The organism is Dictyobacter kobayashii (assembly GCF_003967555.1).
Taxonomy (GTDB): domain Bacteria; phylum Chloroflexota; class Ktedonobacteria; order Ktedonobacterales; family Ktedonobacteraceae; genus Dictyobacter; species Dictyobacter kobayashii.
Genome location: NZ_BIFS01000001.1, coordinates 3630631 through 3861316, shown reverse-complemented (window position 1 = coordinate 3861316; position 230686 = coordinate 3630631). Strand labels below are relative to the sequence as shown.

Genomic DNA, 230686 nt, shown 5'->3' with positions numbered 1-230686 from the left:
TGCGATCAGCATCGGCAAATATCGTAAGCGCTTCCTGCCCACTATCATTACGCAACAGGATCACGCGTCCCGGGGCCGCCATCCGCTGATCTTCAACCGCCTCGCGCGTAATCGCCACCAGGTCATAATCATCCATGTTGAGCTCTAAGCGATTGGTCTGGATGCGCGATACGTCCAGCAGATCTCCAACCAGACGATTCTGGATGCGCACCTGCCTCTCAGCTCGATTCAAGAGCTCCACGATCAGGTTCAACCTGTCCTGGTACTCCAACGCCACCTCGTCAGGCAACGCTAAGGTGGACACACGCCGTTTGGCCAGCTGGATATTACCGTTGATCGTGGTCATAGGGGTACGCAGCTCATGGCTGGCAATGCTCAAAAACTCATCCATGCGCCGGTTCGCCTCCATCAGCGCCAGCTCATTGGCCTGTGACGCGGCCCGCTCCTCCAATAGCTGCTCTCGCTCCAACACCAGCGCCATCAACCTTGATATCGCCTGCACCAGCACCAGTTCATCGCTCGACAGCTCATGGCAATACTGCCCGCCATCCAGGACCATCAATCCGATGATACGCGCATGCATAATGATCGGCACCAGCAGGTAAAAGCGCGGCCGACCCGCAGAGGTGCACTGCCCAATGTCGAACACAATCGGCTGGCCCTGCTCCTGCATCACTTGCAGCTGCTCCGAACTCACATGCTCACTCAGTCGTGTATCCACCAACGTCGCCTGCCAATGCTGCATCTCCTCCGGCGAGGCCCCGATCACGGCCGTTGACTGCAGCAGCTCGCTCTCTAGATCGATCAGCATGACCCCCACACGCGAACAGCGCAACACACGCCGGCCCAGCTTCATCAGCCGCCGCAATACACTATTGAGGAGAGATGGCTCTTGCAGTTCACTGGTGGTGACTCGATCCGTTCCCTGGACCAGAACCTGCGCCATCTCAAGCAAGGTCTGCAAAACATCATTGGTGCGTTTCTCCAGGCGCCTGCGTGCAGTAATATCATGGAAAACAATCACCCCCCCGATGATCTCCCCGCAACTATCACGTATCGGGGCACCACTAACATCGGTCTGGACGGTGCGCCCATCGAGGGTAACAAAAGTCAGGTCCGCAGACTCACCACCAGCGATCACTTCCCCACGCAATATGCGTCTTACCGGCCAGTCATCTTCCGCTAATGGCTCACCCTGCACATCGCGCAGTTGGAGCAGCACACCACGTTCCAGCATCGGCAATTCCGTATAATTCACCGCAGGATCGATCCCCATCATCTGGTGAAAAGCCTGGTTAGCACGAATTATCTTTCCCGAACGATCATAAACGACCAGGCCATCAGCAATCGTTTCAAAGACAGCCGACAGGGCCATAACCTGCTCATCCGCCGGCAGAGAAGTATCCAGGACAGCGGTTTGCCGTAAACTTTCCAATTCACCTTCAAACTGTATGCGTTGCCGCTGCCCATATGCTAAAGCGGTATCGCGCTCCTGCTCTAACTCAGCCACGCGCGCGCGTAGCATCTGTAGTTCATCTCGAAGTTCTTGTTCCGTACGCACTGAACCTTTCAATCCCATCAATCATTGCAAAATAGTATCTATATCTATGGTAAGCAAAACCTGAGGCATCATAGAGATTATGTATTTTTATATTGCTATTATACACCAGCTCAAACCAGCTTCACAAAAACTATCTGAAACCCAGGGCTTTTTAATGTTCCTCTTTGGCGCCTGCGGCGCCAGAGTGGGGGTGTGGAGTGTGATTGGTGGGCGGCCGCCCACCAATCACACTCCACACATGAAAGAATGTCCACAGCTATCGAGTCATCCCCATTTCGTGCTACCATGAGAGGGTGAGAACCAGCTAGCAGCACTAACGCTGGCTCTTAGAACAATGATTTATCAGCATGTAAGGAGATTAGCATGGCATCCCAGGAATCCAGCAACACATCCCCTGTGCGGGTCGCCATTATCGGTTACGGACTCGCCGGTTCCGTTTTTCACGCCCCCTGGTCGACGCGACGCCGGGCATGAAGGTGGCTGCGATTGTCACCAGCAACAAAGAGCGTCAGCAGAGCGCCCACACGCGCTATCCTGACGCCAATATCATTGAACATGTCTCAGAGCTGTGGCAGAACGCCGCCAGCTATGATCTGGCCGTAGTGGCCACCTCGAATAATATGCATGTGCCCTTAGGGATTGCCGCTATGCGTGCCGGCCTGCCGGTAGTCGTCGATAAGCCGATGGCCGCCACGGTTGCTGATGCCCAGCAGTTGCTCGACGCCAGCCGTGAAACGGGCCAGCCCCTGACAGTTTTCCAGAACCGCCGCTGGGACAATGACTTCCTGACGGTGCAGAAGCTGCTGTCCGCCAATCTGCTCGGCCCCCTCACGCGCTTTGAATCCCGCTTCGAGCGCTATCGTCCCACGCCCCGCCAGGGAGCCTGGCGCGAATCCGCCGATCCCCAGGCGGCCGGTGGCCAGCTCTACGATCTGGGTAGCCACCTGATCGACCAGGCCCTTCACCTCTTCGGCAAACCCAGCAGTGTCTACGCCGAAATGTTCCTGCGGCGTCCGGGCGCGCAGGTCGATGACGACAGCTTCGTCGCCCTGCAATTTCCCAGTGGCATCACCGCCCATCTCTGGATGAGCCAGGTTGCCCGCATCTCAGGTCAGCGCATGCGCGTCAGCGGCCTCAACGGCACCTACGAAAAATGGGGACTCGACCCCCAGGAAGACGCCTTGCGCGCCGGTAAGCAGCCTGGAGATCCTGATTGGGGCCGTGAGCCACGCGACCTGTGGGGCCATCTCTCAACCGATCTCGGCGAAAACAGCGTCCATTTCGACGGCCCCATCGAAACCGTTCCTGGAGCCTACGAACAATACTACGCCCAGGTGCGCGACGCCCTGACCAAAGGCGCCCCCATGCCGGTCGACCCCAGTTCCGTGCTCGAAGTCATCCGCGTCATCGAAACCGCCCAGACCAGCGCCCGCGAACACTGCACCATACCCATCGCATAAAATAAATTGCATATACGCCCCTCACGAACTCTTTTGCCCCTCCCCATCCAAAAAGTACGTGCGGGGCTTGCCCCCGCTTCATTCGTTCCTGCCTGAAAAGCAACAAGAATAGCGCTATGCACGCAAACATATGCTTGCAAATCGTTATTCTTGTTGCTTTTTCGAGCAGGAAGATTAAAAGCGGGGACAAGCCCCGCACGTACTGATCTTTATTCTTGCTGCGCTACTGGCTAGACGGAATGAAACGAGGGCAAGCCTCGCACCTACCGGGCCGAACCTATACACATCGTTTTATTGTTGCGTTATCGCTCGCAACTCTCGGGGACAAAAACATCGTGCACATCCGCGCCATCCTGGGGTTGATAGCCAAGGGTGGTGCGCGCATGTTCCAGGTCATAGTAGTGAGGGGTATTGTTCGAGACACCATAGAAAATATCGAAGGTGATGTGTTCGGCCTCCAGGCTCTTCTCTACCAGCTGGACCAGGTCGCGGTGGCTGATCCAGAGCGCCGCCAGCCGTTCCGGGGACTCATGGTAGCTGTGCTCCGCTGGTACGTGCCTGGGTGGCAGATCACGATGGGTGATACTCCCAATGCGCAGGCAGATGACGCGCAGCTGCTTGCTCTCAGCATAGTAGCGGCCCAGCGACTCGCCAAAGCTCTTGCTAACCCCATACAGGCTATCGGGGCGCACCGGCACAAGATGGTCAATCAATGGCTGGCCGGTACGGTAAATATCGGGGGCGTTCTCCAGATCATAGTTGCCTACAGCATGATTTGAGCTGGCAAAGATCACCTGCCCGACACCAGCCCTGGCCGCCGCCTCATACACGGTATAGGTACCAGAGATATTGTTATGCAACACACTATCCCAGGAAGCACGGGGCGAGCCATCCGCCGCCATATGAATAATACTATCCACCCCCTGGCAGGCCTCCACCAGAGCCTCTATATCATTAATATCAGCCACTACAGCATCGACCTCGGGGATCGGATGTTTAGAGAACGAGCGAATAGTATAGGTTGGTTCTAAAGCCTTGCGCAACGTTGTTCCAATCAGACCACCGGCCCCGGTAATCAGGATAGTCTTTTTCACGTATGTCCTCCATGCCAGTTATGAGTGACCTCCAGCCACTACTTACTATACACTTAGCCCTTATGATCGGTTGAGAGGTAGCCTGCGTACCATTCCTCAACGGCTTGCAAGAAGGCCACACCCGTCTCAATGACGGCCAGTGCCTCTTCGAGTACGCGTCCATGACCGTAGTAAGTCACCGCACATTGGTAGAAGCGCCGTATATTGCGGCCCATCGGAGTATGCGCAGGCAACAGGTGGAAGGCTGAACCTTTGGGCAGGCGCCAGATCTCCAGGGGCTGCTGCGACTGCAAAGTCAGCACGCTATAGAGAGTGGGCCAGACATCGGTACAGATGTAGCGCACCCGCCTTTCCAGGTGTCCGCCACCAGTTCCCAGCAAATCCTCGGAGGTATCGGCGATCGCCGTCGGAACGCGCTCGATGGCGCGCCTGGAGCCCTGCATAATCTGCTCGGCCGTCGCCTCAGGCACCGACAAATGCCCATAAATCATATGATAAGCGCCGGGAATAGGTCCGACCTGATTCTTCGTGCGTTCGGTTTTGATATCGGGGGATTTCGCATATGCCTGGATATATTGAAATGGGGCTGGATCAATGGTCGCCAATTCATGCTGGATAGCCATCGTCAACGCCACCGGCAATTGTCCATTTTCCTCCAGGGCCGTGCCTTTCAGGTACAACTGAAAATCGATGTCACTACAGCCGGGGATGAAGCCACCCTTCAAAGCCGAGCCGTGCACCAGGATACCAATACACACTTTCTGCAGATGATTCAAATATATCCGGGCGGCCGCCTCAACGATTGGGCGCGCCTCTGGAACCAGGGGAGATACATCAAACACGTGCCTACCTGCGCCTTTCTATGATTGAATGCCCCACGGCACTTCTCATCAAGCGATGTCTATCCAATAGCGCAACTTCTTTACTGAAGAGCCTTCGATATACACCGCATTTTCAAACTGCCCACCATTATATTCAATCACTTTTTTGGACCCGATGTTCGTTTCATCGCAGGTAACCAGAGCCCTGGTGATTCCTAAAGCCAGTGCCTTCTGTAAACCCAGCTGCAATATCTGCCTGCCATATCCCGACGACGCCAGGAGGGCCGAATCTGATAGCCGATATGCCCACCAACCTTCAAGAGAAACGCATTCAACTCATGCCGCACCGTCAGATTGCCCACATACACCCCATCCTGCCCATCCCCCTCGATCAGCCAGTAGCGTGTGTCCGGCACAAAATCAGGCGGCAAAGAGGTCCGATTATAAACCCTATTCACATGCTGTAAATACCCATCAAAATCAGCGGTCAGGCGCGGCAGATTATATTGCAGCAAAGTCCCCTCCTGCTGAAACTCTTTCAAGCCCTCCAGGAAACTCTCCTTATATTGCGCGCTCGGCTCAGTTAGAAACAGCATTATCAATCCTCTCAGCAGCAGGCAAACCAATGTACTGGAAAGCAACAATAACAAAGATCTGTACATGCGGGGCTTTTCCCCGCTTATTCCACTCCTACTTTTAAAACACAAATTAAACGAATCGCATCCTCGCCATTATCCTTGCTAATTTTTCAGGCAGGAAGGTTAAAAGCGGAGACAAGCCCCGCACGTACATAGCTTTTCTGGTTTCTTCTTTGGTTGTTTATAGTATAGATGCTCTGTGCGAGCTTGTATAGTGAAACCATGGTCAACCACGCTGGATGGGTGATACACTGAGCAGGTGAGGTAAGATGCCTGACACTAACGATAGAGAGGGGCAATATTTTCGATGAGTAGTCTTACATTGCTGGGTACGGGCACCTGTCAGATCGAATATGAGCGCCGTGCCTCCAGTGTGCTGTTAGAATTAGAGCAGACCCATATCCTCTTTGATTGCGGACATGGTATCGTGCAGCGCCTGCTAGAGGTTGGCCTGCCCCACCACCAGCTCTCGCATGTCATCCTGTCCCATTTTCATCCCGACCATGTTTCAGACCTCATCCCCTCCTGCAGGCTGGTGCCTGGTCACAACGCGATCCGCGCTCCACCGATCTGCATATCTATGGACCTCCAGGGGTCCAGCAGTTGATCGATGGCCTGATGCAACTCTTCGGGCCGCGCAGCTTCCAACAGCCGCATTACCAGGTGCGGGTCCATGAAATCACGGAGGATCAGTTCTCGATCGGAGACTATCACTTCGATTTTCTTAGCCTACCACCGGCCGGGAATCATGGCCTGCGCTTCCAATGGGGAGGCCAGACCTACGCCATCACGGGCGACTCACACTTTCATGCCGAGGAGATCGAGCTGCTCACACATAGTGACCTCGCCATTATCGATGCCGGGCATATCAGCGATGCCGAGATCGTCGAGCTAGCCGTCACCACCCAGGCGCGCCGCATTATCTGCTCGCACCTCTACCGTACCCTGGATGGGCCTCAACTTCAACAACAGGCCCGACAGCGCGGCTATCAAGGCACAATCCAGGTGGGCTATGACTTCCTCTCTTTTACGCTCTAAATAAAAATACAATAGGGCACAACGTCGTGCCCCATACCGTATATCACTTGTGCCAGCCAGTGTCATCCCTATTCTTCAGGGTGCCCTCGGTCAGCAGACCATCCTGAATAAGTACCAATCGATCGGCGGTGTTGAAGACCAGGGGATCATGGGTGGCGATCAGGAGGCCAATATTGCTTTGATGCGCGATATCGCGCAACAGAAAGGTGATATCGCGTCCGGTCAGCGAGTCCAGGTTGCCGGTCGGCTCGTCGGCCACAATGAAACGCGGCAGATGAACCAGGGCGCGAGCCAGGGCGACACGCTGCTGCTCACCACCGGAAAGCTCCATGCCGCGATGTTTGGCACGCTTCCCCAGCCCGACCTTCTCCAGAGCTTCGATCGCCTGTTTGTTGCGCTGGGCCGATGGCAGGCGCGAGAGGCGTAAGGGGATCTCCACATTCTCAAGCGCGGTCAGAGAGGGAAAGAGGTGCGCATTCTGGAACATCATACCAATGCTCTCGCGGCGCAGGCGCGCCCGTTCGGTCTCACTCATCTGCAGAAGATCTTTACCCAGAATCGAGATACTTCCACTGGTAGGACTATCCAGACCAATCAAGATGTTGAGCAGGGTCGTTTTACCAGAGCCAGAGCGGCCGCGCAAAGCCACAAACTCGCCCGGCTTAATATTTAAGTCGATGCCACGCAAAGCATGCACGACACCACCGCCAGAAGGATAATCCCGCGTGATGCCACGCGCCTCAACAATGGCCTCTGTTGCAACAGCTGGTTCCATAATTACTGTTCCCTCTTTCCATTCTGGGCGTTCAATGAGGCTATCGAGACAGCGTCATTGCCATTGCCGTTGCCGTTACCATTCGTCTGATCCAGGATCGGCCAGAGCTCGACATGGTCACCGATAATTCTCACCTCGGCGCGACCATTAAAAGGTAGCGTCTCAATGGCCTCTTTCGGCAACTGTAAACGACCGGCGCGGTCAATCAGGATCGATTCGCGGTGCGTGCGGCTGGAAAGACCAATTACGGCACTCGACGTCGGCATATGGGCCTCGATCGTCTCCAGCGTGGTTTCACGGCGCACCGTCTCGGTACTGGTCCGGCCATCGCGAATAGCAATGGTACGATCCACAGCCGCCGCAATCGTGGCATCATGGGTGACGGTAATAATTGTCAGGCCCAGTTCGCGATTAAGTTGACGGAAGAGGCTGAATATCTCACCAGAGGTCACCGAGTCCAGCTCGCCTGTGGGTTCGTCCGCCAGCAACACCTTAGGATCGTTTGATAAGGCCACAGCAATAGCCGTACGTTGCTGCTCACCACCAGAGAGCTGAGTTGGCCGCTTCTGCTCTTTACCAGCCAGGCCCACCAGTTCCAACAGCTCCTTCGCCCGCTTCACACGCTGAGAAGAGCCAACCCCACTCAACATCTGCGGCAACTCAACGTTGGCCTGTGCACTCAGCTCCGGCAAGAGATTGCGTCCACTCTGCTGCCAGATCTGCCCGACGATCCGGCGCCGATAATTGATGCGCTGCGCCTGCGATAGACGTGTCAGATCATTGCCATCCACGATACAGCTACCAGCACTTGGCACATCCAAACCGCTCAAAATATTCAGGAGCGTACTTTTTCCTGAACCAGAAGCGCCCACGATCGCCATCACTTCACCAGGCGCTACTTCTAAATCAAGGCCCTGTAAAGCAACCACCTCCAGATCCGCGACCTTATATATTTTTACAAGGTTATCGCAAAGTACAATAGGGTCCGGCATGCTATCTCCTTTTTTCTCATTATGAGATCCGGTTTCTGTTCACAATCCATCAAAATAATATTCCATTAGAATAATGCATAGGAATGCAACAATGTTTTGAGGCAAGCATTTTTCTTATTTTACTCGATCCTGTCTATATACGCATACTATCTATTCGTCTATCACAGGATAGCTACACCAACAATATCATCATCAACTACTTATATACTCAAAAAAGTGCGGGAGGGCACTGAAACGAGGAGACACCCCTCGAACCCCGGCAAGAGGCTGGTCACCCCTTGCAACCCCGCTTCTCAGGCGAATTGACGAAGGCCGAACGTCAGTTCGAAAACTTCGGGATGACTCATGCCCCCTATGAAAATAAATATGATGCCAGTGCAACTTGTTGCACTGGCATCATATTTACTCTATGTCAGCAAAAGATGCTATTGTACTTTTGCGAGATCGTGTACAAGATTCGTCACATTTGGCGATCCCCAGCCAGTCAGGAGATCCCAACCGGTTCCGGCATTATATCCGGGTACACCATACAGTCCGTTATTTCCTTGCGTAATATCATGAAAGTCTTGCGCATAGGCAGGACTATTCGCAAGTGAATATAACGCAGGATTCAAGAAACCGAGCGAGCGACCTGCATATTGGTCCGCGATAGCTGTGATACCAGCCCACTGCGGTGCACCCTCACTGGTGCCACCGACATTGTAGTAGCCCTTTGTGCTTGCTCCGCGGAAGCTCATATACATCAGGACCGATGAGCCTGCAGAGGCATTATAGGCAATATCCGGCACGCCACGATGTCCATGTAGTTGCTGCTGCATAGCCGTTGGCAGCGTAGAGGTCTGATAGGAGGGCTCCTCGTAATGCTGGCTGATGCCACCACCTGTGGCAACGTAAGGTGCAACATCCCATGCAACCTCACCTCGATAGCTACCATCTGTGTTGGTCTGTAACTGGGTTCCTCCCACTGTTGTGACATAGGGAGAGGAGGCAGGGAACAGAACAGTGGGAGAAGGGAAAACGTTGTCTTGTGTCACGACATCGTTCGCAGTCCCATAGTCGCCAGAGGTAGCGAAAACGGTAACGTGCTGGGCGGCTGCTTGTTGATAGAGTGTATTGAATTTATCAAACATAAGCATATTGCTGTTGTACATCATTGCATTGCTACGCATGTATCCTTTGGTTGGTATCCCTGCATTGTAGAAAAGTGTATTCTCAGCAGTTCCCCAGCTCTGAGAAATAATATTGCCAAGATGATTATTCAGTGCATATTGCTCCAATTGAAGGAACTCAGGTAAGCCCTGAATACCCTGTGACTCATCAACAGGGCTGGTGAGCAGCACAATGTTGGCAGCTGGCGCGATTGCGTGGGCCCACTCGACATCAAGTGTGGTTTCGAGTGCCCATGAATCATCGTCTGCGACACTATCATTAAATGTGTGCACCCCTAATGGGGCAAGGATCTTGAAACCAGGGGGATCAGGAATCCCGAAGCCAGCGTCAAAGGTTTTCAAATCCTGGGTAATCGTTGGGCTACCATAGGAGTCGATGATCACAATGGTCTGGCCTTTACCTGTATAACCAGCAGTAAGAAGTGGAGTAATATTATAGATATTCTGCATCTGGTGTGGCCCGTAACAGTCAATACTGAAGTTGGCCTTGCAGTAGGCATCACCTGGTGGAACCGATCCAGCCTGGATCAACACATGACCATGCTGACTCATAAGCACCCCAGTTGATCGGGCCGCAACTCTGTGTGCTGGCACAAAGGCAAGCTCGGATGTAAGGATGACGACAGTGCTCAGAAAAATGGCAATCGTTGATAAGTAATAGAGCTGCCGGGTGGAAAATGAACGCGCAGTACGCTTCAAATGAAATCCCTTTCGATTAAAATAGCTTGATAATAGAGCTATCTTTCATACTAAAAAATTTCTATGATAATTAAATAGTGATATGTCATTTCATATTTCGTTTAACACACCATATATATTAATGCTGAGTTAAACAAAATATCACCGATAAACTATTTAATAGCCAAAAATGGTATATATAAATACAGTAAGCTGGCGTCTCTGCTGTGGAATGTGACATGGAATAATGATGTTGCATTGTGGCTGCAATCTGCTAATGTTCGTCTATTTAGACTATAATATGTGCTTACAAAAGTGCAGCAAGGTTGGTGGCCTGCGTCTTTCACATGAGGTGGATTGAGGTGAGTTGAGGAAAAATTGGCGGCAAAGTGCTCTTCAGATGTAGCAGAAGTTGCTCAATGTATGGTTGAGCAACTTCTGCTACATCTTTCGCGCCTGGCTAGCTGATGACACTCATGCTTCAACTCCTGTCTCGCGCTTCGCCCGGTTGATGGCCTCGGCAAAACCGGCAGCAGTTTAGTTGAAGGCAATTCGCCAACAATATCTTAGTGGGGTTCCACCCAACTTTTGTCTAAAGAATGGTCAATCGTGGTATGACCATTTTCGCTGCCTTTCATGATGATAATATCTTTCGCGATCGGATTACCATTGTGGTCAAAATGGATCTCGCCACTGACACCATCGACAGAGATCGTCTGCAGAACCTTCTGCATCTGCGTTCCCGTCATCTGCGACTGTCCCTGGGCCTGCAATTGCTGGCTGGCCTTGATCAGGACCAGTGTAGCATCATAGCCAAGGATGACATCCGCGTCGGTCGCATTATAACCATAGGTGCCCGGTCGATATTGTCCCGCTGGATCAAAGTCTCTGGCATAATTAATAAAGAATTGAGGATGCTGGGACTGTGAGCGCGCCTGCGCCGCAAAAGCAGTAAAGTGCAGCCGCCCATAATTCTTAAAGGCTTCCAGCGAATAGTCACCCTGCACATAGAGTGCATCACCACCTAAGACTGCCAGGCAGGATTGGCCAGCCTGGCAGGGCGGTAGCCGCTTGAGCATCACACTGGCTTCGTTAACATAACCAGCAAAGTAGATCAGGTCAGGCTTCTGCTGTAAGATATCATTCATCTGGCGATCAACCGTGCTTAGATCGCCCTTGGTATAATCATAAGGTTCGTGGATCAACTTATGCGTGCTATCCGTATAATGCTGCAGAAATGCCTGGGCCAGACTATTACTATATGGGTCGTCGGGATCGCTCAGGAGCACAACCCGTTGCGCATGCAAGACCTGTTTGGCGTAGGTAGCGGCCAGCGTTGCCTGCTGCGTATCAGTGGGTGCGACCCGGAAAAAGTAGGGCGAGCGACCGGAAAGCATATCACTGGACGCGGTTGGTGAGACCATGGGCAGATGGGCCGCGGTCAATTCCTGAAGGGCAGAAACCGCGCTCTGGCTGGTAGACCAGCCCATCACCCCAATGATCGTATGATCTTTCTGGGCCGCCTGTACCACTTGAGCGGCTATCGTATTAGGACTCGCGGCATCTACATCAGCTGAAGCAATCATCAACCTCAATAGCATGCCATGCGTTTTCGTAGCCTGAGCATTGTACTCTTTTTGCGCTACATAGGCTCCCTGCAAAATATCGCGGGCCCCGCCAATATGCTGCTGTGAGAATACCGTCCCAACCACCAGCGTAAAGTAAGGCTGCAGCGAATCCTTCACGCTTTGATTTTCTTGATAGATCAACAATTCGGCATCATTACTATCCAGGGCCAATGCCTGCTTCCACAACTCTTTTGCGCCATCGACATCCCCCTCCAGGACCTTGCTGGCCGCCTGCCGCTTCAGATCTCCATCCTGTCGGCTGGTATCAAATACCCGACTCCCATCCACACTAATCCCCACCGGAGCCCCGGTAGTAACTGCATCACTACTGCTACTTGAAAACGGCAGCGGGAAAAGCCAGCCTGACGAGACCACACAAATAGCCAGTAAGAGACAGACCGTTATCCCCCAGATCCATTTATCGCGGAACAGCCGATCCCGAAAGCGCCTGCGCGCACGATAGCGGCTCACCCGTGCCGGTGCATCCTTACTCAAAGCAGGCATTGGCAACGAAAGTTCCCGCCACGCTAACGTGCCGTGCCGCGCATCGGTTTGCCGCCAGCGCTGCTGACCAGCATCCCTGAATTGATGCTGATTATTGAGGAAGCCCAGCATAATCAACGCAAAGGCCAGCGTCAACAGGGATAAGGGCATCATCCGATTGTCCCCAATCCCTACCTGGAAAAAGATCGCGCACAGGATCATAAGCAGCAACAGCAGGCCCGAACCCTGTAACAGGAGCGCAAAGGTATGCTGAAAAGCCGCCATCCGCTGGCCCAGCACATGCTGGAACGTATCCCAGATATGCGTGGCCCGTAGCTTGCGCTTCATATCAGTCGGCAGTGGCGGCGCTTTCGCAGCCACCGACATCTGCTCCGACAATATCATGCGATAAAAATAGTCATCGACAACCTGGTATTGCGCCACCAATTCCTGACAACGAGGACAGGACTCCGCATGGAGTTCAAATGCGTGACGCTCATCCTCAGAGAAGTGCTCCACACGTGTTACCTCAAGCTTTTCAGCCCAACGATCACACATAACGTGCATAAACACATCCTCCATTGGATCATGCTCTGCATCGTTTTGACTTGACATTGACTTGCTCCTCCTCTGAAGAATAAATGCCTTCGCGCAATTTCACGCGAGCCTTGCTAATATATGCTTTTACGGTATCGGCACCCAGTTGCAACTGCACGGCAACCTCCTCCATCGTCAAATTCTCCATGTAATACCAATAGAGGCATTCACGTTGCTTGGCGGGCATAGCATCCCACATTTCGCGCATATGCATCTGTGCCAGCACCAGGCTCTCCACCTGGGGAGCCGCATCGGCCAGCTCAAATTCTGGATCAATCGGGATTGGTATCTTACGCCGCTTCAACTTCCGTCCGTGATCAAAGGCCACATTGCGGGCAATGGTATATAACCACGCTTCAAAGCGTACACAATCATGTAATGTCGGCAATTTTCGCCACGCCTTCTCAAAGGTATCCTGAACCAACTCCTCCGCAGTCTCTATATTGACATGCAGATCCTTCATAAAGAAGTGGCGAATCCTGCGATAAAAGGTATCGAATAATCGATCGGCAGCTTGCTGATTACCGTTACGCGCCTCGCTAACCAGCCACTCAAGAGAGATATCATCAGGAAGATGCGGATACATAGCCGGACTCCCTTCACTCTATGCAGAAATAGTGAGATGATCTGCACATGCTTCACCTACCGCCAAACACAACAGGCAAGCAGCCAGTCACAGCCCATTCCTTTTACCCGGTAGCATCATTGAAAAAGGACACTATTTTCTTATGACGCTCTTTGTGCCTATTAATCAACAATCTCCTTCTACAAATTTTCCACCTGCTCAATAAACCAATTGCGTGCGGCCGCATCCGCGCCCGCACATTTTTTCTAGTATTGTGATATTTGTGTTTTGCACAAATATCACAATACTAGAAAAAATGTTCAGAAACTTGAAATGTGTCATAATTTAAATCATAAAATGCATAACAAGCGTATAGAACCTGCTTTAGTGAAGAGCTTATTGCTCTCTGGGCAAATATTTTCTTGCGGCAAATAAAAAAACACAGCTAAAAAGTAGATTATCTACAATAATTTAAAAATATTCACCAAATAAGTATTGATTTTTGCTAATTGGCGTGGTATTATTCTCACATCAACAAAAAAATTATCAATTCAAAAGCAATTTTTAAAGTATAATTACAGACGAGGGATAGCGGCGGCTCAGCGCGATGGAAATAGTATAGGAGAAAGACTGGCTGACCAGTTGGACAGCTTAAGATGGACAAGGAGGATGACACAATGTATACCGAACTACAATTGCTCAACGCTACAACCGCTCACCGGGATAGGGAAATCCGCCAGGAAATCACAGACAATCAACTGGCCGGTAATCTTTCTCAACCGACCTTAGGCTCACGCGTAATCAGTACCCTGGGCCATTCGCTGGTCAACCTGGGCCAACAACTTGAGCAGGCAGCTAAACCGAAAGCTCCGGCCTTCCATGGTCCAAAAACCGGTCAACTACACGCCTGACCATCTTTCCTATGGCAGTAGGAATCAGATACACGGTAGACAAATATAAGGAGAAACACCAGTATGCATCCATTAATTACCAGAGATCCAGTGAGTGGCGAGGAACTGATTGTGACTCGCCTGGAGTGCCCGGCCAGCGGCATCACCATTGAGGGACGCTTTAGCCTGGGTTGGGTTGGTCGACTCACGCGCGAACAATTGGACTTTGTCGAGCTACTTGTTAAGTATCGCGGCAATATCCAGAAACTGGCGGCCGAGATGAATATTGCCTATAATACCGCCCGTAGCCGCCTGGATGATATCGTTACCTCCCTGGGTGGCACCCCCGAGTTCGATGGCCGCGTCGATAGACGGGTCGTCCTCGATAAACTGGCCGCCAAAGAGATCAGCGTAGAAGAGGCGATGAAACTATTGAAAGGCTAAGATCATGGCGCTATCCAAAGAGGAACGCAATCGCATTCTGACCCTGGTGGAGACTGGCCGCATCAGCGCCCTCGAAGCAGCCCAGTTATTGGATGCCTTAGAAACAGAGGTCACCAGACCACCAGAAGCTGTCCGTGAACGCACCCTGCGTATCCGCGCCACCAGCCTCAATCGGAATAAACAGCGTAAAAACTTTATTGCCAGTATGCCGGTACAACTATTAAAAACCAGTTTCCGCCTGGGAGGTTATCTCCTTCCACAACTCGATGTCCGCTCCATCGAAGATGTTCTGCGCGCCATTGAAGAAGGAAACACAGGCCGCCTCCTCGATATCCAGGATCTGGAACAGGGTGAGCGCCTCGAAGTCTTTGTTGAATAAAATTATTCTCTTTGAACCCATAAAGGAGAAATAACAGTGAAGAAATCTTTCTCGGCCAACAATATTGAAGCGATCAATTTCAAAAATATTCACGACTTTCTGAAAGTGCGTGGCTGGGACCAGCCTACCATTGAGGTTGACACAGACGAGGATTTTGCCATCGACGATCAGGCCGGAAATAGCTTAACAATATCAGATTCACATGATGGCCTGACAGTCTCGGTCCCTTATGAGACCATTGTGTATGTCTCACATGCCAATGATGGGGTCAGCATCGAAGAGGTGCGTCAGGTCATCGCACGCGATATCAATGACGACCTCAATTTGGAGGAGATCCAGGGAGATGTAACCATCACCAACCTCCATGGCGACCTCAACCTCGAAGATATCCAGGGGATCGTAACACTGGAGAATGTGGATGGTGATATATCAGGTAAAAATCTCAATGAGATTCGCTCTGAGCAGAAACTCCACGGCGACGTTTCGCTGTCTACAATCGCCAAAGTCTATCTGCAAGAGGTGGATAATGATCTTTCACTCCAGGACATCGAGGAAGCCACCATTGGTCGCGCCCGCAATGATCTGGATGTACAGGATGTCAATATCCTGCGCTGTGATGCAGTGGGCAACGATTGCCATGTGAGCGGTAAACGCGAGAGCGTTGTTACCATCGGCAACGTCGGAAACAGCCTGGAGATCCAGGAAGTGGCCCGCCTGACCGTCGATACGATTGGCGATGACTGTCGCGTCACACTGAGTCCGCAGGCTGAGATTACACTTGGCCGCATCGGCAGCGACCTTATCATTGAGAATGCCGCCCAGGTGGTGGTTGGTAGCGTGGGTAGCGATGCCCGCATTCACCACATCCAGGGCAACGTAACCTTCGGCAACATAGGTAGCGACGCCGATCTAAGCGACATCGAAGGAGAGATCCGCGCAGGCTCGATTGGCTCCGATGCAGTACTCAAGGGCGTTCGCGGACCGGTCAACGTGGGCACTATTGGCTCTGACCTGCACCTGCAAACAGACTTTGTTCCTGGCAGTACCTCCTACCTACGTGTGGGTAGTGATGCCACAATTGTCCTGCCAGCAGAAGCCAACCTGACCATCCAGGCCTCGGTCGGCGGTGATATCAGCGGTCGCTCCATCGTTTCGAACAGCATTGGAAACCGCGCCACCCTGGTCTACGGCGAGGGTGCGGCACACCTGGAACTGGCGGTCGGCGGCGATCTCAATCTGCGCAGCGATGCAGGGCCACGCAGCAGCAGTAGCGAGGGCGGAGCCTGGTGGGATGATTTCGCTAAAGATATGGCCGATTTCGGCCATGAGATGGGGACGATGGGTCGTGACCTGGGCGCAGAGATCAGCGCAGCCGTAAACAGCGCCACAGCCTCTATCCAGGCAGACATCGCTAAGGAATTTAGCCGCCAGGCCCAGCAGAAAAACACTTTTAAAGCTGAACGGCAGCGCCAGAAGGCCGAGGAGCACGCCCGTCGCGCTCGCGAGAGATCCCAGGAGCGCGCCCAGCGCGATCGTGAGAAGGCTGCCCGCTTCAATTTCCGCATCAACGAACGCGAATGGAGCATGGACCCCGAGCGCATCAATCGGATTATTGATCAGGCGCAGCGTGCCGCTTCCGAAGGGGTACTGGGAGCGATGGAGGCCGTCGAGCAGGCACTCAAAAACATGAATGTGCCGCCAGCTCGCCCGCCGGTCCCACCGACACCTCCAACCTCGCCGGTTACACCGACGCCACCGACGCCAGAGACATCGCCAGTGCCTCCTGTCCCACCGGTTCCGCCTGTTCCGCCATTTCAGGGACAGCAAACCTGGCAAGCACAGCAGGCTCCCACTGGCCGTCAGGAACTGATCTTTGATGAGCGAGCTCAGCCCGAGGTTCCAGTAGCACCCGAAGAAGAGCTACAGTCGGCACCCACCGAGGCGGCTGCCCCCGTCGACATAGAGCAGGAGCGCGAAGCCATCCTGCGCATGATCGCCGAAGGCCGCATCACTCCCGAAGAAGGAGACATGCTGCTGGAAGCGCTCGGTAACTAACCCTGGCTCAAACAAATACCAAAGAGGATGGTCCCACTGTTAGAGCGGGCCATCCTCTCTCCCATTACAACCCGCAGGGCCTCCACATCCACTCAGATCCTCATGCTTGATCCAGCAGCAGGCCGCGCTTCTCCCGCCTCAACTTGCCAGCGTTTATGCACATCAAGCCAATTCTCCACACAGCCACGCCCGCGAATAATACCAGCAACGGCTCGATAGACGCCCGGAAGCGCATATCCCCGTAGAAGATAACATTCTGCCCAATGGTGGATAAGATCACCAGATAGACGATAAGCAACTCTTTTCGATAGCCTCTCCACGTAATAATGCAACCCAGCATAGCCAGCGCGAAGATGGGGATAGTCTGGAGGGGGATCAATATAAACAAAATCTTCGCAGAGAGTCGCTGCGGAAACTCTTCCATGGGTAGGCCATGAGAATAGGTATAAGGCTGCCACATATTCTCAAAGTGGCGCGCCAATAGCAAAGGCATCTTATCCGGGTGGGAAGCAATCCATGCCAGGGCCTGGCTGGTACTCTGCTTATCGTCGGCCAGGGTATAGCTCACCTCATCATGTATCTTCGTGCCTTTGGGCGGGCTCCAAAAGCCCTGTGGTGGTTGTAATACATTATCGTTATAGACGCCGGTCAGAACTTCACCCAGCCCGGTTGCGACAAAGACGAACTGCTGTGTGAGCCGATAATTGCGATAAGTCCAGGGCACCACCAGCAATACCGCTATGCAGCAGACAATTATAACTTGCTGCCAGAGTATCCCCCGGCGCTCCCTCTTCAAGATACGCGCCACGCACAGGATGAATGCCCAGGCACAAATTACGACCAGCAAGATAACTCCATTCGGCCTCGTCAACATAGCCGCAGCAAGCAATAAGCCACTACAGAGACTCCATCGGTTCAAAGCCATTATGCGGCTGAATACAGCACGCTTTCTGGCAGTTTCAAGATCTCTGGTCAGGCAGAAACGCTGGAGTCGAAAAAGGGTATAGACGAAGCCCGTCAAGCAAAAGGTATAGAGCGCCTCCGAGTAGAGCCAGCCATCATACAAAAATAGCCCTGTATAAGTAGCCGCCATCAGGCCTGTAATCAAGGCTGTAATTTTTGTGAAGAGAGAGGCAGCAAGAAAATAAATAACCAGGCAGGTTCCACCACCAAGCAAGGCATAGAAAAGTTGGGCAAAGAGCACTTGTTTATCCGAAACATAATAGACGAGCGCTAAAATCCAGGGCCAGAGAGGAGCCCGACTCACCGTCGAATGATAGCCATGTACACAATAACAGCCCTTACTCAGCAAATTGCGGGCAATATCGTCATATATACCAGCATCGAAGATAGGTTTATAGTGCAATCCAACGGTCAGGATATAAAGCAGCCTTACTAGCAGTGCGCAAACAAAAACAACAATAGCAGCTAATAATCTTTTGCTAGATACTATTACCACAACACTTTTAGATGACAAAAAACTACCTTTATTCCACATGGCCCTCAATCCTTGCTAATTTCTCTTTTTATGCACATATTATAATGCACAACAATAAAAAAAGCCCAATCCCCTTAGAAAAGGATCGAGAAGAGAATTTTGCTTTATCTGGTATTTATTATTGAACCGGGATCGGTAGATTCTTCAGGACAGATATCAGGCGTGTGATTTCTGCGTGGGTATTATAGTGGGCCAGGCCAACACGCAAGATACCGCCTTGCTCATCCAGTCCCAGGCGCTCCAGCGCCGCCAGGGCATAAAAGTTTCCGCTCCAGACATAGATCTCTTCGCGCGCCAGTTGCTCGGCAAGGGCACGGGAATTCCAGCCAGGCAGGGTAAAAGAAAACGTAGGGACGCGCTCCGCGATCCGCCTGACGTCAGTGATACCCCAGAGACGCAACCCTGGCACTGATTGCAGGCCTTCCAGCAGGGCAAGGCTCAATGAGTTCTCATAACTTTCTACCGCCTGCATTCCTGCTCTCAAAGCCAGCTCGCGACTGGCTTCCTCGGCAACGTCAGTAGCATTAACGCTCATGCCCAGCCAGGCCAGATATTCCAGAGCACCCAGCACCCCGGCAATCGATTCATAACTCTGCGTACCTGTCTCAAACTTATCAGGTGTATGTTCCCCTGCAGGCCGCACTTTATAGGCCGTCAGGCGCTCTAGCAGCTCATATTTACCATACAGGATACCCGTATGCGGTCCAAAGAACTTATAGGCGGAACAGGCCAGAAGATCACAATCCAGGGTCTGCACATCAATGCTTTTATGCGGCGCATACTGTACAGCATCCACAAAACAGAGCGCCCCCACTTGATGAGCCAGCCGTACTACCTGCTGTACATTATTGATCGTGCCAACCGCATTTGAGGCATAGCCGACCGCAACCAGTTTGGTCCGTGGTGTGATCGCCTCCTCCATCGCCTGCATATCCAATGTACAATCTTCGGCATGGAAATCGACCCAGCGCACCTTACAGCCACGATCCTCAGCAATCCAGAGCCAGGGCGCGATATTAGCATCATGGTCCAGGCGCGTCACCACCAGTTCATCGCCAGGCTCCAGTAAGCGCGCGATACTGCGGCTGATATTAAAGGTCAGGCTGGTCATATTCTGGCCAAAGATAATCTCTTCGGGGCGGGCCGCACCTAAAAAGGCAGCTACCGCCTCACGAGCCTCCGCCACCACGGCATCCGACGCCTGACTGGTGCGAAAAGCACCGCCATGATTGGCATTCGAGTGCAGAAAATATTGCTGCATGCGCTCTACCACTTCTTGCGCCACCTGAGTACCACCGGGATTATCAAAAAAGGTCGCGCCGGTAGCAAGAGATGGAAAATGGGCACGCACGGTATCAATGTTGAGCATAAAAAATCCTCCGAGGATGGGTGAAATTGAAAAACGGCACAGCTCATTGTATCACGGGAGCTCTGGTATATAGCATCATCAGGGAGGAGGCTTATACTACCAGTAGAGGTGCCATGATGAGGCAAAATGTAGTTTAAAGTGTCACTTGATTGTTGAGTGATACGTGTAACAAGAAACGAACGAATAACTATCATTGATATAGAGACGAAAGGATGTAGTATGCAGACACGCCAATTCGGCAAAACAGATATGCAGATTACCCCTATTGGTATTGGGGCCTGGGCCATGGGTGGCGGCAATTGGGAATTTGCCTGGGGTAGCCAGGACGATACACAGTCGATCGCAACCATCAAACGCGGCCTGGAACTGGGTATCAACTGGATTGATACTGCAGCTGTATATGGGCTTGGCCACTCAGAAGAAATAGTTGGCAAGGCCATTAAAGGCCGCGAAAAGCCCTACGTCTTTACCAAGTGCTCACTGGTCTGGGATAACGCACGTAAAGTGAGCAATAGCCTCGACGCCAATTCAATCCAGCGCGAATGCGAAGCTAGCTTGAAGCGTCTGGGACTCGAAACCATCGATCTTTATCAGATGCACTGGCCCAACCCTGATCCAGATATCGAAGAGGGTTGGAGTGCAATGGCTAAATTGAAACAAGAGGGTAAAGTACGCCATATCGGTGTCTCAAACTTCAATGTTGAGCAACTGAAACGCGCGGAAAAGATCGCGCCTGTGGAGACTTTACAGCCTCCTTACTCACTGGTCCATCGCGATGCTGAGAAAGAGATCCTCCCTTATTGTAAAGATCACAATATTGGTGTCATCGTCTACTCACCTATGGCCTCTGGCCTGCTGAGTGGTCGTATGACCAAAGAGCGCATCGATAACATGCCCCAGGATGACTGGCGCCAGCGCGATAGCGAATTCCAGGAGCCTCGCCTCTCACGCAATCTGGAGCTGGCCAACCTGCTCTCTGAAATTGCCTTCCCTCACAACGTTACCGCTGGTGTAGTTGCAGTAGCATGGACCCTGCATAATCCAGCCGTAACCGCTGCGATTGTCGGCGCACGTAGCATGGAGCAGATTGAGGAAATGGTCATTGCCGCTGAGTTCCGCCTGAACGAGGCAGAACTGGAGCAGATCAACAAGTTCTTAGCCGAACATCCCTAATGCTCACCTGTTTACAGTACAGATCGTATAAAGCATAAAGTAGCTGCTTCCTTTGTCGAGGAAGCAGCTACTTTGTGCTTTTTTAACTCCACAGGCAGGCGGACCAGCAAGCAACAAAGCGGCGGTATCGTAAATTGGCGCTACTTCGTACAATCAAAAGAGGAGGACCGGTATTTATGCTATCTTCCTGATAAGTAAACAATCGTCATTGAAAAGCTTATATAAAAGGAGTCGACAAATGCAGATCAGTGCACGCAATCAACTCAAAGGTAAAGTTACAGCCGTCACGCTGGGCAGTGTGATGGCTGAAGTTGTGGTCACGCTGGCAGATGGGCAAGAGATCGTTTCAGCCATTACGCGCAACTCGGCTGAGTCGCTCAACTTGAAGGCCGGCGACGAAGTGATGGCCATTATCAAATCGACCGAGGTCATGATCGGCAAAGAAGCTTAGATCGCTTCTTGAAGCGGGAAATCTCAACCTTCAGCTTTTTCGGTGGTGATCCCCAATATATGATGCGAGATACGTACGCACCATGGTCAGGAAACGCGCCAAAAACGCTCCGCGAGGTATAGTCTCTGCCAGATGATAAACCAGCATAGTGTCAGAGATATTTCTGGCATTATAAACATCATTTACTGAAGGAGAGACCCATGTGGCTGATTTATAGTATTCAATGGTTACATGTTCTGTGTGGTATTTTCTGGCTAGGGAGCGCATTGTACGGAAACTTTGTGGTGATTCCCGCGATTTCAAGCCTGCCCATGAAAGAGCAGCGCAAATTTGCCCAACCGATAGGAGAAAGAGGCGATAAACTCGTTATTCCAGCAGCAATCCTGGTGATTTTGTTTGGCCTGATCCGGGGAATTGTGTTTGGGCCAGTACAAAGCCTGGACTTCTTGTTTGGGACAGCGTATGGACTTACCTTTCTCGTTTCATTTATTATGGCCTGTGCAACTTTAATCTGGGGCATATTTGTTATGGGCCGCACCATCCATCACATTAATAATCTTCCTCTGGAAAATGTACAACAAGCTGACGGAACTTTTAGCCCCACTTTTCTGGCACTGGTCCAACGTGCGAAGCTGATCGCCCTGCTGGAACTGGTAGGTTTCCTGATCGTGTTTAGCTGTATGATCCTGATGCGCTTTGGTCTATAAGCCTCTAGCGCTCACATTCTGTCTCTTTCTGTAAAAAGTGAGGCTTGAGACCCATCGAGCATTAGCCTTTCTATGCTCTAAGGACCCATAAGCGCAAATCTGCAGGCTCAGAGATAGCCCTCTACCTGAGCCTGCTCAATGGCCTTGAGCAAACTTACCTGAGCTTGCTCTGGCTGCTTATTCTCCCACAACTGCACTGCCCTCTCCAATTGCTCAGTCAGAGCAGCAGGATGAGCCTCCTGCGCTGGATCAAGCAACTGGTGCACATACGCGATGCTAACCGCAACGCGCTCCTGACACACTGCAATCGCTATCAATGGCCAGAGCGCGGTCCACAGGAACGGATAGCTGGTCGATGCATGTTGCCAGCCCGCCAGCGCGAACTCGGCCAGCCGTTGCGCTTCCACCAGCCTGTCCTCTTTCCAGGCCAACCACGCCTGACAGGCATAGGCCATTGGACCATAACCTGGATAGGGACCGCGCAGGAGACGCTCAACACACTGCCTGGCTTTGTCTGGTTGCTTTTGCCTGCGAAAGAGCATGGTCAAAAAAAATAGGCCGAACAATTGCAACGTAATATCTCCCACCTGCTCTTCGAGAGTTAATCCAGTCTGCAGGTAAGTCTCAGCCTCCACAAGCTGGCCTGCCCACATTAAAACACTTCCCAGCGTATACATAAAATTGCCAATATCGCCGGCATGGCCTGATTTTTGACAGATGGACAGGGCCAGCCTCGCCGTGTTAATGACCTGTTCATCGACGTGATAGCGCATCTGGCGACTATCTCTGAGACAGAGGCACTGAAAATATTGCGCTTTTTGCATAAGCGTACCGATCTGCTCAATCGGTTGTTGAATCTGCCCAAGAATATCTACCATTTCTTGGAAACGATTGAGCAGGTTCAACGTCCAGACCTGGCCAATCTTCATTTGGAGCAACTCCTGCTGCCATGCGAGATCCTTTTCCTCTTCGGCGATGTTATACAGCAGGTGTTCGGCTTCTTGATACGAGAGGATACTCGCAGCCGGGTTGGTCACGCTATTCCAATGACTGGCTATCTTGCGATGTATGCGGGCCAGCCAACGAGAATGTTCGGATGACAACAACGCTATCACCTTTTGATACATCTCCAGACAGGCATCGGACTGGCCGGTCAGATGAAAAATATCTCCAAGTCGCTCACGAAGGCGTGCAATTTCTGTAATCTGTGGCTGTGGCCTGGTATAGTGGAGGTCGATAGCGCGTTGGAGGGCCTTGCTAGCCTCCATATTAGCATAGATTTGCAGCGCGGCCACGCTGGCCCGCTCATAATAGAGTAAGGCCTTTTCGGTCAGGCCTGCTCGCTCATAGTGAAAGGCCAGTTGCCCGCTGACCGCATCAAGCTGATCTGCATAAAGCGTCAGGACGGCGTCGGCCACATTGTAATGCAGCCGACGCCGTTTGAGCGTGCTGAGGGCTTGATAGGCCGTCTCACGCAGCTTATCATGGCTAAAATCGTAGCTGCCCTCACTCTGTTCATAGATAATGCGCCTCTGCCATAACTCATCCAGACCTGGCACAATCATATCCTCTTTGTGGCCACTGGCCTGGACCAAAACATCCAGGGTAAAAGAGCGACCAATTACGGAAGCGAGGTTGGTCAGTTCAGAGGCCACAGGCGAGAGTTGTGCAAGTCGTGTTGTCAGGACTGCTTGCGCCGGAGATGGCAGAGAGAATGTCGATGTTTTGTGCGCTGCGGACACTGTCTCCGCCAGCGTGAAGGTCCTCGCGCGCACCGTTTCGACGATAAAAAGCGGATTGCCTTCGGTCTCTCGATAGAGATTATCTTGCATGTCTGGCGTCAATGGTTCAGGCCCAAGGAAAGCCGCCAGCTTTGCCGTTTCTACGCTATTCAATCTTTCGAGCTGAATCTGTGTAACCGGTATTTCGCGTTGGAGACTGGCAAACCAGGTATGGAAGGAATGTTCCGCAGTGATCTCCTCGACACGAAGCGTACATACCAGCAACAAATGCAGCCGTGGATCTTTACTGCGCAGCAAATAGTGGAGCCAGATGAGGGTATCACGATCAGTCCATTGGAGATCATCAAGCACGAGCAACAATGGCTGAGGGGTGTTCAACAGCGCCTGAGCCAGTGCGTCAAACAACCGCTGTTGTTGCCAGACATCCTGAAGCGGCTCCGGGTGAGGCAGGTATGGATGTTGGAGTAGCAACGCGGGTATGAGACGTGCAATCTCACAGAGCCAGAGATCGGGCAAAGCATTCAGGCTCTTTTTGAGCGCCTCGTGTTTTAGCCAGGTAGTAATAGGGGTATAGGCTATGGCATCCTCCGCTGCGTAGCAACGTGCAATTGCTCCCAACATGCCTTGTTGCTGAACCCAGAAGCGCATCTCTTCGACCAGGCGCGATTTCCCAATGCCAGCTTCACCCGCCACAATGACCACAGTCGATTCGCCTTCTACTACATGTTGCCAGGCGCTCTGCAATTCTGCCCAGGCCCGCTGGCGTCCTACCATGGGAGCAGTGGATGAGCGAAACGCAGTGGTACCTGCACTGACTGGCTTAGCAAGTGATGGAGAAGCTTGCATCAAGCGCTCATACATCTCTCTGGTACTGGCATCAGGTTCCACGCCTAGCTCACGTTCTAGCGTTGAGGCACAAGTCTGATATGTACGCAGAGCGGTAACCCGATCGCCGTTGAGCACGTAGAGCTGCATTAAATATCGATACGTCGATTCGTCCAGAGGATCAAGGCGCAACAATTTCAGGGCAACAGCGATTGCGGCCTCGTAATCCCGTTCCTGCTCCAGCAGACTGCTCAAGCTTTTCAGTGCCTGGGAAAAGTGTTCACGTAATCGTTCGCGTTCGGTAAGGAGCCACTCATCATAGCACAGGGGAGTAAGTCTCCCTGATAGAAAGCAATGGCTTGCTCTAGAGCCAGGCGACGCTCAACTGGATTAATAGCCTGCCTGGCCATATCCAGAGTGTCTAGAAAGAGCTGCACATCGAGTTGCCAGTTTTCCTGGGCCGACCACTGTAGAGTGTGGCGGGTTATATGCAAGAAGGTATCAGCAGCAGGCAGAAGTTGACGTAGTTTAAAGACGAGATTGCGCAAATTGGCGTATGCCTGACTTTCAGTCGACTCGGGCCAGAGCAAAAAAGCCAGTTGTGCTCGCGACTGTGGTGCGTCACGATGCAGCAGTAAATAAGTCAGAAGCTCAGAGATGCGGGTTGTATCGGTTGTAGGGATAAGGATTTCGTCGGCAAAGAGGCGAAACCCGCCGAACAGATGGATATAGATCGTTGGTGGCACGCGACCAACTCCTCCTTTACCCAGAGGGTGAGATGTCTTTTATCATAGCGACTTGCACGATATGCGTCAAGTTTATTGGCATCAGATCAGGGCTTTTTACTGTTCGTCCAGAGATCGCAGGGAGATCACCAGCACGCGAGAAGATGTCCATTCTTTCCGGTGTGGAGTATATGTGGTGGGCGGCCGCGGCCGCCCACCACATATACTCCACACCGGGCGCCGCAGGCGCCAAAGAGGAACATGAAAAGCCCTGGCATCAGATAGAATCAATAAGACATTTGGTAATAAAACAGAAAGTAAAACGTGGCGTGAAACGCCCAGAAAACGCGCCAGAAACGGGAGACATTCTATACTTTATTCATTAACAGTCAGGGCATGTAATAAACCACCATGACAATCGGCATCCATAGCTGCTCGGAGCGGACCGCGTCCGGCTCATAAGAGGCTCTGACACTACTTTTCAGAGAAAGAAGGTACTAATTATGAAAATAGGTATGGGTCTTCCCGTGTTGCTCCACTCAACGGATTATCTGTTTGAGTGGATCAAACGCATTGATAGTGCTCCGTTCTCCACACTCGCTATCTGTGATCGCATTGTCTATGACAATTATGACGCACTATTGACCCTGGCAGCAGCAGCAGCGCTTTCCAGACGTGTACGCTTAATGACCGATGTCCTGGTTACACCATTGCGCAACACAGCCCTGCTGGCCAAAGAGATCGCCACACTGGATGCCCTGTCTGGAGGTCGTGTGACGCTGGGCATGGGTATCGGTGTGCGCAAAGATGATTTTGCGGTTACAGATACATCCTACAAGGAACGTGGCAAATATCACGAAAATCAGATCGAGCAGATGAAACGTATCTGGTCCAGACAAGACTGGAACAATACCATCGGACCCATCGGTCCGGCCCCAATCCAAAAGCCCGGTCCTGAGCTTATTCTGGGTGGCTTTGTGCCGCAAGTTATGCAAAGGGTGGCACGGTACGCAAATGGTTTTGTCGCCGCAACCAATGAGATCGATAGAGTATCCCAGGCGTTTCGTGCCGTTGAGCATTACTGGCAAGAGGCAGGACGCACAGGAAAACCCCGTCTACTCGCACAAATAGATATAGCCCTGGAATCCCATATGCCGGGTCAGGGACGCGAGAATGCACTGGCATACTATAAAGTGCTACCGCCACCGTACAATACGTACAAGGCGGCCACGCTGATTACTACTGAACAACAACTACGCAAGGTCCTGAACGATCTTGAGCAGATTGGCACCGATGAAGTGATCTGTTTTCCCTGGAGTACCGAAATAGAGCAGATCGTACGCGTGGCTACACTCTGCTAAGCAGCCTGGTCAAACCCACTACGACTCAACCGGATGGACGATGGCACAGACCATCTCATCCACCCGGTATGGACCCTTTACTAGACTAGACGATCGGTACCAGCCAGTGGGAAAACCAGCCACCAACCAGGCGCGCAACCTCGTCAAAGGCATGCTGATTCTCAAACAGCGAAGCTTCGCCTGGTACGATCTCCAGTTGCTTCTCCGCTTGCAAACCTTCTAGCAGGCGCCGATGATGATCAACGGCCTCTTGATCGCCCTCAGCGGCCAGCAACAGGGTCGGGGCCAGTACACGCGGCGCATAATCCAGGCCAAAGTCGCCAGCGTCCCCCACAGCGACCACAGCTGCCACCACATCAGGACGCGAGGCCGCCGCAGCAATCGCCGCCGCTCCCACTTCATTCATACCAAAATAGCCGATCGAAAGATTATCCGTTGAAGGGTTCTCTAGAAACCACTCAGCGGTCCCCACAATGCGCTGCTGCATAATATCAATATTCTGCCGGAAGAAGGCTGTACGCTCATCCAGGGCCAGCTCGTCGCTGGAAAACAGGTCTACCTGCAGGGTTGCCAGGCCATGCTGCTGGAAGGCTGAAGCCAGAGCAATTACATTCTGATGAGGATTTTTCTGGCTATCCTCAATGCCATGGGCCAGGATAATCAATCCCCGCGCATCCTGAGGCACATGCAAGATGCCGTTTAAATCGACGGCCTCCGCCCCAATCCTTACCAATTGTCCCTGCGGATTGGCGGTACTACGATAATTCTCATCATTACGCTCGATCATTGCGCACCTCTTTCCTGTGGTCGTGATACAAAAATATAGTTCTATAATTGTGATACGCTCGCAGACCACTAAACGCGCCATCCCACTGCTGAAGAAAGGCTCTTTGCTGGAAAGCGTAACCAGAACCTCGGATAGACGTACATAGAGTGAGGGTAGATGAAAATATCCTCCTCATGCAACTCATTCTAAGCAGAAGGGGTAGGACAAATAACTTGGCCCGCTGTCTCAATCCACACGGAAAACACGATAATCCCAGTGGCACTGTCTGCTGCCAATACTGCGACTTCCTCGTGCAGGGTGCACAGATTGGTATCTATGAAATAATGGACTTTATTGGTGCAGGCAGTTATGGCTATGTATATAAAGTGCGCGAACCAAATCCACTTAGCCGTATCCTGGCTCTTAAGGTGTTACGCAGGGATCAGTTTAATGCCAGGGCCCAGGCCAGCTTCTTCCAGGAGGCGCGCCGTATCGCGACCATGCAACACCCTAATATTTTGCCGATCTATAATTTTGGGCAGATTAGCGCGAACCAACAGCCATATTTTGTGATGGAGTATGCACCTCAGACGATCAATGACCTCTTCCGCCGACCCGATGGCAGTCGTCGCCTGGTCTTCGCGGAAGAATTGGTTCCCTATATCCAGCAAACGGCCGATGCCCTGCGCTATGTGCATGAGAATGGCCTGGTCCACCAGGATGTAAAACCGGGCAATCTCTTGATCGGACGCAATGGGCAGATCCTGCTGGCCGATTTTGGAACAGCCTATTATCTGGGGATGCAGACCCATGCTTCATTGGGCGAGATCACTGGTACAGCGGCCTATATGCCACCCGAACAATGGCAAGGAGCACCCAGGCGTGATTCTGATCAATATGCCCTGGCGATCTGCTGCTATGAGTTTTTAAGTGGCCGCCCTCCTTTTGTCTATCGGCAATTGGAAGACATCTGGAATGCCCATATGAAAGAGCCACCACCCTCGCCCCAGCAGTGGAACCCCCGCATCCCAGTCGAGGTCTCGGCCGTCTTGATGCGTGCCCTATCTAAGGATTATCGTCAGCGCTACCCAAGCATCACGGAGTTCGCCGACCAATACACCCAGGCGGTCAACATAGCTAGCCAGCGCTACGTCTGCCAGATCTGTGGCCAGCAGAATCGCACTGGCGCACGCCGTTGTACGTTCTGCGGCGCCGAATATGATAATCGTTACTGCCAATACTGTGATGCCCAGGTCCGCTTTGGCCAGCGTTGCTGCTCCAACTGTGGCCGGCTCACGTTGCCATCCGCCAAACTTTTGAGCAGCCCCTTGATCGGCATAACCATACGCCAGGGACGCTACACCATCAATCGCCTCCTGAAACAAACGGAGGAGACCGGCATCATGACCGCCGTGGCCACTGATGCCCAGACCAACCAGCGCGTAGTCCTCAAACGCTGGGAATGCACCGATGAACCTTTATCCCAGCGCGCCAAAGATGTAGCCTATTATGACCATGCCACCGATCCCCTGGCAAAATTACGCCATCCCCTGCTACCACACGTGCTCGACCGCTTCGCGGAAGGAAGATATTATTACGCGGTCTTTAACTATATCGATAGCGAAAGCCTGAGCGAGCGCAACACGAAACTGTTGCGCCCCTGCCAGAACCCGAGGTATTGGGTTATATCAATAGCTTGCTCAATATTCTAATGGCCCTGGAAAAACTCCACCCACCCCTACGTACTTACGATATTTCACCCGATACGATCCTGATTGAGCAACAACGTGGACGTGTCTTTTTAACCGGCTTTCAAGTGCCACCGCCTCCACCACCCCGGGAACCCCAGCGCAACAGTCGCCGCAGGCGTACTACCCGCAAACTGGCCGTTTCGCCTTACCTGCCAATTCAGGATAAAAGTTATGACCAGCGCACCTGTATCTATGCGCTGGCAGCCAGCATGCACCATGCCCTGAGTAATGTCGCCCCACCGCATTATCCGGCCTATCCACCCATCCGCTTATTGAATCCCAAAGTCTCGCCAGCGCTGGAGCGGATATTAAGCCGCGCCTTAAGTGAAGACATGGCCCTGCGCTATCAAAGTTATGAGGAAATGAAACAGGATGTGCAACGTCTACTGCCATAGACCGTTGCACATCCTGTCTTTCTTTTGCGTTTTCGCGCCGAATGGTCTTCACTTTTTAAAAGTAGTAGAAACAAAGCTCAACGCTCTCGCCTGCGGCGAGAGATTGGGGGAGAGGTGAGCGGGGACACCCGCACCCCGGCAGGAGGGGCTCGCCGCCCCTCCTGCACCTCCCGACTTTTTCCCAACTTTATTTGTTTCATTTCGGGCAAGAAGAGGAGAGGGGAAGGATTTGGTGGGGACTGGCATGCCCCCACACCCCGGCAGGAGGGGCGGCGAGCCCCTCCTACACCTCACGGCTTTTTCCCAACTTTATTTGTTTCAGTTCGAGCGCGACAAAGTAGTCGCTTATTAAGATCGCTCGTCGAGGGGAAGGTAGGGAGTCAACTTTGGACCCTCGTATTCAGCACGCGGGCGGATCAAACGATTATGGGCATACTGTTCCAGCACATGGGCGGTCCAGCCAGCCACGCGACTACAGGCAAAAATCGGCGTATCCAGGTCAATCGGAAGGCCCATCATGTAGTACACCGAAGCCGAGTAAAAGTCTACATTGGCATAGAGCCCTTTTTGCTCCTTGACCACCCGCTCAACAATCTGAGACATCTCAAACCATTTGCTATCGCCGCTCCGCTGTCCTAGCTCCTTCGAGATCTCGCGCAAATGGCTGGCCCGTGGATCTTCGGTGCGATAAACGCGATGGCCGAAGCCCATCACACGTTCTTTGCGCGCCAGGGCACCTTCAATATAAGTCCTGGCATTGTTAACCTCACCGATGCGCAGCAGCATGCGAATAACCTGCTCATTCGCGCCCCCATGCAGAGGACCCGAGAGGGTGCCAACCGCCGACGAGATCGAGGCATACATATCAGCCAGCGTGGCGGCTGTGACGCGCGCAGCAAAGGTTGAAGCATTTAACTCATGGTCGGCATGCAGCACCAGGGCAACATCCAGTACATGAGCGGTATAGTCATCCGGCATCTTTCCCGTCAGCATATACAGAAAATTGGTTGCGTGATCATGATCAGAGAGCGGCATAATCGGGGCGCGCCCGTGGCGAATGTGCTCCCAGCTGGTAACGATAGTGGGCATGACAGCCGTCAAACGCTCGGCACGCCGATGGTTGGCACTCGCCGAGGTATCGTCCAGATGTCCATCAAAAGCTGAGAGGGCCGAAATAGCTGTGCGCAACACATCCATCGGCGCGGTACTTGTGGGTAGCAGATGCATTAATTCCAGGATTTGACCGGGCAAGGCACGATGAGCACGCAAGCGTAAGCGCAAATCCTCTAACTGCGTTCTGGTAGGGAGAACACCGTTCCATAAAAGATAGGCGGTTTCCTCAAAGGATGAATGGAGAGCCAGATCGTGAATATCCACACCATAATACGTTAATTTTCCCAGTTGGCCATCCAGATCGCAGATACGCGAATGGGTTGCAACAATGTCCTCGAGACCATCTGTAGTAGCGGTCGGCATAGGAGATCCTCCATGGCAGATAGCAGCTTCGTTAGTGTTAGAACACGGCCCTGGGCCATACGAACGGCTCATATGTATACTTCCACAGCGAAGCAAACACGTGTTGTTCATAATAGGTAGTCGTTGCTATTATACCGTGCCTCATGTAACGATGTCATGTCAGCCAGCTAACACCCCGAAATTTGCTTGCGCCTGCGCGCCCGGCCCAATACAGGGGCAATATTTGCAGGTAACATATTCTGCTAAGCAAATAGCCAAAAACGATGGTCTTACCGCGTAAAATATGGTAAACTGACGCAAATAGCAATAAGCGAGGAAGCTCATGGATAAGCTTGCACGAGACGAAGAGGAGCAACTCATCGCCCGTAGCCAGCGTGGAGACATCGAAGCATTTAATCAACTCATTGAGCAGTATCAACACGTCATGTACAGCACGGTCTTTCGCATGCTCGGGGATTACGATACCTCAGCAGACGTGACCCAGGACGCGTTTATCTCTGCATTTAGAGCCATCCGCACCTATCGTGGGGGAAGTTCGTTCCGTGCATGGCTACTACGCATCGGCTCAAACCTGGCATGCGATCATTGGCGCCGTGTTCAACGCCATCCAACCGCCTCGCTCGAAATGCTAACCGACGAGACAGAGCCACATGCACCCGGTTCCCTGGATGCTCTCTCGCTCAGCGGACCTGAAGGCAATCCAGAAGAATATATGTTGACCCAGGAACTCCAGGAACTCATTCAGGCTGGCCTTCAGCAACTTCCACTTGAACAACGCACTGTTATTGTGCTGTGCGATATTCAGGGCCTCTCCTATGAAGAAGTCGCTCAGGCCATACAGGCAAATCTGGGTACGGTCCGCTCACGCATTTCTCGTGGCCGGGCCCGCTTGCGCAACTATTTACAACAACATGAGGAACTTTTACCACGTAATTATCGTCTCACAAATAGTAGTGATGGATAACATGATGGAGTGTACGCGTGTCTCAACTTGATCGGCATCTGACAACAGAACAACTTTCGGCATTGCTCGACGACCAGATCTCCGCGGGAGAACAGGAGGAAAGCGCTTATCGGGCGCACCTGCAAACCTGTGAGCAGTGTCAATTGGAGTTTGCCGATTTGAAACAGACAGTAAGGCTGCTACGCGCATTGCCTGCTCCACGGCCTCCTCGCTCATTCGCATTGCCAACTGACTTCTCATGGGAGCCGATAGAGGCCGAGCAAGAAGCTACAACCCGGCAACAAGAGACGCCGCCGCCCATCTCACTGCCACAGAGACGGCTACAACAACAATCCAGGCAGGCAACCACAAACCGCTCCCGGCGCGCAACCCTGCGCCTTATCAGCGGCCTGGTCGCTGTCATCGGCATCTTCTTTATGCTGTCCACCCTGCAATTGCCGCATATGGGAGAGGCTGCCAGTGGCACAGCCGCCAGTAACACCGGCACAGAAGCGCCCAGTTCCCATGCCTACGGTGGTAATCAACCGAGCACGCCCCATGCATCAACCACAAACCCTAATAAGCAGCAGGGAAATAATACTGGTGCCACCGGTTCGGAAACACAGCCCAAACCAGGTACAGTTCAACCAGCGACAACCCCTGCAACGCCTGTGAATATAGAGCCGCAGCCGCTCCAAGTCTTATACTTCTTTGACCTTACCAATAACGCTGGACGCCTGCACCTGGGCCTCTTATTGTTTCTGATCGGAGCCATTAGCTTCTACATCTTCACACAAAAGTACCGGCACCGCTGGAGATAACAGTTAGTAGAGAATCAATGGCATCCCTGCCGGGGTGCCATTTTTTGTGGCCCGCCAGACTTTTAGGCTATATTTGCTGCTGTCGAAGAACGCAGTTTATGCTATATTTTGACTAAGGAATACGTTTGAGGATGGCAACCAGTGAACCAATGCATCCCGGGCACATTGCCATCGTAGTAAGAGCTCTACCTTCAGAAAATGAGATAAACAGTGAATACAATTTTATTGCTACTCCCGCCCTTGATCAATGTGCTGGTCACCGGGATATTTGCATTTGTCATCCTGAGACAATATATAAGTCGTCGGCGCAGTTATCAACTATACTGGTCGATCTCCCTGTTGATGGCCTTTGTGGCTACCCTGGCTTATATGGCAATGCTCATGGTTGGCCCAACCTCCGAGCCCGGCACCTATTTCTTTCGGCTCTACTATGCGCTAGGAGGCACCATCATGCCATCCTGGCTAGGCATGGGAAGTATCGCTCTGATCAGCAAACCACGTGTCAGCCGGGCCTTTGTAGGCTTCCTCTTGCTCCTGAGCTTGATAGCCGGTACCTTTGTACTGGATGCCACCATTGATATGGCCAGGCTCAGTCATATCGCCGGTACCCCCGGCACAGGCACCCTCCAGCCAGGTCCCTGGCTGGTAATGACCATTCTGCTCAATACACTGGGCGTGGTCGCCGTAGCCGGAGTAGCCCTGCTCTCCGGCTGGAAAATGCTACGTAAACAAGCTCGCATGGGAGAGATCAGAACCAGCAATATCCTCTGGGCCAATATCTTTATTTTTACGGGCGCCATTCTCAATGCGGCCGCCGGAACGCTGGCCCGCTTCCTCGGCCTGGACTCAATTTTCTGGCTGATCATGGCACTGGGCTGGATCGTCCTCTTCCTGGGAGTACTGCTGGCCAGCCGACGCTCACGCCATTCCCATAACGTCGCCACCGCCCAAACCACTCACACTGACCCGGTCAAAGCTTAAAACACTGATAGATACAAATGCGGTGTCTCTCTTGCAGGAGAGACACTGCATTTGTATCTATCTTCATGCTCACGTGGAGCAATACTAAACCACTAGCTAGTTGGCTTTCAGCTCACCCAGGGTAACGGTAAAGGTCATTTGCTGTGTACCACGATAAACTTTGACCGTTGCTGTATCTCCAGGATTCTTAGCAATCAAGGCATCTTCCAGTGAAGGGATGGCATCGATGGCTGTGTTATCGATCTGGACAATAACATCGCCGGCTTTGATACCAGCCTTTTCAGCGGCCCCACCAGCAACCAGCTGGGTAACATAGACACCATGATCAACCGCCAGGTTGTCCTGCATCTGCAAGGTTGAGTCAACCGCGGCAGGCACAATACCAATCGCCGCACGACCGGTATGCTGTACCTGGCCAGTGGAAATCAACTGGGTGGCAATAAACTGGACACGATTGGATGGGATGGCGAAACCAACACCATTGGCTGGTGAGTTAAATTCTGGATCAACCGCGGTCAAAGTCGGAATACCGACCAGGTGACCTTGCAGATCAACCAGGGCCCCACCACTATTACCAGGATTGATGGGCGCATCGGTTTGAATGGCGTTTGGAATGGTCGCGCCATTGCCCTCACTGACGTTACGTCCCAGCGCACTGATGATACCATTGGTAACCGTCTGGGTATTGCCCAATGGGTTACCAATCGCCAGCACATCCTGGCCTACACGCACCTGTGAAGAGTCTCCCAGGCTAATCACGGCCATATTGGTCGGAGGATTAATCTTGATGATCGCCAGGTCATCAGCGGGATCGGTACCTACCACCTGAGCGTTACGTACACGCGTCCCATCCGATAGCACCACTTCGTCAACACTGGTAACACCATCAACGACGTGATTGTTGGTCACGATATAGCCGCGCTTGTCAATAATCACGCCAGAACCCAGGGCCGCCCCTTTTTGAGTCTGGACATTGATCTGCACCACAGCTGGACGAGTCCTGGCGATTACCGCTTCACGTACAGCCTGCAGATTATTATCGGTTAAAGCGGGTATAGGTGCCTGTGGCGCCGAACCAGGCTGCAAAGATGAATTCTGCGTGCTCGGAAGGACCGGGGTTGATGCGCCTGTGCGTCCGAACTGCCATCCAGCAAAGATACCCACGCCAAAGACCAATGCGAGCACCAGGGCCAGGGCCATAATCGCCCCGGCACGCAGACCATTGCGCTTTGGTTTGAGGGCCGCCTGGCTCCCACTCGGAGGAGGACCAAAGGGCGCGCCATTACCATTCGGGATATAGCCACTCTGTCCATAGCTATTCGGATATACAGGTCCCGCCGCGCCACGGCCAGTGTGATCTGGTGCATCCAATGACGTGTAAGGACTCCCACCCGGATAGCCAGATGATGGCACCGGGCGATATGCCTCCTTGGGCTGTCCCATAGGGGATGCAGGAGTCGGCCGATAGGACCCTGGCTGCATATATTCCCGATAGTTCTGCTCATTATCAGCATAACTGCTACCGCGATTTACAGGGGAATAGGACCCCGGATTGCTGTCAGGCTGCTCACTGGATGGCGGAACAGGCTGGTATGGTGATGCTTTATCGTCATTCATGTTGCTTAAATCATTCGTATCTGAATTTCTCATTCTGATACCCTCCTCATAGCCCTATAACAACCCCTCACTACCATCTACGTCAACAACGTCCTTATTTCATTATCTTGCCTACTATTTAGCAGAAGGTCAAGAGGAACACAGGCGGAATGCCCACGAGCGCTCCCTTCCTTACTGTTATGTACAGCTTTAGTGGTAAACAAGTACCTCGCACAGTTACTCTATCCTTATACTAAATTCATAGGGGTACGGCAAGAAAACTTTCTTGTCTATACTGTATAGTATGACCATAAAAAAACTTTGAGGGATTTGTAAAAATTTTGTATGGATTTCGTTTCTATGCGATGAGCATCTCAGACAAGCTATCGGAAAAGAGCATACCTGTCCTCTATTATATCGACTCGGTCTACTCAAATCAAAGGGGTTGCTCATCCTTGGCGATAATGAGATAATGGGAACACGAATCGAGCTGAAGATGGAGCGCCCAAACATTGGATGAGTATACTATACAGGAGAGGGAACAGGGCACAGCATCCCTTAATACAAAAAATACGACACCAATAGTGAATAAAGAACAACATGAGCCTGTGACAATAAAACAGCTACGACAACTGGCCAATCAACACCTGGCAACCAGAGATTGGTCAAAGGCCGCGGAAGCCTTTTTAGAGATCTTGATGAATGATCCACAAGACAGTGAGGCCTTACTAGGACTGGCCGCAGTCATGGATGGGCTGAATCGCTTTGAACATCTCTATGAGACAGCTCAGACCATCCTTGATATAGAGCCCAATTCCGCCGCTGGCCTGGCGTATAAGGCCCGTGCCCTCCAAAAACTGGACCGTATTTCAGAAGCAACCATCGCCAATGATCAAGCGCTACTGCTCAATACCAATCTGGGGCTTTCCTGGGTTAATCGCAGTGGCCTACAGCTCTTGCAGGGAAAGTTTCCAGAGGCGTTACGCAGCGCCCAGCGAGCCATTGAACTGGCGCCAATCGATGCCCGGGCCTGGGCCAACTATGGGGTCGCCTTGCTCAACTTCAATCGCCTGGCGGAATCCCTGGAGGCCTTCGATAAGAGCCTGGAGGTCGACCCTCAACAGCTTTTCGCGCTACAAATGAAAGGCGAGATCCTCTGTCGCATTGGTCGCATGCGTGAGGTTATTCCGCTGGTTCGCGATGCCCTGGCTTTGAGTCCTCAGGACGTCAAGACACTGACCCTGGGCATCCAGGCCTTCCGCACACTGGAGATGTATGAAGAGCTAAAAGCCTTATCTCATCAACTGGTGCTGGTCATGCCAGATAATGTGCTGGCGTGGGAAAACTATATGCGCAGCCTGCGTGGCCTGGGTCAATTTAAGGAGGCCAATGAGGCTCTTGATCACCTTATCGCGCTGGACGGCTCAAATGTACGCTTCTTGACTATGAAGGCCGATACGCTCTATCGCCTGGAACGCTATCGAGAGGCGGTATCTGTCGCCGAACGAGCCAAACGCCTGGGACCCGATTACAATCCGGCCCGCCGCATCCACGAAAAATCTCTCCGCCTCATGTACCAACGCAAAGTTAAGAAAGATAAGAACTAAAGAAGCTAAGAGGGGATTTATTGCGATAAATCCCCTCTTAGCTTCTTTAGTGTGTGAACTGTAGATAAGGTGATTGCTTTCTTTATCGCCGCATACGGCGGCAAGGGGTGGGAGAGGTTCGTTTGGGGACACCCCCAAACCCCGGCCATGGGACTGACGTCCCCCGGCACCCCCTTCTATGGCGGAGAAGAGGGTGAATGGGATTTTGGGATGGGGCGCCACCTCTAGATGAGTTGGTCTAGTAGCGATAGGAGCGCTCCCTGGCCTTGCTGGCGGATGGCGGTGCGTAGGGGTTCGGGCGTTACGATGCGGATGCGGCGCTGGTGCTGCTCGTAGCGCGCCAGGTCATCCGATTGTAGTCCTGTCACTTCTACCCATTTCATCAAGGACTTCATGCCTACTGGCGGGTGATCAAAGGCGATCCAGACATCCATCTCCCATTTTTCGGGCCGCGGAATCTCTATCAGGACCTGGTAATCCGCTACAGGCGTTTCAAGCATGGTTGAGAGTTCGGCCGCGATTTTCTGCTCGATCGTGCGCCGCCGCTGGGCGTCCCAGAATAATGCCTCTAGCCGCCGGAACAGGCTACCAGCCGCAGGACTGATCTCAAGCACCACTTTATAAGGTCGCCGCATCTCTAGATCTGCTGCCAGCATACGTGAGCTCTCAGGCATCTCGTTAGAGGCCAGTAATGTTAACAGTGCAGCATCGGTTAAACCCACTAATTGCTCACCGCTAATCGCCTGCACAGATAGGGCATCGAAGACGGCACGCACCAGCATAGCCTGGAAAGCCCGACTGGTATGATGCCAGTAAATATTGTCGAACATCTCTTGCCGGGCATGCAAAAGCGAGTGCAATGGACTGATGCCTTTGTGCGTCACCACCAGACAACGTTCGCCATGTAAATCACGTTGGATACGCAATGCACTCAAGAGCCGTGACACATCCACGCCACCATAGGGCACATTACAGGCGCGCGCATCGCGCGGGAGATAATCTAATTTATCGATATCTAATGCCCCGCTTAATAGATGGCTCAACAACTCATCGTCAGGCGGCAAAGACTTGGATTTAGGAGGGTCAATGAAATCGGCCACGCGCTCAGGAGAAAGCCGGTAGTCGCGTTCCAGGATAGTCGCCACCTCGCTTTTCTCAATGATAGAACGGCCCACCTTCTCATGGTTAATAATCGGGAAACCCAGATCCTCGATAGTATGGGAAAAAGGATAATGCCCAATATCGTGCAACAGGGCCGCCACAACCAGCGTCTGGATACTACTAATCGCAATACCATCCAGGCCACCCGATGCACCGCGCATAAGCAAAGAGCGCAAGGCACGCACAGCCAGATGATAACATCCCAGGCTATGCTCATAGCGCGAATGGGTAGCCCCCGGCCAGACACGATACACAAACCCCAATTGCTTTACCTGCTGCAAACGCAGAAAAGGGGCGCTATTGATCAGCTTCAGCTCACGCGGTCCCAACGGAATCAAATCATAGAGACTATCGCGGACGGTCCCCTCCGGTTGCTCATCGGGCAAAAGGGGATAGCCAGCGGCATCTGTCCAATACGAGCGCTTTATTGCTTGCACTACGCCCGCCTCAGTATCGACAGAAGGCAACGCCGTCAACGGCAATAATTGTTCGACCGGCTGCTGTTTACCCGGTGTACTTTTGAAAGACTCATCACGCATACTCATACACTCATTGTATCATAGACAGCAGGAAGCGCGCCGCCAACAAGGACGCAAAGGACAACCCACCCCCCACCCGTAGGTGCGACCCTCTGCGGTCGCTTGCCCCACCGCTAATGGGGCCCGGTATCATCACCGCCTGGTCCCTCATCTCTGACATCTTCCTCCATGCGGTGCCCAAAAGTTTGGTCTGCTTTTGGGCACCGCATGGAGGAAGATGTCATACCACGAGGTACGCAATCGCTGGGATACGGGGCCGCCGGCTCTGCGGAGGGCGGCAATCGGGCGCTGAGGCCCGAATCTACGGGTATCGTGTTTCTTGTTGCTTTTGCAGGTAGGGATGCGGAGGGCGGCAAGGGGATAATGACATACGACGTCAGGCCAACGCTAAATAGAATAGTGTATAATAAATCTATAGACCTTCGACGCATGTGCGACGGGCAAGACGACGCTCGTCGCTTTTCATATCGTTAACTCCTTGGAGCCTGATAATGAGTACACAGCCAGATACGATTAAAATGATCGCTATCGATATAGATGGGACCCTCCTGACGCCCCAGAAACAGATTTCCCCTCGCACACAGGCCACTATCCGAGACGCCCAGGAAGCGGGTATCGTGGTCACACTGGCTACCGCCCGGCGCTACATAAATAGTAAACATTTTGCGGATCTACTGGGTATCAGCATCCCCCTGATTACCTGCGACGGAGCACTGATACTTGACCATCCAGCCGGGGTTGTGCGCCATACGCAGTTGCTGCCCGCCGAACTGGCCCAGCAAACAGTAGATATCCTGGTCGCCCACAGGCTCCAACCAGTCATTCACCATATCGCAGGCGCAGCCGAACAGACCTGGAGCGGACACGCTGAATTTGATAATCTGGGCCTGGAAGGCTATTTCCGTGAGTTTCCAGCGGACCAACGGCTGCCCCACAATCTCCTATGCCTGGGACAACCCGATCCAATTCGCGTGGTTGCTTTCGCCAGCGAGGAGGCTATTGGACGTGTCGCACCGGTAATTGCGGAACTCCCCTGCGCCTGGAATACTATTGAACGTGGTAACTATGGTTGTGCCGAGCTCACAGTGATGCAACATTCGTGTTCAAAAGCTACCGGCGTAGCAATTTTAGCGAAACATTTAGGCATACCGATGACGCAGGTCATGGCAATTGGTGATAACAATAACGATCGTGAGATGATCGAGGCGGCAGGATGGGAGTAGCGATGGGGCAGGCGCCAGAAGCCGTAAAGGCCAGCGCCAACGCGGTTACTGCCACCAATCTGGAAGATGGGGTGGCAGTAGCCATTGAGCGCTATGCATTACTGCGCTGAAGACGGACCGCGCTCTCAAATTCACGTAAGCGAGCGACCTGGCGATGGTTGGGAGCAGCCTGCCAGCGCTTCTCTTTTACCAGTTCGAGCGCGTCACTGGCATGCATACCACCATAAACCAGGGTCGCGCATGTCAGGAGCACGCTGCGGCCAACCCCGTGTTCACAGTGAATAAGGACATGGCCACCCTGGCTGATATGTTCATTGGCCCAGGCAGCCCCATCTAACAATTGCTCAACCGAGAGAGGATACGTATCGGGCGCAGGCAGATAAAGCAAAGAGATATTCTCACGAGCCAGCTCCTCTTTATCATCGCTATACTCCGCACGCGTATCCACCACATGTGTGACACCAGCCCTGCTCAGTGCTGGAATATCCTCAGGGCGAATACGACCGCCCACAGCCAGATGCTCGGTCACCCAGCTCATATTAAGCGCATCAGGTAATGGCACATGCAGGGCACGAGCAATCTGTTCGCTCTTAGAATTCTCAGGGAAGAGACGTACAGCGATACGCGTCCAGCGACGATATATTAGCCGCACTACCCCGGTAGTAGCCCAATGTAAAAACGAAAATTTAACCCGCGGAGCCTCAGCAGCCACGGTAGGAGGTGGTGTCCCTCCCTGTTCGTTCTCCTCTGTTGGAGGAGGCGTTATCGAATCTGGCGACATTCCTAAACATTCCTCTTCTAATGGCTACAACTCAACATGCTAGACGTTGGTGACCAGGTCCGAAGGCACCGCCGGCTCAACCTTCTCGACCACCTGCTTCTCAGTATCTCGCAGCAGTACACGCTGCAAGGATGCAATCGCGCACTCGATCATACTATCATCAGGTTCCCGCGTGGTCAGACCCTGCAAAGCCAGGCCAGGGCCAGCAGCCAGCGCACCACACGATAGCGATAGTTCGCGGCCCCCAGGCGCATCAGCTCATAGGCAATACCAGCCACAACCGGTACCAGCACAATGCGTGAAATGATCTTAATCAATAAGGTTGGAGAACCGACAAACGCAAACACCACGATCGAGACCACCATCACCAGCAGCATAAAGCCGGTACCACAACGAGTATGGACCCGCGAAGCACGTCGTACATGCTCAACATCCAACGGATCACCCTGCTCCATAGCATTGATCGCTTTATGTTCAGCACCATGATAGCCAAAGACACGCTGGATATCTGGAACACGGCCAATCAGATAGAGATAGCCAACCAACAGGGCCAGGCGAATCACACCTTCCAGCGTAATATTCAGCCAGCCATCTCCAATCTGACCGCGCAATAAACTCGTCAACAAAAGCGGACCGACAAAAAAGATTGCAATGGCAAAGGTCAGAGAGACCAGCAGCGGTAGGATCATAGAGGCGCCCCGATAGCCTCGGCGGACTCCGCTTTCCCATCACCCTGCGGTGCCTTCCCGGCAATCTGCCCCGCAGCGACTGGAACGGCGCCATCGGTAGGAGCAGTCGGATCGACCGCGCCCGAAGCGATATTGGCAGAGAGCGTCATCATACGCCGTTCCCAGCACCAACATCTCCCACAATAGCACCATACCACGTAAAAATGGCAGGCGCAGATATTTATTCTGATAGATCCTGGGCTCTAATGCTTCTTCATGCACATAGATATCGCCCTCAAGACGTCTGACCGCCACCGCAACCGAATTGCGGCCACGCATCATCACGCCTTCCATTACTGCCTGACCACCATAATAAAACTTTGCCATACAGGAAATCCTTTCGCTTCCTTAGATCCGATCTTTCATATTACGACGCGATAACCGCCTCGACTGTTCCGGCATCTCATTAGAGATATCTTGCGTCTTCGAGAAGCGGCGTACCACAGAGTTTTTTGCAATGGTCTTTGGCAAGTGGCTATGTAAACGGCGAATACGAATCGCCGACTGAATGCGTCCAGACATCCGATATTGAACCGGATGTGTGCCTTGCGTCTGCCAGACACCGGCTCTCCCCGCTCAGGCAAGAAACTGAGAATCTTAGCCCCGATATCAAATGAAGAGGCCGGTCGGCTCAACTCTCGAGCATTGGCAACCCAGCGCCGCAGCTCGGGCGAACCTGGTTTAATCAAACGCCGCAATGCATCCGTCAGAGTATTCGAATCCAGAGCCAGAACACCAACCTCATTATGCACAACATAATCGATATTGCCCTCTTCCTGGCCGGGAACGTATCCACTCAGAATAATAGGTAGTTCACACGACAAGGCCTCACAGATCGTACCGGGGCCCGCCTTAGTAATAATCACATCTGACGCATGCATGAGCTCGGGCATATTATGCACAAAACCGAAGATATGTGCTGGCACATGTAAACGCGCTCGTGTCCGCTGCAATTGCGCATACAATTTTTTGTTGCGACCCGTCACCACCAGTAATTGCACTGGCAGATGAGCCTGTGAAATAGCCCGTACCGCAGCATGCAAGCCACCAGCCCCATCGCCACCGCCCACAGCAAGACTACCGGTAAATCCTGGGCAAGACCAAACTTTCGTCGTAGTTCTTCCTTTGTGGCCACCTCGCGCGTATACTTAGGATCGATTGGCATTCCCAACATATGCACGCGTTTGGGATCAAGTTTGCGCTTCAAGTACAATTGCTTCGCCTGCTCTGTTGGTACAATATAGGCATCGGCGCCCGGCGCAAACCAGGAAAAATGCACACTAATCAAATCAGTTACTACAGTAATAAAGGGAATTTTCAAGCCGAGCTGTTTTAAGGCACGAATAGTAACGAAGTTGATGATTGGATGGATAGAAACGACCACATCAGGCTGAATGGTCGTGAAAAGCTTCAATAAGCCATTGAAAATAAGAGGCGTTGCCAGAGATGTCATAGCCATCACAGTACCCTCACGGTTACTGCGGTGAAAGACCTCTCCAAACAGTTTAGGGTTATAGCGAATAGTGGGCCGTAAAGCTTTACCGCCTCACGCAGAGGAAAACGGCTATATTCCTCAAACACATCGACAATCTCGATCCGATAAGTCGGCGGAGGAGGAATCTCGCTCTCAGCAGTTGAGATGCGGGATCGCTCTGGAGTGGCACCATCTGCACGCGCCACCGCCTGGCTTTTTGCTAACCACTCTTCCTGTTCACGCTGCGAGATCAGGCGAAGAGCATTACTGATGGCGTTGGCCGCACTGCGGTGCCCGGCACCAGTATCAGCAATCAGGAAAAGAATGGTTCTTTGCGTTGAATCGCTCAGTTGACTCACCCCCTGTCTTTTATGTAAAGTTACTCATAGTGAAATAGGGATAAAGGCATGTTTCCATTCACCTTTATCCCTATACGACTACCGCCTGGTAATGAATTACTCATCCTTCAGGTTGAAACGTTTGCGGAAGCGCTCCACACGACCAGCAGAGTCAAGAATACGCTGCTGCCCGGTAAAGAATGGATGGCACTTCGAGCACACATCAACCTTCAACACAGGCTTTGTACTCATTGTTTTAAAGCTGTTGCCACAAGCGCACTGCACTGTGGATTCAACATAATTTGGATGGATTCCTGCTTTCATTATATCTCCTGATATCACTTATGGCTTCGCTGTTTGGAAGGCCTCGTTTTTGAAGTACCACTGCCTCCCTCACCTCGTACACCCTTCAAAATGCTCATAGCGATGCAAGCATGATTGTACATGCAAGGTCCGTCTTCGTCAAGATGTCCCTTTTTGCCAATCATACTTTTGTATCGTTGGGGAATCGGATGTTTCTCGACCAGAAGATCGACTCCGCCAGCGTGATTAGCGCTGTCTCTATATTTTATTCTACACTTAAAGAACACAATCCATAACCAATTTATTGCCCAACAAAGCTGGATTTTTTTCATTTTCCTCTTTGGCGCTGCGGCACCGGGCTGGGAGTGTGGAGAGTGTTTGGGTTTGGTGGGCGGCCGCGGCCGCCCACCAAACCCAAACACTCTCCACACCTGAAAGAATGTGATACACTACAGCAGGATGCAGTACTGATATCCCACCAAACAAAAAATGCAAGCTCATATAGATGAGTTTGTCGATAGTTTATGCGCGGGATCAGTTCTCTTCGATGTCAGCACAACACAGGGGAAATGATTATTTATGATCGAACGATATTCGAGACCAGAGATGGCCGCTATCTGGTCAGCTAACCATAAGACTGATAAGTGGCTCCAGGTGGAGTTGTTAGCCTGCGAAGGATGGGCGCGTGAGGGGTCATTCCTCAGGATGCTATTGAGAAAATTCGCAAGGCTCAGTATAATGCCCAGCGTATGCAGGAGATCGAGCAGGAGACGCATCACGATGTGATTTCGTTCCTGCGCTCCATTCAGGAACAGTTAGGACCAGAGGGACGCTTTATCCATCTGGGCATGACCTCTTCAGATGTACTGGATACCGGCCTGGCCGCGCAGTTAAAAGAGGCAGGCGCTATCCTGACCACTGGCCTGGCTAAATTAACCGACGCCGTGGCAAAGGCAGCGATTGAGCACAAATATACCTTGATCACAGGCCGCTCCCATGGCATTCATGCCGAGCCAATGACCTTTGGCCTGAAACTGGCGCTCTGGGTAGATGAGTTACGCCGACACCAGACGCGGCTGGCCGCAGCCATCGAACAGGTAACGGTTGGTAAAATCTCGGGTCCAGTAGGCACCCATGCCTCGGTTCCACCACAGGTCGAAGAATATGTCTGTGAGCAGATGGGACTGGGAGTGGCTCCAATTTCGAACCAGATTGTACAGCGCGACCGCCATGCACACTTTATGACGACCCTGGCGCTGATTGGTAGCTCACTGGAAAAGATGGCGCAAGAGATTCGCCACTTGCAGCGCACAGAGCTGAGCGAGGCATTCGAACCCTTTGGCTCTGGTCAACAGGGCTCTTCCGCCATGCCACACAAACGCAATCCCGAACTGTGCGAGCGCATCTGTGGTCTGGCCCGCCTGTTGCGCGGCTATGCCGTCACAGCAATGGAGAACGTGGCCCTCTGGCATGAGCGCGACATCAGCCACTCCTCAACCGAGCGCATCATTATCCCAGATGCCTGCACGCTGCTCGACTACATGCTGCACATCTTCACCAACGTGATCAGCGGCTTGCAGGTGGACGCCGAGCGCATGCTGACCAACCTCAACATGACCGGTGGCCTGGTCTTCTCACAGCGCATCCTACTGGCCCTGATCGATAAAGGCGTGGGGCGCCAGGAAGCATACAAGATGGTACAGCGCAACGCCAAAAAGGTCTGGACCATGACCAGCCAGGGCGCCATCAAAGGTGCCGCACTGGTCGAGGCCCTGAGTCAGGATCCCGAGGTCGCGGGCTATTTAAGCCGCGAGGAACTGGCGGAGCTGACCAATACAGATTACTATACCAAATATGTAGAGACCGCATTTAAGCGCATCGGCCTGGCATAGCAATATTCCGAGTGTACTCAATTTGCGCCACTTTTGTACTGTGTGGTGGAGAGGCGACCACCCCTCTACCACACAGCACAAACTTCAAGCAAGCACCATAGGCGCAAAGCTTCAGCTTAAACACTTGCACACGGCGTTATATTTAAATAGTGCACATAACGCTAACCTGACTCGTCCACGTAGGGAAAAATCACTCGTCATACCTACAAAATATACCTTATGTTGAGTTCGCGGTCGTCACAGTACAAAGAAATGTACTGAAGTTTAAATAATTAAGCAGGGTAATAACGAGCACATCCATCCCTCGATTTATTTTATTTTTAAATTTGAAAGGACCGTTATCATCTATGGCGGACGAAGTCACAAAACGTAAAATAGAGCATGTCAATATTGCACTAGAACGCGATGTCTCAGCCCCTCAGCGAGCCAGTTGGAGCGATATCCAGTTCGTACACCAGGCGCTGCCAGAAGTAGATCTGGACAAGATTGATCTGACCACCACCTTCCTGGGACATCAGCTGCGTTATCCTATTTTTATGTCCTCTCTAACGGGCGGCCATCCCGATGTAATCAATATTAACCGCAACCTGGCCCGTGCCGCCGAGCACTATGGACTGGCCCTGGGAGTAGGCAGCCAGCGAGCCGCCATCTTGAATCCTGAGCTGGCCACCAGCTACACCATTACACGTGAAAACGCTCCCAACGCCTTTCTAATCGCTAATATCGGCGCGCCACAGTTGATCCCACAAAGCGGGCACCAGCCCTTCACCCTTGAACAGGTCCAACGCGCCATTCAGATGATCCAGGCCAATGCCCTGGCAGTCCATATGAATAGCTTACAGGAGGCAGCCCAACCAGAAGGAGATCGTAACGCCTTTGGAGAGGCCGCAGCCCTCAAGCAGCTGGTACAACAAATCGAACGACCGGTGATAGCCAAAGAGACCGGAGCCGGGGTTAGCCGCGAACAGGCTCTCCTCCTGTGCTCCTGTGGCGTCTCCGCCATTGATGTCGGTGGAGCTGGAGGCAGCAGCATGTCGGCCCTTGAAGCTGCGCGCTCGCAATCGCATGGCGATGAACGCACAATGAATATCGGCCTGCTCTACCGGGACTGGGGCATCCCCACGCCCATCGCGGTTGTTGAGGCAGCTACCGCCCGCCTACCGTTGATCTCAACGGGTGGAGTGCGCACTGGACTGGACGCGGCCCGTGCCCTCGCGCTAGGAGCCACCCTGGTCGGGGTAGGTTTCCCTTTCTTAAAGGCGGCCAGCGAGAGCTATGAAAAGGTCTGCGAGGTCATCGAAGGCATTCTAAGCGAGCTGAAGGTAGCCATGCAGTTGAGTGGTGCCGCCAACCTGTCCCAGCTACGCGAAGCCGATATCGTGGTCACGGGCGCTACCCGAGAATGGCTCACCCTGCGCGGCTTTGAAGATGAGCTAAAAGCCATGGCCCAACGCCGCTGGCGCCGCCTTCAGCAACAGGCCTTGAACTTCAAACCGGACGAGCCAGCCTACCACATCGATCCAGTTACCGGCACAGTCTGAGTAAGCATTAGCGATACAGCGAAAAATCTTCTGGCGTGTTGAGATTGATAAATGAGCGCAGCTGCGGATCAACGGTCCGTAGTTGCGCTTCTTCTAATGTATGCACCTGAGCCAGTTGTAACAAAGAACGCGGGTCTCGCCGCCCCTCCTGTAAACGCTGCTCGATCAAAGGTAAGATACTACGCGGATAGAGGGCCAGTAGTACCTGTGCCTGCCCGCCAACCAGTGGCATAGTTACGGTATCGGGCCGAGCCTGGGCAAACAAGAAATTGAGTAGGGAGGGCTGCAAGAACGGAGTATCAACAGCAGTAACCAGGGCATGGGAGGTATGCATAGCCCGCAGGCCACTATAAAGGCCCATCAACGGGCCAACCTGCGCAACTTCATCAGTGACCACCCGGACCAGCGGAGGAAGGTAGGGGAGATATTCATGGGACTGCTCTTGATCACGTGCGACGAGCACTACATCCTGACAATGCTCAATCAGCAAGCTGGCCAGGTGAGCTAAAAATGTCGTAGCAGGCTCGCCGGGTAACGGCAGCAGCGCTTTATCACGACCCATACGTGAGCTCTGCCCCCCGGCGAGAATAATTCCTGTTATAGATAAAGTTTCGCGCTCAGTCATCAAGAAAGATCAGCATTAACGAGGAGCGGTACGCACTTTACGTTTGTTGCCTTTAGGAATATATTGCTGTCTTCTCTGGTAAGCCTCGTAATTAGCTTTCTCAGCTGGATATTTACGAACCAGGTAGACAACCCAGGTCACCGCCCAGATTACCAATGCCAGGAGCCAGAGATAACGCCAGGCACGCCAGGAGAAGAAGTAGCCATCCAGCAACAGGCGAGCACCGATCAAAGGCAAGCCAATAAAACAAATTACCGCAAACCAGCCCAAATAGCGATCAAACATATATTTGAGCAAAGGTTTATTTCTGACGAACCGCTTGCGGCCCTCAACAGAATAATAGAAAGTAACTAACAGGCCAACCAGACAAAAAATAAGCCAGGGCCATAGGAAGTGAAAAGGCTCCGCCCCAGGAAGGTTCCCATTTGATCCCGCCGTGATCGGATCTTCAAAGAGCCACCGAAACAAGTTAGTGCTCATAAAGCACAACTCCCTTCTTCAGGTATCTACACAGTACGATTGCCAACAATGATAGCATGGATGATCCACTAAGTCTAGAGTCATCTATTGTTAGCATACAAGGTTTGTTGACAACATTTTCCAGGACATAAACTTATAGCGTGGCCCTATGCACAAGAGAAGCATCACGCGGTCCAGTCCAGACCTCCAGATTCTCTTGCCAGTGCCAGCCAAAATGGGACATATCAAGTGGAGACTTTCTGTGCTTACTTTTCAGGAGCAAACGTGGCCAGCCGGACGCGATGCGCTCAAGGGTTTCGGGCCAGCTTTTGATGCCACTGAGAGCATCAGCGGCTTCTACACTGCAAGCTCCAACAGCACAGGCAGCAGAGAGCGTGGCTTCAGGCGGCATGCCGCGCATCAAGCCCAACAAGAAACCTGCAATGGTAGCATCACCAGAACCAGTGCTACCAATAACGGGTGTCTCAAAACAAGGAGCCCACAGCTCACGATTAGCCCAGGCGCTAAGCTTGGTAGGCTGGGCACGTCCCATGTGCTCCAATGACTCAATAGAATTGGTACAGAGATACAGACCCCGGTGACCAACTTTTATGCCAGCGATCCTCACCCCCATCTCTAATAGCTGCTGCCCATCTCAGATATAACCTCAGGTGTTATCAGGTTCAGCAAACCAGTACTGCCGGCTTTACCCGACAGCTTCTCAAAGAGCGGGCGGCGCAAAATCAACAACAATTCTTCCACGCTCGGTAAGAAAACGTCCACAAAAGGAAGGACACGCTGCAAAATCAGCTGCCCATCGGTACGACTGGCGACGCTGACGAGGTCGGGGAGCAAGAAATCCAGCGAGGTAGTCACGCCACAGGCCCGCGCACGCCGAAAGACCTCAACCAGCTCTTCACCCTCATTCTGGTACATACGCGCCATCAAAGACACATAACCAAAATGGAACAATCCAACCATCTCAAGCAGATCATAATCTATATCTTCAGCACCAAAGGTATCATTACAGTTGGGAGCATGAATAATCACGCGATCCGATTTAGGGGGACTGATAATTACCGAGTAAGAGCTAGCCTCACCTGGTGCCACCACCATGCTAGCATTCAAGTGCGGGCCAAAGGACTCGATAATCTGTAACGTTGCCTGCCCGAATACATCGTCGCCCACCTTCCCCATCAGGCGCGTCCTGACACCTAATTTATGCAAAGCCAGACCTGTATTAGAGACGGGACCGCCAGTAGACAGGATAGCCTTGGCCGCCTCAATCAAACGTCCAGGAGCAAAAGTTACAGTATCTCCCACCAGAGTTGGCATCATATCCAGACAAATATGCCCGGCCACAACCGCCTCCACCTCCTCTGAACGACGAGTTTCGGCAAAAGGCTGGAGATCCAGTACAACGTCTTCGCGCGCTTCCGACATGTACTCTATCTCGTTCTCATTCTCGTTCTCGTTCTCGTCCATAGTCAGTAGCCCTCCACATACTTTCTTTCAGTGGCACGCATACAATATCCAACCAGCAAAAACACACTACCAGCAACATTTCTGATTGCTTTTAATAATCAGATATCATGCCATTCAATCGTATGAGCGCAGCTGCCTGACAGGCGAAACTGTTTGCTCATAACTTGCTCAAGTTGAATGGCTGAGCCCTTGGCAGCGGAGCTAGCCGCGTCCAGGCGGCGTTTACGCTTGCTTTTTAATAGCATGCAGCCTATCTGAAATCCACAATAATACAGCAGGCGTTTTTTAGAGGATAGGCAGATTGTATCACAACTCAGCGAGTCGATGACAACCCTACATGTATAGCATACACCTATACCATTTAGGAGGCCAAAAGAGGCACAGCAGGGAGAACATACACTAAATTCCGTATGCGTTCTTCCCGCTGTGCCATTGCTATATTGGAAGTGCTATTTCCCGCTCAAAATACTACCAGTGAGACTTGCGCGTGGTGGTAATTACTGGAGGCGTAGCTGTAACTGCTGGCACCCCGGCAGGCGTGTTTACTACGGTTGAGCCAGCTGATTGAGCGGGCGTTGCACCGGTAGTTGCGGGCGTTGCTTGAGCGGCGGGCGTAACCTGGTTGGTGTTGGTTGGGGCCATCGGAGTGTCTGCAGCCGCAAAAAGATGGAGGGATTGCACCATCCAAAACGCCACAATTCCAAAGGCGATAACAGTCATCAGCAAAACGCCCAATGTTATTTTCGACCGCGTCGACATCACACATACTCCTTCTGTGCAAATAAGTGAGAAACAGAATTTCTGCCCCTCTCTCTGCATTCTATAGAATCATTTCTATATTCGCGCTCGACATGCTGTAAAGATAGGAGTATATTACCGGCCGAATTTTATAATCTTAACCAGGAATCTCCTTCCTGACCAGATGCAGGCTTTTATGAATACTGTTAAATTCATGGAAGCCTCATATACGCATTGTGCACGAGCTCTTCATTGACGTCTGATCGATATCTACACTATACTCAATACAGTGAGCAAAGAAGAATGTTGGCTGGTATGAGCTGCCATGAGCCAGATATTTTTCTTTGGTATGACAGCGTGGTCATATGACTCACTTATTTCCAACTATCATATTTCCACAGGCACAAAATCGAGAGGAAGACCATGCTAAATCTTCAGCCATCGCTATTGCTCATTTCGCGTCCGGGCCGGCGATGGAGCCAATATACCAGGGATAGCGCTCTAGCCATTGGTAGTATTCTTCCCCTTACCGCCGTCATTTTCTTTTTCAACCTTGCGGAACGCATTCCCAACTGCCTGTTACTCTATCTCATCGTCATCATGGCACTGGCCTGTACGCGTGGTCTCTTCGCGGCCCTGGTCGCCTCTATTCTGGCCTTCTTCACCTTCGATTTTCTCTTTGTGCCACCTATTTATAGCTTTCTTACCGCCAAATATAATGATGTGCTCGGCCTGATTGTCTTCCTCATTACGGCCATTAATACCAGTCAGTTAACAGCCTTGCTGCGCATGCGCGTTGAACAATCGCGACAACGTGAACGAGAAACACGTATTCTCTATAATCTTGTGCGTGCCACCAATCTGGAAGAAGATATGGCGCAACAGCTGCGCATCTTCATGCAGGCCGTCACCGAAGTTTTTGCCGACTGGGGCATCCATGACTGTATGCTGCTATTGCCAGATGAAGAAGGCATCTTAAGACCTCAGGGGTGTGCGCATCAGCTCCTCGAACGGGTCCAGTTCTTGCCAGATGAGATCAGCATGGCTGACTATGTGCTGCAACACAACAGTATAGTCGAGCTCTACGATCCAGTACTGAAACCTGCAGAGCTCCAGATCATAGATAAACCACACCAGAAGAGAAAAAGAATCAACTCGCGCTGTAGTATCCGCCTTGTCCCGCTGGCGGCTGGCAGCGAGGTAGTTGGTGTACTACGCCTGCTGATCATGCAGGAAGCGCAGGCACCAGATATCAATGATCTGATCCAGGTAGAACACTCCCAGACCAAAGAGCAGGCTGTTTTTTTCTCGACTTTTCTGGAACAGGCTATCACAGCGATCAAACAAGGACGCCTGCGCCGTGAAAGCGTTCATCTCAAAGTGCTGCAACAAACAGACGCGTTACGTTCCGCCCTGCTCTCCTCTGTATCGCATGACTTGCGCACACCGCTATCTACCATCAAGACGGCCGCCACCAGCTTGCTACAGACCGATGTTGAATGGGACAAAGAGGCCCAGCGCAGTTTTATTACTTCTATTGAGCACGAGTCTGATCGCCTGGATGCCCTGGTCGAAAATCTACTGGATATGTCGCGCATAGAAGCCGGCGCGCTTCATCCAGAAAAAGTCTGGTATCCGATTGAAGATATCATTTACGACACGCTCGCACGCATGGAATCCCTGACCAGTGGAAGAGCGATCAACACAACTATTCCCGCGACACTGATGCCAGTAGAGATAGATTATATGCAGATAGATCAGGTGATCTCCAACCTGCTTGAAAATGCCTTGCGCTACACCCCGGCGGGCACACCCATTGATATCGTGGTAACCGAGCAAGAAAAAGAGCTCCTTATAACTGTGGCGGACCGGGGGCCGGGCATTGGCCCACACGAGCAGGAGAAAATCTTTGATAAGTTTTATCAAATTCCTGGTGAGCAACCAGCCACCAATACAACCTCCCATGGACTGGGTCTGGGCCTGGCTATCTGCCGTGGCATTGTAGAAGCCCACCAGGGACGTATCTGGGTCGCAGCACGCGAGGGGGGAGGCTCCTGCTTCTACTTTACCCTTCCGTCAGGTGAGTTTCAAGAAAGATTAATGTATGAGCAAACGCAAGATGTCTATTCTAGTCGTTGAAGACGAGATCGAGATTATCCGCACATTACAGCGCAGTCTCAGCGCACATAATTATGAGGTCATCAGTGCCAATAGTGGAGAACAGGCATTGACCCTCTTAGAACGCGAAAAGCCAGATCTGCTGCTACTGGATCTTGGTTTACCTGGCATGAATGGCCTGGAGGTATGTCGGCGCATACGTATGAACTCCCACCTCCCTCCTATCATCGTGATCACCGTCAAAAACAAGGAGAGCGACAAGGTACGAGCCCTCGATCTGGGTGCGGATGATTATATCTCCAAGCCTTTCGGCATCAACGAGGTGCTGGCTCGCATACGTGTGGCCCTGCGCCATGCCTCTTTTATGCCTGAAAAGATCGAGCAGGCATTGACAATTGGACCTTTGCAGATAGATTTCACACAGCGACTGGTGTGCCTGGAAGGGAAAGAGCTCAAACTTACCCCGACCGAATATGATTTATTGCGTGTCTTGCTGGAATATCGCGGCAAGATCCTGACCCAGACCATGCTCCTCACAAAAGTCTGGGGCAATGACTACAGCAAACAATCCCATTATGTGCATGTCTACATCAATCATCTACGCCGCAAAATTGAGGCTGATCCAGCCCACCCTCGCTTCCTGGAAACCATCACAGGCGTTGGCTACCGCTTTAATGATGAAGAGCTTGAAGGCTAACGTACGGGCAGATATGCAGACTTCTAGCTGATCTCAAGAAAGATAGAGCAAACCTTTAGTCTTGCTTGAGAAAAACTTAACAATTCCGTACTAAGATAGTTTTATAAAACCTGTGAGAAAAAAGTGCGGATGATGGAAAAGAGATCCAATCGCTAGAAGTTTCTTTCTCGCACAATACATTCACACTACTTTATATAAGGAGTCATCATGGCCCGTAACAAAAATCCTTATCGCACTTATGCCTCTATAATTATGGCAAGTTTGCTGCTGCTATGTGTACTTGCCCTGGCAGCCTGCGGCACAAGTGCCAGTACGAATAGCGCAACCAGCGCAACATCTACCACAGGAACTACAACCAGTTCACAAACGACCTCTTCACCAGCAGATAATGCCACTAAGATCAAAAATGTGGATCAGCAGGTGCAGGATGCCATCAACACCATTGATAGCACCCAAAAGGACGTCAATACAACCTCGCAGTCAAATTCAGATAATGATCAAACACCCTAATACCAATGCTGGCCATTGATCAATCCAGAGCTATCATACATCCATGAAAATCAAGCACATAAATAGAAGGAAGATACTAACGATGTTTACAAAACAGAGCCTTATCCATAATCTTTCCCGTGTCTTCGTCGTAGGTGGTATGGCAGCAACCATGGCCCTGGCCACCTTACAGGCACCGGTCGCGCAAGCCGCCAGCACAAAATGTACAGCAAAAGATACTCAATGTGTCATTACATTTGGAGATCAGCAGATCACAACCCGCCAGAACGCCTTGAACACCTTAAATACAAAAATTCTGAATATCCAGGGCAAGAAACAGATTACTGATACCCAGGTTGCTAACCTGACAACCGATGTGAAAAATCACCTGGCGATCCTGACAACCCTGAAGACCAAACTGGATGCGGCAACAAATGCCAAAGATGCCCGCGAGGATGTGAAGAACATCTACCAATATCGTATCCTTGCCGTAGTGGTTCCGCGTGACTACCGCATCTTACACCTGGACGTTGAGGCCGGAGTACGCGACAAACTGGTGGACCTCAAACCTAATCTGGAAAGTGTCATTGATAAAGCTTCCGCCGCTCAGAAAGCCAAACTCAATCCCTTATTCAACGATTATAAAAATGATTTGACTACCATTGAAGGTGTGATCGACAACGCACAGTCCACACTCCCCCAACTAACCGCTGCTGAATACAATACCGATCATGCAGACTATAAAACCAATGACACCAAATTAGTACAGGCCGAGCATACTATCCATACCAATCTGCTGAATGCAGCTAAAGATCTGCACCAGATCAGGCAGTTACTCGACACAAAATAAACTCCACAGCATCTACTAATATACCGTACAGTTCGGGGGTGATGGGGAGGCAACCGCCTCTCTATCACCCCCGAACTGTACGGTATATTAGTAGTTACACGCTGAAGAACAGCTACTTGACGGTCACCATCACCTCGTGATAGCCAGTAGATCCATTGGGGACAGTCCCCTGTTTACGGCCAGTCTGCACATCACCGGTGCCATCAGTTGCCCGTACGGCCAGAGTATAAGTACCGGCGGTAGCAGGCTGCCAGTCCATACGCCAGAAGACCCAGCTATCTTTCGACAGTGGCGGATCAAGGGTAGCATCCTTCCAGGTGTTACCACCATCGACACTAACCTCAACACGCTTAATACCACGGTTACCAGCGAACGCAATGCCCACCATCGGCACACGTTGGCCAGCATGGATCACGCTTTCCGTATATGGTTGATTGAAGCGGCTCGTTGTATGCAAGGTACCGTTATACCAGCCCTGACTGGAATAGAGGCCCGGTACAAAATCGCTGACGAATTCAACCCGTGTCAGCCATTTAGGATTTTCCTCACCATAACGTCCAGGAATCAACACACGCAATGGATAGCCATGGCGTTGAGGCAATTCTACGCCATTCATATTCCAGGCCAGCAATGCATCCGCTTCAAGTACCTCTTGCAGCGGCAAGCTGACAGTATAACCATCAACACTGTAGAACGCGACATATTTAGCGCCAGCCTGCGTGCCACCCTGCTGCGCAATTAACGTACGCAACGGCACACCATGCCAGACAGCATTACCCATCAAGTGGCCACCCGGACCATTAGCAATACACTCAAGCGTAATCGCCCTTGCTACCGAAGGTAGTTTCTGCAACTCTTCATAGTTATAGGTGACCGCTTTATTGATCAGACCCCCAACCTCCAGACGCCAGAGTCCGATGTCCACAGAAGGATCTACAGGATTCTGGGTCACCACATAATGCTCATTATTGGGGGTAATCGGGTGGTCAACATGATCAGGGAACGCAGTCTTCATGCCATCATAGGCAGTATAGTTGCTCAGATACTTTTGGACTGTCCCAAAGGTACCCAGGCCAGCTCCCACGCCCAGAGCTACCACCCCACCACGCGCCAATAGTTGTCGACGCTGAGCCACCACCCGATCAGTATTGGGGGCAGGATACTTCGGCAAAAGCGCGCGATATCCCAGGCAGAGAACCACGGCATAAACAACAAAATCGCACAACAGGCCCAGGATACTTAAATTGCGAGATGCCTCAAAGGGCCAGCCTTGAAAGTTTTGCGGTAACTCTACCCAGAAGAGGATTACAGCCGCCAGGGTCATAACCAGCGCAAACGCCAGCGCGACCAGCCACTCACGTCTGCCAGGACGATAGCCGCGCGTCGGGAGCTTGATCCACACCAATAGCGCATAAAGCCAGCCCAGCGCCGTTCCAATCCCAATCATACCCAATAAAGCCAAACCCAGAGGAGTTGTTTTAGGATTAGGCGCAAAAGTGGCCAGCAAGTGGATAAATGTATCAACAGTAATATGCTTTAAAGTATAATCACCGAAGAGTTCAACAGGCGCAGGAATGCCTGCGAACACACGTAAAAGGCCCATAACCAATGCGGCACACAGACTCGCGGCCAGGCCTGCAATCAGAGCCCACAGTGCAGAAAACAGCACAGTCCGGACTCTCGAAAAGCCTGTGGGGGGTGTTGCTGGTGGCCCCGGGCTCCTCAGCTTGGACTCAATATCAGACATGATACACTTTCTTTCTGAAAACGCGAACACTTCAAACTGTTGCGCCTGATAAAAAACTGCAGGCCTATCAGTTATCTATCACGACGTTCATTTGTGTCACGTCACATCTACCAGATTTTTACAATCAATCCAGTTGGAAATTGGAGCTCAAAAATCGTTTTGCCCTGCGCTCTTTGCGCCAGTGCATGATATCCAGTAACAAAGCCAGGACCAGCATCAAGAGGGTAACATCATAAACAGCCAGGTAATACCAATCCCAGTTCAGTGAACTACCAAGGAAATAAGAGAGCATTGAGGCACAAACAAAATACCAGAGTCCGATGCAGGACAGCGTAACACCGTTCCACCCCTTTTCCCGTGACCATGGCGAACCAAGTAGTAATGCGACCCATGGCAGCATAACAGTAGTATACCAGGGAAATACGTGGGTAGAGATCAAAAAGATCAATCCAAACAAGATCAAGACCGAGGCTTCCATGCTAATACGTCCCTGCAAGCGCCTGAACCAGATCCAGAGTCCAACACAACTAACCAGCAAGAGATCTACAACATAGGTCACCTGCAATGGCCAGCCACCTAGCTGGCTCAGCCAATGCAGCACAAGCACTAATGGGCCCGCGTTCATCGAACCTTGCTCACTGGTATAGGTGGCAAAAAAGCCAAAGATCTGCCCATGACCCAGGATCAAGTAAGGGATATAGGAAAGGACAATGGTAGCCAGGCAGGTAACTAGCAGGGGCCAATCCCGGCGACCACGCCAGACCACGACCAGCAATAAAATAGGATACAGTTTGGTCAGGGTGGCCAGTGCCAGCCAGAAACCAGTGAGGACACGAGAGCCACGCCGCGAACTCTGCGCGCACACAATGGTCAGCATAATAAACATAACCATTAATGCATCTACATGGCCTTGAATGGCAACCTCTACAATCGCGACCGGACACCAGCCATAGATAATACAGCGCGCTGGATCGAGCCCCTTACGCTGCAGTAACAGGGCCAGGGCAGCCGTCGAGACCACTTCACAAAGTATAAACAGGCATTTAAGAAAAACCAGGTTCTCAGGAGCCAGTAGATAGCTCAGCAGATAAAAGCCCTGTGCACCAGGAGGATAAATGGTGGGGACATTGCGAAAGCGGCTATTCTCATACAGGACATCCCGCAAATGGTGCAATAAAGGGTCACCGGGAGCATACGTATAGGGGCTAAAACCATTGAGGGTTACTCGCGCATCCCATAGATAGCGCCAGGAATCGCGCGAGAGATCTGGCGGGATCATTACCAGTTGAGCACGTAACAGCAGGGCACCACCCAGAATAATGGCCAGTTCGAACCAGCGTTTACGCCCTACCGGTGCTTTCGTGGTTAGAATCAAGATACAGGCCAGCACATAGGGCAGATAGCTTCCCAATTCTGCAAACAGCAAAGCACGTGCAGATGGATCTGTTGAATAGGCATTGAAGCCCAAAAACACATTATAGCCAACCGCGATCACGAAGAGCAGAAATAACAACGGCAAGCGCCATGCCTCCCCAAACGAAGGGGAGACATGATTCTTACGCGCTGGAGATGATAGTTCCAACATTGGCATGCTAATAGCTCCAATTCACGCCACACTGTGCACAATGGCGGGCGGGATGATCGCTCTCGAAGGCACGCCGGAACTCATTATAACGCTCTCCATTCCAGATCTGTTCTATCGATTCCTGGAAGATATTACCCAGTACACGCTCTTCACGATACTCTTTAGCACTCCGATGGCCAAAGGGAGCAAAACAACAAGAAAGAACATTGCCGCTGGAAGTAATATAGGTCAGTGTATAGGGACGCTGGCAACCAGACCAGGGGCGATCCCCAAAATCGCGTACCACGCTTTCGAGCGGGGTGGCCGCGCCAGCTGCTTTAAAGCGGATACCGCGCTCCTGGCAGAGCTCCTGCGTCTGGCGAATGATTGCCAGCTCTTCAGGCAACGCACGATGGAATAATGCTTGCTTGGATGCAGCCAGTCCCTGCTCAAAATAGACCAGGCGCTGTAGGTAGATCTCGCGAATACCATTCTCATATGCCTTATCGACCAGGCCCGGCAATTCATGCAGGTTCTCACGCATCGCGGTAAACCAGAGCGAAACAGCGGGCTTGCTGGCATCCTGTGCCTGCTGCAACTTAACAAAAGCATTCACATTGCGCCAGATCTTATCAAAAGCATCAACACCACGCACATGGGCATAGGTCTCGCGGGTCGAGCCATCCATAGACAGGCGGTACTCATCCAGGCCAGCATCAATCAAGGCTTGCCCACGTGACTCAGTCAAGGCAATACCATTCGAATTGAACAGCACATAGGTGCCCCGATCCTTCAAATAGCGCACCATCTGGGGCAATTCTTTATTCAATAACGGCTCACCCAGGCCGTGCAACACAACCCGCTCTAAGACTGGAAACTGATCGACAATACGCCGAAAATCATCAAAAGGCAGATCACGATCCTCTTCACGCGAAAGCAATGTGCGTGGACACTGCTGGCAGAACTCATTACAACGGCTCGTTGGCTCAATATAGATAGAGCGAGGAAGTGTAGCAACAGTTGTAGTCATGAAAGAAAACCCCTTTTCTTTATATCATCCAAACAAACAGCAGTGGCAGGAGCTAGAGAAGGATTTGCCTGCAACAAGCTCGCGAGGCGCTGCAAATCGGCCTGTGTATCAATGTCAAACAGTGTTTCCAGCAGTTGAACTTTCAGGCCCAGTTGACGGGCCTTTTCGATCGTCATTTCCAGCACAACATCTGTGCTCATCGGTATATCGCTAAAGACATCGTGAGGTTCACGCATCGCGATTAGATAATACCCCCCATCTTCAGCCGGTCCAAGCACAACATCGGCACTCTCCAATGCCTGCTGAGCTTGCAACAGATGCTCGCGACCCACCTGCGGAGAATCTGAGCCAATCAAAATGGTACGGGCGAACTGATGTCGCGCCGTTGTCATAAAAACATTGTGCAGCCGTACCCCCAGATCCGGGCCTTCCTGCGGAAAAGCCTGCATAGGTATCTCGGGTGCAGGAATCAATGTGTCAAGAAAGGATAAGAAATCACGCTCAACCGGCGTATACGCCCAGATTAGATCGTATTTCCAGCCCGCAAAACGTGACGCCAGATCCTGTAAAAAAGCTCGATACAGATCCAGAGTCACCTCAGCGCCCAGGCTACGAGCCAGGCGCGTCTTCCCTTTACCCAACTCAGGATAGCGCGCCATAATAGCTAACGCCGTATCAGACATACTTTAAATCCTTTGTACGGGCATAACGAGCCATGGTGCTTAACATAGCATAGGCCGCCCGCATACTTCCGATAACCGTACCGGCGACTTTGGACTGACCGTGGCTACGATGCCGATAATGCAGTGATATTTCTACGATACGATAATGGGCGCGGGCAGCCTTAACCAGCATCTCAACCGGCCAGCCAAAGGTCATCTCCTGCATCTGCAAGCGCTCTAACATCTCTACCCGCATCGCCCGAAAAGACCCAATATCATGTACTCCTGCTCCATACATCCCGCTCACCAATCGACTAATCAACCAGTTACCCAAACGTGCCTGTGGAGGAACCGCACCACGCTCTGAATGAGCGCCAATGCGTGAGCCAATCACAAAATCGGCCTCACCAGCGAGGATCGGAGCCACCATCGCCGGTAGATCGACGGGATTATCGCTACCATCACCATCCATAAATACCACCACATCCGCGCCCAATTCACGCGCGGTCTGAAAGCCACGCCAGCAGGTTCGACCATAGCCACGTTGCTCCTCGCGAACCACCACAGCACCGGCCATACGTGCCACCCGTGCCGTCTCATCCGTACTGTTATTGTCAACTACCACAATCCACTGCACCAGTTCTGCTGGAATTTCAGGTAAGAGATGTTGGAGGGCATCTTCCTCATTCCAGGCCGGAATAACCAGCGCGATCGACTCTTTCGTCATAGCCGTTGCAATGATCCTTTCAAAGATAAATCGCCTGTCCACGCTTAAAATCGTAGAGTGCGACAATTTTTCGCTGTGCGCTACGGCTCAGGGCCCTCGCTTCCTGCACAGCATCATCCAGACAAAAGCAGAGACTTGTAATGTCCAGGTAACAGTTAAGGGGTATCAGGTTCTATCCAGGTTCCCAGCCAGCAATCGGGCATCCTCAACCATAATTCATTTTGAACAATAAAAGTTGATAAAGCTTTTTGAAGATCCGCGCTTGGAGGGAGGATAACTGTTTTGTCTGGATATTTTGGGATGGCCCAGGCGTCGATAGGTGATAAAAATTGATAGGTATCCAGTTTAGAGGTCACGCCACCTTGTTCAATAGTAGCAATACACACATCTAAAACATACTTATCAAAGTGATAGCGCTCTAAGAGAGAGTCAAACTTCATTTTTTCAGCTATCCATCCAGAGAACAGTTTCCTATGTAATCCGCACTATAAACAATGTTAGAAAGGGCTACCTGTCTGCATGGCTATCTAGCGCGTTTCACAGGAAACACGGATCAGTATTTACCATACAGTGAACAAGTCAATGTGTCTATTAGAGGTAATCGTCATGCACACTCCTTTTCCAATGCTCGTGTAAATGTTATATAAGTCAGGACTATACAACATGTGTCGTTATCTTCTCACGATCATAGGAAGATATATTTACCAAAAATATGTTATGAGGGGAATTCTCTAAGGATTGCGCGCCGGCGGCGCGGGCCGGGGTAGGTATGATGTAGCAGGCAGACGGCCTCACCGTCTGCCTGCTACATCATACTAAAAAAGGGTTGAGGAAAACCGTAGCGCAGGAGAAACCTTTTTATCAAAGAACGTGTCGCTACAGATTTCATCGACCAATGGGAAACCAGCTGTCCATACAGACAACGCCATAGCGACGGAGATAGTCACAGAGCAAATAACGCCCATGCAGCTCAAACACAACCATCCTCTGACCCTCATTCACCACCAGGCATGTTCAAGAGCTAGTGGCATTCTGTAGCGCGCCAAGCGCTATCACTGGTCCTTTCGGGGCATGCTGGCTCGCAGCTGGACCTGGCTCCAGACTAATGGCAACCGCATCATAACCAGTGGTTGTACCTTGAAAAGGAAGGGTCGCAGTCCCATCATGCAGGGTGAAAAGACCCACACTGGTTGGTTGCTTTCCCTGGAGCAGCCAGCCCTGGTATACATGATTGCCCGCGGTTGGAGACAAACCATGCATAACTGCAACGCAGATCTGTTGTTTTGTATAACAGGTTAACTGGCCCTGCGCGGCCGCCTCACTGGCGGTCCCTTGCAATTTATAGCTGGTCGTTTGTACTACATTAGCGGATAGGCTGGCAACCTGGCGCTGTAGAGAGAGATTCCAGAGTGTCATGGCACCCAATGCAGAGAATAGAAGGACAGCGGCTACAGCAATCAGAGCAGCGCGCCAGGTCCGACCAGCAGCACGCCGGGCGGCGGGACGCGATTGATGGAGCGGCACCACAGTATCTCGATGCGATGGGTTATTGGGCTGTTCCTGTTGCAAACGCGCAAAAAAGCGCCCTTTAAGATCCGCGGCTGGCTCTACATCCGGAACACTCAGGGGCAAGAGATTAACAATCGCTTGCAATTCCCTAAACCTGGCGGGACAGGTAGGACATTGCGCAAGATGTTCCTCTACAGCCTTTTTTTCCTCCGCTGAAAGGGACCCAAGAACATATGCCCCCGAGAGCTCTTCAAAATCTTGGCAAGTCATACATGGTTACTCCGTTCTCGTCTACATTCCTGGTGCCGATTATTGATTTATAATTCATGCACACCCATATTTTCCAGAGCTCTTTTTAAATGTATCAGGCCCAGGCGCATACGGGCCTTGACGGTTCCAAGTGGCAAATGGCACCCATCCGCTATTTCAGAATGGGTCCAGCCTTGAAAGTATGCCAGCTCTATTACCAACCGCTGCTCCGTGGAAAGCGACATCAAAGCCTCCCGTACCTGGTGACTCTGCACGGAGCGCCAGACTTCATCCCAGGTATCGTGCAGGGCTACCCGCTCATCCTGGTCAGCTTCATCTAAGGTCACCTCACTAAATACCGCACGCCGCTTCACAGAGCGCAGATAGTCGATCGCGCGATGGTGCATAATTGAAAACAACCAGCTCCGCACCGTCCCAGCCTGACGGGAATACGTCACAGAACGCTTCCAGACCGCCATAAACGCTTCCTGTAACAGATCTTCAGCTACCTGGTGATCAGAAACCATCCGGTAAGCAAAGGAATAAAGTATACGCGAATAGCGATCATAGAGTACTTCCATAGCCCACATAGCACCAGAAGTGATGGCCTGGACCACCACTTCATCCTCTATCTCGTTGCTACGCAGGATCAGGCGATCCGAGCTAGAATTCTGTGCGGCATGTGCTCGTTTAAAACCCCACATAATTATCCTTCTTCAATATATCCAGCCGCAGCTACCAACTTTTCCTGCTTCTTCGCAGCAGAGCTGTCAGAGCGGATACGAGCCAGGACATACACGCACCCTACCACCAGGCAGATGAGCGATACCACTAAGACATACAACGGCCAGGCAAGCGGATAGCTTTCAACCACAGCATGCGGATCACTTCCCGTCTGCGGCATACCAGGTATCCCCTGTTGTTGTGTCGCAACAAGGCGCCAATGTGGATTCCCCTGTACCAGCCCTACCGCAAAAATGCTCATCACCGACCATGGTTTTAACGTCACCTGGGATGACAATGCGGCATTTTGCGCATCAGCATTCAGCGTAAAGGCATAGGTACCACTGGATAGAGAGATATAAGGACTGGCATTCGCATAAGAAATGTTATTGACAATCGTGGAGGACTGGGTCGAAACCCGGGCCGAACCGGTACCAGGAGAGAGATGATACACACGGATCTTTGCTCCCGTGCCCGCGATCACATTATTGTCTGCGAAAACCATAAAAGAAAAACCAGTCTTTTTTGTTCCCAGTGCAGCAATAGTATAAGGGGCCCCGTCTGAACAGCAAGTTCCTGAGTGATAATCGAGGCAGCCACCCCTTTTCCAATCAAGGCTAGCTGTACTTTATGGGTACCCGACGGAATAGGGACATAATCGGTCACCGTCGCAAATTGAAAATCGCTCAAAAGTTTCTGGCCATCCACAAAAACATCTACGATACCAATATCAGGTGAAGCGTGAATAACACGTATATAGGCAGGTTCCGCTGCGGACGCCGATGGCCGGCCTCCCAACAAACTGGATGTGAACAGTACAACGCAGAGGCCCATTGCCAGCAAAAGTCGCCGACCCCATAGACCTCTGCGCAACACTTGTTGCTTCATAACTTAGCTTCCTCTCATCCCCTAAGAGCCTACAATCTTAAGTATCAAAAGTTTTCACAAACTCATAACAGCTCCCAACTAACACCATGTGCGATCTCTCCCCAACATTTCTTACTCGCGGTATGGGATAGCAAATGACCGTAGCTATCAGCTACCACATACCACAGGCACGATTGCTCACTCGCACATGGCATTAGCTAGAAAGCAATACGCAAATAGTAATTACTTAGATCTATTTATGTTCCTCTTTTTTGCTTTTAATTATCACCACACAACACAATTTGTATGATTTCCCAGGCGTGAAAGCTCATAGATTTCTACAACACAATAAAAAATTGGTCAAAACTTGCCCATAACTGCAATTTTGCCAACATCTAGCGATGAAGTGATCCAGATTTTTATAGTTGTCGTACTACTGTTTGAACGGCTATTCGATATGAAAAGATTGAGCCAGAGCAGATACGATAAAGACATATTTCATCCCAATAGGGTTCCAATTTTTATTGAAACGCGAGTCTTGCTAGCAGCATGCTGGTATGTCAGGTTGTCAGGCTGGCAGTTTCAATTCATTATTCAGATCAAGCGGTATAAAGTTTTTACTAGCTGTACCAACAAACAGGGATGGATAAATAAGTAGCATCCGTTCAACCTGCGTTGACTCACTCAGGAGGATTTTATGGCACACAATAGTCCACGTTTCTGTCCACAATGCGGTCATGCACTAACACTCCCTGCCCTGCAGTGTGAAGCCTGCCATGCAGCAATCGACGAGCACTTCATGCTCACGAACGATCCCAGAGTAAAGCAAGCCACCGATAATCTGATTGCATCATTCGCAGCCCCGAGCTCACGGCGCGCCTTCTTTAAAAAAGGAGCCATTATCACTGCTTCAGGAGTGGCCGCGACCGCGCTGGGTGCCGCCTTCATGCCAGAACTGAGCAGCGCGGCGGCGCGACAGGCCAAAGCGCAGACAAATGCGAGCGTAAAAGCTGGTCAGCAACAAAAAAATCAGACATTGAGCAGCTATAAAAGCGCTCAAGATCCTATCGTCTCTATTCTAACGGTAGCACGCACAGCCGAACAGCTCGCCGTAACTTTCTACAGCAATGGGTTGGCCAATGCCGATAAGCTGGGTTTGAAAGGGGATAATCTAACCTACCTGCAGGCTGCACTGGCAGAAGAACAGATCCACCAGCAGTTCTTCGCCGCCAATGGCGGCCAATCATTAGCCGAGACCTTCAGCTTCCCCCATGGGCCACAGACATTTACCGATCTGAAAACATTTATTGATACCCAGCAACAGCTTGAAGGGGTCTTTGACTCCGCATTCCTGGCCGCCATCAAGGAATTCGCACAATTGGGACGTCCAGACCTGGCGCAAATTTCTGGCCAGGTAGCCTGTATCGAGGCCGAGCATCGCGCTCTGGGCCGCGCTATCGGCGGACTATCACCAGCCGACAACTGGGCATTCACACCTGTCTATCTTGGTTCAGTAGCCGATGCCCCCGCCCTGGTCACAAAAGCCGGCTATTTAAGCCCTAAAGGAGATAATAGCTATACCTATAAGGCGGTCAACACCAATGTGCTGGGAGTAGAGCAGACAAAACCGTTCGCGGTCAATTCATCTGTCGTTGGTAATGGCTAAACAGCCTCGCTTCTCTCTGTAGAAGATATCACAACAACCTGGATATGTTGAAGGGTGTGGGGGTCCTTAGATTAAAACGCAGGACCAACCACACCCTTTTTTGGGGATATACTTATGGGATATACCACGTCGCAAGAGAATATAGATACTTTATATACAGGGGATGAACAACACGCCGCGGATAAGTCCGATGGAGCGGCAACATACACAGCAGATCCTGATGCTACCCAGCTGGTCTCAGATCCAGACAAGACAATCAAACGCAGTGCGCAACAGATAGCCCAGCTCTATGCACGCGCCGTAGCCATTAAACAGGAACAGGCCCTGGCCGCCAATGCAGCAACTATACCGGTCCCTTCTACCGACCAGGTAGAGGAACTGCTCGAACAGAAAAAAGCTCGCCCACAAAAAAACAGGGACAAGACCAGCATACTGAGCGCAACTAGCCTGATTGTGCTGGTCCTGATTGTATTACTGCTGGCATTTGAAGCCAATCAAAATATTCATGACCCGCGCTATCTGCAACGCCCACAACAGAAAAAAGCACAGCTAGATCAACTACTAAGCCACGCCCAGGCTATCGGGGTGCCAGAAAAGGATCTTGCTCCGCTGCGCCAAAAAGAAGATCAGACCAGCACAGCGCTCCCCTGGTTTTCACCCTCTTTCTATCTACAGCCAGCAGCCGCCTATCAGGCGCAGGCTACTCAGTACTCGGGGTTGCAACAACAACTTTCCAGTACGATTACCACAGCCACCCAACAGCTCCAAACGCAGGCCCAACAAGATCTGCAAAGCTTTCAAGTGGTTGTCAGCCGCATCAATATGCAGCCGATTGGGAATAGTAATGCCTTCACGCAACGCTTCAGTGCCGATCAGCTACAACTCGAAACAGCCAGAGAGCCAAATGACTACCTGGCCATCAGTAACGATGCCCATGCCTCAATTGATGCCTTGAATACACTAGAAGTGATGGCAAAGCAGCTCGCCACTATGCATACCATGCTGGACACCATGCAGCAGGCCGGCCTCAATACAAACGAGCTACAAAAACAATATCAACAGGATATCAATGCCTTCAATAACGCCAGCGATCCCACAGTAATCCAACAACTCCACACTCAACTTACCATGCATTATCAAGCTATGACAGGCATAGCGATACAGAATTACCCGGCGGTCAGCCAGTCAAAACTGCAAAATTTTTCCCAGCAAATCACGACCTTAAAAAACTATAAGAAGGACACGACGCGTTACCAGCGATCTTTGCAGGCAGACACAGCGCAGGTTGCCAATGCACAAACAACGCAGGATAGACTGACAGCTTTATTACACATTGATAGCGATATCGCATCTATGCAACAAGAGCTCGCCAACGGAGAAGCGCATGGAGCGGTCGCCGCTTTCCATCGAGAGGTCAATAATTGGGCCAAAGACCATCTCTACCACGATACCTTCGATGACCAGGATTATGCGCCCGATTCAGAATATATGTCACAGGGTATCGGCTCTATTTTAGATGCCGATTTAAATAGCGCCTCATCAGAAGAAGATTTCCGCGCCGTCACGCTTGAGGCTCAGAACGCGCTCTTTAATCTGCATCTACTTGAAGACGATAGCCAGAGCAAGACACCATACAATCAAGCACACACAACAGATATACAGGCATTGAACCACTACAAACTTACCAATAAACAGGTCCTGATGATCTCACTGAACGGACAGGCCATGCGCCTCTACCAGAATGGTCATCTACAGCGTGCCTTCCAGGTCGTGACGGGCAGTCCACAACGTCCCTCCTTACCTGGAGTTTGGCCGGTATTGGATCGCAAATCACCGACCGTCTTTATCTCGAAGGAGCCAAAGGGTTCACCGTACTGGTTCGCCCCGACGCCGATCCAATATGCGATCCTTTATCATTACGGCGGGGATTTCATCCACGACGCCTACTGGCGCGCCACCTTTGGACCGGGCACACAATATCCACACCAGGATACGAGCGGCAATACACCTTATAACTACGATGGGAGCCATGGCTGTATTAACATGACTGTGAGTGATATGGCCTGGATCTATAACCATACAAACTGGCAAACAGTCATTGTCATTTACTAAAAGGGGCAAATTCCTATGATCTCGTCATCCAGGCCGCTTGAAACTGGCACGTTAATCCGGGACCGCTACAAAGTAGAGAGCGTATTGGGGTCTGGCGGTTCCAGCATTGTCTACCTGGTACGCGACCTCGCCAGAACAGAGGAGACGCTGACAGAAGATAATTACTTTGCGTTGAAAGAGTTACTTACAACCAGCAAACAGGAACAATTTCATTTTGCCTTTGAAGGCCGGGTGCTAAAAAGGTTACAGCATCCAGCCCTACCCCGCGTCTATGAAGTATATGGGGCCAAAAAGCAGCAAGCCAGTTTTTTGGTATTGGAATATATTGCGGGATGCAATTTAGAGATTCTACGCCGCCAGCAAGTAAACCAACGCTTCGCGCTGGCTGAAGTCATGAAATTCATGCAGCCAATCATTGAAGCCACTACCTATCTTCATCATCAGCGGCCACCCATTATTCACCGCGATATCAAACCAGCAAATATCATTATCAAGACACAGGAGCAGCGGGCAGTACTCATTGATTTTGGGATTGCGAAAGAGTACGAGGCCGATGCTACCACCATAGCCATGCGCCACTGCACGCCCGGCTATGGTTCCCCGGAACAATATGGCAATCTAAGTACGGACGAGCGCACAGATATCTATGCACTGGGAGCAACCTTCTATAGCCTGCTCACCGGCATCGTGCCAGTGGATGCCTTTCAACGTGCCACCACGATTGTCAGTAAACGCATAGATCCACTCAAGCCGGCACACGAACTTGTGGCGGAAATCCCGCTGCACATTTCACAGGCCATTGAGCGGGCCATGGAGATTGGAACCGAGCAACGTTTTGCTAAGGTGGAAGATTTCTGGGCAGCCCTGCAAAAAGCGCCAGAGCAGGAACAGAAAAATCAGTCCAGGCAAAATGCACCCGACGTCACTCAAACAGCACGAAAAACAGGCCAGCGCCGCCAATTAAGGACGCGCTTGATAGTACTGGTAGCGGCTATGCTGCTATTCGGCACCACCCTGGGGGCTAGCCTCATACATAACACCCTTCAGCATCCCCAACCAACCCATACCAGTAGCATCCCCAGGAGTCAGCAGACACGCCTACCCCTTCCAGGCGCTACAGCAGCGGAGCGCTATCCCCATATAAGCACAGCCTACAAGGGAACCTTAAGCAATCTGGCAACCCAGACCAGGGGTAGCATGTCCCTCACCAATATTCAACAACAGCAGCAACGTCTCAGTGGACACTTCTCAGGTTTGAATAGAACAGGCGATTTTACCGGTGTGCTGGATGCTTCGAATCATATCCTACTCACTATCCCAGGCTCCGCCCAACAGCCACCGCTCTTCTTTGAAGGGATCGTACGTTCAGATGGCAATCTGGTGGGTGATTACTGTAATCAGGATCAGGCCGGTCAATGTCTGGGGAACTATGGCGTCTGGAGCCTTGCTCCAGCCTAGTACCCCCTCCGTCAACGGACAAAATCACCACAATTACCTCTCCCCCTCATCCTCACCCCTTTCCACCTCTTGCATCTGTCCATAAAGGATATAATATAGGCATAACATATGCGTTTTCTTATTTATGTTTTCTATTATTAGAAGTCGCAGAGGTAACATATTATGCGTAGAATTGCCATTCTTGCCGAAGGAGCCTTTCGCTGGCATGCCGCCAAAACAGCGGTCGGCGTCATCCGCTACTCTCCAGATACGACGGTTGCCATTATTGATAGTACGCACGCCGGAATGGATGCAGCCCAGGCCCTGCAGGGTCCAGTCGGAGAGGGTATTCCGGTGGTGAAGGATATTAATGAAGCCCTCGCCTATCAGCCTGATACCCTGCTCATCGGCATCGCGCCACGAGGGGGAGCCTTACCAGAGGCATGGCGCTGGCAATTGCAAACTGCCATCGAAAATAAGCTCAATATAGTAAGCGGCCTGCACTCCTTTATCTCAGACGACGAGCAGCTCCGCGCAGCCGCTAGCGACCATGGCGTAACTATCTGGGATGTACGCCGTCCCCCTGAAAAGACCCGTGTGGCCGAGTTTATCCCGCATCGCGAGGGGAGCCATACGATCCTGCTGGTCGGCTCTGATTGCGGCTCGGGCAAAATGTCGACGGCCCTGGATCTGAACGCAGAGGCACAAAAGCGCGGCCTCTCCAGTGCCTTCATCGCCACAGGTCAGACCGGGATGATGATCGCCAATAACGGCCTACCCGTTGATCGCCTGATCAGTGATTTCGCCGCCGGGCTGGTTGAGGAACAGGTCCTCGATTTTAGCAATAAATATGATTGGGTCTTTGTTGAAGGCCAGGGAGCCCTGAACCATCCAGGTTATTCTCCTGTCACCCTGAGCTTGCTGCATGGATCGATGCCGGACGCCATGATCTTCTGTCATAAAGCCGGTCAAACCGCCATCGATGGTTACGAACAGTGCCTCTTCCCCTCCCTGAATCGCCTGATTGAAATCAATGAAGAAGCGATTAGCTGGCTGCGTCCCGAGAGACATAGCAAGGTAGTGGGCATCTCACTGATCACCAACCATCTCAATGAGCAAGAGGCCCGCGAGGCCATCACACAGATCGAAAACGAAACCGGCCTCCCGGTCACCGATCCATTGCGTTTTGGGGTTGCCCCTCTGATGGATGCGCTACAACAACATTTTGCCTGATACAGTAGAGCAAAAAATAGAGGCTGTTTCAGGATTGTTAGTATCTTGAAACAGCCTCTATTGAAGTTAAGAGGAAGAAGGAGCCTGAATATTTAATCTTCAGCCAGTACCGGACTAGCAGCAACCTCTTCAGAGCTATCATGGCCAGTTAAAGAAGGTACCAGACCCATTAGGGCATATTCTGGATAAGCCACCGCTCCATGCTCGTGCAGATCCAGGCCTTCGAGCTCACCGGCTTTGGAGACACGCAGGATACCCACATATTTGAGGGCATACATCATCACCAGAGAGATAGCCAGGGTAGCAAGAACAGTCCCGAACGAACCCAGAGCCTGTGTTCCAAGCTGAGACACACCACCACCGTAGAACAACCCTCTGACGACTGCACTGGTATCCGCACCCGTTGGAGTAGGAGCACCGAAAGCGCCCGTCGCGAACAGACCCAGCGAGAGTGTGCCCCAGATACCGGCAAACAGGTGCACTGGAACCGCCCCGATAGGATCATCGATACGCAGGTATTCCAACAGATCCAGTCCGAGGATAACCACGACGGCAGCCACAATACCGATAAAGAAAGCGCCCACTGGATCAACCCAGTAGCAAGGACAGGTAATGGCGACCAGACCTCCTAAGAAGCCGTTGACCGTTAGACCGAGATCCCAGGATTTGTTCTTGGAACGGATGTAGGAGTAGAAGAGAGCAGCCAGACCACCCGAACAGGCAGCCAGCGTTGTGTTAAAAGAAACACGTCCGATGCCTACAGTGTCCAGGGCCGACAAGGTACTACCAGGATTGAAACCATACCAGCCAAACCAGAGGATCAAACCACCGATAGCACCAATGATCAGGTCATGGGCAGGAGGTGGACCACCACCATCGCGTTTGAAGACACGACCCAGACGAGGTCCAAGGGCAAGCGCACCAGCCAGTGAGATCGCACCACCGATGCTATGCACAACAGTCGAGCCAGCGAAATCTTTAAAGTTCAAGGCAGCCAGCCAGCCATCTGGGCCCCAGGACCAGTGACCAATAATCGGATAAATAAATCCAGTTACACCAATGCTATAAACAATATCGCCCCAGAAACCACAACGTCCGATCATGGCACCAGATGTGATCGTCGAAGCTGTATCAGCGAAGGCAAACTGGAAGACCCAGAAGGCCAGCAGCGGAATACCTGTCGACATGTAAGTAGTGGGCAGACCATTTAAGAAGAAGCCCTGTGTGCCAATCCAGGGTGTTCCAGGCTCAAACATAAAGGCAAAGCCCCAGGCCCAGAACAAGATGCCACAAATACAGGTATCAGCAATACCCTCTACCAGGATATTGACCGACTCGCGCGAGCGTGCAAAGCCCGCCTCTAACATTACAAATCCAACCTGCATACAAAATACAAGGAAAGCAGCTACCAGGGTCCAGACAGTATTCACTGCATTGATCTCAGGAGCGACCACAGTGCCATGGGAAGCGGCATGTACAGCACCTGGAATAAACCAGTACATCACCAGCAATAGCAGGGTCAATCCCAGTAGTTTGCCTCCCATATAGAAGGCAACGTTGCGCCGGATGAGTGGGTCGCGCAGATTTGTTCGAAAGCGCGTCCATGTGGCCCGTAAAAGTGTCGTCATGGTGTAATAATTCCTTTCAGCCGAAATATCAATAGCACGTATCTCAGACAGCAGGAGGCGACAAATTCTCATCTGTGAGCACAGGATAGAAAATTATCATTGGACAATTTTCTAGTTGAGGAGTGGATATATCATCATTGATGTACCGAATTTGTATATTTCGTACTTGAATAGAGTATAAGAAATAATGGGTAGGTCTTTTAAGGTCCAATATATCACAAAACAGCGATGTGTTTTTGTGCATTATGCACAACCACCCATCTAATTTTGAGCGCCTATTGAGGACCATGGCAAATATTTTTAGATAATTTTTAGATAAGACAACAAAATATTGAGATAATTTTTAGCAATCCGAAAAATCATTGTGCAAATTAACCAGTAAATTCATATATTTATTCTCTGCTTTATATATAATTTGGAGTAGATAAACGGATGCAGAGCCTGATAAAACTAAACTTTTGCTTTTTGAGTTAAAAAAAAGTCATCGTGAGCGCTGTATTGAAGCAGAAACGATAATAAGCTGTGCTTATTCAACCCATTAACGATATTATATTATTCATAGATAAAATACACATAGCATGATTACACTATAATTGACTTTATAGCTTTTTAATCGTTATAATTGACCTATGAGCGGAGTTCAGACAAAAGCTGGTATTGAGCTGCCATGGGCTTGATGTCTTCTTCGGAGGAGTGGAAATTGTAGCGCACAATGCAGTGAAGTGCTACAAGACACTCATGTTGATGAGGGAAATCTAGAGTAATCGTTGCGCGGAGCAACGGGTCCTGAGATTTCCCTCATTTTTATGCACAAAAGAGTGTAAACACGTTCAAGAGGCTGAGTTGGTCTGGATCGAGATACCCATCGCCTCAACCAGAGCTACGGCCTGGGACATAGTCAAGGTGGCGCCACGCAGTTCCTTAGGACCCAGGCGCGCCCCATCAATCGTACATGTACTCAAATCTACGCCAGCCAATTGGGTACCAGTCATTTCAGCCTGGCGCAGGTTACAATGTACAAAGCGCACATTTGACAGGTCGGCTTCTAAAAGATCGACCTCGCTCAAATCACAATGCTCAAAACGGACGGATTTCAGGGTAGCAAAGCGCAGCTGGGCCAGGCTGAGCAGGCAGTCTTTAAACAATACATCTTCGAGGTAAGCCTCGCCCGCCATAAAACCAGTCAGGCGGCATCCAATCAGCTCAACGCGGTGCCAGACCGACTTATACCAGACAGCGCTGGCAAAATCGCAAGCGCTAAAACGCACATCATCCAATTGAATCTCTTCAAATTCAGAATTTGCGAGCAACGCCTGCTGAAATGAGGTCTCTACAAAAGCGGGTCGATTCGCTACCTGGTTGGCTAGACTAACATTTGCCAGGGCCAGAGATGAATAACGTTCACGATATTGTACATATCCTCCGACAATATCTCGTCCCGCAGCCCGTTTTGGCAAACGCGGAGCACGAATCTGAGGGTTACTTTGAGTAGGTTTGTTGTTCATCATGAAATAACTTACTTACCTTCATGTTGCTCAGAATTATTATTATTTGAGCGAACTTTCACACCCAGGCCAGGGCGATTAGGAAGTTGCAACTTACCCCGTTCCACGGTAACACCAGTAAAGGGATCATCGTTGATCAGCAATTGTCCATCCAGGTCTGCGTAATCGACCAGAGGAGCCAGATGAGCGGCGGCAGTAATCGCCAGTGAGCTCTCGATCATACAACCAAGCATAGTACGCAGATTGTAGGCACGGGCAACATGGATCATTTTAAGCACATTATGCATGCCGCCATTTTTCATCAATTTAAAGTTCACCCCATCCACACACTCACTTAGACGCGGCAGATCCTCAATCGTCACGCAACTCTCATCGGCAATAATGGGTAGAGCCACATTATCGCGCACCAGCTTCAAGCCTGCCAGATCATGGGCAGGCACGGGCTGCTCAACGAATTCGATATTATATTGGGCAATCGCATTGATATTCTTAATAGCCTCTTTAGGTGTCCAACCAGCATTGGCATCCACACGAATCACCGATGAAGAGACATCGCGAATCGCCTTAAGGATCTCAATATCGTGGCGGGAGCCAACCTTAATCTTCAAAATAGGATAATCCTGGGCCAGCAATGCCTTCTTGGCCATTTCAGATGGGGTATCCAGTCCAATCGTAAAGGAGGTACGCGGAGTATGGGTAGGATTTAAACCCAGGAGCTTATAGACTGGCACGCCAAGCATCTTGCCCACAATATCATAAATAGCCATATCTACAGCCGCCTTGGCCGAGGGATTTAAGCGAATGACTTTGTCGAGGCGCTGCATAATCTCCTCAATCAAAAACGGATCATCCCCCAGATTGCCCGCAAACATGGCGATACAGGCCATGACGGTCTCGGCACTCTCACCATAGTACTTGCTGGGAGCGGCTTCACCATAGCCAACAGCCTCGTTGTGCTTCACCTCCACCACCACATTGGCGGCCGTATACTGTACGCTCCGCGCAATGCGGAATGGTGTGGTGAGGTGCAGATCTATTGGTTTTGCATCAATGTGTAGCATATAATGTTCCTTCATCCAAGCGTGCTAGAACTACCAATGAAATATCGTAAATGAGACTACAAACCATCATAGCATGATTGGTAAAGCCTCTTTATGGACAAAGGAACAGAGCATACAAGCATTATTATTTTCCGAAGAGCCAGCCACCATTGACATTGAGAATCTGCCCCGTCACAAAAGAGGCACGAGGAGAGGCCAGGTAAAGCGCGGCCGCGCTCACATCCTCTACCTGTCCAGCCCTACCCGCAGGTATCTGAGCAACCACACCCTGTACGCGCTCTTCAGACCAATGTCCAGTAAAACCGGTGTCGGCAATAAAGCCAGGGGCAATAGTATTCACAGTGATACCCTGGCCGCTCAGTTCACGCGCAAAACCATAGGTCAGTCCATGCAGGCCGGCCTTGGTAGCCGCATAGACGACTGATCCAGCTCTGCTACCACCGGTAGAGGCAGCAATAGAGCCGATATAGATAATACGACCCTCGGGGCGAGGCAGATGAGGAGCCACCGCTATAGTCATCAGAAAGCTCCCTTTCAGATTGGTCTCCTGCACACAATCCCAATCCTGCTCCGCCTCTAGCAGAGATTTCTCAGTCGTAACACCATCTCCAGAAAATCCAGCGGCATTAATCAATACATCAATATGACCATATTTATCTACAATCGCCTGTACTGCAGCTTCCACCTGCTGCCGCTGGCTGACATCCGCCTGATAATAGAAGACATGTGGCTCAAGTTCTGCGGCTACCCGGCGCAACTTTTCAGCATCACGCCCAATAATAGCGACCACGGCACCTTCTTCTTTAACAAAAGCACTGGCCATCGCCTGCCCCAATCCACTTCCCCCACCAGTAATTAATACGACACGCTGTTTATGCTCTGCCATGAGAAATCCTTCCTTCAGATACTTACAAGCTGCTTTTATATTTTTCCCACTGGAGATGAGGATAGTCTACTGGACAGCATATATATAAGTCCAATATATTAATAGTATTAGTTTAATACTTAAAAGATATGAGAGAGCGATGGAACTACGACACCTGCACTATTTTGTGGCTGTAGCGGAAGAGCTTCATTTTGGACATGCTGCGGAGCGCCTGGAGATTGCCCAGCCGCCATTAAGTCAACAAATCCATAATCTGGAAAAAGAGCTTGGCGTGCAACTTTTTTATCGCACTAAACGCCAGGTACAATTAACTGAGGCGGGACAAATTTTCCTGCACCAGGCGCGCCTGACGCTAGCCCAGGCCGAACAAGCCGTCCAAATGGTCCGTAAAGCCGATAAAGGGGAATTGGGACAACTCACGCTGGGCTTTGTTGGCTCAGCAACCAGTGAATTATTACCCCGACTTATCCGCGCATTCCACCAACGCTTTCCAGAGGTAGAATTGCAATTACGCGAGTTGACAACCGCCCAACAAATCCGTGCTTTGCGCGATCGGCGCATTCAGTTAGGAATACTACGGCCACCCGTTGCTTCAGATCAATTAGTCGTACGCACACTGGTACAAGAAACACTGATCCTGGCCCTACCAGAAAATCATCAGCTAGCAACATTGGATAATATCGAGGTCAAGGCCCTGGCCGAAGAGAACTTCATCATGTTTCCACGCCAACATGGACAGGGGCTGTATGATCAGATCATCAGCCTGTGCCAGCAAGCAGGCTTTAGCCCACGGATAGTACAGGAAGCCATACAAATGCAGACCATCACAGGGCTGGTCGCCGCCGAGCTGGGCATCGCCATCATTCCTCATTCTGCCCGCTTTCTGCGCCACCAGGGACTGGTCTACCGCACACTTCAGCCTGCCATACAGACAGCCGAGCTGGCCATCGCCTGGTACAAAGACGACCAATCGCCAGTCCTGCGCAACTTTGTGCGCCATGCATCTCAATTGGAGCACGGGGCTTGAATTAGCTATGCTATAATAGAGGCAAAATTTGCCGCACTTGTATGTAGTGAGAGGGAAATAATGCCAACACGTAATGATGCATACGCTTTGATGACAAAGCATGTAAAAAATGAGAGTTTACAGAAACATATGCTGTCAGTTGAAGCCGCCATGCGCGCTTATGCACGTAAATATGGTGAGGATGAAGAACTCTGGGCCATGACTGGCTTGCTGCATGATTGTGATTATGAGGAATATCCAGATCTGCATGAGCATACCCAGATAGCGGCGGATTGGTTACGCGCCGACGGCTATGATGAGCGCATTATCTATGCCATCCTGGCCCATAACGACTTAAATCTTGCCACTCATCCACGTACAGATCTGCTCTCTAAGGGGCTCTATGCCTGCGATGAGATTACAGGCATGATTACAGCTACCACGCTGGTACGGCCCAACAAGAGTATCCAGGGACTGGAAGTCTCCTCGGTGCGTAAGAAAATGAAGGCCAAGGGCTTCGCCGCCGGTGTCAATCGCGAAGACCTGGTTAAAGGTGCCGAAGAGCTAAATGTAGATTTGAACGAGCATATTGCCTTCGTGATCCAGGCTATGACCGAGGTCGCCGATACGCTGGGTCTGGCTGGAACAACAGAGGCACGACAAGAAGCGGCTAGCTAAACCTGAGTAAGAAATAAGTATGCAGTACCCAAACCAGCACAATACAGTTGCCTATCAACGCGTCTATAGTGCCAAAGAAATCGCACAATATGAATATTGTCCCCTTGTCTGGTGGCATGAACAATATGATCCAGCCGTGCATGCGGACAATGAGGAACTATTCGCGCAAATGGTCGAGATAGAGCAAGAATATGGCTCGCAGGCTCCCGAGGTCCCCGACTACCAGGTGATTGAACAGATCCTGGTACGCCGGGGCGCCTTCGAGCAGGAATTCCGTGCAGCCAAGCAGTTACCAGAAATGGATGACGAGGCCCTGGAAGAGCAATACGAAGAAGTGGTCGAGCGCCTACCCAAAGTGCGCCGTCTGCTTGCTCTGGCACTATTGACCCTGGGAACTGGAGTTGTGCTGATCGGACTATCGCTATTCATGCTATTTATTAAATAAAATATATCTATAACAGGTACGGAAGGATCTGGGCGTAAATATGTTTGGAGAGATACTCTTTGCCGCCGGCATCGGGCTACTCCTCTTCTCGCTAGCCTGCTTCGTGCTACTCTTCAATGAGCGCCGGGTGCAGCGAGAAAAGTTGATTCGTGAACGCCACCAGGCCCTCGGACTCCCACCTGGTGAATTGATGTATGAAAACGTTGATGAACTCGGCGAGCCCATCACTTCAGATACCTACTCGCTAACGGGTAAACCATCCTATATAGTTAAATTACCCGATAGCCGCTTGCTCCCGGTTGATGTGAAGCCAATAGCGCAAAACGCCATGACACCCGCCAGCCATCATGTACTCCAGGTCGCCACCTACTGCCTTATCCTCGAAGAATATGCCGAGGAGCCACCAACACACGGCATCTTACGCTATACCGACCGTGAATTCCCTATCGAATATACACCAGCCCTGCGCAAAAAAGTCTTGCGCCACCTCAAACAGATGGACCTATGCACCGCTGAACAACCTCCCGCGCTCCAGAAACAAAAAGCCTCCAAGTGTCGCGCCTGTATCTACCAACCCATCTGCCCCGTCGGCCAGGGAAAATAGCAACTTCAACCCATCTTCCACCTTACCACTTACTGTTCGTCCAGAGATCGCAGGGAGATTACAAACAAGCGATACGATGGACCTTCTTTCATGGGAGTGTGTGTGGTGGGCAGCCGCAGTGCAAACATGGAGATCACGAGCAAGCAATAAGAGGTCCATTCTTTCAGGTGTAGAGTGTGTGTAGTGAGCGGCCGCAGCCGCCCATCATACACTCTCCACGCTCCCAACCCCGCACCGCAGGCGCCACAGAGGAACATGAAAAAGCCCCTGAGTTTCTGTAACAATTTATGCTCCTGAAATGACTATCAAATACAATAATATTTTTTGGCCAAAAATATGGAGAATGATATTCATGATCGATAAGGCACGATTCAAACATGAGAGAAGCGAGCCTATGAATAAGCAATCAAATGGAGCTGATTTCAATTTTCAACAATTCTTGCAAGAGAATATGGAATCCATTGAAGGCATCATCCGCTCGTATGTCATACGCATGGGACTTACGCACGGTGAATCCGTCCAAAATATGACGCTTGATATCCTCAACGAAGCAACTGTAGAAGCCCTGGCACATATTGAAGCCTTTAAGACCGTGCAGCAGCCTCGCGCCTGGTTTCTAGGGATCGCTGCCAATATGATCAAACGTAAACGCGTCACACTGGCTCGTAACCAGCAGCATGAATATCCGGTTGGTACTCTGACAAGCAGCAATGAAGCAGAAAGCGAGAGCGATTTCTTCGATCAGATCAGTCAGCTAACACACGCTGGACCCGAGCAGGAGATTGAGGCTCGCGAACAGGTAGCCGAAATGTTAGCATTAGCCTCTCCCGCTGATCGAAAGATCCTCCGCTTAGCTTTCATACAGGATCTGGATACCCATAATCTGGCGCTGGCACTCAATGTGTCAGAAGGAGCGGCCCGGGTACGCTTGCATCGTACCATCAATCGTCTGCGCCTGACCTGGCAACAGCATGAACAACGCGAAAGGAGCAGGTAAAACATCATGAGCGAACACAGAAACACCACAGAGCAGCGTCAGGCACACGAAAAGGCACTCTTTCGCTATATCAGCGCCCTTGATCGGGGCGACATCGATACCGTTATCAATGTTCTTCATGATGCGGAAAATGATCCTCTACTGGAACAAATGCTTTTTGAAACACATGCAGCATATCAATTGGAGGAAACTATGCCACAGGACATTACCACTGAGGACAAACAGCCCTCTCAACAAACAAAATATTCTGATGAAGGACAAATCAATCGCCACTCCCAGACAAACAAGAAACGCTGGCCAGTCCTGCTTCAGTTGCTATCCGCAGTCATCGTTGCAGCCATACTCATTGGCGGTTCGCTATTCCTGTTTCAGTCGCACAAACCCTCTACGCAAGTGTCAACCCACAACATTACTCAGGCACCTGATACCATTATCAGCATTACAAATGATGGGCAGATTACAGCTCGGGACGTTAATAACGGAGCCATTACCTGGCAGAAAACACTGCCTACCAGACAACCAATTGATCTTTACAATGGAAAGCCCGGACTCGTCATCCAGCATCATGTGGTCTACATAGCATATCAGGGATATATTCAGGCTTTACAAATAAGCAATGGCAAGCAACTGTGGAAAAAACAGCTTGGTTCAAACACAGCCTCAGAGGTTATTGGTGACAATCCGCCTCAAATTATGGCCGACCAGAACCTGATCTATGTCAGCGGCTATCTCGGCAGCAAACTCTATGCGCTCGATCAAAAAACCGGAGCCCTGCGCTGGCAATATCCATCAAGTGCGGTATCATCTCTATTAGCCATAGGGAATAGTGTCATTTATGTGATGGAGAATGGAGACAACGATCATAATGGAATCAAAGCCCTGAACAGTACATCTGGAAAAGAAATCTGGCGCTATCCCACCTCCATGCCACTTTCAGCGACCATAGCTGATAATGTCCTCTATGTGCAGACCTCTCATTCGTTTGTCAACGATCCTAATGGTTTTCATAAGGAGCAGAAACCACTACTGGCATTGAATGCCACCAGCGGTAAGCTCATATGGTCTATTATTGCGCCTTCAGCTGGCCCAAGTCCACTAACTGTTGCCGATGGTGTGGTAGCACTCTTTACTGGGGAAAACTTCTGTGCATACCAGACGAGTAATGGTTCCCACACCTGGTGCACCAAAAACACAGCTACCATACCCTTCAATGCACCCTGGACACAAGTGATCGCGGCCAATAGCAACATTTACGGTATCGCACCAGGTCAGTCTTCAACGAATAACATAGTGACAAGCATAGCAGCCATCAAGGCAAAAAATGGAGCAATGCTCTGGACAAAGCAGCTACCTGGATCGAATTCCACCACCATAATCACGAATAATACCCTTGTCACTTATGCTAACAACCTTCATCAACTCCAGGCAATTAGCCTGACGGATGGCCATCTTCTCTGGCAAATAAGTGTGATAAAAAAAGATTATATTACGAATATAGTCGTTGGCAATTAATCAGGTAAAGTAGAAAGCCATCTATCACTCCCCATTCCGCACCACATCGATGTAGTGCGGAATGGGGAGTGATAATTTTATATGAGGCAGGGCTTTTATAAGAATAAATATACTGTTGTATACACTCAAAGCACATGGTGCAAGTGCCCCATTGTTTCCACTCAGACAAACAGACGACAGGCAATTGACATTCGAGAACGGGCCGCATACACTAGGCATCAATACTACGGCTCCCATCGATAGCGCTGTAAAGAAAAGAGAGACCAAGCAATGCATACAGTACATGAAGTAATAGAGATGAGTGGTCACATAATCGATTCCTGGACGTTGCCACGTGCCTGGGATACGATTATGGATCGCGGCGGCAACTTTGACGTAGAGGAGATGCAAGTTGGGGCGACCAAAAACGATACTAGCTATGTGCGCCTCAAAATTTCAGCACCCAATGATGAAATTCTCGAACGCATTATTTCAGAACTCCAGCAAGTTGGTGCTGTACTCTTGCACGCCGATGATGTACATACATCACGTGTCGAGCAGGCCGGGGTTCTCCCATCCAAGTTCTACTCCACGACGAATCTGCCCACACAGGTACGCTTGAATGGACAATGGATCAACGTAGAAGATATTGAAATGGATGTGGCCATCGCCATTGATCGCACCAATAATCGGGCTTATTGCCGTCCAATGCATGATGTGCAGGTTGGAGAGGAAGTAGTCATTGGACATGATGGTATCCGCGTGCAGCCATATGCTCGTGAGCGTGAACGAGATTCATTCGCATTTATGCAGAGCGAGGTCTCATCCGAAAAAGCCAAGGTACTGGCCATCCATAATATCGCGCGGCAGATGCGTGAGGTGCGCGCACGCAATGGGAAGATACTCTTCGTGCTAGGGCCGGCCGTCATCCACACAGGTGCTGGTCGCTATGTGGCTGAGCTACTGCGCATGGGCTATGTACAGGTCATCTTCGGCGGCAATGCGATCATCACCCATGATGTTGAGTCAGCCCTGTTTGGAACCTCGCTGGGCGTCAATCTCAAGAGCGGCGAGCAAGTCGAGGGTGGACACCGCAACCACCTACGCGCCATTAATGCTATTCGTGCCCTTGGTTCGGTTGAAAAGGCTATCGAAACCAAATTGCTGCGCGAGGCACTCACCTACGAAGCCCATCAACATAACATTCCGATGGTGCTGGCTGGCTCGGTACGCGATGATGGTCCGATGCCCGGCGTGATCTCCGATATGCAGCAGGCTCAGGGCCGCATGCGCGAAGAGGTACATGGCGTTGAAATGGCCATCATGGTCGCCTCGATGTTACACGCTATCGCGACCGGAAACCTGCTACCCGCCCATGTACGTACAGTCGTGGTAGATATCAACCCATCAGTAGTCACCAAGCTCTCCGATCGCGGCAGCTTTCAGGCCGCTGGCCTGGTCACCGATGCCGAGCTATTTTTACGCGAACTATTGGATGTCTTGAAAGAAGAGCAATAGTTGGAGTGGCAGAGGCATACTCATTGTCAGGTGCGCTCAGCCAGGAGAGTGATCTGGTGGGCAAGTTTCAAGAGCTCAGCACGCAACTCAGTCGGCTGGCGCACCACAAATGGACAATGGAGCCGGATCAAGACCCAGGCCATCCAATCCAGGTGGTCAACATAACACTTCAGCTCGACACCATCCGCAACCTGCTCAAGCACTGCCAGGGCTGGCGGGACAAGACGCTGGGCCTCCTCTAGCGTGGTTTCGAGCACAACATTAACAAACCAGGTGGCGGGCGTGGAGGGTATCGACTTCAAGACAAAGGCCAGGCAATCAAAGACCTCGGGACGCGTAAATGTGCGGCTGCGTACCTCTACCGCCACAATTCTATCCAAGCGAAAGGTGCGTAGATCCTGGCGCAAATGGCAATACCCTACCGCATACCAGTAACCAGAGCGATAGACCAGGCCATAAGGATCAAGTTCACGATTGGTCGGCTCTGCTTCATAGGCTCGATAGCACATATGGACGGTCCGACGCTGACGAGCAGCCTCGCTTAAATCCACCACAAATTCACTGCGCGGCACCGCATTGGATGGTGTCACATCCACGACCAGCGTGTCCTGCACCGCCTGGACACGTTCTCGAATAGACTGTGGCAGGACACGCTCTATCTTTGCCAGCGCCCCCTCGGCGGCCGGTGTGGCCAGTGTAAGCCCCATCTTGCGTCCAACCAGCAGGCCCAGGGTCAAGGCCAGCGCCTCATCATCATTGAACATCAGAGGCGGCAACTTATAGCCTGGCCGCAAACGATAAGCCCCGTAGCGGCCCCGCGTCCCCTCAACCGGAATCCCCAGATCCTGTAACATCGTGATATAGCGCCTGACGGTCCGTGGATCAACTTCTAAGCGCTCCGCCAGTTCCTGACCACTCATCTGTTGCCTGGATTGCAATAACTCCAACACAGTCAGGACACGGGTAGTCGGAAAATACATCTGGCTCTGGTCCTTTCGCAATCATCTGAATATCTAGAAACTTACACAAAAAATATTCATTTAGGGCGAATTCTATCCTCTTTTGCGTATAAACTCAAGGGGTAGGGATGAAAAGTGTAGGAATTGCTGCAACGCGGCCTGCTATTGAAAAACAATCGTAAACGCCGCCTGGACGCGGCTAGCTCCGCTGCCACGGGCTCAGCCATTCAATTTGATCAATGGCGAGTAAACGGGGGCGCCTGTCAGGCAGCTACGCTCATACGATTGAACGGCATGCATGCCACTAAATATTAAGGTTGGAGGCGCTTGCACAAAATGAAGTGCGCAACAGACATAGAGGGAGCTTATGGATAAAGACACGGCACTAATCATTATTGATATCCAGGTTGGCATGATTGATGCGGATTCGGCGCATCATACAGAGGCATTAAACAATATGCAAACCCTGCTAAACAGGGCACGCGCAGCCGCTATCCCGGTGATCTATGTTCAACACGATGGCCCTGAAGGTCATGGATTAGAGGTCGGTAGCGCACGCTGGCACATACATCCAGCGATCGCTCCACTCCCCGGAGAGGTGATTATAAACAAACGAGCCTCGGACTCCTTCTATGACACGAATCTGCAACAGACGCTAAAAGACTATAGCGCCAGACGCCTGGTTGTGGCTGGGGGCCAGACCCAATATTGTGTCGATACGACGGTACGGCGAGCCACCACCTTTGGCTACAATGTGACGCTGGTGAGCGACGCCCATGTGACTTTCGATACTGAGTTATTGAACGAAGCACAGATTGTCGCCTTTTATAATCACACCCTGGACGGCTTTGCCTCCGACGACGCAGAGATCATCGTCCGACCGACCAGTACAGTTCTCAATTAATACAGTTGTCAATCTATCATTTAGCATACAGAGAGGTAGAAAAACATGACCGAACAAATAGCTAAAACCGAATTGTTACGACGCATGCAAGACGGCTACGAACAATTTACCGCCCTATTGGCCACCCTGAGTGAAGAGCAATTGACAACCCCTCATGTCAACGGCAAGTGGTCAATAAAAGATAATATTGCACACCTCAGCGCCTGGCAAAAACGCGTGATTGCCGTATTGGCTGCGATCCATAATAAAGAGACGACACTTCCCAATCCTACACCAGGCTTAAGCGAGGATGAGATCAACGAATTGTATTATCAAGCCAACAAAGAGCGCTCGCTGAGCGATATTCAGAACGAGTTCGCCACGGTCTATCAGCAGATCAAGGGTGCGGTAGAACTGTTATCAGAAGAAGAGCTCAACATGCCCCTCCCCCAATGGAAAGACCAACCGGTCTGGCCAAATATCGCAGGCAATACGTTTGAGCATTATCAAGAACACACCCAGATTATTCAAAATTGGTTGGCGAGCCAGCAGGTCTAGAAACAAAGAAGAGACACCATGACGATATCCATTTCACGGGAACAGGCAGCACGTTTGCTGGCAAACTATCATCTCACCCCAACTGATCTTCCAGGCGTCTTTGAACGCCTGGGGACAGTACAATATGATCCATTGAATCCAGTTGGCCGCAATGCCGATCTGGTTTTACAGGCTCGTATTCCAGGCTACCAGGTCGATGATTGGCAAAAGGCAGCGTACACTGACCGCTTGATCTATGATGCCTGGGATAAACAGGCCTGCCTGGTGCCTGCCAGTGATTGGATCATGCGCGCCCATACCCGTGAAATGTATCGTCCTTACCACGATCGTGAAATCATGCAGGCCGATCCCCAGACCGCGCCAGCTATCCTGGCGGCCATAGATGCGCAGGGGCCGCTCTCATCGCTAGAGTTTGAGGATCGCACCCGCATGGCTGACCAAAACTCCTGGTATGGATTGACCCATACCAAACGCGTCCTCCGTGCCATGTGGGTCAGTGGCATCCTGGTAACCCATCATCGCAAAAATGGACGCCACTACTATGATCGTCCTGAGCGTGTTATCCCCTCACACCATTATGATCTCGCACCTCTACCAGACACAGAAACATATCACCGCTGGATCATCGCGCGCCGTTACCAGGCGGCGGGCCTGCTACGCCCAAACGCCGAAGCCTGCGTCTGGAGCGCCTGTGGAACGACCGCCCACAGAAAAACAGCCCTGGCTCAACTGGTGGAAATGAGCACATTAATCCCTGTACTGGTCGGAGAGAAAAAATGGCCCTATTACCTGCACCGCAACGCCCTCCCATATCTGGACGCCCCCTTGCCCGAACCTCGCGCCACCTTCATAGGTCCACTGGACAGTCTGCTCTGGGATCGCAAAGCCCTGCAGCAAATCTTCTCCTTTGACTACCTCTGGGAAGTCTATAAGCCAGCGGCACAACGCCGCTGGGGCTATTATGTACTACCCGTCTTCTACCGAGACCGCTTCGTAGCGCGCCTCGACTCCCGGCTAAGTGGAAAAACCTGGACCATCCTGAACTGGTGGTGGGAAGCCGATTGTCATCCCGACGCCGACCTCTATCACGCCATCAAACAAACCATGCTCAACTTCCAACACTACCTCGGCGCCACAGAAACCCAGCTTCCCGACCACCTCGATCGCAACCTGCGCTAACCCCCTATATATCTTAATTAATTATTGCAGCAAATGTGCTCACCTCAATTATTTATTGCAGCAAATGTGCAAAGCACATTTGCTGCAATAAATAATTAAATGGTTCGGGCGCGCATGCGCACGTACGCAAGGGTGCAACACAATTTCTATGATGATGGTTTTCCATCACCATAGAAATAAAAAACCGGCAGCGACATACAGGCTGGATAGGCACAAGCAGAAATTTAGTATATAATAGAAAAAATCGACGAGCAGAATGTTAAAAAGCTCAAAAAAACCTGAACAACCTGTATGCAAACTCGTATGCGTCCACGCGTTGGTTACATTGAGGGGAGGTTATGGAAAAATACGATAGTAGGCATTTATTGTATCCATACATAGGTGGATATGCTTACAAGACACAGGCACAGCGAGTACACATATGTCACGCATTGTATTCTCCACCAGCGGCCTTACCTGCACCAATTTTTCGTCCTATCCAGGCACAGATACAAGTAGCTATATCGTGGTAAAAGTGTCAAAACTTTTTTGTCGTTCACGCAATAAAGATATATACTGTAGAAGAATGCTATGCAACAATTTCAGCGATCATCACCAACACGACAGATAGCGCAAGGCTCGGAAGAAATGACAGACGAGCAATCACCACCATATCATGCTAAAGACGAAGTGGATGAGGCCGCACGCGCAGCGGAACGCGCCCGCCTCCGGCAGGGAATTATGCATGTGCGGATCGACCATTTTTATTGCACGATGGAGGAGCTACTAGACCCAGCGTTGCGCGGACAAAGCTTCATCGTGGGCACAGGCACTGGACGTCCCAATGAACCAGGACGTGTGATCGACGTGTCTCCGGCAGCCGCACGATTAGGATTGGTCGCGGGCATGCCATTGCGCCGCGCCCATCGTCTGGCTCCTCGCACACGTTTCTTGCCAGCCTCATATGACCACTATCAACCTGTACTGCAGCAGTTAAAAGACCGCTATCGCGCGTATTCGCGCATCATCGAAACACTTCCAGTCTCCGACGCCTTCATCGATCTGCGCGGCTGCGAACTGCCATTTACCTCGCCAGTCATGCTGGCCGAACGACTCTGTGCAGAAATCGCCGAACTCGGCTTAAGTGCCATGATTGGGGTTGCCAATGGTAAATCAACAGCCGAGTTGGCAGCGTTAATGAGCCGCAAAGATGGTCGTCAGGGCGTGCTTTATATTCCTCATGGGCGCGAAGCTTCTTTTGTGCAGACGCTACCATTGTCGATACTCCTGCGCATGCGCGCGGCAGGTACCGGGCAAGCCACAGCCTTACCAGAGTTAAGTGAGAACAGCGAGAATAATGAGATTGAAGGGAAGACCGAACAGGTAGATCCCGTGGCCGTGGCCGAGATGGTAGCCCATCTGCGTGACTTCGGCATTACATCTTTCGCGCAAGTAGCTACCCTGACCGAAGAAGGCTGATCCGCCGCTTAGGGCAGCCAGGAGGCTGGCTTTACCGGGTAGCAATAGGAGAGGATGATAGCCTGGTGGTACCCGACGCGCCCCCCTTAAGCCAGAACGCTCGTGTACGCTTCCATCACCATGCTGATGCTGACGAGACCTGTAGCGCCCTGCGCAAACTGGCCAACTATCTGAGCGACCGTTTACAAGAACAACGCCTGAAGGGACAATCCATCGCGCTGATTCTATGGCCAAACCAGGTCCACCGTAATACACGCCGGCTTATCACCAATGATAATGGAGAAGAGATGGCCTTCACAGCAGCCGAGGAGACAATTAGTGGACAACTGCAGCTAGAACGGCATACTGACGAGGCTGACATCATTGCCCATCACAGCCTGATGCTCTTCGCCCATTACCATCGGGCTGGCACGCGCTATCTCCAGGTACAACTACGTATTGGAGATATGATCACCACAGCGCCAACAACCTATTATCCACCACCAGCACGTGCCCGGGGCCGATTGACACGCAAATTGTAAGTCGGTCCCCAGGCTCTCAAAAACCAATATTATGAACTTTTGGCCTCGTTACCAGCAAGTATCTGTTGCAATGACTCTAACTCTTTACGGCCACGAGCTTCAAGATCAGACTTCCATTCATCCTTATATTTACGCATGGTCTCTACCAGCGTCTTGGCAATTACCAGATTGCGATACCACTTATGATTGGCGGGCACAATATACCAGGGGGCTTCATCGGTGCTACACTGGCTCAAAGCATCCTCATACGCTTTTTGATAGTCATCCCAGTATTTACGCTCAGCAAAATCGCTACTAGAAATCTTCCAGGCTTTATCTTTATCATCCACCCGTGCCTGTAAGCGAGCCGTCTGCTCATCCTGGCTGATATGCAAAAAGAACTTGAGAATTATAGTTCCATTATCAGCCAGCAGTTTCTCAAAATGATTGATCGCCTTATAGCGATGACTCCAAACACTCTCAGGAACCAGGTTATGGACCCGCACAACCAGCACATCTTCATACTGAGAACGATTGAAAATACCCAGTACTCCCTTGGGAGGCGTTACATTGTGGATACGCCAGAGAAAATCGTGGGCCGCTTCCTCGGCAGTCGGCACTTTGAATGAATTGACGCGGCAACTCTGCGGATTCACATGTGAAAAGACATGGCGGATCGTACCATCTTTGCCGCTGGTATCCATACCCTGCAATATCATTAACACACTATGGTGCTGGGCGGCCGCCAGCAGTTCCTGCAACTCACCGAGTTCAGTACCCAGCGCCGCCAATGTCTCATCGGCATTATCATGCTTAAACGAGGGATGCACATAATCGGGATCGTACTTTTTTAATTTGACACTATCACCCTCGGAAACTTTCCATAAAAAGTCAGCACTCATTATGGCTCCATCCTTTCTCAATACAATAAGCTTATTTTTTTTATACTCATGGCAAGCCAAACAAGATACATACCAGGGCTCAACCCGCGCTGATCCTGGATAGATAAAAGTTAGCCCGGCAAGGGCATCGTGAAAGCCAGAGGCCAATGGATAATAGAGGGCAGAGGCTTTTTTGTCCCCATTTTATCCTCCCACTACGTCAAACTAAGTGTAAGCGCTGAACACCAAAGACAGCAAAAGAAGGATTTAACACGACTTTTGCGCCTTTAAGCGTAGAGTTTGAAACGTCTCAACTTATACAGGCGTTATAACTACGTATGCTTCTGTTAAAAATAGCTATGTTCCCTATATAATCGGCCCCGGAGCGTCAAATAATCTCATTATAAGCAAGGGGTTATGCATGTCACACGCACATGATACAGATAGTGCCGCCCAGAAACCTCTCCAGCCGCCTGATCAAACGACCAAAGCCGTGGCTTCGCTGACTGCTCCTCTCACCCCGGCTATTCCAGCAGATACAGCGCGGCATTCTTCAACAGCGTTGAATCCACTACCTGAGAGTGCGTATATCCTCTCTCAGCCCCAGGAGAATGACCTCCAGGACATAGTTGATATTCCAGATCAGGCCATCAGGAGAAAGCAGTTTCTGCAACAGGACCGCTATTCGCGGCGCCTGCGCCAGAAGATGCAGCGCACCATCATCCGTAGCTCACTTCAGAGGAAGAGGCAGCCATCTAAACTGGTCCTACTGAACCTTATTTTACTGAGCATTCTCGTTTTTGGTATTGTGTTGCCCATAGGATTTTCAGCGGGCTATTTGTTGCAGGCCTATGTTACCTTAAGCACGCTGAGCACCCATACTATCAGTGGCATTAACCACTTATATACGGTAAAAGATCTGTTTACTGCCCCACAACAGGACGGGAGCACGAATAAAAATCTACTGGATACCAGCAAGCTTACCAGGGCCCAGCATGAGATTACGGCGGCCCGACAGGATTTTCAGCAGGTACAGACCGTACTCGATAACACACCCTGGCTACAATCAATACCGCAACTGGCTCCGCAGCTAACACCTTATTTTACGACCGCGCATGCCGCCAGCCAGATAGGTATCGATACGACTACGATTGGGCAAGAAGTCGTGACAACCGGTCTTTTGCTGGCGCCCCAACTACAAGGCAGTTTGCTAAGCACCAGCAAAGCACCGCTGATCACCGAACCCCAATTCCAGCAGATCCAGTTAACATTTAATCGTATCTTACCGCACCTGGAAAGCATCCAAGCGCAAACCGGCCAACTTTCCCTGAATCTCTTACCACTCAGTGCGGCTACACGCCAACAACTGACGAGCTATATTCAGCTTCTACCCCAGGTAATTACTACCGCCAAAGAAAATCGCGACCTGGTTAATTCGCTTGGCTGGCTGCTGGGTGTTGATCAACCGCGCACCTTTCTGGTTCAGACAATGGATCGGGGTGAGCTACGCGCGACCGGCGGCTTTACCGGTCAATACGGGGAGCTAACCATCAAAAATGGACGGGTCGCTCCCTTTTCGCTACAGAACATCGCTTTATTGGAATACAGCGATAATAGTCCGACTTATGGCAACGTTGCGCCAGACGCCTATCGTTCCTGGTGGCCATTCGCCAACTGGGGACTGCGCGATGCCAACCTTTCAGCGGACTTTCCGACCTCCGCCAACCTGGAGATGGAGCGCTACAAGGCTGAAGTCAATCACCAGGTCGATGGCGTAATTCTTTTCACCCCTATTACCATAGAACACGTACTGAAGGCCACTGGACCAATTACGATTCCACGCTACCAGGAAACAATTACGACCCAGAATCTCGAAGCAAAATTGCATTACTATCAGTTGTCACATGCAGGGATCGTCAAAGAGAAGCGCATCGAACACATTAACGATGATGAATCCGCGCGTAAGATGTTCACTTCAGCGCTTGCGCATACGTTGATCGACCATATACGGCAGGCACCCATAAAAGAGCTACTGGGAATTGGCCAGCAGATGCTCAAAGATATGCAGACACGCGATCTACAGGTTTATGTCACCAATCCAACCGTGGAAAATATACTCAAGCGTGCTGGTGATGCCGGTGAAATGGATCGCTCCTCCAGGCGTGACGGACTCTATATAGTACAGACCAATGTCAGCGTGAGCAAGGCCTCTGAATTTGTAAAAACCACCTTCACTGAGGACGTACAGCTCGATAGCAGCGGCGGGGCTACCCATAACCTGACCATGTACTTTGATTATCAACAGACAGGGCCAGTCTATGGCTTTGATACCTATCGAGACTACCTGCGCATCTACGTTCCACCAGACGCCCGTTTCCGCTCTGGAAGTGGCATTGATAATGGCGATCCCTTATGCGGTGGCGTACTTGGCGCTTGTCCCAACACCAACGTCTATCCACATAGAGAACTGGTCTGTCCAGCGGGACAATATATAGCCGGCCAGGCCTCACCAATGCTCTACGACCAGTTTGTAGGTCAGGATCATCCATTAGATAAAGTGGGCGGCCCAACCAACTTCCAGAGCGATATGCCGCAGCGCGCCATGTTTGGTGGCTATGTGGTCATTCCAAAAAATTGTCAGGCAACCGTCAAGCTCTCCTGGTACGTACCGGCTCACTCGGTCCAAACATATCAATACTACGTGCAGCGCCAGGCGGGCACCAACCCTGATTATCACCTCACCATCCATCCAGCGAACTGCAAGGCTCAGGCTAAAGCCAGCAGCCAGTTTACCACAGACATGTCAAAAGATGTGCTCTTCAGCGCCAAAGTCGCAGCATCGACTACCTGCTAAACAATAATTACGTTGTGACAGCCATTGTGTTCGACACAATGGCTGTCACAACCACGCCTGCGCCCGTCCACAAACCCAGGGCTTTTAAATGTTCCTCTTTGGCGCCTGCGGCGCCGGATTGGGAGTGTGGAGTGTGTTTGATAGGCGGCCGCGGCCGCCTATCAAACACACTCCACACATGAAAGAATGTCCATCGTATTGCAGGTGGTGGGCGGCCGCGGCCGCCCACCACACACTCCACACCTGAAAGAATATCCATCGTATTGCTTGCCAGTGATCTCACTGCGATCTCTGGACGAACATGAAAAAGCCCAGCACAAGCCAGCACGAACTTTTCCGCTCATAGAACGTATGCTACAGTAGAGTTAGTTGTTTAATTATTATAATTTTTCTTAAGGAGTATCCGAGCATGCAGAGCCAGGAAGGTGACTATTCCAGCCAGGAGCACAAAGTAACTCCTGTAGCAGGACATACAATCAATAATGATCCACGTGAACAGCCATCGCCACTGTCGTCCATCCCACCTTATACATATCAGGAACGCAGTTATGAAGATGGATATACGAGCCAGTATACTCAGGATGATGCCTGGTTTCGTGAGGCAGAGGGCGAAAAACTACGGCCGCAAGCTGAATCACGGCGCGGCATGCGAGGCATCCTATCAATCCTGGCGGTACTCTTTATTGGTATCATCATCGGCAATCTGATCCATGTCATAGGTGGCTGGATAATCTGGACAGCGCTGATAATAATAGTGCTGGCAGGTGCCACCCTGATAGCCAGCAACTGGCGTGTCATTACTATTCCCATGCCAGTTGAGACATTCCCCATTCAAGAGCACGCCCAGCTTATTGTCAATAACTTCTCTGGCACCATCTCTGTACGCAAGGGGAACAGAGCGAGATCACCGTCACCCCGACCAAACGTATCAGCGGCCCATGGGCCACGGCAGATAGCATACCGGTTCACTATAGCCAGCAAGGTGATCATATTGCGGTTGGCAGTGAGCTACACTGGGCGCCATGGCAATTCGGCTTTCGCAGCATCGACCTGGAAATCACAGTACCACAATATACTGATCTACAGATCAAAAACGGCTCCGGCAATGTGAGCGCCCAGGAGATAACTGGCGATATCAAATTGCGCACTGGCAGCGGCTCGATCCTGCTCAATGCCTTGCAGGGTCAGTTAGCAGTCATCACCGGCAGCGGTTCTATAAGTGCGAATAATGTGGTGGGCAGGGTCGAGATGCGCACTGGCAGCGGCGGCATTAGTACCAACCATGTACACGGCGCAGCGATACTCAAAACGGGTAGCGGGACTATCGCAGGCACAGACATGGCAGGGCAGATCCAACTTAAGACGGGGAGCGGCGTTATTCAGGTTGAACAATCTATGCTCAATGGCAGTTCAAGCCTCAAAACCGGCAGTGGCTCCATCAGTTTCGCTGGTGCCCTCGATCCCACAGGTAACTATCAACTGCGCACCGGCAGCGGCTCCATCAATCTCCGTCTGCCGGCTGAAGCAGCCTTCAGCCTCCATGCCGCCACCGGCTCCGGTGGAGTTATCAATGAATTTGGTCCGAACGAAGTCGGAAGTAGTCCACGAGCCCAGTTAGATCTAAAAACTGGTAGCGGCGGCATTAGCATCCAGCGCAGCTTCTAAGCTAACCAGCCACACTGACCATCCCTGTTTTATTGGGATGGTCTTTTTTATTACCACGAAATCACGTTACCCACCTGCTTTTCCGCAACATTTCTCGCACGCAAAGGATCACCTCGTCAGAAAGACACAGGCAAACGTTGTGGGGTATAGATAACAGCCAGAAAAGATGAGCTTCCAATATATCTCTTTGCAAACTGTATTATCTTTCAGAGGTAACAGCATGTCTGAAGTCCAGAAGAAAAATAAATTAAATTATAAAGCATTATCAGGCCACGCTAGAGCCATAACAGACAGGATCAGGCTGGCACTGCCATATTACAAAGATCTGGGGCAACGCTCTCTAGCGAAACACACAAACGGCGCCAGGACATATCTGATCCAGGGAAAAGGTAAGGTACAACAGACAACGCACCGGGCAAATGCACGCTTCCAGCAATTATCACGCTCGACCAGGATCATCCTGGTACTGCTACTGCTGTTTCCATTCAGTCTGACTCTGTTGGGGGACTGGATGCACTGGTGATCTATAGCCAGGCCCGCAGCGGCATACAGCACCTTTACGCGCTCAAAACGCTCTTCACTGAATCCCCACGGCACACCAGGGGATTTTTTGATGCCACTCAGGTACAGGCTGCACAGCAGGAGATGTTAGCCGCCCATCACGATTTTATCCGCTTAGAACAGAAATTGAGCAACGATCCAGCAATTACATTGACATCAGGATTATTGCCACAGCAGGTGACTTCATTACGCGCCCTCAGCCAGATAGGAATCGATGCAACCGCTATTGGACAACAGGTCTTACACACATTGCCAGAGCTAGCTCCTGCCTTGTATGGCTCAACCCAGGCCAATATTGAGCAGCCCCTTGTAACCCAACATACCCTGGATCTATTGCGCCAGAGCTTAGACTATGCATTACCACATATCGCAAATATCCAGTCCCAGGCAACGCAGGTTACACCTGAGACCCTCCCCATCAACGCGCAACAGAGGCAACAGCTCACAGATTTATTACAGGCCATTCCACTGGCGCACAGCGGCCTGCTAGAGGTACGCGAACAGCTTAATGCCATTGGCTGGCTATTGGGCGTCGACAGCCCACGCACCCTGCTCATCCAAACCATGGATCGAGCCGAAATTCGTCCCACAGGGGCTTTACGGGCCAGTTCGGCGAATTGTCCATCAATCATGGGCGCATAGCACCATTTGCACTGAAAGATATCGGGCCAATAGAAGAAAATAATCCAACCAGCCGGGTACGAGGCAATCATCCTCCCGCTCCTTTCAACTGGTGGCCCATCGCCAACTGGGGACTACGCGACTCTAATATTTCAGCGGACTTCCCAACTTCAGCCCGCCTGGCGATACAGACCTATAAAAGTGAATTCGACACCACGATCGATGGCGTGATTCTTTTCTCGCCATTATTGATCAGCCGTGTCATTCAAACATTGGGGCCTATCACTATTCCTCTGTATAATGAGACCATCACGGCCCAGAATTTAGAGGAACGACTGCATTATTACCAGTTGGATAATCAGGGCATTTTAAAAGAGGTGATTATCGAGAAAATTAAACAGACACCAGCCAATCCACAGATTGCAGGCAATCAGGCCCGTAAATTGTTCACCAAACGGCTCTCAAACGCTCTGATGGATCGCATCCGGCATGCCTCGCCATATGAGATGATCGCGCTGGCCCGTGAAATGCTACGCGATTTAAAAACCAAGGACCTGCAGATCTATATCAGCAATCCACAGCTTCAACAACTGCTCGGTAAGTATGGCTCAACCAGTGAAATTGATCGCTCACTTAAGCATGATGGACTTTATATAGTGCAGGCCAATCTTAGTACCAGCAAAGCCTCGCAATACATCCAGACCAATATTCAGGATACGGTAACGCTAGATGCCAGCGGCGGCGCCACCCATCTCCTAAAGCTAGGCTTGATCTATACTCAAATCGGGCCGGTCTATGGCTTCGATACTTATCGAGATTATGTACGCATTTATGTTCCACCCAACAGTAAACTACTCTGGAGTAACGGTTTTGATGCTGGTTACAACCATGCCTTCTGTGGAACGTACGGCTATCCAGCTTGTCCACAGTACAATATCTACGGCAATGGCGCACTGATGTGTCCACCAAACATGGCCCAGGCAGGCTTTGCGACCTGGTTATTAAACGATCCTTACTATTCCGAGCTGCACCCGATGAATCGCATCGGTCCACCCACCAACCTGGAAAGTGATGAACCAGAACGTGCCATGTTTGGCGGCTGGGTTATCATTCCCAAAAATTGTAATATGACCGTAACCCTTTCCTGGTACGTGCCCCCAATGGGAAAGAATCACTATAGTCTACTTATCCAACGTCAACCCGGCACCCAGCCGCTAGTAGATCTAACCATCCTACCAACCAGCCAGGGTTGTAGCACCCTGCGCACCGCTGGGCTGCACGTTCAGGGCATCATGGGGACCGAAGATAGCAGCTTTACACCGCCCCCGGCAGCAACAAATTATAGCTGCACTATGCTATCCCACGCATAGATATCAACCTTATACAGACCATAAGAAAAAACATCTATTTATTTTTTAGCCACATTAACGACAAAATAAGCACACATACATGGTATAATGGGGTATATTTTTTCCTCGCCCTGTCTAATATCGATGTTAACAAAAACAATCTCTTATAATCCGAACTATTGACACATAGAGGTTAAGACACGTATACTGCTTTTGCCGAGAACTCGTGTGTGTTTTTGTAGCAGTCGTAGATATTACGATTGACGGGAAGATTGTGGAAGAGAAGTATTCATGGAACAACCAGCCCTATTAAGCATCATACGTACTGACGCAAATTACCGGTTTCGTCTTGATCTTCCCGATGGCCCAATAGGCCAGGAGTATAGCACGGACCTCACGTCTGAGTTACGTGAACGTTTACGACGCGCTTTACAAACAGTCAATCCGACCGGTCAAAATAGCGATGTGCGTCGCCCATCCCACTCTCAAAAGTCCGGGCCAACCAATGATGCATTACTTACGTTAGGTCGTTTTCTTTTCGACTCATTACTCCCGGTGCCACTCCAGGAAACGTTACGTCGACTCGACTCCGCGTTAATTATTAGTACTAATACGCCTGATATTCCCTGGGAATTACTGTACGATAACAACACAAAATCCAGGCGCTATATCTGCCAGGCACTAAGCGTTGGGCGTCTAGTTCTCCAGGATCGTGAGAATACGCAACGCACAGCCAGCCTCGATCGCGTGACCAGAAATAAGGCCAATAAACGCGAGACGCAGGGACTTTCGGTACTCTTTTTAGTAAATCCTACCAGCGAGCGACCAGCAGCGGAAGAAGAAGTTGCCTCTCTCTGCACGAGCTTACCAGAGTCAGTGACACGCATTATTTTGTATCGCCAGCAAGCCAACCAGCTAGAAATGCGTGTACGCATCAGCTCAGAGACTCCCCATGTATTGCATTACGCTGGTCCACTACCTGTTAATACAGCTAATGATGAGCCAGCACTCGCGCTGGCAGGGAACGCACGCCTGGACGGGACAGCCCTGGAACAACTCCTGCAGGGACTCCCCAAACATCCATTGGTTTTTCTCAGTTATCATGAGGAAGAACGCCCTAATCGCAATGCAACAGGTCCCCAAAATAATGCGCTGGATCGCGATGAGCAGATGGAACAACTGGCGGGCTCCATTTTAGCAGCCGGCGCAGGCGCCGTTGTAGTACAGCGCTGGCAGATCCCAACCAATCGTGCACGCGAGTTTATGATGCTCTTCTATCAGGATATCGCAGATGGCGTGGCACTGGGAGAGGCTATCCGCCGGGCACGTATCGCGATGGCACAACACTACGGAGATGATACCTCCTGGCTCTCATTTGTGCTCTATGGAGACCCAACGCAGCGCCTGGTGGTGAGCACGCTATCCAATAAAGAACGCCAGTTTGAGCAGCATATCGACCCGTTCGACGATAGTCAACTGATGTCACCGCTGCTGTCGTCAGGCAGTGCGCCCGATCGACGTTTTATGAAAGCCGTGCTGGAGTTTGCGCTGGGTGAGGCGCGCCGCATGCACAAGGACTACCTGGGAACGCCACACCTGTTTATCGCGTTAACCAAACTGGATGGGGGTTGCACGCAGGATGCCCTGCGCAATCTGGGCTTCTCCCCCAAGCAGGTACGCGATGTTATTCGCCTGGCCCTGGGCTCGGGCAAGGCCACCAGCGAGACACCCATTCTACCCACCCGGCGCTGTAAAGAGATCTTACAGACAGCCGAAAACAATGCGCTCAACGCGGGCTCAAACTCAGTCGATGAGCGAGCAATCGCCCAGGCCGTCTTAAGCGAGGGCGATGGTGTAACCCACGAATTGCTAACCAAGCTAGGCATCAATCCCACGCAGTTAATCGAGATGATCCTTGCCAGCAATGCACACGCCCTGCTCGAACTGGTCCCCTCGGCAAACGCAAACCCTGATCAGTCAGCCGATGAGCTACCAGGAGCAATCAATCCGGATGTCATCGCCAAGGGAGGCAACTCGGCGCTGGAAAAACTGGGACGCGATCTGACCAAACAGGCCAGCAATAAACAACTGACCCCCTTGATCGGGCGCGAAAAAGAGATCCGGCAGTTGATGCAGACCCTGATGCTAAAAGATCGCAACAATCCAATCCTTATCGGCGACTCGGGCGTGGGTAAAACAACGATCGTCGCGGGCCTGGCGCAGCGCATCGTCGACGGAAAGGTGCCACCTGAACTGCGCAACAAACGTTTAATAGAGCTATCCGCCAGTTCATTGGTCGCAGGCACCAAGTACCGAGGTGAGTTTGAAGAGCGTCTGCTAAAGGTGCTGGAGGAGGCCGAAACCAGCGGCAACATCATCCTCTTCATCGATGAGATGCATCTCTTAATTGGTACCGGACGCGCAGCCGATGGCAGTATCGATGCCGCCGGTATTCTCAAACCAGCTCTGGCCGGAGGTCGCTTACGCTGTATCGGAGCCACCACACCCCAGGAATATCGCCTGATCGAAAAAGATGCCGCCATGGAACGCCGACTGCGGCCAATTATGATCGAAGAACCTACCCCTGAGGATGCTTTGGTAATCCTGCAGGGTATGCGTGACCTCTATGAGGAACATCACCACGCCTCAATTGCTGATGAGGCATTGCAGGCGGCCGTAAATCTATCGGTGCAATACTTACCCAATCTGCGCCTGCCAGATAAAGCCTGTAGCGTGCTGGATGAAGCTTGTTCACAGGCGCGCGTCTTCTCAATAGAGGATGAATCACAGGAACAGGATGATCTGGATGAGATCGGTGCACAGCCAGTGATTACCGCAGCCATGATTGCGGAGGTAATCTCTGCCCGCACCGGCATTCCTGTACGCGCACCAGGACGTGAGGAGCGGGACCGTCTGTTGAGTCTGGAATCGCGCCTCAAATCACGTGTGATCGGCCAGGACGAAGCGGTCAAACGTGTAGCCCAGGCTATCCAGGTCGCACGAGCAGGCCTCAAGCCACGCAATCGTCCAGCAGGTGTATTTATGTTCTTAGGACCAACCGGCGTTGGTAAGACCGAACTGGCGCGCGCGCTGGCTGCCGAGGTCTTTGGCTCCGACGAGCATCTAATCCGTGTGGATATGTCGGAGTACATGGAGAAGCACGCCGTCTCACGCATGATTGGAGCACCTCCTGGATATGTAGGCTATGATCAAGAAGGCCAGTTGACGGGGAAACTACGCAGACGTCCACACTGCGTGGTCCTGCTTGATGAGTTGGAAAAGGCTCACCCAGAGGTCTTTGACCTGTTCTTGCAAGTCTTTGATGCTGGTCGCCTGACAGATGCCCAGGGTCATACCGTGGATGCCCAGCACGCCATCTGGATTATGACCTCGAATGTCGGAACGGATATGCTTGGTCGCTCTATGCCCAGTGGCTTCCGCGCCAGTATTAAAGAGACGGCGGAAGAGATGCAACGCGACCGCTTAATGGAGCGTTTACGGCAAACCTTCCGCCCAGAGTTCCTGAACCGTATCGACGATGTAGTGATCTTCCATCCCCTTAATCAGATGCAGACTCACTCCATTACTCAGCTACAGATCAATGAACTGGGTGCACGACTATTAGAGCAGGGACTGGTCCTGCATGCCGACGATAGTGCGATCGACCTGCTCTGCAAGGAAGGCTTCAGCCAGACACAGGGAGCCCGTCCACTACGCCGCGTTATTGAACGTCTGCTGACGGTGCCTTTGAGCCTGCGCATCCTATTGGCGAATATTCCTCAGAATGGCGAGGTACACGTCAAAGCTGTAGATGGAAAGCTAGAGATAGATATTCGCGAACCGGCTGCCCCGGTGGAGGCGCCCATTGATGAGCAAGTAGAAGCGCACTAACACACATTTCATTAGCAACATTGACGCGCATCTCCAGGGAGGCACGTCAATGTTGCTAATGGGATTTCTTAAAAGGATGGTTGCCATATTTATAAATGTAGCCAGCCGTATCAAATTTGCGTTTCATACCATCGGCAGACATATAGCGGATCAGGCCAAAGATTGGCCGCTCCTTCCATGGCCTATCATGCAACCCACCAATAGCCCAGTTGATACCAACATAGCCACTCGCATCCCGACCATCCAATTCGTACTTGTCATTCAAGTAGACCGCAATCGCAAAAGCCTCCTCCGGCGTCTCGGTCCACTCCAGGATCTTTTTCCCCAGTACATACGCATGTAACCGTGCATACGGCCGCTATTGACCATCTCTAGCTGGCAGGCATTCCAGAGCTCATCGTGCGTCTCAGCCCGTTCTAATTCTTCCTGCGTATACACCCATTCACGAGGATCTTGCTGGTGCTTGCGCAAGGTTTTAAGGCCCCAATCCGGACAGCCCTGCAGGGTATCGTAATGGGGATTATGCCAGGCGAAGTTGATAGCCAGTTCACGACGTACAATCAGCTCTTCCAGATAGGCTGCCCGTCCACCAGTAATATCAATACTGGCACTTCCGGTCTCCGGTGGCTGATATTGCTCTACATCCCAGGCCAGCTGCTGCACTGAAATCTGCCCAAAGTGTAGATAAGGAGAGAGCTCGCTGGTTCCAGCCTGCAAAGGATCATTGCGGCGCTCAGAATAGTAATACAAACGCTCATGCAATAGGCGCTGAATAGCTTTACGCCCTTCATCCTGCCCTCCCTGCAGCAGAGACGATGGGGCAACACTGCGATCGATCTTCAACGTCTCCAGGTACTTCAGAGGCTCACCAATCTGTCCGGGATCAACCGGGGCTTTAGACAACTTATGCTCTATATGCAGGTCGACGACAGGCTGCAGGTAGGTCGGCAAAAGGCGCTCAATTTTTGGGCGCAGCGTACGTGCAGCATACTCGGCTTTAGGGAAAAACCTGGTCGGCACCACCACATCCCCATCTACACAGGCAAAAGGCACATGCAGATGCTCTTTGACCTCCTGGCGCCAGATTCGGGGAGTACGCAACTCACATTCATCACAAATGACGGCGGCCACGGACAACTCACGCGCCAGTTGTACGACCTCCTTAGCTGGATCACCACGGCGAAGTAACAAAGGCGTTCCCCGGCGCTGTAGATCGCGGGCAGCCACCGCCAATCCTTCTAGCATAAAAGTATAGTGGCGCACATTAGCCGCCGGATACTCGGTCAACACAAACAGCACAACCACTGGTAGCTTGAGCTGATTGCCCAGCGCAATCGCCGCGTTCAACGCTGGATTATCGCGCCCCCGTTGTGAATGCTGCATCCAGTACAAAACATATTTCCCCTGCTCATCACAGTCACCGGGACGATAGATCTGTACGCGTTCATCCTGAGCAAAAAAAGAATTAATATTGGTAGTAGCCAAGAATCTGTTCCTCCACATTCCCAACCAATCAAGAAGTTTGTGAATAGAGACGCTGCCACAGCCTATAAGAGGGTAAAAAACGGAGAAGAGATAGATACGCCAATACATCGTATCCATCTCTTCTCCGTTTGGTGGGGGGAGACAAGGATGCAAGCAGTAGCGCTGGTCAGACAACGCCGCTACCTGGTTTTTTTATAAGAAAATCCTGTGTGGGAGCAATGACCAACGACTGTCTGGAGCAAACCTACAACGCCACAGATATGAAGCACGGATGAGACGGAACGCGTGGAGCCTGGCTCAACAGCACAGTTCCAGCATCTGGCTTCATCTCCATATCCGGAGTTTCGCTCAACAGAACGGATTGGCACCCCATCGATCATCACTCACCACGATAGCTAGTATACCCCTACCCGCTTTACACGCTCTTTGAGCAGACTTAACACTCTATTAATCTCATAACTTCCCTTCGGAAGCGCACTGGATTCCATAGTTATGCTAAAAAAGTCGGCCGATAAGAGAAGAAAACCGCAGAAGTCTTACATAAGACAAAAGATAGGCAGTGCCATTTAAAGCGCAGGTTACTGCCTATTTTCCCTCGTTTTGTGGTATTATAAAAAGAGATCTATTCTTCTAGCTTGAATATGTTCTGGTAACATGACTATAGATATTAGACATTGGATATCGCGAGGAGGTTTGCATTTCATTATGAAAGCAGTTAAAACACACGTTGGACGCTGTGACACATGCGGTGAGCCAGCAGCCTATGCTCAACTATTGGCCGGTGGACGCAGTTTCCGTTTCTGCGAGCAACATGCACCACTGGTGGTCAAAAAGCAGGCTGAAGCAGCAGCCAGCAGCAACAAAAAGTAACATATACTTCAATCAGGCCATGGGCAACAGTATGTGGAATGTAGATCCCCCTCCCGGAATACCTCTACTCTCAATCCAAATCTTTCCACCCATGGCTTCAACCAGGCGCCGTGAAATATAGAGTCCCAATCCAGAACCTCGAATGGGGCTATTCATATCGCTTTCCAGGCGATAGAAACGCTGAAAAAGATGTGGCTGATCCTGTGGAGCAATTCCCTTGCCTTTATCCGCAATACTAATAACGACAGCGTTCTCTTGTTCCAGAGAACGCTCAGCTGAAAACAATAAAGGGGAACCCTCAGGCGAATACTTCAAGGCATTGGTGCTGACATTCATCAATACCTGGTGCAGGCGTAGAGGATCGGCATACACATACAGTTGAGCTGGAACATTAAAAGTCACCTGGCGCTGATCATGGGTAACCTGTGGCTCAATCATCACCATGACCTTCTCAAGGATATTTTTGACTGAGACCCTGTTGATCAAGGCAGGCTTGATGGCTGTCTCGGCCTCAATCCGGCTGGCATCCATCACATTGCGCAAAAGGATCGCCAGCTCTTCACAGCCTAACTGAGCTTTCTGCAAAAATTCACGTCGCTGTCCATAGGGAGCATCTCATCATACTGGGCAATTAGCTCTATATATCCCTGCACCGCAGTTAACGGGGTACGCAACTCATGCGAAGCCGTAACCATAAATTGATCCTTCATCTGGTCCAGCTCTTTAAGTTGCTCATTGGCGGTACTTAAACGCTGATAGAGTTGGGCATTGGTAAAGGCCACACTGGCCTGTTCTACAAAATCCTGGGCATGGGGAATGTCCGCTTCATCAAAGGAAGGATCGTTACTATTCCCTACAGGAACCGAACGGGCAAAAATCAATAAGCCGTTGAGGCGACCGCTGTTCACCAGCGGGGCCAGGATAGCTGTATAAATACGATGGCGGATCAATTTGGCCCGCAACGCAAACTGCCGTGAGCCTGGATGATGCTCACGCGTAAATGCGGCGTGCTGACTACTCTCTGTCAAGAGCTGCATCTTACGATAGGGGCCAACTTCCAATAAAAAAGGATGCAGGGGCTGCGCTGTCTCTTCTTCATATTCGGAGACCCGCAATGTGGGCCATTCACTTAACTGCTGACTACTTTGTTGCTCATCAATGGAGAGCGCGAGAGGTTCCAGCAGACCCTCAGCTCGCTTGGTATAGAAGATGACATAATCCGCGTGTAGTGCTACGGCTCCTTCGACACAGATCAACTGACTAAGCTCAGTCGGTTCGATAACCGCTGCATTTAAGCGCGTAGATATATTGACCATGGCACGCGCAAATTTCTCCCGCTCCCTGGCCTCCTGATAGAGATAGCTATGTTCAATAACGGTAGCAATTTGATCCGCATAGCTACGCACAATCGAGGCAGTCAATAAATCGGTACGCGAGAGCACATGTCGAGCCACACCCAGGCTTCCCAGGATTCTACCTTGATAAATAATTGGAAAGAACGACATCGAGGGAACGTGTTGCCGCTCCTGCCAGCGACGCACCTCGCCAGGTAGCTCATCTATACATGCGGACCAAAACAGCTCACATTCTTTTCCTTCCGAAATCAGGCGATAGAGCACGGTATCACCAGTGATCCGACAACTCAGAGGTAATACCAGGCGAGATAGGGTGCTGATTAAGAGGTGCGAGTGGTCGGAGACAGGCTGATCATATTCTTCCAGCAGCAACAACATAGCAGAGGTAAAGCCAAATTGAGTGATAACCGCCTGCATGATACGCTCACATAGCTCATCAAAATCCAACACATCTATCAGTTGTGCCACCAGGTGGCGCACCTGTTCAACCTCATGGAAGTGCTGATCCCGTTCCCGCAGGAGCGCGGTATTCTCACGTGTAGCAAAAAAGTGGCGCATCACCACTAACATACCCACAATAGAACTAACTATGAATAGACTCGCAACTGCATCCCTATCTGGCTGCTGTATATATATTACCTCGATTGCGCACAATCCTCCCAGGATTAGAGCTAGAGGCACATAGATACTCTGAACTGGCAAGGGATAACGCGAGGGCTTATTAGAGCTCAATCCATCGGTTGCCGTATCGTTGACCAGGATATCCGGGGAGCGAAGATCTAGATCTAGATCCATATTCTGTATAGCCAGTTGTGCCTGAGCCTGGTATTGATAGAGGGTCGAGAGTCCAAGTAAAAGCAACCCTCCAATCCAACATATATCGATCCAGGGGGTCTGGTGCTGATAATATGTAATGCTATAGGCATCAAGCCAACCACTACTGGCATCGCCCAGGGTATTAAGCAGCAAGCCAGCCCCTAACAAGAGAAAAGAACGGCGCATACTATCCTGGATACCCTGCTGCCAGAAGAGGACGAGAAAAAGCAAGAGGAAAATATCGCCAGAGAGTAATACGATTGAGATCCGTAAGCGAGGAAGCCAATCGCTGATCAACATTCCCGCTGGAGGCAGTACAGTGGGGAGGATAGTCACAATAAACCAGTATATGCCAGCCAGGCAAAATGTGGTGATCAGCACATCTACAACCATACTGACGCGTAAACGGGATGTTCCAGGCGCGACCATGATACCAATAAACAGGCAAGGATAAACCAGGACGGAGGTAACGTATTTGAGGGGAAGAAGTAATAGATCAACGTGAATATACCAGACAATAGTCTCTGAAGCACCACGTGCGCAGAGAATTAACAGACCCAGAGCAATAAAAAGCCAGGACAGGCGACCACGCATAGCGATTGATAAAGGGCTGCGCCAGGACCAATACCAGGCCTGCCACGACCAGATGGCACCAACCAGAGCAGCCGCTGGCACCGCGATACGTGCAATTAATGTCTCTGTCCGCAATCCAGCCAGCGCACCAGACAATAGCAGGCAGAGAAGGCTCATAACAACAAATATCGATGCAAAAATCGCCGCTATTGCATTATAGCGAGCTAATTTCTGCATCGAGCTACCAGGTTTTCTCTCAATTGCCATTGTCTTCATGCGTGCTCCACTGAACGCACAGACATCAAAGCATCACATGATTAGAACAGCACCGCAATCTCCAGCAGGCTATCCTTTATGCGGCTGATTGATATTCGTACGCACAAGGTCCATATACCAGAATGGCTGACGTTTCCGCAACATAGGCTTACTACGAACGAGATTACCAGGAATAGAATCCAGAATATTATATGCTAATTCACCAGTTAATGAACCGGCCATATCGCCAGGGCTGTACTCTAACATACGCGTAGTGCGACGTCCTGTGCGCTGCTCACGCGTATCAATAGTCATCATCATTAAGCCCTCTTCATCCTCATCGGCAATCACCTCTGATAATGTATAGAGGCTTCCCGCGCCCGGTGAAAAGATGCCGCTTAAACCATTCGCCTGCATACCATGGGCCTCGCCAAACCAATTGGCCAAAGCCAGGTACACATTGTGTTCAGCCGCACGTGTACGCCAGATCATAAAATGGAACGGTTCATTGACACCACTATCATCACCCATAAAAGAAGACGAATGAGCTAGCTGTAAACCAATCGGGGAAGGGAAATTCAACATTGCTGGGGCACAAACCAGATCGGTGCCCTTACTGGCCAGGATGCGCAATGTTTCTGGGAAAAGCACATCATAACCAGTAGCCAGACCAATGCGACCCGTGGGCGTATCAAAGGTAGGGAAACCGAGATCCCCTGGTAAGGCCCAGAGCCGATCCACCTGGCTCAAATGTATCTTGCGATAAATACCATAGACCCCCTCGGGATCGATGAGCAGCACGGTATTATAATAAGTATCTTCACCTGCGCGCTCTGCCACGCCCAGCACCATACTGATCTGTAGCTCATTGGCTAATGAGACCAGGGATTCAGTTTCAGGACCAGGGATCTGTATCGCCCCTTGCTGAAAATGGACAGCCAGCGCAGCCGTATCCTGACTATCAATAATACGCTGTGGGACAGGTCCGGGCAGGATCAATTCTGGCAAAACCAGCACATCCGGGGCCGCTGGCGCATTATCACGCATCTGTGTCTTCAACCAATCCTGAAGCGCTACGATACGCTCATCTGGCTGAGCAGTTGGAGAGGCCGCAAAAGATGACAGGTCCAATTGCACAATGCCTGCGCAAGAAAGCTGTCCAGTAGGTAACTCGCCCAATTCATACAGGCTATGATAGCGCAGCGGCTCCCACAGGTAGCTATTTTGCACTACTGCCCGATAGGCGGACGGCTGACGATCAGCCAGCGGCCGCCCAATCACATCACCATCCTGTACCCAACCTTTATCGCGGCAACGCCGTAGATCAACCTCACCATAGACAATACCCTCACCATCCTCCAGGAAAGCCTGAGGGACGCCATCGGGATTCAGAATGCAACTACCACCACGGAACTGGACACCGCGCTCACGTCCATAGCGATTGGCCGCAATCACATATAGCTGGTTTTCAAAGGCGCGCGCCATCCACCAGCTACTCGGGCAAGACTCATCGACCCAACTGGTGGGAAAGAGCAACACATCAGCTTCTTGCAAAGCCGCGACGCGGGCCGCCTCAAAATATTTAGCATCCCCGCAAATGAGCGCGCTCAAGCGTCCTAGAGGTGTGTCCCAGACCGGAAACCCCAGATCCCCATCACGTGCCCAACGTGGATCTCCAATATCGAGATGCACCTTGCGATACACGCCCACCACACCGTCTGGCCCCAACAACACCATACTATTATAGTAGACCTGGGTAGCCAGATCCACCTCGGGCAAGCCCAAAGCAATATAGCACGAATACTTACTGGCGAGAGCCTGAAACCGCTCAGTAGTTGGACCGGGGATCGGCTCCGTATAGGGAGCGATCTCATCACCAGAAATCCAGCAATATCCGGTGGTCGCCATCTCGGGTAACACAATGAGCCGCGCATCATGCGCAGCCGCATCTTCCGCCAAACGGAGAAGATCTAGAATATTCTTTTCTTTCTCTCCTAGCGTTGGCTCATATTGAATGGCAGCCACTCGATAATGGGAGATTTGTGGTCTTTGTGTGAAGTGAGAGCTCATCAAAGCTTATGTGCTCCTGATGCATGACTATGGGAAAGTCATAACTGAAACAAGGTGTTGAACATATCGTGATAACCCTTGTATTATAGCACGTCAACTCTTCTAGACGGAATATGATCACCCAAACGTCTATTTCGTGCTCTCTGGTCCCATTTCCACTTTTTCTGCTGTCTTCCAAAGTGTGCTCAAGTAAAGGATTGTAAAGCGTTACTGATGTAAAAATTGATGTAGAAAAACGGAAAGTGTGCGTCCAAGAAAAAATGATATGAGTTAAGAAGACCAAAAAGAAAAAGCCTCTGGACAAACCAGAAGCTTCTTTTATGCGTTCAATCCCTCACGGACTCCCCCCAACTTTCGCAAGCAGCGATAGGAAACCAGGCTACTTTTAGTGACTCGGTGCCGCTTGCAGCCCCATTGAGAACAGGCTAAGACAGCCTTGATTTGTTGTGCCGCCATCCGCAACTGCGTGGCCTACATTCAACTTGGTGCCGCTTGCAGCCCCATTGAGAACAGGCTAAGACAACCTTGATTTGTTGTGCCGCCATCCGCAACTGCGTGGCCTGCCTCGGCGTGAGTTTTTTGCCGGACTGCGCATTGACCTGGTTGATGAAGGCAGTGAGAGACCCACAGGCCGCTGGAATGTTGCCCGCATTCACCGCGCTCAGTGCTGCCGTGAGCTTGGCATTCAGGCTCGTTTGCAGCCCCATCGATAGATGGAAGCTATTGACCAGGGTGATGAGATCACTGATCTGCTCTGCCGCTCCCTTGACCACCACCTGGAAACTACCCGCTGTGGTGTTGCCTGCTGGATCGCTGGCTGTGCAATTGACGGTCGTCGTGCCAATCGGGAAGGTGCTACCAGAGGGTGGAGCACACTGGATGGAAAGCTGGGCAGGCGGATTATCCGGGTCGGTGGCGGAGACCTGGTAGGTGACCACAGCTCCAGCAGGACTGGTAGCGTCCGTTGTAATCGTTTGGGGCAGAATCAACACCGGCGGGGTGGTGTCCGCATAGATCGGCAGCGTTGGTCCGTTCGATTGGTCGAGATCGGCAGAGCCGGCGATTCCAGGGACACTTCCGCTATCAGAGTAAAGCCAGAGTCCCCAGGTGCTCCAGGTCGATGGGATATTCGGACACGGCACACCGAATTGTGCGATCCAGAGTGGGTTCCCAGAGAACGCCGTTGGGGCACCGATCCCCTCCCAAAATCCAGTGTTGGTCAAGATGACTGGGCTGACCCCGAGTGCCGCCTGGATGGTGTGAACCGCCGTTTGCAGACTGGATACGACCGTTGATGGTGGCACGCCATCGGCCACCTCAACGTCAATGGCAGGGATCAAGTCCCCGGCGGTGAAGCCGTTCTGCATGAGGATCGAGAGAAAGAAATTCGCCTGTGCTGTCGGGTCCTCTCCTGGATGAAAGAAGAGATAAGCCCCTCGCTTCACCCCCGCAACCTTCATAGCGGCGAAGTTGGTCTGGAAGGTTGGATCGATAAACGTCGTCCCCTCAGTTGCTTTCGCATACCCGAACGATTTCCCTGCCTGCGCCACCTGCGTCCAATCGATGGTACCTTGAACCTGTGACACATCCACGCCTTGCAGGCTACCGGGGATGGGCAAACCCTTAAATCTGTGGCGGCATGTGCAGGGAATGTGCCAGCACCGATGAAAGTCACCTGCACTCCCAAGAGGATGAGCACTGTCAGTACGAGAGATCGCCGTTTCAGAATTGACAAGCTCCTTTTCATATCAATAGTTCAACCTTTCACAACATACTCAAACCTGTTCAATAAAAGTTGCATATGAACACGAAATAGTGTTAGGAAAAATACAAGTAAATAGGTAACTACTCAGTACCTTGAGAAAAGCTGGACAAAGCTGATAAACTAAGAGCATGACAGAAGAAGAAGTGAGAAATCTTCAGAAAGCCTACCGAGAGCTCAAAGAGCAAGCAGAGGCATTCAAAGAGCAAGCAGAGCAGAAAGATCGCAGGATCGAAGAGCTCGAAGGATTGCTCATAGGTGCCTTGTTGCGCATTGAAGAGCTTGAACGGCGATTGGGAAAAGATAGTCATAATAGTAGTAAACCTCCTTCCAGTGATGGATTGGGTCGCAAACCTGGCAAACAGCGGCGCAAAAGCGGCAAGACTTCCGGTGGACAAGCCGGTCACCACGGTCATACCCTGATGCAAGCATTGACTCCTGATAGCGTCGTGCTTCATCGTCCAACGCACTGTGAAGCATGTCAGTACCCTCTTGAGCAGGAGGCAGCTATCACCAACGAACGCCGTCAAGTCCACGATCTGCCCACGTGGCGTTTGCTGGTCGAGGAGCATTGCCGACAAGCAATCTGCTGCCCCTATTGCCAGCATGTGACGCAGGCGTCTTTTCCGGCAGGCGTCGATGCTGCTGTCCAGTATGGCCCGCAGGTCCAAGCCTTGGCGGTCTATCTTTCCCACTTTCAACTGGTGCCACTGCAACGCACCTGTGAAGCTCTTGCTGATCTGTGCGGGTGTCAGTTGTCCGAAGGCACGCTGGTCCGTTGGATTGCTCAGGCAGCCAAGACCCTTGAGTCGAGCATCGAGCGGATCAAAACCTTACTGCTGGCCAGCCCCTTGCAACATGCTGACGAAACGGGGATGCGTGTCAAAGGCATCTTGCATTGGATGCATCTCAATGCGACTCCCTGGCTCACCCTGTACTCCTGGCATCGCAAACGAGGGCATCAGGCTCTGGAGCAGATTGGGATCTGGCCACACTATCAGGGCCGCTCCATGCATGATCGCTGGTCCAGCTATGATCGCTACCTCTGTACCCATAGCCTCTGCGGAGCCCACCTGCTACGCGACTGCCTGTATGTCGCCGAACAGGAGAAGCAGCCTTGGGGACAAGCCATGTTCGATCTGTTGCTGGCGATGAAGCAAGCCGCTGATCGCTGGCGCCTCCAAGGAGCGAGCGCCGTCCCCACCCCCGAACGGGAGCAGTGGCTTGCCCAGTATTTTGCCATTCTGGCCGCTGGCTTTGCCACGCATGCCGCTCAAGCCCCTCCCCCAGGAAGTCTGCAGCCCAAACGACAAGGACGCAAAAAACAGGAAGCCTCCAAGAATCTGCTCGATGCGCTCTTAAAGCGAGCTGATCAAGTGTTGGGTTTTCTGGAGGACCTGTCTGTGCCTTTTACCAACAATCTCGCCGAACGAGATTTACGCATGGTGAAAGTGCAGCAAAAGATTTCCGGAACCTTCCGCAGTGACGATGGAGCTACGGCTTTTTGCATCATTCGCAGCTATCTTTCAACCATGCGCAAGCAGGGGCGCTCAATGCTTGCTGCCATTGCTGCGGTTTTTGCTGGTTCTCCTTTCCCCATTGCATGGGCTACTGAGTAGTTACGTAAATAGGTACTTACAATAATGTAATAGTAACTTTCAATTACTAATGATTCTTCTAGAATTAAAAATATAAAAATAACCAAATAAAGCAATTAATCTGCAAAGCGATGTCTTTGAAAGTGTGCTCAAGAGCAGAACTTGATCGAACCGCCTCGAGTGGTCAGTGTAGACAGCTGGGCATGGCGTCACGGTCATCGATACGGAACACTCATTGTGACCAGGAACGGCATCGTCGGCTCGAGGTGCTGCCTGATCGAGATAGTAACGTACACTTGCTCTCATCCTGTTAACTTGTAATGAGGAGATGGATGTAACACCCCTCCCAATACGTTTGAATGAAGGTTAGTTCAACTTGCACGTATGTCAATGCACAGCAGCACGTTGGAAAATGCTGCAGACATGAAAGGAGCGTTAACATGAGAATTGTGGTTGATTTGACTCGCTGTCAGAGTTATGGGCAATGTGTATTTCTAGCGCCAAAAGTCTTCCGCTTTCATAGCGAAGAAGCTCTCGAATATGACTATACCCCCGATGACCAGATGCGTGAGCAAGTCAGATGGGCCGCGGCAGCGTGCCCAGTCCAAGCCATTACGCTGGATTATCAGGATGAGCAATCTGAGACGGTTTCTCATTCTGAGAGTGTTGGAGACAAGATATGACTAGTAGCCCTCCCCCCCAGTGGAGCGGTTCCTCCAATGGTCGCGTGGTAATCGTTGGTGCCTCTCTGGCCGGTTTGCGCGCGGCAGAGACCCTGCGCGCAGAAGGTTTTACGGGCCACCTGACCTTGATTGGCGATGAACCCTACGAACCCTATGATCGCCCGCCCTTATCCAAATCGGTCCAGGAAGGCTGGATCTCAGAGGAGCATACCACCTTACCCCGGCGACGAGATATCGCGGCAGAATGGCTGATGGGCGCCCCTGCTGTGGCGCTCGATCTGCCCAACCGGCAGGTGCATCTCGCCGATGGGGACCCGGTCCCCTTTGATCGCCTGTTGATTACCACCGGCACCCGGGCGCGTCCCTGGCCGGACAAGGAGCAAGCTGATCTCGATGGGGTATTCACACTCCGTACTCGTGACGATGCCGCCCAGATTCACGCTCGCCTGGCGGCGGGACCCAAACGGGTGCTGGTTATTGGCGGTGGCTTCACAGGCTCTGAGGTGGCTTCCGTCTGCCGCGAACTGGGCCTGCACGTCACCGTCACTGAGCGCAGCGCAACTCCGCTAGCCGGTGCCCTTGGCCAGGCAGCCGGAACCTTTGCCGCGTATTTACAGCGCCAGCACGGGGTGGATCTGCGCTGCAACACCACGGTTCTGGCCCTGGAAGGTGATGCCCAGAAGAGGCTCCGCCGCGCTCGGCTCTCCGATGGAGACGAGCTAGACGTGGACGTGGCCGTGGTGGCCCTGGGCACACTACGCAATACGGAGTGGTTACAGAGCGGGGGGCTGGCCGCCGACAGGCGTGGCATAGTGTGCGATGCCGCGTGTCGAGCCTTCGATGCCGATGGGGTGGTTACCGATGACATCTTTGTTGCCGGGGATGTTGCCCGCTGGCCCCATCCGCTTTATGACGGTGAGCTCCTGGTCGTCGAGCACTGGAGCAATGCCGTCACTCAGGCAGAGACTGCTGCCCATAACATGCTGGCCAATGCGGCGGCACGCCGCGCACATAAGCATCTGCCTTCCTTCTGGTCTAACCAGTTTGGAGTCAATATCAAGTCGATTGGTGTGCCCACCTTTGCTGATACGATTGTTCTCACCCAGGGATCAACTGAGGAGCGTCGTCTGGTCGCTGCTTATGGACGAGGAGATCGCATCGTCGCAGCAGTTGCTGTCAACGCGCCTAGATCCTTACCAGCCTATCAAGCGCTGATTGAGGCCCGTGCGCCGTTCCCGCCAGATCTGCACGCCTCCAATGGTCCAGCCGAACTGCATCCCTTACCGGCAGGCTTTCCGAAACGGGGGCAGCCCACCCACGATCCAGGTGCCATACCAACGGGGGCAGGCCCGAACACGCCAGAGCAGCAGATTGAGAAAGAGGTGCTCAAGCTCTTGGACCCACGTATCCCGCTTGGTGCCCCACCCCTCATATCGCAGCATGCGAACGAGATCGCCATGGAGAAGCGGTCGCTTCTCCATGAAGTACATACAGGAGGCATGCGCCCATGACCCAGACATTTGTTACCTCACGGAACCTGTTTGCTCAGGTGCTCGACCCGGCCAGTCGAGCCAATCCCTATCCACTCTATGCCCGCCTGCGCGAGACGCCGGTCTCGGTGCAAGAGAATGGAACATATGTCGTCAGCACGCACAGGGAGATCAGCCAACTACTCCACGATCCGCGCATCAGTTCCGACGAGCGTAAGAGCGCACAGGGATCTAAAGCTCTGGCTGAGTCGGAAACACCGCCATTCATTTTTACTGATCCTCCGGAACATACCCTGTTTCGCCGTTTGATCATGCATCAGTTTACCCCGCAACGGATCGCGGGTATAAAGGAACATATCAAACCAGTCGTAGATGCCTTGCTCGATGCTAAGAGACAACAGAACCAGTTCGATCTCGTCCAGGATGTTGCCTATCCGCTACCGGTCACCATTATCTGCCGGCTACTCGGGGTGCCTCCCGAGGATGAACCGCGCTTTCGTGTCTGGTCCTCGGACCTGGTGCGCACACTTGATCCAACAGAAAGCTTGAGCGAGGCAGAGGTGCAGAAGGCAGCGCAAAGCCGCGTTCAGATACGCGAATATCTGAAGCAGCTCAGTGAGACACGTCGCATGCACCCTCAGGATGATTTGTTATCTGGTCTGGTGGCTGGAGATGACCCCGATGGTCGCTTGCCTGAGCCGGATCTACTGGCCACGATGCAATTGCTGCTCATCGCCGGTCATGAGACGACTGTCAACCTGATCACGAACAGTATGCTGGCGCTGCTGCGCCATCCAGATGTGTTCGATCGCCTGCGGCGCAATCCGGATCTAGCCATTCAAACCGCGGAAGAGGTTTTGCGCTATGATCCGCCGGTACAGTTTCGCACACGCACGACCCTGGCCGATTTGCCGATCGCTGGTGTAACCATCCCACAAGGGGCTTCGGTCGTCCTGTTACTTGCGGCAGGCAGCCGCGACCCCGCCTACTTCGTCGATCCCGATCGTTTCTGGCCTGAGCGGCCAGACAACGAGCATTTCGGTTTTGGCGGTAGCGACCACTACTGCGTCGGCGCGCCGCTTGCTCGGCTCGAAGCAGTGACGGCCTTGAAAGTTCTCTCGCAGCGTCTCCAGGCCCCGAGATTGGTTACTGAGCCGCCACCTTATCGAAAGAATGCTGCCCTGCGTGGGCCGGAACACTTGCAAATTACCTGCGACTATATCAGCGACTAAGGAAGTTCTCGCCATACTATAAGTATCTGAGGAGCTGAGCTCTTCTCTGCCTGGTCGAGGGAACAGCCAGGCAGAACAGCTCCACAGGTCCCAGCCTCTGAATCCATTGTCCCTCCCCCTTTTTGCTAACAAAATGTTTACTCTTCAGCAGAAAGAAGTCCAAGCTTGCGTGCTCGTGCAACCGCCTGGGTACGATTGACAACTTCGAGCTTGCTAAGAATATTACTGACATGATGCTTAATAGTGCCAGGGGAGACAACCAATGCTTCTGCGATCTCCTGGTTTGAAGCACCGCGTGCAAGCAATTGTAAGACTTCCTGTTCTCGTGCGCTTAATGGGTCCAGCAACGATAAGGATGACTCGCTTTCTTGAGGGGATGGTTGCGTCTCGTGCCTCTGGTTGAAGGCAGATAGCAGTGTCTTCACATACGAGCGTTCTTCCTCAAAGGACTCCTGTTCGCTGAGTTGGGAAAGCAATTCCGCAATGATTGATCCTTCGTCCACGAAACGTCGAATGTAGCCTTCTGGTGCGCCCAGATACACGGCCTGGGTCAGTAGTGCCAATGCTTCGGGCTGCCGTTGAAGCATATGAAACGCCTGGACTTGTATGAGAAGCATCTCGAGCATACTATACCACCGCTGCATCGCTGCTGCCCGTTCTATGAGAGGACTTAGCACATTCAACGCATACTGTGGTTGGGATTCAGCCAGGAGCAGTCGAGCCAATGCGATGCTCTGTTTTTCCCGTGCCAGCGAAGAAACAAGGGGCGCTTCCCTCTGTATATCTCGCATCCAGCGTCTTGCTTGTGGTAGATCGCCACGTGCCAGCCAGAAACGCATCTGATCAATGCAACTCCAGAGCGTTGTGTGATACGGTGAGGACAACATACGCCCGACATATGCCATTTGTTGCGCAATCTTGCTCGCTTCCTCCCATCGCTCTTGTGAGAGAGCAAGCTTCAATAACATCGTATATCCATATGGCAGAAATGTGACGAGTTCGGCCTGTTCGCCTACCTGGATCGCCTGTTCAGTCAGGTCCTGGGCCTCTTCTAACCTGTTCCACTCATAGAAGATATTGGCTTGATAAATGTAGGGCCAGCAGGCATGCACTGACTGATGCCTCTCGTCGTTGTGAAGGGTATCGGTCAGTTGCTGGCTTAGTTGCCATGCCTCGTGCAATTGCCCGGCCAACGTTTTTTCCCAAACGATTTCCCATAAGTACATCATCTCGAACTGGTGATCGCCCTCTGCCCTGATCCGACTCAATCCCGTCTGCATGTGCTGCATAGAACGCTCGAAATTGCCCTGCGCGATGTTGGTTTGTGCTTGAGCAAACGCCACCTGGATTTTTGCAGCCCACTGCTGTTCCTGAAGATGGGTGAGGGCTTCCTGACAAAAAGCCTGTGATGCTCCTGTATCCCCATAATAGAAACTGGCAATCGTCGCTTGCAAGGCCGCGATCTCCCCCAGAAGCGAGAGCGGCGCCTCGGGCTCGTGGATGCCTTGCGTTGTGTTTGTTTTTTCTGCCTGTTGGTGAGTTGCTTTCCAGGCTTCTCGGGCAGTGCGTAACCAGCTTTCGGTGCTTCCAGGTGGGGCGATCCAGAACTGGCTCTGGGCACAGGCCAGGCATAAGCGGGGTCGCCCATGTACGACCTCGCGCGGGAGTTGCTCAATCCAGGAAAGGAGCAACGCGTCTTTGAGCTGCCCCCAGATATGTTGACTGGAGATCTGTTCCACAAGCTGTGCTGCCCAGGACCATTCTTGTGCGAGCAAGGCCTGCTGGATTGCTTTTCTGTGCATTCCATGTGCTGCGTACCACTGACTGGCCCGCATATGCAGTATTGGCAACTCTTTAGGCTCGTTTCGCTCCAATTGTGTGCGCAGAACCTCAGCAAAGAGGGGGTGATAGGCATACCACTGGTGCTGCTTATCGAGCGGATTGAGCAAGAGATTGCTCCGTTCTAACTCCTCCAGGAGAAGCTGACTTTCCTGCTGTTCCAAAATAGCATTACACAGGGAATCGCAGAGTTGCGGTAAGATAGAAGTCCGCAAGAGAAAGGTTTGCACCGTTTGTGGCTGGCGATTCAATACCTCCTGCACCAGATATTTGAAAAGAGCAGGTTGGCTGCCCTGGAATGCTTGCAGCAGATCTTTCGGAGTTGCCTGCTCCTGTAAGGCGAGCGCGGTCAGTTGCATGCCTGCCCACCATCCCTGGATATGCGAATCGACATCCTGGATGCTCTCTTCGGAGAGCCGCAGATTCATAACATGCTGGAGGAAGTGAGAGATCTCCTCTCGGGTTGCTCGCAACTGTTCGGTGCGTAATTCCAGGATCTGTGCCTGAGCATGGAGCCGAGCCAGGGAAAAGGGGGATCAGTCCGTGTTGCCAGCACGAGACATAGCGTTGGTGGTGAATGCTTGAGCAGTGAGGAAAGCAGGGCATGGATCGTTGGCTCGATAATCTCCTCGTAATTGTCCAGTATCAGTACCAGAGGGGTGCTTCGTGTCGCCAGACCATTGATCAGCGCTGTGAGCATCGCTTGCCAGGATGGCTGTGGGGTATCATGCATGGCAGCAAAAGGCAGACGCGAGAGCCCAGGCTGGCATTGTTCGAGCGCAGCCAGCACATAGCTCCAAAATTGAAAGGGGACATTGTCTCCTGCATCAAGTGTGACCCAGGCTACTGGAGGATGACCTGGCGTAAAGGAACGCACCCATTGTGCTAGCAAGGTGGTTTTCCCAAAGCCCGCAGCTGCGGAGAGGAGAATAAGACGGTAAGCAAGGCCCACGTTAAGCAGGGCCAGGAGATGTGGGCGTGCAATGATTTCATGAGACGATGCTGGTATGAGGAACTTGGTCGCAAGTAAGGTATCATGAAACATGCCTGGAAGAGGCTCTAGTGTGTTGTTCTGGTGTGTTTGATTCTCAGTATCCACAATTGTTCTTCTCTTTCTGCATGTTCTTTCCTTCTATAAAAAAGAGGGAGACAAAAAAGAGGGAGACGCTGAAAAAACTATGCCATCGGAAACGCTCTCTCCACAATTCAACCAGTATCTTCTCCTGGCTTGTGGCCATGGCCCATCCTATCACTCGATCATGCAGAGATCAAGCACAACCAGGCTCTACTCCCAGTCTCTTCCAGGGGAAAGATACAACTATAGCACAGAGAAATATAACTTTAGTGACAGGATCTCGTCGTCATTTTGTCTGAAGAATATCTCTTTTGGCCCATGCTTCTTCACGTATCTTCGCGGTATACTCCAATGGTCAGACGTCAACGACCAGGGACAAAACTGGCTGGATGTGATGAATGACGCTTTTATCCATATGCAAGAGGAGAGAGTGTGCATCCAGGATGAGGGATGTGAAAGGAGAAATGATAGTATGGTGACAACGAAAGAAGAGCGAATATATAGAGAGGGAAAGGAGGAGTTCTATGCACTGATAGATGCGCTACCTCAACTGATCTGGGTCATTCGACCTGATGGTTCTGTTGTATACACCAATCAAAGCTGGCGTGATTATAGTGGTTGGCCAACACCATATTCCTGTGAGTCTGAACACCATCGGCTCAATGGTCAGCAACCTGTCCTGGACAGGTTACATACACGGTGTCACGCAAACATGCTCTCCAATTACGCCTTCTGGCCTCAAAACCTTCATCCTGAAGATAGAGAGCATGACCTGATGTTACGACGCCAGGCCTTTGCAACGGGGGAACCGTATTCCGTTGAGTATCGCCTCAGGGATGGGCGATCAGGAGCCTATCGCTGGTTCTTAGCGCAAGTTGCTCCACATCGCAATGAAGCAGGTGACATTCTCTTATGGATGGTCAGTTGTACCAATATCGATGACCAGAAACAAAAAGAAGAGCGATTACATCATAGTCAGGAATGCGTGGATCTGCTGCTGAACTCCAGCATTGTCGGGGTCACTATCGCAGAGGGGGAAAATTTTATAGATGCAAATGATACTTTTCTTCATATGACTGGCTATAATAGACAGGATTTGCGTGAAGGGCGAATGAACTGGAGGTGTATGACACCTCCTGAACACCTGGCTCATACCCACCAGGCCCATCAAGAGCTGGAGACCCGGAACTATATGACACCGTTTGAAAAGGAGTATATCTGCAAAGATGGCAGTCGCCTTCCGGTCGTTATCGGAGCAGTCACATTACCTACCAATTCCTCGCGGCACATCGCCTTTGTGTTGGACAATTCTGCACGCAAGGAGTTGGAACAGCGCAAAGACACCTTTTTGGGGATGGTGAGCCATGAGCTCAAGACCCGCTCGCGTCTTTGAAACTGCAAAACCAGCTCTTACAAAAAAAGCTTAGAAAGCAAAGCATTCCGAACATGGAGAAGGCGTGTACACGTATGGAAACGCAGATCAATACGATTACGCGGCTGGTCGACGAGATACTCAATTTCTCGCGTATGCAAGAGGGAAAGCTGGAATATGCTCCAGACAGGATCGATCTAGACAAATTGCTCAGGGAGGTTATTGACACTATTCACAGTATGCAAACAACGCATACCGTTGTCATTTATCCTCCCTCATCTCCTTCATTAATCATCGGAGATCGAGATCAACTCGAACGCGTCTTCCTCAATGTGCTGAGCAATGCTATCAAATATGCTCCATGCTCCCCTTTAATCGAAGTCTGGCTCACGCATAAGGCAGAAACGGTCACCATCAGTGTGCGTGATCAGGGTATAGGCATTCCACAAGAGGTGCAAGGGAAGATCTTTGAGCGCTTCTATCGCGCGGTCCCTCTTCAGCAGCGCGCCTTTCCAGGATTCGGGATGGGTTTATATATTGTCTCAGAGATTGTGAAATATCATAGGGGAACCATTCGCGTCGAAAGTGAGCAGGGAAAAGGATCAACGTTTCATCTTACGTTCCCCCTGGCTTCGCAAGAAAGCTTTCCTGCGATAGAGAGGAGAAAGAGCAATGGACAAGAGCCAGCAGATAGACCATCAACACATTTCGAACAAATATATATTGATCGTTGATGATGATCCTATCCTGGGCAACCTTCTTTTGGAAGCTCTTGATGATGAAGCCTATCAGGCACTGCATGTGCTAAGTGGGGAGATGGCGCAAAATGTTCTACAGAGGGATGTTCCGGTATTGCTACTCCTGGATTATCATCTTCCTGGCATGAACGGTCTGGAACTCGCGTACTGGCTGAAAAGTCACGAGGAATATAGGTATATCCCCATCATTTTGATGAGTGCAGATGTGCCACCAGAAGCCAATTGTAAGATGCATCTGAGAACAGTACGCAAACCTTTTGATCTCGAAAGGCTCCTTCAATTGATTGCTGAATTGATTGCGTCAGGAGTGAAGGATGACTCGGGTGTAAGAGAAGCGTCGGTTTGCATGACTCATGCTCAATCGAACGCTCATCGAGACTGACTTTCCTTTTGTGCTCCGCACGATTGGGAAGGAGCGGCATACCAGCATGGATAGCTGGTTGCCACTGTCTTTATAACCTATCGTCACACATCGTTCGGTTGTGTTTCCAGGTTGACCATACTGACGATGGTATACGATCATTGTCGGTAGACTAAATCTATTACCGAAACGGAACCAATTGATGCGCCCAACTCCATGCTTCAGCCTGTCTGTACACTACAGTGGAGATCTTCATGGTAAATAGTGGCGTCACCTTCAACCTCATGAGCGACCACCCATATGCTGGCAATAGAGTGCTCAGAGAGCATCAGCAACAGCTTATCACAGAGACGGATTGACTCCTCAATATACATGCAATTACGATTTAAACAGCTTTTCATCCCTATCATCGAACTTGCACATGTTTTTTGAGTGTCTGGAAACCTTAACAGTGTTGAACAACTATATGCATGTTATCAAAATCATAAATATATAAAGTTAAGCAGGTATAGTTCAGCTGGAAATATGGCATTGGGCAATGTATTTGTCAGTCTTTATGGGTTAGACATGGATAAATCGCATTGTCTCAGTCCGGAAGCTACTTTTTTGGGCGCACTCAGCCCTATATTGTACTTTTTCTATACAATTCTACTAAAGTTAACCTTTTATCTTTCGATTAATAACATTGCGAGGTGAACAACTAAAACACAGTGTTCCATCCGCAGTAACGTTTATACCATAAATACTGCCCTGAAAAGTATTGCTAATGAACGTAAAGAGCCTTAAGCCAATGCTGACTGCTCCAGGAATCAGTGCACTGAGCCTGGGCATCACTGCGGGGCTGGCATTACCCGCGAGTGCTCATCCAGCAGTGGTTGTAATCGAGAAGGCAACCTTATCACTATCAACAATCTGACGCAGGTTTCAAGTAGCTTAACAAACGGGGTCAGACCTATCAACATTCATATTTCTATGACTGCTACTAATGATAACAGCAATAGAAATAACATTGGTATTCATAACCAACCGGATAATAATGCCTACAACTATAACAGGAATGACAACAAAAAACATTCCCATCATCATTACTAGTCATTTCACATTAGAATGGGACAGTTCACATCATCAAATATAAGAAAGGGTTTTTACTAATGAATACAAAATTGATCAAATCATGTGTTGCTACTCTCGCTATGGGTGCCTTAAGTTTGAGTGCTTCAGCTGGCTTTGCGTTACCAGCCAGCGCTCATGCAGCAGATGTCGTAGCCCCAACCGAACCCGTAGCAGGCATCTGCGGTCAGTCTGGTACACTTGTTGCTACACTTCAGCCTGGCAACATTCTGACTGGTAGCGCCGTTTTCGGCAGTGGCCGAGGTTCAGCTACAATTGCTGATACCAATGGTACCTATTCACAGACCTTTAACAGCGATGGTACAATCAACCCACAATCATTTACGATTGCAAACACAGGTAGTGGCATCGATTCGGTCTATGCTTGTAAAGATGATCCAGGCATTTTTGTCTTCATTAATGCCCAGGCGCAGTTTCAGGCGCAGCTGCAGTTGCAGCAGCAACAGCAGCTCCAGAAAAATGATCAGGATCAAAAGGTGGAGATCCCAATACACATTAATGTTAACACTAACATCAACAGCAATAATAGCAGACACAATCACCATCGCCACTACTAGAATCCGGCTGTTCTAAGCAGATGGGATACCCGGTTCTGGGGTATCCCATCTGCATTTAGCAGGGCTATTTACTGTTCGTCCAGAGAATGTACATCTTTCAGGTGTGGAGTGTGTGGTGGACGGCCGCAGCCGTCCACCACACACTCCACACACACTCCACCCGGCGCCGCAGGGGCCAAAGAGAAACATTAAATAGCCCTGTGCATTTACAGGGCTTCGCAAAAGTCCGGGGGAGGTGAAAAAGAAGAGTCAATCCAGTAGAATGAAAAAAAAATCAAGGTCATTCGAGGAAAGACTCTGCATGGAATATAGCACACTGAAAACGGAAAGCAAGACCATTCAAGAAGTAAGCCCATCGCATCTGCGTTCGTTGTACGACATCTGTGCGCAGATCCCTGATCAGCGGGCAGCCCGAGGGAAGCAATATGCGTTAGCGGACGTGCTCATCGTGCTGATCCTGGCCAAACTGGCTGGGATGAAAAGCCTGTTGGGAGCCAGCGATTGGGCGCGAGACCAAGGAGAGAGGCTGCGCGAGCAGTTGAACGTGAAGTGGAAGCGTATGCCGTGTGCCAATACGTACAAATATGCGCTCGCTCGGTTGGAGAGCCAGCAGATCAATGAACGATTTCGAGATTGGTTGCTACGGCAGGAGGCAGAAAGCCGATGTGGTGACGAACCCAGTCGTCTCGCGATGCTGGCAGAGCAGCGCGCTGTTCATGTGGCCATTGATGGCAAAGTGTTGCGGGGAACCGGTCAGCAGAGCTATGGAGGAGAAAAGCCGCAGAGGCATGTGTTGCATGTGTATGAAGTGCAAACAGGAATTGTCTTGCATCAGTGTCCAATTGCCGACAAGCAGAATGAAGTCAGTGCCCTCAAGCCGCTGTTGACCGAAGTGCTCTGCAAAGGGCGCATTTTCACCGTCGATGCTGCTCAAAGTTATCATGCGTTTGGACGCATGGTAAAACGGGCAGGAGGAGAGGTGATTCTGATCATCAAAGACAATACGCCCGTGACTCGAGAGGATCTGGAACTCTTTTTCGAAGATCCACACGCTGATCGAAGCACCTGGCACTCCTATGAACAGGTCGAAAAAGGTCATGGCCGACTGGAGCGGCGCCACCTGCTCACCTCACCGGACCTCAACGAGTTTCTGGATCGAGAATGGGGAGAAGTTGGGCAGGTCTTTCGATTACAACGGGAACGCAAGACGGCAGAGAAAAGGAGCGTAGAGGTCGTGTACGGATTGACGACCTTGAGCCGAGAACAGTGTTCGATCCAGCGGCTTTTCCGCCTCATCCGCGACCACTGGGCGGTGGAAAATCGTCTCCATGGGCGCCGTGATGTGACGTTGGGAGAAGACCGATGTGGCGTTCGCGTTCCTCCTGTCGCTCAAATGCTTGCCGTACTCAACTCGCTCGTGCTCTCCTTGATGGATATGCATCAGGTTTCCAATGTGGCTCGTCAAATCCGGCGATTTGCATCTCACCCAGAGGAGGCCCTTGCTTGGTTACTCTGACTTTTGCGAAGCCCTGTGTGCATTTAGCCTTCCTCTTTACAGGAAACAGGTGCTATGGTATGATTGGAAAACCAGACTATAGTAATGGCGAATAAGCGCTCATAGAAGCGCTTATCCACGCGAGACATGTCCTTTCCCAGGGGTGTACAGAGAGGAAGCATCGGCGGCTGAGAGTGCTCCCAATACCAGTAAGAAAGATGATACCCCTCGCTAGCCTGTACTGAGATAGTAAAGTACACGTTTCACCAGCGTTATCGGGTGCATGAGCACGTTTCTCTTGTATGATACAATCAAGCCTATAGCTTGATTGCTGCCGTTTGAAACCAGCAAAGAGACACGGAAGCAGGGTGGAACCACGAAAAGCAACAAACCTTTTCGTCCCAGTGTGGGATGAGGAGGTTTTTTTGTTGTTGTCAGCTAAGGAGGCTTTTGTTATGTCGGTTGAAGTTGAACTTCAAGAGTCGGTACACTATACACCGATTCAGCGTATGCGCCACTCGGCTGCACACGTGATGGCTGAGGCAATCCAGGAGATTTTCCCAGACGCCAAATTTGCAATCGGGCCCGCCATCGAAGATGGTTTTTATTATGACTTCGATCTTCCGCGTGCTTTAACCCCTGATGATCTGCCAGACATCGAGCAGCGTATGCGACGTATTATTGCCGCGCAGCATCCTTTCTTGAATGATCGCTGGCCGCGTGAGAAGGCACTGGAATACTTCCGCAACAAGGGACAGGAATATAAGGTCGAGATTATCGAGAATTTGACCGATGCTGAGGTTGGTATCTATCAGCAAGGCAATTTCCTGGACCTCTGTCGGGGTCCGCACGTTGAGAATACAGGCCAGATTGGGCCGATCAAGTTAATGAGGGTCGCGGGTGCCTACTGGCGTGGCGATGAGCATCGTCCGATGCTGCAGCGAATCTATGGCACGGCCTGGTTCAACCAGGAGGAATTGGATCAGTATCTATGGCGCCTGGAAGAGGCTCTGAAGCGCGACCATCGCAAACTGGGGCGCGAGTTGAAGCTGTTCACCTTCAGCGATGAGGTCTGTGCCGGCGTCCCCCTGTTCTATCCACGTGGCGAAACACTGCGCCATTTGATGGAGTCCTATGTTCGTGAAACGCAGGAGCGCTATGGCTATCAGCATGTCTGGACTTCAAATATCGGCAAGGTACGTCTCTACAAAACATCCAAGCACTGGTATACCTACCGCGAAAATATGTTCCCGGTTATGAAGGGCGATCAAGAACTATCCGATGACGATGCCTATATGCTCAAGCCGATGAATTGCCCTCATCACATCCTGATGTTTAAATCTCAGATGCATAGCTATCGCGAGCTACCTATTCGTTATGCGGAATCGGATACGCTGTACCGCTATGAGAAGACCGGTACGCTGACAGGCCTGGCCCGTGTCCGCAGTGTAACCCAGGACGATGCCCATGTCTTTATGCGCCCTGACCAGATTCAGGAAGAGTTTAATACGGCCATTAACCTGACGTTAGAGGTCTTCGAGACCTATGGCTTGCAGGACTACTGGGTTCGACTCTCACTACGAGATCCGCAGAAGAAGGATGAGTATGTCGGCAATGATGAGGTCTGGGAAACGGCTGAAGCGACACTGCGCGATGCGGTGGAGAGCAGGGGTATTAACTATGAAGAGGGTATTGGCGAAGCCGCCTTCTATGGCCCCAAAGTAGATTTTATGGTTCGAGATGCCCTGGGACGCGAATGGCAGTGTTCGACGGTCCAACTCGACTTTGTACAGCCAATGAACTTCGAGCTGGAGTATATTGGTGAGGATGGTCAACCTCATCGCCCGGTCATGATTCACCGCGCCGTCACAGGCGCTACAGAGCGCTTTATGGCTATGTTGATCGAGCATTTCGCCGGTGCCTTCCCGGTCTGGCTCTCACCGGTACAGGCAATGTTGATTCCAATTGCGGATCGCCACCAGGACTACGCCTATAAAGTACTCAAACAATTAAAAGCTGCCGGCATCCGTGCGGAAGTTGATATCCGTGGTGAGCGCATGAATGCTAAGATTCGCGATGCCCAGCTACAAAAGATTCCGTATATGCTGGTCGTGGGTGATAAAGAGGCTGCCTCCGAAGCGGTCTCGGTACGCCTGCGTACAAATGTGGATCTCAAATCCATTCCACTAACACAATTTATCGAGCGCGTCTCTTGTATCTCCAACTCTAAGAGCATGGAGCTATAGAGCCATACTTGAAACCGCGCGCGATGCCTGGTTTAAGAAGAAGACGGATGGTAGAGCCGCAACTGCAGCTCTACCATCCGTCTTCTTCTACAAAGAAATTGCGGAACTATGCCAGGTACTTATACGCTGGCAGGGTCAGGAACTCGATGAAGGTATCACTACTGATCAACTCATCCAGAATCTGGGCCGCCTCCGAGAATTTTCGATTGGCATAGGTGGGCTCTCCAAGTTGTTCCTCCAGATGATCCAACTCTTCTGCCATTATCTGCCGGAACAGCGTCAAGGTGACTTTGTGGCCGTCATCCAGGACTCCTTGTGGATGCCTGATCCATTGCCAGATCTGGGCACGGGAGATTTCGACGGTGGCGGCATCTTCCATCAGATTGTTGATAGGAACACAGCCGTTACCACGCAGCCAGGATTCCAGGTACAGCAGGCTAACCCGGATATTGTTGCGCAGGCCTGCTTCAGTGATAGTGCCCTCAGGCATTTGCAACAGATCAGCCTCGGTAACATGCACATCTTCACGCTTACGATCAATCTGGTTGGGTGTGGGCATAGCCGCATTAAATTCTTCCAGCGCGATCGGGACAAGTCCAGGGTGAGCCACCCAGGTACCATCATGCCCATCGGTAGCTTCACGCTTCTTATCGGCCCTTACCCGAGATAGGGCTTCTTCATTGGCAGCCGGATCATTTTTAATGGGAATCTGAGCCGCCATACCACCTATCGCTGGCGCATTACGTCGATGGCAGGTGGCAATGGTGAGCAATGAGTAAGAACGCATAAAATGGGTGGTCATAGTCACCTGCGCACGGTCAGGAAGCAAGAACTGCGGATGCTTGTGCAGTTTCTTAATTACACTGAAGATGTAGTCCCAGCGCCCACAGTTCAGGCCAGCCGAGTGATCGCGCAGTTCATACAATATCTCATCCATCTCAAAAGTAGCCAGGATGGTTTCAATCAGGACAGTAGCTTTGATGGTGCCTTCTGGAATACCAAGTGTATTCTGGGCAGTCACAAAAACTTCATTCCAGAGGCGCGCTTCGAGATGGCTCTCCAGTTTGGGCAAATAGAAATAAGGACCAGTGCCATTCTTCAGGAGTTGCTGTACATTGTGGAAAAAATAAAGGCCAAAATCAAAGATGCCACCCGGAACAGGCTCTCCATCTACATAGACATGCTTCTCTTCGAGATGCCAGCCACGTGGGCGCACCAGCAGGACGGCGGTCTGCTCATTAAGTTTATACTGCTTGCCTTCGGGGCTACTATAAGAGATAGTGCGGCGCACAGCATCACGAACATTGATCTGCCCCTGAATGGTTGCTTCCCACGTTGGTGAATGCGCATCCTCGAAGTCAGCCATGAAAACTTTCGCCCCCGAATTAAGGGCATTGATCACCATTTTGCGCTCAACTGGACCCGTAATCTCGACCCGGCGATCCCGCAAATCGGCGGGCAGAGGCGCGATCGTCCAATCGCCACGCCGTATATGCTCGGTCTCAGGCAGGAAATGTGGCAATTGTCCCGCATCGATATCCTGTTGCCGCCGGGCGCGACGCTCCAGCAATTCGCGACGGCTCTTACCCACAGAGCGAGCCAGCAGGGCAACAAATTGCAGGGCCTCGGGTGTCAAAATCTCAGCGAACTCCGGTGTTACAGCTGCTCGTACCTCCACGCCCTCAACTGGACGAGATAGCTTTTGATCAGTCATACATTGACCCCTTTCTGACAAATGAACATCCAAATCAAGCAAAAAGAAGTGTAGCGCCCGCATAGGAGAGATCTATGCGGGCGTTGGGTTGTGAGAGATCAGGCACCGTGGCACTTTTTGTATTTCTTGCCACTACCACAGGGGCAAAGATCATTGCGGCCAACCTTTGGGAACCCATTAGCGTCCGTCGTGGTCGAGACAGCGCTGCTGCCTGTTCCATTCCGTGCCGCGCGTCCCGGAGTGGCAGGGACCGCTGTAGCGGCTGATGCGGCTGCGCGGGCTGCGTCTTTGCGAGACTTTTGTTTGGCCGGCTTCTTTATTTCATTTTCGTCACTCTTTGCCTGCCCGCTGGCCTGGGCCAGCTCATCGGCATTGGTATGAATATTGGCTGGCATCTTACGCTGTGGCTCGGGCCGCTGCAGGGTGATGGTAACATCATTGCGCAACAACTTAAGCAGCGAATCCACCGTATAATGCTGGATCGCCAGCTTTAAATCGTCGAACATCCGATAGGCTTCATTTTTAAATTCCACCAGCGGATCACGCTGACCAACAGAGCGGAACCCGATACCGGCACGCATGACATCGAGAGAATCGATATGATCCATCCACAACCGATCGACAACTTGCAGCAGATAGGTGCGCTCAAACTCGCGGATCGGATCAAAGCCTTCAGCGCCCTGCTCTTTGGCCTGCTTGCGTAGCTCTTCACCACGCTTCTCATAGTGCTCTAAAACCAGCTCGGTCAGTTCCTGTTTAATGCTATCGCGACGTACGGCGTGGATATTATCAGGGATCATATCCTCGGGAATATCAACCCAGGTCTCCAGTGATTTAAAGAGCGTCTCCAGTTGCTCTTCTTCAGTCAGGACGGGACCAGGAAATGCTCCATCAACAAGGCGACTGACCTCGTTACTAATCATATCAACGATGCGCTCATGCATATCACCATGTTCCAGCACATGGCGGCGGTCAGAGTAGATGACTTCACGTTGCTTGGCGATTACGTCATCATATTCGACGACGTTTTTACGCATATCAAAGTTGTAACCTTCTACTCGGGTCTGCGCACTCTCAATAAAACGGGAGACGAATTTGCTCTCCAGTGGGGTATCCTCGTCCATACCGACGCGCTCCATAATACCGGCGACACGATCGGCGGCGAAACGGCGCATCAGCTCATCATCCAGAGCCAGGAAGAAACGTGTAGAGCCAGGGTCTCCCTGACGGCCAGCACGACCACGCAGCTGATTATCGATACGGCGGGACTCATGGCGCTCAGTACCAATAATATGCAGGCCGCCAAGCTCAACCACACGCTCGTGATCCTCATCACACTCTTTGATCTTAGCCTGCAGGATCTCGTCCTTCTCGGCCTCGGTCATATTGGCCAGATAATCCTGGATCGCCTCTTCCTTTTCGGCCCGCTCATCCTCATTACGAGCAGGGAGATCACGAATGTAATCTATTTGTTCCGCATGTTTGTGCAGGATACTATCAAAGTAGCCGGCGGGATTACCGCCCAGCAGGATATCGGTACCACGACCAGCCATATTAGTAGCAATCGTCACGGAGCCGCTGCGGCCAGCCTGGGCCACGATTTGAGCCTCACGCTCGTGGTGCTTGGCGTTCAAGACGTGATGAGGGATGCCCTGCAAATCCAACAGCTGCGAGAGCATCTCAGAGGTCTCTACCGAAGTGGTACCAACCAGCACAGGCTGACCCTCTTCATAGCGCTCTTTAATCTCCTCAACTACCGCCTTGTACTTGGCCTCCTGCGTCCGATAAATCAGGTCCGAGAAGTCCTGACGCTTCATCTCCTTGTTGGTAGGAATAACCATTACATCGAGCTTGTAAATCTTATTGAATTCTTCTGCTTCGGTCAGGGCTGTACCAGTCATACCCGCCAACTTCGCATAGAGGCGGAAGAAGTTCTGGAACGTAATGGTTGCCAGGGTATGATTCTCGCGCTGAACCTTCACACCCTCTTTGGCCTCAATGGCCTGGTGCAGACCCTCGCTATAACGGCGACCTGGCATCTGACGACCGGTGAACTCATCGACGATCACAACCTCGCCATCTTTGACGATATAGTCTTTATCGCGCTTGAAGATCACCTGAGCTTTAATGGCATTCTCCATATAGCGGGTCAGATCAAGGTTCTCCTCGTCGTAGATGTTGCTTACACCGGCCAGCTTCTCGATCTTATCGATACCAGACTCAGTCAGCATGACCGAACGGGTCTTCTCTTCAACGGTATAGTCTTCCTCACCATCCAATTTGGTAGCCCAGCGCGCGAACTGCGCATACATGTCGGTGGATTCCTGACCCTGACCCGAAATGATCAAGGGGGTACGGGCCTCGTCAATCAGGATGTTATCCACTTCGTCAACGATAGCGTAGTTCAATTCACGCTGCACCATCTGGTCCAATGAGGTCACCATGTTATCGCGTAGATAATCAAAACCAAACTCATTGTTGGTACCATAAGTGATATCTGCCTGGTAGGCTGCCCGCCGCTCGGCTGATTGAGCATCGACCGCATTGACGATAATACCGACACTCAAACCCAGGAAGGTGTAGACCTGGCCCATCCATTCAGCGTCACGGCGTGCCAGGTAATCGTTGACGGTCACGACGTGCACGCCTTTACCCGTTAAAGCGTTCAGATAGACCGGCAAGGTAGCCACCAGGGTTTTACCTTCACCAGTACGCATTTCAGCGATACGGCCCTGGTGCAACACAATACCACCAATCAACTGCACCACATAATGGCGCATCTTGATACGGCGGAAACTGGCCTCGCGAACAACAGCAAAAGCCTCTGGCAGGAGATCTTCCAGGGTCTTGCCTTGCTTATTATAGCGTTTGGTAATGGCAGGTAACAGCTCGTCGATGGCGTCCGCCTTAATAGCCACCAGCTCTTCTTGAATCTTATGGAAAAAATCAATAAAGAACTGGGTCAGGCGCACATTTGCTACATCGTCGCGCGTGGTAGATGAGCTGCGTCCCTGGTGAAAAGCAGGCCAGAGCTCATCAAAGGTCTCCATCAGCAAATCGCTATCGATATCCTTCAGTTGAGGCTCAACCTCGGTGAGCAGGGTGATAATCGCATTCTGAGGATCACTGGCCTCATCCGGCCATTGATCACGCTGTTCAGCTAATTGTGTCGCCTTACCAGAGCGCAGAGCATTGAGCAAGGGGGAAAGATTCTCGTAGGCTTTCTCGAATGCCTCAGAGAGCGTGTCTTGCAAATGATTTTTAAGCTCATTCTCGGGATCGTTGCGATCAATTTTTTGGCGAGGCTCGCTCATAGCAATGTGCAGATGCTCATCTGTACACTGTTCGGCCAGCGGCTCTATTTTCTGTAGAACCTCGCGGAACAGGGCGACAAGTTCATTCTCCAGTACCATGCCGCCTTTGAGGTAGAGAGCAAGTTGCGATCGAAACTCGGCTGTCTTAGCAGCCAATTCCTCATCCGACAGCTTCTGTATTTCAGGCTCAAGCTGTTCAATTTTATCGATAAGGGGCTGGATCACCTTTAGTTCTTTTTTGTTGGGATCGCCCAGAATCTTTCCTAGAAATTGCATACGTGCGTGTTCTCCTACTGATGGGCAGTGATACTGTTATCAGTTTTTCTGACGGGATAAAATATTCCGATGCATGTCAAATAGCTGTGTCAACCCATTATACCATTCTTTACATAGTACGAAAGTGGTTGCTTCCAGTTGCATATTCTTCGTGCAGGTAGGCATTGGTGCTATTGCAAAAACAGGGTTGGTCTCTTTCTTTTCATTATAAAGAACATTTTAGCATGTTGCTAGCATTTCTAGCTCAAGATAGATTTTTTATTTCGATGCCGCCTGACGGCGGCATCGAAATAAGTGAGATTCTGGGGGCACTGCCCTAAACCGCCAGTCAAGGGGCTCGCAACCCCTTACATCCCCGCTTATAGGTGATATTGACAGTTGTTCTTATATGTATAGTGTACAATAATAACAAGGGATATGTGCAGAAGTGCGGAGGATTAAGATGAAGAGTCAGCATACACGAAAAATATCTTTGAGGCGCGCTGACGATATACCGGCCAGTCAAACTTGCCGGGCAGCCTCGCCACTTCCACCTCCACCCAGGAGTCGACCAGGTCACCTATCCAGTACACTACATGCTCTGGAGTCCCATGATGCTTATGGCCTGGAAATCGTACTTGAGAGATTACAGCGCTGCCTGGTTGGCCGTATCTCGGTTTCAGAACTGGAGGTGTTACATTTTTGCTTGCGCCAGTTATTTGAGAATACTGATCTGCTTTACGCGCTGCTACTATCTGATTTATACCATCAGGTCGATCTGCTGGCGCTGTCCATCGATCCTTGCCCAGACGAGGCAGCTGACTCAGTTGGTTTTGGGCTGAAGATCGTATTACAAAATATTGAAGCGATATTAGAGCGCCTGGTGCCATTAGCACAGCTACTACTTAGCTCGACCCATAATACCCTGGAGTCACTGGATCGTAGTTGCAGTCTCTATGGGCCGCTCGTGTCAAACGACGCTTACAGCGCGAGGGTGAAGACGAAGAACGTACAGAGGTGCTGGCCGCTATTGAGGTCGCTTATATTCCAGACAGTACATATTATCAATGGATGCAGGCTCTCAGGCTGCTAACAACACGGCTGCAGTACTGGCAGCAATATAAGAAGCCTGCGCAGGATTTGTTCAACCCTCGCGCAAGCAGCCAATCTTTACTCCAGTCGGCTCTTTCCTCTATCGACACCACACTACCCCTGCTGAGAGAAAATATACAGACTATATTTGGCACGATTTTACCTGAGTTCCATACCATCCCGCGTGGAGATGATGCCACAGTAGCTATTCACTTACTCAATCTGATGCAATATATCGATCTCTTGTTGGATCACATAGAGACACTGTTGGGAACAATTCAGCTGGTTACCAGCCAGTATGAAGCTGAACCGCTAGCAATATCTCAATGATCTTAACCATAGAGACACCGTCTTAACAAAACCATAACCATAATCGTGCTTCTTTTTCATCCTTATAGCAGTAATCTTAGTATCAATATATTCAATTATTTTTATCCAAGGAGTCGTATTATGTGCAAGAAGGCACTATCACTTCCTGCATTTGAGCCTACTGAACATTCAATTACAGTTATAAGCAGTATCCAGGAAGTAGCAAAAACTATGCAACGCTTGATAGCAGGCGGACTACCTTCGCTGGCATTGATTGTCCTGCCATTGCACTTCGACTCCAGAAGCAACCCATCTGCCAATCGAGAGACACAGATAAAACAAAGCATGAGGTACTACGTGGATCATCTGCGCAAACTCGTGCGCAAGTCGGACCATGTATTATTGCATGAGACAACCTTGTATATACTTCTACCCAGGGCTGATATCAATGGGGCAACCATCGTCCAGGAACGTTTATGGGAGGCACTACTGTGGCAGGTGCACAATGCGCCAGAAACAGAGATACTACGTCCCACTATAATGGCCATCGGGTACAGTGCGCATCCTCATCCGCATAGCGAGATCCACGCCTGTATCATGGCAGCCCGTGAAATGCGTTCAATCTTCGATGTCCAGCCGATCACAAGCAATCCAGTGCCGGTAGAGGACGAGGAACTTTCACACCAGGCGCGCCAGCTCGGTATTCCCTATCTCTCACTACTACCTCGTAAAGTACCAGCACGCATCCTGCAGGTGATGCCACCCCATTTAGCGCAAGAACTTCACTGTTATCCCGTTGGTCGCGAGCGCGACACACTGACGGTAGCCATGACCGATCCAAACGATAGCCATGTCCTCTCCCGTCTACAACAGGCTACAGGTCTACGTATCTTCCCAGTTATCGCCTCACCACAAGAGTTACAAACGGCATTAGAACAGTTTATTTGATATCAACCCTACCTTCTGCTACAATGGGCGCGGAACGGTGCAGACCAGGATCGTTTGCACCTGCAGGCCCTCATCTACGCCTGGGCCGCATAGAAGCAGAAAGGTTCTAATACTTTATGAGAATACTGGTTACCGGTGGAGCGGGCTTCATTGGCTCGCATATCGTAGATCATTATCTGGCCGAGAACCATGAGGTAGCGATTGTCGATAATTTATGGGTGGAAGGTGGAGGAAAAGGGGGGAATATTAATCCTGCTGCCCGCTTCTACCAGGCAGATATTACTGATGAGGACGCATTAAGCCGCATTTTTGATGAATTCAAGCCCGAAATTGTCAACCATCATGCAGCCCAGCACAGTGTCTCCATCTCCACTAAAAATCCTCAGCTCGATGCACGCGTAAATATACTCGGCCTGCTTAATGTGTTGACACAAAGTAAACGTGTAGAGGCCAGAAAAATCATTTTCGCGTCATCGGGGCTACCTATGGTACTCCAGTACGCTTACCCATCAATGAAGATACTCCCCAACGGCCCGAATCACCCTATGGCATTACAAAAATGATGGCTGAATATTATCTGCGCTACTGGAATGAAAACCAGGGACTCACTTTTACCGCCTTGCGCTATGGCAACGTTTATGGGCCACGCCAGGACCCTAATGGAGAGGCAGGTGTCATCTCTATCTTTGCCAGGCGTTTTCTGACCCATGAGGGAGTGCGTATCGATTGGGATGGTGAGCAGCGTAAAGATTATGTTTTTGTGGGAGATGTTGCCCGCGCCAATGTCCAGGCCCTCAAGCGCGGCGATAACGAGATCTTCTGCATTGGCACTGGCCGACCAGTCTCAGTTAACGAGATTTATCAAACCCTGGCGAAACTGACTGATTTTGAGGCACCTATTACCAAAGCACCTAAGCGGCCAGGCGACATTTATCAGGCTTTCTTCGAATGCGGAAAAGCCGAACGGATACTGGCCTGGAAGCCATTTGTAAGCTTTGAAGAAGGCGCCAAAGCAACCGTTGACTTCTTTCGACAGCAGGCATAAAAAGACCCTGGCGATGACTTTATCGCCAGGGTCTTTTTGACTATCCTTTTGTAACAGGTTGGCGCATCGCTTCAATAAGCACGCTGGCAACCTCTGGCCGCGAAAATTCACGTGGTGGAACCTCACCGGCCTGCAACATCTGACGCACTTTTGTGCCGCTCAGCATCACATGATGCTCACCGTTATGCGGGCAGGTTTTCTTGGAGGCCATAGCATCACAAACTTTGCAGAAGAAGGTATGATCAAAAAACATCGGTGTGATACCTAATTTATCTGCATCGAATTCAGCAAAGATATGTTGCGCATCATAGGTGCCATAATAATTGCCCACACCGGCATGATCACGGCCAACAATAAAATGCGAGCAGCCATAGTTCTTACGCATCAGGGCGTGGAAGATCGCTTCACGCGGTCCGGCATAGCGCATAGCCGCCGGCAACACACCCAGGATGACACGATCCTGCGGATAATAATTCTCCAACAAGACTTCATAGCAGCGCATACGTACATCAGCTGGAATATCATCGCCTTTAGTATCACCAACCAGGGGATGCAAATAAAGGCCATCAACTGTTTCAAGCGCACACTTTTGAATATACTCATGGGCACGATGAACAGGATTGCGAGTCTGGAAGGCCACAACGCGCTTCCAACCACGCTCAGCAAAGAGGGCGCGTGACTGTGCGGGGGTATAGCGATATTGCTCAAATATTTGCGGCTGCAATGCGACAATTTGAACCGGACCACCCAGCAATACATCACCCTGCTGATAAACCACCTTCACACCTGGATGTGCCTCGTCTTCTGTGCGATAGACCTGGCGCGCCTCCAGAGCCTTATCGTAGCCGAACTTTTCCTGTACTGTCAGGACAGCCTGTAAAACGCCTTCAGCATTGACCAGCGCCACCTCAGAACCTTCTGGCACCCCTGCAGCTTGCTCTGCTGTCACCGCCAACGTAATTGGAATAGACCATGGCAAACTATTGCTCAAATGCATCGTATTCACCACAGACAGATAATCCTCACGCGTCATAAAGCCACGCAAAGGACTATAAGCACCGTTGGCAAGCATCTCCAGGTCTGCTAGCTGCCGCGAACCCACCGTAATCTGGGGCAATGCAGCCGCACGTTCCAGCAAAGCCGCTCGCTCCGCCTCCCCGACCAGGTTAACAATCAACTCCCCACCATGGGGCGCAATCAAGCCATTTGACATAACACACATTCCCTCTGAAATAAGCAACACAATTAGCTATAGATCTGATTACGCACGTCCAACAACCGTCTCAGACTCCAGATAGCCCAACTCTTCCAGGCGGGCAAAAATACGGGAGATACTCTCTTCAATCGTCTCTTTATCCGTCTCAATCACCAGCTCGGGATTTTCTGGCTCCTCATAGGGATCATCTACACCTGTAAAATTCTTTACTTTCCCCTCATCCACAAGCTTATAAAGACCCTTAACATCACGCTGGCGACACACATCGATAGGGCACTTCACATAAATCTCAACAAAGTTCCCAATCTCTTGCCGAGCCCACTCACGAGCTTCACGATAGGGAGAGATAGCAGCCGAGATACAGACAACACCATTGCGAGAGAGCAAGCCACAGACAAAAGCAATGCGCTTAATGTTGGTATCTCGATCTTCTTTGCTAAACCCCAGTCCCTTACTCAGATGAGTACGAACTACATCTCCATCCAAAACTTCAACGTTACGGCCTCTAGCACGCAAGCGCTGCTCAATAATCTCCGATAGGGTACTCTTGCCCGCGCCCGATAGGCCAGTAAACCAGATAGTAAAACCAGCGTTCGCCATAATGAGTCTCTCCTTTGTCAAATAGCAATAGGCATGGTGAATTCCACCTTGCCTATCTACCAGCTATGGATTGGATCGCCAAATTTTTGAATTACAGCCAGGCCATCTACATGGGATAGTTTTTTCGTAGATCATTGTAACATCAGTTGCAATTAAATACTATATTTTGCGCGATAACCGGCATTTATCGTTCAAAATAGCAACGACTGTCACAGCTCGTATGGTCAGAATATATATATACTCTGCCTATTTTTGTATCCTATGCCGTTCAAGAGTAATGAGAGATGAGTTTTTTACGTAGTTATTTTTATGGAAAAACTATACTAGCAATTCATACCTTGTTGGGGGTATATTAATACGCAGCATACTATTTAAAAGCAATTGGACCCGGCACTTGATCACTGCTAGCAACGCTCATCCAATTGAATGGTATGAACTTTTATAGCTGCTCAGGCATAACAGCAAACAGTTATTTCTGAACAAAAATACCTATTTTTCAGGGGGATAAGCACAAAAGCTGGCCTACGCCTCGCCTCAGGTATATTTCCTGGCCAGTGGAACAGTTCATATTTCTCTGAATAGATGTACAGAAGCACTTTATAGAGGAGTCATAAGGCTAATGGTTAATAACAAGAAAGTACGTGTCGCAATTATCGGTGTAGGTAATTGCGCTAGTTCGCTTGTACAGGGAGTCCATTATTATCAGAATGCCCAGGAAGATGATTTTGTACCCGGGCTGATGCACGTCAATCTCGGTGGCTATCATATTCGGGACATCGAGTTTACAGCCGCCTTCGATATAGATAAAAACAAGGTTGGCAAGGATCTAAGTGAGGCCATTTATAGCGAGCCAAATAATACCTATCGCTTCGCCGATGTGCCCCACCTGGGCGTTAAAGTATATCGTGGCATGACCCACGATGGCCTGGGTAAATATCTGTCCCAGATCATCACGAAAGCGCCAGGGCAGACCGACGATATCGTCAAGATCTTGAAAGAGACCAAAACCGACGTAGTAATCAGTTACCTGCCCGTTGGTTCTGAGACTGCCACCAAATGGTATGTAGAACAGATCCTGAAAGCCGGCGTAGGCTTTGTCAACTGCGTACCGGTCTTTATCGCACGTGAAAAATACTGGCAGGAGCGCTTCCAGGAGGCCGGCTTACCACTCATTGGCGATGACATCAAAAGTCAGGTGGGAGCCACCATCGTCCATCGCATGCTGACTCGACTCTTCCGTGAGCGTGGCGTTAAACTGGAGCGCACCATGCAATTGAATGTGGGTGGTAACACCGACTTCTACAACATGCTGGAGCGCGATCGTCTGGAATCAAAAAAGATCAGTAAGACCAATGCAGTCACCAGCCAGTTAGACTATGAAATCGGCAGCGACAATGTGCATATCGGACCATCGGACTACGTAGCCTGGTTGAAAGACCGCAAATGGGCCTATATCAGACTGGAGGGTCGTACCTTTGGCGATGTGCCACTGAATGCCGAACTTAAACTTGAGGTCTGGGATTCACCCAACTCGGCCGGTGTTGTCATCGACGCCGTTCGCCTGGTCAAACTGGCACTAGATCGCGGGCTCAGCGGTACGCTAGAAGGTCCTAGCTCCTACCTGATGAAGTCCCCCCCAATCCAATATCATGATGATGTCGCTCGCGAGTTAACTGAAGCATTCATCACCACAGAAGCCGCCAGTGCCGAAGCGCCTGCAACACCGAAAGAACGCGTCAACGGCCACAAGGCTGAAAGCAGCGTCGAATAATAAAAAGAGTTCGTACCCGCAAAATGCGGGTACGAACTACTAACGTCCTTATTGCATGTTGGAAAAACCAGCAAAGACGCACTAAAGCTTCCATACCACTTCAACACAGCTCGTATCTTTTCGCCAATCGCACCAATCCACGCCCCTGGAGGAAATAGCTATTCTACCCAAAGAGTCAGCCAGCACAACCGCCAGAACACGCTATGATACAGGTCGTAGCTACCGAGGTTGTGGTTGGGCAGGAGGCGTAGGTGTATTCGGATTTGTTGCCGGGTCTGTGGCATTTGTGCGCAAGAGTTCCTCACGAACAATGGTCACATCAGGAGGCGCGCTAATCCCTATTTTGACGCGCTCGCCCTCGACAGCCAACACTGAAATGTTGATCACCCCAGCAAGCACAATACTTTCACCAACTTTTCGTCGCAAAACAAGCATGTAAAGCTCCCTTCATAAGAAGCATAGCCTAAGCGTCCCTGCGCCGCGACTAACATTAGCAAGGGCGCCTCTTTCAGCGTGACCGCATAAGAAGATCAAGTAGCGAATGCGGGTCGCCATGCAACTTTCATTAGACGCAAAGGGATAACACTGTGGGTAGAGCGAACCTGGCTAATCTGATTACTGTTACTCCGGATGTATTCGTACAAAATGGGTTTCATTTCTTAGTATACACCTTGCCAGGGCAACACTATCAACATTATAGGCACCGATGTGAATACACGCTTGCAATTCGTCAACGCGAAGCGAATATTCTTCTAGTGTCGACTGCATAACGCCTGCTGGCCATAGTATCACAACCATTTGCGCTACACGAACCACCTGATCCACCCAGGATAGTGACCTTCCCCGGGCGAATTTATGAGTGCGATCATTTTGCTGTGCATTAATCAGGTATAGTTGTGAGCTCACACTACCTACTTTCATGGAAACGACTCCCCTATAAGAAAACACGTCGCATGAGCGTCAGACGTTCCATCGTTTCCCGCCCATCCATTCTCTCTCTCCCATCATATACCATAGTATCGGACTCAATTTTGATGTTCAACAGGGACCGATAGAGCCAGGTACCAGGAGGTCTCAGGAGATTTTCCGACGACCTCGCGACCCATTTCCAGTGAGAGCATTTGATTTTCTGGTTTCCTGATTTACATAGGTATGTGAAGCTGAACCAGTATGTTCCTTCTGGGCTGTGTTTCCTTTTGCCGCACCTGAATGTTTCTTACGACTCGCTCCCGCACTAACCGCTTCTCCCTGCTCTCCTTCATCCAAACGGTAAGCATGGAGTGTACTACGCAGTCGCATGATAGCCTGGATATGTAATTGACAGACACGCGACTCCGAGACGCTTAAGACTTTGCTGATCTCTTTCATCGTTAATTCTTCTTGGTAATACAAAGCCAATAGCAGTTTCTCACGCTCGGGTAAGTGGTCGATCGCCCCACCCAATACATCTGTGAGCTCCTGCTGCTCGGCCTGTTCGACTGGTCCAGGGGAACTTTGATCCTCTAATAATTCAGAGAGGGAAGTCACCTCGTCATCCTGAAGGAGAGAGCCAAGTGGAGCATCGAGCGAGAGGACAGTGGCATTCATTTCCAACAGCATTTGCCGATAGCGTTCTGTCGACACCCCTATTTCCCTCGCTACTTCATCTTCCTTGGCTGGCCGCCCCAGACGCTGCTCCAGTACTGCCAATGCACTTTCAACCTGGCGTACCCGTGAGATCGCTGAGCGCGGTAGCCAGTTGAGAGAACGCAGTTGATCGATGACAGCACCGCGAATACGCACGGAAGCAAAGGCTTCAAAGCGAACCCCACGGCCAGGATCAAAACGATCAATAGCATTAATCAGGCCAATCATACCATAGCTGACAAGATCCTCAGCATCCAATAAGTGTTGGAGGTATTCCCAGACGCCCAACTACAAATCGTACGAGAGGAGCATAGAGCGTAATTAATTCATTGCGAAGTTCAGAGGTCCTGTGCCCGACATATTTTGCCCAGAGTATTTCTACTTCCGCTGGTGCATCTGTACCCATACTACACCCCTTTTTGGTATAAAAACTTTCGCCGCACATTCCCCGCCCACTGTTGAGTAGAAGTGTAGCGCCCAAGCAAGCTTTCTTAATATTGACACAGGTCCCTTGATTACTGCTGCAAGAGTCCTCAAGTCATATGGGTACAGTTTGGCCTGTGGAGAGCCGATAGAAGAAGGTATGCCAGAAAAATGGGGAGGCCGGGTTCGGAGAGGTGCAGTTCACTATACAGCAAGGGCAACGCTGATGAATAGAGGAGATGCGCGATGAGAAATATGCAACCGCCCGATGGATTTACCGACCAGCCAAAGCACGGTGCGCGCAAAATCGAAACCAGGCACTACAATCCAGGCGCGAGTACAGATCAGTTAATGTTGGATTATCTGATTGAGAGTGGCTTCCAGTGGGAGGAGGCTATAACCTTACTCAATCTACGTGAACACCTCTACGAAAATGCTGAAATGCGCCAGCGCGTGACAGAAGATTATCGCATGCATTTTGTCAAATGGCTCTATGAGCACGGCCTGGTCAGCGACAGCCTATAAACAAAACACACCAAAAATAATAAGACCAGCATCCCTATACTAAGAATGCTGGTCTTATTATTTTTGTCTACCATCCTTCAATGATATAGACATATGCTTGAGCCTGTGGGTCCATACAGGAGAGCCACGCTCCTCCACAATTATTGACTGCGTTATCGACTGCGCCGGGTCCGGCATTATAAGCCGCTAGCGCTTTCGCATAATCACCATTAAAGCGATCATTAAGACTACCCATGAATTTCGCGCCACCATTCAACGCGGCCACCGGATCAGACGGATCAAACCCCATTTCAGCCGCCGTAGCAGGCATAAACTGGGCAATGCCGATCGCGCCCACATAGGAATAGGCATTAGGATCAAAATGGCTTTCCTGTTGAATCTGCCGCACATAAAGATCTGGACTAATGCCATACTTCAAGGCATCTTCACGAGCCAGGGCCACATATTTAGCCTTGGTAGCGTCCATAGGGTCAGTAAAACCATCTATGGCGGGATTACCACTACCACTCCTGGATAGCAAATTAACGTCGCTAGAGCGTGGCACGCTGGTCCATTGAAATAAACCATTAATACCTGCCCCATTTTTTACACCAACAGGTGTCAGGGACAGCATCATGATCAGGAATGTGCCCAGGGTTGCCACGATAGCCAGGCTATGTCGCCAGCGTAACGGCAAATGATGCTCTTTTAAATCTATCGCATCAGTATCTGGCAGGCGTTTTCTGGCGCCAGGAATAACTAACGGGGCCTTTCCATTGCGCACCGCCCTGGACCGTTCAGGCACCGGAGTCGTTGGGACATTGCTTAATGGAAAGGAGATCGAGATAGGTTGTGGATACAGTTGCCCGGTTGTTCTTACTGCGGGCAGATTCCTCTGCTCCACTATCGATTCCACATTCAGGCCACTCTCACTCGTTGGTTCTACTGGCACCTGCACCCGACTGGCAGGCTTCGAAGAGCGCTGCATAAAGGGTGAACGCAATAGACTTCCGCTAACCGGCGCAGTGGGCATTGGCATCGTCTCTGGCTCTACTGGTACGTTGTGCGTGACATTCGCATCAGCGGCAGAAGCCACAGAATTAGTGTTGGCACGAGGATCTCCTGGTGGATTCTTCTTAAGGGATCGCATCGATTGAAATTGAGACATCTCTGTACTCTAACCACCTTCGATATATTCAGTGCGCGTCACAGTGAAATAAAACCATGCTACTTGTTACACACCACAAACAGCTTAGCGAAAAATCGCTACGGCGGTCAAATACATCGTAAAGGACAGGACCTTCGGACCACTATGCGCACATATTTAGTACTAAAAAAGGGTAAGAAAAGACTCGCCCCCAACAAAAGTAATATCGGAGTGCGAGTCAACAAACACCATATTTACTATTACTGCTAATGTACGCAGGGATATATTGAGGGCGCCTCAGGCGCTCAATTTGACAATAGTTGCACCATCGCCACCTTCCTGAGGAGGTGCGGAGGCAAAGGATTTGACCAGTGGGTGACGGGCCAGGGCTTCTCTTACGGCCGCGCGCAGGGCACCGGTACCTTTACCATGGACGATACGTACTGAGGCCATACCATACAGGACCGCATCATTGAGATAGGTATCCAGTTCTTCCAGGGCATCTTCAACCCGCCAGCCACGCATATCTAACTGCAATCCCACCGGTGGACGCTCTTCTACTTCTGAGAGCGAGAGGACCACATCAGGGCGTGGGGTGTATTTCTCTTCAGTGCTGGCTTTACGTTTGCTGATGCGTTCGATATTATCGACGTTCACGCGGAAGCGTAGGGCTCCCATCTGAACCTCAGCCTCATTGCGATCCGCCGAAAGACCAACCAGATCAGCATTCTGGCCAAAGCTGAGAACGCGAACGGTATCACCGATCTGCAGTGGACCCTCCAACTTCTCGCTAGTCTCAACCGGGCGCTTACGCTGTGGTTCAGGTACCATCGATACCTTCTCCTCCAGTCCACGCGCTCGCTGACGAGCCTCATTGAGGCGATCCCTGGTCAGATGGCCCCGATCTACATCGACGCGCACTTTGGACAATTCGCTCAGAACACTATCCAGCTCACGGCGAGCCTGGGAACGCGCCTCATTCAAGATACGCACACGTTCCACTTCCAGATCCTGACGCTCTTTCTCCAATTGCTTACGCTGATATTCGGCCTCGGCGTGTTCCATGCTTAAATGGAAACGCTCATCCTCAGCGGCTTTACGCTCACTCTGCAAGTCTTCAAGCAGATTCTCCATGCGCACGCCAGCGCTGCCCAGGAAACGGCGCGATCCCCGAATGATACGCTGATCCAATCCTAACCGCTGCGCGATCGCCAGGGCATTACTGCGGCCAGGCAGACCGATGCTTAGCTTATAGGTAGGCGACAGTGTCTCCACGTCGAACTCGACCGAAGCGTTAACCACATTTTTCTGCTCATGGGCAAAGGCTTTTAACTCTGTATAGTGCGTGGTCGCCACCGTAGTCACATGGCGATCCAGCAAGAAGGTCAGGATCGCCCGCGCCAGCGCTGATCCTTCACTTGGATCGGTACCGGCACCCAATTCGTCAAAGAGGACCAGTACGTTGACCGGCTTTGCCTCGCGCTGCGCCAGTTCTTCACCTAATTTGCCCCGTAATTCTGGTTTGCTGCGCTTGCGCGCATCTTCAATCGTGCGCAAAATCTCAATGATACGGCTCAGATGTGAAGAGAAAGTACTGAGGTTCTGCTCAATACTCTGTTCATCACCAATATCCGCAAAGACATTCTGGAAGATGGAGATTTCAGAATCATCATCTACCGGAATGTGCAAACCTGACTGCGCCATCAAGGTCAACAGACCAACTGTTTTCAAAGCGACCGTCTTACCACCAGTATTTGGCCCTGTCACTACGACCATGTAAAAATCGCGCCCGATATGGAAATTGGTTGGCACAACCTTTCCGGTTAGTAGCGGATGACGAGCATTGCGCAGATTGATAATGCCATCTTCATTCAGTTTCGGAGAGGTAGAGCGCGTCATCCGAGCATAGCGTGCCTTGGCCAGATTTAAATCGAACTCGGCCAGTAGCTCAACCGCCAGCTTTAAGGCTTCCGCTTCTTTTCCAAGCTCTGCAGAAAGGACACGCAAGATGCGCTCAACTTCTTGCCGTTCCGCCACCTGTAGCTCACGCAAGCGGTTATTCAGCTCAACAATGACAATCGGCTCAACGAACACGGTTGCGCCACTGGAAGATTGATCATGGACAATGCCGCGCACCTGTCCACGATAATCTGATTTTACTGGCACTACGTAGCGATCATTGCGTGTAGTGATGATCGCTTCCTGCAGAGCCGGGCCAAACTCATGTACCAGGGTGCGCAAACGGTCCTGCAAGCGCTGATTAGCACCGCGAATATCAAAGCGCAATTTACGCAAAGTGGGACTGGCCGTATCCAGTACCTCCCCATCCTCACTGACGGTCTCCTCAATACGCCGCACAATCTGCGGTTTTTGTGGAATATCGGCCCCCAGAACACGTAGCAATGGAAACACTTCAGGGTCCAATTTATCAAGGGCGCGCGCCACAAAGAGAGTACTCCGTGTGGTCGCCAATACTTCTACCAGATCGCCTGGTGTCAGCACACCATCACGGGCAGCGCGCATGAGCAGAGGACGAATATCATGGGCACCCCGTACACCGATATCCGAATTTAGATCGATTAAGCGCGCCGCTTCAGAGGTAAAGGCCAGGCGGCGACGAGCCTCATCGATATCCGTAGTTGGTTCCAGGGAGAGGACCAGATCTTTACTGGCTGAAAACGCAGCTTCATGCGCCACCCTGGCTAATATTTTAGGAAACTCTAGCGTCTGTATACTTTTCTCGTGCATAATTACGTCCCGGGTCTTTCTTTACACAGCTTCTCTACACAAATTTGAATCGCATCTGCTCAGGATAGATCCTTTTTCCCGCAGTTGCACTCTATAGCTTCCCTCATAGGCGAAGCTCACCATCTAACAATTTAGGAATATTTAACGTAAAATAGAATGTAGGGAGAGAATGCGTGCATAATATTTGCTTGCACGGCAGGTGTGCTCCTCTCATACAGGGCTTTTCAATCCCGTTTCATACAAACTGAGAACAACAAACGCACAGACAATCTCAGACATGTTTGTCGGTTTTACACATCAAAGGAAGAAAACACGATGGCAAAAGCACTTGGCGGCACACAACATATACATCAAACCACCACGAAGGCGACCACGTTACAAACGATCTGGGCATTGCGCTTCACGATCGGTCTGGGTATTATATTATGTGCGCTCATCTCACTTGTAGGCACAAGCTGGGATATTCAATGGCATCTCTTTGTTGGTCGGGATCGCACACTGATCCCGCCTCATCTTATGATGCTTACAGGCATAACATTGGGTGGTCTCCTGGCATTAACAGCCGTCTGCGTAGAAACAATGGTGGTCCGGCGTAAACCCCAACTAGCACAGTATAGCACACAATTCGCCGGGATGTTCTATAGTTCGTTGGGAACCTATATTGCTGGCTTTGCGGCTCTGGATGCAGCGATCGCTTTTCCACTCGATAGCTACTGGCATTCGCTCTATGGTATCGATGTGGCGCTATGGACTCCATTTCATGTCATGATTCTAGTGGGAATGGGTAGTATGCCCCTGGGAGCCGCCTATATGCTGCGCTCAGCAGGACAACTGGCGCAGATTGGTGGACATAGACGTAGCGAACAACTCAGTAAAATTTTTACCTGTATAGCGCTTGGCCTGGTCCTGAGTATCTTTACTATCCTGCTATCAGATGCCCTCACGCTGACTAATTATCTCAACCTGATAGTATTTAAAGTTAATCTCTATCCCCTACTGGGAGGTTTGTTGACTGCCTTTATCTTTATGGCGGCCCAGACCGCTGTTCGGAGCCGCTTTGCCGCCACCACAGTCATCCTGGTCTACATCGTGATGGCTGTGCTCTTTACCCTTTTTGTACCACCAGCCACCAGCTACCTGGTCGGAGTAGAACACTTACAATACCGGCGCGCCCTAAACGCATTCGCCTTTGTTTCAATCCTGGCAGTACGCCTGTGGCCGGTATTACCGATCCTCCTGGCACCCTGCTTTGATCTATTGCTCAACCAGGCCCGACGGCATAAATGGTCCTGGCGCCGCCTGCACTGGAGTAGTGCGCTACTCTGCCTGGTGGCCTGTATCCCCATGACGGTCTTTCAACTTAACGCGGCGCTTGTTGTGGCTAACCGCAGCGGACTGCTGGGCTCACTGCTTGCCTTATTGCTCGGTTTAGTCGGTACCTATGTTGGAACGACGCTGGGCAGACAGACCGGTGAAATTATTCAGCAAGGGGATGCCCAATAACCTGGTAGGAATGCTGCCTCAGGGCACCCTGAGCCCTCTCATTTGGAACTATCTTCTATATAAGCCGTATACAGATAGAGAGGTAATCGCAGACGAAAACCAATTAAACAAGATTTGGAGTGAGCACCATGATTTTACATGTAGGAGAACGTGTCTTCTGGGGTGCCCCGGAGGTCATTTATCTGGAAGGTACTGTTGTCTCACTGAAACCTGCAGAGCAAACGGCTGTCGTGCATATTGAACGTGCGACTCCCTATTCTGCCCATTTGATCAATAGTGATGTACCATTCGCGGCCAATGGCCTGGTTCCGTTGAAGGGTGAAAGCCTCCCGGGGTCACGGATAAGCGCAGTGCGGAGCGGCTGTCACCCCCTCAATTGAGCGATGATGAGAAGGTGCGACGTACAGCAGCCACCGCGATTCATCAAATTTATGGTTACAAATTACCACCCGATCAAGAGGGTGCATTGATTGACCAGGTCAAACAAGAACTCGAGAAGGACCCCGCAAAACGGGCCCAGATCATTTCATCGATGGATGAGATTTTGAAGCGCGAATGGTAAGAGGCAATCAGGGGCGGTACGTTTAAATCTGACTATCGCTCCTGCCACAGTCCTTGCTATATTTACAAGCAAAGAAATGAAAGCACGATTCTTTCCCCATAAACTTTTTATCCACCCTCCTGGCCTTTTTATAGACAACGACCATAAATCAGCATATACTAATAGTAACATTATTATTCTCTACGGAGCAATTTTTGCCATGAAGTGTCAACAATGTCAGGCACAACTGAGCCCACAGGCGCGTTTCTGTCCCCATTGCGGCACACCAGTTCAGACACAAGAGCCGCTGGGAAAAGAGGAAATTGCATCAGTTGAGCAGGCGCAGCCGGAAGTGGAACACGAGCCAGAACCTGATAATCCTCCTGAGAGCGCAACCGTCAGGGTATCACCTTACGCCAGGCGTATAGCGCGTTCATGGCGAAAAGCACAGGGAGTGGGGATCCCACCAGTTCGTTCCAAACCCATTGTAGTTACTTCACCGCTTGCCAATGACGGGCCTGCCGAGGCTGCGACAGCAGCGCAGAAGGACGAACCGGCCGCAGATAAACCAGTCGCACAGCTAGCTGAAGCGCCCACACCTGCACCTGCGTCTACAAATGAGCAGGAGGACAAACTGACAATCCCGGAGCAACCTCCGACCGTCGTAGAACTGAATGCTCTGCACCTCTATGCCAGTGTGCCACTTCCCTATGCACCAATTGCCCCTGAGCATCATACCGAGGAACTACCTACTCAACCAATATCGATCAGCAGCATAACTCATCCAGAACTATTTGAAACAGCAGAACAACAGCAAGTTAAGCCACAAGACAGATTGTCACCTTTGCAGCAGTCCCTCCGTTACTATATTATAGGTTAAACACAACGACGAAAGGGTCTCAAATGCTTCCAGCTGTTATCAACTCAGCCACTTCAAAAGGTGAAGCCCCACGCCGTAGGCGGGGCAAAGGAGGCTGTGTTCTGGGCTGCCTCACCACCCTGGTCCTGCTATTAGTTATCCTGGGCGCAGGCTGGATCTTTATCCTCCGCCCTTATGCACATAATATTGCTCAAAGCGAGTTGGACAAAGCTATGACATCAGCCGTTGATCAGATGCCAACGAGCCAACTCACGAAACTGCTGCCACCAGGCTCTACCTTGCCAATTAATGAAAGCGCAATTAATAACTTGATTGTGCTCAACCTGGCACCATCCAATCCGGTACAAAAACCAGAGACCACAATCACGCCACAGAGTATACGTATAGCTTTTCAGGTCTATGGTTATCCATCAGCGATCAGTATGGTACCGACGCTGGATAATAATGGACGGCTCGTAGCCAATAATGTTAATGTCGAAGGCGTACTAGGTTTGATTATGTCACCCGATGAGCTTAAACCATTACTCGACAAACATTTTTCTGATGCCCAAAATAAACTCGGTCGAACCCTTAAATCCGTCAAGCTAACTGATCAACAATTGAACATTACGCTATAAATACGAGCGACAAAGAAAAGGCGTGGATTGTTTGCCCACGCCTTTTCTTTGTCGCTCATAGCTGATGGTTATGAGATCTTTTGCTTGCGGTTCAAGCGGCGGCGTTTCCACTTACTCCAACCCACGGCAATGCTGGGTAAAAGTAGCATGCTAGCAGTACTCAGAGGGTTTGTACGCTGTTCGGATGGAACGGCAACCTGGGCCTGTTGGGAAGTAGCAGCCGCAGTTGCTGGCTGAGCATGACGAATGGGACACAGGGTATTGCCAGTAGCTACGGTTGGGGGTGCAGCTACATTGTTATAGACAGAAGAGACTCCAGGTAAGAAGCCAAAATTATCCTGCCCCAGGGGCCAGTAGACCAGGGAGGCACGCCCGATAATGTTCTGCTGCGGCACGCAGCCCCAATCCCGCGAATCAGAGCTCCCATTGCGATTATCACCCAACACAAAGTAGGCTCCCTGCGGAATAGTCATATTGCTGATGGGGGATAAGGATTACCCTGGCGCTGCGGATCCACATACGTCTCGCTGAGTTGCTTATTGTTGACGGTGACGCGGGTGTCTTGTATCGAAATAACGTCGCCAGGTAGACCAACAATACGCTTAATATAATCCTGAGAAGGATTGGGGGGCGCGACGAACACTATCACATCTCCACGTGCAGGCTCGTGAAAAAAATAGGACCATTTGTCTACAATGACTAACTCCTGGTTGTGTAAGCTGGGCTCCATACTCATACCATCAATGTTAAAGTTCTGCACTGCGAGGCGAATCACAAGAAACATTAAAACGGTTAACACCAGGGTTTCTATAATTTCACGGACTAGTCGATATCGTTTTTCAAAATCAAATTCTAAATCCACCGATTTTCCTCTGCACTCTGGCTGGTATAAATGACTATTTCGACCAGAATAACGCTACCAGTGTTTGTAGATAGCCCTGGTAGATGCTAGCCTGTCTGTATGTTCAATGTGTATTAAATAATGTACATTCGCATACAAACAAATTGGTGGCTGATTAGCCTGCCAAACACAAGGGACTTTTGCTTACTTTATGTATCATGCTATGTCAACGTTTCTTTTTATACCCTGAGCATACCAGGAAAATCCCTGGTATAGCGAAGAATATCATTCCTTCCTCCCCAAAGGTACTACCCTTTAATGGAATATTGCCTGACAAAACATCTGTTTTGGCGGCATTGGTCGAGACGTGGGCAAAGACACCGGAGACATCTGGTAAGAAGCCACTGTTCCCATCGTTCAATGGCCAGTAAATAAGGGCGGCACGCCCAATAATATTCTGGCGTGGCACAAAACCCCAAAGGCGTGAATCAGAACTATTCTTGCGATCATCCCCATCACAAAATATTGGCCATTGGGTATAACTCTATTCACAATGGGTTGATAAGGATTTCCCTGATCGTCAGGGGAAACATAGGTCTCTTGTAAAACAGTGTTATTGATTTTGACGGTCGTACCTTGAATGGTAATCACGTCCCCTGGAACCCCAATTATACGCTTGACATAATTCAAACTTGGATCAGGAGGAGCCACAAACACTACCACATCGCCACGAGCTGGTTCGTGCAAATGATAAGAGACCTTATCCACCATGATCCGCTCTTTATTATGCAAACTTGGTTCCATACTAGGGCCGTCGACATCATAATTCTGCACAGCCAGATTAATGATGACAAACATCAAAATTGTAAGGATAACCGTCTCGATAATCTCGCGCATGAGGCGACGTTGTTTGTCAAATTCTTTTTTGTCTTTCAAACCATTCACCTTGTACTTACAGTGTATATTAAACAGCATTCTGATGAGGACTATCAGACGCCTGTCTGAAACAACCCGACCTTCAGCAGCGCCCATCTTTATTATATATGTCCTCTAAACCTGAACTCCACATCAAACGTGTTACACTTGCGCCTCTAATTAAGTATACAACTTTGAGCTCTTAAGGTTGTGAAAAGTGCATGAGTTTTCTGGCTAAAAACACCACCTATAAAACTCTCTTATGATTGTGCAGTATATCAGGTTGGAACGTCAACAATAGATGGGATCAATCTGGTCGTACATTTCGTTTAAAAAAGCCAATATTTCAGCTAAATGCTGGACAAATCATACACTTATTATGCATTTTTTCTTCTGAAAGGACAAATTGCGATCATTCTATGGTAGGCTTAAACATATTGAATAGTTACGAATGAGGAGCCGCTCACAATGGAATTAACCAGCCAACAGAAACAAGCGTTTTTTGAGAATGGCTTTGTTAAGTTGCCAAATATTATTCCGACATCACTGGTTCATAATGCATTGCATGCTATCAATGCATCTCTGGGGTCAAAGGGTCTGGACCCTGCTCAGCTCCCGGTTTTTCGCACGCGCTCATTTTGTCCAGAGTTACAAGATACAGCGGCGATTACCGATCTTTTGACCGCTTCACCACTATGGAGTGTGGCTGAATCAGCGATTGGTAAGGATAGCATTAAACCGGTGCGCTCGGGGCAGATTGCCCTGCGTTTTCCTACCGATGGTCCCGCCAGAGTAGGTGGCCCTCATCTCGATGGCATGCATAGCCCTCTCAATGGAGTAAATGAAGGGGTCATTGGTAATTTTACGGCTCTACTTGGTGTCTTCCTGAGTGATATTCCACAGCCGTTTATGGGCAATTTTACGGTGTGGCCCGGAACCCATCGGCTCTACGAGCAGTATTTCCGCGCCCATACGCCTCAAAGCCTGCTACAAGGTATGCCTGACACCCCATTACCGGAGCCACAGCAGGTTACGGCCAGCGCGGGAGATGCTGTCCTGGTCCATTATCAGCTTGCGCATAGCATCGCGGCCAATACATCACCGTTCACGCGCTACGGTATCTTTTTCCGCCTCTCACATGTCGAGCATGATTCCCTGCACTGGGATTGCATGACCGATATCTGGCGTGAATGGAGTGGCATGCGCGAAGTGGTCAGCGCCGCCAGAAACTAAGCTTCTGTTGCGCGGATACTATGTGTATTTTCTTCAAAAGATTCTACGGGGAATATGGTATACTCTACCTGTTCCCCATCCTCATTTCTCAGTTCCTATGGATCGCGCATATTGGAGGCTATAAGGAATAGACCGGCCAGCAGGTTTGTTTTATTAAGAGAGTGATATGTGGAGGAGGCATTTGTGGTAGCGCAAATCAAACCAGGCGTAGACACGCCCATCTATCCGTTCCACACGGCCTTTTTTTTCCTATCTATGACCTGTCACAGGACCCCTTGACGTCAGTAGAACAAGTATAGTAGTGTATATGGAACGTTTGTTTGTATCAACGTTTATGGCCCAACAATACTTTATACGCAAAAGAATACCAGACGATACCAGACAGGCAGACAGGCGTCTCTGCGGACAGTGTGTCTTCGTACTCTATGAAAATAATCAGTTAGTAACGGGTGGATTGAGAATATGCCCCAAGATAAGATCGTGATCCGTGGTGCCCGCGAGCACAACCTGAAGAATATTGATGTGACCATTCCCCGAGATCAGCTCGTGGTGATTACTGGTCTTTCCGGTTCAGGGAAAAGTAGCCTGGCGTTTGACACTATTTTTGCCGAAGGGCAGCGTCGTTATGTCGAGTCTCTCTCGGCCTATGCGCGCCAGTTCCTGGATAAAATGGACAAACCCGATGTAGAGCATATCGATGGACTCTCCCCGCTATCTCCATCGATCAGAAGGGGGCATCCCATAACCCTCGTTCGACCGTAGGTACCGTCACTGAGATTTATGACTATCTACGCTTGCTCTATGCACGTATCGGACATCAGCATTGTCCTAAGTGTGGGCGAGAAGTGAGCCAGCAAACACTGCAACAGATTGTGGATGCAGTCTTGAGTTTGCCGGATGGCTCGCGTATCTTGTTGCTGGCGCCACTTGTACAGGGACGCAAGGGCGAATATAAGAATATCTTTGAAGAGATGCGTCGTTCAGGCTATGTGCGTGTACGCGTAGATGGCAAGATTCTGGATCTAAGCGACGAGATCGAGCTCGATAAGCAGAAGAAACATACCATTGAGGTGGTGGTGGATCGTCTGATAATTCGTAAGCAGAAGAAGCAGGCAGATGAGGAACTGAATGGGAACGCACCCCTGAAAAAGGTGGCCGAGCCCGCTGCTCTTTACGAGGTCAATGCTGCCAGGCAATCTCATGTAGATGAAGATGGAATTGCCGAGCCAGATATTCCAGCTATCATCCATGAAGAGATCGACCCAGCCTTCCGCCAGCGTATCTCAGATTCATTGGAAACTACGCTGAAACTGGGGAATGGCGTAGTACTGGTAGCCGTGGTTGATGGGGAAGAGATTCTCTTCTCTGAAAAGGCTTCCTGTGTCTATTGTGGTATCAGCCTGCCTGAGATCGCGCCCCGCACATTCAGCTTTAATAGCCCTCATGGCGCCTGCCCAACCTGTACCGGTCTGGGAACACAATTAGAGATCGATACCGAACTGATTGTGACCAATCCCGATCTGAGTATCCTGCAGGGTGCGATCGCGCCCTGGAGTAAAGTGGTCAATGGTAGCCAGTGGTATATGGCGACACTGGAGGCCCTGGCCCAGCGTTACCATTTCGAGCTGAACAAACCCTGGAAAGAGTTGAGTTCCGACATTCAGCAGAAACTCCTCTATGGGGATGATGAGCCTTTAAGCATTCGCTATACCCACAACATGGTCATACCAAATCCTACACCACCAACTTTGAAGGTGTTATTCCTAATCTGGATCGCCGCTACAAACAGACTGAGAGCGAGGGTGTACGCGAAGATATCGAGAGCTATATGTCGGCCCGCCTGTGTCCAGATTGCCATGGAGCCCGCTTAAAACCTGAAGCGCTGGCGGTCACGGTAGGTGGTCGCAATATCGTACAGGTAACGCGCCTGGCCATCTCTAGAACACAGGCTTTCTTCCATGAGCTTGAAAATGGTTCGGCCGAGGTAACACCTCCCGTTACCCACGTGGCCACCAACGGTAACGGTAAAAGTAAAAACAATAAGAAGGCGACAGGTAATGGTTCACTGCTCGGTGATCCTTTAACGCCGATCCCATTTAAAGGACCACTGCTATTAACAACGCTGAGTGAGCGCGAACGCTTTATCGCACGCCAGGTCTTAAAAGAGATTCGAGCGCGCATCCAATTCTTGCTGGATGTCGGCCTGGATTATCTGACCCTGGATCGTTCAGCAACCAGCCTGTCAGGTGGTGAAGCCCAGCGTATTCGCCTGGCTACCCAGATCGGCTCTGGCCTGATGGGTGTGCTCTATATCCTGGACGAGCCTAGCATTGGGCTGCATCAAAGGGACAACGATCGGCTGATCCATACCCTGGAGCGGCTGCGCAATCTGGGTAACACGTTGCTGGTCGTTGAGCATGATGAAGATACTATGCGGGCCGCTGACTATATCATCGATATCGGGCCTGGGGCTGGTGAGCATGGCGGACATGTGGTCGCGGTCGGTACCTATGACGAGATTGTGGCTAACACCAACTCGATCACTGGTGACTATCTCTCACATCGCCGTCGCATCGAAGTTCCGCAGGAACGGCGCGCCGGCAATGGCAACGTCCTGACCATTCGAGGGGCACGCGAGAACAACCTGAAAAATGTGGATGTAGATATTCCACTGGGTAAGTTTGTAGCCATCACCGGTGTATCCGGCTCTGGCAAAAGTACCCTGATCACAGATATTCTGTATCGCAAGCTCTCACAATACTTCTTCCGGGCACACGACAAGCCCGGTCAACATGATAGTATTGAGGGGCTTGAGCACCTGGACAAGGTGATCGATATTGATCAGTCGCCAATCGGGCGCACACCACGTTCAAATCCAGCAACCTATACCAATGCCTTTACGGCTATTCGTGAGCTCTTTGCCCAGGTACCAGAATCAAGAATGCGTGGCTACCAGGCCGGACGCTTCTCCTTCAACGTCAAAGGTGGACGCTGTGAGGCCTGTAGAGGTGAAGGTATCGTCAAGATCGAGATGAACTTCCTACCGGACGTCTATGTCCCTTGTGAAGTCTGTCAGGGCAAACGCTATAACCGTGAAGCATTGGAGATCCACTACAAAGGCAAGACCATCTCCGACGTACTGGACATGACGGTAGAGGAGGCCTTAGACTTCTTCTCCAATGTACCATCGATCCAGAACAAGATGAAGACGCTATATGATGTTGGCCTGGGCTATATGCGCCTGGGACAGCCAGCTACCACACTATCAGGTGGTGAGGCCCAGCGTGTCAAACTGGCCACAGAATTGTCCCGTAGGGCTACTGGACGCACCATGTATATCCTGGACGAGCCAACGACAGGTCTGCACTTTGCCGACGTAGATCGCCTGCTAGACGTCTTACAACGCCTGGTAGATGCTGGCAATACCATCGTCGTCATCGAGCACAATCTGGATGTCATTAAGAGCGCTGACTGGCTGATTGATCTGGGACCTGAAGGGGGCGATGGCGGTGGTAGCATCATCGCTCAGGGTACTCCTGAAGAGGTTGCGGAGAACCGCAAATCTTATACTGGTCATTTCTTGAAGCGCACCCTCCATGAAGAGATCGAAAATAAATCTAAGCGGGTGCTGACCAGCGTCCCTAATTAAGAAGGGGGGATGCTTCCCATGGTTATGGGAAGCATGTAGTTCTTTTGCGTGCGTGCGCTGACGCGCCCGAGCTGTAATTATAGAGTGTTTTGAGCAGTTTAATCGTATTATTCGGGAGCACAGTTCCGAAACACTCTATAATTTGTTTTGAGCGCCATAATTAAACTATTTATAATAAGGTACGGAATATGCGCTTAGCGCATATTCCGTACCTTATTATAAATACAGTCGGGTGCGCAGCACACGCATGAAAAGGTCTGTGCTGCAATAGAAGGCATTACAACGGGCGTGATCGCGACAAGGACGTATTCACAACCTCGGTTGGTTGACTGGCAACCGAATCTCCATTATTGGAGATCTCATTATTGCCATCTGGCTGCTCACTCGGTGGAGCTTCGGTGACTGGCAATGCATTTTCTGGTCCCCGGGTGCCAGGATCAGATTTGTCCAGTTTGATGGGCAGGCCACGTTTTTGCTGCCGTGAGTCGATCCATATAATCAAGCCGGCCATGGTCACAACAACGAGGGCAATGCCGATTAGCTTGAAGAAGTGTCCAAAGGAGAGGGCCAGGACGCCAAAGAGAATGGTCAGACCATAAAAGATGTAGCAGATCTGCCTGACACTCAAACCTGTAGCCTGTAAGCGATAGTGGAGATGGGTACGATCATAGTGCAAAGGATGCTGACCACGACGAATTCGGTTAATGATCACAATCGCTACATCCATAATAGGTACACCCAGCACCATCAAGGCCAGAGCAATCTTGGCACCACCCATAATTGAAAGGACGGCCAGCGCCAGGCCCAGAAATTGTGAGCCACTATCGCCCATAAACATTTTGGCAGGATTCCAGTTATGCGGCAAGAACCCAGCACGGCACCCGCAAAGATGATGGACAGGACAGCAATTGTATATTGAGCAAGCAACCAGCTAGTGATAGCGATAAAGATGGCCGTGATCGCGACCACGCCACCAGCCAGCCCATCCAAACCATCAATCAGGTTAACCGTATTCATCATACCCACCATCCAGAACCAGGTGAAGATGACAGCCGGAATAGCCAGCAAGCGAATATCAGTATTCTGGATAAAGACGTTGACGGTATTGCCATGATACAAAGGCACGACACCTGAAGAGAAGGACTGAAATGGATTGCTGAAGCCGAAAAGCAGTACTCCATTGAATTTGCCATTGATAAAGGGTCCCATGACAATGATGACTGCAATCGTCTGGGCTAGCAACTTTGGCCATGGCTTTAGAGGCCGGACATCGTCATAGGCATGGATGGCCACAATCAAGGTAGCCGCAGCCAGAAAAAGCCAGTAAACAATCTGCTCTTTTGGTTGTAAATCGGGATTATGTATGTAGAATATAAGGGAAGATATAACAAAAGCCAGAAAGATAGCTACGCCACCTAGTCGAGGAACAGTATCTTGTTTGCGCCCCGGCTCAGCCTTGCGAATCAAAGAGAAACGCCGACTCAATTTAGAAACCACGAAGATCAGCAGATACGATAGTATAAATGCGCAGACCCCGCCAGCCAGCAATAATAAAAAACTAATATCCGGGTGATCCGAGTTAACTGTAGGTGTGGATAATAGAGAAAAAAGTGGCTGGCTATATAAGATATTCGCCAGAACCATGGACATGCCCCCAAATTGGTGGTAGTAACAGACGATTAGTAGCGACGGCGCTACTCATCTATTCGTTCGATTATACGGCTCTCTCCAAGAAAACGCAAACACAGACCTTTTTCAGCGGTGAGTAATGTTGCTACTTTATACCCTGACATGTATTAAACGATCCAACCTGCATAATCTTTCTGGCAATGGACGATGGCCTGTGGCCAGAGCTCCTGCAGAACGCGTGTCAATGGTGTGGCTTGTTGATAGCCGATCTCTAACAACATTACACCTCCTCTTTTTAGCGTACCAGATGCTTTAGCATCTTTGCAGAATCGATACAAGAGATCTAGCCCAAGTGGGCCACTAAACAGAGCAAGGTGTGGCTCATAATCCAAAACGTCGGCGGTCATATCGCCCATTTCGTCCTGCCCAACATAGGGCAGGTTAGCTAACAACACATCAACCGGTTCAGGGAGAGGAGCCAGTAAATCTCCCTTTAATAAACGTACGCGGCTCGATACATGATGACGCTCACTATTCTGGCGCGTAATTTCAAGCGCATCAGGAGAAATATCACAGGCATAGATATAAGGGAGGCGTGGCTCTGCAACGGCGATACTGATAGGGATGGCTCCGCTACCAGTGCCCACATCAGCCACAATTGGAGTGCTCCCCGCCGCAAAACGCTGGTGGATCTCTTGTAATGCCTCCTCCACCAGCAATTCCGTCTCCGGGCGAGGAATGAGCACACGCTGGTCCACGATAAAGTCCAGGCCATAAAATTCTTTGTGCCCCACAATATAAGCTACCGGCTCATGGGCACAGCGCCGACGCAGATAACGCTGGTAGAGTTGCTCTTGCTCGGTAGTTAGCTCTTGTTCGGGATATGCCAATAAATGTGAGCGATCCATACCCAGCACTTCCCCCAATAATACCCGGGACTCCATGCGCCCCCCTGAATATCGGCCTCAGCCAGAGACTGTGCTCCCTTTAGCAGTGCCTCATGCAACGTTGTCATCTTTTTTTATCCTATACTACAATGGTTGACGGCCCGCAAAGCCGCCTTCAAGGGGATGCCAGAACAGAATGCGCTCTTCCCCCAGGCGCCAACATAAATACACTTCCTGTCCATCACGCAAACTCAAGAAATCGATCAAGCCTGTATCAGGATCTTTGAGATCACAATCAAAGTTCTGTAATTCAACGATGGCATCGCGCAGGTTCCCCGCATACTGAGCCATCTTTTCCTGGATCAACAGTATATGCTGCTGTAAATGATGACCATTGCCCATCGCCTGCGCCTGAACGCCTAACAATTCATCCTCCAGATCCCTTATCTGCTGGCGGACCGCTCGAATCTTTTCTAAGATGAGAGAAACTGCTGGTAGGAGCGCCTCGGCCTCTTCGCGTGTAAAATAATGGAACATAAAAGTGACCACCTTTGCCAAATTATATCATTCTACCAAGGGACGATCTTTGCCTTTCAACACCCTGAAAAAATAGCTCTGCTTAAACGTATTTACTTTTATGCGATAGAATAACGTATGCTACTCAGTTATGTAAACGTGACAGTTACTACTTTATTGAGAAAACAGAGAGGTTATCCCTGTTAACAGTTGTGAAACTGTGAGGTTGTCAACCAACCAGATGAATGAGTCGTGTTGAAGATAACTTTTTAAAGTTGCTCACCCCCGATATTATCGGCAGTCGTCGTCATAAGTAGCGTGTATATAATAATATAATCTCTGCACATTGATTATATAAGGAGCATTGGTAGATGAATTTATTCGGCAAGAAAGCAACTGCCCGGTAGAAAAACGTCCAGACGGCTTAGATCGTCTACCACCTGGACAATACCTGACCAAAAAATGGCCAGTTTTAAGCTATGAGCGGACTCCGGAAGGTATGCCCGCCAATTGGAGACTGAGAATTAGCGGCCTGGTTGAACAGCCACTCGAGCTGAGCTGGGAGGAGTTTCTGGCGCTGCCAAGGACGACAATGACCTCAGATTTTCACTGTGTCACGACCTGGAGTCGCTATGATAATACATGGGAAGGTGTGCATATCCGTGAGATTTTGCAGCGCACCAAACCATTGCCCAATGCTCGGTATGTGATGGCACATTCCTGGACAGGCTATACAACCAATCTCCCCTGAAGGATCTGGATGATGATGATGTAATGATTGTGCTTAAACACGATGGGCAACCTCTAGAACCAGATCATGGCGGACCGGTTCGCTTGCTGATACCCAAACTATACGCATACAAAAGCGCCAAATGGTTTGACGGCCTGGAATTTATGGAACGCGATCGTCCCGGTTTCTGGGAACAGCGCGGCTATAGCAACGAGGCCAATCCATGGAAAGAAGAGCGCTACTGGTAGCAGCCTTCAACCGGATCATAAGAGAAATACGCTGCGAGGTGGGCCTGCGCGCAAGTCCACCCCGCAGCGTATTTCCCTTATGCCTGTCTTTTAGCTATGTTGCGCTCAAATAATGTGCGCAGGTGTGGCCCGATACCATCCAGGCCGATAGCTATTTGCATGGCCTCCACATCCTCTGGCTCCCGTACCAGGGCCAGAATCTCACGAATAGTCAGGCTTTGCTCAGCGCGTTTGACCAGTTGTAGTGTATCGCCAGGCGCGATCTCCCCCTCTTGCACGACAGCAAAATAGAAACCACTACGACCACTATCCAGAAACAATTTCATCATATCCGGGCGCTCAAGCTTATTAGCGAGTTTAAAGCATGGGATACGTGGGCGAGTCACGCGCAACTCAACAGAGCCAATCCTGAAATGATCACCATTCCGCACCCATCCATCTGAAATGCCATCAATAGTCAAATTCTCACCAAAACGTACCCCAGGACAGATCCCGCTTCAGAAGATCGCGCCAATAACTATAATCCTCAACACCATAGGCATAGATCGCCTGCTCGGACCCACCATGTACCGTCAGATCTCCCTGCCGATCACCATCTATATTTTCACGGCGCACCATCACCGGTCCAGTCACTGGCTGCTTAAATATGCCAGTCGGCTCGACCCTGCCACGCCAATTAACATCCCGAGGCTGGGCCACATTGATCGAGACAATACGCAGAGGATTTATTGCTTGCATAACTTTCCCGCTTCTCCAGTTATTAGCAGGGCTATTTAATGTTTCTCTTTGGCGCCTGCGGCGCCGGATGGAGTGTGGGGTGGGCGGCCGCGGCCGCCCACTCCACACCTGAAAGATGTACATTCTCTGGACGAACATTAAATAGCCCTGAGTTATTAGCTATCTATTATGTATTCAAGTATACACAAAAGAAGTAATATACCTGAAGCAGCATGAAAAAAGCTCCAGGTATACTCACGATCGAAAAGCAATATTATTTACTTTTCCAGGGTACTTTTACTATTGCGCTCGCCATCATAAGTGAGCAAGATACGCTTTCCTTCAAAGACAGTCTCCAGGTGCACCGGTCGTCCCCAGAGAGTATAGACATACTGCAAAGTCTTTTCAGCATAGCCTAAATCTAATTCCTGGCCCTCAAAGAGATGGGTGAGATAGAGCTCACGATTGCCACGATAATCACCATTATCGACCACCAGGTAAGGATGGCCAAAGTTGGTCATATTCGTGACAATCGTATCGCGTACCTTCTGCCAGTTCTTTTCAGCGATAACCCACTCATCACCTTCTTTCTTATACAGGTAGAGATCCAGATCTTTAATCAGATCTTCGGTCAGATAGTTACGCAAAAACGAGACATCATTATCCAGCTCGCGCACCTCAAAGATCTTCTGCCGACCCTGGCCTGGTTTTCGGCCCAGACGATCCTGTTCCTCATGGGTTGGATTATCCCAGCGCCGCTCAATATCTTCAAAGATCTTAAAGCCGACATAATACGGATTGAGCGAGGTACGTGAAGGGGTCAGTACACTGGAATGCAATTGCGCAAACTCTACCGTCTCAGAGTCTGAAATGATCTCACGATCCCCCAGTTGTCGCATAATGCGTGAGTGCCAGATCGAGGCCCAGCCCTCATTCATCACTTTGGTCTGCATCTGTGGGATAAAGTAGAGCATCTCAGTACGGACAATCTCAATGATATCCTTCTGCCACGGTTCTAGATGTGGCGAGTGACGAATCAAGAAGAGCAGTAAATCTTTCTCAGGTTTCTCTGGAAACTTAGGCGTCTTACCAGGACGACGATCACGCTCTTCTTCAGCCTTTTTAGCTCGATCTTCCAGGCCCCAGAGATCATCGTATTCGCTGCTACGTGGCTTCCCACTGTCATCAGAGTCAGACGATGTATCTGAATTCAACAAGAGATTATAGTCAATGTGTTCCTGAATCGAGAGGACAGCATCCAGGAAACGCTCAACCTCATCTTTGCCATGATCAAATTCGTATTTAGCAATCCGTTCAGCATGTACGCTAGCCTTATCAATCATACGCCGCGAGGTATGCTGAAAGTAAGCATTATTTTTAAAAAAGTCGGTATGACCAAAGACATGAGCAGCCACAAAGGTGTTTTGCAGCAGGTTATTCATATCCATCAGGAAAGCATAGCTGGGATTTGTGTTCACCACCATTTCATAGATCTTGCTTAGCCCGAGATCATACTGCATCTTCTGTCTATGAAACGCCTTACCATGTGTCCAATGGCTAAAACGCCCCGGGAGGCTATAGGAGGCGAATTCATACATGATGGATGCAGGTACCAACTCAAAGTGCGTTGGGAAAGGATCGAGCCCAAATTTATGGGCCTCCTCCCATGCCGCATCTATTCCATCACGCAAGCGTTCAATGTCGCTGTGAGCAACATCATTCATACAAGAACCTCCTGAATCTACCTGCCAGGCACAGCATCACGCTGGGCAAAGAACTTGCGCAAAGCAGGATACACCTCTTTTTTATCCGATATGGTAACAGGAATGAACTTCTTGTCATTGATCTTGTTGTAAGCAGACATCAAGGTACTGGGAGAACGATAATGACCCTCGCGGATCTCGCCATAACCGAAGATGTTACACTGCTCCATCAGCTTATTGACCAGCTGCACACAGCGATCATTATCCCAGGGTAGATTATCTCCATCCGAAAAGTGGAACGGATAGATATTCCAATCGTTGGGATTATAGCGCTCCTGGATAATCTGTAGCGCCAGCTCATAGGCAGAAGACACCTGCGTACCACCACTCTCTCCCTTATGGAAGAACTCTTCCTCGGTCACCTCTTTTGCCTCGGTGTGATGGCTGATAAAAACAATCTTCACATTGTTATACTTCGTGCGCAAAAAGCGCACCATCCAGAAGTAAAAGCTACGCGCAATATACTTCTCAAATTCGCCCATCGAGCCCGAAACGTCCATCATAGCAATCACGACGGCGTTAGACTGATACTTAATGGTAGGTTCCCAGACCTTAAAGCGCAGGTCGTCCGATTTAATATCCTTAAACTCAGGCTCCCCCTTGGCGGCATTGCGCTTAATATTCTCCATAATAGTGCGCTTCTTATCCAGGTTGGCCATAGCACCTTTTTTACGCACATCAGTAAAACGGACAGCCTCGGTCTGCATCTCTTGCTGACGTTTTTGCTCTAGATTGGGCAGGCCAAGATCTTCAAAGATAAGAGCGGCCAGCTCCTCCATTGAGATCTCTGCTTCGTAGTAATCATAGCCAGCTTCCTTACCCGCTTCCCCCTTCTTCCCCTTGCCCGGCTTAGGCTCTTGCGCAACGACATCGCCCACCTTACTCTTGCCGTTACCCTGTCCAGCATGCTGCTGGCGCCCAAAATCATAGCGGAAGTTATATTCTTCAAGCGAGCGAATCGGGATTCGCACCGTCTTCTTACCATCGGAAAGAATAATACTCTCTTCGCTAACAATTTCGCCAAGATTCTTTTTAACCGCTTCGCGAATTTTCTCTTTGTGGCGTTCCTGGTCAATCTGACCTTTGCGGTGCAATGACCAATCATGTTGGGAGACAGACATGGATGATTTTCTCCTTGCTACTATGAGACAACTCTGAGGAAGGCGGCACTACCGTTGGAAATTCGCCGCTGAACTGCCAACGGTTTCCGGAACATTCCACACTGATCATCCTGCATCTGACACAATTACCGATTCAAGAGGCTGCCAGTATAACGGAGAAGTTCATTGGCGCTCTCATAAGTATAGCCTTGCTCGGCCACCAGGCGCTCAATAACTTCATTAATCTTCCGCAACTGCTCTTTGTCTGGGGTACGGGTCGAGGTCGTAATCTTCACGACATCGCGCAGGTCGGCAAACAATTTCTTCTCGATAGCTTCTTTCAGTCGCTCATGGCTGGTGTAATCAAAGGTCATACCTTTGCGGGCCAGCGAGGAAATGCGGATCAGAATCTCTTCGCGGAACGAACGCTTGGCGTTCTCCGACACACCGATCTGCTCCTCAATTGAGCGCATCAGATGCTCATCGGGCTCCATCTCTTCATCAGTAATGGGATCACGCAACTTCGTTTTGTTGCAATACGATTCTACATTATCGAGGTAGTTATTAAGCATCGTACGGGCCGACTCTTCATAGGAGTAGACAAAAGCACGCTGGACTTCCTTCTTAGCGATCTCATCGTACTCTTTGCGGGCCTCGCTGATGAAATTGAGGTAGCGCTCACGTTCTTCGCGGGTAATGCTGGTGTGCTGATCCAGGCCATCGCGTAACGCACGTAGCGCGTCGATAGGGCTAATATAAGTGACGTTATTTTTGATCAAGGCGTTCGAGAGGCGGTTAATGACATAACGGGGGGAAATGCCATCCATACCTTCGCGTACTGCTTCCTCCTGCAATTCGCGCACATCCTTCTGCTTGAAATCCTCCATATCTTCGCCATCATAGAGTTTGAGCTTCTTCATCAAACTCATACCGGCTTTCTTTGAAGGCTCTAAGCGCGTCAGAACCGCGAATATACTGGCGATGCGCAAGGTATAGGGAGCGATATGAACATTTTGCAGCGAGCTTTGTTTGAGCAACTTCTCGTAGATCTTGACCTCATCAGAGACGCGCAGATTATAAGGAACCTTCACCAGAATAATGCGGTCCTGCAACGCTTCCGATTTCTTATTGCCAACAAAGGCCTGATATTCATGTTCATTGGTATGGCTTACCACCACCTCATCAGCATAGATCATGCTGAAGCGGCCTGTTTTGATGTTCTGCTCCTGGCTGAGGGTCAGGAGTACATACAGGAATTTCTCGTCGGTTTTGAGCATCTCGACGAATTCCATCACACCACGGTTCGCAATGTTTAGTTCGCCATCAAAGCGATAAGCACGAGGATCACTCTCAACACCCACTTCACCAATCGTAGACAGGTCGATGCCACCCACCAACTCACTGATATCCTGGCTCTTAGGATCGGAAGGCGTAAACGTACCCACGCCAATACGATACTTCTCGCTGAACGTAATACGCTTCAACGGAACTTCTTCAATGCGACCACGATACTGGTTATCTACCATATAGCGGCAATGGGGCACAGATCACCCTCCACGTAGATGCCAAACTCTTTCTCCACATCGCCACGTAGCTCATATGGGATCAAATGGAGAGGTTCCTCGTGCATCGGGCAATCTTTAATCGCATAGATTGCGCCTTCTGGCGTACGGCTATATGCTTCCAGGCCACGCTTAATCAGTTGGACAATCGTCGACTTACCACCACCCACAGGCCCCATCAATAGAAGCACACGCTTACGGACCTCCAGACGCTGGGCCGCGGAATGGAAGTAATCCACAATTTGCTGGAGAGGCTTCTCAATACCAAAAATCTCGTCGCTAAAGAATTTGTAGCGCGTCTCTCCTGTACGGGTGGTATCTACCCCACCATCCATAATCATATTATAAATGCGTTCATGAGAAAGTCGAGCTACCGCTGGCTTCTTACAGGCTATCTCGAAGTACTCCGCGAAGGTCCCTTCCCACATGAGCTCGCGCTCACGGTCCCGGTATTCTTCTAACCGCTTCACCAGATCCATAGTTCATCCTCTCTGTGTATGACTAGTAGTGTATGGGGAATGGGGTCATTACCCTTCCTGGGCATTCCTACACTACGCTTTTTGACTGCTGCTACGGTGTACGAACCAGAAAACGCACTACGTGACCAGGAAAGATCAAGAGGAGAAAGGGTGAAAAAGAGAGTATCGCTCGTATACGTTTTTTATCCAATATCCAACACAATACGTTGGACTCATAAGACCAAAAGGACCGGATTCTTGCTCGTCGTTTATAGCGAGAAAACCAGCCCTTTCTACTTTTCTGAGGATAATATTTAAATGTAGATCTGTGATACTCTTTGTCCAACCCTTAGATCGAATGTGTTGGGATACTATCGAAAGTTGCATCATATCGATGCTCCTGCGCTGTTTCAATCGGTCCTTTCTCACTCCAGGTATCAGGCAAGAGATGAACGCTATCTACGATTGAAAGTGCTATGTTCCTCCGCCACGCAACTACCGCCACGAGCTCCCATTATCTTATAGGGTATAAGCTCATTATAGCATATTTTCTTATTCCTTGAGAAGGGGTCAAACTTGCAGTTTATGTATGTGTTAAGAATGGGCTACGACAGAGGTTTTAGCCCACCTACTTTTTACGCATCAGCAAGCTCTTTTTTTCCCTGAAAAAGATTTTCTTGCTAAAACGGATTATACCATAAAGTTGTTTTGACAATGCCATCTTGCAGCATGCTGGTATGGTTCATCTGGCATGAGTTGATAATTCCGCTTAATTATGCATCACGCCAGATTAATGTGACGGCTTCGCCACGGCCAATACCCAGGGCGCGGGCCGCCGAACCATTGTGGATAGCAATGCCAATATAACCCGAACTATCCACATAAAGGAATGGCTCCTCCGCATTTTCCTGGTCAGCAAAGAATCGCCGGCGCTCGGTGATGATAAACTGCTGGCGAGGAAGTAAAAGATGCACAATGGGACGATCAAAGAAGTCAGGAAGCAGATCAAGGGCAATGGAGGTCACCAGATTCCCAAAGTGGTCCACATAGGCAACTTCGGCCTCAAGGCGATCCGGCTTCTGCACCGGTTGCAGCCGATCCAGGCGACGCAAAGTAGCCACCTCCAATGGCTCTCCCAATTCGTGCAATTGACGACCGGCAGCAATGTGAGCACCAACAGGAGAAAAAAGATCACGACCCTGAAAAGTCGAGCTGACACGGGGAAGATGGTAAGCGGCATTGGTGAGCTTGACCGCGGCATGGACTGGTTGTTCAGCCAGTACGAAATGGAACAGCCCATTATCAGGTCCAACAAAATACCAATTGCCCGCATGAATAGCCACCGGAGACCGTTCGCTCCCAACGCCAGGGTCAACCACACAGACAAAGACAGTGCCAGCGGGAAAATACTGATAACCCGTTCCCAATGCCCAGGCGCCCGCCACTATATCCTGTGGTGGAATCTCATGCGTAAGATCGACGAAAGTTACACCCGCTACAATACCTGCCATCACCCCCTTCATAACGCCAACGTAGTTATCATGCGAACCAAAATCCGTTAGCAAACCAATAACCGGAGAGACAGATAGAGAAACATGTTGATGCATAGTACAATGGTCCTCCTGTAAACGTGAAAAAGCAGCCGTAATATATACTCAAATAGCGATAAGCGTACACGGCGGGCAGGCAAGATGTCATTAGTCACCTATCGTACCCGATTGTTATGACATTATAAGAGATATATGCTATACTAGCTCGGAATACAGTCACGGCGCGGCACAAGACAGAGCAACAAGGCTCCCACAGCCTGTATCACCATACACTTCCTCTGCACTGTGTTTCTGCTCGTGCCTGTAAGGTAGGGGTATAGGCACAGGAGGCTTTGATGGACAGCGTTGTAGGATCAAGCGAGCACACATTGAAACTTACCCCTGTGAACTCAGTTATCATGCGGCTAGCAACTGGAGTGATACAGGTATGAATATTAGCACAGGTGGACCACACCTCCTTCTTTTCGAACGAGATCAACAATTTGCGACACTGCTAGGCAGTGAATTACAATTAGCAGGCTATACCAATCATACGGCCCGTACTGCCGTTGAGGTTTTTGATGCCATTGCTCGCTATCCTATTCGGCTAGTTATGGTGAATCTTGCTCAGGCTGCGGCCGCGCGTAGGGAATTCTGGGTGGCATTGGATACCCAGCGTCGAGATCGCAAGGTTCAGGTACTCACATTTGTCTGCACTAACCTGGCTGGTTATGGGCCCCGTGATCTTGATGATCACGCCTCAAACGCCAATGCAGATATGGAGATCGATGGTATGCTCGGCTTGATGAGCCTGGTCGATGCCGTCCGGGTACGAGTTCCCAGCGCGACTATCCCAATGGATACCACCAATCCAAATACAAATACACAGCCACGGATGCCACGCTTCTCATCATTATCTACGCCATCCGCCAATCAACGTCCAGCACAGACTGGAACTGGTACAGCATTTTCTACCACCTTACCATCAGACACAGGTTCTCTACAAGCCCATTCCAGGCCAGCTAACGCAACATCCTTGCCACAAACGCCGCTTAACCATTCCATTACATCGTCACAACCAGCCATCCAAAATGCGTCACTAAATCAGAGCCAGAACCATATCCCTTCACCAGCGACTGGTCTGCCCGGCTCTAATCAGCCTTCCTACAGTGAGAAGATTCGTGCGGTTCTCTATCCCAATCAACGCGCATGGGGTTCGCAGGATACAGGCAGCCAGCCTCCGGTTCAGGATAACCGAGAGAAACCCAGGCCTCAACCTACAGTCAGCCAGCCGGTAGTGCCCCAAACAACCCAACCAGTTAATAACGATTCAACGGTGCTACAACGGCTCGCCAGTGGACAATTAAGCTACGATGGGCCCAATGAGTCTGGTCTGGCCCAACTATCCCGTATGGTCCAGGGCTTTCGTTCTCCAAACCGTGACGAGCCAGCGCCTGCTCCTACCATCAATCCTAACCAGAATATCAGTACAACTTACGTACCAACGTCGCCCACGCCCCCACCAGCCGCATCACAGTGGACACCCCTTAATACCACAAACTATACGACGACACCTGTCGAAACTAGAGAGAGGCCACAGGGTCAGACAAATACTTATTATTCCAATGCTCCTCAGGCCGAAACAAACAATTCAGCTTCTATGCGGGCAGTGCATCCAACAACCACCTCATATTCGACCCTTGACACCACCCGTGAGCGTGAAGCCAGGCTAGAGCAAGTCATCCAACAGGAAAACAATCAGACGCATGCGTCACCCATCAACCTGGGCGCCCGCCTCACACAACCTGATGAGAAAATAGGAACCCAGCCCTTACGCGCTTCTCCTATTCAAGATATGCCAATCGAGCGTACGGTAACAGGACCAGCCATCGGCGAGACAATGCGTCGGCCCGATGTACTCTCACGCACTAACTATGGTCCACAAACCGCCCATCAGCCGGCGGTCAATCCAACCAATCAGACCACTTCTCCGCATCTGGCGTCGATTTCGACACCCTTACCAACCGTTACACCAACACCCAACAAAATAGTTGTGCCCCTCTTCACGCCAGAAGTAAAAGAAAAACCAACGGCCCAACCAGAAGTTAATCGTGAGCTTCCGGTCAACGAACCCAAACCTATGGCGACTGGAACAGAAGAACCCACGACGACAATGGCAAGCAAAGAGAGGGAGAATAACACTCAGTCCTCAATGGAGCGAGAAGAGGAACAGCCAATCAACAACATACAGATACCCGATGATCTGGCAGAAAGTATGACTACCAATAATGCAGTCTTACTGGATATTGTTCAAAGTCTCCCTCCCATGCCAGCGTTGTCCGAGCAGTCTAATAGCGTGCAACCCCAGGTATTAAGTGGCAGGGCGACACGCTCGCTTAACAAAGTGTTACTTGACGGACATCTGGTTCCACAGGATCGTCTGGAGGTTGCTCAAAACATTCAAAGGATGTTACGTGGTGTGGATTTGAATTATCAGCTTGGTGAAATATTGCTTATGTTTAAGTTGCTTACTCCCGACCAGTTACTGGCTGCGAGCCTGGTGAGCTATGGCTTGATTACAACCACGCAGATCAGCGCCCTGGGCCGTATTCGCCAGGAACTACACTCGATGGGGCTGGAATACGATCTAGAGAATCTTTTGATCCTGTTCAGGATTTTGACGCCCGAACAGTTGCGCGAGGTACGCACCAGTTTACAAAGCTAAATGGTCCGGAGAGAAAGCCCCGGCGATGCATCCCTCATGCTTTTTGCAAGCAAGTACATGCATCGCCGGGGCTTTCTCTCATTTTATAGAACTTTTTCGATGCGAGCCCCGAGGCTACGTAACTTTACATCCAGGTGCTCATAGCCACGTTCGATATGTTCGATACCATAGACGGTTGAGGTTCCCTCGGCACAGAGCGCCGCTAGAATATAAGAACAACCAGCACGAATATCAGGAATATCCAGGCGCGTAGCAACCAGTGGCGTTGGTCCTCGTACCACACAGCTATGCATATGCTGCTTTTCCCGGAAACGACAGGGGACTTCACCCAGACATTTGGGATAAAGACCGATGTGGGCTCCCATACGCTCAAGGGCAGTGGTATAACCGAAACGATCCTCATAAATAGTTTCATGGATCACCGACATGCCCTCTGATTGCGTCAATAACACAGTAAAAGGCTGCTGCCAGTCGGTCATAAAGCCTGGATGAACATCGGTCTCTAAAGAAATGGCCGGAGGTGCCTTGGTATCACCAATAAAACGAATGCCTTCATCATCAACCTCAAAACGCAGCCCCATCTTGAGCAACGTATTTAAGAAAGAGAGCAAAGTATCCTGTTGCGCATGGCGTAAATACACATCGCCTTTAGTCAAATAGGTTGCAACCGCCAGTGAGACAGCCTCGTTACGATCGCTAAGCAAGGTATGGCTGGCACCATGTAATGACTTCACGCCTTCAATTACAATACGTCGATCTACCTTAAACTCGATGATGGCACCCATCTTTTGGAGCATTTTGACCAGATCGACAATCTCTGGCTCGTTAGCGGCATTCTCAATGATGGTAACACCTTTGGCCAGAGAGGCTGTAATCAAGAGATTCTCGGTCGCCATTACACTGGGGAACGGAAGAGAGATAGTAGCTCCATGCAGACGTTCAGGAGCCTGGCAATAATAATAGCCATCTTTTTCGGTAATCTTCGCCCCCATCTGCTGCAGACCTTGAATATGGAAATTAATCGGTCGCGGCCCGATACGATCACCACCCGGCAACGGAATCACAGCCTCGCCACAGCGATGCAGCAAGGGCCCGATCATCATCACGCAGATACGATTAAGCCCCCCAACGGCACTCGATACACGGTAATCGACTATCTCATTGGTGTTAATAGAGAGGGTATGCTTATCCCGATCAAGCTGGATTTGCGAACCTAATTCCTGGCAGAGCTTGACTGTCAATTCTAGATCACCCAGGATCGGGATGTTACGCAAGGTGCAGGTATCGGACGTCAGGAGCGAAGCAATAACCATCTTGGTAACCGCGTTTTTGGCCCCACTCAGGGTTACCTCTCCCTGCAAAGGAGAGCCCCCGGTTACCAGATAATGGGGAGCCTGGTGCTCTTCAACTTCAAACATTATTTCTAGACCTTCCTACGATTTTCCAGAATTTCCGGGTGCCTTCCAGAGCCAGCGCAATGCATTGAGCCGGGAAGGAGGAGACATAACATTACGCCTGAGACGAGGATCCGTCTTGCGCACAGCAGCCTGCTCCTGATCCAGATCATCTAAGAGATCTAGAAAATTATTGACACTCTGTGCCACACCCTCAACCATCAGATAGCCAGATGGTTTCACTGCATCACCCACCAGATAGAGTCCCTGCACATCTAATTGTGGCTGCACATCCTCGCCCTGGGCCACGCGGTTCACTGGCCATTCACCACGATAAGTGCCCATAGTCAAAATCTGACAGTGTTTATCAAATGTTTCGCCAAACATGCTCCGCAGATCGGCCAGAGCCAGGCCGCGCTCTTCCTCTACATTATTGCTCTGAATAACCTGGTGACTGATCAGGAGATGCTTGCCAGCTGGAGCCAGAGAAGGATCACTATTGGTTGGCTGCACCATACCAGCAATGCGTTTGGTATCCAGACAATACATGATGCCTTTATGAGGAATCAACGAGACATCGCTCAGAATATGCACCTTCAGGCCAACGGCTTCCTGCACATCGTCAGACGCCGTAACATTGGCCGTGTGGTCCTCGGCATATTTTTGCTTGAGCACATCAGCTTGCTTAATACGGCGATGCTGCAACAGACCATTGGTAGCGCGTGGTCCAATATCGCTGACTACCAGTGAAGCCTGCAACGATTGCTCTTCGCCCGTAGCCTTATTTTTGATCCGTACACCACTGACACTTCCCTGTTCCTGTACAATACTCAAGACTTCCGTGGAGAGCATGATCTCTCCATTGTAGGTCTCAACAAGCTTTTCTAGCTGGTGCGTAATCTCACCACAGCCACCCTCCACAATCGCAGGCGCACCGAAGCGAAACATATTTTTGGTCGTACGAACAACTTCGGCGGTACTGACCTGGTTTAGCTCAAGACTTAAAGCGAAACGGGAGATGCTGGCAAAAAAAGCGACCAGTTGTGGATTGCGCTCGACATTGATGTGGCGCTCAAGCCAGAGATCAAAGGGGAGGCGACGTTCTTCGGGAGGCAGTTGACGAAAGAACATCAAATAACCCAGGCGGATAAACCAGAAGAATTGGCGCGGCCCTAGAAATTGTGCGACGCCCAGGAGCCCACGCGAACGATACTGTCTGCCATGCACATGAAATGAACCAAAAACATCTGCGTCATAGAGACGATGCGGTACGTTAAGTCGGCGTAACATGTGTGATAGTACACCGCTACTGCCAAAGGGCACCATGTGTACAGCGCCAGTACTGACCTGCACACCATGAAAGTTCTTAGCGGTAAAACGACCACCGCTATGGGGCAGACGTTCTACGACGACTACACGTTTACCGCGTTGTAAAAGATGAGCGGCACTAAGCAGGCCTCCCAGGCCCGCACCAATGATAATAGCATCGAAATGCTTGGTCGTGTGCGCGCCAGAAGCATCTTCAGAAAGATCCCCGACACGCGGTGGTGCTTGTTTATACATGAGATTTCCGGTAAGTTAGCAAGATTGATATCACAGTGACTTGACTCCCACCTATGCACACCGAAATACCCGGCTCCTTCAGAGAGACTGTAATCACTTGTAGTGTAGGTAGTGGTCAGACGTAAAACAAAACTCAGGACAACTAGAAAAAGAGAAAGGGCGGAGCCAGGTGTCCGCCCTGTTAAATCATATGCAAGAGGAGCGCGGGGTGATTACCTCTCCTCACCAATCAAGCTGCGTAGCAAGCTATTGCACTCAGCCATAGTATTCAACACATTCTGATGAATCTGGAATACCTTGTTAAGCTCGCGAGCTTTACGCGCCAGTTTGGTGACGTACTCAATATCACGAGGATTATTCATTACATCCTCCATCAATTGGAGTAATTCAGCCCAGGCTAAAGCTTCGCGGCTGCGGGCAACGTCAGCAATCATACCATCCATGCGATCAGACACGCGCCGAATGCCGCTGCGCAACTGATTGGCAGTCTGTGCAACCTCAGTATCATGATTGCGCATAGCATCTTGAGTGGCATTAAACTGCTCCTGCAGCGACATAATCTGTCCATCCAAAGATGAGAGAGCGGCCATCAATGCACTCATATCAGGCAATGAAGGAGGCGTAATCGCTGAGAAACGGCTAAAGGAGATATGACTATCTGAAACAGGCGTCGGCGAGGAAGGAACCACATAGGGGGTCTTTTCAACGCTAGCAGGTGCAGCGGGAGCATTCTCTTCGGGCTCATATGCCGCAGTCACTGGTGCAGGCTCTTCAGTAACAGGAGCTGGTGCTGGAACTGGCTCATACTGCGAGATCGGCGCCTCAGCCTCTGGTGCTGGAGTAGCCGGTGGCTCAGCTGGAGTCTGTTCGGCGACCGGAGCATCATAAGAAGCAGGCTCAGCCCCCATCTCAGAGGTACCGTAATCGTCATTGTCAGAGATAGTCCCATTTTCATCGCTGCTGGTCCGGTAGGTCCAATCTGGATTGGCGGGAGAATTCTGAGGAACAGATATCGTCGGCTGATTTTCTAGCTCATTATTCTGGGTACCATGGGCTCTAAAAAGGAGCTCATGCTCGCCAATGCCAACATGATCTCCATCCTGTAAAGGATAGGGAGTGGCCTCTTCCAACTGCTGCCCATTCACAAAGGTACCATTGGCGCTATGCTCATCGTGCAACATGTACTGGCCATTTTCGTAGCGCAGCGTAGCATGGCGACGTGAGGTCAATTTATCCTTTGAGAGCAAAATGTCGCTGGTTGGCGCACGGCCAATAACGATCTCATTCTTATCCAGTGGATATTCCTGGATGATATCTCCATTATCAGAACGGAGCACAAAAACACCTGGCTCTGCAATTCTATCGAGCGTCGCCTGGGCGGTGCCAGCAGGCTCGCGCACAGTTGCAGGCTCAGCTGATGGACCCGCAGCGGTTGGCGCGGAAGGATCAGCTGCCCAGGATGCGCCGCTGCCCGGCACAGGATTTGATGGCTGTGAACTCCAATCATCTGGTGCAGCAACAGTGGCCTCACCAATCATTGGTTGAGCCTGCTGACCTGAAGAAGGTGAGGGAGTTGCAGGAAGCAGGCGATTGCCACAGTTTAAACAGAAGTTGTCACCTTGCCGAGTCTCAGCCCCACAGTAGGGACACTTATCCATGATAAAAGTTCCTCCCATTTGTATGCGCGCATGAATATATTTCGCGTGCACGTAAAACTTCTGTCCATTATATCAGAAGTGTAAGTTGAGCGTCGAGTATAATCCCCTGAAGAACGGCATGCTAAGGCGTCCTATACTTTCTTGTGCCACCCGTTCTGAAGGAGACCAGAGCTACTTAAGAGCCTGTACCTATGTCCCATCTTCTCTGCCAGAACCAGCTCTTACAAGGGTGCATAAGCGAGTATATCTTAGATACGATCGCTCCACTAACTAGGACGAACAGGAAGGGTATTTTTCACGGCTCAGTTTAAAAATGAAGCGGGCACTATTTGGCCGGAGTCCAATCAACATCAGGCTGCAAATTCTGAAAAATTTGCTGCAAAGTGCTGGTGTTACCGCGAGCCGAAAACACGATATTGGTCTGATCCCGAATGCCATTACATAATTGAACTGGCTCTTTGGCCGCTGTAGGGGTCGATGCAGAACCATGCGTGTTCGTACTATTCGCCGTCGAGGCAGTCCCCTGAGAGACGGTACACTGGAATGTGATATTTTTGACACGTACAGGTGCCTGTGAAAAGCTCATGGCATCCTGACCTGGTAACACATAGGTAATCGTAAAGTTGCTACCAAAGATAGGATCACGCAATGAGCCAGAAACGCTGAGCAGGCAGGTGCCAGCGGGCAGGCTTTTCGGCAAATAAATAGTGAAACCCAGATCGCTTTTGACAGTATTCCAATCCGTGACGGTCCTGGGTTTACCATCAGCTGGTCCCAGGTCGGTTGATTTAGCACCTGCCTGAACATGATCAGAGGCTTGATCACGGAAAATCTCACTCGGCTTACCACACCAACCCAATGATGACAATTGCACTGGAGCGGGGGTAGCAGCAGCGCTTGTATGGGCATTCCCACCATTGTTTGAATTGCTATCACTGATACAGGCACTGATAACCATACTAAAGAGGAAAAGCATACAGGCAAGAAAGATGAATGATTGTGGGCGTACATGTATACCAGCCACACCCCGACGAGGGCGCGGCACAAACCGATAAAAAAGAGACATCAGAAGCTCCTTAAAAGTATATATGCATTTTCGACAGCTCGATTCTTCCCTATCCACCACCTCAAGCCTCACTCAACATTTGTATGCTAAATATTCGGAATGAGAGTAAGCCTGTCACAAACATATTGTAATTCTCTACCATCCGGGGCAAACTTCTAAACATGCTATTTAAAAGCAATCGTAAACGCCGCCTGGACGCGGCTAGCTCCGCTGCCACTGGCTTAGCAATTCAACTTGATCAGTGGCGAGCAAGAGGGTGCGCCTGTCAGGCAGCTGCGCTCATACGATTGAACGGCATTGCCATTAATCTAGTCATGGCAATTTACGGGACAGAAAGAATCTATAACTGGTTCAGTATACTTTACACAACGAATGAAAACTATGAGATAGCTCGCATTATGGTACCAAAAGCCTCAAAACATAAAGAATATCTTCTTTTTATAGCAGCCCCAGGAGTACATAGAATGGACACGTTCAGACGGCAGGTATAATGATCTGGATGGTACGAAAGGAGGGCTTTACAGCGTTTTGATTTAATGCTACCATTACACTCTGCCGTCACGAGATTACTATCAGAGACTTATTTTTGTCTAAAAACACCTATGCCTACTACTGATAACGTGCGGGTAGTGTATTAAAAGCAAATTGAGACACTAGCTACAATAAACCAATCTCCCCAAAGGGGTGCTGCGTGTGAATGCAAAACAAATCTGGCAAACAGCAATAGAACGATTAAGGCCAAGGGTGAACTCTGCCGTTTTTACAACCTGGTTTCAAGGGACCTCAGCGCTCTCATTTCAAGACGGCGTTTTTATTATCCGCGTTCCAACCACCTTTGCAAAAGCACAGTTAGAAACACGCTTCCAGGAATTAATTCGTTCTACGCTGGTAGATATCACTGGTGGTCCAGTCGAAGTTCGCTTCGAAGTAACCAAAGAGCAGCCCGCCGCATCTGATAATGGGGCTGACTCAAATGCCTATCGCCCGGCCAAACGCACCTACCGCCTTTCGAAGGGACGCCTGTCAGCTCCACTGCGAGGGAAACGTGTGCCTCCGCCCGAAGCGGCCCCCACGATTAATTCTCTGGCGCCATCAACGCCACCGGAAACTGTTTATCGGCAGAAAAAAGAAGATTATGGGATTCCAGCACGCCCACCGGTAAACTACAAACAGGATCAGCCAGAGAAGCCAGCGCCTTCATCATATACGTCTTATGCAGAGGCAGCGGCCGCCCGTGAAGAGCCCATACACAAAGAAGCACCGCCGACAAAGGAATATAGTCCCACGCATGTCAGCGTCGAAGGGCTGCTGATGAATCCACGTTACACGTTTAGCTCGTTTATCGTGGGTAAATCCAATAAGCTGGCCCATGCGACCTCGCTGGCCGTAGCCGAGAATCCAGGGCGCATTTATAATCCCCTCTTCTTATATGGAGGCGTTGGCCTGGGCAAGACCCACCTGTTACATGCCATCGGACATGCAGGCGAGGATGCGGGACTAACCGTTCTTTATACAACCTCAGAGAAGTTTACCAACGAGATCATCAACGCGATCCGTTTTCAAAAGACGGAAGAGTTCCGCTCTAAGTATCGCCAGATCGATATACTGCTGGTCGATGATATTCAGTTCATTGCTGGCAAAGAATCAACTGAGGAAGAGTTCTTCCATACCTTTAATTCGCTCCACAATGCTAATAAGCAGATTGTGGTAACCAGCGACCGGCCGCCCAAGGCCATCAGTAGTCTGCAGGATCGCTTACGCTCACGCTTTGAATGGGGCTTGCTAGCGGATGTGCAGCCACCTGAATATGAGCATCGCCTGGCTATTCTACGCTCAAAATGCGATTCCTTACGCTTCACGGTACCCGCTGGCGTAATTGAATATATCGCGCGCCCGGTTTGCAGTAGCGTACGTGAGTTGGAAGGTGCACTCAATCGCGTTATTGCCTATGCAACATTGCATGACGCCCCGCTGACAGTCAGCCTGGCCGCACAGGCGCTGGAGCACATTTACGATAAGAAACCGCCGACGACCTCTAATCTAACGGTGAACGAAGTACTGGATGGTATCTGCCGCTATTACAACGTTAATCCAGAGCTGCTACGCGGCAAACAGCGCGATCGCGATATTGTCTGGCCGCGCCAGGTAGCGATGTACTTAATGCGCGAAGAGACGACCGCGTCCCTGCTACAGATTGGGACGGCCCTGGGTGGGCGCGATCATACAACCATTATGCATGGTTGGGAAAAAGTTCATGCTGAAATGGGTAATAATGATCTGGTGAAGCAAGAGATTGCTTCTGTGCTGGATTCTTTGCAGAATCATTCTTTCTAGATGTTTGTGGGCGTGCGCTGCGCGCCCGCATAGGTAGGAATGTAGGAGGGGAACGGTGCTGCGCACCGTTCCCCTCCTACATTCCTACCTATGCGGGCGGATGTTTTATGTGAAACGCTTCAGTGTCTCTTATTCTTAATGCGGCACAAAAATGGGCGCATTAAGAATAATGTCTCGGGCGCGTCAGCGCACGCATACAGGCAAAAGCAGCTGCTAAGCGTAGGAAACACCATGCCCGCCAGAAAATTAACTCCATACACCCCACAAAAAAACAGTGTATAATAAAACCAAAAACGAGTACCAGTCACCTTACTAGGAGCTACTTCGTATGCAGAAACAACAACACGCCAACTACGATCTGTTGGCGGTCTTCCCAGATGAGGCAAAAGCAGAAGCAGCCTCGGATAAGCTGAAAAAAGCCGGCTTTAACGCGGAAGAGATCCATCAACTCCCAGCTGGTAGCGTGGGGAGTGGTCAGTTCCGCGAGCATGGGCCCAACCAGGCCCGCGGCGATTTTTTCCTCCAAACACAACGTTCAGGTCCTAATCCGGCCATTATCGTGCTGTTCGCTGTTATCTGTTGTATCGTGGTCACCGGACTTACCTTTGCGACGACCTTTGCACTACCACATTTACCAGAACCAACCACGCTGATTGTAGGAGCCGCCCTCGGCCTGGTACTGGGTGCCATTCTGGGTTTATTACGGCGCGGCCGCGTCCGTGGTTCGATTGGGCAGCAGGCCCAGCCAGTGCCACCGCCAGCCGCACCCCGACAGGTACAGGGGAAATTGAATGTGATCGCGCTACGTTTTGATGATCCTGAAAATATTAGCCGCAACTCGCGAGCACGAGCCATTCTTCTCAATAACCAGGGTCGCATCGATCGCAGTGTCACCCGCCAGGAATAATGGCCCTCATTATAAAAACATCCCATTCCGCCGTGAATGGGATGTTTTTTTTCTATCTATAGTGATTGTTAGCTAAGGCACTAGTAAAATGTGTGACTCTTGGTTACAATAGATTTGGAAAGCTTAAGGCACAATCTTACTGTTCGTTAATGGAGAAATTATCCATGTCCAAGGATCAGTGGACTGTAACACGGTTCCAGGTAAGGCCGGAAGAAATCGTGCTTGATCGCACCAGGCTTCTTCCTCCCTACAAAGTTATTGTCCATGATGATGATTACAATGAAATGAACTATGTAATCTTCGCTCTCGTCCATGCAGTCAATAGCTTGACCGTTGCGGAAGCAGAGCGCATCATGTTGACAGCCCATCTAACCGGTCAGGCCATAGTTACTGTCTGCCCCCGGGAAGTTGCGGAATATTACCAGGAACGTTTATTAAGTTACAATCTCACAGCAACCATTGAGCCAGAATAAAGAGAAAAGCGACCGGCCGGTCGCTTTTCTCTTTATTCTGGCATGGATAATACTATTCAATTACCCTATTTTTACTCTAGGCAACCATTTTTCAGCGTCTTACGTATTATAGGCAGCAGCATAAACACAAGTGCCAGGTGAGATGTAAATCACAGGGTTAAGTGATCTATATTCCTACCAGTACCGAAGTACTTGTATATACATGCGCTATTGACGTCACTAACCCAAGAAGATAGAATGCTTAGTCGCTCGGATGTCACACCGTACAGTTAAATAAGCAGAGGCAAAGGGCCAACGCGAACTATAAAAGCGGTAGTACTGATTGCTTTATCTGAATAGCAATTTTGGTAGACGTTCGTTGAGATTAGCTGACACTGAAGGTGCCAGATGATGCTGTTTTATCACGCTCCATCAGGAGGGGAGAAATCATGGTTCACTTATGGGGTTCCAAGACCAAAGAAGAGACTGAGATCAGCAAATCAGCTCTAGGAGAATGTGCTGCCGGCGCCATTGCCGTCGTTATCAGCGGCGAAAAGCTTGACGCCAATCTTGTCTATCTTGGTTGCCAGATGGCAAAAGGAGCCAAACGTAAGGTCCATCTCGTTCATGTCATCGAAGTGCCACGTGCATTGCCACTGAAAGCCGTCCTCACTCAGGAATCCGAACGCGCAGACCAGATGCTCAGTTCAGCTATGGTAATTGCTGATCGCGTGGGTTGCGAAGCAGTTGCTGAAGTTGTGCAGGCGCGTGATGCGGGTCCCGCTATTGTCGATGAGGCGAGAGATCACAATTGTGGTTTGTTATTAATTGGCTTAATGCGCAATAATGGCAAGAGTCAAAGCGAGCTAAGCAAAACCGTTTCGTATGTACTGGCAAACGCACCCTGTCGCGTCTGGCTGGTACAAGATCCACCAACAGGCAATTCAACGCATTGATATAAATGTATCTCTAGGAGAGCTTTATCTTAAGAAGGAGTTCCACCTCATCATAGTTTGCAGTACAATCAATCTTAACAGAAAACTGAACCGAAGGGAATTCGGGCTTTTTCCTGATGGAACTGATACGTATATGGCTATGTATACGTATTACTAAGTGTAACTGCAATTTTAAACACATCTACCAGGCAGTGTGTCGGGGAGGAAATTATGATGAAAGACGACTCAAATACAAAGAGCCAGGCGGAACTCCCAACAAGAGATTATTATAAAGCGTTGCACCAGGCAGCGCTCACTATCTCGTCCAGCCTTGAACTTGATCAAGTTTTACAGAGCGTTGTGATCAGTATTACGGAAGCGATGCAGGTAAAAGCCTGTGGCCTGCGTCTACTAGACCAGGATACGGGACAGTTACAGCTGAGCGCGGTAAATGGATTAAGCAACGAGTATCTGTCCAAAGGACCTGTGAATGTTGTCAATAGCCCTATTGATAGTGAAGCACTCAAAGGTTCTCCCGTCTACATCCCTGATGTACGGACAGATGCTCGCTTTCAATATAAAGAAGCCGCTCGCCAGGAAGGTCTGGTCTCGGTGCTGTGTGTACCGCTGGAAGTTCATGGCAATGCCATTGGCGTAATGCGCGTCTATACCGATAGGCAGACTAATTTCTTGGAAGACGATATTCAATTTCTTTCGGTACTGGCTAGCCTGGCTGCCCTGGCAATTGAAAATGCTCGTCTATATGAGAATATCCGCAACTCTTACCATGGAGTCATGAATGCCTTCTGGGGCACCCATGTCTCCCTATAAGTAATGTATGCGGTTGCCTGTATTATGGTGCAATCCGTGTATTTGTGAGATAAGGTGAAGTGAATTGTGTGTAATCTCCAGCTCGTCGACCCGGTACCGGAAAGAGGCGAGCTGAGAGTGGTTTTTGGTAGCGTACCGCCAGGGTAGCAACATCTAATAATAGATGCGCAATACTCTCCGGTGTGCTATCGCCCGCCAGCGGAATGGTATCCAGACCCGTTCCACAGACCGCTGAATAAAGGAGTAGCTGGTGGGCGTTCACAGCTCCCTGCGCCCAACGCTGACCCAGTAATGCATCCTCTAAGACAGGAAGCATCAATCCATTATAACCACAGGTTGGCAAAGAAGTGCTTTTCAAGGCCGCAGTCAGGGCCGCCGCCACAGCCAGGGTTCCCGGCTCGCCGAATCGACCATAACCACATAATTCCATAGCATGCGCTATACTGACCTCGCCCATAGGAGCGGGAGAAAGATCAATGCCCTCAAACTGTACCCCAGCCTCACGGGCAATCTGTTGTCCCAGTGAAACGACTGGGCGTACCTTTTCTTCTAGCAAGTTGCCAACACTTTCAGTAATCTGGCGCAGATCCAATGGACGCTGGCCATCGGCCTGCAATGTCTGTAACGCCTCGGTAATTAAAGAGGCACCCTGCAAGCCACAGCCTAAACTGGTCGGCCCTGCATGATAGGCGGCAGGAAAGAAAGGGCTGCCGGGAGCGACGCAGGCCAGCATGGCAAAGCGAAAGTTGCCAAAGCCCTCCGGCGTTTCGTGCGCCAGACGCAACATAAGCTGCGCCACCGGCAGCGCGACCTCGGGGCGCATACCATGCTCAGGATCAGCCAGGCTTACAGTGGTGCTCATTGAATTGGTCGCGATCAAGATATCTCCTAGCAAACTTAAGCGCTCCAATGGAAAAGCTGGTCGAGAAGCAAAAGCGGTCCCCAGAGAACAATATTCTAAGCCTAGTTCGTTGAGCAGTAACTGCCGATCCTGGACATATTCCAGAATAGCCCTGGGCGACCAGTTGGCCAGATCATCTAAAAAAGGACGTGTGGAGAGGCGCAGCGTTTGCAGTTCATAGCCTGCGTCCTCATACCGGACACGTGCCTGTTGGAGTATCTGGCGGGCTTCTACGAACGTTTGATGAGCAATTGGATGGGATGCTGCTATACCCAGCGTAATAGTTCGTATGGTTGGTAAAGACATGTTATTCCTCGCTTCTAAGCGCTATCTCACCTACCAGGGCATTATAGCATTCTAATTATTAGCAACCTGACTTAATTGTAATTTACAACCCGATATTCTCAAAAACACTCCAAACACCATCCAATCCTTGTTTGACATAATATATTTTATTATGTCAAAATATACGAATAGTCAAACATATTAATACCGGAAATAGAGTACTACTTGAACGGAGGACACTGATGTTCCACCAAATACTCGCCCCGGTCGCAGGGAACCTCTTTCTCTCACTCATTGTTGGCTTTATTCCTATTATTGTCGTCCTAATATTGTTAGGCATTGTACGTCGTCCTGCCTGGCAAGCTGCACTGGCAGGTTTGATTATCGGGCTGATCATTGCTATTTGGATATGGCAGATGCCTGTACAACAGGCCGCCAGCGCGACCTTGAACGGCATGCTATTCGCGCTGATTCCTGTGATGTGGATCGTCTGGAACGCCATGTGGCTCTACAATATCGCGGTGCGTTCGGGCAAGTTTGAACTATTCAGGCGCTGGATGGTATATAATGTGCCGCCCGATAAGCGTATTTTGCTCTTGATCATTGGCTTCAGCTTTGGGGCACTCATGGAAGGGGTAGCTGGCTTTGGAACCCCGGTAGCCATTGGAAGCGCTTTATTGATCGCGCTCGGCTTCCCAGCTCTTGAGGCGGTTACTCTGACATTGATCTTTAATACGACACCAGTTGCCTTTGGCGCCCTGGGTGTCCCAATTACCACCCTGGCCAGCGTGACCGGTCTGCATGCAGGCACGCTAGGAGCAATGGTCGGTCGCCAACTCCCTATCTTCGGTCTGGTTTTACCTTTCTATGCCATGGTGATCTTCACCGGATTTCGCAGCCTGCGCACAATCTGGCCCGTTGCGCTAGTAGCCGGACTCTCATTTGCATTGATGCAGTTTACAGTCTCTAATTTTGTGGGACCAGAGCTGCCAGATGTGCTAGCCTCGCTCTTCTCGCTCATCTGTGTCATTTTGTTTGTGCAGGTCTGGAAACCACGCGACATGGAACTTTATCGCGCAACCTTTGCACCTGTGGTTGAGAGAACCACAGTCAGTGGCAATGCAGCGGTACTGGAGGCGGGATCAGCAAGAGTAGAGTCGGGAGACGATCAAGCTGCCAGTGAGACCAGCAGCAACCCACAAAAACCCAATCTGGGAGAAGCAATCCTGGCCTGGTTACCCTGGTTACTGGTGAGCGTAATAGTGATTATCTGGACCTTTCTCAAAGTGCCGGCCTTCGGTGCCCAATCCATCCACTGGCCCGGCCTGGATAAGCAGATCTATCTAACGCTCTATAATAAACCCTATGCAGCTGTCTACGCTTTCCAACCATTGGGAACAGGGACAGCAATTTTGCTGGCAGTGATTATCACAGCGATCGCGATGATCATGGCTGGATCGAGCGTCAGCATTATCTGGCTAGCCCTGGTCGACACCTGGCGACAGCTGCGCTTTCCAATCCTGACAGTAATGCTGATCATCGGACTGGCTTACCTGTATAACTACTCAGGCATGGCATATACACTGGGCCTGGCAATCTCTAAAGTAGGAGGGATCTTCCCCTTCTTCTCAGTCTTCCTCGGCTGGATCGCCTGCTTTTTAAGTGGCAGTGATACCTCCAGCAACGCGCTCTTCGGCAACCTGCAGGTAGTAGCCGCACGTCAACTGAATCTCAGCCCGGTCCTGATGGCTGCCAGTAATAGCAGTGGCGCGGTTATGTCTAAGATGATCAGCCCCCAGAATGTCAGTACCGGCGTCTCTACGACAGAATTGAACGGGAAAGAGGGCTTGATTATCCGCCGTACCTTTTTCCACAGTATTATATTGGCCACAATCCTGGGCATCATCGTGATGATACAACAGTATCTTATCCCGGGCATCATCCCCCACTAAGAGCATACATTTCGCGCAAATGGCGCTCAAAAAAATTATATGCAGGTTGCAGAACGTGCGCGACCGCGCACGTTCTGCAACCTGCATATAAAACAATAGCTCGGGCGCGACAGCGCACGCACACAGAGGAGCAACTTGCGATCACCACAGAAAAAACCAGAACTCCTCATTCCCTTGACGAAATTATGTTCGTACCGTACACTTTCAGCAAGCCGAGCAAATAAGGGGGGAGTGTACATTAATGCAAATTCATAAGGCAGATCAGAATGAGTCAAAAGAGGCCAGACAGCGCCAGGAGTGTTTTCTTTGTACGCTTGACCCTAAACAGCCTTGCCATACACCACAACTTTCGGGACACTTTGTTAGTGCCCAGGAGCGACAATATCAAGGTGAACGTGTCTCTATTATCGTGATAGATACCGGCACCGAGCGCGTTGAAATACAATTAGAAGACCATTATTACCGCAGCTTGATCAAGGAGATTAAGGCTCGCAGCAGCAATATTGCTCCTTATACATTGAAGCTCCAGATCTACCATTTGCCAAACGAGCCTGTGGTCATTGAATATAAAAATGGCAGGCGCCCGCGCTATATAGGTAATTCCTACACCCTGGCCGTACTGGAAACCGACATACTCCTGAATATCACGGACCTCAACCAGGCCGAATATTGTACGCGCCAGTATTTATTGAATCGGCTTATTCCATCGTCAGCTACCGAAGCCACTATTCGCGGAAATATCGTCCATTATTGCTTTAAAGAGCTACTTAAAGAGCATGATCGTGGCACCTTTAGAGAGACGGCCCAGGATACCGCAACACCAACTACGGAAACGCCGTTGCAGGTTATGCAGCGCCACCTCGATCAGGCTATTGAACTCAATAATATCGATATTGCCCTGGCCGATGTATCGGTTGAGACGATGCGTTCCGAGGTACAACCACACCTGGAAAGCCTGGCCCACTGGTATGAGAGTGAAAGCAATACGCTCTGGACCCTGCCAGGGGTAATCGCGGATGATCAGCAGGCAAGCGTAGATAACCAGGTGCGCGCCGAGACTTTCTTGCTGGCCCCTGAAATTGGGCTGCGTGGCCGATTGGACCTTTTCTGGCAACAGGCCGGCCAGCAACGACTGCTGGAGCTAAAGACGGGCGGAGCCAGTGGAGAACTACCAAAACGTGATCATCGCTGGCAGGTCCTGGGCTATCATGCGCTATTAGCGGTACGGCGGCAATCCAAAATGAAACGCGCCTTTGCGACCTTGCTGTATAGCGGCACACCCGGCAAGGCTCAGGCCTTTGGCATCCGGGCCAGCATCCGCGAAATTCAACGCGTCAACGAGACACGCAATATTTTGATCCTGAACCGCGTTACCGGTGTCCCCTCGGCCCCCCAGGGCCCTCACGCTGCAGTAAATGCGCCATGCTCGAACACTGTCAGACGGTCTCAACCCTGCTGAATTGGCAACCACCAGAGCTGCTCGAACAAAAACCAGTTGAGCAAGAGGCTATAGCATCTCAGCCAGAGGAAGAGGAAGAGGAAAACCAATCCTTACCAGAAAAGGTCCAGCAGCTTAACCCCGGTACTGAGCGCGAGTTTTTTGCCCGCTACTATCATCTGCTACAGATTGAAGGCCGGGCAGGTGAGCAACAGCAGGCACAACTCTGGCTCACGCCAGTAGAAGAACGCATCGAGCGCGGCAGCGCTATCCTGGGACTGGAGCCCTCGGCCAACCAGCTATCCAGAGCGATGGCTGGACACAGACCTTTAGCTGTACAAATACGTCTGAGCTGCGCGAAGGAGATGAGATTCTCCTCAGCGATGGTAATCCAATCGCTGGCGAGGTGGTCAGTGGTACGATTACAGCGATCAGTGCCGAAGCGGTAACCATCTGGACACGCGAGTTGATCGCGCAACCGCAGCTGCTCGACCGCTATGATAACGACCTGGTACACGTTCGTACCCTGCAAAATCTCATTCGCTGGCATCACGTACCTGCACATATACAGGATCTGGTGGCAGGCAAGATTCGGCCACGCTTTATCCATGAAGAGATTACAGGCCGGGCCGATTTCAATCGTGAGCAAAACCTGGCCATCTTGAGAGCCCTGCAAATGAAAGATTATCTGCTCATTCATGGCCCTCCAGGCACGGGCAAGACCAGTGTGATCGCTGAGATTGTAAAGCGCCTGACAGATCAGGGTCAACGCGTCTTGCTGGCAGCCTTCACCAATCAGGCCGTCGACAATATGCTGAAACGACTGGTGCGCGAGGGTTTTACCCAATTTTTACGCCTGGGTAGCGAGCGCAGTGTGCATGAAGCAATTAAGCCCTGGTTACTCAAAGAACAACTCAATAACACCCGGCAGGCCCTGGCAAATGGGCAAGTATTAAAAGATGATCCATTTCATCCAGACAAATCCTATCAAGATCTTGTCTTTGATAAATTGTACACCACGCCTGTGGTAGCCTCTACCACAGCTACCTGGTCATCAGATAAATACGCGCCAAATACAGCCAGAAATAGTGATCACCCACAAACTAATGCAGGCTTTATCTTCGATGTAGCCATTATTGATGAAGCGGGCCAGCTCACAATCCCAGCGATCCTGGGCGCCCTGCGCTTTGCCCGGCGCTTTATACTGGTGGGAGATGAAAAACAGCTACCGCCCCTTGTCCTCAGCCAGGAAGCAGCCGCGGCCGGACTCGCGGATTCGCTGTTCAGCTTTTTAAAACAACGTGACGAGGAGTATATGGAGCAACATCCGCTCGATGTCAGCGCCTGCGTACCTCTCTTAACCCAATATCGCATGAATAAGTGGATCTCACACTTCTCATCCACGGTCTTCTACGATCAGAAACTATTGGCACATGCCTCAATTGCTAATCGCCGCCTTATCTATCCACAGATACCCGGGCGCGTCCAGCCCAAACAGGCAGAGCCAGAGGCCGTGCGCAAAGCCCTCGACCCTAAATTCCCATTGGTCTTCTGGGACGTACGCGATGAGCAGGCAAACGCCGCTTCCAAACAAAACAATACTGAAGCCCGCGCGATACGTGAACTGGTCGCCGGCTTGCTGGCACGTGGCATTCAACCCCAGGACATTGGTATTATCGCGCCATATCGCGCTCAGGTCGCCAATATTCGTCGTCACCTGTTCACTAACGATCCGGCTAGCAACTGGCAGGCCCTCTCAACAGACACCTTATTGAGCGTTGATACCGTAGATCGTTTTCAGGGGGGTGAACGCCTGGTCATTCTAATGTCTTTCGCCACCAGTCAGGAACCAGAGCTTGAAAGTCAGCGACGCAACTTTCTGGTCAACCCACACCGCCTGAATGTGGCGCTGACCCGCGCGCAACGCAAACTCATCCTGGTAGGCAGTGTTCCCGCCCTGGAACACCTACCCACGTTTTCGCGCCTGATCACCTACTGTAAAAGCATGAATACGCTACTGGCAGAACCAGTCGCCATTCCAGTGCAAGCGCATTGAAAATAGACGAATGGGAAATGGGATAGCTGCTAGAGAGATTGCAGATCGACCAGTCCTTTTTTCATGGCATAAATGACCAGTTGGGAACGATCATAAATAGCCAGCTTATGATAGATGTTGCTGATATGATTGCGCACCGTCTTCTCGCTCACCTTTAAGAGGCGTGCGATCTCTTTGACGACTAAACCCTGCGCGATCAAAATGAGCAACTCACGCTCGCGCGCGGTTAAGCCATCATCCTGATACATCGACTCATCCGCCTGATTGCTTTGTGCCTGGTAGGAGAGAACGGCCGGCATAGAGACAGGCATAGGGATAACTGCTTTGAGGCTTGTCCCTTGTCGGGGTGTACTCTCAATGGTGATACGCCCCCCAATAGCAACACACGCTCACGCAGGCCGTTTAATCCCTGGTGCCAGCCATGGGTAGAGCCCACCGTGGTAACAGTTGCAGACATCCCACCCCATCATCACCGACATGTATGTGTAAGCAGCCCTCAGCTTCATACAGACTGACGACAACTGCCGTGGCGGCCGCATGCTTACAAATGTTGATGATAGCCTCACGCAGAACATAATAGAGATTTGAGGCGTATTCAGTCGGCAACTGGGTAGGCCAGTCATTACACTCAAAGGTTACTTTATAACCAGCATCTTGCATACTTTTTAACATTGCCAGCACAGACTCGACAAAATCGAAATTTCCCATGGCATTTGTACGCAGGCCGCTTAATGTCTGGCGTAATGTCAGCAGGCTATTGCGAGCCAGGGCATGCCAGTTCTCAATATTCTCGCTCAGCTCATGCTCAAAAAACTGCTGGGAACGGAATTGCTCAAGATCGGTTACCAGGGCGGTCAGGGACTGCACAACCCCATCGTGTAATTCGCGCGCGAGGCGCCGACGCTCCTCATGTTGTGTCACATGAGTATCGGAAGCTTCAACAATATTCAGCATCTTTTTTCCTTCCTTCCTCCGCTTACCACATCGCTAAAATGGTGAATAACTGCAGGGCAAGATGCATCTGGTTGCTTCTGGCTCGTGAGAGATTTTGAGCCTGTAGGAGAGGGCCGTAACGCCTGGGGAATGCAATCTTCCACCTACCACAAGCAAGCCCAATCACCAGAGTGCCAGCCAATAGATTAATACATATAATAATCTATATGTATATTATAGTAGCTGGTGGCCATGAAACTGGCGAATTTCATATTAGCCCATGACAAATATCCTAATCCATCTCACATCATGACAACAAATTCCTGAGAGGGTCCAGGGCTTTTTCATGTTCCTCTTTGGCGCCTGCGGCGCCGGGCTGGGAGTGTGGAGAGAGTGTGGTGAGCGGCTGCGGCCACCCACCACACTCTCTCCACACATGAAAGAAGGTCCATCGCATTGCTTGCTCGTGATCTCCCTGCGATCTCGGGACGACCATGAAAAAGCCCTGGCTGATAACTGATGCACTTTGACAAGTACTTTCTGTTCGGTATATATTACAGTGAGGCATAATCCTACTAAATTACTCGGATTAAGAGAGCAACAGGAAGCCCTCGCATATAGTTGAAAACGTATGAAGATGTGTGTTAAAGCGGGCGATCTATTACAAACAGATTTGGGTGCGCAAGCTCTGTTCTCTCAGCATAGATGTGGGAATACAGCAAACACTCTATTGCGTGGGGTCCTGTTCCTGGCTTGAGCATACTATGAGATCACCCATGCGATGCGTATATTTTTCATCGCGATCTCAACACTTTCATACGTTTGGAAAGGCAGCCACACAAAATGGCAGAAATTAATGAAGCAGAACTCATGGACGCGCTTCGTGAGTGTTACGATCCAGAGATACCAGTCAATATCGTCGACCTCGGCCTGGTCTACGGATTGGATATCAACAATGAGGCCGGCAACGTCGACGTCTCAATGACCCTGACGGCTATGGGATGTCCTATGGCTGGCGAGGTTATGTCTGAAGTCGAGATGCGTGTATTACAGGTAGAAAACGTTAAGAGCTGTAAAGTTGAGTTAACGTTTGATCCACCCTGGTCGCCAGATCGTATGACTGAAGATGCTAAATGGGAACTAGGTATGATGTAAACGGGCTATTAATAACATAAAGAAACACGCACAAGTTACGATATAAACATTGGTGCGTGTTTCTTTATGTATAAAGCATTTTTATGCGTTCCAGATGCGCTATTATGTGGTTCTCTGTACAATATCGGTAGGAGGATGATGATGGGATTTGAGGTAAAGTCTGACACAGAACTACGCAAGACAAAATTCAGTCATAAAGTTTCTAAGGGAAGATTAGTTATTGGTCTGGCGTTGCTTATGCTGGTAAGTTGTAGTGTGCTTATAGGTTATAAGACGGTTTACCAGCCTTATATGCGAGGTATGTATAGTACGGCAACGGTTGAGGCCAGAATTCAAATGACGGCTCAGGTCAAGGCCACCCACGCCGCACAGTTTTCGGCCACCCTGACGGCCCAGACCATAGCTACCGCTACCTCGGTCGCCCGCCATCAAAAAAACTTTGACGAAATCACTAGCACTTTTCCGGATATCAATGATGACCTCCATACTCCAGATACGTATAACTGGGATACTGGGTCAGGCTGCTCGTTCGTAAATTCCTCTTACAGCTCCGTTGTCTCTCAGAGAGGCTTTTTTTTACCCTGTATCGCGAAAAAGACACAATTACAGAATTTTGTTTACCAGGTAGATATGAAAATCATCACCGGCGACGCAGGTGGGCTGATAATCCGGGCCCGTGAAGACAACTCACGGTCCTATATCTTTGTAGTAGGCCAGGATGGGAGCTATAGCATCTATTATTATTCTGGCGATGATCGGAAGGCCGCTCAAACATTATCCGATGGATATAGTAACCAGATCAATACAGGCTATAAACAAGTAAATACTATAGGAGTGCTCGCCAGTGGTAGCTCGCTAGATTTTTACATCAATAAGAAATACGTTACCAGTGTCATTGACAACACGCTGAGTAACGGACAAATTGGTGTACTGGCCAACAGCTACAAAAATCCTACAGAGGTTTTCTACTCGCATGCCAGAATTTGGAAACTCTAGGACTGAATTCATGATAGGAGGGTCGCTCATGCAAAATTGTCCTAACTGCGAAAAGCTGCTATCACCAGGAATGACACGCTGCCCCTACTGCCGTTATGAGCTCCCAATGCCAGCCGCAGAAGACTCCTATCATATATATTATACTGGCGCTGCACAGGCAACTCGGGGCCATGCCTCTTATAATAAGAACGGATCTGAGCCATATGGCGGGCAAAAAACACTTCAAAGCCAGCGCTATGTGGTCTCAGTCGCTACAGCCCCAACCGCACAAGCCCACATGTCACAACAATCTAACACCCTCTCCGGTATTATACTTGGAGCCATCGTGCTCCTGGTGCTGTTATTAATAGCCAGTGGTGTCAGTTTGCTCTACTATGCCACGGTAACACATCCAATCCAACTACATACCCAGGCCACCGCAACTGCCAGAGCAGTACATGTTGCCAATGTACAGAGCAGCGCGACGGCCAGGACGCAGGCCACCCAATCAGCCATCAACCAGAAATGGGCCAGGGCAACGGTCGCGGCCCAGGCCACAGCACAGGCAAAAGCCACCGCTATCGCGCTGAAAAATATCTATGTGCAGAGTACCAGTGGACAGCCGGTCATCGACTCATCACTACTAGTACAAACAAGCCAGAAATGGGACATTTATCCAACCAAAGATGGAGGAGGATGTGCCTTTACAGATGGTGCACTGCATAGTAGTGTCTTCCAGAATGGCTTCTATGCCCCTTGTATCGCCCATGCCACCCACTTTCAAAATTTTGCCCTGGAAGTTCAGATGACTATTTTGCAGGGAGACGAGGGTGGCATTATTTTCCGCTCCAACAACCATGATAAAAACTTCTATAGTTTCCGCCTTAAAACCGATGGTACCTATGGCCTTATTTTAACCAGAAATGATGGGCATACAATCCCACTGGTATATGATAAAAGCAAGCTAATTAGAACCGGAGCCGATCAGACGAATACACTGACAATTATTGCTCGCGGCGACAATATTTACCTCTACATCAATAAACAGTATGTAGGTAGTGCCAGTGATGACACGTATGAAGCTGGAACCATTGGAGTCATAGCCTTAGCGCTAAATCATGGAACCACTGTGGCCTTTAATAATCTCCGTGTCTGGCAGTTATAACCAGATGCAGGTCAGTTGATCAGATAACGTGCAATTCATGGCCTATAGAGAATAGTACTATACCCAGATAGCTTACCTGGTACATATATTGGTAAATAGGCAATAGCTCATATAAAATAGAATTATCGACTTCTGACACAGCAAAGCGGAGAAAACAATAATGAACTGTCACGCATGTGGATTATATCTACCGAATCCGGTCTACCAATGCCCCCGTTGTGGCCAGCCAGTAGTAGCGGCTCCAGCACCCACAGTAGCCCATCAAAAAGAAGCAGCATCCACAGAGCGAACACCATCAGATAATCGATCTGCCTCATCATATGCAGCAGGCAGGCAACCTATTAGTGCTCCTTTGCGACCACCCGCCAAAACGATTTTTCGCCGTCCACAGATTCAAGCAGCAGCCAGCGATTCCAGACCAGATCAGCAGCGTGATAATGGCACAAACGCACCCTCCAGCGCAGCTTCTGGCTTTGCACCAGGGCCAATGCAAGCTGAAAATTTTCAGCCAGCTATGCCAACCGCTGCTCCCCCTATGACACAGACACCATTACCATCACCACAACTACCATCAGGCCAGTCTTTTAATTACGGGGCATTTGTAGCTAATACCGCCACACCACAACCTGCCCGGATGCCCACCTGGAATGCCAGCCAGCCATTACAATCCTCACCAGCTCCTACATGGAATGTTAGCCAACCTCTACAGTCCTCACCAACGCCTGGCTGGAGATTGAGTCAACCTTTACAATCTTCACCGGTAGCCGGTACGGTACGTCGGGGCCAATTTGTTAATTCACGCTCACGCTCAAACAGGAACCGCAGAAAGCTGCTCATTGGTGGAGGCATCGGCATCTGTATCCTGCTGCTAGCCACACTAGGTGGCTATCTGTTTCTTCAGAGTTCAAATCAAACGCTTGTCTTACAGCAGGCAATTGTATATCCAACGCCAGTACCAACGCCACCAGCACTGAACATTAATGATCCACACGAGCTCTATCAACAGGCACTGGCCCGCAAACCGCTATTCATAGATAGCCTGAACGCACAGAGTAACTACGATTGGGAAGCCATCAATACAAATGGTATCTGCACTTTTCAAGATCAGACGCTGCACGCTACCAGCGTACAGGGAGATCAAGCTGTGCTCTGCTTAGAGCAGGCTCTGCAGTTTAATAACATTGCTTTCCAGGCCCAGGTGACAGTTCACCAGGGTGATACGGCCGGACTGGCTATTCGCGCTAACAAATCGGGCAATCAATTATACCTGTTCGGCATCACCACCACGGGTCGCTATATGCTGGCCAGCGCGCAACAAAAAACTGGAGATCAGACACAGGTAATCGCGGGCAGCCTCAGCACGGCCATCAAGCAGGGACTCAATCAAACCAATCAGTTAACAATCATTGCCCGCCAGCATACTTTTTATCTCTATGTCAACGGACAATATTTAACGAAAGTCAATGATGCCACCGCCACTACAGGCCAGGTCGGCGTCTTCTCTGGGGACACCCAGCAAAATATACCAGACGCAACCTTCAGCCAGGCCAAAGTCTGGGGCGTTTGAGTCTCAGAACCAGTCTATGCAAGGGCATTGATAGTATCCTTATCCAGAAAGCTGAATATTCTCACAAAGAGAGTCGAGCCGTATGTCAAAGATAGAGACACAGCACACGCGACTTCAAGCGCCTATATCCGCCGACACACAAGAAGAAAAACTGACTCCAACGGCGCCACTTAAACCAATCTGGCCACCACCGCCTCGTCCAAGGAAGCGGCGCTCAATCTTAAAAATGCTTAGCTCGCTGCTAGCAATCATTCTTTGCGCGCTGTTAATGCTCAGTGCGATAGGCCTGCTGTTGTTCACCACCACTACCCATTACGGGACCTCGATACGCCATACTGCGACGGTAGAGGCACAACAAACAAGTAGTGTACAGACAACAGCCCGGGTCCAGGCACAGGGGACCGCGCAATACTTTCAAACCGCCCAGACTCAGATTGAAGCGACGGCGACAGCCGAGGGCAATCAGTCCGCCATCGCCACCCAGACCGTGACCGACGCGACCGCAACGGCTACGGCAGGCGAGAACCTTTATCAGACCTGGACAGCAGGCAAACCATTTATTGATGATGCCATGACAGACAATAGCGGAAGTAGCAAATGGGATAGCGGCGGACCAGATACAAATACTGGCTGCATCTTTGCTGATAATGCCTACCACGCCAGAGAGGCTCAGCTAACATATTTACAGCCTTGTATTGGTCAGGGCACAAATGTAGCAGAGCTGGCTTATCAGGCTAATGTTACCCTTCTGAAGGGGAAACAAGGGCAGGCAGGCTTGCTCTTTCGTGTAGATAGCACTAACAACTCCTACTATTTCTTTCACATCGGCAGCGACGGATCATATGCGCTCGACCTCTACGATGGAACGAATGGGGGCAACACGCTTTTACAGGGTAGCAGTGATAGCATCAATCCTGGTTTTAATCAGGTAAACCAGCTCATGATTTTAGCTGATAAAACGAACTTAAGCATACTTGCTAATGGTCATTATCTTGGCACTGCCTCGGATAGTAACCTGCAAACAGGCAAAATCGGCGTCGGGGTGATCGATAATGGTACGCCCGTGGATGCGACATTTACCAATGTGCAGGTCTGGAAATATGAGGAAAATAGGCTGCCCTAAGTACATGTGCTTTCGACGTTCGCATGCTGACGACGAGCCATGTAGCTGGCACATGAACCAATAGCATAGGTAGCCAATACTAACAACAACGGCTCAATGGGAGCCCGAAAACGTGGAACGCCATAGAAGGCCACACTCTGCCCAATCGTGACCAGCAAAAGCATATAAACCAGCAGCAGGTCGCGCCAGTAGCGTCTGCTTGTAATCAGACCCCAGGCAGCCAGCAGAAAAATAGGGATCGGCACCACATTCATCAATATCAGAACGATACGGCTCGAAAGCTGGTCCGGGAAACGATCTGTAGGCAGATCAGCTTCGTGAACGGCCGGTACCCACAGATTAACCGCGTGGGCAGTCAGCAACGCAGGCATTTCATTCAGATGAGTCTGCATCCACTGCAAGGATTTCTCTTTATATAGATCCTCACGCCCCACCTCACAACGTGCATCACAGGTGTAAAGAGGAAAGGCATCCGCTACTTGAGGGACAGAGCGCAAGGGATTCAGCCAGGTCATCTGGTCCCACGGCTTATGGGCCACCTGATCATTATATGAACCCAGAAGCACCGTTCCATCACCCGTGGCAACGGGTAAAAATCGCTGCGCCACCAGGTAGTTGCGCCACGCCCAGGGCGCAATCAAGAGCAGGGCAAGCAGCGGCACAAATATGCCCAGGCGCAATACCAGCCGCCAGTTAAAGATTTTCTGCCAGCCCAGTATCAGCAACCAGGCTACAAATAAAACGACCATCAACAATCCATTAGGTCGCGTAAGGGACAGCAGGCCGAGTAGACCAGCAGCCAGCAATGCCAGGCCCACGCTCCGCTGATGCTTATGCTGCAAGCGATAAAGGACATAACATAGAGCCGTCAAGAAAAAAGTATACAGGGTCTCAGAATAGAGCCAACCGGTATAAATATAGAGACCTGGATAGAGAGCCGCGCTAATACCAGCCAGCAACGCCAGGCGCGCATTCAAAAGCTCGCGCACCCAGAGGTAGATGATGACGCAGGTAGTAGCATCCAGGACACAGAGAAAGAGGCGCGCGAACAGATCACTGGGACCAAATATTAATGAGAGGAGGCCGATCAAAACAGGCCAGAGCGGAGCACGACCAACGGTTGGAATATTCCCATGCAGGCAAAAACAATGCGCCTGTACAAAGTGTAAACCAATATCTCGATACTGCTGAGAGTCGTGTAGCGGTAGATAATGCGCAGCGACCGTCAGATTATAAACCACACGCACCAGCAGGGCCAGCACAAAAACAGCAGCGGCAAAGCGATCCATCCGTAAACGCATTAGCATCTCAAATCTCTACATGATTACATACCGAAAAAACAAACCCTGGACCGGGCAGCCCCATAGACATTGTAACATCTTTCACTGTAGCAGAGTAACGCATCTGAAAGGTTGACAAATCATAAAGCCACTGCTATGCTGAAACCAATATAAAAAATGGGCAATGAACGGGACAAGTAGCTCTTAGCATAAAGAGACAGAGAACTGCGGGCTGGTGCGACGCAGGCTATGCGAGAGGGAAATCCACCCGGGAGCCTACGCGCTAAGCGTCAACGGTAGCCTCCGTTATCAGGCGATAATGAGTTCCAATGTTTGCGCTATCAGGCATTGGGAGAAGTAAGGTGGCACCACGATTCTGCGCATTTCGCGTCGTCGTCCTTGAGTAAGGACACGGCGTTTTTTATTGCCCATTGCGTGGTCCACAGACACAGTGGAGGCACGCGGGGAAAGAGGAGAAAAAATAGTATGCTTGATCTTGCATTTATTCGCAGCAATCCAGAGGCCGTGAAAGAAGCGGCACTACTAAAAAACAATTCGATCGATGTTGATGCTTTACTGGCAATAGATCAACAGGTTGTCGCCCTCCAGCATGAGGTAGAGGAGGCGCGCGCCAAACAGAATCAGCTCTCAAAGGGTATTCAGCAAGCCGCCAAAGAAAAGAATGCCGAGCTACGCAATAATTTAATTGCGGAAGGCAAAAAGCTGGCTGAATTTATTAAAGCCAAAGAGCCAGAGCTTAATCAACTGACCGAAGAACGCTATAATCTGCTCCTGATGGTACCCAATATCCCAGATCCCAGCACCCCGGTTGGCAAAGACGAGGACGACAATGTTCCATTCAAATACTGGGGAGAGGCCCCAAAGTTCGATTTCCAGGCCCTGGATCATTATGATCTGATGCTCAAGCACAATCTGGTTGACATCGAGCGGGCCGTGAAAGTGGCTGGCTCGCGCAGCTATGTTCTGCGTGGAGACGCTGCTCGCCTGGAACTGGCCCTGATCAATTTCGCGATGGACAAGATGTCGCGCAAGGGCTTTACACCTTTGATTGTGCCCTCGATGGCCCGCGACTTCGCTTTTGTCGGCAATGGACAGTTCCCCAAGGGTCGGGATCAGGTTTATGAGATTAAAGATCAAGATCTCTTCCTGGTCGGGACAGCGGAAGTATCGATCACAGGTATGTACAAAGACGAGATCCTGAAGGGCGAGGAGTTGCCACTGAAGTTTGTCGGCTATAGCCCCTGTTTTCGCCAGGAGGCCGGAACATACGGCAAAGATACACGCGGAGTTTTCCGCATTCACCAGTTTAATAAGGTAGAGCAATATATTATCTGCAAAGCTAACCATGAGGAGTCGGTCTTCTGGTTCGAGCAGTTGTTACAAAATGCCGAGGAATTGATCCAGGAACTTGAACTGCCGTATCGAGTCGTCAACGTATGTACCGGCGACATGGGTGATGGCAAAGTTGGCATGTATGATATAGAATGTTGGGTACCGAGCGAAAAACGTTATCGTGAAACCCACTCGTGCTCGTATCTGCATGATTGGCAGGCCCGCCGTGCCAATCTGCGCTATCGTGATGAGGAAGGCAAAGTAAAATTCGTTCATACCTTGAATAATACAGCCATTGCCTCGCCACGCATTCTGATACCTCTGCTGGAGACACACCAGCAAGAGGATGGAAGCATTCGCATTCCTGAGGCACTACGTCCATTCATGGGCGGGCAGGAGTATATTGGCCGCTAGCTCAATATGCCTGGCATGATACCTGACGGGTGGCTCTCATGGCAGAGAGCCACCCGTCGTCCGACCGATTAGCCGCGTTCATAATAGCAGAGAGAAAGGCAACAAGCAGGTGATGGAACCAATCAACGTTTTTGATTATGAGCAACTGGCTCAAAAACGTATGCCCGCGGTAATTTGGGATCACATTCAGGGCGGTAGCGAGGATGAAGTGACCTTGCACGCTAACCGTCAGGCCTTTGAACGTCTACGCTTACGTCCAAGGGTTCTGGTCGATGTCAGTGCTATCGAAACCCATACCACGGTGCTTGGTACACCCATTCACATGCCGATTATCGTTGGACCAACGGCTGGCCATATGCTGGTTCATCCAGAAGGTGAGTGCGCAACCGCCCAGGCAGCTGAGCAAGCTGGCACCATCATGATCGTCAGCGGATTTTCCTCACGCTCAATCGAGGAGATTCATGCCAGCACCCAGGGTCCACTCTGGCTACAACTTTATAGTTACCACAGTCTAGAGGTAACCGGACAATTTGTCCAACGGGCTGAAGCGGCCGGTTATCAAGCGATTGTGCTAACCGTTGATACCGCGCACCTGGGGAAACGCGAGCAAGATATACGCAACAATTTTCAGCGCTCCCGTTTTGTGCCGCTAGCGAATTTTGTTGATAATGATGTTAGTGAGACCCCTTTACGCCATCTGGTTGACACCTGGGAGACGGTAGACTGGCTGCGTACGATTACACGGCTCCCCATTATACTCAAAGGCATCTTGACGCCAGAAGACGCTCTGCTAGCCCTGCAGCATGGTGTCGCAGGCATTGTGGTTTCCAATCATGGCGGACGCCAGTTGGATGGCACCATTTCCAGCATTGAAGCCCTGCCAGAGATCGTGCAGGCCGTCAACGGCGGCTGCGAAATCTATCTGGATAGTGGTATCCGACGCGGCACCGATATCCTGAAAGCTCTGGCCCTGGGCGCCCGAGCCGTTCTGATTGGTCGCCCTATTTTCTGGGGGCTGGCCGTCAATGGAGCTCCCGGCGTTCATCATATTCTGGACCTGCTACATGCCGAACTTACAATGTCGATGGCACTGGCCGGACAACCTACCCTATCTAGCCTTGAGCCATCCCTGATCAAACGGCCCGATCAACGGATGTGATGTTAAATTTAAAATGGGAGCATCATAATAGCTAGCTATTACGCCTGATTTTTTGGCGGCAACAAAATGATCTCCCCGGTGACCGTTTGAGCTTCATCATCTATCAGGAGCTGGCCAATACTACAGGTAGGTTGACGCCGCCGATCGGTAGCGCTACCAGGATTAAATAGGAGCTGGCCATTGTGTTCCTGATTATAGGGATTATGGCTATGTCCAAACACGACAACGCGCGCCTCGGGAAATTCGCGCCGCGCTGTACGCGCATATGAACTGGCATCTCCCAGAATATGGACAATACCAATACGATAGTTCCCGACTTTAATCTCTTTTTTAATGGGCAGTTTCATCACAACTTCTTCACGCTCAACATTTCCCTGCACCGCCACCACAGGAGCGATCGTTTCTAATTCAGAAATTACTGACAGGACCGAGAGATCACCGGCATGAATAATCAATTCAACGCCAGCAAAATATTTCCATACCAGTTCCGGAATGGGCGAATATCCCGGGCAATGCGTATCAGAAATAACACCAATGCGGTGTAGCATCTTTGTGTCCTCCCTTATTTTGAGATATATTACCTATGGCCCATCCAAGCGGCCATAAAAGTGAAATGAAACGTATACAAAACAAATCTAGAGAGAAGGGGCACCATTAAAGGTGCCTCAAATCAGGATATCATATGCGCGTTGCGATTATATCTGATATACATGGAAACAAATTAGCACTGGACACTGTGTTGGAAGACCTGGCCCAGCAACCTGCGATCGACCAACTGATCATTGCAGGCGATCTCTGCTTAAATGGCCCCTATCCTAAAGAGGTCTTAGAAACAATCCAGAACTTGCACTGTCCAGTTATTCAAGGCAATGTTGACGCCGATGTGGTCAATCAAAACTCAAAAAAAGGCCCCAAGAAACAGAGTGTGATTGCCTGGACCCGCGAACAGGTCGGCCCCGCTGGTATTGATTATCTGGCATCATTGCCATTCAGCCATCTTGTCGAAAATCCCAATGGTACTGACCTGCTGGTCGTCCACGCTAATCCTCTTAACCAGGAGGAGGCTATTTTTCCAACCACACCAGATAGCAAAATTGAACATCTGTGTGGCGATCTGCCTCCTACGATTGGAGCCTTAGCCTTTGGTCACTACCACGTCGCATATATGCGGCGCTGGCGCCATCTGCTCCTGGTGGACGCGGGAAGTTGTGGATTGCCACGGGATGGAGACCTGCGCTCATCATATGCTATTCTAACCTGGCAAGATAATATCTGGCAGGCAGAGCATCGGCGAGTCAAATATGATGTGAAGGCGGTGGTTAAACAGCTTAAAAATAGTGGTATTCCTACTGTTGATAAACGCATCAAGGTGTTGACTGGCGCGAAGTATTGATATATTAATATGTATCACTTGACAGAGTCTCGTCTGGCAAGTTCTTTTGTCTTCCTCACCAATCCTTTAGGATAAGCTAATTTAAAATATGTGCAACTTTTTTCCCTACGACCTCGCGCCTACGGCGCTAGCTTGACGTAGATGTTATGCGGGGAAGCGGCAGCTGCCGCTTCCCCGCATAACATCTATAGAAAAGATAAATTTATCGCCAGGTTGTCGCATTGATTGATCGGGTGACGTGTTAGTGATAGCACAAATATGCCAGAGAAATGCCAGGCAGTAAATGTTTCCAACTAAGCAAGGAATGAGCAGACCGGGATATCCTGTCATGGCAGAGTTACCTTGTAATGTTTGCAATGAAAGAAGGGCTGCATGGCACGGCAAGATTGGACTCCACAGGCCTCAACTTTACAGGCTACTACCCATGGAGGGCGCAGCTGGTTATCAGCTTTGCTGATCGGGCTGTTGCTCTTTGGGCCTCAACAGTAATTCTGTTTCTAACCGGCAATGTGAATCTCTACCCGACCGTCATTTTGATCGGCAACTTCCTAATCCCAATTGTTTTTGTAGCCTTCCTTTATGATCATCAACACATCAGCCGCTTAACGCCTGAAGTGATCGCCAAAAGTTTCTGCCTCGGTGGTATCCTGGGTGTGCTTGGAGCCGCGATCTTTGAGTCGGTCTTGATTCAACCTCCAAATCCCAATCAAGGACTAACGATTGGTAACGCCATGCTGGTTGGATTGATTGAGGAGGGCTGTAAGATCCTGGCGGTGATTTTTATGGCGCGCCGCATCCCACATAACTCCGCGCTGGATGGTTTATTGCTGGGTGCCGCGGTTGGCATGGGCTTTGCCGCTTTTGAGAGTACCGGCTATGCCTTCACTGCCTTCTTGCTCAGCAAAGGACATATGAGTGCGTCCGTGATCGAAACTATTATCAGGGGTGTGCTGGCGCCGTTTGGGCATGGGTCTGGACCGCTATTCTCGGCTCGGTATTGTTCAGGGATAGTCTTCCGCACCGTTTTCGCCTGACATGGCGCGTCATCCTGGCTTATCTATTTGTCTCGCTTTTACATGGAACCTGGGACGGATTGCCACATGCCATTTATATGGTAATGATTCCTCCGGGCATTCCTATCTCGGTAGTAACAGTCTCGATCAGCGTGATTGGTATATTGGTTCTGACCGTACTCTATCGGCGCAATATACATCAATCGACTTGAATGAGAAGCCATTGCAGTTAGTTTAGGGTATGATGATACATAAAAAAAGCGCTAATCCAAATAGATGGATTAGCGCACTTTGCTTTTATAATCAACGTTCGTAGAACATATTAGCATAATTGATAATTACGCTCATCGGCGGACGCGATATATCGTAAACAACGGGCTAAATTTGATGCAACCATATCTGGTGTCTCTTCTGCGTCAGAGGTATCTTCGCCCAGATAACTGTCAGCATCGCCAGCATCTACTAACTCAAGTTCCTCAATAATTGAACGCAGTTCTCCTGTTGTTGTCATAAAAAACCCCCAGTCATATGCATTTGGATTAAATGTATTCACTTCCACTCATACGCAGGCACGCCACCACCTTATCAATGTGCCCGGTTATCTAAAAAGATAGTTCGCGTATGCAGAGTAATAATAAAGATAGAATATTTGTCTCTGCAATTATTGATACGTTCTATTTTCGAACTCGTCATGGAAGTAGGCCAAAAAGGTTATTTGTGTTTGCCTGAAGGGCAAATTATTTTTCTGTCGCCTGCGGCGGCAGAAAAATGGGGGAGAGGTGAGCGGGGACTGGCATGCCCCGGCATGCCTGCCACCGCACCAGCGGCAGGTGGGGCTCGCCGCCCCCCAGCATCCCCTACTGAAGCGCTAGAGGGATCAGGCTCTTCTAGGAAGTTGGGGTGATATGGTTCTCTACAGGCCTTTTTAATGTTCGTCCAGAGATCACGAGCAAGCGATACGAGGCCCATTCTTTCAGGTGTGGAGTGTGATGGGCGGCTCGGCAGCCCATCACACTCCACACACTCCACACCCGGTGCCGCAGGTGCCAAAGAGGAAAACTAAAAAGCCCTGGGTTCTCTCTGCCATAAGTACCGAGATGGGAAGAAACGTGATATACTGACGGGGTGTAAATCGATGTATCAAGGGGGTAACGGGCCGAGCACGCGAACATTCACTGCTGCCAGGAACGTGTTTTCCTGAGAGAATGGACGGTTCCAGCCTTTACCGGTCAGGCTCGTTTGATATTTTTTTGATACATACAACATGCAATCCTGGCCAGGATTCGCATTATCCCTTGTCCATCTCATAGGGAAGCTACTATACCTATCATTATAGTGGGCAAACCACCATGCGATCAGCATGCATATGATAAAGCAGCATCCCCTGGATATAAAAAACTGTCTATTTGGACAAATAACAAAACATATTGTACTCATTCATTTGGAGAGACAATGACGTGTACTCCACGCGCAATATGCTTCATGGTACACAATGTGAAACGCGTCAATAGACACCAGTTGGTGTGCACAGACCTTCACATCCATCCAACCTTCAGGCACGATGAATGAGTCCATGCAAATTGCAGGAGAAATTCATGACGAGTACTCATTATGATGTTGCAGTAATTGGAGCCGGACCCGGTGGCTATGTGGCCGCCATTCGGGCCGCCCAACGAGGTGCGAAAGTCGCTATTGTTGAGAAACAATATATGGGCGGTACCTGCCTCAATGTCGGCTGTATTCCTTCTAAGGCGATGCTTCATATCGCTGAGACATTACATAGCCTGAGCTCCGTTGCTGAGCTCGGTATCATGCTTCCTCAGCCCCCTACTTTTGATATGGTGAAGGCGGTCGCCTTTAAAGATAAGGTCGTTAAGCGTATGACCAGCGGTGTCAGTACCTTGATGAAGGGCAACAATGTTGATGTGTTTGATGGATTGGGTAGCGTCGATGCCTCGAAAAAGGTTACTGTAACCAAAAATGGCACTTCGCAAGAGTTTAGTGCTGACAACATCATTCTGGCAACCGGTTCCGTACCTTTGATGCCACCAATGCCTGGTATTGATGGCGATAGAGTAATGAATAGCGATACCTGCTGGAACCTGCCAAAAACGCCTGAGAGTCTGATTTGCGTTGGTGGTGGTGTTATCGGCATTGAGCTGGCCTGTATGTTTAATGCGCTGGGCACTAAAGTTACCATTCTTGAAATGCTGCCCAATGTGCTGGCTCCAGTGGATGAAGAGGTACGCAAGCTACTCGTACGTATCCTGGGTAAGCGCGGCATCGAGATCGTGACCAATGCGAAGGTCGAGAGTATCGAAGACGCCAATGGTCAGAAAAAGGTCAATACTACAACCGATAAGGGACAGCAAAGTTTCCAGGGTGAGTATGTCTTGATGGCGGTTAGTCGCCGCGCCAATACAAGTGGCCTGGAGAAACTGATGGAGCAGGGACTCGACACCGATCGTGGTCGTGTACGTGTCGATGAACATATGCAGACAAATCTGCCCGGCATCTATGCTATCGGAGATCTGGTCCATGGCGCTGGCTTAGCCCATGTGGCTTCTACCGAGGGTGAGATCGCGTCCGACAATGCAACCGGCCATGCCGCCATCATGAATTATGATGTCATCCCTAACCCGATTTATACCTTCCCAGAAATTGCCTCGGTAGGCCTGACAGAGGCACAGGCACGCGAGAAGTATCCTGAGGTGCGTGTCGATCGCTTCCCCTGGACCGCCATTGGTAAAGCCGTTGCAATTGGTGAGACAGAGGGCTTCACCAAAGTTATCATCGGCAAATATGGCGAATTCCTGGGTGCCCATATCATTGGTCCTGATGCGACCAACCTGATCACTGAATATTCACTGGCTATGCGTGGTGAACTGACCGTGGATGAGATTGAAGAGACCATCCACCCGCATCCTACTCTCAGTGAAGGCCTACGCGAAGCAGTCCTGGCAGTCGAGGGACATCCAATCCACATTCCACCAAAGCAGGTTGCACGCGCACGCTAATATAACTGGCGTAAACGTTCTTCTATACAGCAGCGTGGTATCTTAAAAGTAAGGTACCACGCTATTTTTATAGGAATTTCGGATGAGTTAAATTGATAAATTGGAGTTATTTAATGCTACTCCTGTATGATGGTGATGCCAGATCTAAAACTGTAACTGAGCAGATACGGGGTGCAAAAGATGAATACAACAGGTGAAGAAAACACACCGAATTCACATCTTTTCCTTGCGAAATTTTTCATGTTGAGTTCGTTGATTTTAATTCTTGTGGCCGCCGCCCTGGGCGGTTATCTCATCTTGGCTCCCAATCAGACCATATCAGTGGGCGCGAAAACAACTATCAGCCAGCACATCAGACAGACGACACCTGGCCAATATCAGAGCGAGGTGACACAGGTCGGACAGGAATATATGAACGCGTTACTAAAGCAGCAATATACTGTTATGTGGTCAATGCTTCATCCTGATGTACAAAAAATGTGGCCCGACGAACAGTCTTTCGCCAGCTACTGGCAGCGACGTTTTCAGAACTTCAAACTGCGGAATTTTTCGAGCGGCCAGGTCAGTGACCTCTCAAGCTGGACGAACGCCGAGACGATGCATGAGTACGAACAGGTATCGAGATTGCCTATTTCACTGCAGTTAGATCCAGTTATCCCACATCCTCCACCACCCCGATCTCGGCCGCGACCCTACATGCCAATGAGCTTTTTCGCAATCTACCATTCATCGTCCAGCGCGCCACCATCGGCGCAGGAAAAGGCGAAGGAAAACAATGGCTTATCCTCAATGGAGGGCCAGCGGACATCGAAGCACCGATTCTACCACCGGCCAATCCAACCCCTAAAAAGATCGCTGTTCCAATCCTGATGTACCACTATATTTCAGAGGTGCCAGCACAGGATAAGGCCAATCCTTATAGTTACCGGTCAGGTTTATCAGTAAGTCCAACCATCTTTTCACAACAAATGGATTATTTTAAAGAGCTGGGCTATCACACCATTACCTTTAATCAACTATTTAGTGCACTCTATTACGATGGTCCCCTACCCAGCAAACCTATTATTTTTAGTTTTGATGATGGCTATGTGGATGCTTACACCAATGCATTTCCGATCCTCAGAGCTCACGGTTACAGTGGCATGTTTTACATTATTACCGGTAAGGTGGGCTGGGCAGGTCAGGCGAGCTGGCCTCAGTTGAGCGAGATGCTCGCCAACGGCATGCAAATGGGTTCGCATACCATCGATCATCGAGCACTGGGAGATGTCTGGCAGCTGTCTCCTGATGATGCACGACACGAGCTGGCACAATCTCGTCAGGATCTCGAAAGCCATTTGCAGACGGTCATTCAACAATTCTGCTATCCAGCGGGCGATCCGCTCAATAAAAACCAGAATCTACCCTCCGCACAGGCCCAGGTTCAAGGTGTGATGGCTCTTTTAAATAAGACGGGTTATGTGGGAGCGACTAATGATCCACGCGTACCTTCAATCAGCCAGGACAGCAGCACGCCCTATATCATTCATCGCATTCGTGTCATCGGTAGCGAAACACTACAAAGCTTCAAAGATGAGATGGCTCCATTTGTTTCCTAGCAGAAAAAAATCCCATGGAGACATATCTCCCGGGATTTTTTTCTGCTCGATGCGTTTTTGCTGATTATCGATAATAGAGTCGGTTTAACTCTCTAACTCGCCCTGCTGGCGTTTGCGTAAAAGAGCCATCCAGGCCATGCGCTCGGAGATTGATAGGGGTAAGGTAAATTCATAAGGCTCATCATGGTCAACTTCTGTGCTCAATTCGAACTCTAGACGTTTAACATCCATAGTATTGATGCGCTTGCCAGACATAAATTGATCAGCCGTAACAGAGCTAGAAATTTGGCCTGCGTTTTGTCGCGTAAGCATATCATCCATTTCAGCTTCGGAGGAGGCGAAAAATACACGCACATTTTCTTTAGGAATATAGCTATAAGCGCGCAACAAAGTAAAGAGCGCGTGTGGGGAAGTCAATAAAGTCGAACGCCACTTCCAAACCATCTGTTGTGTAAGTGCCTGACAATGTGAATTTATATGTTCTGTACTTTCTACTGGGGCCTGTTCAACACAAAATGCAACACGATAATAAATCATTCTATCTTTACCTCTCAACGTATAAACCCCACATGTCAGATGGGTACTACTAATCCAATCAGAAACAATACAGTTTCTGATTGTCCTTTCTAGAAGTTGGAAATCAATGAATAATTGTAACGCTACAACCACTATAAGTTTTCTTGTTTTGGTCGATGAATAATTGTAACGCTATAACCACTATACGTCATCTTGCTATATTTTTGGAGAAAGATAGTCCATTTGGGGGGTATATCTGGTTGATTGTTACTTAATTGTGACGAGAGAAAAGTAAAACAGGAGATGAGATGCATGGCTGTGATAAGCTTGAGAGGCCGCTAAACTCATGCATCAGGTCTCGACCATCCCTATTTAATGTTGCGCAAAAAAACAGGCAGGGGTTTACAACTTCAGAGAAGTGTGCTATTATCTATCCCACATGGGGATGTAGCTCAGCTGGTAGAGCGCGACAATCGCACTGTCGAGGTCAGGGGTTCGAGCCCCCTCATCTCCACTTATCGTACCATCGATAATTATCTTGCAAATCGTACGTACATGTGCTATAGTACAAGTCGTCAAGAGTAAGCGACGAGCAGGAGTAGTAGGTCGCCCTGATTCAGAGAGCAGCCGGATGGTGCGAGACTGCAAACAAAGACCGAACTCGCCTGTGAGCAATAAGCGTGAAATTTCAGTAGCGCTTGTCGGTACGCCCGTTATCGCGTATAATAAAGAGTAGATCTTGGTAGCGTACCAGTTACACAGACACATGGGCTTGTAGCGCAGCTGGTAGAGCGCCTCCATGGCATGGAGGAGGTCAGGGGTTCGAGTCCCCTCAGGTCCACCAACGCCACGTTGATCGAAAATCAGGGTGGTACCACGGAAAAACCTTTCGTCCCTTACGGATGAAAGGTTTTTTTGTTGTCTTGTTGAAAGTTATCTGGTAATAACATGCCATTTATTTGGATGAGCGAAGCTGCCTGACAGGAGAAACTGTTTGCTTGCTACTGATCAATTCGAATGGCTGAGCCAGTGGCAGCGGAGCGAGCCGTGTTCAAGCGGCGTTTCCAAATGCTTTTTACAGCATGCGATGCCTATCAGTAATATATATGGGGGAGGCCCAATGATTACGCGTACCAAATATGATCCTAAAGAAATTGAGAGCAAGTGGCAAACACAATGGGAGGCTGATCAGCTCTATCATGCTTCCGACGATTCACCCAAACCGAAATTCTACCACCTGGTAATGTTCCCATATCCCTCTGGGGATCTGCACATGGGCCACTGGTATAACTATTCCCCCTTTGATGCTTATGGCCGCTTTAAACGTATGCAGGGCTATAACATTATGCAGCCAATTGGCTTTGATGCCTTTGGCCTGCCAGCCGAAAATGCCGCCATCAAACGCGGTATCCAGGCTCGCACCTGGACGCTGGCTAACATTGAGAACATGCGCAAACAATTGCGTGCCATGGGCGCCCAATGGGATTGGCAACGCGAGGTGATCACCTGCCTGCCAGACTATTATAAATGGACGCAGTGGCTGTTCTTGCAGTTCTATAAAAAGGGGCTGGCTTATCGGACCAAGGCTCCCGCCAACTGGTGCCCGGGCTGTAATACAACCCTGGCCAATGAGCAGGTACTGGCAGATGGAACCTGTGAGCGTTGCGGCAGCATGGTGATTCGCAAAGAGATCGATCAGTGGCTGCTGAAAATCTCTTCTTACGCAGAACGCCTGCTGGACTTTTCTGAGGTAGTGGATTGGCCAGAAAAGACCATTACCATGCAACGCAACTGGATTGGTCGCAGCGAAGGTGCCGAGATCAGGTTTACCGCTGAGATTGAGGGCAAGGCTGAAGAGATTCCGGTCTTTACCACCCGCCCCGATACTATCTATGGCGTCACCTTTTTCGTCCTGGCTCCTGAGCATCCCTGGGTTGAAAAGATTACGACCGAGCAGCAGCGCGCAGAAGTAAATGCTTATGTGGAGCAAGCACGGCGTATGACAGAAATTGAGCGCATGAGCACCGAGAAAGAAAAGAGCGGTGTTTTCACGGGCGCCTACGTCACAAATCCTGTTAGCGGCGAGAAGATTCCAGTCTGGATCGCTGATTATGTGTTGATGGGCTATGGAGCGGGCGCGATTATGGGTGTACCTGCCCACGATCAGCGCGACTTTGAATTTGCGCGCAAATTTGGAATTCCCATACGCGAGGTTATCCGTGCCGAGGGTGACGATGCAACCGATCCAGCTAGCTGGACAGAGGCTAAAGAGGCCCTGGGAGCAATGGTCAATTCAGGTTCTTTTGATGGCACTCCCGGCGAAAAGTCAAAAGCGCGGGTGATCGCCTATATTGAAGAAAAAGGGATTGGCCAGCATAAAGTGAATTATCGCCTGCGCGACTGGCTGATCAGCCGCCAGCGCTATTGGGGCGCGCCCATTCCTATTGTTTATTGTCCCGAACATGGCACAGTGCCTGTACCAGAGGATCAACTACCGGTCTGGCTGCCAGAAAACGTCCAGTTTAAGGCTACTGGTGAGTCGCCATTGCGCTATGAACCAGATTTTGTCAACACAACCTGTCCAATCTGTGGTGGGCCAGCTACACGCGAAGCTGATACTATGGATACCTTTATCGACTCATCCTGGTATTATCTGCGCTATGCCGATCCACACAACGACACAGAGGCCTGGAGTCCGGAGAAGATGCAGCATTGGCTGCCGGTCGATCAGTATGTCGGTGGTGTCGAACATGCCATCCTGCACCTGCTGTATTCACGCTTCTTCGTTAAAGCCTTGCATGATATGGGACATGTGAACTTTGATGAGCCATTCCAGCGCCTGTTCCACCAGGGCATGGTTCTGGGTTCGGATGGCCAAAAAATGTCGAAGTCGCGCGGCAATGTCGAGGCACCTGACAAATATGTTACTAAGTATGGCTCCGACACTGTGCGCTGCTATATGATGTTTATTGGTCCCTTTGAAGCGGGTGGCTCATTCCGGGCTGATAATCTGGAGGGCATCTGGCGCTTCTTGAACCGCGTCTGGAGCCTGGTTGGGGATAGCTGGGTCAGCAAACCCAATACGGCCGACAGCAAGGAGAGCAAAGCGATTGAGCGCCTGCGCCATAAAACCATCAAGCGTGTGACGGAAGATCTGAGTCACTTCCGTTTCAATACCGCCCTGGCGGCCTTGATGGAATTCAATAATGCCTTGATCAAACAACAACGCGAGCCTGTAGCCCAGAGTGCCGCCTATCAGGAAGCTCTGGTAAGTCTGTTGCAGCTACTGGCTCCCTTTGCGCCACATATCACTGAAGAACTGTGGCATCAGAGTGGCCACACTGGCAGCATCCACACCACAGAATGGCCTGCATACGTTGAAGAGTTAACCCGGGATGAAGCCTTTACCCTGGTCGTCCAGGTTAACGGCAAAGTTCGTGAACGTATCGAGGTCGCAGCAGACATCAGCGAGGAAGAGGTACGCAAACTCGCACTGGACAATGAGCGTGTGCAATCCTTCATTGGGAACGCAAACATCCAGAAAGTCATCTATATCCCAGGACGCCTGGTAAATATCGTTGTCCGCAACGCTTAAATAACAGGACGAGTGGGGAGAAAAGAGGTCTCAGCTTTTTTCTCCCCTCACGGCCACTCTTCTCCCAATCCCATTGACAGGCAATGAAAATGGGATGATTTCTTTCTTCTCTTTTGTTTACAATAGTAACAGGCCCTCCTGCGACAGACTAATATTTTTTGATCCAGTCGCTAGATGTCCCCATTCCCTATCGTAGAGCGTCTATTTATTATAGAGATACCAGGACCTATCCCTTACGGCCGGACTTAAACCATCTGACATGGAAGGTATCTCACACAAAGTACATGGAACCTTTCCATTGTGTCAAACGTATATAGGGCAGATAGTTCATCAAAACTGACTCAGCAATATCATGGGCAGTAAGTGATGAAAAGACCTGCAAATGTGAGCTATTTCACACTCTAATTGTCACGCAATCGATAGCAACTGCGACCTTTTTCCGCTTATACTTTGTAGTGTGGGAATGAAGTAGTAGGAAGGGGGAGTCTTCACTGAGTTGAGTGGGGTAAGCAAACTAATATTTGAAAAAGCAACGTCTCTCACGTTTAGTACATCAAAGGCTTATGCTTGATCTATTAAACCTCTGGTAAGTACATAAAAAAGCGGAAACAATGCTGCGGTGAAGTGCCTATGAAGGGCGTTGGTGGAAGGATAAACACATGAATACACAGCCTCTAGAAATGATAAATGCGTCGCAAAGTGCAGAGACTGAGACGGACAAGCTCGCTCGTAACGGGTTTACCCAGGACGAGATTATTTCATTGGTCTGGCTCAGACAGTGGTATCAGCACGGTGGGAGCGATCGCGTAGAGGTTCTTCGACACCTTGAGTTCCTGAAGTTGCTTGTCGTAAATGGCAAGGTTGATCTTTAATAATTTCAGGATGTTATTGTTCTCTATTTTAGGTGCATAGCAATTTTATTTACAAAAGTCTGCTTTCATATTGAAAGTGGACTTTTTTGTTTGTGGTTCCCGCCTGCGGCGGGGAAAAAGATTGAGTAGGGGTGGTGTCGAGAGGCGGCCGCAGCCGCCTCTCGACACCACCCCTACTCAATGAATGAGGTGAGGAGGTCTCTCTCGACACCACCCATGCTCAATGGATGAGGTGAGGAGGTCTCTCTCGACACCACTCCTACTCAATGGATGAGGCGGAGAGGACACTCTCACACCACCCATGCTCAATGGATGAGGTGATCTCACAACATCCATCATATAAAAATTTGCTGGTTAGCGGTGAGAGGAGAGGGCACTCTGGTGCTGGCCTTTCCAGCTATGAATTCCTTTGACATATGGGTCAACCTGTTGCATGAACCAGTGGGTTGAGGCCATACGAACCTTTGTCTGGAGGGGGACGCTAGCACGCATGGTGAATACGTTGAAATTATTGATGCGGATACGATCCAGGATACAGCGATATAGGGTTCCACTCAGGCGAACAGCCAACCGGCAGTCAGGGTGCAGCAAGTCGATGCCGGGTAAGCTTCTCTGATAATACTCATCAGCTCGCTTCATCTGAAAATGCACCAATTCGCGGAATTCGTCATTAATGACACCCTCCATCAGATCAGTTTCGCTGTATCCAAAACGAGCCATTTCATCCAGAGGCAAATAAATACGGTCTCTGCGCGCATCTTCTCCGATATCGCGTAAAATATTTGTTAGCTGTAAGGCAATGCCTAGATCTACGGCATGGTTTAAGGCTTCTTCATCCTCGTAACCAAAGATTGGGGATGTCAGCAGACCAACGGTGCCGGCTACGCGATAGCAATAGAGGTGCAGCTCATCAAAATTGAGGTAGCGCTGCCTGGTGAGATCCATCTCTACGCCATCCAGAAGATCTAAGGCCGGCCTGAGTGGAACAGGATAATATTCTAGCATATGGTCCCAGGCCAGCAGAATCGGATCATCGGCAGTACGGCCTTGCTCATATAAACGTATTAGAGCCTCGCGCCACCCATCGATAGCCCTGGCGGGCGAATATGATCCCCGTAAATGCCCAATCGCAGGTGTGGTACCGTCAGCCTCTTCATCAACAATATCATCAACCATGCGGCAGAACGCATAAATAGCCCAGACCGCCTGTCTTTTTTGTGGAGGTAAAAAAACAGATCCCCAATAAAAGGTCTTCGATGCTCGTTGCGTCACCTGACGACAGTATTCATAGGCATCTGTCACCTGCTGTACCTGCCGCATCATATATCTCCTATTCGTTTTTTGAGTAGCGCTGGTGTTATTCATCGATAGATGAAATATCGACCAGTTAACCCCCTGTCAACAAGATACTCCATCTCGCAGTATAAAAAAATAAATATTTCTGCTGCCGTAGAAAAAACGTATCCTATTGCCAGTATAAATTTCACAATATTAGAAAAAGTATTCGTATATCATCACAGCATGATCATAATATAGATGTATGTTCGTTATAGAAATGGGTAATATACCACTAAACCTCAGCAAGAATAGATCATCAAACCTAAACGGTGCAGCTTTCGTACATATTTCAGGCAAACTTGTGAGAGATAGATCGCCACTGCGGTCGTTTAACCATACAGTAAAAGAAAATAGAGCAAGGAATCCTATGCGCATTATTCTCTATCTTGGCAAAGGTGGCGTTGGCAAAACCACCGTTTCAGCTGCCACAGCTGTACGGGCCGCAACGCAGGGAAAACGTACCCTGGTTGTGAGCACCGATCTTGCCCATAGCCTTGCAGATTGTCTGCAAGCCAACCTGACCTCGGAGCCCAAAGAACTGGCTACCAATCTGTGGGCCCAGGAAGTAAATGTCCTGGATGAAATGCGCCAGGGCTGGGGAAAACTGCAGGAATCGATGACCAAAACTTTGCGCAAACAGGGGATCAACGCCGTCCTGGCGGACGAGCTGGCATTGATCCCGGGCATGGATGAGATAGTCAGTTTAATCAACATCTATCGCAATGCGCGTGATGGTAACTTTGAGGTGGTGATCATCGATGCCGCGCCGACTGGCGAGACGGTGCGGCTCCTCAGTATGCCAGATACCTTTCAATGGTATGCCAGCCGTATCATGGGCCTGCAGAATAATCTGGGCTTTGCACGTCCCTTACTCAAGGCGGTACTCCCAATTCCTACCACCGAGATCATAGATGCCGTCAATGCCTTGAGCGAGCGGGTCAAAGCGTTACGTGAGGTACTGAGCGATCCCGAGGTAAGCTCTTATCGACCCGTGGTCAATCCAGAGCGTATGGTAATTAAAGAGGCACTACGCGCCGAAACATACCTGGCTCTCTTCGGTTATCCAATCGATGCGGTTGTCTGCAATCGTGTGATTCAAGCTGGAGAGTACCAGGATGCCTTTATGCAGGATCTCTATCGCACCCAGGAAAAGCTGCGCCAGCGCATCCACCAGACCTTTGCGCCGCTACCTGTCTGGGAAGCGCCCTATCATTCGCGTGAAATTCTAGGCATCGATGCACTGGGGGCGCTGGCCGAAACCATCTTTGGTGCTAATGACCCCACACAGGTCTTCCATCGGGGACCGATCCAGGAAATTGTCCGCGAAGGCGATACCTATATCCTGCGTTTACCATTGCCCCATGTCGAAATGGATAAAGTATCGATGAGCAAAAAAGGTGATGAGATGGTGGTGGAGATCGGCAATTTCAAGCGCGATATCACCTTACCATCGGTACTGGCCAATCAAGAGGCGACCGTCGCCAGATTCGTTAATAAATCGCTGGAAATCCATTTTAATGTCCCAACGGAACAAGCAGATAAATCGGCCTGATACCGATAAGCTTGTCGTGGAAAGGTCTTGAAATCATTAGCATGCTGCTCATAACGGTATTGATTGTTTTTACAGCCCTGGTGCTTATAGCGTTACTGCTCTGGCTCTACTGGCGTAGCAAGCAGGGAGATCAACGCGTGATCAATACCGTGAACAGCATGCTGCTCCCTATCCTGAGTATTCTGGTGGTGACGATTAACCTGCTCTTCAGCCACCGACAAAGCACACCGGTGTGCGCAGGAACGATCAGCACCATATTTTATACAGGTATTATTGCGGCCATTGCCATCATCCTACTGGGCTGTCTACGCTTCTTCATCAGCCATGAACGCGACCGCCGCACCATTACCCAACCAGTCCTTTGGGCCACCATACTGGTAACGCTTACCTTTCTCACCATGTACCTCAACCATTGCATCTAATCACTTTCCGGGGCTTAGAGGTAGATAGAGTTCTATTCCTCACAGCCTGCACCATGGGTCAGAGAATACCTCTAGTACTTGACACCTGTTCCAATTACCTTCTATTATGGACACTGAATATTGAACGTCACAGTACAGAGTAAAAAACCGTATTTATGTCAAATCGCAATACTGCAACACTTACAACCTATGTTGAGCGCGCCCGCAAAGTTCTACAGCACGAGCAGCGCACAAATCACCAGGATCAAGCCATTAAACCCGGTGGCGTAGAGGCGTTTACCGCGCGCTGGTACGCGGATACCAGCGCACTCTGCCAGAGCACCGGCCAGGATGCGAGCCCACTACAACGCTTCGCTTCATATCTTGATGGCTATCATCAACAAGATCCGATTCAGCGTGCCTCCAGCTTGCGGGCTGCCCTGGCAATCCTTAATGAACTTGAGATGGCCACTCCTGATGCTACAGCAGCATCACAGGCTAACAGCAAACCAACCTCGTCCCCTACGGCCAGCAAACCAGTAAGACAGCCAGCGCCAGAAAATATAGCCCGGCGCAAGTCTGCGGCCGCAGCACCTGAGGAAGCCAGGGCAGCAACAACAAAAAATGCTAAGCCTGCGGCCACACCTAAATCGGCAGCCAGCAAAGAGCCGCCTCAGGATATCCCTAATCCAATTCGACTGGAAGCCGGCATGAGTCAGGGCCATACCTCACTGACCCTGCTGAGCGCTGATATCACTGCCATTCCAGGCGTTGGTCCCACCGTGGCGGCGCGACTGCACTCGCTGGGGCTGCGCACCGTACGCGACCTGCTCTTCTATTTTCCGCGCGAGCATCGCGACTATAGCCAGTTGACCAAAATCGCTGATGTCCCTTTCAATGAAGTGACCACAACGATGGGATTGATCTGGGATGTAGAGACGAAGCGGACCGGCAATGGGCGTACACGCACCATTGCAACTATCTCAGATGAGACAGGCAAGCTCTATGTCTCCTGGTTTAATCAGCCTTATCTGCAAAAGCAGCTGCAGGCCTCGCAGGGTAATTACCTGGTCGTGACAGGCGTTAAACAGCGCTTTGGCAATAAGGTCGAGTTCTCGGTACGCAGCCATGAATTGCCTGAACAGGGTGATCTGCTCAATACCGGTCGCATGGTTCCTATCTATCCGCTAACCGAGGGCTTGAATGCCAAGGCTTTACGGCGCTTCACCAAATATGTGGTTGATCGCTACGCCAAAATGATCCCGGATTATCTCCCGAGCTCCATACAGTCTGCCGCTCGCTTGATGATGCTGTCACGAGCCATCGAGCAAATACACTATCCAGACAACGAAGAGCTACGCGCCAGTGCCCACCATCGGCTGGCCTTTGATGAGCTCTTTATGCTACAACTCGGGATGCAAGAGCGGCGCGCGCGCTGGCAACGCGAGGCAAAAGACGGCAATGCCTTCATGCGCTACGACCATCGTATCTTCTTGAATCCTACCCAGGATACAGCTAAGGCCAGTAAAAAAGCCGCGCCCAATCCAGCTGCCGCGCCATTGCTGGGTTCAACGCTCTGGTCGGTCATTGCCACCGATAAGCCCTTTGAAGGCACCTTGCCATTCTCGTTTACAGCCGCCCAGAGCCGGGTGATCAACGAGATTTTCGCGGATCTGACAAAAAACAAGCCGATGTGTCGCCTGCTACAAGGTGATGTCGGAGCCGGTAAAACGGCAGTGGCGGCGGCCTCGCTCCTGCTGGCAGCCTTGAATGGCTATCAGGGGGCGATCATGGCTCCAACCGAATTACTGGCAGAACAGCATGCCCGCAGTATCAGTGCGATGCTGGAACCCTTTGGCATCCAGACGGTCCTGCTGACAGGCAGCCAGCGCCAGCGCGAACGCAACCTGGCCCGCCAGGCCCTGGAATCTGGTCAGGCAGCAGTCGCAATTGGCACCCACGCCTTAATCCAGGATGACGTAAACTTCCATAGCCTGGGCTTGGTGATTGTCGATGAGCAGCATCGCTTTGGCGTTGAGCAGCGCGATGCCCTGCGTCAAAAGGGCCTGCATCCACATATGTTAGTAATGACGGCAACGCCAATACCGCGTACATTGGCCCTGACACTCTATGGAGATCTCGATGTCTCAGTGATTGACCAGTTACCCCCTGGGCGTCAGAAAATCATTACCCGCTGGCGGACCGGCACTCGGCGCAATGAGGCTAATACCCTGATCGCCCAACAGGTGGCAGAAGGGCGTCAGGCGTTCATTATCTGTCCCTTGATCGAGGAATCAGAGTCTCTATCAGCCAAGGCTGCCACCAGTGAATATGAACGCTTACAGCGCGAAGTGTTCCCTAACTTGCGTATAGGTTTACTACATGGAGCAATGAAGCCAGCCGACAAAGATCAGATCATGCATCGTTTCCGCGACCACGAATTGGACATTCTGGTGGCCACTTCAGTAATTGAGGTTGGCATCGATATTCCGAACGCCACTGTCATGGTTATTGAAGACGCCGACCGCTTCGGACTCTCCCAGTTACACCAGTTCCGTGGCCGAGTCGGGCGCGGCAAATACCAATCCTACTGTTATGTTTTGAGCGCAGAAGCCAGCATCCAGGCCCAGGAACGACTGGGCGTCTTCCAGGATACCGATGATGGATTTAAGCTCTCAGAAGAAGATCTACGCCTGCGCGGACCCGGCGATTTCATCGGGGTGCGTCAGAGCGGCATGCCAGAGCTACATATCGCGGACTTCAGCGATACGGCTCTAATCGAGCAGGCACGTTCGTTCGCGGAACAACTCTGGCAAAGCGATCCATACTTACGTAAGCCAGAGCATACCCCTCTACGCGAACGGATGCACCTCTTCTGGCAAAACTTTATGGCCCATTAGAGCTGCGCCCCTTTATGGGCGCAGCTCCTCCTTTCAATCTCACAATCCCCTCACATATCAGTGCACCGGCCTGTAAACCCCTATACATTTGTAGAGATTGAGACCTATACTCAAGCAAGGCATACGCTATTACCAGCAACCGTCAAAAATCAGGAAATGTCACAGTTGCCGGGCATAGAACGTGTTATATTTGACATATAGTTGTATAGCTCAATCACGGGAGAGGACCCATTGTATGAAAGTTCTGGTTTTTAATGCCGGGTCAAGCAGCCATAAAAGTAGCTTATATGAAGTTGAAAGCCCATTGCGTTCAACACCCCCAGCGCATTGTGGGAAGCGCAGGCAGACTGGACCAAAGAACAAGGCAAAACAGAGCTAAAAATAAAAGCTAATGGCCAAACCATCGATCAAGAGTTAGACACAAACAATCGCACAGACGTTATCAATCAAATGCTCAAAACACTCTGGTCAGGCAACACCAAAGTTATCAACGATCTGGCCGAGATCGCCGTAGTTGGGCATCGAGTTGTGCATGGCGGCCCGGATTTTACAGAAGGTGTGCATATCGATCAGCATATCAAAGATACCATTCAAAAACTGGCCGCCTTTGCCCCTCTGCATAATCCAGCTGATCTGGAAGGCATCCAGGCGATCGAACAGATCAAGACCGATATGCCACAGATTGCCGTCTTTGATACCTCATTTCATCGCCGTATGCCCCTTGAAGTAAAAGTCTACCCAGGACCTTATGAATGGTACGAGCAAGGGATTCAACGCTATGGTTTTCATGGTATCAGCCATCAGTATTGCTCGCGTAGAAGTGCCCAGATTCTAGAAAAGAAGCTTGAAGAGCTGCTCCTGGTCAATTGTCATCTTGGCAACGGCAGTTCGCTCGCCGCCATCAAACATGGTCACAGCATCGACACCACGATGGGCTTTACTCCCCTTGAAGGGCTCATGATGGGGACACGTTCTGGCTCTATCGATCCCAGCATTCTTATCTATCTGCAACGCGAAAAAGGCTATGATGCCGATAAGTTAGAGAACATACTCAATAAACAATCTGGCTTCAAAGGCGTCTCGGGCCTCTCAAGCGATGTGCGTGCTATTCATGAAGCGATTAAGGCTGGCAATGAACGCGCCCAACTGGCCCTCGATATCTTCATCTATCGCCTACGCGCCGCCATTGGCAGCATGATCGCCACACTGGGTGGCATTGATGTACTCACGTTTACCGGTGGCATTGGAGAAAACGACGCGCTGATCCGAGCAAAGGTCTGCGAGGCATTTGACTTCTTGCATCTAAAAATAGATGAGAAAAAAAATAACGCATCACCAGCCGATGAAGAGATCTCTACGACTGATTCCACGGTACGTGTCCTTCTTGTTCATACACAAGAAGACTGGGAAATCGCCCGCGAATGCTGGCGCATTATGCAGTGATTTAAGAATGTCTCTTACTCCCATCCACTTGGGAAGCGTGCCATTCTTGCGTGGACGTGCGCTGGCGCGCCCGAGCTTTTTTTCTTGTGTGGTGCAAAAAAGTGCGCCGGGCGCACTTTTTTGCACCACACAAGAAGACTTCTGAGCGCCTTTGGCGCTCAAATGCAGGCGTGAAGAGCGCTAAGATCATGAGAATAAGGCACATTCTAAGGATCAACTATCTCTTATTGGTACCTGTATACTACCTGTATACTAAATGAAACTACATCAGTAGCTCAAGCGTGCTTATAGTACGTAGCACGATTACAAATATTAAAAAATTCGATAGACAACTCAACAAGCGAAAGGGGGTCGTATGGCTAACTTATTAGATCGCCTTACATCTCATCAGCCGCAGACAAAATACGAGCGAGCTCAAGAGAAATATCAACAGGCTCAGGACTCGGCACTGTCTACATATGAGAACCTCAAAGATGCTGCACAATCAGCATATGAGGCAACCAAAGACGCCGCACAGTCTGTTTACGAAAACACCAAAGACGCTGCACAGTCAACCTATGGTACGACCAGGGATACTGCACAGTCAACTTATGGCAATGTAAGAACGGGTTTGACCAAAACCCAGGGTGCGCTTCTAGCTGGAGCTGGTGCGGCCAGTGTTCTGCTCAAACAGAACCAGAAACAAAACGAGAAGAATCTGAAAAATCTGAAGAAAACTCAGAAAAAAGCTCAGAAAAACTTCAAGAAATTCCAGTCCCAGGCCCAGGACAACGCCAGCACACGCTGGGATAAAACCCAGAGCGCTCTTTCAAGTGGTGCTTCACTGGCACAGGATCTTCTGGGAACTGGCACACACCGCGCCCAGAATGTCCTTGAGACAGGTACGCAGCGTGCTCAAGACCTCTTCCAGGTTGGTACACACCGCGCCCAGGACGTTCTTGATACCAGTACATCACGGGCACAGGATCTGTTTGAGAAGAACAGCAAGCAAGCGCAGAAAAATCTAAAAAAGGCGCAGAAAAAGCTGGATCATTTTCAGGGCAGCATTCAGGATAATGTTGTACCAGGACTGGCTTCAACCCAGGACTTCCTGAATAAGAGCTCAAAGCAGGCTAACAAGAGCTTGAAGAAAGCCGCCTCAAATGCCAAAGATTTTTCTGAATCAGTTCAGGATCAATATGAGCACTACCAGCGCAAGCGCCAACGGGCAAAGACCATGTTCCGCCTGGGCCTGATTGCTGGTGTGGCCGCCGCTCTTTTCTATACCCCTATCGCGGGTTCAGAAGCGCGTAGCTTCGTGGCTGCTCAGTGGAACAAGTATCGTGCCTACCTCGGCATCTAATTGCCGCTGTAGGTTTAGCAAGTATATAACCAACAGAATAAAAGAAAAAGACAGGTAATGCTGATTGTTACCTGTCTTTTTCTTTTATTCTGTGACTCTCCGTCCTTCCGGGGAAGGACGGAGAGCCTATTCTGTTAGTCATAATCCCCGGGCCAATGGAGATTCATCATAATGCTTGAGAAGATCCGCAGGGCCATCATAGATAGCCACAGCGCCCTTTAAGTCCTCATCGCTCCAGCCGCCGCTGCGGAAAGCGATCGCGGCAACCGAAGCCCTGGAAGCGGCTTCAATATCATACGCAGTATCGCCAATCATGATGAGTTCCTGCGGGCTCAATTTGATGCGCTCAATGGCGGCCTGAACTACATCTGGATCTGGCTTGGACTGACTGGCATCCTTAGATGTAGTAGCATTTTCAAACAATTCCTCAATATGCGGCTCTATGAGCTGTAACATTTTGTTCAATTCGTCTGGTTCTGCGGAAGTTGCAATGATCAACTTCAGCCCCTGATCATGCATATGGTGTAACAATTCGGCCGTACCGGGAAAAGCTTTGACAGTCGCAAGGTATTTTTGTTGAAAGATCTCCTTACGCCGTTGGCTGATACGTTGCCCCTCAGGGCTATCTTTAGAGATATTCAAGACCTCAGGCAAAACTTTATCGCCACCCATGCCAATCAAAGGAGCAACTCTTTTGAAATCAACATGATAGCCTGCCCATTCCATTGCCTCAACCCAGGCCCTGGTGTGTGCTTCGTTACTATCTACCAGCGTACCATCCACATCCAGAATAACGCCCTTAATTGGTCTATGCTGAGACATACAAATCCTCCTATTTAAAATGTGTAAATGTGCCTTACTTCCATCATCATGGGAAACGTGCCACTCCCATGCAGACATGGGCTGCCGCGCCCGCACCTTTTTTATTCTGTGGTGCAAAAATTGCGTCCTGCGCAATTTTTGCACCACAGAAGGAATTCTTTACTGTAGTCTTATTACTCGCATCTCTCTATAAAGGGATACGTGCACGACCTGAAAATCGATCAGCTAGCTTGAATTGCACAGCAAAAACAGCTAACATTGAAATATATCGACATTAAATAAAGAAGAGAGTTGAAAAGAGACATGCAGACCCGCTCATCCTATTCCTTTGGCGCAGGAGCACTCTTACTGGCGGTAATCTGCTGGGGGATGGCACCAGTGGCCACCAGATACCTGCTCAGCCACCTGACACCCTTACAACTGATTCTGGTGCGCTTCACTATTTCGTCGCTGCTATTGTTGCCGACATTGCTACAACTGCGAAATCAGCACTGGTCAAGAAGAGATATCGGATTAGCTATTCTATGCGGGCTATTAAATAGTATTGGCTACAACCTGATCGTCGCCTTTGGGCTCAATTTTATTCCTGCTAGCCTGGCTGGCATCTTAATTGCCACTGAACCCATCTGGATCTTGCTACTCTCAATGCGGTTAACACACGAACGGCCGCATTGGTCTGTCTGGCTTGGATTAGCCCTGGCCGCCATTGGCATTGGAGTAGGAGCTTTGATGGGGGACACAACAGGTATCTCTTTTACCACTACGCAACTGCTGGGAGCAGGATTAACATTACTGGCAGCCTTTATGTGGTCCGCCTACACGATACTAGTACGCCCCCTGACCACAAAGTACGGAGCCAGGAATTGTACCGGGCTGACCACCTTGATCGGGACACTACCACTGCTGGTATTTTATACCCCACAACTTGCGAGCCATCTACTGCTTTTTAATGCCTTTGGCTGGCTGGCACTGCTCTTACTCACCGTTGGTAGTACGGTCATCGCAACCATTTTATGGAATTATGGGGTGGCATCCATGCCAGGCTCACAGGCAGGGCTCTTCCTTTATCTGGTGCCACTTGTCAGTGTGGCCGGTGGTAGTCTCTTTTTACACGAAGCAATTACATCAGGCTTACTCCTCAGTGGAGTACTGATTCTACTGGGAGTTTGTATAGCACAAACCAGGCAGTTCAGGGCTCAGTATACACAGCACGAGCCACCGCTTAAACGTACGTAGTCTGAGCCTGAGCTCCCAGAATCTTGCGCAACAAGACCTTAGCTCGATGGAAATACGTCTTAGCAGTAGCTTCTGGCATGCACAAAACCTTTCCAATCTCAGAAAAGCTTAGCTGTGAAGCATAGCGCAAGACGACAACCGAGCGAAACTTGGGTGGTAATGATTCGATTGCTTGCTGAAGATGTAGCTGAAGATCATGGCGTTCCATCAATTCTTCTGGCAAAGGGCCAGGATCTGGAATATCGCTTAAAGCAGAAAGTTCGCCATCGCAATTTTCCACTTCTAATTGAGAAAAATGAATGGCGTAGCGATGGCGCCGCCGTAATTCATCGACGCAGCAATTACGCGCAACTTGAAATAGCCATGACTTAAATGGCTCGCCGGTTCCCAACTTGGGCAATGACGTATAAAAACGCAAGAAAACCTGTTGGAGAACATCACAAGCCAGGTCATAGTCCCCAGAAAGCGACAAATAAAGTTAAAGAGGGGAGTATGATATCGATGCACCAGCAGTTCAAAGGCACGTTGATCGCCATCAAGAATCATCTGGGCCAGGACAGCATCAGAGAACTCTGTAGAGGACGGTTTCATAAATTCTTGAGTTTGCACGGGTAACCTCTTCGTTTCTGAATGGATTCATGATCTAGCCAGCTATTCTTTTATAGATACTAGCATATACTCTTCAAACGATAATTACAATGGAATTTCATTCAATTAAAACCCAATAATTCTATTTAGAGTATCAAAGATGTAGTCCCCAGGCGCAACTGAGAATTTTTGCGCGTTGAATTTTGTATGTAGTGTAGGTAGAGCCGTTTCTTGCAAATAAAAATGGGCCATAAAGCTATGGCCCATAAAGTAAAGAGATCAAAAAGCGGCTTAATCAAGCGTGCTCAAGGCGTCGCAGCTCAATTTTACCTTCGCGCACACGTACCGCGAAGGTAGGCTGCGCATAGACAGCGGGACTGTTAACGACACAGCCATCGCACATGCGGAAGCCCGAATTATGCCAGGGACAATACACCACCCCATCTTCATAACTTCCCTCATCTAAAGGTCCACCCAGATGAGAACATGTAGCCGCAATTGCATTAATAGTTGAACCATCCTTAACTAGAACGGCTGCGATACCTTCAACTTCAACGCGAGTCAGTTTGCCTTCGGCCAGATCTTTTTCATCCATAACGGCGACAAAATTGTCTGGTCCACCCTCAGGGATGGCACGATTCATGCCGATACCATCTGAATAGGCCAGTTCCCCTCCAATGTAAGAAGAGTAGATGACCATGGCATAAGCGGTACTGGCCAGCGCAATCGCTGTACGCCGCTGACCCGTCAGGCGTAAAAGCGCGGAAGAGAGGTTCAAAACGGTAATACCACCATTCAACACAGCATGCAACATACCTGTACGTTGTTCCTGCCCATCGGTATCCACCCAGTTGGCCAGGCCAGTAGCGGCCGAACCAGTAGCTCCCGCCAGGCCCAACCATAGCATCATATCCGCGCTACGGGCCATAGCATGGTCATCTTCATTCGCCAACCAGGCCAGATCAAAAACGAAGGTCGAGGTCCATGCGCCAATGGGAATCGTCACCAGCACCGGATGGAGAGGATGACCAAACCAGACCCCGGCCAGAAAATCCTTTACACGGTATGTAACATCTTTAGGCTTGCCAAAGAGACCATTGGTCCAGCTTTGCAAAGGGGCAGAAAGTTTATCAAGCCAGGGCATATTCGCAACCAGTTTGGCGCTATAGTGCCGCAGTAACGGCGAGCGCGGAGGAGTATCCATCCAACTGGTTACCGCTTCGTTCTGATTTGTCGCTTCCGCAACCATATTCTATTGGTCCTTTCTTATACCGCGAGCCAAAAATAGTCCCGTGGCGGATTCATACCAATTACAGAAAAGGGAATTTGTGGTTTTTGTATTTTTTGTAAGTAGTGTAAAACTTCAGGATTATGCCCATAAAAAAGCCTGGCGCAATGCAGGGCACTTTCAAATGAGCGAAAGTGGACACACATCTCTTCCTCAACTGGCAAAGACACATAGTGAAAGCCATGCGCGAGAAACCATTGATGGTCTGCAGTACGTGGCCAGATAATGATGATCTGTCCCCCAGGCCGGGTGACGCGTCGCAGCTCCAATAATCCAGGCTCTCCCCCTGATCTTCCAAAGCTGTAAATGCTGAACAAGAAAGTGAGGTATCTACACTATGATCAGCCAGTGGTAGCTTGTTAAAACGGCCAGCCGCCGGAAGAATGCGTTGCTCAAGTCCGCGAGCCACAATCTTTTTGCGCAGAAGATGCAGCAGCCTGGAAGGTTCAATCGCATGGACCCTGGTCGCGCCATAGCGTAGATACTCAAAGGTTGCTCGTCCACTACCAGCGCCAGCATCCAGCACAGTTTTGCCAGCCAGCTCAGACTTGATCGAGCGAAAGATACCTTCATGCAAACGCTCACCGACCGTCAACTCTTCATATAAATCGGGCGACTTCCAATAAATGAGTTCCCAGAACAAAGCATCCAGAATCTGCCTGCGGGCCTGCTCAATCTTTTGTGAAGGCAATGATCGTTGCAGCTCTTGCTGGAAATAATCTTGTTGTGCTCCTGGAACACCCCGCATAATATGCTTCACAAGCGCGGGTGAAACGTTATGAAGACCATATGCAAGCAACTGACTGGATAACAGTGAGTGGGTACATGCCAGCATATCGTGTATGGTCTCAGCGTCAAAAACCTGCAAATCTTCAATTTGAAATGGATTTTCAAACAAAACTTCAGATTGGGGGATGTGTCACTACTCGCCATTTATCTTCCCTTCTTCATACTACTTCATACTGCATACTCACCCAGCGCTCTCACGGTCAGTTCTTATCATCGGCTGGAAAGGCATCATCTACATGAATGATATGCTACCTGTGTACTATTTGTCGTACGCCATTTCAAAATAAAAAGTTTCTGTTAAAGTCGGTGCAATTATAAATTCTCAGGGAATTTTTAGGTAACCTGTAGAAAAATAACGGTATTGCCAGGACGCAATTTCAGCTACAACGGCATCATTCAGTAAAGCTCACACGTATCATACATAAAGCAATTGCCAGGCGGTACATTGGACGGGCGACCACATCAGTATCTGTATATAAACCAGTCAACAAATAGCTAGTTTGAGACTAACTCGTCAGTTTAAGCGTGTATTAAATTGAAGCCAAGTTGAGAGGGTGTTGAGGTGCAGTGTAGTGTATAAGGGACCGCGTCTGGACGTTCATTTACAGACGAATGTGCATGTATGCCAATACGGTCTCATTGAATAACTGCAAGTTTGAAAAATGAAGTTATACATCAATAACTTCGGTTATGATTAATGAGGTACCATTTTATGCGTACTGTACTTATTCTCAATCCGACTTCAGGCGAGTCGGCCCTGGCAACAAATCATAGTAGCCTGGATAGCAACGAAGAACAGATTCTGGCGGCCTTACGCACCTATAATATAGAGCCAACCGTAGTGTATACTACAGTAGACGATCCAGGCACAGGTCTGGCCCGCAAAGCTGCTGAAGAAGGTGCAGATATAGTGATAGCGGCTGGCGGCGATGGTACCCTACATGCTGTTGCCAATGGACTGATCCATACAAATAGTGCCCTGGGCATTCTTCCCATGGGTACAATGAATAATATTGCTCGCAGTTTACATATTCCAGAAGATATCGAGAAGGCGTGCGAGATTATCGCACGCGGCTCCAGCAGCCGAATTGATGTAGGAAAAATTAATGACCATATCTTTTTAGAGGTCTCAGGTGTAGGGCTGGAGGCCGCCCTTTTCCCGGCCGCGGAAGAGCTCAAGAGTAAAGGTATACTCTCAACTTTGAAAGGCATTGCGGGAGGCCTGAAGACACTTTTTACATTTTCACCGACACGCTTTACGGTTACATTTGATAACGGTAAACGCCGCCGGGTCCATGCGATTCAAATCAGTGTCTGCAATTCACCTTACTATGGGGCTCGCCTGCAATTCGCGCCCAATGCACTAATGGATGATGGGTTACTCGATGTATTGATCTATCGACGCTTTAGCAAGTTAGACTACATTCGACATGCCATCTCAATCAGTCAGGGTAGACGCGACCTGGAACAAAAAGTGAGCCGGCGTAAAGCAAAAATCATTTATATTGAGTCCGATCAACCAGTCGAGATTCACGCCGACGGCGAGCAAAAGGGTCACACCCCCGCGAAGATAGCTATTCAAGCTGGTGTACTGCAAGTACGTGTGCCAGAAAAAGTGGCGGATGGTCCAAATATTACACAGCCAGAGAGCAAGAAGAGAAAAATATATCAACGGGCTGTCAAGAGCGGTCACAATGAAGAGAAAGGTTCTGTATATGTTTAACCCTCGTCGTAAGTCAACCAGAGATACACAACCGAACCAGCCCACTACCGATGCTACAAATATAAAAGTACAGCCACAGCCACCGCAACTACCACCAGTCAAACTACCAGAGGTGCAGATGCCTCCAGTGATAAGTGAGGCACAGAATGCAGCGGCCCAGGCATCAGTCTCGGGCCGCCGCGCTGTCTCCCGTGGCACAATGCTTATGGCCTTTTATCTCTGGATCTTATCTGGTGCCGTCATACTGTCTTTGATTGCGCAGCGTACTCAATTTTTCCCTGGTGATAGATCAATTACGGCACGCCTGCAAAAGTATCGCTCTCCCTGGCTACGCCGCTTCTTCTTTGGTATATCTGAGATCGGTTTTGTCCAGTACGCCCTACCACAAACACTGGGAGTTGCTGGCATTTTCTGGGCCCTGCGTTTCCGGCTTGAAGCGCTATTTATCCTGCTCACTTCATCTGCGACCCTGCTCAACGCAATCGTAAAACGAGTGATCAAGCGCCCTCGTCCAACTCAGGAACTGGTTACAGTGGTAAAAGTCATCAACGAGCCCAGCTTCCCCAGTGGACACGTCATGTACTATACGAATTTCTATGGGCTGCTTATCTATCTGCTGGCTACTAACTGGCGCTCAGGCCGTATTCGCAACCTGTTAATCGGTATCTGTACCGTGTTAATCGCCTGCATCGGACCATCACGTATCTACCTGGGTGCACACTGGCCCAGTGATGTGGCCGCCGGTTACATCTATGGTGGTCTGTGGTTCAGTGGCATCATGGCACTCTACCTGCGCGTCAAAGCCTGGTTACATCCATTTAAAGGTAAAGCGCCTGAAGTTGGTAAACCACTCCAGCAACCTGGAGATAGCAAAGACAAAGAAGAGCGAGAAGAGGCTGATTTCGCTTAGAATGTGTTTAATCCTCATGGTCATGGGGATCGTGTCTTTCCCTTGTGGGCGTGCGCAGGCGCGCCCGCATCTTTTTTTCTTCCGTGGTGCAAAAAAAGTGCGCTGTGCGCACCTTTTTTGCACCACGGAAGATGACTTTTTGAGCTTTTGTTTAGCCAAGGTGTGGAAGAACAACTTCCGAAGATGACGGTTTTTCTGCTTCAACGTCTGCGGACGTTTCAGCATCATATGCGTACTGATCAGCGCGACCACCCGGCAGCCAGAACATAGCCACCAATCCGATCACTGCCAGCACGAACAAGAGCAGATAGACCCAGAATAAACTTTGAGCCAGCGCTAACTGCAGTTGATTGAGCAAGACAAGTGGTAAAGAGGCCCGTACATCGGGCGTCAATAAGACATTGGCTGGCGAGACACCTTTAGGAAGATGTTGTAGCACCTCAGTGTAGTGACTGAAGATGGGAGTGAAGCGCTGGGCCATCTGGGCATTCAAGATCGAGCCCATGACGGCCACGCCTATCGTTCCACCTATCGTACGGAAGAACTGGGTCGAAGCGGTCGCCACACCACGCAAGTTCCAGGGTACGGCATTCTGTACAGACAGGATATAAGCGGAGCTAGAGAAACCCAGGCCTGCGCCGATCAGGACCATGGCCAGGATGATCAGTGGCAAGGCTACCTGAGGCGTAAACAATAATACCAGGCCAACCCCGATTAAGGTGAGTGCGGTTCCAGCCACCGCCGTAATACGATAGCCATAGCTCAGCACAAGCTTACCGCTAACCGTTGCGGCAATCGGCCATGCTAACAATAACGGTCCAAGGATAATACCTGCATCGGTGGCGCTACCCCCCTTAACTCCCTGCATAAAGAGTGGCACATACGAGGTGATACCAAACATAATCGTGCCCAGCACCACACCACCAATACTAGAAATGACAATAATGCGATTCTTGAACAGATCCAGTGGCAGAATAGGTTCCGGCGCGCGCCGCTCTTCATATAAGAACCAGCCGAGTAGCAGAATCGAAGTGGCGAATAAAGCAATGCTCTGCCATGAAAGCCAGGACCAGCTGGTCCCTCCCTGTAAGAAGGCAAAGAGCAAGGCCACAATACTGATACTCAATGTCAATGTGCCGATGTAGTCCAGTTGATGTTTTTTACGCTCGACCTGCTCTTTCAATGAGATCATCAGCAAGATGGCGGACAATAGCCCAAAGGGCACATTAATAAAGAAGACCCAGCGCCAGGAGAAATGATCCACAATTAAACCACCCAGAGCAGGACCTACGATGCTGGATAATCCCCATACCCCACTAAACAATCCCTGTACCCTGGCACGCTCTTTTAAGACGAAGATATCTCCAATAATGGTCAAGACAATTGGTTGCACCGCACCCGCGCCCAGACCTTGAATGGCACGGAAAATGATCAGCTGCACCATAGTTTGAGAGAAGCCGGAGGCGATCGACCCAATCAAAAATAACGCTGAGCCAAATAAAAAAAGTGGCTTACGGCCATAGAGGTCAGCCAACTTACCATAGATTGGCACAGTCGTGGTCGAAGTAAGGAGGTAGGCAGAGAACACCCACGAGTAGAGTGTAATGCCTCCAAGTTTACCCACGATGCTGGGCATAGCGGTTCCAACAATGGTTGTATCCAACGCGGCAAGGGCCATGCCTAGCATCAAGGCAATCGTCACAATAATTTTGGCATTCCTGGTCATAAGTACATTCCTGACTATACTACCTTTCCCATCCAATAAAACACGCTTACCTTAACACAATCAGTGAAAGATTTATTCCCTACTATATATTAATCAGTGCATCAGGCAGACCAGGTTGTGGGCGCCAGTCTAGTTTAGTAAAAGCCTCAGGCCTCTACAGTCACACCGCGCCAGAAAGCGACATGATCTTTAATCTGCCGCGCCGCGTCCTTTGGCTCAGGATAAAACCAGGCAGCATCTTTATTGGTCTCGCCATCAACTTCGATGCTGTAATAGCTGGCCAATCCTTTCCAGGGACAGGTAGTATGGGTGCTACTCTCTTTAAAGTAAGCCTTTTGAACAGAATCGGGTGGAAAGTATTGATTACCCTCAACCACAACGCATTTATCGCTTTCCGCCAGCGTCACGCCTTTCCAGGTTGCTTTTGGCATCGGAACACTCCTTCATTCGCTCTATACTAGCCAACAGGGTTACAAATACAACAAAATACTATGCTTTTAAACACCATACCATTATACTTCCTCCACGCTATGGCGAAGTATAATGGTGAACAAATAAAGCATAATTCTTTTGAGGAGACGAAATCTTTAGCTGAAATGGGTCAATCTGAGGGATCAGGCTGATAGAAAGGTTTCTTATATGTAGCAGGTAAATAGAATTTCCCTCTTGGGAAGCCCGCGACCGAGCACATAAAATCGAGCATGCGCCACCATGTTCCCACCCTGGCGACAGGAACAGGAGGGGTTGAAACCAGTTGGGGTTCGAAAGAGGGGGTGGCGCATAGCAGACTGGCAGGATCAAATTCGGCCACACTGGCCCGCAAAGGCGTTTGAGGGGATTGAGATAGACGCTTTATAGATGGAGATGGATATGACGAAGGCATTTGAGCCTGGAAAGCACGGTGGGCAGGAGGCTGTCGCTGGCCTGGCTGAGAACCATTGATCACTTTACCGACAACAATACGCTGCAACTCGCGCTGAATATTCCCCATACTGGCTGGACGACGCTTCGGGTCCATCTCCAACATACATTGAATCAATATTTTGAGTTGCGGATGTTTAGGCAGATCCATAGGCTTTGGTCCAAATGGTGAAATTGAAGGATCGATGCCTGTAATCAGCTGATAGAGCACAACACCCAGACTGTAGACATCCGTCTGCGGAGTGGTCTGAGCGCGTCCATATTGCTCAGGAGCGGCATAGCCGGGTGATCCTAACACCATGGTATCCTTGGTCTGACCATGCTTAAAATGGCGCGCAATCCCAAAATCGATTAAATAGATCTGCCCTTCAGGGGTGCGCATCACATTGGCAGGTTTGAGATCACGAAAGATAATGGATGGTCGGCGCGTATGCAAGAAGCTAAGTACCGTTGCTAGCTGAATGCCAATCTGGATCACTTTATCTATTGGCAGAGAGCCGCCACGATAGCGCGCATAGCTCTCTAGCGTCTCACCTTCAATATAGCTCATCACCAGATACCAGTTGCCATGCTCAGAAAAATAATCATAGATGCTTGGGAGGTTAGGATGGGTCAGGCGAGCCAGCAAAACGGCCTCGCGCTTAAAACCTTCAGCAGCCTCCACCAACTCCCTGGTACTCAAGCCATGCTGGATCATTTCTTTGATCGCCACCTGGCGATCCATGAATTCGGTATCAATGGCTCGATAGACCTTGCCATAACCACCAGATCCAATCTCTTTTACAATGCGGTAACGCTGCTTTAACAGGCTATCAACCTTTAAGGGCTGTGGAGTAGAGGTACTTAAAGGCTGGACCACCGCTTGATGGGCTGAGGTCGTTGGCGCACGGGGAATAGAATTATCGGTCTGATTATTGAGGCGATAGCCGCAAAAACGACAAAATTTCGCATGGAGTGGATTGTCTCCACCGCATTCTGCGCAGAACAGATTCGTGTCCTTCCCCATGAACAACTCCTCAATAATATCTCTATTTGCAACGTGAAAAAGGTGCGTATAAGTTCTAGGACCAAAAAATAGATGGTTGTGCCTTAAAAAGAGATAGTTTCTTCTATGGTACTTTTATGATATAGCAAATTTGCTAAATTTGCTATGGTATAGTTCACATTCCAGGGCTTTTCATGTTCCTCTTTGGCGTCTGCGGCGCCGGCGAGGGGGGAAATGTGAGCGGGGACACCCCGCAATGGGCTGCCGCCCCTTGACCCTGCTGGCGCTACTTTTAAATAGCCCTGTCACATTCCAGGGCTTTTTCATGTTCCTCTTTGGCGCCTGCGGCGCCAGCGAGGGAGTGTGGAGTGTGTGGTCGGCGGCCGCGGCCGCCGACCACACACTCCACACAGGAAAGAAGATACACTCCCTGCGATCTCTGGACGAACAGTAAAAAGCTCTGTTCACATTCTTTTGCTCTTGACTTGAGGATGAGATGGTCGTTATAATTAAGTCAGATCTGACTAAACGGCGGTTACTTATGTATAAACAGGTTATGTTGCTCGGTGTGCTGCTTGAAAAACCGATGTATGGACAGCAGATTCGGGAATTCATTGAAGCACATCATGATTTATTCGCTAACCATATTAAGAAGCCAACTATTTATTATCAACTTGAACGGTTGGTAGCGGATGGCTATCTTGAGATTCGGCGCGAGACGGTAGAGGCACCCGGTCCCGGGGCGGCACACGAGGATGTAGCCCTGCGCGAGCGAGATGTGTATTATATCACAGAACAAGGTAAAGATTACTTTTCGACTCTGTTACGGGATATGATCAGCAAATTTACACCAGGCTTAAGCGAAGTAGATGCCTGTCTATATTTCTTGCATCACCTGACGGCCGAAGAGGCCTGTAAGCTTCTCCATGAACGCTTCTTACTGGTTGAGGCCTACCATAGCACTGTTGTACAAATGATGGCTTCTAATCATACATCAGATGCCGCCCACCAACTTGTGAATGATCACAAACTGACGTTGCTTGAAGCCGAGATGCGCTGGCTAAAGCACACCATTGAGCAGATTCGTACGGGAGCATTGCAGTTTCCACCCACTGCACCGGCGACACACTCTGCCCTGGCAACGAACAGTATAGATTAGATAGAACAACAGGAGCTTAAGGATCATGGAGCAGAAACGGCGGTCTCCGTTAATATTAATGGCATTAACCATCCTGATCGATTTCACCGGTTTTGGACTTATTATTCCCTTGCTACCCTTCTGGGCCGAACATCTGGGTGCGAATCCTCTGGGAGTGGGTGCCATCGTTACGGCTTATGCATTGGCGCAATTTATATTCACGCCGGTTCTGGGCAGCCTCTCAGATCGCTACGGTCGCCGCCCGGTCATTGTGATCTCACTGCTCATCGAAACCCTCTCGCTGATCCTGACGGCCCTATCAGGATCGTTATTATTGCTACTCTGCGCCCGCTTCATTGGTGGTCTGGGAGCTTCCAATATTGGCTCAGCGCAGGCTGTAGTCTCTGATGTCACCCCGGCCAAAGATCGAGCCAAAGGCATGGGGCTTATCGGTGCCTCGATCGGGGTAGGTTTTGTGATTGGGCCTGCCCTGGGTGGTATCTTATCTCCCCTGGGTGCCACAATCCCATTCTGGACAGCCGCAATCATCGCCCTGATCAATGCGATCCTGGTTTTCTGCTTTTTGCCAGAAACACGCTCGAAAAAAAGTGCCCAACCAGCGCCACCAGAGCAGCAGGCGGGTTCAATGAATCGCTTCAATGTACTATGGGCGGGCTGGCAACGTGCCTTACAAATACCTGTAGTACTGCGACTGGTAGTAGTCAATCTACTCTTTACGATTGCCTTTACTTCAATGGAGACAATCTTCCCGCTCTTCTCACAACAAAAATTTGGCTGGAACTCTACACAGAACGCCTACGTGTTTACCTATGTTGGCTTTATTGTTGTCTTGATGCAGGGAGGAATGGTTGGGCGGCTGGTCAAACGTTGGAACGAACAAAAAGTGATGCTGGCCGGCCTGTTTCTATTAGCAATCGGCCTGGTAACACTGGCATTCAGTAACCAACTTGCGTTAGTATTGATTAGTGTTGGACTATTAAGTATCGGCGACGGAGCAATCAGCCCTACGCTTTCAACCTTGCTCTCATTCGCCAGTCCCGCTGAAACCCAGGGCGAGCTGCTCGGGTTGGCTCAAGGTGTAGCTGGTCTGGGCCGTGTCATTGGGCCTATGATCGCGGGCAGCGTTGATACCCTTAGTAGTCCTGGTATTCCATTGTTGCTAGGAGGAATTATCGTCCTGCTAGCGGCGCTATTGGTCATCCCAATACTTACCAGGATTCATCAACCACAAGAAGACCATGAAGTGGCAGCCCTGGAGACAACGGCCTCCAGGTAATGCATATTTT

At 50.4% G+C, this 230686-nt stretch carries 192 protein-coding genes, 2 tRNA genes, 10 pseudogenes and 1 other annotated feature (1 of these 205 cut by a window edge); of the genes and pseudogenes, 112 read left to right on the top strand and 92 right to left on the bottom strand.

Going from position 1 to position 230686, the window contains the following annotated elements; genetic code table 11:
- Nucleotides 1-1561, bottom strand: the 5' portion of a protein-coding gene (locus tag EL645_RS17025) for a sensor histidine kinase (protein ID WP_161977426.1). Its footprint begins 350 nt before the window's first position; 1561 of the gene's 1911 nt are visible here — the first part of the coding sequence; its start codon is at nt 1559-1561; its stop codon lies beyond the left edge, outside the window.
- Between the two features lie 363 nt (nt 1562-1924).
- Here EL645_RS17025 and EL645_RS41055 point away from each other — a divergent pair, with 363 nt between their 5' ends.
- Together EL645_RS41055 and EL645_RS17020 are read left to right on the top strand one after the other, a co-directional pair.
- A complete protein-coding gene (locus tag EL645_RS41055) occupies nt 1925-2035 on the top strand; it encodes a Gfo/Idh/MocA family oxidoreductase (protein ID WP_218031879.1) in 111 nt (36 codons plus the stop codon).
- Complete coding sequence (locus EL645_RS17020; protein WP_218031878.1) at nt 2032-3021, top strand: Gfo/Idh/MocA family oxidoreductase; 990 nt, start codon at nt 2032-2034, stop codon at nt 3019-3021. The genes EL645_RS41055 and EL645_RS17020 overlap by 4 nt, the downstream gene beginning before the upstream one ends.
- A 302-nt stretch (nt 3022-3323) precedes the next feature.
- Here the strand turns inward: EL645_RS17020 and EL645_RS17015 are convergent, their stop codons facing one another.
- The 3 genes from EL645_RS17015 to EL645_RS17005 all read right to left on the bottom strand — a co-directional run bounded on the left by EL645_RS17015 (nt 3324) and on the right by EL645_RS17005 (nt 5532).
- A complete protein-coding gene (locus tag EL645_RS17015; protein WP_161977425.1) occupies nt 3324-4115 on the bottom strand; it encodes an NAD-dependent epimerase/dehydratase family protein in 792 nt (263 codons plus the stop codon).
- Nucleotides 4116-4168: 53 nt separating this feature from the next.
- Nucleotides 4169-4957 (bottom strand): hypothetical protein, encoded by a 789-nt coding sequence (locus EL645_RS17010; RefSeq protein WP_126551629.1) that lies wholly within the window; start codon nt 4955-4957, stop codon nt 4169-4171.
- A 194-nt stretch (nt 4958-5151) separates the two neighbouring features.
- Entirely contained in the window at nt 5152-5532 is a 381-nt protein-coding gene (locus EL645_RS17005; RefSeq protein ID WP_126551628.1) for a GNAT family N-acetyltransferase, read from the bottom strand.
- Nucleotides 5533-5881: 349 nt separating this feature from the next.
- Between EL645_RS17005 and EL645_RS17000 the strand changes: the two genes are divergently transcribed.
- On the top strand, nt 5882-6181 hold the full coding sequence (locus EL645_RS17000) for an MBL fold metallo-hydrolase (protein WP_126551627.1): 300 nt from the start codon (nt 5882-5884) through the stop codon (nt 6179-6181).
- Nucleotides 6178-6612, top strand: a complete 435-nt coding sequence (locus EL645_RS16995; RefSeq protein WP_170207706.1) for an MBL fold metallo-hydrolase — start codon at nt 6178-6180, stop codon at nt 6610-6612. Before EL645_RS17000 ends, EL645_RS16995 begins: the two co-directional genes overlap by 4 nt.
- 43 nt (nt 6613-6655) lie before the next feature.
- Here the strand turns inward: EL645_RS16995 and EL645_RS16990 are convergent, their stop codons facing one another.
- The 5 genes from EL645_RS16990 to EL645_RS16970 all read right to left on the bottom strand — a co-directional run bounded on the left by EL645_RS16990 (nt 6656) and on the right by EL645_RS16970 (nt 13520).
- Nucleotides 6656-7387 (bottom strand): ABC transporter ATP-binding protein, encoded by a 732-nt coding sequence (locus EL645_RS16990; RefSeq protein WP_126551625.1) that lies wholly within the window; start codon nt 7385-7387, stop codon nt 6656-6658.
- A gap of 2 nt (nt 7388-7389) precedes the next feature.
- On the bottom strand, nt 7390-8379 hold the full coding sequence (locus EL645_RS16985; RefSeq protein ID WP_126551624.1) for an ABC transporter ATP-binding protein: 990 nt from the start codon (nt 8377-8379) through the stop codon (nt 7390-7392).
- A gap of 425 nt (nt 8380-8804) precedes the next feature.
- Complete coding sequence (locus EL645_RS16980; protein WP_126551623.1) at nt 8805-10247, bottom strand: S53 family peptidase; 1443 nt, start codon at nt 10245-10247, stop codon at nt 8805-8807.
- 545 nt (nt 10248-10792) lie between these two features.
- Complete coding sequence (locus EL645_RS16975; RefSeq protein WP_126551622.1) at nt 10793-12952, bottom strand: branched-chain amino acid ABC transporter substrate-binding protein; 2160 nt, start codon at nt 12950-12952, stop codon at nt 10793-10795.
- On the bottom strand, nt 12924-13520 hold the full coding sequence (locus EL645_RS16970; protein WP_126551621.1) for an RNA polymerase sigma factor: 597 nt from the start codon (nt 13518-13520) through the stop codon (nt 12924-12926). The genes EL645_RS16975 and EL645_RS16970 overlap by 29 nt, the downstream gene beginning before the upstream one ends.
- A gap of 656 nt (nt 13521-14176) precedes the next feature.
- On the opposite strand from EL645_RS16970, the gene EL645_RS16965 reads away from it, so the two are divergent.
- From EL645_RS16965 to EL645_RS16950, 4 genes are all read left to right on the top strand, one after another.
- Entirely contained in the window at nt 14177-14410 is a 234-nt protein-coding gene (locus tag EL645_RS16965) for a hypothetical protein (RefSeq protein ID WP_126551620.1), read from the top strand.
- Between the two features lie 63 nt (nt 14411-14473).
- Nucleotides 14474-14833: a DUF2089 domain-containing protein gene (locus EL645_RS16960; protein ID WP_126551619.1), complete on the top strand. Its 360-nt coding sequence runs from the start codon at nt 14474-14476 to the stop codon at nt 14831-14833.
- Between the two features lie 4 nt (nt 14834-14837).
- A complete protein-coding gene (locus EL645_RS16955; RefSeq protein WP_126551618.1) occupies nt 14838-15212 on the top strand; it encodes an SHOCT-like domain-containing protein in 375 nt (124 codons plus the stop codon).
- A gap of 36 nt (nt 15213-15248) precedes the next feature.
- On the top strand, nt 15249-17267 hold the full coding sequence (locus EL645_RS16950; protein ID WP_126551617.1) for a cell envelope integrity TolA family protein: 2019 nt from the start codon (nt 15249-15251) through the stop codon (nt 17265-17267).
- Nucleotides 17268-17367: 100 nt separating this feature from the next.
- Here EL645_RS16950 and EL645_RS16945 read toward each other — a convergent pair whose 3' ends face one another.
- Nucleotides 17368-18744, bottom strand: a complete 1377-nt coding sequence (locus EL645_RS16945) for an ArnT family glycosyltransferase (RefSeq protein ID WP_161977424.1) — start codon at nt 18742-18744, stop codon at nt 17368-17370.
- 139 nt (nt 18745-18883) lie between these two features.
- Complete coding sequence (locus EL645_RS16940; RefSeq protein ID WP_126551615.1) at nt 18884-20134, bottom strand: cysteine desulfurase-like protein; 1251 nt, start codon at nt 20132-20134, stop codon at nt 18884-18886.
- A gap of 219 nt (nt 20135-20353) precedes the next feature.
- Between EL645_RS16940 and EL645_RS16935 the strand changes: the two genes are divergently transcribed.
- The 3 genes from EL645_RS16935 to EL645_RS16925 all read left to right on the top strand — a co-directional run bounded on the left by EL645_RS16935 (nt 20354) and on the right by EL645_RS16925 (nt 22465).
- Nucleotides 20354-21307, top strand: a complete 954-nt coding sequence (locus tag EL645_RS16935) for an aldo/keto reductase (protein ID WP_126551614.1) — start codon at nt 20354-20356, stop codon at nt 21305-21307.
- A gap of 238 nt (nt 21308-21545) precedes the next feature.
- Nucleotides 21546-21758 (top strand): TOBE domain-containing protein, encoded by a 213-nt coding sequence (locus tag EL645_RS16930; protein ID WP_126551613.1) that lies wholly within the window; start codon nt 21546-21548, stop codon nt 21756-21758.
- A 200-nt stretch (nt 21759-21958) separates the two neighbouring features.
- Nucleotides 21959-22465: a hypothetical protein gene (locus EL645_RS16925; RefSeq protein WP_126551612.1), complete on the top strand. Its 507-nt coding sequence runs from the start codon at nt 21959-21961 to the stop codon at nt 22463-22465.
- A 107-nt stretch (nt 22466-22572) separates the two neighbouring features.
- Here the strand turns inward: EL645_RS16925 and EL645_RS16920 are convergent, their stop codons facing one another.
- Both EL645_RS16920 and EL645_RS16915 read right to left on the bottom strand, forming a co-directional pair.
- Entirely contained in the window at nt 22573-25296 is a 2724-nt protein-coding gene (locus tag EL645_RS16920; RefSeq protein WP_246035551.1) for an AAA family ATPase, read from the bottom strand.
- Nucleotides 25293-25778 (bottom strand): AfsR/SARP family transcriptional regulator, encoded by a 486-nt coding sequence (locus EL645_RS16915; RefSeq protein WP_161977423.1) that lies wholly within the window; start codon nt 25776-25778, stop codon nt 25293-25295. Before EL645_RS16915 ends, EL645_RS16920 begins: the two co-directional genes overlap by 4 nt.
- 482 nt (nt 25779-26260) lie before the next feature.
- Between EL645_RS16915 and EL645_RS16910 the strand changes: the two genes are divergently transcribed.
- Nucleotides 26261-27118 carry an LLM class flavin-dependent oxidoreductase gene (locus EL645_RS16910; protein ID WP_126551609.1) on the top strand — a complete coding sequence of 286 codons (858 nt, stop codon included), beginning with the start codon at nt 26261-26263 and terminating at the stop codon, nt 27116-27118.
- 85 nt (nt 27119-27203) lie between these two features.
- On the opposite strand, the gene EL645_RS16905 is transcribed toward EL645_RS16910, so the two are convergent.
- Complete coding sequence (locus tag EL645_RS16905; protein WP_126551608.1) at nt 27204-27905, bottom strand: dienelactone hydrolase family protein; 702 nt, start codon at nt 27903-27905, stop codon at nt 27204-27206.
- 212 nt (nt 27906-28117) lie between these two features.
- Between EL645_RS16905 and EL645_RS16900 the strand changes: the two genes are divergently transcribed.
- Both EL645_RS16900 and EL645_RS16895 read left to right on the top strand, forming a co-directional pair.
- Nucleotides 28118-29596 carry a serine/threonine protein kinase gene (locus EL645_RS16900; protein ID WP_161977422.1) on the top strand — a complete coding sequence of 493 codons (1479 nt, stop codon included), beginning with the start codon at nt 28118-28120 and terminating at the stop codon, nt 29594-29596.
- Nucleotides 29563-30030 carry a serine/threonine-protein kinase gene (locus EL645_RS16895; RefSeq protein WP_126551606.1) on the top strand — a complete coding sequence of 156 codons (468 nt, stop codon included), beginning with the start codon at nt 29563-29565 and terminating at the stop codon, nt 30028-30030. Before EL645_RS16900 ends, EL645_RS16895 begins: the two co-directional genes overlap by 34 nt.
- Before the next feature lie 348 nt (nt 30031-30378).
- On the opposite strand, the gene EL645_RS16890 is transcribed toward EL645_RS16895, so the two are convergent.
- Complete coding sequence (locus tag EL645_RS16890; RefSeq protein WP_126551605.1) at nt 30379-31506, bottom strand: citrate synthase; 1128 nt, start codon at nt 31504-31506, stop codon at nt 30379-30381.
- A 322-nt stretch (nt 31507-31828) separates the two neighbouring features.
- Here EL645_RS16890 and EL645_RS16885 point away from each other — a divergent pair, with 322 nt between their 5' ends.
- From EL645_RS16885 to EL645_RS16875, 3 genes are all read left to right on the top strand, one after another.
- The gene (locus EL645_RS16885) at nt 31829-32470 is read left to right on the top strand and encodes an RNA polymerase sigma factor (protein ID WP_126551604.1); all 642 of its coding nucleotides are present in this window, start codon (nt 31829-31831) and stop codon (nt 32468-32470) included.
- Nucleotides 32471-32487: 17 nt separating this feature from the next.
- On the top strand, nt 32488-33270 hold the full coding sequence (locus tag EL645_RS16880; RefSeq protein WP_126551603.1) for an anti-sigma factor family protein: 783 nt from the start codon (nt 32488-32490) through the stop codon (nt 33268-33270).
- A 210-nt stretch (nt 33271-33480) separates the two neighbouring features.
- A complete protein-coding gene (locus tag EL645_RS16875) occupies nt 33481-34251 on the top strand; it encodes a hypothetical protein (protein ID WP_126551602.1) in 771 nt (256 codons plus the stop codon).
- Between the two features lie 96 nt (nt 34252-34347).
- Here the strand turns inward: EL645_RS16875 and EL645_RS16870 are convergent, their stop codons facing one another.
- Nucleotides 34348-35901 carry a S1C family serine protease gene (locus tag EL645_RS16870; RefSeq protein WP_246035387.1) on the bottom strand — a complete coding sequence of 518 codons (1554 nt, stop codon included), beginning with the start codon at nt 35899-35901 and terminating at the stop codon, nt 34348-34350.
- 458 nt (nt 35902-36359) lie between these two features.
- Here EL645_RS16870 and EL645_RS16865 point away from each other — a divergent pair, with 458 nt between their 5' ends.
- Nucleotides 36360-37454, top strand: a complete 1095-nt coding sequence (locus EL645_RS16865; protein ID WP_136625229.1) for a tetratricopeptide repeat protein — start codon at nt 36360-36362, stop codon at nt 37452-37454.
- A 224-nt stretch (nt 37455-37678) separates the two neighbouring features.
- Here the strand turns inward: EL645_RS16865 and EL645_RS16860 are convergent, their stop codons facing one another.
- Complete coding sequence (locus tag EL645_RS16860) at nt 37679-39154, bottom strand: HD domain-containing protein (protein ID WP_246035386.1); 1476 nt, start codon at nt 39152-39154, stop codon at nt 37679-37681.
- A 491-nt stretch (nt 39155-39645) separates the two neighbouring features.
- Between EL645_RS16860 and EL645_RS16855 the strand changes: the two are divergent.
- A pseudogene (locus tag EL645_RS16855) lies at nt 39646-40487 on the top strand (Cof-type HAD-IIB family hydrolase).
- Here the strand turns inward: EL645_RS16855 and EL645_RS16845 are convergent.
- The 7 genes and pseudogenes from EL645_RS16845 to rpmE form a co-directional block, all read right to left on the bottom strand.
- Entirely contained in the window at nt 40469-41158 is a 690-nt protein-coding gene (locus EL645_RS16845; RefSeq protein WP_126551597.1) for a protein-tyrosine phosphatase family protein, read from the bottom strand. The pseudogene EL645_RS16855 and the gene EL645_RS16845 sit on opposite strands and share 19 nt — an antisense overlap.
- A gap of 174 nt (nt 41159-41332) precedes the next feature.
- A pseudogene (locus tag EL645_RS16835) lies at nt 41333-41847 on the bottom strand (DUF1385 domain-containing protein); the annotation flags it as partial.
- Nucleotides 41848-41886: 39 nt separating this feature from the next.
- Nucleotides 41887-42213: a DUF1385 domain-containing protein gene (locus EL645_RS16830; protein WP_126551594.1), complete on the bottom strand. Its 327-nt coding sequence runs from the start codon at nt 42211-42213 to the stop codon at nt 41887-41889.
- Nucleotides 42214-42248: 35 nt separating this feature from the next.
- Nucleotides 42249-42929: a glycosyltransferase gene (locus EL645_RS42730; RefSeq protein ID WP_246035385.1), complete on the bottom strand. Its 681-nt coding sequence runs from the start codon at nt 42927-42929 to the stop codon at nt 42249-42251.
- Entirely contained in the window at nt 42869-43345 is a 477-nt protein-coding gene (locus tag EL645_RS42725) for an MGDG synthase family glycosyltransferase (RefSeq protein ID WP_246035384.1), read from the bottom strand. The genes EL645_RS42730 and EL645_RS42725 overlap by 61 nt, the downstream gene beginning before the upstream one ends.
- The gene (locus EL645_RS42720) at nt 43345-43719 is read right to left on the bottom strand and encodes a hypothetical protein (RefSeq protein WP_246035383.1); all 375 of its coding nucleotides are present in this window, start codon (nt 43717-43719) and stop codon (nt 43345-43347) included. Before EL645_RS42720 ends, EL645_RS42725 begins: the two co-directional genes overlap by 1 nt.
- Nucleotides 43720-43815: 96 nt before the next feature.
- Nucleotides 43816-44022, bottom strand: a complete 207-nt coding sequence (gene rpmE, locus EL645_RS16820; RefSeq protein ID WP_126551593.1) for a 50S ribosomal protein L31 — start codon at nt 44020-44022, stop codon at nt 43816-43818.
- A 558-nt stretch (nt 44023-44580) separates the two neighbouring features.
- Between rpmE and purB the strand changes: the two are divergent.
- Together purB and fni are read left to right on the top strand one after the other, a co-directional pair.
- Nucleotides 44581-45893: pseudogene (gene purB / locus EL645_RS16815) on the top strand (adenylosuccinate lyase).
- 347 nt (nt 45894-46240) lie between these two features.
- On the top strand, nt 46241-47434 hold the full coding sequence (fni, locus tag EL645_RS16810) for a type 2 isopentenyl-diphosphate Delta-isomerase (RefSeq protein WP_126551592.1): 1194 nt from the start codon (nt 46241-46243) through the stop codon (nt 47432-47434).
- A 7-nt stretch (nt 47435-47441) separates the two neighbouring features.
- On the opposite strand, the gene EL645_RS16805 is transcribed toward fni, so the two are convergent.
- From EL645_RS16805 to EL645_RS16785, 5 genes are all read right to left on the bottom strand, one after another.
- Nucleotides 47442-48059, bottom strand: a complete 618-nt coding sequence (locus EL645_RS16805; protein ID WP_126551591.1) for a molybdenum cofactor guanylyltransferase — start codon at nt 48057-48059, stop codon at nt 47442-47444.
- Nucleotides 48060-48074: 15 nt separating this feature from the next.
- Complete coding sequence (locus tag EL645_RS16800) at nt 48075-48539, bottom strand: hypothetical protein (protein ID WP_126551590.1); 465 nt, start codon at nt 48537-48539, stop codon at nt 48075-48077.
- 133 nt (nt 48540-48672) lie between these two features.
- A complete protein-coding gene (locus tag EL645_RS16795; RefSeq protein WP_126551589.1) occupies nt 48673-49152 on the bottom strand; it encodes a carbohydrate kinase family protein in 480 nt (159 codons plus the stop codon).
- A 2-nt stretch (nt 49153-49154) separates the two neighbouring features.
- A complete protein-coding gene (locus EL645_RS16790; RefSeq protein ID WP_126551588.1) occupies nt 49155-50003 on the bottom strand; it encodes a carbohydrate kinase family protein in 849 nt (282 codons plus the stop codon).
- A gap of 468 nt (nt 50004-50471) precedes the next feature.
- A complete protein-coding gene (locus tag EL645_RS16785) occupies nt 50472-50762 on the bottom strand; it encodes a hypothetical protein (protein WP_126551587.1) in 291 nt (96 codons plus the stop codon).
- A gap of 402 nt (nt 50763-51164) precedes the next feature.
- Between EL645_RS16785 and EL645_RS16780 the strand changes: the two genes are divergently transcribed.
- From EL645_RS16780 to EL645_RS16765, 4 genes are all read left to right on the top strand, one after another.
- Complete coding sequence (locus EL645_RS16780) at nt 51165-52880, top strand: ATP-binding protein (protein WP_126551586.1); 1716 nt, start codon at nt 51165-51167, stop codon at nt 52878-52880.
- Complete coding sequence (locus EL645_RS16775) at nt 52846-53556, top strand: response regulator transcription factor (RefSeq protein WP_126551585.1); 711 nt, start codon at nt 52846-52848, stop codon at nt 53554-53556. Before EL645_RS16780 ends, EL645_RS16775 begins: the two co-directional genes overlap by 35 nt.
- A gap of 207 nt (nt 53557-53763) precedes the next feature.
- Nucleotides 53764-54066 (top strand): hypothetical protein, encoded by a 303-nt coding sequence (locus EL645_RS16770; protein ID WP_126551584.1) that lies wholly within the window; start codon nt 53764-53766, stop codon nt 54064-54066.
- An 82-nt stretch (nt 54067-54148) separates the two neighbouring features.
- Nucleotides 54149-54895: a hypothetical protein gene (locus EL645_RS16765; RefSeq protein ID WP_126551583.1), complete on the top strand. Its 747-nt coding sequence runs from the start codon at nt 54149-54151 to the stop codon at nt 54893-54895.
- 112 nt (nt 54896-55007) lie between these two features.
- On the opposite strand, the gene EL645_RS16760 is transcribed toward EL645_RS16765, so the two are convergent.
- The 10 genes from EL645_RS16760 to EL645_RS16715 all read right to left on the bottom strand — a co-directional run bounded on the left by EL645_RS16760 (nt 55008) and on the right by EL645_RS16715 (nt 63994).
- The gene (locus EL645_RS16760) at nt 55008-56564 is read right to left on the bottom strand and encodes a molybdopterin-dependent oxidoreductase (protein WP_161977419.1); all 1557 of its coding nucleotides are present in this window, start codon (nt 56562-56564) and stop codon (nt 55008-55010) included.
- Between the two features lie 202 nt (nt 56565-56766).
- Nucleotides 56767-58233: a glycosyltransferase family 87 protein gene (locus tag EL645_RS16755; RefSeq protein WP_126551581.1), complete on the bottom strand. Its 1467-nt coding sequence runs from the start codon at nt 58231-58233 to the stop codon at nt 56767-56769.
- 1 nt (nt 58234) lies between these two features.
- On the bottom strand, nt 58235-59236 hold the full coding sequence (locus tag EL645_RS16750) for a radical SAM protein (RefSeq protein WP_126551580.1): 1002 nt from the start codon (nt 59234-59236) through the stop codon (nt 58235-58237).
- Complete coding sequence (locus tag EL645_RS16745) at nt 59233-59919, bottom strand: TIGR04282 family arsenosugar biosynthesis glycosyltransferase (RefSeq protein ID WP_126551579.1); 687 nt, start codon at nt 59917-59919, stop codon at nt 59233-59235. Before EL645_RS16745 ends, EL645_RS16750 begins: the two co-directional genes overlap by 4 nt.
- A complete protein-coding gene (locus EL645_RS16740; protein WP_126551578.1) occupies nt 59912-60625 on the bottom strand; it encodes a glycosyltransferase family 2 protein in 714 nt (237 codons plus the stop codon). The genes EL645_RS16745 and EL645_RS16740 overlap by 8 nt, the downstream gene beginning before the upstream one ends.
- A 155-nt stretch (nt 60626-60780) precedes the next feature.
- Nucleotides 60781-61065, bottom strand: a complete 285-nt coding sequence (locus tag EL645_RS16735; protein WP_126551577.1) for a hypothetical protein — start codon at nt 61063-61065, stop codon at nt 60781-60783.
- A 574-nt stretch (nt 61066-61639) separates the two neighbouring features.
- The gene (locus tag EL645_RS16730) at nt 61640-62404 is read right to left on the bottom strand and encodes an anti-sigma factor (protein ID WP_126554226.1); all 765 of its coding nucleotides are present in this window, start codon (nt 62402-62404) and stop codon (nt 61640-61642) included.
- 47 nt (nt 62405-62451) lie between these two features.
- Entirely contained in the window at nt 62452-63087 is a 636-nt protein-coding gene (locus EL645_RS16725; protein WP_126551576.1) for an RNA polymerase sigma factor, read from the bottom strand.
- Nucleotides 63088-63089: 2 nt separating this feature from the next.
- A complete protein-coding gene (locus EL645_RS16720) occupies nt 63090-63611 on the bottom strand; it encodes a DUF4397 domain-containing protein (RefSeq protein WP_126551575.1) in 522 nt (173 codons plus the stop codon).
- Entirely contained in the window at nt 63587-63994 is a 408-nt protein-coding gene (locus tag EL645_RS16715) for a DUF4397 domain-containing protein (protein WP_126551574.1), read from the bottom strand. Before EL645_RS16715 ends, EL645_RS16720 begins: the two co-directional genes overlap by 25 nt.
- A 676-nt stretch (nt 63995-64670) precedes the next feature.
- On the opposite strand from EL645_RS16715, the gene EL645_RS16710 reads away from it, so the two are divergent.
- From EL645_RS16710 to EL645_RS16695, 4 genes are all read left to right on the top strand, one after another.
- A complete protein-coding gene (locus EL645_RS16710; protein ID WP_126551573.1) occupies nt 64671-65639 on the top strand; it encodes a ferritin-like domain-containing protein in 969 nt (322 codons plus the stop codon).
- Between the two features lie 114 nt (nt 65640-65753).
- Nucleotides 65754-67751 (top strand): L,D-transpeptidase, encoded by a 1998-nt coding sequence (locus EL645_RS16705; RefSeq protein WP_126551572.1) that lies wholly within the window; start codon nt 65754-65756, stop codon nt 67749-67751.
- 15 nt (nt 67752-67766) lie between these two features.
- On the top strand, nt 67767-69209 hold the full coding sequence (locus EL645_RS16700; RefSeq protein WP_126551571.1) for a serine/threonine protein kinase: 1443 nt from the start codon (nt 67767-67769) through the stop codon (nt 69207-69209).
- A gap of 162 nt (nt 69210-69371) precedes the next feature.
- Nucleotides 69372-70421: an N-acetyltransferase DgcN family protein gene (locus EL645_RS16695; protein ID WP_126551570.1), complete on the top strand. Its 1050-nt coding sequence runs from the start codon at nt 69372-69374 to the stop codon at nt 70419-70421.
- 92 nt (nt 70422-70513) lie between these two features.
- Here the strand turns inward: EL645_RS16695 and EL645_RS16690 are convergent, their stop codons facing one another.
- From EL645_RS16690 to EL645_RS16675, 4 genes are all read right to left on the bottom strand, one after another.
- Entirely contained in the window at nt 70514-72049 is a 1536-nt protein-coding gene (locus tag EL645_RS16690) for an ammonium transporter (RefSeq protein WP_126551569.1), read from the bottom strand.
- Between the two features lie 830 nt (nt 72050-72879).
- Nucleotides 72880-73557 (bottom strand): pentapeptide repeat-containing protein, encoded by a 678-nt coding sequence (locus EL645_RS16685; RefSeq protein WP_126551568.1) that lies wholly within the window; start codon nt 73555-73557, stop codon nt 72880-72882.
- Between the two features lie 8 nt (nt 73558-73565).
- Nucleotides 73566-74615, bottom strand: a complete 1050-nt coding sequence (locus EL645_RS16680) for a dipeptide epimerase (RefSeq protein WP_126551567.1) — start codon at nt 74613-74615, stop codon at nt 73566-73568.
- 124 nt (nt 74616-74739) lie between these two features.
- Complete coding sequence (locus tag EL645_RS16675) at nt 74740-75501, bottom strand: SDR family NAD(P)-dependent oxidoreductase (RefSeq protein WP_126551566.1); 762 nt, start codon at nt 75499-75501, stop codon at nt 74740-74742.
- Between the two features lie 139 nt (nt 75502-75640).
- Here EL645_RS16675 and EL645_RS16670 point away from each other — a divergent pair, with 139 nt between their 5' ends.
- The 7 genes from EL645_RS16670 to EL645_RS16640 all read left to right on the top strand — a co-directional run bounded on the left by EL645_RS16670 (nt 75641) and on the right by EL645_RS16640 (nt 82240).
- Nucleotides 75641-76528 carry a LysR family transcriptional regulator gene (locus tag EL645_RS16670; protein ID WP_126551565.1) on the top strand — a complete coding sequence of 296 codons (888 nt, stop codon included), beginning with the start codon at nt 75641-75643 and terminating at the stop codon, nt 76526-76528.
- Between the two features lie 60 nt (nt 76529-76588).
- On the top strand, nt 76589-77185 hold the full coding sequence (locus EL645_RS16665; RefSeq protein WP_126551564.1) for an HDIG domain-containing metalloprotein: 597 nt from the start codon (nt 76589-76591) through the stop codon (nt 77183-77185).
- A gap of 19 nt (nt 77186-77204) precedes the next feature.
- The gene (locus EL645_RS16660) at nt 77205-77630 is read left to right on the top strand and encodes a hypothetical protein (RefSeq protein WP_126551563.1); all 426 of its coding nucleotides are present in this window, start codon (nt 77205-77207) and stop codon (nt 77628-77630) included.
- A 40-nt stretch (nt 77631-77670) separates the two neighbouring features.
- Nucleotides 77671-78234 carry a CRISPR-associated protein Cas4 gene (locus EL645_RS16655; RefSeq protein WP_126551562.1) on the top strand — a complete coding sequence of 188 codons (564 nt, stop codon included), beginning with the start codon at nt 77671-77673 and terminating at the stop codon, nt 78232-78234.
- 394 nt (nt 78235-78628) lie between these two features.
- Nucleotides 78629-79231 (top strand): RNA polymerase sigma factor, encoded by a 603-nt coding sequence (locus EL645_RS16650; protein ID WP_161977418.1) that lies wholly within the window; start codon nt 78629-78631, stop codon nt 79229-79231.
- A gap of 6 nt (nt 79232-79237) precedes the next feature.
- A complete protein-coding gene (locus EL645_RS16645) occupies nt 79238-80743 on the top strand; it encodes a PQQ-binding-like beta-propeller repeat protein (RefSeq protein WP_126551560.1) in 1506 nt (501 codons plus the stop codon).
- Nucleotides 80744-81013: 270 nt separating this feature from the next.
- On the top strand, nt 81014-82240 hold the full coding sequence (locus EL645_RS16640; RefSeq protein WP_126551559.1) for an ornithine cyclodeaminase, nickel-pincer nucleotide-dependent: 1227 nt from the start codon (nt 81014-81016) through the stop codon (nt 82238-82240).
- A gap of 26 nt (nt 82241-82266) precedes the next feature.
- On the opposite strand, the gene EL645_RS16635 is transcribed toward EL645_RS16640, so the two are convergent.
- Nucleotides 82267-83220, bottom strand: coding sequence for a helix-turn-helix transcriptional regulator (locus EL645_RS16635; protein WP_126551558.1), 954 nt, complete (start codon nt 83218-83220; stop codon nt 82267-82269).
- A 346-nt stretch (nt 83221-83566) separates the two neighbouring features.
- Here EL645_RS16635 and EL645_RS16630 point away from each other — a divergent pair, with 346 nt between their 5' ends.
- The 5 genes from EL645_RS16630 to EL645_RS16610 all read left to right on the top strand — a co-directional run bounded on the left by EL645_RS16630 (nt 83567) and on the right by EL645_RS16610 (nt 87798).
- Entirely contained in the window at nt 83567-84103 is a 537-nt protein-coding gene (locus tag EL645_RS16630) for a cysteine hydrolase family protein (RefSeq protein ID WP_126551557.1), read from the top strand.
- Nucleotides 84104-84148: 45 nt separating this feature from the next.
- Nucleotides 84149-84640 carry a ClbS/DfsB family four-helix bundle protein gene (locus tag EL645_RS16625; protein ID WP_126551556.1) on the top strand — a complete coding sequence of 164 codons (492 nt, stop codon included), beginning with the start codon at nt 84149-84151 and terminating at the stop codon, nt 84638-84640.
- 18 nt (nt 84641-84658) lie between these two features.
- On the top strand, nt 84659-85819 hold the full coding sequence (locus tag EL645_RS16620; protein WP_126551555.1) for a DNA glycosylase AlkZ-like family protein: 1161 nt from the start codon (nt 84659-84661) through the stop codon (nt 85817-85819).
- A gap of 570 nt (nt 85820-86389) precedes the next feature.
- On the top strand, nt 86390-87277 hold the full coding sequence (locus EL645_RS16615) for a DNA polymerase Y family protein (RefSeq protein ID WP_126551554.1): 888 nt from the start codon (nt 86390-86392) through the stop codon (nt 87275-87277).
- Between the two features lie 65 nt (nt 87278-87342).
- Nucleotides 87343-87798: a DinB/UmuC family translesion DNA polymerase gene (locus tag EL645_RS16610; RefSeq protein WP_161977417.1), complete on the top strand. Its 456-nt coding sequence runs from the start codon at nt 87343-87345 to the stop codon at nt 87796-87798.
- A 29-nt stretch (nt 87799-87827) separates the two neighbouring features.
- Here EL645_RS16610 and EL645_RS16605 read toward each other — a convergent pair whose 3' ends face one another.
- The gene (locus EL645_RS16605) at nt 87828-88679 is read right to left on the bottom strand and encodes a polyphosphate kinase 2 family protein (protein WP_126551552.1); all 852 of its coding nucleotides are present in this window, start codon (nt 88677-88679) and stop codon (nt 87828-87830) included.
- Between the two features lie 400 nt (nt 88680-89079).
- Here EL645_RS16605 and EL645_RS16600 point away from each other — a divergent pair, with 400 nt between their 5' ends.
- The 6 genes from EL645_RS16600 (at nt 89080) to EL645_RS16580 (ending at nt 99599) form a co-directional block, all read left to right on the top strand.
- Nucleotides 89080-91512, top strand: coding sequence for a DUF4012 domain-containing protein (locus EL645_RS16600; RefSeq protein ID WP_126551551.1), 2433 nt, complete (start codon nt 89080-89082; stop codon nt 91510-91512).
- 903 nt (nt 91513-92415) lie between these two features.
- Nucleotides 92416-93177: a DUF4097 family beta strand repeat-containing protein gene (locus tag EL645_RS16595; protein ID WP_126551550.1), complete on the top strand. Its 762-nt coding sequence runs from the start codon at nt 92416-92418 to the stop codon at nt 93175-93177.
- A gap of 220 nt (nt 93178-93397) precedes the next feature.
- Nucleotides 93398-93700: a hypothetical protein gene (locus tag EL645_RS16590; RefSeq protein WP_126551549.1), complete on the top strand. Its 303-nt coding sequence runs from the start codon at nt 93398-93400 to the stop codon at nt 93698-93700.
- Nucleotides 93697-94380, top strand: coding sequence for a hypothetical protein (locus EL645_RS39340; protein WP_161977416.1), 684 nt, complete (start codon nt 93697-93699; stop codon nt 94378-94380). Before EL645_RS16590 ends, EL645_RS39340 begins: the two co-directional genes overlap by 4 nt.
- The gene (locus EL645_RS16585) at nt 94356-95729 is read left to right on the top strand and encodes a DUF4012 domain-containing protein (protein WP_161977415.1); all 1374 of its coding nucleotides are present in this window, start codon (nt 94356-94358) and stop codon (nt 95727-95729) included. Before EL645_RS39340 ends, EL645_RS16585 begins: the two co-directional genes overlap by 25 nt.
- A 270-nt stretch (nt 95730-95999) precedes the next feature.
- Nucleotides 96000-99599, top strand: a complete 3600-nt coding sequence (locus EL645_RS16580; RefSeq protein WP_126551547.1) for an AAA family ATPase — start codon at nt 96000-96002, stop codon at nt 99597-99599.
- Nucleotides 99600-99654: 55 nt separating this feature from the next.
- On the opposite strand, the gene EL645_RS16575 is transcribed toward EL645_RS16580, so the two are convergent.
- Both EL645_RS16575 and EL645_RS16570 read right to left on the bottom strand, forming a co-directional pair.
- The gene (locus EL645_RS16575) at nt 99655-99864 is read right to left on the bottom strand and encodes a hypothetical protein (protein ID WP_126551546.1); all 210 of its coding nucleotides are present in this window, start codon (nt 99862-99864) and stop codon (nt 99655-99657) included.
- Nucleotides 99861-101084 carry a deoxyribodipyrimidine photo-lyase gene (locus EL645_RS16570; RefSeq protein ID WP_161977414.1) on the bottom strand — a complete coding sequence of 408 codons (1224 nt, stop codon included), beginning with the start codon at nt 101082-101084 and terminating at the stop codon, nt 99861-99863. Before EL645_RS16570 ends, EL645_RS16575 begins: the two co-directional genes overlap by 4 nt.
- A gap of 705 nt (nt 101085-101789) precedes the next feature.
- Between EL645_RS16570 and EL645_RS39335 the strand changes: the two genes are divergently transcribed.
- Nucleotides 101790-101954: a hypothetical protein gene (locus EL645_RS39335; protein ID WP_161977413.1), complete on the top strand. Its 165-nt coding sequence runs from the start codon at nt 101790-101792 to the stop codon at nt 101952-101954.
- A 12-nt stretch (nt 101955-101966) separates the two neighbouring features.
- On the opposite strand, the gene EL645_RS16565 is transcribed toward EL645_RS39335, so the two are convergent.
- The 4 genes from EL645_RS16565 to EL645_RS40240 form a co-directional block, all read right to left on the bottom strand.
- Nucleotides 101967-102539, bottom strand: coding sequence for a sensor histidine kinase (locus EL645_RS16565; protein ID WP_126551544.1), 573 nt, complete (start codon nt 102537-102539; stop codon nt 101967-101969).
- Nucleotides 102521-104974 (bottom strand): GAF domain-containing protein, encoded by a 2454-nt coding sequence (locus EL645_RS16560; RefSeq protein WP_126551543.1) that lies wholly within the window; start codon nt 104972-104974, stop codon nt 102521-102523. The genes EL645_RS16565 and EL645_RS16560 overlap by 19 nt, the downstream gene beginning before the upstream one ends.
- Before the next feature lie 69 nt (nt 104975-105043).
- Nucleotides 105044-107023 carry a nitrilase-related carbon-nitrogen hydrolase gene (locus EL645_RS16555; protein WP_126551542.1) on the bottom strand — a complete coding sequence of 660 codons (1980 nt, stop codon included), beginning with the start codon at nt 107021-107023 and terminating at the stop codon, nt 105044-105046.
- Between the two features lie 425 nt (nt 107024-107448).
- Entirely contained in the window at nt 107449-108609 is a 1161-nt protein-coding gene (locus EL645_RS40240; RefSeq protein ID WP_126551541.1) for a GH25 family lysozyme, read from the bottom strand.
- A 307-nt stretch (nt 108610-108916) separates the two neighbouring features.
- On the opposite strand from EL645_RS40240, the gene tnpC reads away from it, so the two are divergent.
- The 4 genes from tnpC (at nt 108917) to EL645_RS16530 (ending at nt 113788) form a co-directional block, all read left to right on the top strand.
- On the top strand, nt 108917-110404 hold the full coding sequence (gene tnpC, locus EL645_RS16545) for an IS66 family transposase (RefSeq protein WP_126548577.1): 1488 nt from the start codon (nt 108917-108919) through the stop codon (nt 110402-110404).
- A gap of 419 nt (nt 110405-110823) precedes the next feature.
- Nucleotides 110824-111066, top strand: coding sequence for a ferredoxin (locus tag EL645_RS16540; RefSeq protein WP_126551540.1), 243 nt, complete (start codon nt 110824-110826; stop codon nt 111064-111066).
- Nucleotides 111063-112577, top strand: coding sequence for an NAD(P)/FAD-dependent oxidoreductase (locus EL645_RS16535; RefSeq protein WP_126551539.1), 1515 nt, complete (start codon nt 111063-111065; stop codon nt 112575-112577). Before EL645_RS16540 ends, EL645_RS16535 begins: the two co-directional genes overlap by 4 nt.
- The gene (locus tag EL645_RS16530; RefSeq protein ID WP_126551538.1) at nt 112574-113788 is read left to right on the top strand and encodes a cytochrome P450; all 1215 of its coding nucleotides are present in this window, start codon (nt 112574-112576) and stop codon (nt 113786-113788) included. The genes EL645_RS16535 and EL645_RS16530 overlap by 4 nt, the downstream gene beginning before the upstream one ends.
- Nucleotides 113789-113925: 137 nt before the next feature.
- Here EL645_RS16530 and EL645_RS44255 read toward each other — a convergent pair whose 3' ends face one another.
- Complete coding sequence (locus EL645_RS44255; protein ID WP_281276314.1) at nt 113926-116055, bottom strand: winged helix-turn-helix domain-containing protein; 2130 nt, start codon at nt 116053-116055, stop codon at nt 113926-113928.
- Nucleotides 116052-116726: an NACHT domain-containing protein gene (locus tag EL645_RS39325; RefSeq protein WP_161977412.1), complete on the bottom strand. Its 675-nt coding sequence runs from the start codon at nt 116724-116726 to the stop codon at nt 116052-116054. Before EL645_RS39325 ends, EL645_RS44255 begins: the two co-directional genes overlap by 4 nt.
- Nucleotides 116727-117174: 448 nt before the next feature.
- Here EL645_RS39325 and EL645_RS16520 point away from each other — a divergent pair, with 448 nt between their 5' ends.
- The 7 genes from EL645_RS16520 to thrS all read left to right on the top strand — a co-directional run bounded on the left by EL645_RS16520 (nt 117175) and on the right by thrS (nt 124622).
- Nucleotides 117175-118095 (top strand): PAS domain-containing protein, encoded by a 921-nt coding sequence (locus tag EL645_RS16520; protein ID WP_161977411.1) that lies wholly within the window; start codon nt 117175-117177, stop codon nt 118093-118095.
- Nucleotides 118096-118169: 74 nt separating this feature from the next.
- Nucleotides 118170-118808, top strand: a complete 639-nt coding sequence (locus tag EL645_RS16515) for a sensor histidine kinase (RefSeq protein ID WP_161977410.1) — start codon at nt 118170-118172, stop codon at nt 118806-118808.
- Nucleotides 118747-119214, top strand: a complete 468-nt coding sequence (locus tag EL645_RS16510) for a response regulator (protein WP_126551535.1) — start codon at nt 118747-118749, stop codon at nt 119212-119214. Before EL645_RS16515 ends, EL645_RS16510 begins: the two co-directional genes overlap by 62 nt.
- A gap of 769 nt (nt 119215-119983) precedes the next feature.
- Complete coding sequence (locus EL645_RS44250; protein ID WP_281276313.1) at nt 119984-120109, top strand: hypothetical protein; 126 nt, start codon at nt 119984-119986, stop codon at nt 120107-120109.
- 235 nt (nt 120110-120344) lie between these two features.
- On the top strand, nt 120345-120881 hold the full coding sequence (locus EL645_RS16505) for a hypothetical protein (RefSeq protein ID WP_126551534.1): 537 nt from the start codon (nt 120345-120347) through the stop codon (nt 120879-120881).
- A gap of 301 nt (nt 120882-121182) precedes the next feature.
- On the top strand, nt 121183-122397 hold the full coding sequence (locus EL645_RS16500) for an ISAs1 family transposase (protein WP_246035309.1): 1215 nt from the start codon (nt 121183-121185) through the stop codon (nt 122395-122397).
- A gap of 434 nt (nt 122398-122831) precedes the next feature.
- Nucleotides 122832-124622: a threonine--tRNA ligase gene (thrS, locus tag EL645_RS16495; protein WP_126551533.1), complete on the top strand. Its 1791-nt coding sequence runs from the start codon at nt 122832-122834 to the stop codon at nt 124620-124622.
- A gap of 106 nt (nt 124623-124728) precedes the next feature.
- Here the strand turns inward: thrS and aceB are convergent, their stop codons facing one another.
- Nucleotides 124729-126336 carry a malate synthase A gene (gene aceB, locus EL645_RS16490; RefSeq protein WP_126551532.1) on the bottom strand — a complete coding sequence of 536 codons (1608 nt, stop codon included), beginning with the start codon at nt 126334-126336 and terminating at the stop codon, nt 124729-124731.
- Nucleotides 126337-126434: 98 nt separating this feature from the next.
- Nucleotides 126435-129926: a preprotein translocase subunit SecA gene (secA, locus tag EL645_RS16485; protein WP_126551531.1), complete on the bottom strand. Its 3492-nt coding sequence runs from the start codon at nt 129924-129926 to the stop codon at nt 126435-126437.
- A 442-nt stretch (nt 129927-130368) separates the two neighbouring features.
- On the opposite strand from secA, the gene EL645_RS16480 reads away from it, so the two are divergent.
- The 4 genes and pseudogenes from EL645_RS16480 to EL645_RS45480 form a co-directional block, all read left to right on the top strand.
- On the top strand, nt 130369-130998 hold the full coding sequence (locus EL645_RS16480) for a hypothetical protein (RefSeq protein ID WP_126551530.1): 630 nt from the start codon (nt 130369-130371) through the stop codon (nt 130996-130998).
- Nucleotides 130923-131327, top strand: coding sequence for a hypothetical protein (locus EL645_RS16475; RefSeq protein WP_126551529.1), 405 nt, complete (start codon nt 130923-130925; stop codon nt 131325-131327). The genes EL645_RS16480 and EL645_RS16475 overlap by 76 nt, the downstream gene beginning before the upstream one ends.
- A 120-nt stretch (nt 131328-131447) precedes the next feature.
- The gene (locus EL645_RS16470; RefSeq protein ID WP_126551528.1) at nt 131448-132254 is read left to right on the top strand and encodes a GspE/PulE/PilB domain-containing protein; all 807 of its coding nucleotides are present in this window, start codon (nt 131448-131450) and stop codon (nt 132252-132254) included.
- 128 nt (nt 132255-132382) lie between these two features.
- Nucleotides 132383-133299 (top strand): annotated as a pseudogene (locus EL645_RS45480) (NAD-dependent epimerase/dehydratase family protein); the annotation flags it as partial.
- A gap of 40 nt (nt 133300-133339) precedes the next feature.
- On the opposite strand, the gene sat reads toward EL645_RS45480, so the two are convergent.
- Together sat and cysC are read right to left on the bottom strand one after the other, a co-directional pair.
- Complete coding sequence (gene sat / locus EL645_RS16455) at nt 133340-134512, bottom strand: sulfate adenylyltransferase (RefSeq protein WP_126551525.1); 1173 nt, start codon at nt 134510-134512, stop codon at nt 133340-133342.
- 48 nt (nt 134513-134560) lie between these two features.
- Nucleotides 134561-135118 carry an adenylyl-sulfate kinase gene (cysC, locus tag EL645_RS16450; protein WP_371865734.1) on the bottom strand — a complete coding sequence of 186 codons (558 nt, stop codon included), beginning with the start codon at nt 135116-135118 and terminating at the stop codon, nt 134561-134563.
- 616 nt (nt 135119-135734) lie between these two features.
- Between cysC and EL645_RS16445 the strand changes: the two genes are divergently transcribed.
- Nucleotides 135735-136886 carry an inositol-3-phosphate synthase gene (locus EL645_RS16445; RefSeq protein WP_126551523.1) on the top strand — a complete coding sequence of 384 codons (1152 nt, stop codon included), beginning with the start codon at nt 135735-135737 and terminating at the stop codon, nt 136884-136886.
- A gap of 219 nt (nt 136887-137105) precedes the next feature.
- Here EL645_RS16445 and EL645_RS16440 read toward each other — a convergent pair whose 3' ends face one another.
- Together EL645_RS16440 and EL645_RS16435 are read right to left on the bottom strand one after the other, a co-directional pair.
- Nucleotides 137106-137321: a carbon storage regulator gene (locus EL645_RS16440; RefSeq protein ID WP_246035380.1), complete on the bottom strand. Its 216-nt coding sequence runs from the start codon at nt 137319-137321 to the stop codon at nt 137106-137108.
- 639 nt (nt 137322-137960) lie between these two features.
- Entirely contained in the window at nt 137961-138800 is an 840-nt protein-coding gene (locus EL645_RS16435) for a sigma-70 family RNA polymerase sigma factor (RefSeq protein WP_126551522.1), read from the bottom strand.
- 381 nt (nt 138801-139181) lie between these two features.
- On the opposite strand from EL645_RS16435, the gene EL645_RS16430 reads away from it, so the two are divergent.
- Nucleotides 139182-139460, top strand: a complete 279-nt coding sequence (locus EL645_RS16430) for a hypothetical protein (protein WP_126551521.1) — start codon at nt 139182-139184, stop codon at nt 139458-139460.
- 67 nt (nt 139461-139527) lie between these two features.
- Here EL645_RS16430 and EL645_RS16425 read toward each other — a convergent pair whose 3' ends face one another.
- A complete protein-coding gene (locus tag EL645_RS16425) occupies nt 139528-140607 on the bottom strand; it encodes a lytic transglycosylase domain-containing protein (protein WP_126551520.1) in 1080 nt (359 codons plus the stop codon).
- A gap of 276 nt (nt 140608-140883) precedes the next feature.
- The gene (locus tag EL645_RS16420; RefSeq protein ID WP_126551519.1) at nt 140884-143334 is read right to left on the bottom strand and encodes an endonuclease MutS2; all 2451 of its coding nucleotides are present in this window, start codon (nt 143332-143334) and stop codon (nt 140884-140886) included.
- Nucleotides 143335-143649: 315 nt separating this feature from the next.
- Here EL645_RS16420 and EL645_RS16415 point away from each other — a divergent pair, with 315 nt between their 5' ends.
- From EL645_RS16415 to EL645_RS16400, 5 genes are all read left to right on the top strand, one after another.
- A complete protein-coding gene (locus EL645_RS16415; RefSeq protein WP_126551518.1) occupies nt 143650-144837 on the top strand; it encodes a hypothetical protein in 1188 nt (395 codons plus the stop codon).
- 128 nt (nt 144838-144965) lie between these two features.
- Nucleotides 144966-145217, top strand: coding sequence for a hypothetical protein (locus EL645_RS16410; protein WP_126551517.1), 252 nt, complete (start codon nt 144966-144968; stop codon nt 145215-145217).
- Between the two features lie 14 nt (nt 145218-145231).
- Nucleotides 145232-145399 carry a hypothetical protein gene (locus tag EL645_RS39320; RefSeq protein WP_161977409.1) on the top strand — a complete coding sequence of 56 codons (168 nt, stop codon included), beginning with the start codon at nt 145232-145234 and terminating at the stop codon, nt 145397-145399.
- Nucleotides 145400-145598: 199 nt separating this feature from the next.
- Complete coding sequence (locus EL645_RS16405; RefSeq protein WP_161977408.1) at nt 145599-146258, top strand: zinc ribbon domain-containing protein; 660 nt, start codon at nt 145599-145601, stop codon at nt 146256-146258.
- Between the two features lie 23 nt (nt 146259-146281).
- Complete coding sequence (locus tag EL645_RS16400; RefSeq protein WP_126551515.1) at nt 146282-146875, top strand: hypothetical protein; 594 nt, start codon at nt 146282-146284, stop codon at nt 146873-146875.
- Nucleotides 146876-146943: 68 nt separating this feature from the next.
- Here the strand turns inward: EL645_RS16400 and EL645_RS44235 are convergent, their stop codons facing one another.
- From EL645_RS44235 to lepB (EL645_RS16390), 3 genes are all read right to left on the bottom strand, one after another.
- A complete protein-coding gene (locus EL645_RS44235) occupies nt 146944-147321 on the bottom strand; it encodes a S26 family signal peptidase (RefSeq protein WP_218031876.1) in 378 nt (125 codons plus the stop codon).
- A gap of 23 nt (nt 147322-147344) precedes the next feature.
- Nucleotides 147345-147737: a signal peptidase I gene (gene lepB, locus EL645_RS44230; protein ID WP_218031875.1), complete on the bottom strand. Its 393-nt coding sequence runs from the start codon at nt 147735-147737 to the stop codon at nt 147345-147347.
- A gap of 396 nt (nt 147738-148133) precedes the next feature.
- Nucleotides 148134-148652 (bottom strand): signal peptidase I, encoded by a 519-nt coding sequence (gene lepB / locus EL645_RS16390; protein WP_161977407.1) that lies wholly within the window; start codon nt 148650-148652, stop codon nt 148134-148136.
- A 447-nt stretch (nt 148653-149099) separates the two neighbouring features.
- Between lepB (EL645_RS16390) and EL645_RS16385 the strand changes: the two genes are divergently transcribed.
- The 4 genes and pseudogenes from EL645_RS16385 to uvrA all read left to right on the top strand — a co-directional run bounded on the left by EL645_RS16385 (nt 149100) and on the right by uvrA (nt 153513).
- Nucleotides 149100-149864, top strand: coding sequence for a phytanoyl-CoA dioxygenase family protein (locus tag EL645_RS16385; protein WP_126551513.1), 765 nt, complete (start codon nt 149100-149102; stop codon nt 149862-149864).
- 462 nt (nt 149865-150326) lie between these two features.
- Nucleotides 150327-150964: pseudogene (locus EL645_RS45475) on the top strand (excinuclease ABC subunit UvrA); the annotation flags it as partial.
- Nucleotides 150938-151626 (top strand): annotated as a pseudogene (locus tag EL645_RS16380) (excinuclease ABC subunit UvrA); the annotation flags it as partial. The pseudogenes EL645_RS45475 and EL645_RS16380, both read left to right, overlap by 27 nt.
- A complete protein-coding gene (gene uvrA, locus EL645_RS16375) occupies nt 151624-153513 on the top strand; it encodes an excinuclease ABC subunit UvrA (protein WP_126551512.1) in 1890 nt (629 codons plus the stop codon). The pseudogene EL645_RS16380 and the gene uvrA, both read left to right, overlap by 3 nt.
- A gap of 277 nt (nt 153514-153790) precedes the next feature.
- Here the strand turns inward: uvrA and EL645_RS16365 are convergent.
- From EL645_RS16365 to EL645_RS16355, 3 genes and pseudogenes are all read right to left on the bottom strand, one after another.
- Nucleotides 153791-155157: pseudogene (locus tag EL645_RS16365) on the bottom strand (MraY family glycosyltransferase).
- A gap of 152 nt (nt 155158-155309) precedes the next feature.
- On the bottom strand, nt 155310-156086 hold the full coding sequence (prmC, locus tag EL645_RS16360) for a peptide chain release factor N(5)-glutamine methyltransferase (RefSeq protein ID WP_126551509.1): 777 nt from the start codon (nt 156084-156086) through the stop codon (nt 155310-155312).
- Between the two features lie 87 nt (nt 156087-156173).
- The gene (locus EL645_RS16355; protein WP_126551508.1) at nt 156174-156566 is read right to left on the bottom strand and encodes a DUF2203 domain-containing protein; all 393 of its coding nucleotides are present in this window, start codon (nt 156564-156566) and stop codon (nt 156174-156176) included.
- 478 nt (nt 156567-157044) lie between these two features.
- On the opposite strand from EL645_RS16355, the pseudogene EL645_RS42695 reads away from it, so the two are divergent.
- Nucleotides 157045-157523 (top strand): annotated as a pseudogene (locus EL645_RS42695) (molybdopterin-dependent oxidoreductase).
- A gap of 77 nt (nt 157524-157600) precedes the next feature.
- Here EL645_RS42695 and EL645_RS41020 read toward each other — a convergent pair.
- The 6 genes and pseudogenes from EL645_RS41020 to EL645_RS16325 form a co-directional block, all read right to left on the bottom strand.
- Nucleotides 157601-157984, bottom strand: a complete 384-nt coding sequence (locus EL645_RS41020) for an MOSC domain-containing protein (RefSeq protein ID WP_218031871.1) — start codon at nt 157982-157984, stop codon at nt 157601-157603.
- Between the two features lie 4 nt (nt 157985-157988).
- A complete protein-coding gene (locus EL645_RS41015; RefSeq protein WP_218031870.1) occupies nt 157989-158261 on the bottom strand; it encodes an MOSC domain-containing protein in 273 nt (90 codons plus the stop codon).
- A gap of 257 nt (nt 158262-158518) precedes the next feature.
- Nucleotides 158519-159964, bottom strand: a complete 1446-nt coding sequence (locus tag EL645_RS16340) for a SpoVR family protein (protein ID WP_126551507.1) — start codon at nt 159962-159964, stop codon at nt 158519-158521.
- Nucleotides 159965-159981: 17 nt separating this feature from the next.
- Entirely contained in the window at nt 159982-161124 is a 1143-nt protein-coding gene (gene yhbH / locus EL645_RS16335) for a sporulation protein YhbH (RefSeq protein ID WP_126551506.1), read from the bottom strand.
- A gap of 125 nt (nt 161125-161249) precedes the next feature.
- A pseudogene (locus EL645_RS45470) lies at nt 161250-163144 on the bottom strand (PrkA family serine protein kinase).
- 752 nt (nt 163145-163896) lie between these two features.
- Nucleotides 163897-164730, bottom strand: coding sequence for an SAM hydrolase/SAM-dependent halogenase family protein (locus EL645_RS16325; RefSeq protein WP_126551505.1), 834 nt, complete (start codon nt 164728-164730; stop codon nt 163897-163899).
- Nucleotides 164731-165100: 370 nt separating this feature from the next.
- Here EL645_RS16325 and EL645_RS16320 point away from each other — a divergent pair, with 370 nt between their 5' ends.
- Complete coding sequence (locus EL645_RS16320) at nt 165101-167377, top strand: hypothetical protein (RefSeq protein WP_126551504.1); 2277 nt, start codon at nt 165101-165103, stop codon at nt 167375-167377.
- Nucleotides 167378-167460: 83 nt separating this feature from the next.
- Here EL645_RS16320 and murA read toward each other — a convergent pair whose 3' ends face one another.
- The 4 genes from murA to EL645_RS16300 all read right to left on the bottom strand — a co-directional run bounded on the left by murA (nt 167461) and on the right by EL645_RS16300 (nt 173058).
- Nucleotides 167461-168795 (bottom strand): UDP-N-acetylglucosamine 1-carboxyvinyltransferase, encoded by a 1335-nt coding sequence (murA, locus tag EL645_RS16315; protein WP_126551503.1) that lies wholly within the window; start codon nt 168793-168795, stop codon nt 167461-167463.
- Nucleotides 168796-168810: 15 nt separating this feature from the next.
- Entirely contained in the window at nt 168811-170334 is a 1524-nt protein-coding gene (locus tag EL645_RS16310) for a phytoene desaturase family protein (protein ID WP_126551502.1), read from the bottom strand.
- Nucleotides 170335-170546: 212 nt separating this feature from the next.
- Nucleotides 170547-171992 carry an FHA domain-containing protein gene (locus EL645_RS16305; RefSeq protein ID WP_161977405.1) on the bottom strand — a complete coding sequence of 482 codons (1446 nt, stop codon included), beginning with the start codon at nt 171990-171992 and terminating at the stop codon, nt 170547-170549.
- 325 nt (nt 171993-172317) lie between these two features.
- Entirely contained in the window at nt 172318-173058 is a 741-nt protein-coding gene (locus tag EL645_RS16300; protein WP_126551500.1) for a hypothetical protein, read from the bottom strand.
- Between the two features lie 693 nt (nt 173059-173751).
- Between EL645_RS16300 and dnaA the strand changes: the two genes are divergently transcribed.
- From dnaA to EL645_RS16275, 5 genes are all read left to right on the top strand, one after another.
- The gene (dnaA, locus tag EL645_RS16295; RefSeq protein WP_161977404.1) at nt 173752-175392 is read left to right on the top strand and encodes a chromosomal replication initiator protein DnaA; all 1641 of its coding nucleotides are present in this window, start codon (nt 173752-173754) and stop codon (nt 175390-175392) included.
- Between the two features lie 328 nt (nt 175393-175720).
- Complete coding sequence (locus tag EL645_RS16290; RefSeq protein WP_126551498.1) at nt 175721-176299, top strand: hypothetical protein; 579 nt, start codon at nt 175721-175723, stop codon at nt 176297-176299.
- Nucleotides 176300-176463: 164 nt separating this feature from the next.
- Nucleotides 176464-176772, top strand: coding sequence for an ATP-dependent Clp protease adaptor ClpS (locus tag EL645_RS16285; RefSeq protein ID WP_126551497.1), 309 nt, complete (start codon nt 176464-176466; stop codon nt 176770-176772).
- Between the two features lie 428 nt (nt 176773-177200).
- Nucleotides 177201-177707, top strand: a complete 507-nt coding sequence (locus EL645_RS16280; protein WP_126551496.1) for a universal stress protein — start codon at nt 177201-177203, stop codon at nt 177705-177707.
- Between the two features lie 210 nt (nt 177708-177917).
- The gene (locus EL645_RS16275) at nt 177918-178517 is read left to right on the top strand and encodes a GAF domain-containing protein (RefSeq protein WP_126551495.1); all 600 of its coding nucleotides are present in this window, start codon (nt 177918-177920) and stop codon (nt 178515-178517) included.
- A gap of 22 nt (nt 178518-178539) precedes the next feature.
- Here EL645_RS16275 and EL645_RS16270 read toward each other — a convergent pair whose 3' ends face one another.
- The gene (locus tag EL645_RS16270; RefSeq protein WP_126551494.1) at nt 178540-179724 is read right to left on the bottom strand and encodes a DUF711 family protein; all 1185 of its coding nucleotides are present in this window, start codon (nt 179722-179724) and stop codon (nt 178540-178542) included.
- A gap of 221 nt (nt 179725-179945) precedes the next feature.
- On the opposite strand from EL645_RS16270, the gene EL645_RS16265 reads away from it, so the two are divergent.
- The 4 genes from EL645_RS16265 (at nt 179946) to EL645_RS16250 (ending at nt 185149) form a co-directional block, all read left to right on the top strand.
- Complete coding sequence (locus tag EL645_RS16265; protein ID WP_126551493.1) at nt 179946-181655, top strand: L-lactate permease; 1710 nt, start codon at nt 179946-179948, stop codon at nt 181653-181655.
- Nucleotides 181656-181896: 241 nt separating this feature from the next.
- Nucleotides 181897-183114: a PD-(D/E)XK nuclease family protein gene (locus EL645_RS16260; RefSeq protein WP_126551492.1), complete on the top strand. Its 1218-nt coding sequence runs from the start codon at nt 181897-181899 to the stop codon at nt 183112-183114.
- Nucleotides 183078-183542, top strand: coding sequence for a hypothetical protein (locus EL645_RS16255; protein WP_126551491.1), 465 nt, complete (start codon nt 183078-183080; stop codon nt 183540-183542). Before EL645_RS16260 ends, EL645_RS16255 begins: the two co-directional genes overlap by 37 nt.
- A complete protein-coding gene (locus EL645_RS16250) occupies nt 183500-185149 on the top strand; it encodes an AAA domain-containing protein (protein ID WP_126551490.1) in 1650 nt (549 codons plus the stop codon). The genes EL645_RS16255 and EL645_RS16250 overlap by 43 nt, the downstream gene beginning before the upstream one ends.
- Nucleotides 185150-185178: 29 nt before the next feature.
- Here the strand turns inward: EL645_RS16250 and EL645_RS16245 are convergent, their stop codons facing one another.
- Together EL645_RS16245 and EL645_RS16240 are read right to left on the bottom strand one after the other, a co-directional pair.
- The gene (locus EL645_RS16245; protein ID WP_281276310.1) at nt 185179-185460 is read right to left on the bottom strand and encodes a response regulator transcription factor; all 282 of its coding nucleotides are present in this window, start codon (nt 185458-185460) and stop codon (nt 185179-185181) included.
- 91 nt (nt 185461-185551) lie between these two features.
- Complete coding sequence (locus EL645_RS16240; RefSeq protein ID WP_126551489.1) at nt 185552-186103, bottom strand: sensor histidine kinase; 552 nt, start codon at nt 186101-186103, stop codon at nt 185552-185554.
- Between the two features lie 822 nt (nt 186104-186925).
- Between EL645_RS16240 and EL645_RS16235 the strand changes: the two genes are divergently transcribed.
- From EL645_RS16235 to EL645_RS16215, 5 genes are all read left to right on the top strand, one after another.
- A complete protein-coding gene (locus EL645_RS16235; RefSeq protein ID WP_126551488.1) occupies nt 186926-187237 on the top strand; it encodes a metal-sulfur cluster assembly factor in 312 nt (103 codons plus the stop codon).
- 141 nt (nt 187238-187378) lie between these two features.
- A complete protein-coding gene (locus EL645_RS16230) occupies nt 187379-188233 on the top strand; it encodes a hypothetical protein (RefSeq protein ID WP_126551487.1) in 855 nt (284 codons plus the stop codon).
- A 28-nt stretch (nt 188234-188261) separates the two neighbouring features.
- Nucleotides 188262-189377, top strand: a complete 1116-nt coding sequence (locus EL645_RS16225) for a 3-keto-alpha-glucoside-1,2-lyase-like domain-containing protein (RefSeq protein WP_161977403.1) — start codon at nt 188262-188264, stop codon at nt 189375-189377.
- Between the two features lie 160 nt (nt 189378-189537).
- Nucleotides 189538-190944 (top strand): hypothetical protein, encoded by a 1407-nt coding sequence (locus tag EL645_RS16220; protein ID WP_126551485.1) that lies wholly within the window; start codon nt 189538-189540, stop codon nt 190942-190944.
- Between the two features lie 82 nt (nt 190945-191026).
- The gene (locus tag EL645_RS16215; protein ID WP_126551484.1) at nt 191027-192067 is read left to right on the top strand and encodes a hypothetical protein; all 1041 of its coding nucleotides are present in this window, start codon (nt 191027-191029) and stop codon (nt 192065-192067) included.
- On the opposite strand, the gene EL645_RS16210 is transcribed toward EL645_RS16215, so the two are convergent.
- Nucleotides 192064-193374 (bottom strand): glycosyltransferase family 39 protein, encoded by a 1311-nt coding sequence (locus EL645_RS16210; protein ID WP_126551483.1) that lies wholly within the window; start codon nt 193372-193374, stop codon nt 192064-192066. The two genes, EL645_RS16215 and EL645_RS16210, sit on opposite strands and share 4 nt — an antisense overlap.
- 148 nt (nt 193375-193522) lie before the next feature.
- Nucleotides 193523-193751: a binding site (T-box leader), on the top strand.
- An 82-nt stretch (nt 193752-193833) separates the two neighbouring features.
- On the opposite strand from EL645_RS16210, the gene serS reads away from it, so the two are divergent.
- Nucleotides 193834-195114 carry a serine--tRNA ligase gene (serS, locus tag EL645_RS16205; protein WP_126551482.1) on the top strand — a complete coding sequence of 427 codons (1281 nt, stop codon included), beginning with the start codon at nt 193834-193836 and terminating at the stop codon, nt 195112-195114.
- Nucleotides 195115-195226: 112 nt separating this feature from the next.
- Nucleotides 195227-196273, top strand: coding sequence for an alpha-hydroxy acid oxidase (locus EL645_RS16200; RefSeq protein WP_126554222.1), 1047 nt, complete (start codon nt 195227-195229; stop codon nt 196271-196273).
- Between the two features lie 38 nt (nt 196274-196311).
- Here EL645_RS16200 and EL645_RS16195 read toward each other — a convergent pair whose 3' ends face one another.
- Entirely contained in the window at nt 196312-196821 is a 510-nt protein-coding gene (locus tag EL645_RS16195) for a metallophosphoesterase family protein (RefSeq protein ID WP_126551481.1), read from the bottom strand.
- Between the two features lie 134 nt (nt 196822-196955).
- Here EL645_RS16195 and EL645_RS16190 point away from each other — a divergent pair, with 134 nt between their 5' ends.
- Both EL645_RS16190 and EL645_RS16185 read left to right on the top strand, forming a co-directional pair.
- Nucleotides 196956-197666, top strand: coding sequence for a metallophosphoesterase family protein (locus EL645_RS16190; RefSeq protein WP_126551480.1), 711 nt, complete (start codon nt 196956-196958; stop codon nt 197664-197666).
- Nucleotides 197667-198013: 347 nt separating this feature from the next.
- Nucleotides 198014-198700, top strand: coding sequence for a PrsW family intramembrane metalloprotease (locus EL645_RS16185; protein WP_126551479.1), 687 nt, complete (start codon nt 198014-198016; stop codon nt 198698-198700).
- A gap of 301 nt (nt 198701-199001) precedes the next feature.
- Here the strand turns inward: EL645_RS16185 and EL645_RS16175 are convergent, their stop codons facing one another.
- A complete protein-coding gene (locus tag EL645_RS16175; protein ID WP_126551477.1) occupies nt 199002-199232 on the bottom strand; it encodes a hypothetical protein in 231 nt (76 codons plus the stop codon).
- A 1042-nt stretch (nt 199233-200274) separates the two neighbouring features.
- Here EL645_RS16175 and lpdA point away from each other — a divergent pair.
- The 3 genes from lpdA to EL645_RS16160 all read left to right on the top strand — a co-directional run bounded on the left by lpdA (nt 200275) and on the right by EL645_RS16160 (nt 203294).
- Nucleotides 200275-201696, top strand: coding sequence for a dihydrolipoyl dehydrogenase (lpdA, locus tag EL645_RS16170; protein ID WP_161977402.1), 1422 nt, complete (start codon nt 200275-200277; stop codon nt 201694-201696).
- Nucleotides 201697-201876: 180 nt separating this feature from the next.
- Nucleotides 201877-202566 carry a hypothetical protein gene (locus EL645_RS16165; protein WP_126551475.1) on the top strand — a complete coding sequence of 230 codons (690 nt, stop codon included), beginning with the start codon at nt 201877-201879 and terminating at the stop codon, nt 202564-202566.
- Nucleotides 202566-203294, top strand: a complete 729-nt coding sequence (locus tag EL645_RS16160; protein WP_126551474.1) for a polysaccharide deacetylase family protein — start codon at nt 202566-202568, stop codon at nt 203292-203294. The genes EL645_RS16165 and EL645_RS16160 overlap by 1 nt, the downstream gene beginning before the upstream one ends.
- An 84-nt stretch (nt 203295-203378) precedes the next feature.
- On the opposite strand, the gene EL645_RS16155 is transcribed toward EL645_RS16160, so the two are convergent.
- The gene (locus EL645_RS16155; RefSeq protein ID WP_126551473.1) at nt 203379-203963 is read right to left on the bottom strand and encodes a hypothetical protein; all 585 of its coding nucleotides are present in this window, start codon (nt 203961-203963) and stop codon (nt 203379-203381) included.
- Nucleotides 203964-204251: 288 nt separating this feature from the next.
- Between EL645_RS16155 and EL645_RS16150 the strand changes: the two genes are divergently transcribed.
- The 4 genes from EL645_RS16150 (at nt 204252) to EL645_RS16135 (ending at nt 208277) form a co-directional block, all read left to right on the top strand.
- Nucleotides 204252-204324, top strand: a tRNA-Ala gene (locus tag EL645_RS16150).
- A gap of 254 nt (nt 204325-204578) precedes the next feature.
- A tRNA-Ala gene (locus EL645_RS16145) sits at nt 204579-204654 on the top strand.
- Between the two features lie 276 nt (nt 204655-204930).
- Nucleotides 204931-207405: a leucine--tRNA ligase gene (gene leuS, locus EL645_RS16140; protein ID WP_126551472.1), complete on the top strand. Its 2475-nt coding sequence runs from the start codon at nt 204931-204933 to the stop codon at nt 207403-207405.
- A gap of 659 nt (nt 207406-208064) precedes the next feature.
- Entirely contained in the window at nt 208065-208277 is a 213-nt protein-coding gene (locus EL645_RS16135) for a hypothetical protein (RefSeq protein ID WP_126551471.1), read from the top strand.
- Between the two features lie 354 nt (nt 208278-208631).
- Here EL645_RS16135 and EL645_RS16130 read toward each other — a convergent pair whose 3' ends face one another.
- Nucleotides 208632-209600, bottom strand: coding sequence for a phytoene/squalene synthase family protein (locus tag EL645_RS16130; protein WP_218031869.1), 969 nt, complete (start codon nt 209598-209600; stop codon nt 208632-208634).
- 382 nt (nt 209601-209982) lie between these two features.
- Here EL645_RS16130 and EL645_RS16125 point away from each other — a divergent pair, with 382 nt between their 5' ends.
- The 5 genes and pseudogenes from EL645_RS16125 (at nt 209983) to EL645_RS40235 (ending at nt 217253) form a co-directional block, all read left to right on the top strand.
- Nucleotides 209983-211167, top strand: coding sequence for an ArsA family ATPase (locus EL645_RS16125; RefSeq protein WP_126551470.1), 1185 nt, complete (start codon nt 209983-209985; stop codon nt 211165-211167).
- Between the two features lie 41 nt (nt 211168-211208).
- On the top strand, nt 211209-211589 hold the full coding sequence (locus EL645_RS16120) for a hypothetical protein (RefSeq protein ID WP_136625227.1): 381 nt from the start codon (nt 211209-211211) through the stop codon (nt 211587-211589).
- Between the two features lie 155 nt (nt 211590-211744).
- Nucleotides 211745-214468 carry an ATP-dependent DNA helicase RecG gene (gene recG / locus EL645_RS16115; RefSeq protein WP_126551468.1) on the top strand — a complete coding sequence of 908 codons (2724 nt, stop codon included), beginning with the start codon at nt 211745-211747 and terminating at the stop codon, nt 214466-214468.
- A gap of 235 nt (nt 214469-214703) precedes the next feature.
- Nucleotides 214704-215911 (top strand): annotated as a pseudogene (locus EL645_RS16110) (acetate/propionate family kinase).
- A 355-nt stretch (nt 215912-216266) separates the two neighbouring features.
- On the top strand, nt 216267-217253 hold the full coding sequence (locus EL645_RS40235; protein WP_174845302.1) for a hypothetical protein: 987 nt from the start codon (nt 216267-216269) through the stop codon (nt 217251-217253).
- A 138-nt stretch (nt 217254-217391) separates the two neighbouring features.
- Here EL645_RS40235 and EL645_RS16100 read toward each other — a convergent pair whose 3' ends face one another.
- Nucleotides 217392-218075 (bottom strand): HAD family hydrolase, encoded by a 684-nt coding sequence (locus EL645_RS16100; RefSeq protein WP_126551467.1) that lies wholly within the window; start codon nt 218073-218075, stop codon nt 217392-217394.
- Between the two features lie 303 nt (nt 218076-218378).
- Between EL645_RS16100 and EL645_RS16095 the strand changes: the two genes are divergently transcribed.
- Nucleotides 218379-219311, top strand: coding sequence for a DMT family transporter (locus EL645_RS16095; RefSeq protein WP_126551466.1), 933 nt, complete (start codon nt 218379-218381; stop codon nt 219309-219311).
- Here EL645_RS16095 and EL645_RS16090 read toward each other — a convergent pair.
- The 3 genes from EL645_RS16090 to EL645_RS16080 all read right to left on the bottom strand — a co-directional run bounded on the left by EL645_RS16090 (nt 219298) and on the right by EL645_RS16080 (nt 221935).
- Entirely contained in the window at nt 219298-219729 is a 432-nt protein-coding gene (locus tag EL645_RS16090; protein WP_246035379.1) for an RNA polymerase sigma factor, read from the bottom strand. The two genes, EL645_RS16095 and EL645_RS16090, sit on opposite strands and share 14 nt — an antisense overlap.
- 465 nt (nt 219730-220194) lie before the next feature.
- Entirely contained in the window at nt 220195-221148 is a 954-nt protein-coding gene (locus EL645_RS16085) for a Rieske (2Fe-2S) protein (RefSeq protein WP_126551465.1), read from the bottom strand.
- A gap of 61 nt (nt 221149-221209) precedes the next feature.
- The gene (locus tag EL645_RS16080; protein ID WP_161977401.1) at nt 221210-221935 is read right to left on the bottom strand and encodes a class I SAM-dependent methyltransferase; all 726 of its coding nucleotides are present in this window, start codon (nt 221933-221935) and stop codon (nt 221210-221212) included.
- Between the two features lie 753 nt (nt 221936-222688).
- On the opposite strand from EL645_RS16080, the gene EL645_RS16075 reads away from it, so the two are divergent.
- Both EL645_RS16075 and EL645_RS16070 read left to right on the top strand, forming a co-directional pair.
- Complete coding sequence (locus EL645_RS16075; protein WP_161977400.1) at nt 222689-223699, top strand: diacylglycerol/lipid kinase family protein; 1011 nt, start codon at nt 222689-222691, stop codon at nt 223697-223699.
- Complete coding sequence (locus EL645_RS16070) at nt 223692-224609, top strand: phosphatase PAP2 family protein (RefSeq protein WP_161977399.1); 918 nt, start codon at nt 223692-223694, stop codon at nt 224607-224609. Before EL645_RS16075 ends, EL645_RS16070 begins: the two co-directional genes overlap by 8 nt.
- A gap of 151 nt (nt 224610-224760) precedes the next feature.
- On the opposite strand, the gene EL645_RS16065 is transcribed toward EL645_RS16070, so the two are convergent.
- The 3 genes from EL645_RS16065 to EL645_RS16055 all read right to left on the bottom strand — a co-directional run bounded on the left by EL645_RS16065 (nt 224761) and on the right by EL645_RS16055 (nt 228262).
- A complete protein-coding gene (locus EL645_RS16065; protein WP_126551461.1) occupies nt 224761-226335 on the bottom strand; it encodes an MDR family MFS transporter in 1575 nt (524 codons plus the stop codon).
- Nucleotides 226336-226481: 146 nt separating this feature from the next.
- Complete coding sequence (locus EL645_RS16060; protein ID WP_126551460.1) at nt 226482-226766, bottom strand: DUF427 domain-containing protein; 285 nt, start codon at nt 226764-226766, stop codon at nt 226482-226484.
- 170 nt (nt 226767-226936) lie between these two features.
- Entirely contained in the window at nt 226937-228262 is a 1326-nt protein-coding gene (locus EL645_RS16055; RefSeq protein WP_126551459.1) for a serine/threonine protein kinase, read from the bottom strand.
- Between the two features lie 235 nt (nt 228263-228497).
- Here EL645_RS16055 and EL645_RS16050 point away from each other — a divergent pair, with 235 nt between their 5' ends.
- The 3 genes from EL645_RS16050 to EL645_RS16040 all read left to right on the top strand — a co-directional run bounded on the left by EL645_RS16050 (nt 228498) and on the right by EL645_RS16040 (nt 230676).
- A complete protein-coding gene (locus tag EL645_RS16050) occupies nt 228498-228695 on the top strand; it encodes a hypothetical protein (protein ID WP_126551458.1) in 198 nt (65 codons plus the stop codon).
- An 87-nt stretch (nt 228696-228782) separates the two neighbouring features.
- Nucleotides 228783-229400 (top strand): PadR family transcriptional regulator, encoded by a 618-nt coding sequence (locus tag EL645_RS16045; protein ID WP_161977398.1) that lies wholly within the window; start codon nt 228783-228785, stop codon nt 229398-229400.
- A gap of 25 nt (nt 229401-229425) precedes the next feature.
- A complete protein-coding gene (locus EL645_RS16040; RefSeq protein WP_126551456.1) occupies nt 229426-230676 on the top strand; it encodes an MFS transporter in 1251 nt (416 codons plus the stop codon).
- Nucleotides 230677-230686 lie beyond the last annotated feature (10 nt).

Bases quoted from the DNA above. Each gene is read 5' to 3' on its own strand.
- EL645_RS41055 (WP_218031879.1), top strand. From the start codon at position 1,925: ATGGCATCCCAGGAATCCAGCAACACATCCCCTGTGCGGGTCGCCATT.
- EL645_RS17020 (WP_218031878.1), top strand. From the start codon at position 2,032: ATGAAGGTGGCTGCGATTGTCACCAGCAACAAAGAGCGTCAGCAGAGC.
- EL645_RS17005 (WP_126551628.1), bottom strand. From the start codon at position 5,532: ATGCTGTTTCTAACTGAGCCGAGCGCGCAATATAAGGAGAGTTTCCTG.
- EL645_RS17000 (WP_126551627.1), top strand. From the start codon at position 5,882: ATGAGTAGTCTTACATTGCTGGGTACGGGCACCTGTCAGATCGAATAT.
- EL645_RS16990 (WP_126551625.1), bottom strand. From the start codon at position 7,387: ATGGAACCAGCTGTTGCAACAGAGGCCATTGTTGAGGCGCGTGGCATC.
- EL645_RS16985 (WP_126551624.1), bottom strand. From the start codon at position 8,379: ATGCCGGACCCTATTGTACTTTGCGATAACCTTGTAAAAATATATAAG.
- EL645_RS16975 (WP_126551622.1), bottom strand. From the start codon at position 12,952: ATGTCAAGTCAAAACGATGCAGAGCATGATCCAATGGAGGATGTGTTT.
- EL645_RS16970 (WP_126551621.1), bottom strand. From the start codon at position 13,520: ATGTATCCGCATCTTCCTGATGATATCTCTCTTGAGTGGCTGGTTAGC.
- EL645_RS16965 (WP_126551620.1), top strand. From the start codon at position 14,177: ATGTATACCGAACTACAATTGCTCAACGCTACAACCGCTCACCGGGAT.
- EL645_RS16960 (WP_126551619.1), top strand. From the start codon at position 14,474: ATGCATCCATTAATTACCAGAGATCCAGTGAGTGGCGAGGAACTGATT.
- EL645_RS16955 (WP_126551618.1), top strand. From the start codon at position 14,838: ATGGCGCTATCCAAAGAGGAACGCAATCGCATTCTGACCCTGGTGGAG.
- EL645_RS16940 (WP_126551615.1), bottom strand. From the start codon at position 20,134: ATGCTCAACATTGATACCGTGCGTGCCCATTTTCCATCTCTTGCTACC.
- EL645_RS16935 (WP_126551614.1), top strand. From the start codon at position 20,354: ATGCAGACACGCCAATTCGGCAAAACAGATATGCAGATTACCCCTATT.
- EL645_RS16930 (WP_126551613.1), top strand. From the start codon at position 21,546: ATGCAGATCAGTGCACGCAATCAACTCAAAGGTAAAGTTACAGCCGTC.
- EL645_RS16925 (WP_126551612.1), top strand. From the start codon at position 21,959: ATGTGGCTGATTTATAGTATTCAATGGTTACATGTTCTGTGTGGTATT.
- EL645_RS16910 (WP_126551609.1), top strand. From the start codon at position 26,261: ATGAAAATAGGTATGGGTCTTCCCGTGTTGCTCCACTCAACGGATTAT.
- EL645_RS16905 (WP_126551608.1), bottom strand. From the start codon at position 27,905: ATGATCGAGCGTAATGATGAGAATTATCGTAGTACCGCCAATCCGCAG.
- EL645_RS16890 (WP_126551605.1), bottom strand. From the start codon at position 31,506: ATGCCGACCGCTACTACAGATGGTCTCGAGGACATTGTTGCAACCCAT.
- EL645_RS16885 (WP_126551604.1), top strand. From the start codon at position 31,829: ATGGATAAGCTTGCACGAGACGAAGAGGAGCAACTCATCGCCCGTAGC.
- EL645_RS16870 (WP_246035387.1), bottom strand. From the start codon at position 35,901: ATGAGAAATTCAGATACGAATGATTTAAGCAACATGAATGACGATAAA.
- EL645_RS16860 (WP_246035386.1), bottom strand. From the start codon at position 39,154: ATGCGTGATGAGTCTTTCAAAAGTACACCGGGTAAACAGCAGCCGGTC.
- EL645_RS16845 (WP_126551597.1), bottom strand. From the start codon at position 41,158: ATGTCGCCAGATTCGATAACGCCTCCTCCAACAGAGGAGAACGAACAG.
- EL645_RS16830 (WP_126551594.1), bottom strand. From the start codon at position 42,213: ATGGCAAAGTTTTATTATGGTGGTCAGGCAGTAATGGAAGGCGTGATG.
- EL645_RS42725 (WP_246035384.1), bottom strand. From the start codon at position 43,345: ATGGCTATGACATCTCTGGCAACGCCTCTTATTTTCAATGGCTTATTG.
- rpmE (WP_126551593.1), bottom strand. From the start codon at position 44,022: ATGAAAGCAGGAATCCATCCAAATTATGTTGAATCCACAGTGCAGTGC.
- fni (WP_126551592.1), top strand. From the start codon at position 46,241: ATGGCGGACGAAGTCACAAAACGTAAAATAGAGCATGTCAATATTGCA.
- EL645_RS16805 (WP_126551591.1), bottom strand. From the start codon at position 48,059: ATGACTGAGCGCGAAACTTTATCTATAACAGGAATTATTCTCGCCGGG.
- EL645_RS16800 (WP_126551590.1), bottom strand. From the start codon at position 48,539: ATGAGCACTAACTTGTTTCGGTGGCTCTTTGAAGATCCGATCACGGCG.
- EL645_RS16795 (WP_126551589.1), bottom strand. From the start codon at position 49,152: ATGGGGGTGAGGATCGCTGGCATAAAAGTTGGTCACCGGGGTCTGTAT.
- EL645_RS16790 (WP_126551588.1), bottom strand. From the start codon at position 50,003: ATGGACGAGAACGAGAACGAGAATGAGAACGAGATAGAGTACATGTCG.
- EL645_RS16785 (WP_126551587.1), bottom strand. From the start codon at position 50,762: ATGTCGACGCGGTCGAAAATAACATTGGGCGTTTTGCTGATGACTGTT.
- EL645_RS16780 (WP_126551586.1), top strand. From the start codon at position 51,165: ATGCTAAATCTTCAGCCATCGCTATTGCTCATTTCGCGTCCGGGCCGG.
- EL645_RS16775 (WP_126551585.1), top strand. From the start codon at position 52,846: ATGAGCAAACGCAAGATGTCTATTCTAGTCGTTGAAGACGAGATCGAG.
- EL645_RS16770 (WP_126551584.1), top strand. From the start codon at position 53,764: ATGGCCCGTAACAAAAATCCTTATCGCACTTATGCCTCTATAATTATG.
- EL645_RS16765 (WP_126551583.1), top strand. From the start codon at position 54,149: ATGTTTACAAAACAGAGCCTTATCCATAATCTTTCCCGTGTCTTCGTC.
- EL645_RS16755 (WP_126551581.1), bottom strand. From the start codon at position 58,233: ATGCCAATGTTGGAACTATCATCTCCAGCGCGTAAGAATCATGTCTCC.
- EL645_RS16750 (WP_126551580.1), bottom strand. From the start codon at position 59,236: ATGACTACAACTGTTGCTACACTTCCTCGCTCTATCTATATTGAGCCA.
- EL645_RS16745 (WP_126551579.1), bottom strand. From the start codon at position 59,919: ATGTCTGATACGGCGTTAGCTATTATGGCGCGCTATCCTGAGTTGGGT.
- EL645_RS16740 (WP_126551578.1), bottom strand. From the start codon at position 60,625: ATGACGAAAGAGTCGATCGCGCTGGTTATTCCGGCCTGGAATGAGGAA.
- EL645_RS16735 (WP_126551577.1), bottom strand. From the start codon at position 61,065: ATGAAGTTTGACTCTCTCTTAGAGCGCTATCACTTTGATAAGTATGTT.
- EL645_RS16730 (WP_126554226.1), bottom strand. From the start codon at position 62,404: ATGACTTGCCAAGATTTTGAAGAGCTCTCGGGGGCATATGTTCTTGGG.
- EL645_RS16725 (WP_126551576.1), bottom strand. From the start codon at position 63,087: ATGTGGGGTTTTAAACGAGCACATGCCGCACAGAATTCTAGCTCGGAT.
- EL645_RS16720 (WP_126551575.1), bottom strand. From the start codon at position 63,611: ATGGTTTTCGCAGACAATAATGTGATCGCGGGCACGGGAGCAAAGATC.
- EL645_RS16715 (WP_126551574.1), bottom strand. From the start codon at position 63,994: ATGAAGCAACAAGTGTTGCGCAGAGGTCTATGGGGTCGGCGACTTTTG.
- EL645_RS16710 (WP_126551573.1), top strand. From the start codon at position 64,671: ATGGCACACAATAGTCCACGTTTCTGTCCACAATGCGGTCATGCACTA.
- EL645_RS16705 (WP_126551572.1), top strand. From the start codon at position 65,754: ATGGGATATACCACGTCGCAAGAGAATATAGATACTTTATATACAGGG.
- EL645_RS16700 (WP_126551571.1), top strand. From the start codon at position 67,767: ATGATCTCGTCATCCAGGCCGCTTGAAACTGGCACGTTAATCCGGGAC.
- EL645_RS16695 (WP_126551570.1), top strand. From the start codon at position 69,372: ATGCGTAGAATTGCCATTCTTGCCGAAGGAGCCTTTCGCTGGCATGCC.
- EL645_RS16690 (WP_126551569.1), bottom strand. From the start codon at position 72,049: ATGACGACACTTTTACGGGCCACATGGACGCGCTTTCGAACAAATCTG.
- EL645_RS16685 (WP_126551568.1), bottom strand. From the start codon at position 73,557: ATGATGAACAACAAACCTACTCAAAGTAACCCTCAGATTCGTGCTCCG.
- EL645_RS16680 (WP_126551567.1), bottom strand. From the start codon at position 74,615: ATGCTACACATTGATGCAAAACCAATAGATCTGCACCTCACCACACCA.
- EL645_RS16675 (WP_126551566.1), bottom strand. From the start codon at position 75,501: ATGGCAGAGCATAAACAGCGTGTCGTATTAATTACTGGTGGGGGAAGT.
- EL645_RS16670 (WP_126551565.1), top strand. From the start codon at position 75,641: ATGGAACTACGACACCTGCACTATTTTGTGGCTGTAGCGGAAGAGCTT.
- EL645_RS16665 (WP_126551564.1), top strand. From the start codon at position 76,589: ATGCCAACACGTAATGATGCATACGCTTTGATGACAAAGCATGTAAAA.
- EL645_RS16660 (WP_126551563.1), top strand. From the start codon at position 77,205: ATGCAGTACCCAAACCAGCACAATACAGTTGCCTATCAACGCGTCTAT.
- EL645_RS16655 (WP_126551562.1), top strand. From the start codon at position 77,671: ATGTTTGGAGAGATACTCTTTGCCGCCGGCATCGGGCTACTCCTCTTC.
- EL645_RS16650 (WP_161977418.1), top strand. From the start codon at position 78,629: ATGAATAAGCAATCAAATGGAGCTGATTTCAATTTTCAACAATTCTTG.
- EL645_RS16645 (WP_126551560.1), top strand. From the start codon at position 79,238: ATGAGCGAACACAGAAACACCACAGAGCAGCGTCAGGCACACGAAAAG.
- EL645_RS16640 (WP_126551559.1), top strand. From the start codon at position 81,014: ATGCATACAGTACATGAAGTAATAGAGATGAGTGGTCACATAATCGAT.
- EL645_RS16635 (WP_126551558.1), bottom strand. From the start codon at position 83,220: ATGTATTTTCCGACTACCCGTGTCCTGACTGTGTTGGAGTTATTGCAA.
- EL645_RS16630 (WP_126551557.1), top strand. From the start codon at position 83,567: ATGGATAAAGACACGGCACTAATCATTATTGATATCCAGGTTGGCATG.
- EL645_RS16625 (WP_126551556.1), top strand. From the start codon at position 84,149: ATGACCGAACAAATAGCTAAAACCGAATTGTTACGACGCATGCAAGAC.
- EL645_RS16620 (WP_126551555.1), top strand. From the start codon at position 84,659: ATGACGATATCCATTTCACGGGAACAGGCAGCACGTTTGCTGGCAAAC.
- EL645_RS16615 (WP_126551554.1), top strand. From the start codon at position 86,390: ATGCAACAATTTCAGCGATCATCACCAACACGACAGATAGCGCAAGGC.
- EL645_RS16605 (WP_126551552.1), bottom strand. From the start codon at position 88,679: ATGAGTGCTGACTTTTTATGGAAAGTTTCCGAGGGTGATAGTGTCAAA.
- EL645_RS16600 (WP_126551551.1), top strand. From the start codon at position 89,080: ATGTCACACGCACATGATACAGATAGTGCCGCCCAGAAACCTCTCCAG.
- EL645_RS16590 (WP_126551549.1), top strand. From the start codon at position 93,398: ATGTCTGAAGTCCAGAAGAAAAATAAATTAAATTATAAAGCATTATCA.
- EL645_RS16580 (WP_126551547.1), top strand. From the start codon at position 96,000: ATGGAACAACCAGCCCTATTAAGCATCATACGTACTGACGCAAATTAC.
- EL645_RS39335 (WP_161977413.1), top strand. From the start codon at position 101,790: ATGAAAGCAGTTAAAACACACGTTGGACGCTGTGACACATGCGGTGAG.
- EL645_RS16560 (WP_126551543.1), bottom strand. From the start codon at position 104,974: ATGAAGACAATGGCAATTGAGAGAAAACCTGGTAGCTCGATGCAGAAA.
- EL645_RS16555 (WP_126551542.1), bottom strand. From the start codon at position 107,023: ATGAGCTCTCACTTCACACAAAGACCACAAATCTCCCATTATCGAGTG.
- tnpC (WP_126548577.1), top strand. From the start codon at position 108,917: ATGACAGAAGAAGAAGTGAGAAATCTTCAGAAAGCCTACCGAGAGCTC.
- EL645_RS16540 (WP_126551540.1), top strand. From the start codon at position 110,824: ATGAGAATTGTGGTTGATTTGACTCGCTGTCAGAGTTATGGGCAATGT.
- EL645_RS16535 (WP_126551539.1), top strand. From the start codon at position 111,063: ATGACTAGTAGCCCTCCCCCCCAGTGGAGCGGTTCCTCCAATGGTCGC.
- EL645_RS16530 (WP_126551538.1), top strand. From the start codon at position 112,574: ATGACCCAGACATTTGTTACCTCACGGAACCTGTTTGCTCAGGTGCTC.
- EL645_RS44255 (WP_281276314.1), bottom strand. From the start codon at position 116,055: ATGAATCTGCGGCTCTCCGAAGAGAGCATCCAGGATGTCGATTCGCAT.
- EL645_RS16520 (WP_161977411.1), top strand. From the start codon at position 117,175: ATGGTGACAACGAAAGAAGAGCGAATATATAGAGAGGGAAAGGAGGAG.
- EL645_RS16515 (WP_161977410.1), top strand. From the start codon at position 118,170: ATGGAAACGCAGATCAATACGATTACGCGGCTGGTCGACGAGATACTC.
- EL645_RS16510 (WP_126551535.1), top strand. From the start codon at position 118,747: ATGGACAAGAGCCAGCAGATAGACCATCAACACATTTCGAACAAATAT.
- EL645_RS44250 (WP_281276313.1), top strand. From the start codon at position 119,984: ATGCTGACTGCTCCAGGAATCAGTGCACTGAGCCTGGGCATCACTGCG.
- EL645_RS16505 (WP_126551534.1), top strand. From the start codon at position 120,345: ATGAATACAAAATTGATCAAATCATGTGTTGCTACTCTCGCTATGGGT.
- EL645_RS16500 (WP_246035309.1), top strand. From the start codon at position 121,183: ATGGAATATAGCACACTGAAAACGGAAAGCAAGACCATTCAAGAAGTA.
- thrS (WP_126551533.1), top strand. From the start codon at position 122,832: ATGTCGGTTGAAGTTGAACTTCAAGAGTCGGTACACTATACACCGATT.
- aceB (WP_126551532.1), bottom strand. From the start codon at position 126,336: ATGACTGATCAAAAGCTATCTCGTCCAGTTGAGGGCGTGGAGGTACGA.
- secA (WP_126551531.1), bottom strand. From the start codon at position 129,926: ATGCAATTTCTAGGAAAGATTCTGGGCGATCCCAACAAAAAAGAACTA.
- EL645_RS16480 (WP_126551530.1), top strand. From the start codon at position 130,369: ATGAAGAGTCAGCATACACGAAAAATATCTTTGAGGCGCGCTGACGAT.
- EL645_RS16470 (WP_126551528.1), top strand. From the start codon at position 131,448: ATGTGCAAGAAGGCACTATCACTTCCTGCATTTGAGCCTACTGAACAT.
- sat (WP_126551525.1), bottom strand. From the start codon at position 134,512: ATGTCAAATGGCTTGATTGCGCCCCATGGTGGGGAGTTGATTGTTAAC.
- EL645_RS16445 (WP_126551523.1), top strand. From the start codon at position 135,735: ATGGTTAATAACAAGAAAGTACGTGTCGCAATTATCGGTGTAGGTAAT.
- EL645_RS16440 (WP_246035380.1), bottom strand. From the start codon at position 137,321: ATGCTTGTTTTGCGACGAAAAGTTGGTGAAAGTATTGTGCTTGCTGGG.
- EL645_RS16430 (WP_126551521.1), top strand. From the start codon at position 139,182: ATGAGAAATATGCAACCGCCCGATGGATTTACCGACCAGCCAAAGCAC.
- EL645_RS16425 (WP_126551520.1), bottom strand. From the start codon at position 140,607: ATGTCTCAATTTCAATCGATGCGATCCCTTAAGAAGAATCCACCAGGA.
- EL645_RS16420 (WP_126551519.1), bottom strand. From the start codon at position 143,334: ATGCACGAGAAAAGTATACAGACGCTAGAGTTTCCTAAAATATTAGCC.
- EL645_RS16415 (WP_126551518.1), top strand. From the start codon at position 143,650: ATGGCAAAAGCACTTGGCGGCACACAACATATACATCAAACCACCACG.
- EL645_RS16410 (WP_126551517.1), top strand. From the start codon at position 144,966: ATGATTTTACATGTAGGAGAACGTGTCTTCTGGGGTGCCCCGGAGGTC.
- EL645_RS16405 (WP_161977408.1), top strand. From the start codon at position 145,599: ATGAAGTGTCAACAATGTCAGGCACAACTGAGCCCACAGGCGCGTTTC.
- EL645_RS16400 (WP_126551515.1), top strand. From the start codon at position 146,282: ATGCTTCCAGCTGTTATCAACTCAGCCACTTCAAAAGGTGAAGCCCCA.
- EL645_RS16385 (WP_126551513.1), top strand. From the start codon at position 149,100: ATGGAATTAACCAGCCAACAGAAACAAGCGTTTTTTGAGAATGGCTTT.
- prmC (WP_126551509.1), bottom strand. From the start codon at position 156,086: ATGGAGTCCCGGGTATTATTGGGGGAAGTGCTGGGTATGGATCGCTCA.
- EL645_RS16355 (WP_126551508.1), bottom strand. From the start codon at position 156,566: ATGTTCCATTATTTTACACGCGAAGAGGCCGAGGCGCTCCTACCAGCA.
- EL645_RS41015 (WP_218031870.1), bottom strand. From the start codon at position 158,261: ATGCAAGCAATAAATCCTCTGCGTATTGTCTCGATCAATGTGGCCCAG.
- EL645_RS16340 (WP_126551507.1), bottom strand. From the start codon at position 159,964: ATGAATGATGTTGCTCACAGCGACATTGAACGCTTGCGTGATGGAATA.
- yhbH (WP_126551506.1), bottom strand. From the start codon at position 161,124: ATGTCTGTCTCCCAACATGATTGGTCATTGCACCGCAAAGGTCAGATT.
- EL645_RS16325 (WP_126551505.1), bottom strand. From the start codon at position 164,730: ATGCATCAACATGTTTCTCTATCTGTCTCTCCGGTTATTGGTTTGCTA.
- EL645_RS16320 (WP_126551504.1), top strand. From the start codon at position 165,101: ATGAATATTAGCACAGGTGGACCACACCTCCTTCTTTTCGAACGAGAT.
- murA (WP_126551503.1), bottom strand. From the start codon at position 168,795: ATGTTTGAAGTTGAAGAGCACCAGGCTCCCCATTATCTGGTAACCGGG.
- EL645_RS16310 (WP_126551502.1), bottom strand. From the start codon at position 170,334: ATGTATAAACAAGCACCACCGCGTGTCGGGGATCTTTCTGAAGATGCT.
- EL645_RS16305 (WP_161977405.1), bottom strand. From the start codon at position 171,992: ATGGATAAGTGTCCCTACTGTGGGGCTGAGACTCGGCAAGGTGACAAC.
- EL645_RS16300 (WP_126551500.1), bottom strand. From the start codon at position 173,058: ATGTCTCTTTTTTATCGGTTTGTGCCGCGCCCTCGTCGGGGTGTGGCT.
- EL645_RS16290 (WP_126551498.1), top strand. From the start codon at position 175,721: ATGCAGAAACAACAACACGCCAACTACGATCTGTTGGCGGTCTTCCCA.
- EL645_RS16285 (WP_126551497.1), top strand. From the start codon at position 176,464: ATGTCCAAGGATCAGTGGACTGTAACACGGTTCCAGGTAAGGCCGGAA.
- EL645_RS16280 (WP_126551496.1), top strand. From the start codon at position 177,201: ATGGTTCACTTATGGGGTTCCAAGACCAAAGAAGAGACTGAGATCAGC.
- EL645_RS16275 (WP_126551495.1), top strand. From the start codon at position 177,918: ATGATGAAAGACGACTCAAATACAAAGAGCCAGGCGGAACTCCCAACA.
- EL645_RS16270 (WP_126551494.1), bottom strand. From the start codon at position 179,724: ATGTCTTTACCAACCATACGAACTATTACGCTGGGTATAGCAGCATCC.
- EL645_RS16265 (WP_126551493.1), top strand. From the start codon at position 179,946: ATGTTCCACCAAATACTCGCCCCGGTCGCAGGGAACCTCTTTCTCTCA.
- EL645_RS16260 (WP_126551492.1), top strand. From the start codon at position 181,897: ATGCAAATTCATAAGGCAGATCAGAATGAGTCAAAAGAGGCCAGACAG.
- EL645_RS16255 (WP_126551491.1), top strand. From the start codon at position 183,078: ATGCTCGAACACTGTCAGACGGTCTCAACCCTGCTGAATTGGCAACCA.
- EL645_RS16245 (WP_281276310.1), bottom strand. From the start codon at position 185,460: ATGCCTGTCTCTATGCCGGCCGTTCTCTCCTACCAGGCACAAAGCAAT.
- EL645_RS16240 (WP_126551489.1), bottom strand. From the start codon at position 186,103: ATGCTGAATATTGTTGAAGCTTCCGATACTCATGTGACACAACATGAG.
- EL645_RS16235 (WP_126551488.1), top strand. From the start codon at position 186,926: ATGGCAGAAATTAATGAAGCAGAACTCATGGACGCGCTTCGTGAGTGT.
- EL645_RS16230 (WP_126551487.1), top strand. From the start codon at position 187,379: ATGGGATTTGAGGTAAAGTCTGACACAGAACTACGCAAGACAAAATTC.
- EL645_RS16225 (WP_161977403.1), top strand. From the start codon at position 188,262: ATGCAAAATTGTCCTAACTGCGAAAAGCTGCTATCACCAGGAATGACA.
- EL645_RS16220 (WP_126551485.1), top strand. From the start codon at position 189,538: ATGAACTGTCACGCATGTGGATTATATCTACCGAATCCGGTCTACCAA.
- EL645_RS16215 (WP_126551484.1), top strand. From the start codon at position 191,027: ATGTCAAAGATAGAGACACAGCACACGCGACTTCAAGCGCCTATATCC.
- EL645_RS16210 (WP_126551483.1), bottom strand. From the start codon at position 193,374: ATGCTAATGCGTTTACGGATGGATCGCTTTGCCGCTGCTGTTTTTGTG.
- serS (WP_126551482.1), top strand. From the start codon at position 193,834: ATGCTTGATCTTGCATTTATTCGCAGCAATCCAGAGGCCGTGAAAGAA.
- EL645_RS16200 (WP_126554222.1), top strand. From the start codon at position 195,227: ATGGAACCAATCAACGTTTTTGATTATGAGCAACTGGCTCAAAAACGT.
- EL645_RS16195 (WP_126551481.1), bottom strand. From the start codon at position 196,821: ATGCTACACCGCATTGGTGTTATTTCTGATACGCATTGCCCGGGATAT.
- EL645_RS16190 (WP_126551480.1), top strand. From the start codon at position 196,956: ATGCGCGTTGCGATTATATCTGATATACATGGAAACAAATTAGCACTG.
- EL645_RS16185 (WP_126551479.1), top strand. From the start codon at position 198,014: ATGTTTGCAATGAAAGAAGGGCTGCATGGCACGGCAAGATTGGACTCC.
- lpdA (WP_161977402.1), top strand. From the start codon at position 200,275: ATGACGAGTACTCATTATGATGTTGCAGTAATTGGAGCCGGACCCGGT.
- EL645_RS16165 (WP_126551475.1), top strand. From the start codon at position 201,877: ATGAATACAACAGGTGAAGAAAACACACCGAATTCACATCTTTTCCTT.
- EL645_RS16160 (WP_126551474.1), top strand. From the start codon at position 202,566: ATGTACCACTATATTTCAGAGGTGCCAGCACAGGATAAGGCCAATCCT.
- leuS (WP_126551472.1), top strand. From the start codon at position 204,931: ATGATTACGCGTACCAAATATGATCCTAAAGAAATTGAGAGCAAGTGG.
- EL645_RS16135 (WP_126551471.1), top strand. From the start codon at position 208,065: ATGAATACACAGCCTCTAGAAATGATAAATGCGTCGCAAAGTGCAGAG.
- EL645_RS16130 (WP_218031869.1), bottom strand. From the start codon at position 209,600: ATGATGCGGCAGGTACAGCAGGTGACAGATGCCTATGAATACTGTCGT.
- EL645_RS16125 (WP_126551470.1), top strand. From the start codon at position 209,983: ATGCGCATTATTCTCTATCTTGGCAAAGGTGGCGTTGGCAAAACCACC.
- EL645_RS16120 (WP_136625227.1), top strand. From the start codon at position 211,209: ATGCTGCTCATAACGGTATTGATTGTTTTTACAGCCCTGGTGCTTATA.
- recG (WP_126551468.1), top strand. From the start codon at position 211,745: ATGTCAAATCGCAATACTGCAACACTTACAACCTATGTTGAGCGCGCC.
- EL645_RS40235 (WP_174845302.1), top strand. From the start codon at position 216,267: ATGGCTAACTTATTAGATCGCCTTACATCTCATCAGCCGCAGACAAAA.
- EL645_RS16100 (WP_126551467.1), bottom strand. From the start codon at position 218,075: ATGTCTCAGCATAGACCAATTAAGGGCGTTATTCTGGATGTGGATGGT.
- EL645_RS16095 (WP_126551466.1), top strand. From the start codon at position 218,379: ATGCAGACCCGCTCATCCTATTCCTTTGGCGCAGGAGCACTCTTACTG.
- EL645_RS16085 (WP_126551465.1), bottom strand. From the start codon at position 221,148: ATGGTTGCGGAAGCGACAAATCAGAACGAAGCGGTAACCAGTTGGATG.
- EL645_RS16080 (WP_161977401.1), bottom strand. From the start codon at position 221,935: ATGCGGGGTGTTCCAGGAGCACAACAAGATTATTTCCAGCAAGAGCTG.
- EL645_RS16075 (WP_161977400.1), top strand. From the start codon at position 222,689: ATGCGTACTGTACTTATTCTCAATCCGACTTCAGGCGAGTCGGCCCTG.
- EL645_RS16070 (WP_161977399.1), top strand. From the start codon at position 223,692: ATGTTTAACCCTCGTCGTAAGTCAACCAGAGATACACAACCGAACCAG.
- EL645_RS16065 (WP_126551461.1), bottom strand. From the start codon at position 226,335: ATGACCAGGAATGCCAAAATTATTGTGACGATTGCCTTGATGCTAGGC.
- EL645_RS16060 (WP_126551460.1), bottom strand. From the start codon at position 226,766: ATGCCAAAAGCAACCTGGAAAGGCGTGACGCTGGCGGAAAGCGATAAA.
- EL645_RS16055 (WP_126551459.1), bottom strand. From the start codon at position 228,262: ATGGGGAAGGACACGAATCTGTTCTGCGCAGAATGCGGTGGAGACAAT.
- EL645_RS16050 (WP_126551458.1), top strand. From the start codon at position 228,498: ATGGGCTGCCGCCCCTTGACCCTGCTGGCGCTACTTTTAAATAGCCCT.
- EL645_RS16045 (WP_161977398.1), top strand. From the start codon at position 228,783: ATGTATAAACAGGTTATGTTGCTCGGTGTGCTGCTTGAAAAACCGATG.
- EL645_RS16040 (WP_126551456.1), top strand. From the start codon at position 229,426: ATGGAGCAGAAACGGCGGTCTCCGTTAATATTAATGGCATTAACCATC.